Source organism: Escherichia sp. MOD1-EC6098 (assembly GCF_002965865.1).
Lineage (GTDB): Bacteria > Pseudomonadota > Gammaproteobacteria > Enterobacterales > Enterobacteriaceae > Escherichia > Escherichia marmotae.
This window is the reverse complement of record NZ_PTSN01000007.1, coordinates 1-204,513: the sequence shown is the minus strand read 5'-3', so window position 1 is coordinate 204,513 and position 204,513 is coordinate 1. Positions and strand designations below refer to the sequence as shown.

The 204,513-nt window shown below is 51.8% G+C and carries 176 protein-coding genes, 8 tRNA genes and 12 pseudogenes; 71 read left to right on the top strand and 125 right to left on the bottom strand.

The annotated features are described in order from the left end of the window. Positions 1 to 237: 237 nt before the first annotated feature. From C0K55_RS10530 to C0K55_RS10480, 13 genes and pseudogenes are all read right to left on the bottom strand, one after another. Complete coding sequence (locus C0K55_RS10530) at positions 238 to 3,060, bottom strand: replication endonuclease (RefSeq protein ID WP_123010043.1); 2,823 nt, start codon at positions 3,058 to 3,060, stop codon at positions 238 to 240. Between the two features lie 6 nt (positions 3,061 to 3,066). Then, entirely contained in the window at positions 3,067 to 3,432 is a 366-nt protein-coding gene (locus C0K55_RS10525) for a hypothetical protein (RefSeq protein WP_000599407.1), read from the bottom strand. A 72-nt stretch (positions 3,433 to 3,504) separates the two neighbouring features. Continuing rightward, positions 3,505 to 3,735 carry a hypothetical protein gene (locus tag C0K55_RS26570; RefSeq protein ID WP_000013445.1) on the bottom strand — a complete coding sequence of 77 codons (231 nt, stop codon included), beginning with the start codon at positions 3,733 to 3,735 and terminating at the stop codon, positions 3,505 to 3,507. Positions 3,736 to 3,785: 50 nt separating this feature from the next. After that, positions 3,786 to 4,046 (bottom strand): annotated as a pseudogene (locus C0K55_RS27135) (ash family protein); the annotation flags it as partial. A gap of 575 nt (positions 4,047 to 4,621) precedes the next feature. Further along, positions 4,622 to 4,741, bottom strand: a pseudogene (locus C0K55_RS27130) (hypothetical protein); the annotation flags it as partial. 115 nt (positions 4,742 to 4,856) lie between these two features. Further along, a pseudogene (locus tag C0K55_RS27125) lies at positions 4,857 to 4,941 on the bottom strand (hypothetical protein); the annotation flags it as partial. Then, positions 4,938 to 5,204 carry a MarR family transcriptional regulator gene (locus C0K55_RS10505; RefSeq protein WP_053272427.1) on the bottom strand — a complete coding sequence of 89 codons (267 nt, stop codon included), beginning with the start codon at positions 5,202 to 5,204 and terminating at the stop codon, positions 4,938 to 4,940. The pseudogene C0K55_RS27125 and the gene C0K55_RS10505, both read right to left, overlap by 4 nt. Next, the gene (locus tag C0K55_RS10500) at positions 5,201 to 5,404 is read right to left on the bottom strand and encodes a hypothetical protein (RefSeq protein ID WP_097728290.1); all 204 of its coding nucleotides are present in this window, start codon (positions 5,402 to 5,404) and stop codon (positions 5,201 to 5,203) included. Before C0K55_RS10500 ends, C0K55_RS10505 begins: the two co-directional genes overlap by 4 nt. Positions 5,405 to 5,427: 23 nt before the next feature. After that, positions 5,428 to 5,838, bottom strand: a complete 411-nt coding sequence (locus tag C0K55_RS10495; protein WP_097728291.1) for a hypothetical protein — start codon at positions 5,836 to 5,838, stop codon at positions 5,428 to 5,430. 93 nt (positions 5,839 to 5,931) lie between these two features. After that, the gene (locus tag C0K55_RS25915) at positions 5,932 to 6,045 is read right to left on the bottom strand and encodes a hypothetical protein (protein ID WP_000021656.1); all 114 of its coding nucleotides are present in this window, start codon (positions 6,043 to 6,045) and stop codon (positions 5,932 to 5,934) included. Next, positions 6,042 to 6,284, bottom strand: coding sequence for a DUF4754 family protein (locus tag C0K55_RS10490; RefSeq protein WP_000514277.1), 243 nt, complete (start codon positions 6,282 to 6,284; stop codon positions 6,042 to 6,044). Before C0K55_RS10490 ends, C0K55_RS25915 begins: the two co-directional genes overlap by 4 nt. An 11-nt stretch (positions 6,285 to 6,295) precedes the next feature. Beyond that, on the bottom strand, positions 6,296 to 6,574 hold the full coding sequence (locus C0K55_RS10485) for a hypothetical protein (protein ID WP_097494727.1): 279 nt from the start codon (positions 6,572 to 6,574) through the stop codon (positions 6,296 to 6,298). Between the two features lie 10 nt (positions 6,575 to 6,584). Then, positions 6,585 to 6,935, bottom strand: coding sequence for a DUF4761 family protein (locus C0K55_RS10480; RefSeq protein WP_097728292.1), 351 nt, complete (start codon positions 6,933 to 6,935; stop codon positions 6,585 to 6,587). 142 nt (positions 6,936 to 7,077) lie between these two features. Here C0K55_RS10480 and C0K55_RS10475 point away from each other — a divergent pair, with 142 nt between their 5' ends. Further along, a complete protein-coding gene (locus tag C0K55_RS10475; protein WP_063854673.1) occupies positions 7,078 to 7,260 on the top strand; it encodes a hypothetical protein in 183 nt (60 codons plus the stop codon). Here C0K55_RS10475 and C0K55_RS10470 read toward each other — a convergent pair whose 3' ends face one another. Both C0K55_RS10470 and C0K55_RS10465 read right to left on the bottom strand, forming a co-directional pair. Next, complete coding sequence (locus C0K55_RS10470) at positions 7,261 to 7,674, bottom strand: hypothetical protein (RefSeq protein WP_236942226.1); 414 nt, start codon at positions 7,672 to 7,674, stop codon at positions 7,261 to 7,263. A 2-nt stretch (positions 7,675 to 7,676) separates the two neighbouring features. Next, positions 7,677 to 8,138, bottom strand: coding sequence for a hypothetical protein (locus C0K55_RS10465; RefSeq protein WP_236942225.1), 462 nt, complete (start codon positions 8,136 to 8,138; stop codon positions 7,677 to 7,679). Between the two features lie 124 nt (positions 8,139 to 8,262). On the opposite strand from C0K55_RS10465, the gene C0K55_RS10460 reads away from it, so the two are divergent. The 9 genes and pseudogenes from C0K55_RS10460 (at position 8,263) to cueR (ending at position 31,343) form a co-directional block, all read left to right on the top strand. Then, positions 8,263 to 8,562, top strand: a complete 300-nt coding sequence (locus tag C0K55_RS10460) for a helix-turn-helix transcriptional regulator (RefSeq protein WP_000026913.1) — start codon at positions 8,263 to 8,265, stop codon at positions 8,560 to 8,562. Positions 8,563 to 8,631: 69 nt separating this feature from the next. After that, entirely contained in the window at positions 8,632 to 9,654 is a 1,023-nt protein-coding gene (locus tag C0K55_RS10455) for a phage integrase (RefSeq protein WP_053272434.1), read from the top strand. A gap of 268 nt (positions 9,655 to 9,922) precedes the next feature. After that, positions 9,923 to 10,855: a glutaminase A gene (gene glsA, locus C0K55_RS10450; protein ID WP_001278189.1), complete on the top strand. Its 933-nt coding sequence runs from the start codon at positions 9,923 to 9,925 to the stop codon at positions 10,853 to 10,855. A 2-nt stretch (positions 10,856 to 10,857) separates the two neighbouring features. Further along, positions 10,858 to 12,150 (top strand): APC family permease, encoded by a 1,293-nt coding sequence (locus C0K55_RS10445; RefSeq protein WP_000982141.1) that lies wholly within the window; start codon positions 10,858 to 10,860, stop codon positions 12,148 to 12,150. A gap of 342 nt (positions 12,151 to 12,492) precedes the next feature. Then, positions 12,493 to 13,848: a TolC family outer membrane protein gene (locus C0K55_RS10440; protein ID WP_016263006.1), complete on the top strand. Its 1,356-nt coding sequence runs from the start codon at positions 12,493 to 12,495 to the stop codon at positions 13,846 to 13,848. A 195-nt stretch (positions 13,849 to 14,043) separates the two neighbouring features. After that, a pseudogene (gene siiEA, locus C0K55_RS27020) lies at positions 14,044 to 27,601 on the top strand (BapA-related adhesin SiiEA). 3 nt (positions 27,602 to 27,604) lie between these two features. Next, a complete protein-coding gene (locus C0K55_RS10430) occupies positions 27,605 to 29,767 on the top strand; it encodes a type I secretion system permease/ATPase (RefSeq protein ID WP_105266636.1) in 2,163 nt (720 codons plus the stop codon). Continuing rightward, on the top strand, positions 29,764 to 30,939 hold the full coding sequence (locus tag C0K55_RS10425) for an HlyD family type I secretion periplasmic adaptor subunit (protein WP_105266635.1): 1,176 nt from the start codon (positions 29,764 to 29,766) through the stop codon (positions 30,937 to 30,939). The genes C0K55_RS10430 and C0K55_RS10425 overlap by 4 nt, the downstream gene beginning before the upstream one ends. Further along, positions 30,936 to 31,343: a Cu(I)-responsive transcriptional regulator gene (cueR, locus tag C0K55_RS10420; protein ID WP_001026744.1), complete on the top strand. Its 408-nt coding sequence runs from the start codon at positions 30,936 to 30,938 to the stop codon at positions 31,341 to 31,343. The genes C0K55_RS10425 and cueR overlap by 4 nt, the downstream gene beginning before the upstream one ends. A 4-nt stretch (positions 31,344 to 31,347) precedes the next feature. On the opposite strand, the gene C0K55_RS10415 is transcribed toward cueR, so the two are convergent. From C0K55_RS10415 to C0K55_RS27120, 3 genes and pseudogenes are all read right to left on the bottom strand, one after another. After that, complete coding sequence (locus C0K55_RS10415; RefSeq protein ID WP_000787079.1) at positions 31,348 to 31,551, bottom strand: hypothetical protein; 204 nt, start codon at positions 31,549 to 31,551, stop codon at positions 31,348 to 31,350. Further along, entirely contained in the window at positions 31,548 to 31,970 is a 423-nt protein-coding gene (locus C0K55_RS10410; RefSeq protein WP_001515911.1) for a hypothetical protein, read from the bottom strand. Before C0K55_RS10410 ends, C0K55_RS10415 begins: the two co-directional genes overlap by 4 nt. A 52-nt stretch (positions 31,971 to 32,022) precedes the next feature. Further along, positions 32,023 to 32,793: pseudogene (locus C0K55_RS27120) on the bottom strand (YadA-like family protein); the annotation flags it as partial. 1,088 nt (positions 32,794 to 33,881) lie between these two features. Here C0K55_RS27120 and C0K55_RS10400 point away from each other — a divergent pair. After that, complete coding sequence (locus tag C0K55_RS10400; protein WP_001001646.1) at positions 33,882 to 34,244, top strand: hypothetical protein; 363 nt, start codon at positions 33,882 to 33,884, stop codon at positions 34,242 to 34,244. Positions 34,245 to 34,765: 521 nt separating this feature from the next. Here the strand turns inward: C0K55_RS10400 and C0K55_RS10395 are convergent. Together C0K55_RS10395 and C0K55_RS10390 are read right to left on the bottom strand one after the other, a co-directional pair. After that, the gene (locus C0K55_RS10395; RefSeq protein ID WP_000561077.1) at positions 34,766 to 35,224 is read right to left on the bottom strand and encodes an NfeD family protein; all 459 of its coding nucleotides are present in this window, start codon (positions 35,222 to 35,224) and stop codon (positions 34,766 to 34,768) included. Further along, positions 35,221 to 36,138, bottom strand: a complete 918-nt coding sequence (locus tag C0K55_RS10390) for an SPFH domain-containing protein (RefSeq protein WP_000904499.1) — start codon at positions 36,136 to 36,138, stop codon at positions 35,221 to 35,223. Before C0K55_RS10390 ends, C0K55_RS10395 begins: the two co-directional genes overlap by 4 nt. Positions 36,139 to 36,283: 145 nt before the next feature. On the opposite strand from C0K55_RS10390, the gene fetA reads away from it, so the two are divergent. Continuing rightward, positions 36,284 to 36,961, top strand: coding sequence for an iron efflux ABC transporter ATP-binding subunit FetA (gene fetA, locus C0K55_RS10385; RefSeq protein WP_001114841.1), 678 nt, complete (start codon positions 36,284 to 36,286; stop codon positions 36,959 to 36,961). Beyond that, positions 36,948 to 37,727, top strand: coding sequence for an iron efflux ABC transporter permease subunit FetB (gene fetB / locus C0K55_RS10380; RefSeq protein WP_105266632.1), 780 nt, complete (start codon positions 36,948 to 36,950; stop codon positions 37,725 to 37,727). Before fetA ends, fetB begins: the two co-directional genes overlap by 14 nt. 194 nt (positions 37,728 to 37,921) lie before the next feature. Here fetB and cnoX read toward each other — a convergent pair whose 3' ends face one another. From cnoX to tesA, 3 genes are read right to left on the bottom strand one after another with little or no spacing between them, the layout of a single operon-like run. Beyond that, positions 37,922 to 38,776, bottom strand: a complete 855-nt coding sequence (gene cnoX, locus C0K55_RS10375) for a chaperedoxin (RefSeq protein WP_001515914.1) — start codon at positions 38,774 to 38,776, stop codon at positions 37,922 to 37,924. 60 nt (positions 38,777 to 38,836) lie between these two features. Further along, on the bottom strand, positions 38,837 to 39,646 hold the full coding sequence (gene ybbO, locus C0K55_RS10370; RefSeq protein WP_000148946.1) for an NADP(+)-dependent aldehyde reductase: 810 nt from the start codon (positions 39,644 to 39,646) through the stop codon (positions 38,837 to 38,839). Next, entirely contained in the window at positions 39,636 to 40,259 is a 624-nt protein-coding gene (gene tesA, locus C0K55_RS10365; protein ID WP_001295836.1) for a multifunctional acyl-CoA thioesterase I/protease I/lysophospholipase L1, read from the bottom strand. Before tesA ends, ybbO begins: the two co-directional genes overlap by 11 nt. Here tesA and ybbA point away from each other — a divergent pair. After that, positions 40,230 to 40,916, top strand: coding sequence for a putative ABC transporter ATP-binding protein YbbA (ybbA, locus tag C0K55_RS10360; protein WP_001110573.1), 687 nt, complete (start codon positions 40,230 to 40,232; stop codon positions 40,914 to 40,916). The two genes, tesA and ybbA, sit on opposite strands and share 30 nt — an antisense overlap. Then, positions 40,913 to 43,327, top strand: coding sequence for a putative ABC transporter permease subunit YbbP (gene ybbP, locus C0K55_RS10355; RefSeq protein ID WP_105266631.1), 2,415 nt, complete (start codon positions 40,913 to 40,915; stop codon positions 43,325 to 43,327). Before ybbA ends, ybbP begins: the two co-directional genes overlap by 4 nt. A gap of 535 nt (positions 43,328 to 43,862) precedes the next feature. On the opposite strand, the gene mnmH is transcribed toward ybbP, so the two are convergent. Together mnmH and allS are read right to left on the bottom strand one after the other, a co-directional pair. Then, complete coding sequence (mnmH, locus tag C0K55_RS10345) at positions 43,863 to 44,957, bottom strand: tRNA 2-selenouridine(34) synthase MnmH (RefSeq protein ID WP_105266036.1); 1,095 nt, start codon at positions 44,955 to 44,957, stop codon at positions 43,863 to 43,865. Positions 44,958 to 45,025: 68 nt separating this feature from the next. Next, positions 45,026 to 45,952, bottom strand: a complete 927-nt coding sequence (allS, locus tag C0K55_RS10340) for an HTH-type transcriptional activator AllS (RefSeq protein ID WP_000460115.1) — start codon at positions 45,950 to 45,952, stop codon at positions 45,026 to 45,028. A 229-nt stretch (positions 45,953 to 46,181) separates the two neighbouring features. Here allS and allA point away from each other — a divergent pair, with 229 nt between their 5' ends. The 9 genes from allA to glxK all read left to right on the top strand — a co-directional run bounded on the left by allA (position 46,182) and on the right by glxK (position 56,792). Next, positions 46,182 to 46,664 (top strand): ureidoglycolate lyase, encoded by a 483-nt coding sequence (gene allA / locus C0K55_RS10335; protein ID WP_000776381.1) that lies wholly within the window; start codon positions 46,182 to 46,184, stop codon positions 46,662 to 46,664. Between the two features lie 77 nt (positions 46,665 to 46,741). Further along, positions 46,742 to 47,557, top strand: coding sequence for an HTH-type transcriptional repressor AllR (gene allR, locus C0K55_RS10330; protein ID WP_000141275.1), 816 nt, complete (start codon positions 46,742 to 46,744; stop codon positions 47,555 to 47,557). A 90-nt stretch (positions 47,558 to 47,647) separates the two neighbouring features. Further along, positions 47,648 to 49,429 carry a glyoxylate carboligase gene (gcl, locus tag C0K55_RS10325; protein WP_001515920.1) on the top strand — a complete coding sequence of 594 codons (1,782 nt, stop codon included), beginning with the start codon at positions 47,648 to 47,650 and terminating at the stop codon, positions 49,427 to 49,429. Between the two features lie 12 nt (positions 49,430 to 49,441). Beyond that, the gene (hyi, locus tag C0K55_RS10320; protein WP_105266037.1) at positions 49,442 to 50,218 is read left to right on the top strand and encodes a hydroxypyruvate isomerase; all 777 of its coding nucleotides are present in this window, start codon (positions 49,442 to 49,444) and stop codon (positions 50,216 to 50,218) included. Positions 50,219 to 50,317: 99 nt separating this feature from the next. Further along, positions 50,318 to 51,196, top strand: coding sequence for a 2-hydroxy-3-oxopropionate reductase (glxR, locus tag C0K55_RS10315; RefSeq protein WP_105266038.1), 879 nt, complete (start codon positions 50,318 to 50,320; stop codon positions 51,194 to 51,196). Between the two features lie 196 nt (positions 51,197 to 51,392). After that, on the top strand, positions 51,393 to 52,847 hold the full coding sequence (locus C0K55_RS10310; RefSeq protein ID WP_105266039.1) for an allantoin transporter: 1,455 nt from the start codon (positions 51,393 to 51,395) through the stop codon (positions 52,845 to 52,847). A gap of 60 nt (positions 52,848 to 52,907) precedes the next feature. Then, a complete protein-coding gene (gene allB / locus C0K55_RS10305) occupies positions 52,908 to 54,269 on the top strand; it encodes an allantoinase AllB (protein WP_000006909.1) in 1,362 nt (453 codons plus the stop codon). 54 nt (positions 54,270 to 54,323) lie between these two features. After that, a complete protein-coding gene (locus tag C0K55_RS10300; protein WP_001515923.1) occupies positions 54,324 to 55,625 on the top strand; it encodes a uracil/xanthine transporter in 1,302 nt (433 codons plus the stop codon). A gap of 21 nt (positions 55,626 to 55,646) precedes the next feature. Continuing rightward, positions 55,647 to 56,792, top strand: coding sequence for a glycerate 3-kinase (gene glxK / locus C0K55_RS10295; RefSeq protein ID WP_001515924.1), 1,146 nt, complete (start codon positions 55,647 to 55,649; stop codon positions 56,790 to 56,792). Positions 56,793 to 57,013: 221 nt separating this feature from the next. Here the strand turns inward: glxK and allE are convergent, their stop codons facing one another. From allE to allD, 3 genes are read right to left on the bottom strand one after another with little or no spacing between them, the layout of a single operon-like run. Then, complete coding sequence (gene allE / locus C0K55_RS10290; RefSeq protein ID WP_000540973.1) at positions 57,014 to 57,799, bottom strand: (S)-ureidoglycine aminohydrolase; 786 nt, start codon at positions 57,797 to 57,799, stop codon at positions 57,014 to 57,016. Positions 57,800 to 57,809: 10 nt separating this feature from the next. Further along, complete coding sequence (gene allC / locus C0K55_RS10285; RefSeq protein ID WP_061090767.1) at positions 57,810 to 59,045, bottom strand: allantoate deiminase; 1,236 nt, start codon at positions 59,043 to 59,045, stop codon at positions 57,810 to 57,812. Positions 59,046 to 59,066: 21 nt separating this feature from the next. Continuing rightward, entirely contained in the window at positions 59,067 to 60,116 is a 1,050-nt protein-coding gene (allD, locus tag C0K55_RS10280) for an ureidoglycolate dehydrogenase (protein WP_001515927.1), read from the bottom strand. A 316-nt stretch (positions 60,117 to 60,432) separates the two neighbouring features. On the opposite strand from allD, the gene C0K55_RS10275 reads away from it, so the two are divergent. Genes C0K55_RS10275 through C0K55_RS10260 form a run of 4 tightly spaced genes read left to right on the top strand, consistent with a single transcriptional unit; the run spans position 60,433 to position 65,094 of the window. After that, positions 60,433 to 62,100: an acyl-CoA synthetase FdrA gene (locus C0K55_RS10275; RefSeq protein WP_105266040.1), complete on the top strand. Its 1,668-nt coding sequence runs from the start codon at positions 60,433 to 60,435 to the stop codon at positions 62,098 to 62,100. A gap of 12 nt (positions 62,101 to 62,112) precedes the next feature. Then, on the top strand, positions 62,113 to 63,372 hold the full coding sequence (locus C0K55_RS10270; protein ID WP_000495419.1) for a DUF1116 domain-containing protein: 1,260 nt from the start codon (positions 62,113 to 62,115) through the stop codon (positions 63,370 to 63,372). Between the two features lie 10 nt (positions 63,373 to 63,382). After that, a complete protein-coding gene (locus C0K55_RS10265) occupies positions 63,383 to 64,198 on the top strand; it encodes a DUF2877 domain-containing protein (protein ID WP_016263019.1) in 816 nt (271 codons plus the stop codon). Next, positions 64,195 to 65,094 carry a carbamate kinase gene (locus tag C0K55_RS10260; RefSeq protein ID WP_085448757.1) on the top strand — a complete coding sequence of 300 codons (900 nt, stop codon included), beginning with the start codon at positions 64,195 to 64,197 and terminating at the stop codon, positions 65,092 to 65,094. The genes C0K55_RS10265 and C0K55_RS10260 overlap by 4 nt, the downstream gene beginning before the upstream one ends. 213 nt (positions 65,095 to 65,307) lie before the next feature. Here the strand turns inward: C0K55_RS10260 and purK are convergent, their stop codons facing one another. The 5 genes from purK to ppiB form a co-directional block, all read right to left on the bottom strand. Next, on the bottom strand, positions 65,308 to 66,375 hold the full coding sequence (gene purK, locus C0K55_RS10250) for a 5-(carboxyamino)imidazole ribonucleotide synthase (protein WP_000815515.1): 1,068 nt from the start codon (positions 66,373 to 66,375) through the stop codon (positions 65,308 to 65,310). Then, positions 66,372 to 66,881 (bottom strand): 5-(carboxyamino)imidazole ribonucleotide mutase, encoded by a 510-nt coding sequence (gene purE / locus C0K55_RS10245; protein ID WP_105266042.1) that lies wholly within the window; start codon positions 66,879 to 66,881, stop codon positions 66,372 to 66,374. The genes purK and purE overlap by 4 nt, the downstream gene beginning before the upstream one ends. A gap of 95 nt (positions 66,882 to 66,976) precedes the next feature. Beyond that, positions 66,977 to 67,306, bottom strand: a complete 330-nt coding sequence (locus tag C0K55_RS10235) for a hypothetical protein (protein ID WP_001250482.1) — start codon at positions 67,304 to 67,306, stop codon at positions 66,977 to 66,979. Positions 67,307 to 67,417: 111 nt separating this feature from the next. Further along, positions 67,418 to 68,140: a UDP-2,3-diacylglucosamine diphosphatase gene (lpxH, locus tag C0K55_RS10230; RefSeq protein ID WP_000212261.1), complete on the bottom strand. Its 723-nt coding sequence runs from the start codon at positions 68,138 to 68,140 to the stop codon at positions 67,418 to 67,420. Between the two features lie 2 nt (positions 68,141 to 68,142). Continuing rightward, positions 68,143 to 68,637 (bottom strand): peptidylprolyl isomerase B, encoded by a 495-nt coding sequence (gene ppiB, locus C0K55_RS10225; RefSeq protein WP_000256002.1) that lies wholly within the window; start codon positions 68,635 to 68,637, stop codon positions 68,143 to 68,145. Positions 68,638 to 68,810: 173 nt separating this feature from the next. Here ppiB and cysS point away from each other — a divergent pair, with 173 nt between their 5' ends. Continuing rightward, complete coding sequence (cysS, locus tag C0K55_RS10220; protein ID WP_000912352.1) at positions 68,811 to 70,196, top strand: cysteine--tRNA ligase; 1,386 nt, start codon at positions 68,811 to 68,813, stop codon at positions 70,194 to 70,196. Positions 70,197 to 70,237: 41 nt separating this feature from the next. On the opposite strand, the gene C0K55_RS10215 is transcribed toward cysS, so the two are convergent. From C0K55_RS10215 to C0K55_RS26880, 4 genes are all read right to left on the bottom strand, one after another. Beyond that, positions 70,238 to 70,768, bottom strand: coding sequence for a metal-dependent hydrolase (locus C0K55_RS10215; RefSeq protein WP_061090771.1), 531 nt, complete (start codon positions 70,766 to 70,768; stop codon positions 70,238 to 70,240). Between the two features lie 108 nt (positions 70,769 to 70,876). Further along, on the bottom strand, positions 70,877 to 71,089 hold the full coding sequence (gene ybcJ / locus C0K55_RS10210) for a ribosome-associated protein YbcJ (RefSeq protein WP_000190288.1): 213 nt from the start codon (positions 71,087 to 71,089) through the stop codon (positions 70,877 to 70,879). A 1-nt stretch (position 71,090) separates the two neighbouring features. Next, positions 71,091 to 71,957 (bottom strand): bifunctional methylenetetrahydrofolate dehydrogenase/methenyltetrahydrofolate cyclohydrolase FolD, encoded by an 867-nt coding sequence (folD, locus tag C0K55_RS10205; protein ID WP_000729173.1) that lies wholly within the window; start codon positions 71,955 to 71,957, stop codon positions 71,091 to 71,093. 52 nt (positions 71,958 to 72,009) lie between these two features. Next, positions 72,010 to 72,132, bottom strand: coding sequence for a hypothetical protein (locus C0K55_RS26880; protein WP_256734171.1), 123 nt, complete (start codon positions 72,130 to 72,132; stop codon positions 72,010 to 72,012). A gap of 95 nt (positions 72,133 to 72,227) precedes the next feature. Between C0K55_RS26880 and C0K55_RS10195 the strand changes: the two genes are divergently transcribed. Then, positions 72,228 to 72,304: transfer RNA gene (locus tag C0K55_RS10195), tRNA-Arg, on the top strand. Positions 72,305 to 72,319: 15 nt separating this feature from the next. On the opposite strand, the pseudogene C0K55_RS10190 reads toward C0K55_RS10195, so the two are convergent. Further along, positions 72,320 to 72,489, bottom strand: a pseudogene (locus tag C0K55_RS10190) (integrase); the annotation flags it as partial. 93 nt (positions 72,490 to 72,582) lie between these two features. Here C0K55_RS10190 and emrE point away from each other — a divergent pair. Further along, a complete protein-coding gene (gene emrE, locus C0K55_RS10185; RefSeq protein WP_001070455.1) occupies positions 72,583 to 72,915 on the top strand; it encodes a multidrug efflux SMR transporter EmrE in 333 nt (110 codons plus the stop codon). Between the two features lie 353 nt (positions 72,916 to 73,268). On the opposite strand, the gene C0K55_RS10180 is transcribed toward emrE, so the two are convergent. From C0K55_RS10180 to cusR, 6 genes are all read right to left on the bottom strand, one after another. After that, positions 73,269 to 73,946, bottom strand: a complete 678-nt coding sequence (locus C0K55_RS10180) for a hypothetical protein (RefSeq protein WP_061090772.1) — start codon at positions 73,944 to 73,946, stop codon at positions 73,269 to 73,271. 658 nt (positions 73,947 to 74,604) lie between these two features. Then, positions 74,605 to 75,495 (bottom strand): DUF4434 family protein, encoded by an 891-nt coding sequence (locus tag C0K55_RS10175; RefSeq protein ID WP_001515933.1) that lies wholly within the window; start codon positions 75,493 to 75,495, stop codon positions 74,605 to 74,607. Further along, a complete protein-coding gene (nfrA, locus tag C0K55_RS10170) occupies positions 75,496 to 78,468 on the bottom strand; it encodes a bacteriophage adsorption protein NfrA (protein WP_105266043.1) in 2,973 nt (990 codons plus the stop codon). Further along, positions 78,455 to 80,692 carry a cyclic di-3',5'-guanylate-activated glycosyltransferase NfrB gene (nfrB, locus tag C0K55_RS10165; RefSeq protein ID WP_105266044.1) on the bottom strand — a complete coding sequence of 746 codons (2,238 nt, stop codon included), beginning with the start codon at positions 80,690 to 80,692 and terminating at the stop codon, positions 78,455 to 78,457. The genes nfrA and nfrB overlap by 14 nt, the downstream gene beginning before the upstream one ends. Before the next feature lie 149 nt (positions 80,693 to 80,841). Continuing rightward, the gene (gene cusS, locus C0K55_RS10160; RefSeq protein ID WP_105266045.1) at positions 80,842 to 82,284 is read right to left on the bottom strand and encodes a Cu(+)/Ag(+) sensor histidine kinase CusS; all 1,443 of its coding nucleotides are present in this window, start codon (positions 82,282 to 82,284) and stop codon (positions 80,842 to 80,844) included. After that, positions 82,274 to 82,957, bottom strand: coding sequence for a copper response regulator transcription factor CusR (cusR, locus tag C0K55_RS10155; protein ID WP_000770938.1), 684 nt, complete (start codon positions 82,955 to 82,957; stop codon positions 82,274 to 82,276). The genes cusS and cusR overlap by 11 nt, the downstream gene beginning before the upstream one ends. A 156-nt stretch (positions 82,958 to 83,113) precedes the next feature. On the opposite strand from cusR, the gene cusC reads away from it, so the two are divergent. From cusC to pheP, 5 genes are all read left to right on the top strand, one after another. Further along, a complete protein-coding gene (gene cusC, locus C0K55_RS10150) occupies positions 83,114 to 84,496 on the top strand; it encodes a Cu(+)/Ag(+) efflux RND transporter outer membrane channel CusC (RefSeq protein ID WP_105266046.1) in 1,383 nt (460 codons plus the stop codon). 24 nt (positions 84,497 to 84,520) lie between these two features. Beyond that, positions 84,521 to 84,853 (top strand): Cu(+)/Ag(+) efflux RND transporter periplasmic metallochaperone CusF, encoded by a 333-nt coding sequence (gene cusF, locus C0K55_RS10145; RefSeq protein ID WP_000753225.1) that lies wholly within the window; start codon positions 84,521 to 84,523, stop codon positions 84,851 to 84,853. 15 nt (positions 84,854 to 84,868) lie between these two features. After that, the gene (cusB, locus tag C0K55_RS10140; protein ID WP_016248445.1) at positions 84,869 to 86,092 is read left to right on the top strand and encodes a Cu(+)/Ag(+) efflux RND transporter periplasmic adaptor subunit CusB; all 1,224 of its coding nucleotides are present in this window, start codon (positions 84,869 to 84,871) and stop codon (positions 86,090 to 86,092) included. Positions 86,093 to 86,103: 11 nt separating this feature from the next. Continuing rightward, positions 86,104 to 89,241, top strand: coding sequence for a Cu(+)/Ag(+) efflux RND transporter permease subunit CusA (cusA, locus tag C0K55_RS10135; RefSeq protein ID WP_105266047.1), 3,138 nt, complete (start codon positions 86,104 to 86,106; stop codon positions 89,239 to 89,241). A 244-nt stretch (positions 89,242 to 89,485) separates the two neighbouring features. After that, positions 89,486 to 90,868, top strand: a complete 1,383-nt coding sequence (pheP, locus tag C0K55_RS10130; protein ID WP_000786335.1) for a phenylalanine transporter — start codon at positions 89,486 to 89,488, stop codon at positions 90,866 to 90,868. 96 nt (positions 90,869 to 90,964) lie between these two features. Here pheP and ybdG read toward each other — a convergent pair whose 3' ends face one another. The 6 genes and pseudogenes from ybdG to C0K55_RS27010 form a co-directional block, all read right to left on the bottom strand. After that, positions 90,965 to 92,212, bottom strand: coding sequence for a mechanosensitive ion channel YbdG (gene ybdG, locus C0K55_RS10125; RefSeq protein WP_001153127.1), 1,248 nt, complete (start codon positions 92,210 to 92,212; stop codon positions 90,965 to 90,967). 107 nt (positions 92,213 to 92,319) lie between these two features. Then, positions 92,320 to 92,973, bottom strand: a complete 654-nt coding sequence (gene nfsB, locus C0K55_RS10120) for an oxygen-insensitive NAD(P)H nitroreductase (protein ID WP_001515940.1) — start codon at positions 92,971 to 92,973, stop codon at positions 92,320 to 92,322. 92 nt (positions 92,974 to 93,065) lie between these two features. After that, entirely contained in the window at positions 93,066 to 93,434 is a 369-nt protein-coding gene (locus tag C0K55_RS10115) for an MmcQ/YjbR family DNA-binding protein (protein WP_000360970.1), read from the bottom strand. A gap of 64 nt (positions 93,435 to 93,498) precedes the next feature. Next, on the bottom strand, positions 93,499 to 93,747 hold the full coding sequence (locus C0K55_RS10110) for a DUF1158 domain-containing protein (protein ID WP_105266048.1): 249 nt from the start codon (positions 93,745 to 93,747) through the stop codon (positions 93,499 to 93,501). 65 nt (positions 93,748 to 93,812) lie between these two features. Next, positions 93,813 to 94,931 (bottom strand): YbdK family carboxylate-amine ligase, encoded by a 1,119-nt coding sequence (locus tag C0K55_RS10105; protein WP_105266049.1) that lies wholly within the window; start codon positions 94,929 to 94,931, stop codon positions 93,813 to 93,815. Positions 94,932 to 95,150: 219 nt separating this feature from the next. Then, a pseudogene (locus C0K55_RS27010) lies at positions 95,151 to 95,418 on the bottom strand (hypothetical protein). Here C0K55_RS27010 and C0K55_RS10095 point away from each other — a divergent pair. After that, positions 95,351 to 95,536 (top strand): annotated as a pseudogene (locus C0K55_RS10095) (Hok/Gef family protein); the annotation flags it as partial. The pseudogenes C0K55_RS27010 and C0K55_RS10095 sit on opposite strands and share 68 nt — an antisense overlap. Positions 95,537 to 95,661: 125 nt before the next feature. Here the strand turns inward: C0K55_RS10095 and entD are convergent. Together entD and fepA are read right to left on the bottom strand one after the other, a co-directional pair. Continuing rightward, positions 95,662 to 96,282: an enterobactin synthase subunit EntD gene (entD, locus tag C0K55_RS10090; RefSeq protein ID WP_077633338.1), complete on the bottom strand. Its 621-nt coding sequence runs from the start codon at positions 96,280 to 96,282 to the stop codon at positions 95,662 to 95,664. Positions 96,283 to 96,456: 174 nt separating this feature from the next. Further along, complete coding sequence (gene fepA, locus C0K55_RS10085; protein ID WP_001034945.1) at positions 96,457 to 98,697, bottom strand: siderophore enterobactin receptor FepA; 2,241 nt, start codon at positions 98,695 to 98,697, stop codon at positions 96,457 to 96,459. A gap of 243 nt (positions 98,698 to 98,940) precedes the next feature. Here fepA and fes point away from each other — a divergent pair, with 243 nt between their 5' ends. The 4 genes from fes (at position 98,941) to wzz(fepE) (ending at position 105,622) form a co-directional block, all read left to right on the top strand. Then, positions 98,941 to 100,143, top strand: coding sequence for an enterochelin esterase (fes, locus tag C0K55_RS10080; RefSeq protein ID WP_105266050.1), 1,203 nt, complete (start codon positions 98,941 to 98,943; stop codon positions 100,141 to 100,143). A gap of 2 nt (positions 100,144 to 100,145) precedes the next feature. Further along, on the top strand, positions 100,146 to 100,364 hold the full coding sequence (locus C0K55_RS10075; protein ID WP_105266051.1) for an MbtH family protein: 219 nt from the start codon (positions 100,146 to 100,148) through the stop codon (positions 100,362 to 100,364). Then, the gene (gene entF / locus C0K55_RS10070; protein ID WP_105266052.1) at positions 100,361 to 104,242 is read left to right on the top strand and encodes an enterobactin non-ribosomal peptide synthetase EntF; all 3,882 of its coding nucleotides are present in this window, start codon (positions 100,361 to 100,363) and stop codon (positions 104,240 to 104,242) included. The genes C0K55_RS10075 and entF overlap by 4 nt, the downstream gene beginning before the upstream one ends. 246 nt (positions 104,243 to 104,488) lie before the next feature. Next, positions 104,489 to 105,622: an LPS O-antigen length regulator Wzz(fepE) gene (gene wzz(fepE) / locus C0K55_RS10060; RefSeq protein ID WP_105266053.1), complete on the top strand. Its 1,134-nt coding sequence runs from the start codon at positions 104,489 to 104,491 to the stop codon at positions 105,620 to 105,622. Here the strand turns inward: wzz(fepE) and fepC are convergent. The 3 genes from fepC to fepD are packed head-to-tail and all read right to left on the bottom strand — an operon-like array spanning position 105,619 to position 108,424. Continuing rightward, positions 105,619 to 106,434: an iron-enterobactin ABC transporter ATP-binding protein gene (gene fepC, locus C0K55_RS10055; RefSeq protein ID WP_000140656.1), complete on the bottom strand. Its 816-nt coding sequence runs from the start codon at positions 106,432 to 106,434 to the stop codon at positions 105,619 to 105,621. The two genes, wzz(fepE) and fepC, sit on opposite strands and share 4 nt — an antisense overlap. Further along, the gene (gene fepG, locus C0K55_RS10050) at positions 106,431 to 107,423 is read right to left on the bottom strand and encodes an iron-enterobactin ABC transporter permease (protein ID WP_105266054.1); all 993 of its coding nucleotides are present in this window, start codon (positions 107,421 to 107,423) and stop codon (positions 106,431 to 106,433) included. Before fepG ends, fepC begins: the two co-directional genes overlap by 4 nt. Further along, on the bottom strand, positions 107,420 to 108,424 hold the full coding sequence (gene fepD, locus C0K55_RS10045; protein WP_016263035.1) for a Fe(3+)-siderophore ABC transporter permease: 1,005 nt from the start codon (positions 108,422 to 108,424) through the stop codon (positions 107,420 to 107,422). Before fepD ends, fepG begins: the two co-directional genes overlap by 4 nt. 110 nt (positions 108,425 to 108,534) lie before the next feature. Between fepD and entS the strand changes: the two genes are divergently transcribed. Beyond that, positions 108,535 to 109,785: an enterobactin transporter EntS gene (gene entS / locus C0K55_RS10040; protein ID WP_105266055.1), complete on the top strand. Its 1,251-nt coding sequence runs from the start codon at positions 108,535 to 108,537 to the stop codon at positions 109,783 to 109,785. A gap of 3 nt (positions 109,786 to 109,788) precedes the next feature. Here the strand turns inward: entS and fepB are convergent, their stop codons facing one another. Continuing rightward, positions 109,789 to 110,745 (bottom strand): Fe2+-enterobactin ABC transporter substrate-binding protein, encoded by a 957-nt coding sequence (gene fepB, locus C0K55_RS10035; protein ID WP_038355235.1) that lies wholly within the window; start codon positions 110,743 to 110,745, stop codon positions 109,789 to 109,791. 188 nt (positions 110,746 to 110,933) lie between these two features. Between fepB and entC the strand changes: the two genes are divergently transcribed. The 7 genes from entC (at position 110,934) to C0K55_RS10000 (ending at position 118,394) form a co-directional block, all read left to right on the top strand. Beyond that, entirely contained in the window at positions 110,934 to 112,109 is a 1,176-nt protein-coding gene (gene entC, locus C0K55_RS10030; protein WP_105266056.1) for an isochorismate synthase EntC, read from the top strand. A 9-nt stretch (positions 112,110 to 112,118) separates the two neighbouring features. Beyond that, a complete protein-coding gene (gene entE / locus C0K55_RS10025) occupies positions 112,119 to 113,729 on the top strand; it encodes a (2,3-dihydroxybenzoyl)adenylate synthase EntE (RefSeq protein WP_105266057.1) in 1,611 nt (536 codons plus the stop codon). Between the two features lie 13 nt (positions 113,730 to 113,742). Further along, the gene (gene entB / locus C0K55_RS10020; RefSeq protein WP_001007132.1) at positions 113,743 to 114,600 is read left to right on the top strand and encodes an enterobactin biosynthesis bifunctional isochorismatase/aryl carrier protein EntB; all 858 of its coding nucleotides are present in this window, start codon (positions 113,743 to 113,745) and stop codon (positions 114,598 to 114,600) included. Beyond that, entirely contained in the window at positions 114,600 to 115,346 is a 747-nt protein-coding gene (gene entA, locus C0K55_RS10015) for a 2,3-dihydro-2,3-dihydroxybenzoate dehydrogenase EntA (RefSeq protein WP_001011656.1), read from the top strand. The genes entB and entA overlap by 1 nt, the downstream gene beginning before the upstream one ends. A gap of 2 nt (positions 115,347 to 115,348) precedes the next feature. Next, positions 115,349 to 115,762, top strand: coding sequence for a proofreading thioesterase EntH (entH, locus tag C0K55_RS10010; protein ID WP_000637956.1), 414 nt, complete (start codon positions 115,349 to 115,351; stop codon positions 115,760 to 115,762). A gap of 180 nt (positions 115,763 to 115,942) precedes the next feature. Continuing rightward, entirely contained in the window at positions 115,943 to 118,048 is a 2,106-nt protein-coding gene (cstA, locus tag C0K55_RS10005; protein ID WP_001043117.1) for a pyruvate/proton symporter CstA, read from the top strand. 148 nt (positions 118,049 to 118,196) lie between these two features. Continuing rightward, positions 118,197 to 118,394 (top strand): YbdD/YjiX family protein, encoded by a 198-nt coding sequence (locus C0K55_RS10000; RefSeq protein ID WP_000460431.1) that lies wholly within the window; start codon positions 118,197 to 118,199, stop codon positions 118,392 to 118,394. Positions 118,395 to 118,403: 9 nt separating this feature from the next. Here C0K55_RS10000 and hcxA read toward each other — a convergent pair whose 3' ends face one another. After that, complete coding sequence (gene hcxA / locus C0K55_RS09995; RefSeq protein ID WP_001515956.1) at positions 118,404 to 119,492, bottom strand: hydroxycarboxylate dehydrogenase HcxA; 1,089 nt, start codon at positions 119,490 to 119,492, stop codon at positions 118,404 to 118,406. A 108-nt stretch (positions 119,493 to 119,600) separates the two neighbouring features. Between hcxA and ybdL the strand changes: the two genes are divergently transcribed. Then, positions 119,601 to 120,761 carry a methionine-oxo-acid transaminase gene (ybdL, locus tag C0K55_RS09990; RefSeq protein WP_105266058.1) on the top strand — a complete coding sequence of 387 codons (1,161 nt, stop codon included), beginning with the start codon at positions 119,601 to 119,603 and terminating at the stop codon, positions 120,759 to 120,761. Here ybdL and C0K55_RS09985 read toward each other — a convergent pair whose 3' ends face one another. The 4 genes from C0K55_RS09985 to dsbG form a co-directional block, all read right to left on the bottom strand. Then, the gene (locus tag C0K55_RS09985) at positions 120,762 to 121,391 is read right to left on the bottom strand and encodes an IbrB-like domain-containing protein (protein ID WP_000526876.1); all 630 of its coding nucleotides are present in this window, start codon (positions 121,389 to 121,391) and stop codon (positions 120,762 to 120,764) included. It lies immediately after the preceding gene. Next, positions 121,364 to 122,584 (bottom strand): phosphoadenosine phosphosulfate reductase, encoded by a 1,221-nt coding sequence (locus C0K55_RS09980; RefSeq protein ID WP_000029788.1) that lies wholly within the window; start codon positions 122,582 to 122,584, stop codon positions 121,364 to 121,366. Before C0K55_RS09980 ends, C0K55_RS09985 begins: the two co-directional genes overlap by 28 nt. 141 nt (positions 122,585 to 122,725) lie before the next feature. Next, a complete protein-coding gene (citR, locus tag C0K55_RS09975) occupies positions 122,726 to 123,631 on the bottom strand; it encodes a DNA-binding transcriptional repressor CitR (RefSeq protein ID WP_105266059.1) in 906 nt (301 codons plus the stop codon). Positions 123,632 to 123,838: 207 nt separating this feature from the next. Continuing rightward, positions 123,839 to 124,585: a thiol:disulfide interchange protein DsbG gene (dsbG, locus tag C0K55_RS09970; RefSeq protein ID WP_000913734.1), complete on the bottom strand. Its 747-nt coding sequence runs from the start codon at positions 124,583 to 124,585 to the stop codon at positions 123,839 to 123,841. Positions 124,586 to 124,958: 373 nt separating this feature from the next. On the opposite strand from dsbG, the gene ahpC reads away from it, so the two are divergent. Continuing rightward, the gene (gene ahpC / locus C0K55_RS09965) at positions 124,959 to 125,522 is read left to right on the top strand and encodes an alkyl hydroperoxide reductase subunit C (protein WP_000052796.1); all 564 of its coding nucleotides are present in this window, start codon (positions 124,959 to 124,961) and stop codon (positions 125,520 to 125,522) included. A gap of 243 nt (positions 125,523 to 125,765) precedes the next feature. Then, the gene (ahpF, locus tag C0K55_RS09960; RefSeq protein ID WP_010380701.1) at positions 125,766 to 127,331 is read left to right on the top strand and encodes an alkyl hydroperoxide reductase subunit F; all 1,566 of its coding nucleotides are present in this window, start codon (positions 125,766 to 125,768) and stop codon (positions 127,329 to 127,331) included. Positions 127,332 to 127,451: 120 nt separating this feature from the next. On the opposite strand, the gene uspG is transcribed toward ahpF, so the two are convergent. From uspG to citC, 11 genes are all read right to left on the bottom strand, one after another. Further along, a complete protein-coding gene (gene uspG / locus C0K55_RS09955; RefSeq protein WP_001515959.1) occupies positions 127,452 to 127,880 on the bottom strand; it encodes a universal stress protein UspG in 429 nt (142 codons plus the stop codon). Between the two features lie 123 nt (positions 127,881 to 128,003). Further along, on the bottom strand, positions 128,004 to 128,093 hold the full coding sequence (gene yldA, locus C0K55_RS27115; protein ID WP_353889723.1) for a small membrane protein YldA: 90 nt from the start codon (positions 128,091 to 128,093) through the stop codon (positions 128,004 to 128,006). A 142-nt stretch (positions 128,094 to 128,235) separates the two neighbouring features. Further along, complete coding sequence (gene rnk / locus C0K55_RS09950) at positions 128,236 to 128,646, bottom strand: nucleoside diphosphate kinase regulator (protein ID WP_000089740.1); 411 nt, start codon at positions 128,644 to 128,646, stop codon at positions 128,236 to 128,238. A 227-nt stretch (positions 128,647 to 128,873) separates the two neighbouring features. Beyond that, entirely contained in the window at positions 128,874 to 129,683 is an 810-nt protein-coding gene (gene rna / locus C0K55_RS09940; RefSeq protein ID WP_010380708.1) for a ribonuclease I, read from the bottom strand. 113 nt (positions 129,684 to 129,796) lie between these two features. Further along, positions 129,797 to 131,260, bottom strand: coding sequence for a citrate/succinate antiporter CitT (gene citT / locus C0K55_RS09935; RefSeq protein ID WP_000050312.1), 1,464 nt, complete (start codon positions 131,258 to 131,260; stop codon positions 129,797 to 129,799). Between the two features lie 50 nt (positions 131,261 to 131,310). After that, positions 131,311 to 132,189 carry a triphosphoribosyl-dephospho-CoA synthase CitG gene (gene citG / locus C0K55_RS09930; RefSeq protein WP_000062439.1) on the bottom strand — a complete coding sequence of 293 codons (879 nt, stop codon included), beginning with the start codon at positions 132,187 to 132,189 and terminating at the stop codon, positions 131,311 to 131,313. Beyond that, positions 132,164 to 132,715 (bottom strand): citrate lyase holo-[acyl-carrier protein] synthase, encoded by a 552-nt coding sequence (citX, locus tag C0K55_RS09925; protein ID WP_105266060.1) that lies wholly within the window; start codon positions 132,713 to 132,715, stop codon positions 132,164 to 132,166. Before citX ends, citG begins: the two co-directional genes overlap by 26 nt. Positions 132,716 to 132,718: 3 nt before the next feature. Beyond that, positions 132,719 to 134,251, bottom strand: coding sequence for a citrate lyase subunit alpha (gene citF / locus C0K55_RS09920; RefSeq protein ID WP_000149038.1), 1,533 nt, complete (start codon positions 134,249 to 134,251; stop codon positions 132,719 to 132,721). 10 nt (positions 134,252 to 134,261) lie between these two features. Beyond that, positions 134,262 to 135,170 carry a citrate (pro-3S)-lyase subunit beta gene (citE, locus tag C0K55_RS09915; RefSeq protein WP_000622357.1) on the bottom strand — a complete coding sequence of 303 codons (909 nt, stop codon included), beginning with the start codon at positions 135,168 to 135,170 and terminating at the stop codon, positions 134,262 to 134,264. Then, positions 135,167 to 135,463, bottom strand: a complete 297-nt coding sequence (citD, locus tag C0K55_RS09910) for a citrate lyase acyl carrier protein (protein ID WP_000700699.1) — start codon at positions 135,461 to 135,463, stop codon at positions 135,167 to 135,169. Before citD ends, citE begins: the two co-directional genes overlap by 4 nt. A gap of 14 nt (positions 135,464 to 135,477) precedes the next feature. After that, positions 135,478 to 136,536 (bottom strand): [citrate (pro-3S)-lyase] ligase, encoded by a 1,059-nt coding sequence (gene citC / locus C0K55_RS09905; protein WP_000467718.1) that lies wholly within the window; start codon positions 136,534 to 136,536, stop codon positions 135,478 to 135,480. Positions 136,537 to 136,903: 367 nt separating this feature from the next. On the opposite strand from citC, the gene dpiB reads away from it, so the two are divergent. After that, the gene (gene dpiB / locus C0K55_RS09895; protein ID WP_061090785.1) at positions 136,904 to 138,562 is read left to right on the top strand and encodes a sensor histidine kinase DpiB; all 1,659 of its coding nucleotides are present in this window, start codon (positions 136,904 to 136,906) and stop codon (positions 138,560 to 138,562) included. Next, the gene (dpiA, locus tag C0K55_RS09890) at positions 138,531 to 139,211 is read left to right on the top strand and encodes a two-component response regulator DpiA (protein WP_000126491.1); all 681 of its coding nucleotides are present in this window, start codon (positions 138,531 to 138,533) and stop codon (positions 139,209 to 139,211) included. The genes dpiB and dpiA overlap by 32 nt, the downstream gene beginning before the upstream one ends. Before the next feature lie 37 nt (positions 139,212 to 139,248). Here the strand turns inward: dpiA and dcuC are convergent, their stop codons facing one another. Further along, complete coding sequence (gene dcuC, locus C0K55_RS09885; protein WP_000958609.1) at positions 139,249 to 140,634, bottom strand: anaerobic C4-dicarboxylate transporter DcuC; 1,386 nt, start codon at positions 140,632 to 140,634, stop codon at positions 139,249 to 139,251. A 573-nt stretch (positions 140,635 to 141,207) separates the two neighbouring features. Here dcuC and pagP point away from each other — a divergent pair. Beyond that, positions 141,208 to 141,638 (top strand): annotated as a pseudogene (gene pagP, locus C0K55_RS09875) (lipid IV(A) palmitoyltransferase PagP). A gap of 174 nt (positions 141,639 to 141,812) precedes the next feature. Beyond that, positions 141,813 to 142,022 (top strand): transcription antiterminator/RNA stability regulator CspE, encoded by a 210-nt coding sequence (gene cspE / locus C0K55_RS09870; protein ID WP_000034825.1) that lies wholly within the window; start codon positions 141,813 to 141,815, stop codon positions 142,020 to 142,022. 52 nt (positions 142,023 to 142,074) lie between these two features. Here the strand turns inward: cspE and crcB are convergent, their stop codons facing one another. Further along, positions 142,075 to 142,458, bottom strand: coding sequence for a fluoride efflux transporter CrcB (gene crcB, locus C0K55_RS09865; protein WP_000939738.1), 384 nt, complete (start codon positions 142,456 to 142,458; stop codon positions 142,075 to 142,077). A gap of 92 nt (positions 142,459 to 142,550) precedes the next feature. Between crcB and C0K55_RS09860 the strand changes: the two genes are divergently transcribed. Together C0K55_RS09860 and tatE are read left to right on the top strand one after the other, a co-directional pair. Beyond that, entirely contained in the window at positions 142,551 to 143,339 is a 789-nt protein-coding gene (locus tag C0K55_RS09860) for a deaminated glutathione amidase (RefSeq protein ID WP_000959110.1), read from the top strand. A 128-nt stretch (positions 143,340 to 143,467) separates the two neighbouring features. Further along, on the top strand, positions 143,468 to 143,671 hold the full coding sequence (tatE, locus tag C0K55_RS09855; protein WP_000503933.1) for a twin-arginine translocase subunit TatE: 204 nt from the start codon (positions 143,468 to 143,470) through the stop codon (positions 143,669 to 143,671). A gap of 99 nt (positions 143,672 to 143,770) precedes the next feature. Here the strand turns inward: tatE and lipA are convergent, their stop codons facing one another. The 15 genes and pseudogenes from lipA to leuS form a co-directional block, all read right to left on the bottom strand. Beyond that, on the bottom strand, positions 143,771 to 144,736 hold the full coding sequence (gene lipA / locus C0K55_RS09850) for a lipoyl synthase (protein WP_000042625.1): 966 nt from the start codon (positions 144,734 to 144,736) through the stop codon (positions 143,771 to 143,773). A gap of 209 nt (positions 144,737 to 144,945) precedes the next feature. Continuing rightward, positions 144,946 to 145,109: pseudogene (locus tag C0K55_RS26555) on the bottom strand (YbeF family transcriptional regulator); the annotation flags it as partial. 42 nt (positions 145,110 to 145,151) lie between these two features. Further along, on the bottom strand, positions 145,152 to 145,793 hold the full coding sequence (lipB, locus tag C0K55_RS09840; protein WP_000284037.1) for a lipoyl(octanoyl) transferase LipB: 642 nt from the start codon (positions 145,791 to 145,793) through the stop codon (positions 145,152 to 145,154). A 99-nt stretch (positions 145,794 to 145,892) separates the two neighbouring features. Beyond that, positions 145,893 to 146,156 carry a DUF493 family protein YbeD gene (gene ybeD, locus C0K55_RS09835; RefSeq protein WP_000850550.1) on the bottom strand — a complete coding sequence of 88 codons (264 nt, stop codon included), beginning with the start codon at positions 146,154 to 146,156 and terminating at the stop codon, positions 145,893 to 145,895. A gap of 108 nt (positions 146,157 to 146,264) precedes the next feature. Further along, positions 146,265 to 147,476, bottom strand: a complete 1,212-nt coding sequence (gene dacA, locus C0K55_RS09830) for a D-alanyl-D-alanine carboxypeptidase DacA (protein ID WP_010380725.1) — start codon at positions 147,474 to 147,476, stop codon at positions 146,265 to 146,267. 138 nt (positions 147,477 to 147,614) lie between these two features. After that, positions 147,615 to 148,691, bottom strand: a complete 1,077-nt coding sequence (rlpA, locus tag C0K55_RS09825; RefSeq protein ID WP_001231396.1) for an endolytic peptidoglycan transglycosylase RlpA — start codon at positions 148,689 to 148,691, stop codon at positions 147,615 to 147,617. Positions 148,692 to 148,701: 10 nt separating this feature from the next. After that, positions 148,702 to 149,814 carry a peptidoglycan glycosyltransferase MrdB gene (mrdB, locus tag C0K55_RS09820; protein WP_000131717.1) on the bottom strand — a complete coding sequence of 371 codons (1,113 nt, stop codon included), beginning with the start codon at positions 149,812 to 149,814 and terminating at the stop codon, positions 148,702 to 148,704. A 2-nt stretch (positions 149,815 to 149,816) separates the two neighbouring features. Beyond that, positions 149,817 to 151,718 (bottom strand): peptidoglycan DD-transpeptidase MrdA, encoded by a 1,902-nt coding sequence (gene mrdA / locus C0K55_RS09815; RefSeq protein WP_000776176.1) that lies wholly within the window; start codon positions 151,716 to 151,718, stop codon positions 149,817 to 149,819. 30 nt (positions 151,719 to 151,748) lie between these two features. Then, a complete protein-coding gene (gene rlmH, locus C0K55_RS09810) occupies positions 151,749 to 152,216 on the bottom strand; it encodes a 23S rRNA (pseudouridine(1915)-N(3))-methyltransferase RlmH (RefSeq protein WP_000776104.1) in 468 nt (155 codons plus the stop codon). 3 nt (positions 152,217 to 152,219) lie between these two features. Continuing rightward, positions 152,220 to 152,537, bottom strand: a complete 318-nt coding sequence (gene rsfS / locus C0K55_RS09805; protein WP_001161664.1) for a ribosome silencing factor — start codon at positions 152,535 to 152,537, stop codon at positions 152,220 to 152,222. A 259-nt stretch (positions 152,538 to 152,796) separates the two neighbouring features. Beyond that, entirely contained in the window at positions 152,797 to 153,408 is a 612-nt protein-coding gene (locus C0K55_RS09800) for an adenosylcobalamin/alpha-ribazole phosphatase (RefSeq protein WP_016248457.1), read from the bottom strand. A 23-nt stretch (positions 153,409 to 153,431) separates the two neighbouring features. Beyond that, complete coding sequence (gene nadD, locus C0K55_RS09795; RefSeq protein ID WP_010380730.1) at positions 153,432 to 154,073, bottom strand: nicotinate-nucleotide adenylyltransferase; 642 nt, start codon at positions 154,071 to 154,073, stop codon at positions 153,432 to 153,434. Between the two features lies 1 nt (position 154,074). Continuing rightward, a complete protein-coding gene (holA, locus tag C0K55_RS09790; protein WP_105266061.1) occupies positions 154,075 to 155,106 on the bottom strand; it encodes a DNA polymerase III subunit delta in 1,032 nt (343 codons plus the stop codon). Continuing rightward, complete coding sequence (lptE, locus tag C0K55_RS09785; RefSeq protein WP_001269683.1) at positions 155,106 to 155,684, bottom strand: LPS assembly lipoprotein LptE; 579 nt, start codon at positions 155,682 to 155,684, stop codon at positions 155,106 to 155,108. The genes holA and lptE overlap by 1 nt, the downstream gene beginning before the upstream one ends. A gap of 14 nt (positions 155,685 to 155,698) precedes the next feature. Continuing rightward, positions 155,699 to 158,281 carry a leucine--tRNA ligase gene (gene leuS, locus C0K55_RS09780; RefSeq protein ID WP_001366479.1) on the bottom strand — a complete coding sequence of 861 codons (2,583 nt, stop codon included), beginning with the start codon at positions 158,279 to 158,281 and terminating at the stop codon, positions 155,699 to 155,701. A 234-nt stretch (positions 158,282 to 158,515) separates the two neighbouring features. Here leuS and C0K55_RS09775 point away from each other — a divergent pair, with 234 nt between their 5' ends. Next, entirely contained in the window at positions 158,516 to 158,998 is a 483-nt protein-coding gene (locus C0K55_RS09775) for a zinc ribbon-containing protein (RefSeq protein WP_001044880.1), read from the top strand. A 74-nt stretch (positions 158,999 to 159,072) separates the two neighbouring features. Here C0K55_RS09775 and C0K55_RS26550 read toward each other — a convergent pair. Then, a pseudogene (locus tag C0K55_RS26550) lies at positions 159,073 to 159,177 on the bottom strand (hypothetical protein); the annotation flags it as partial. Positions 159,178 to 159,268: 91 nt separating this feature from the next. Between C0K55_RS26550 and C0K55_RS26190 the strand changes: the two are divergent. Next, positions 159,269 to 159,601, top strand: a pseudogene (locus C0K55_RS26190) (J domain-containing protein); the annotation flags it as partial. Positions 159,602 to 159,629: 28 nt separating this feature from the next. On the opposite strand, the gene C0K55_RS09760 reads toward C0K55_RS26190, so the two are convergent. Continuing rightward, positions 159,630 to 160,184, bottom strand: a complete 555-nt coding sequence (locus C0K55_RS09760) for a tetratricopeptide repeat protein (RefSeq protein ID WP_016248462.1) — start codon at positions 160,182 to 160,184, stop codon at positions 159,630 to 159,632. Positions 160,185 to 160,285: 101 nt separating this feature from the next. Here C0K55_RS09760 and C0K55_RS09755 point away from each other — a divergent pair, with 101 nt between their 5' ends. Next, positions 160,286 to 160,993, top strand: coding sequence for a DUF1266 domain-containing protein (locus tag C0K55_RS09755; RefSeq protein ID WP_105266062.1), 708 nt, complete (start codon positions 160,286 to 160,288; stop codon positions 160,991 to 160,993). Continuing rightward, positions 160,990 to 162,441, top strand: coding sequence for a molecular chaperone DnaJ (locus tag C0K55_RS09750; protein WP_105266063.1), 1,452 nt, complete (start codon positions 160,990 to 160,992; stop codon positions 162,439 to 162,441). Before C0K55_RS09755 ends, C0K55_RS09750 begins: the two co-directional genes overlap by 4 nt. A 110-nt stretch (positions 162,442 to 162,551) precedes the next feature. Here C0K55_RS09750 and hscC read toward each other — a convergent pair whose 3' ends face one another. From hscC to miaB, 11 genes are all read right to left on the bottom strand, one after another. After that, complete coding sequence (gene hscC, locus C0K55_RS09745) at positions 162,552 to 164,222, bottom strand: molecular chaperone HscC (RefSeq protein ID WP_061090787.1); 1,671 nt, start codon at positions 164,220 to 164,222, stop codon at positions 162,552 to 162,554. Between the two features lie 83 nt (positions 164,223 to 164,305). Next, entirely contained in the window at positions 164,306 to 165,241 is a 936-nt protein-coding gene (gene rihA, locus C0K55_RS09740; RefSeq protein WP_001515969.1) for a pyrimidine-specific ribonucleoside hydrolase RihA, read from the bottom strand. Positions 165,242 to 165,358: 117 nt separating this feature from the next. Continuing rightward, positions 165,359 to 166,084, bottom strand: coding sequence for a glutamate/aspartate ABC transporter ATP-binding protein GltL (gene gltL, locus C0K55_RS09735; RefSeq protein WP_000631384.1), 726 nt, complete (start codon positions 166,082 to 166,084; stop codon positions 165,359 to 165,361). Then, positions 166,084 to 166,758 (bottom strand): glutamate/aspartate ABC transporter permease GltK, encoded by a 675-nt coding sequence (gene gltK / locus C0K55_RS09730; protein WP_000272808.1) that lies wholly within the window; start codon positions 166,756 to 166,758, stop codon positions 166,084 to 166,086. Before gltK ends, gltL begins: the two co-directional genes overlap by 1 nt. Then, positions 166,758 to 167,498: a glutamate/aspartate ABC transporter permease GltJ gene (gltJ, locus tag C0K55_RS09725; protein WP_000020950.1), complete on the bottom strand. Its 741-nt coding sequence runs from the start codon at positions 167,496 to 167,498 to the stop codon at positions 166,758 to 166,760. The genes gltK and gltJ overlap by 1 nt, the downstream gene beginning before the upstream one ends. A 169-nt stretch (positions 167,499 to 167,667) precedes the next feature. Beyond that, a complete protein-coding gene (gene gltI / locus C0K55_RS09720) occupies positions 167,668 to 168,576 on the bottom strand; it encodes a glutamate/aspartate ABC transporter substrate-binding protein GltI (protein ID WP_016248465.1) in 909 nt (302 codons plus the stop codon). Between the two features lie 396 nt (positions 168,577 to 168,972). Then, on the bottom strand, positions 168,973 to 170,511 hold the full coding sequence (gene lnt / locus C0K55_RS09715) for an apolipoprotein N-acyltransferase (protein WP_016263045.1): 1,539 nt from the start codon (positions 170,509 to 170,511) through the stop codon (positions 168,973 to 168,975). Positions 170,512 to 170,535: 24 nt separating this feature from the next. Then, positions 170,536 to 171,414 (bottom strand): CNNM family magnesium/cobalt transport protein CorC, encoded by an 879-nt coding sequence (gene corC / locus C0K55_RS09710; RefSeq protein WP_001278605.1) that lies wholly within the window; start codon positions 171,412 to 171,414, stop codon positions 170,536 to 170,538. Positions 171,415 to 171,503: 89 nt separating this feature from the next. Continuing rightward, positions 171,504 to 171,971: an rRNA maturation RNase YbeY gene (gene ybeY / locus C0K55_RS09705; protein ID WP_000084457.1), complete on the bottom strand. Its 468-nt coding sequence runs from the start codon at positions 171,969 to 171,971 to the stop codon at positions 171,504 to 171,506. Further along, the gene (locus tag C0K55_RS09700) at positions 171,968 to 173,008 is read right to left on the bottom strand and encodes a PhoH family protein (RefSeq protein ID WP_172955675.1); all 1,041 of its coding nucleotides are present in this window, start codon (positions 173,006 to 173,008) and stop codon (positions 171,968 to 171,970) included. Before C0K55_RS09700 ends, ybeY begins: the two co-directional genes overlap by 4 nt. Before the next feature lie 152 nt (positions 173,009 to 173,160). Next, positions 173,161 to 174,585, bottom strand: coding sequence for a tRNA (N6-isopentenyl adenosine(37)-C2)-methylthiotransferase MiaB (miaB, locus tag C0K55_RS09695; RefSeq protein WP_001515972.1), 1,425 nt, complete (start codon positions 174,583 to 174,585; stop codon positions 173,161 to 173,163). A 145-nt stretch (positions 174,586 to 174,730) separates the two neighbouring features. Here miaB and ubiF point away from each other — a divergent pair, with 145 nt between their 5' ends. Beyond that, the gene (ubiF, locus tag C0K55_RS09690; RefSeq protein ID WP_000184597.1) at positions 174,731 to 175,906 is read left to right on the top strand and encodes a 3-demethoxyubiquinol 3-hydroxylase; all 1,176 of its coding nucleotides are present in this window, start codon (positions 174,731 to 174,733) and stop codon (positions 175,904 to 175,906) included. A 153-nt stretch (positions 175,907 to 176,059) separates the two neighbouring features. Here ubiF and C0K55_RS09685 read toward each other — a convergent pair. From C0K55_RS09685 to C0K55_RS09655, 7 genes are all read right to left on the bottom strand, one after another. Then, positions 176,060 to 176,134 (bottom strand) — tRNA-Gln (locus C0K55_RS09685). Positions 176,135 to 176,171: 37 nt separating this feature from the next. Further along, positions 176,172 to 176,246: transfer RNA gene (locus C0K55_RS09680), tRNA-Gln, on the bottom strand. A 46-nt stretch (positions 176,247 to 176,292) separates the two neighbouring features. After that, positions 176,293 to 176,369, bottom strand: a tRNA-Met gene (locus C0K55_RS09675). A 15-nt stretch (positions 176,370 to 176,384) separates the two neighbouring features. Next, a tRNA-Gln gene (locus C0K55_RS09670) sits at positions 176,385 to 176,459 on the bottom strand. 34 nt (positions 176,460 to 176,493) lie between these two features. Further along, positions 176,494 to 176,568 (bottom strand) — tRNA-Gln (locus tag C0K55_RS09665). 23 nt (positions 176,569 to 176,591) lie between these two features. Next, a tRNA-Leu gene (locus C0K55_RS09660) sits at positions 176,592 to 176,676 on the bottom strand. A 10-nt stretch (positions 176,677 to 176,686) separates the two neighbouring features. Continuing rightward, positions 176,687 to 176,763 (bottom strand) — tRNA-Met (locus C0K55_RS09655). 332 nt (positions 176,764 to 177,095) lie between these two features. On the opposite strand from C0K55_RS09655, the gene C0K55_RS09645 reads away from it, so the two are divergent. Continuing rightward, a complete protein-coding gene (locus C0K55_RS09645; RefSeq protein ID WP_000943492.1) occupies positions 177,096 to 177,533 on the top strand; it encodes a hypothetical protein in 438 nt (145 codons plus the stop codon). 41 nt (positions 177,534 to 177,574) lie between these two features. On the opposite strand, the gene asnB is transcribed toward C0K55_RS09645, so the two are convergent. From asnB to nagB, 5 genes are all read right to left on the bottom strand, one after another. Continuing rightward, positions 177,575 to 179,239 carry an asparagine synthase B gene (gene asnB / locus C0K55_RS09640; RefSeq protein ID WP_000337102.1) on the bottom strand — a complete coding sequence of 555 codons (1,665 nt, stop codon included), beginning with the start codon at positions 179,237 to 179,239 and terminating at the stop codon, positions 177,575 to 177,577. Between the two features lie 405 nt (positions 179,240 to 179,644). Further along, positions 179,645 to 180,397: a ribonucleotide monophosphatase NagD gene (gene nagD, locus C0K55_RS09630; RefSeq protein ID WP_000153129.1), complete on the bottom strand. Its 753-nt coding sequence runs from the start codon at positions 180,395 to 180,397 to the stop codon at positions 179,645 to 179,647. Positions 180,398 to 180,444: 47 nt separating this feature from the next. Next, complete coding sequence (gene nagC, locus C0K55_RS09625; protein WP_000187581.1) at positions 180,445 to 181,665, bottom strand: DNA-binding transcriptional regulator NagC; 1,221 nt, start codon at positions 181,663 to 181,665, stop codon at positions 180,445 to 180,447. 8 nt (positions 181,666 to 181,673) lie between these two features. Continuing rightward, the gene (nagA, locus tag C0K55_RS09620) at positions 181,674 to 182,822 is read right to left on the bottom strand and encodes an N-acetylglucosamine-6-phosphate deacetylase (protein WP_001515973.1); all 1,149 of its coding nucleotides are present in this window, start codon (positions 182,820 to 182,822) and stop codon (positions 181,674 to 181,676) included. Positions 182,823 to 182,883: 61 nt separating this feature from the next. Continuing rightward, on the bottom strand, positions 182,884 to 183,684 hold the full coding sequence (gene nagB, locus C0K55_RS09615; protein WP_001237072.1) for a glucosamine-6-phosphate deaminase: 801 nt from the start codon (positions 183,682 to 183,684) through the stop codon (positions 182,884 to 182,886). A 331-nt stretch (positions 183,685 to 184,015) separates the two neighbouring features. Here nagB and nagE point away from each other — a divergent pair, with 331 nt between their 5' ends. From nagE to chiQ, 4 genes are all read left to right on the top strand, one after another. Beyond that, positions 184,016 to 185,962: a PTS N-acetyl glucosamine transporter subunit IIABC gene (gene nagE, locus C0K55_RS09610; RefSeq protein ID WP_001023084.1), complete on the top strand. Its 1,947-nt coding sequence runs from the start codon at positions 184,016 to 184,018 to the stop codon at positions 185,960 to 185,962. A 243-nt stretch (positions 185,963 to 186,205) separates the two neighbouring features. Next, positions 186,206 to 187,870, top strand: a complete 1,665-nt coding sequence (gene glnS / locus C0K55_RS09605; RefSeq protein ID WP_001287173.1) for a glutamine--tRNA ligase — start codon at positions 186,206 to 186,208, stop codon at positions 187,868 to 187,870. A gap of 455 nt (positions 187,871 to 188,325) precedes the next feature. Continuing rightward, positions 188,326 to 189,732 carry a chitoporin ChiP gene (chiP, locus tag C0K55_RS09600; RefSeq protein WP_105266065.1) on the top strand — a complete coding sequence of 469 codons (1,407 nt, stop codon included), beginning with the start codon at positions 188,326 to 188,328 and terminating at the stop codon, positions 189,730 to 189,732. A 49-nt stretch (positions 189,733 to 189,781) separates the two neighbouring features. Then, entirely contained in the window at positions 189,782 to 190,114 is a 333-nt protein-coding gene (chiQ, locus tag C0K55_RS09595) for a ChiQ/YbfN family lipoprotein (RefSeq protein WP_001515975.1), read from the top strand. Positions 190,115 to 190,207: 93 nt separating this feature from the next. On the opposite strand, the gene fur is transcribed toward chiQ, so the two are convergent. The 5 genes from fur to ybfF all read right to left on the bottom strand — a co-directional run bounded on the left by fur (position 190,208) and on the right by ybfF (position 192,862). Next, entirely contained in the window at positions 190,208 to 190,654 is a 447-nt protein-coding gene (fur, locus tag C0K55_RS09590) for a ferric iron uptake transcriptional regulator (RefSeq protein WP_000131707.1), read from the bottom strand. Continuing rightward, positions 190,647 to 190,733, bottom strand: a complete 87-nt coding sequence (gene uof / locus C0K55_RS09585; protein ID WP_010380762.1) for a fur leader peptide — start codon at positions 190,731 to 190,733, stop codon at positions 190,647 to 190,649. The genes fur and uof overlap by 8 nt, the downstream gene beginning before the upstream one ends. A 209-nt stretch (positions 190,734 to 190,942) precedes the next feature. Next, the gene (gene fldA / locus C0K55_RS09580) at positions 190,943 to 191,473 is read right to left on the bottom strand and encodes a flavodoxin FldA (RefSeq protein WP_001515976.1); all 531 of its coding nucleotides are present in this window, start codon (positions 191,471 to 191,473) and stop codon (positions 190,943 to 190,945) included. A gap of 191 nt (positions 191,474 to 191,664) precedes the next feature. After that, positions 191,665 to 191,958: a LexA regulated protein gene (gene ybfE / locus C0K55_RS09575; RefSeq protein ID WP_001300829.1), complete on the bottom strand. Its 294-nt coding sequence runs from the start codon at positions 191,956 to 191,958 to the stop codon at positions 191,665 to 191,667. A 139-nt stretch (positions 191,959 to 192,097) separates the two neighbouring features. Further along, positions 192,098 to 192,862 (bottom strand): esterase, encoded by a 765-nt coding sequence (gene ybfF, locus C0K55_RS09570; RefSeq protein ID WP_001515977.1) that lies wholly within the window; start codon positions 192,860 to 192,862, stop codon positions 192,098 to 192,100. Between the two features lie 184 nt (positions 192,863 to 193,046). Here ybfF and seqA point away from each other — a divergent pair, with 184 nt between their 5' ends. Together seqA and pgm are read left to right on the top strand one after the other, a co-directional pair. Further along, positions 193,047 to 193,592, top strand: a complete 546-nt coding sequence (gene seqA / locus C0K55_RS09565; RefSeq protein ID WP_105266066.1) for a replication initiation negative regulator SeqA — start codon at positions 193,047 to 193,049, stop codon at positions 193,590 to 193,592. A gap of 28 nt (positions 193,593 to 193,620) precedes the next feature. Further along, positions 193,621 to 195,261, top strand: coding sequence for a phosphoglucomutase (alpha-D-glucose-1,6-bisphosphate-dependent) (gene pgm, locus C0K55_RS09560; protein ID WP_010380767.1), 1,641 nt, complete (start codon positions 193,621 to 193,623; stop codon positions 195,259 to 195,261). A gap of 164 nt (positions 195,262 to 195,425) precedes the next feature. Here the strand turns inward: pgm and kdpE are convergent, their stop codons facing one another. Genes kdpE through kdpF form a run of 6 tightly spaced genes read right to left on the bottom strand, consistent with a single transcriptional unit; the run spans position 195,426 to position 203,191 of the window. Then, a complete protein-coding gene (gene kdpE, locus C0K55_RS09555) occupies positions 195,426 to 196,103 on the bottom strand; it encodes a two-component system response regulator KdpE (RefSeq protein WP_105266067.1) in 678 nt (225 codons plus the stop codon). Further along, entirely contained in the window at positions 196,100 to 198,784 is a 2,685-nt protein-coding gene (kdpD, locus tag C0K55_RS09550) for a two-component system sensor histidine kinase KdpD (protein ID WP_001515980.1), read from the bottom strand. The genes kdpE and kdpD overlap by 4 nt, the downstream gene beginning before the upstream one ends. Continuing rightward, the gene (gene kdpC, locus C0K55_RS09545) at positions 198,777 to 199,349 is read right to left on the bottom strand and encodes a K(+)-transporting ATPase subunit C (protein ID WP_001515981.1); all 573 of its coding nucleotides are present in this window, start codon (positions 199,347 to 199,349) and stop codon (positions 198,777 to 198,779) included. The genes kdpD and kdpC overlap by 8 nt, the downstream gene beginning before the upstream one ends. Before the next feature lie 8 nt (positions 199,350 to 199,357). After that, entirely contained in the window at positions 199,358 to 201,406 is a 2,049-nt protein-coding gene (gene kdpB / locus C0K55_RS09540; RefSeq protein ID WP_016248469.1) for a potassium-transporting ATPase subunit KdpB, read from the bottom strand. A gap of 22 nt (positions 201,407 to 201,428) precedes the next feature. Beyond that, a complete protein-coding gene (kdpA, locus tag C0K55_RS09535; RefSeq protein WP_000741116.1) occupies positions 201,429 to 203,102 on the bottom strand; it encodes a potassium-transporting ATPase subunit KdpA in 1,674 nt (557 codons plus the stop codon). Continuing rightward, on the bottom strand, positions 203,102 to 203,191 hold the full coding sequence (gene kdpF / locus C0K55_RS09530) for a K(+)-transporting ATPase subunit F (protein ID WP_001272653.1): 90 nt from the start codon (positions 203,189 to 203,191) through the stop codon (positions 203,102 to 203,104). The genes kdpA and kdpF overlap by 1 nt, the downstream gene beginning before the upstream one ends. 314 nt (positions 203,192 to 203,505) lie before the next feature. Here kdpF and C0K55_RS09525 point away from each other — a divergent pair, with 314 nt between their 5' ends. Beyond that, the gene (locus tag C0K55_RS09525; RefSeq protein ID WP_000424791.1) at positions 203,506 to 203,712 is read left to right on the top strand and encodes a YbfA family protein; all 207 of its coding nucleotides are present in this window, start codon (positions 203,506 to 203,508) and stop codon (positions 203,710 to 203,712) included. Positions 203,713 to 204,513 lie beyond the last annotated feature (801 nt).

The following is a 204,513-nucleotide window of genomic DNA, read 5'->3' as shown; positions in this document are numbered from 1 at the left end:
GCGGGTTTTCGTTTTCGGGGTTTAGCTGAACGGGCCATATAACCACCTGAAAGACAATGACATTGCTTGTTTTTATAACGGTAATCTCAGGCCATGACAAGCCGCAGCCGCCAGGCTGCCTACTCGATGTTGGTGGAGCCGTCGTCGATACAAATTTTCATGTCGCTTTTCCTTATGTTGATTAATTAATTGTTTACAGGATTTTTAAATCCCGCTTTTGCCTGTTTTGTGCGCGCTTCATATATCGCGGCACGTTTTTTGCTCATTTACGGGATTTGTGAATCCCGTTTCTGTCTGTTTTTTGTTTCCACTGGTCAGGCTACCCCGCAGCAGGTCTGCTTTGCGGTGGGCGCGTTCAGTGGTTTCACTGATTCTCTGTGCGTGCTCTGCGTCGCGGATGGCGCGCAGCATGTCAGAAAGCACGGTAACGGGGGTTTTCATGGTGTTCTGGTCTTGCTGAAGTGTGGATGCCAGGCGTGCGGCGGCTTCAGGGTCTGATGCCCCTAGTTGTTCCAGATAGCTGGCGACCGGGTTATGGCGGATCTCCGTGCTGCTTACGCCGTGGTTACGGCTCAGGCGTTGCCAGAGCTGCGTGATTCGGCTGTCCTGGCGGGTATCCGGTTTACGTACAATTTCATATCCCTGCGGTGCAATGATGCTGCCGTCAACGTACAGGCTGCCGCCCCGTAACAGGTGCTGCATCTGCTGTTCACCGATATGCAGGCCGAGAGATTCGGCAGATTCCCGCCATTCTTTAGCGAGTAACTCGTGGTTATCAGGCAAAGGCTGTGGCTGTTTGCGGCTCTGTGACCAGTTCTGCATTTCATCACTGCTGTTTTTTGCCTGTTTGTCACGCAGCGAACGCATCAGCGCCCGGCGTTTGTGCCGTTTCAGTGAGCGCATCCATTCATCCACATCAACGCCGTCAGGAAGCTGCGGCCACGGTGCTGGCCGTTCTTCCGGCTGTTCTGTCCCGTTGTTGTCCGTTTCCTGTACACGGGGACAGTTATTGCCACGAGTCCAAGGGGCGGCAGGGCCGCCCTGAAGGTCAAAACCATTTTCGCGGACGCTGTCTTCTGCTTCAGGTTTACGTCTTACCAGTTTCCAGTTATCCGGGTGCGTGCACACGCGGGAGGATTCCCCGATGAGCGGCGACCAGATCCCGTAAATCTGTACGCTCTGTTCGCCGTAATCGTTCAGCTCATCTGCGAGGTCGTAGGCGGTGCGAATCAGGTAGTCCTTGCGTGGAACAAGTACGCCGCCCTGTTTTTCAATGTAGGTGGCAAAACACCCGGCATCAGCGGCAGCGAGTACCGCATCCATTGCATCATCCTTCAGCCGTTGTGGGCCTTCCGGGTTGCGTGCCATCTGGCTGGCAAGGCGGCGCAGTTCACGCCACACCTGACGGGAGGGGATACCAAAGAACTGGAACTGGCGGACACGGTGAAGGCGCGCCCAGCCGATGGCGCGCTCCACGCTCTCGGTCATTGATTTTCCAGTTTCGTGGTCAACGCGTGGCTTGCCCGTTTTCGGGTCGATGCCATCCACGGCGCGGCTGTCCAGGTTCTTTCCGATGTAGGTGGCGATGTAGCTGGTTGGCGTGCCTTTTGAGCCGTCGACGTACTCCGCCTTAAAACGCGGAGTTATGTCATCACCCAGCTCGTGGCGGTCTTCCTGAATGGCAATATCGCGGGTGATGGCCACGATGCCGTCGATTTCTTCCGGATGAGCAAAGACCATCATATGCCAGTGCACGGTGCCGTCATGGTGAGGCTCCACCGTGCGGATGCCATACCAGCGCAGGCCGTCGCGGTTCAGTTTTTTGCGGACCGCCGCAAAAAACGTGTTAACCAGGTAATCGCTGGAGTCGCGCATGGTGGCCCCGTTCCATTTGGGATTCGGATGACCGTTCTCTGTTGTGGCGTGGTATTTTGACGGGCAGGTGACAGTCAGAAACACCGCTTTGTCGCCACGGGCTTCGGCCAGAAGTTCCAGCCCCTTCATGGTGGCCATCATTTCTGCCTTACGGTGAACCGGGTTACTTACTCCTGCGTAATACACTGTCTCGAGATCAATCGTGAACCCGTCTTCGTTTTCCAGCATGAAACTTTTCAGGAAATCGCGTGTTTTCTCGCGCTGTGCGCGAAACTCACTTAACGCGTCCTGGCTCAGATAAGGCGATGTTTTTCTGGAAACCAGACAGGCGGCGCGGAGTTGTTCTTCTCTCCACTCGCAACGTAACAGCCACAGTTTGCGTTTCCACCATTCCGCACAGGTCAGGCGAAGGATTGCACCCGGCAGCAGTTCTGTGTCCGGTTCGTTCCTCCGGTCTTTGTCTGTTGTCAGTGCGTCATAATGCGGAGGCATGGCGTGCAGGTGTAACGCCATGCGGGCCAGCATCTGATACGCCTTCAGCGTTACATCCATGGTCAGCTCGCCATCAGTCGCGCCAAAGCCATCGCAGAGTTTTTCGAAGGTGCTGCTGAACATCGCCGCCGTCATGGTGGCCAGCGTCTGTATCTGGTGTTTGTTGAGCTGCGGGAGGTAAAGCAAATCATCCAGGCGTTCGTGTCCGGCAAGGGAGCGATAACCCGGTGTCAGCCAGCGGTGGTCGGTGCGGTCCAGGCGTTCGAATATTTTGCGCAGGGTTCCGCGCGCGTAGCGTTCAGCCTGCCAGCTCTTTTTGCCTTTCCGGCGATCAGCTTCCTGTTTTTTGCGCAGGAAGGAGAGGTGGCGAATAAGCGGATCGCGCAGATAGGACGGCAGCAGGCGCAGCGAGGCCATGGCTTCATCCACCGCGCCGCGTGCCTGCTTTCTGGTGTCTCCTGCCAGTGTGATGGTTTTGTCCTGTTTTTCCTGTGCGTCCAGGCTTTTATTAATCAGGTTGCCCAGCGGTGTGGCGGAGAACGCCGCATCAGCCATTTCCTGGCGGCGTTCGTTCTCTGCCCGGTAGGCATCCAGCCAGGAGGAAAGTGCGGATTCAGGTGCGGGGATCTCCGTTCCTTCACGTCCTACTGCGTGGCGCGGTTGTTGCCAGTCCCTGATGTACTCTGTCGTCATACTGATTTACTTCGTCATTCCGTTCAGAGTGTCACGACAAACGGCAGCCAGCCGCTGAATCTCCAGCACAGTGTCTTCTGTGTCGGCATGGTGGTGTGTGATGCGGATGCTGTCGGCAATCACATCGACGATTGCAGAGGATGGGCGCTGGTAAATGCCAATAACGGACGGGGTGCCACCTTCAATGCGGTAAAGCCTGTAATTTCCCTCGTGGCTGTCAATCATGTAGCGACCATCAATAACAATCTTTCCGTCAGCGAGCTGCGGTACAGGCAGGGATTTCAGGTACATGTCATAACGTTCACGCACGCGAACGGCAAGATCACGCTCTGTGTTGAGCAGGTATTCAAGAAAGTCGTTGGCGAGAATCATTGCGGCAATCCTCTTGTTACAGATGTGCGAAGGCCTCCCGCCGCAAGGTGCAGGAAAGGCCCGGAACAGGAATTAATGGAGTTTGTTTTGCTGCTGGATGAGATCCTGAAGAGACAGGAGGTCTTCCGCCAGATAGCTGAATACAGCGGCGCAGTAGTCGGCTGAAATAGTGCTGTTGAGTCTGTGCAATGTGTTGGATTGCATGATAAAGGCGATGTGTGCAGCGCGGGTGAGTCTGCGGTCGATTTCAGTCTGGATGTGACGACGCTCCGCGATAGCGCGGTGCTGTTTGCGGTTTGCCATGATGTGGCCTCTCTGTTAGTCAGTTTTGAAAACTCACCATCCAGAGGTTCCAAGCTCGGGGTGGTGAGACGTACAGGGTTGGAACTACCGGCTAACAGAGGACCCGGCCCAGCTGATGCTGGCCCTGTACGCCCCACCATAATTCTGACGCGAAAAAGACGTGGCGATACGGCACGCACAAAAAAACCGCTGGCGCGGTTGTGCGCTCTGTTAGTCTGCGGGGTTCCAATCCCGGCACCCGTTTTATGAGGCGCAGCGGAAATGTAACCTGACTGATTGCGGCATGGCAAGCGGTTTTTTTGTGTGTGCATAGTGGTTACTCAGTCCGGTAGCAGTTCGCAAAGCACGGTGTCAGCGGCGGTATATCGTGCGTAAAGCCGGGCGGGAACCCATCTTTTAAGGGATATCCCGGCTGTGTCCCGGATGTGCTTCCTGATTTCGCTGAATGTCATCCCCTTCTCATCACGCAGTTCAGTTACCAACTCCACCAGGTGATCGCTGTATCTGGTTCTGTGGTGGAGTTCCCCGTATTTCCTGAACCGATACCCTCTTTTTCTCAGGTTCAGTTCCACCGTGGATGGCGAGCGCCCCAACTCATTCGCGAGTTCCCGGATAGTTTTTGTGTGGCGATTCCTGATGAGCATGCTAAGTTCTTTTGTGCTCAGGTGGGGGCGTTTGGCGTGAATAACCCCCTGAGAGAGCAAAAGACGAATGCGGCTTCGTATTGCTGACTCGGTTCTCTGAAGGTGCTTTGTCAGCTCCGGCGCTGTGTGGGAGTGGTATAACGTGGCTAAAAGTTCATCCTCCTGCTGTGTCCATGGCTTTACATGTGCCGGAGCCACACCAGGAGTACCCATTGGTTTGAGTTTCATTGTGATTTGCTCTCTTACTGGTTAAGGAAAAAATCGAAAACGTTGTCGATGCGCATCATGAGTTCGCGCTGCATCGCTTCTGGTGTTTCTGGTTCGCCAGGTGATCCAAACCCAGCGAAGAAATCACCGATCTCGCTTTGAATGAGTTCCTTTAGTGTTGGCGGGGAGCTCAGGCGCGTGCGGCGATGTCTGCGTGTAATTCTCCTTCTGTTCATCCGTGTGACTCCTGTACCCGTCGGACAGGGCTCACACGGAATGGCAGTGATTTTTGGGTAGACATTCTTTGTACGGCAGTCGCCAGTTCGCGTGGTTCCTGGTGGTTGATGGTGCTCATGCTCTGGCTTCCTTCAGTAGCTGGTTAAACATGTGGGTTAGTGGGTTGCCACACCCGAACGGCATCGGGTTTACGTGGTAAGAAGCCCGGCCTCCTGTTTTGCGAGCGTGACCACCTGTGCTGCGGTTTGTTCTGATGACTAAGCCGCTGCGCCAAAGTCGGCGTAACTCAGCATTAATGGCTGTGGTTGGAGTATTCAGTGCTGCGGCGATTTCTCCGCCGCTACAACCCGGATGAGTAGCGATATAGTCCAGAATGGTCATCTGCGTGACTCTTGTACCTGTCGGATAAGATTCACCTGCACCACGTTGGTGGCGCAGAAGTAAGTGTCGTCAGTGAGATAAATGTGATGCGCGTCAGGTTGCGAACGGTGACGGTCGATCGTTTTAATCAGCCGTTCGTCAACTTCGTATTCACGCCCTCTGGAGGTGAAACGAATGACGGAAAAACGCTTAATTGCCATTGCGCCCCCTTTGTCCAGTAACCCTATGCGTTAAATACGGTGTGTTGGGCGTCATCAATGAATGCAACTTGAGAGCGCTCTATCAGGCGGAGATTTGTCAGAATTTCTGACTCTCTTATGGGGTAAGGGGTAATCAGGTATTTGTCCTGCAATCCGGCGATAATGGTGTATTGCTGTGGCTCCGAGCCAATTGTGTAAATAAGGCGTCCGGTGTTAGACAAATCCAGTCCGGTGACTGGTTGTGTTCTGAGAACCGTTAGTTCAGCATCCTGTTTTGCGATAATTTTGGCTGCTTCTGCCGTGACTCTTGCGACTATCAGTGTGTGGGTTGCGACGTCCATATGTGCATTTGCCACGGCTTTTTTCGCTACTTCGTTTTCTGTCTTTGAAATTTCTTTCAGTGCTCTGATGATACCTTCTTCTTTTGCGTGCATTTTTGTATCTCCGTTATTTGCGTGTGCGAATACCTCCGTTAATACGGATGGTTTTCACGTTTTCTTATTTAATTTGATGTTTTATTTGTATCGTTATTCACCAGTGAAAAAGCGTTCAATCTTTTTTACTGAATGAATAATTCGCATAATCCCAATGGCGCAGGCCACCGAAATAATCAGAACAAGCCATGAGATAAATATACTCATGCAATATTCCCCAGCTTATACGGTTCAATATGTTCCCCGCATTCTGCGGCACAGATCAGCTCGGAAAGTTCGTTAAGTGCATCCAGATCATCAGCGTAAAAAGCCACGTCATACAGACTCCGGATTGCCCTGGTCAATGAGTCACGGGCTGCACGTTCAGCATGAGCGCCTGATGCGCTTAAGCGAAAATAAAAACGCTCAAGTGCTTTGTTAATGAGAGTTTTATATTCTTTGCCCATCACAACGCCCTTTAATCTGCTTTCTTAATTTCAGCTTCTGAATCCATACAAATAATTTCGATATAGGGTTCATCGCTATTAGCCTGACGCGCTTTTTCAGCTTCGTTAATGGCTTTGCGAACGGTCTGGTACGGAAGCTCCACGATCAGTTGCGCGTTGTTCGCATAAACGTGAGTAACTGCTTTTTTTTCTGCCTGGGCTACAGCATCAATAGCTGATGCACGTAATAACAGTTCACCGCGAAAATCAATAAAACGGATAAATACACCTTGTGCATACTCTTTGGTCATAAATCACCTGTTATAAATCAACCTGTTTAATAAAACTTTGTCCGCGAAGCAGACGATCAACCGTGCGAAGTGCTTCGTATAATGTGAAATCCTGCCCGAACTGATTGTCGCCGCTGCTCAGTGCAAAAATGCGGTTTCCAGTAAACGGATTGCGTGGGCATTTGTGGACCACGATTCCAGCTTTCTCAATCAACCAGGCGTGCTCGCCGATTTGTTTTACTGGGTAGCCATCCGGCGTTGCGTGTGTTTCGCTCAGGCTGTAGCGAGAGTTGCTACGTGATGCACTGGTAGCGAAACGGTTAGCATGGCGTTCCGCACCGTTGCGGAATCGCTGCCGTGAAGAATTACGTCGTTGCTTCATACAAAAAATATCCTGCTGCTGTTGCGAATTTGTGCCGGGTTTTAGCCATGCCCGGCGCATGGTTTTGTGGTATTTTTCCACCGCCCGCAGTCTTGAAGGGGCTGTAAAGGGCGCGTGTTCAACCAACCACAAAGGAATAAATATGTCCTATGATAAAAAGGTTATTGATGCGCTAAATGCGGCAATTTCTGTGTTAGGGGAAGCGCCGATCAATCCTCCGAATAAAGGGGAGCCATCAAAAACCATTCGTCAGCTCGCGAATGACTTGCGTACTCTTGCGTTAAGGAAATATCCTCAGGCAAGTACATGGATTCTTCCTGAGTGATTATTTAACTCCAGTGCCGGAGATTTTCTCTGGCACATTTCCGACCTCAATAACCATGTTGTCACTGCTTAAAATTTGTCGATAAAGCTCAAAGACTTCTTTGGCGGGAAAACGGAGCGCAACGCCGTATATTGGTTCTAAAATCATTCCAATCGTCTCTTTGACGTCATCTCGACAAAAATGACCGTATTCATCGTCGGGACGTAGGGTGACATCTTTCAAATCTTCGCCATTCTGAAGCTTTGATTTAAATGCCATCAGGTCAGCGAACGTTCTGTGTAATTCGTGGTAGTCAATGCTGACTTCAACCTGTGGTTTGCCCGGAAAAACCAGCAAAAGCTTCTGGTGTGGTTTTTCGTTTTTCAGGGTTTCCAGTCGTTCCAGTAGCTCTTTATCTGTGCTATCAGTATTCATGTTTATAGTCCTGCCTGCAGTGCACTGATGCTATTGCGTTTTAGAACCCGATGCTCTTTACCGGTTGTGCGGCGATAAGTCTTCTTGTCACGCATCAGACGATCAATGTAGTGTTTTTCTTCTGGAGTGATGAGAGCGCGGCAATGAGCAACAGCTTTCCAGTATTCTTGCAACATGATGAAGCGTTTAGGGCGCTTTGACCCGGGCATGCCTTCTCTATGAACTGGCACCTGCGCACGATCCATCAGGTTGCGCACCGATTTGAGGGTGCGACCAGTTAGATAAGCAAACTCTTCCGGAGTGGCGAAGATTTGTTTTTGTAGCTCTTCTAGGCTGATGTCTCTGATACGCGCAGCTTGTGTTTCTGTCATTTTGCAGGTACGCAGAGCTCGTCCGTTGTCTAGCGGGAACTGACGTAAAAAATGAGTTTCCATATTTAATTCGTTTTCTCGCATTTCTTTCATTTGATAAACTCCACTGCTTGAGGCTTGTTGAGGCATGTTTAGCTCAGCAAGCCCTTGGTGTTGTGAGCGGTCAACGCCGCTTGCGAGTGTCAATTGATGTATACAATGAGAGATCTGATATATTATGTCAATACCACAACATGAAAAACTACAGTTAATCCGAGATTCAGAACGCCTTAAATCTAAGCAAGTTGCTGATTTGATTGGTGTAAATTATGGTACGTACAACGGTTATGAGCTAGGCAAGGCGAAAATGTCATTGGAGGCTGCGATCAAACTCTTTGGTCATCCCCGTTTCCATAAGTATCAAGATTGGTTCATGTATGACCGTATAGACCCTAGCCGAGGTCAGATCGCCCCGGCTCTTGCACACACTGGGCCAGAGACAACACAATCTGGCCCCTCCGGGAAACAGATTGGTTAACGCTTTATAAACATTACATTTTCACCATTTGTTTTCAGGATGGCGAACTGACTGTTGGAGGGGCTTCTTGTGTCTGTTAAGAAGCTCGAAGATGGTCGCTATGAAGTGGATGTAAGGCCGCGCGGGCGCGACGGAAAGCGTATCCGGCGGAAGTTTGAGAGAAAAGCGGAGGCGCATGCTTTTGAACGAAGCATCATTGCAAAGTATCAGAACCATGACTACCTGAGTCGTCCTGCAGACAAGCGGCGACTGAGTGAGTTTATCGCTTTGTGGTGGCAGCTCATTGGACGTAATAAGAACTACGCTAATCGTAGGCTTAGTGCGTTAAGCTGTATTTGCCAGGATATGGGGGATCCCATGATTTACCAGATTGATGGTCGATGCCTTATCGAATACCGGGCATATAGATTGGGGCAAGGTATAAAGGCTTCAACGATTAACCATGATCTTTTTGCTCTGAGCGGTATGTTTAAGGCGATGGCTGAGATCGATGAGTTTCATGGGGATAATCCTGTAGAGGCAATATCTGCTTTAAAAGAGCCAAAAACTGAGATGTCTTACTTTACCGAGTCTGAGGTTAAGCGGTTATTATCCTTATGTACTGGTGATTATTTCCGGATTGCTGTTCTCTTGCTTGCAACTGGTGCGAGGTGGGGTGAGGCTTATCAGCTCAAAGCGGAAAATATTGTGGGTAATAGGGTGATATTTACGCTTACAAAAAATGGCGACCGACGAGTTGTTCCCATTTCAGAGGAGGTTGTAAATATTGTAAGGCATCGAGAATCTGGTCGACTTTTTCGTGTGAGTTACAAAACTTTTCGTTTAAAAATGAAAGAGGCAAAACCTAATTTACCTGATGGTCAGGCAGCTCATGCATTGCGTCATACGTTTGCTACTCATTTTATGATGAAGGGCGGGAATATAATTGCGTTACAAAGAATTCTTGGTCACGCAGATATTTCACAAACAATGACATATGCTCATTTTGCACCTGATTATTTATTGGATGCAGTGAATTATAATCCTCTTGTAGGAATGTCCACATTGTGTCCACACTTTGGAGGCAAAGTGGGGATTTTAGAGGGTAGTTAAGTCTGTAAAATGTTGAATTGGCGCAGTATGTTACGGTACTGCGCCTATTGAGATCCTCCCAGCAAGGGGAAGGTCAAGAAATTAATTAATCACCAGGATAAAAGTCAGTGAAGATTAAAAAATTGGCTCAATTTCCATCAGAATCAGACAATTATCTCTTTGTTTTCCTGTAGTTAATTTGCGGGTGCTAAGTTAAATCAGGATGCCTGAAAATTGGCATCGGGGTGAGGAATAACCTCCCGCATCTATAAAAAGGAGTTAACAAAAGATGTCAGATGCAAAAAATTTACAGCAGGCAGTGGACCAGGCATATACCCAATATCATTCACTGAGCGGCGGACAAAATGCCGATTACATTCCCTTTCTGGCGAATGTCCCCAGCCAACTGGCGGCAGTGGCTATTGTGACTTGCGATGGTAGCGTCTATCGCGCGGGTGACAGTGATTACCGCTTTGCGCTGGAATCCATCTCGAAAGTCTGTACGTTAGCCCTCGCGCTGGAAGATGTCGGCTCGCAGGCGGTTCAGGACAAAATTGGCGCTGACCCGACCGGATTGCCTTTTAATTCAGTCATCGCCTTAGAACTTCATGGCGGCAAACCGTTGTCGCCACTGGTGAATGCAGGTGCTATCGCCACTACCAGTCTGATCAAAGCCGACAATGCCGAGCAACGCTGGCAGCGGATTTTACACATCCAACAACAACTGGCTGGGGAGCAGGTGGCGCTCTCTGATGAAGTGAATCAGTCAGAGCAGACCACCAACTTCCACAATCGCGCAATTGCCTGGCTACTGTATTCCTCCGGATACCTCTATTGCGATGCGATGGAAGCCTGCGACGTGTACACCCGTCAGTGCTCCACGCTTATCAATACCGTTGAACTGGCGACGCTTGGCGCGACGCTGGCGGCGGGCGGTGTTAATCCGCTAAGCCAAAAACGTATTCTTCAGGCCGATAATGTACCGTACATCCTGGCCGAAATGATGATGGAAGGACTGTATGGTCGCTCCGGTGACTGGGCGTATCGCGTGGGGTTGCCCGGAAAAAGCGGCGTTGGCGGCGGTATTCTGGCGGTCGTACCTGGCGTGATGGGTATTGCCGCGTTCTCGCCACCGCTGGATGAAGAAGGCAACAGTGTTCGCGGACAAAAAATGGTGGCATCGGTCGCTAAACAACTCGGCTATAACGTGTTTAAGGGCTGATCATGATGAACACGGAAGGTGATAACGATAACAAACCCCTCGGGCTATGGAATGTCGTTTCCATCGGCATTGGGGCGATGGTGGGGGCGGGGATCTTTGCCCTGCTGGGGCAGGCCGCGTTGTTAATGGAAGCCTCGACCTGGGTCGCCTTTGCCTTTGGCGGTATTGTGGCGATGTTTTCCGGTTATGCCTACGCGCGGCTTGGGGCGAGTTACCCCAGTAACGGCGGGATTATTGACTTCTTTCGTCGGGGATTAGGTAATGGCGTCTTTTCGCTGGCTCTATCGTTACTGTACCTGATGACGCTGGCGGTGAGTATCGCGATGGTGGCTCGTGCCTTTGGCGCTTATGCCGTGCAGTTTTTGCATGAAGGCAGCCAGGATGAGCATCTTATTTTGCTGTACGCACTGGCGATCATTGCGCTGATGACACTATTTAACTCCTTAAGCAATCATGCGGTAGGGCGGCTGGAAGTGATCCTCGTCGGCATCAAAATGATGATCCTGTTGTTGTTGATCGTCGCAGGCGTCTGGTCGCTACAACCAGCGCACATTTCTGTCTCTGCACCACCCAGCTCCGGCGCGTTCTTCTCCTGTATTGGGATAACCTTCCTTGCTTATGCGGGCTTTGGCATGATGGCAAACGCAGCGGATAAAGTGAAAGATCCGGCGGTCATTATGCCACGGGCGTTTCTGGTGGCGATTGGCGTTACCACGCTACTCTACATTGCGCTGGCGCTAGTGCTACTTAGCGATGTTTCGGCATTAGAGTTAGAAAAATATGCCGATACCGCCGTAGCGCAAGCCGCTTCTCCGTTGCTCGGACATGTGGGTTATGTGATTGTGGTCATCGGCGCTTTACTGGCGACGGCCTCAGCCATCAACGCCAACCTGTTTGCCGTGTTTAACATCATGGACAATATGGGCAGCGAGCGCGAACTGCCGAAATTAATGAATAAATCCCTGTGGCGGCAGAGTACCTGGGGAAACATCATCGTAGTGGTGTTGATTATGCTGATGACGGCGGCGCTGAATTTAGGCTCGCTCGCCAGCGTCGCCAGTGCCACTTTTTTGATCTGCTACCTGGCGGTGTTTATGGTCGCTATCCGCCTGCGTCATGATATTCACGCCTCGTTACCGATCCTTGTTGTTGGCACGCTGGTTATGTTGTTGGTGATCATCGGGTTTATTTACAGTCTGTGGTCACAGGGCAGCAGTGCGCTGATGTGGATTATTGGCGCACTATTACTAAGCCTTATTGTGGCAATGGTAATGAAACGGAATAAAACGGTATAAACTTTTCTGTGCGCGGTGCTTTCTGTACTGCGCTTTTATTTTTATCCTTAAATTAATCTCCTTTCTTATGCCTTTAATAAATAATTCACAAAAAAAAGATATATAGACGATAAAACTGTGATTTCTATCACTTCCTGGTATGGATTATTCTTAACAAGGATGATGGTAATCTAAAAGTCGTAGTGTATTCTTAATAAATGACGTATAAGCTTTTCAACTGCATTTCTTTTAAAGGGGGAAGTGAAAACGAAAGAGATGCGCAAGTTATTACCCTTCTTAAATAAAATGATGCTGGTTATAAAGATCAGTTAAAATAATGACCTGGAAGGAAGTGACTTACCTATGGCGCGATTACAATTAAAAAACCGTAAAAATAAAGGTCTGATATTTTTAATAAGTTTTATTGTGATGGGAGGAGACGCGCTTGCTGCACCGTTACCACAATGGGCTAATGCCCCTGCGGTTACGCCGGTTGCCAGTTTATCCTTACAGGAAAGTATATTACGCGCATTTGCCCGCAATCCTGACGTCACCCAACAGGCGGCGCAGATAGGTATTGGCGAAGCGCAAATCGATGAAGCCAAAAGTGCCTGGTATCCGCACGTGGGTTTAACCGGCAACGCAGGCCCGTCGCGACAAACTGACTCCAGCGGCAGGCTGGATAACAACGTTTCTTATGGCATAACCCTGACGCAACTGGTGTATGACTTTGGTAAAACTAACAACAATATCAAACTGCAAACTGCCGCTCGTGATAGCTACCGCTTTAAATTAATGGCCACCCTGACAGATGTCGCAGAGAAAACGGCGACCGCCTATATGGAAGTTAGCCGTTATCAGGCTTTGTGTGACGCGGCGCAACGCAATATTCACTCGCTGGAAAATGTCTATAACATGGCGGCACTGCGCGCCAATGCCGGGCTGAACTCATCTTCTGATGAATTACAGGCCCAGACGCGTATTGCCGGAATGCGCTCGACGCTGGAGCAATATCAGGCACAGATGGCCAGCGCCAAAGCACAACTGGCGGTGCTGACCGGCGTACAGCCGGAGGCGATAGCCGCGCCGCCAGGCGAATTAGCCGAACAGCCAGTATCGCTAAAAAATATCGATTATCAGTCCATCCCACTGGTGCTGGCGGCAGAAAACTTACGCCAGTCGGCTCAGTACGGGGTAGAAAAAACCAAAGCGCAATACTGGCCCACGCTCAGTATTCAGGGGGGCAAAACGCGCTACCAGACCAGTGACCGTTCGTACTGGGACGACCAGTTACAGTTGAACGTCAATGCGCCGCTGTATCAGGGGGGCGCGGTTTCTGCTCAGGTGCAACAAGCCGAAGGGCAACAAAAAATCTCTGCCTCGCAGGTCGAACAGGCAAAACTGGATGTGCTGCAACGGGCGTCGGTGGCGTATGCCAACTGGACCGGTGCACGGGGTCGTGAAGAAGCAGGTTTAGCGCAATCCGAAAGCGCGCACAAAACGCGAGATGTGTACCAAAATGAATATAAATTAGGCAAACGCAGTCTGAATGATCTATTAACCGTCGAGCAAGATGTCTTTCAGGCGCAATCGGCTGAAATAAATGCCAATTATGATGGTTGGGTCGCAGCAGTTAATTATGCCGCTGCGGTTAATAACCTGATTCCATTAGCGGGAATTAAACAAGGCTTATACAACGACTTACCCGACTTGAAATAATCCTGCCATTATTAATAGTAGGGCTACATCGTTATTAAGTGATTTTACTCGTCATGCTTCAGGTTAGCATGAATTGCGGCTGCGTATCCTCTCGCTTGCCACCTTTCTGCAACTTGAATTATTTAGAGTAACCCTTTGTCTTATTAAGATAAATGGACTCGCTAAGGATGTGCGCCATTTATCAGGAATGCCATTATGAGCCTGATTATTGATGTTATTTCGCGTAAAACATCCGTCAAACAAACGCTGATTAATCCGGGCGACGTCACGGTTGTTATTTATGAGCCATCTGTGGTGCAGGTTCATGCTCAGGCATCTGCCGTCGCACGTTATGTTCGCGAAGGAAATGACCTGCTGATTTATATGCAGGATGGTACGGTTGTCCGTTGCAATGGCTATTTTTTGCAAGCGGCTAATTCAACTGAACAATCGGAGCTGGTCTTTGCCGATGGACAACAGCTTACACATGTCACTTTTGCTGATACTGCTGCGGGTGGTTTAGCCCCTGTGGAGCTGGTAGCCCATACTGCAGCCATTGAAAGTATTGCACCATTTCTTGATACCGTTGCTCAGACGAGCACCTTCCCGTGGGGATGGTTAGCGGGTGCAGCGGTAGGTGGCGGCGCGCTTGGCGCTTTGCTGGCAAGTGGTGGTGGTGATGATTCGAAAACTGAAGTGGTTAATAACCCACCGCCAGCCGAACCAGGCAATGCTACCCCGTCATTTTTAGTGACCGATAATCAGGGCGACCAGCGCGGCATTCTCGCTACCAATGACATCACCGATGACACCACGCCAACCTTTAGCGGCAGCGGACAGGCGGGGGCGACCATCCAGATCAAAGACAGCAACGGCAACACCATCGCCAGTACACAGGTAGACAGCAACGGGCACTGGAGCGTTTCTTTACCTACACAAAGTGCCGGTGAACATACCTGGTCAGTCGTGCAAATTGTCGGCAACACCATCACCGATGCCGGTTCGATAACGTTAACTATCGACAACAGTCAGGCCGCCGTACAGGTTGCCACCACCGCAGGCGATAACATTATTAACGCCAGCGAGCAGGCTGGCGGATTTACACTTTCTGGCAGCAGTAGCCATCTGGCACAGGGAACAGAACTCACCGTCACGCTTAACGGCAAAACTTACACGACTACCGTCGGGGCTAACGGCGCGTGGAGCGTGCAGGTGCCGACTGCCGATGCGCAGGCGTTAGCTGAAGGGAACCAGGCAGTACTGGTTAGTGGTAAAGATGCCACGGGCAATACGGTCACTGGTGCGCAACTATTAACAGTCGATACCCAGCCGCCGACGCTTGCCATCAATGCTATCGCTCAGGACAACATTGTCAGCGCCGCGGAACATAATGCCGCGCTGGTGTTAAGTGGTACATCGAATGCTGAAGCGGGACAAACCGTTACCCTGACAGTAAACGGTAAAAGCCATACAGCAATCGTCGGTAGCGACGGCACATGGCAGGTGACGCTGCCTGCCGCAGAAGTGCAGGCACTGACGGAGGGTAACTACGCCGTAAATGCCAGCGTCAGCGACCGGGCAGGAAACGCCACCAGCAACAGCGCAAATTTCACGGTAGACACCAGTGCGCCTGTGGTCAGCGTTAACACCGTTGCGGGTGACGATGTTCTTAACACCGCTGAACAGATTGTGGCACAGATTATTTCCGGGCGGGTCAGTGGGGCTTCACCTGGCGACACGGTCACCGTCAAATTAGGTGCCACGGTTCTGACCGGTGTGGTGCTGGCAGACGGCACCTGGAATGTCGCTCTGGATCCAGCGGTAACCCGCACGCTGGCGCGTGGGCCTAACGACCTTATTGTCACGGTTACCGATGCTGCCGGAAATACCGGTACAGCGACTCATAACATCATCCTGGCGGGCGTCGCGCCGCAGGTGGCGATAGATCCCATCAGCGGTGATAACGTACTGAATGCGCTGGAGTCTCAGCAGCCGCTAACGTTAAGCGGCACCAGCAATTTGCCCGATGGCGGCACGGTTAACGTGACGCTGAATAATGTCACTTATAGTGCGCAGGTTAACGGCGGCGTGTGGTCATTGAGCGTGCCAGTAAGCGATGTCCTGAACCTGGCAAACACCAACTATATTGTTACCGCCAGCGCCACGGATGTGACCGGCAATACGGGAACCGCGCAAAGCAACTTACTGGTCGATACGGTGCTGCCGCAGGTGATTATCAACACCTTTGCGGGCGACAACGTGGTGAACAATGCCGAAGCGGGCGGCAGATCAAACCCTGAGCGGGCGCGTAGTGGGCGCAGTGCAGGGCGATACTGTAACCATTGAGCTGGGTGGCAATACGTACACGGCGACGGTGGGGAGCAACCTCACCTGGAGTGTGAACGTTCCGGCGGCTGATTTACAGGCGCTGGGCGATGGCGCATTAACAATCAACGCCTCTGTGACGAACGGACACGGCAACACCGGTAATGGTGAACGTGATATCACCATCAGCGCCACGCTGCCGGGTCTGCGTATTAATACTATTTCCGGCGATGACGTTATTAACGCCCTCGAACAGCAACAAGATCTGGTTATTTCTGGTAGCAGTAGCCATCTTCCCGCGGGCACCACCGTGACGGTAACGCTCGGCAACGAAACGTATCAAGGCGTGACCGACAGCAACGGCAACTGGCAGGTGGGCGTTCCGGCTGCGGACTTGCAGGCGCTCAGTGCAGGCACGGTCGTCGTGACGGCCAGTGCAACAGACCCGGCAGGTAACCCGGTCTCTATCGACCACAACGTGCTTGTTGATGCGGGTGAAGTGGCGATCGCTATCAACATCGTTTCCGGCGATGACATTATCAACGCCGCAGAAAAAGGCTCGCCGCTGACGCTGACTGGCACCACCCAGGGCGTCGAGGCCGGGCAAACTGTGGTGGTGAAATTCGCCGGGCAAACCCTGACGACCACAGTACAGAACGACGGTTCCTGGAGCCTGACCGTACCCGCCAGTACAGTCAGTAGCCTGTCAGATGGCGCAACGGAAATCACCGCAACTGTCACTAATACCAGCGGTAACACCGGCGACACCTCCCGCACGATTACCGTCGATAGCCAGGCTCCGGCCTTAAGCATCGATTCGCTGACCGCCGATAACATCATTAATGCCACTGAAAGCGGACAAGATTTGTCTATCACCGGCACCACCGACGCCCAGCCAGGGCAGACGGTAACGGTCACGCTGAATGGGCAGACCTATCAGGGCACCGTGCAGTCAGACGGCACCTGGAGTGTGACCGTTCCCGCCGCCAACGTTGACGCGCTGGCTGACGGCAACGCCACGGTCACTGCCAGCGTGAACGATGTCGCCGGTAACCCGACCAGCGTTTCACGCGTGGCACTGGTGGATGCCACGCCGCCGGTGGTGACCATTAATCCGGTGGCGACCGATAACGTCATCAACACGCCGGAACATGCTCAGGCGCAAATCATCAGCGGCACGGTCACTGGCGCACAGGCGGGCGATATCGTCACCGTGACGCTGAATAATGAGAATTACACCACGGTGGTGGATGCTTCCGGCAACTGGAGTCTGGGCGTTCCGGCCTCGGTGGTCAGTGGGCTGGCGGACGGCAGTTATCCTGTCAGCGTCTCGGTAACCGACAAAGCCGGAAACACGGGCAGCCAGTCACTGACCGTCACGGTCGATACCGCCGCGCCGGTGATTGGTATTAACACCATTGCTGGCGACGATGTGATTAACGCCAGCGAAAAAGGAGCCGATGTTCAAATTACCGGCACCAGCGATCAGCCTGTTAATACCGCCATCACCGTGACATTGAACGGGCAAAATTATACGGCGACGACCGACGCCTCCGGCAACTGGAGCGTGACGGTTCCGGCATCGGCGGTAACCGCATTAGGCCAGGCCAACTATACGGTGACAGCAGCGGTGACCAGCGGTATCGGCAATAGCGCCACCGCCAGCCATAACCTCCTGGTCGACAGCGCGCTGCCCGGCGTGACCATTAATCCGGTAGCAACCGACGATATCATTAACGCCGCCGAAGCGGGCGTAGCGCAAACCATCAGCGGGCAGGTGACTGGAGCCGCCGTTGGCGACACGGTAACCGTTACGCTGGGTGGCAATACCTACACCACCACCGTACAGCCTGGATTAAGCTGGAGCGTGAGCGTTCCGGCGGCGGATATCCAGGCGCTGGGTAATGGTGATTTGACGGTGAGCGCCTCAGTCACCAATGAAAACGGCAACACCGGCAGCGGTACGCGGGATATCACCGTTGACGCCAATCTGCCTGGTTTACGGGTCGATACGGTGGCGGGTGATGATGTGGTCAATATCATCGAACACGGGCAGGCGCTGGTCATCACCGGCAGCAGCTCGGGGCTGGCAGAAGGCACGCCGCTTACCGTCACGATTAATAATGTGGAATACACCACTGCGGTGCAGGCCGATGGTAGCTGGAGCGTGGGCGTCACGGCGGCGCAGGTTAGCGCCTGGCCTGCGGGGACGGTGACGGTTGCCGTGTCCGGGGAAAGTAGTGCCGGAAATCCGGTGAGCATCACTCATCCAGTGACGGTCGATCTCACTCCGGCGGCTATTTCTATCAACACCATCGCCACGGACGACGTGATTAATGCCGCAGAAAAAGGCGCTGATTTAACCCTTTCCGGCACCACCACTAACGTAGAAGCCGGACAAACGGTCACCGTGACCTTTGGCGGGAAAAATTACACTGCCAGCGTGGCGAGCGATGGTAGCTGGACTGCCACCGTACCCGCCGCTGATTTAGCGTCATTAACTGATGGTGCCGCCACCGCGCAGGCCAGCGTCAGCAACGTCAACGGCAATAGCGCCTCGGCGGTGCATAACTACAGCGTCGACAGCAGTGCGCCAACCATCATTATTAATACCGTTGCCAGCGACAATATCGTCAATGGCAGCGAAGCCGATGCGGGCGTGACGGTGAGCGGTAGCACCACCGCCGAAGCGGGGCAGATTGTTACGGTAACGCTCAATAGCCCAACCGTGCAGACGTATCAGGCAACGGTACAGGCCGATGGCACCTGGAGCATCAATATTCCGGCGGCAGATCTCGCAGCGTTGACGGATGGCAGCCATACCCTGACGGCGACGGTCAATGACAAAGCGGGCAACCCGGCGAGCACCACGCATAATCTGGCGGTGGATCTCACCGTTCCGGTACTCACCATCAACACCATTGCCGGCGATGACATTATTAACGCCGCCGAACACGGGCAGGCGCTGGTGATTTCTGGTTCCAGCACCGGTGGAGAAGCGGGGGATGTCGTCACCGTTACGCTAAACAGTAAAACCTACACCACGACGCTTGATGCCTCCGGCAACTGGAGCGTCGGCGTTCCGGCGGCGGACGTCACCGCGCTTGGCAGTGGCCCGCAGACCGTAACGGCGAGCGTTACCGATGCGGCAGGCAACAGCGACAGCGAGACGCACACGGTTACCGTTAACCTTACCGCGCCGACTATTGGCATTAACACCATCGCCACCGATGACGTCATTAACGCCAGCGAAAAAGGCGCGGATCTGCAAATATCTGGCACCAGTAATCAGCCCGCAGGCACCACAATTACGCTGACGCTTAACGGGCAAAATTACACCGCGACGACAGACGCCGCAGGCAACTGGAGTACCACAGTGCCAGCCTCTGCTGTCGGCGCGCTGGGCGAAGCCAGCTACACGGTGACGGCGAACGTCACCGACAGCGCGGGTAACAGCAATTCCGCCAGTCATAATGTGCAGGTCAATACCGCGCTGCCTGGCGTCACCCTTAATCCGGTGGCGACCGACGATATTATTAACGCGACGGAATCGGGTTCCGCCCAGACTATCAGCGGCCAGGTGACGGGCGCAGCGGCGGGCGATACCGTCACCGTAACGCTTGGCGGGAAAACCTATACCGCCACCGTGCAGGGCAATTTAAGCTGGAGCGTGGACGTTCCGGCAGCGGATATTCAGGCCATCGGTAATGGCGACCTGACGGTTAACGCCTCGGTGACCAACAGCGTGGGCAATACCGGCAGCGGTTCGCGAGATATTACTATCGACGCCAATTTGCCTGGTCTGCGCGTCGATACCGTGGCGGGCGATGATGTGGTCAATAGCATCGAGCACACTCAGGCGCTGGTGATAACCGGTAGCAGCAGCGGGCTGGCTGCGGGCGCGGCGCTGACGGTGGTGATTAACACGGTCACTTACGCTGCGACAGTATTAGCCGATGGCACGTGGAGCGTCGGTGTTCCGGCGGCAGATGTGGGCAACTGGCCTGCGGGGACGGTGAATATTACGGTTTCAGGCGCCAGTAGTGCCGGAAACCCGGTCACCATCACCCATCCGGTCACCGTCGATCTGGCGGCGGTGGCGATTTCCATTAACACCGTTTCCGGCGACGATGTGATTAACGCTGCTGAAAAAGGGGCAGATTTAACCCTTTCTGGCAGCACCTCCGGCGTGGAAGCGGGGCAAACCGTCACCGTCACCTTTGGCGGCAAAACTTATACCGCCACTGTAGCGGGCGATGGTAGCTGGACAACCAGCGTACCCGCCGCCGATCTCAACGCGTTACGCGACGGTGACGCTACGGTGCAGGCCAGCGTCAGCAACGTTAACGGCAACACGGCTTCGGCAACCCACGCCTACAGCGTCGATGCCACGGCACCCACGCTTTCCATCAATACCATTGCCACCGACGATATTCTTAACGCAGCTGAGGCGGGCAATCCGTTAACCATCAACGGCACCAGTAGCGCCGAAGCGGGTCAGACGGTAACCGTCACGCTTAATGGCGTCAGCTATACCGGCACCGTTCAGGCGGACGGAAGCTGGAGCGTCAGCGTACCGACAACAGATCTCAGCAATCTGACCGCCAGCCCGTACACTGTCAGCGCCTCGGTAAACGACAAGGCGGGTAACCCGGCGACCGCAATTCACGGTCTGGCGGTGGATCTCACTGTTCCGGTATTAACGATCAACACCGTCTCCGGCGATGACATTATTAACGCCTCCGAACACGGACAGGCGCTGGTGATCTCCGGTTCCAGCACCGGCGGGGAAGCGGGCGATGTCATCACCGTCACGTTAAACAGTAAAACCTACACCACGACGCTGGACGCTTCCGGCAACTGGAGCGTCGGCGTTCCGGCGGCGGATGTCAGCAACTGGCCTGCGGGAGCGCTGAACATTAGCGTTAGCGGCGCGAACAGTGCCGGAACCCAGACCAGCATTACCCATCCGGTCACCGTTGATCTCACCGCCGTTGCCATCAGCATTAACGCCATCACCAGCGATGATGTGATTAACGCCGCCGAAAAAGGCGCGGCGTTAACGCTCTCCGGCAGCACCTCCGGCGTCGAAGCGGGGCAAATCGTTACCGTTACCTTTGGCGGCAAAACTTACAGCGCCACGGTGGCGGCAAACGGTAGCTGGAGCACCACCGTTCCGGCCGCGGATATGGCGGCTCTGCGTGATGGCGATGCCAGCGCCCTGGTGCGGGTGACTAACGTCAACGGCAACAGCGCCACGGCAACGCACGAATACAGCGTCGATAGCGCCGTGCCAATGGTGACCATCAACACCATTGCCAGCGATAACATCATCAATGCCAGCGAAGCGGCGGCGGGCGTAACGGTTTCCGGCACCAGTACGGCGGAAGCGGGGCAAACGTTGACCGTCACGCTTAACGGCACTACCTACCAGACCACGGTGCAGGCGGATGGTAGCTGGAGCTTAACGCTGCCTGCCAGCGCCTTAACCACGCTTGCTAATAATGGTTACACCCTGACTGCCACGGTCAGCGATCTGGCGGGTAATCCTGGCAGCGCCAGCAAAGGCGTAACCGTCGATACCACCGCGCCGGTGATTAGCTTTAATACCGTGGCGGGCGATGATGTGATTAACAACGTTGAACACACTCAGGCGCAGATTATCAGCGGCACCGCTACGGGCGCGGTAGCGGGCGACCGCCTGGTGGTGACCATCGCCGGGCAGCAGTATGTCACCAGCACCGATGCCAGTGGCAACTGGAGCGTCGGCGTGCCTGCCAGCGTGATTTCCGGCCTTGCGGACGGCACGGTAACCATCAGCGCCACCATCACCGACAGCGCAGGCAACAGCAGCACCCAGACGCACAACGTGCAGGTGAATACGGCGGCGGTGTCACTTTCGGTCAGTACCATCAGCGGCGATAACCTCATTAACGCCGCCGAAGCAGGCAGTGCGCTGACCCTGAGTGGCACCGGAACGAACTTTGCCACTGGCACCGTAGTCACCGTGTTGCTTAACGGCAAAGGTTATAGCGCCACCATTCAAAGCAACGGGAGCTGGAGCGTGAATGTGCCTGCGGCAGACGTCGCCGCACTAGCCGATGGCACCAGCTACACGGTCAGTGCCTCCGCCCAGGACAGCGCCGGAAACAGCGCTACGGCTTCGCGCAGCGTGGCGGTAGATCTCACCGCGCCGGTGATCAGCATTAATACCGTTTCGACGGACGACCGACTCAACGCCGCTGAACAGCAGCAGCCGTTAACCCTTAACGGCTCGACCAGCGCGGAAGTGGGACAGACGGTCACCGTGACCTTTGGCGGTAAAACCTACACCGCCACGGTTGCCGCCAATGGCACCTGGGCGCTGAACGTGCCAGCGGCAGATCTGGCAACACTTGGGCAGGGCGCACAGACCATTACCGCCAGCGTGAACGACCGCGCCGGTAACCCCGGACAGACCACGCACGCACTGACTGTCGACACCGTTGCGCCGACGATCACCATCGCCACGGTGGCGGGCGACGATATTATCAACAACGCCGAGCAGCTTGCAGGACAAACCATCAGCGGCACCACCACCGCCGAAGTCGGTCAGACGGTGACTGTCACTTTTAACGGGCAAACCTGGACCGCAACGGTTGGTAGCGGAGGAAGCTGGTCGGTATTTATTCCGGCTCAGCAGTTTGTCGGATTAAGCGACGGCAGCTACACCGTCAGCGCGACGGTCAGCGATCAGGCCGGAAACTCCGGCAGCGCCAGCCGTGGCGTCACGTTGAACGGCGACGTCCCCACGGTCACCATCAACACCTTCGCGGGTGATGATGTGGTGAATGCGGCGGAACACGGCTCATCGCTGGTGATCAGCGGCACCACCACCGCGCCGGTCGGTCAGACGCTGACCCTGACTTTAAACGGCAAAACCTACACCACCACGGTGCAGACCGGTGGTAGCTGGAGCTACACCCTCGGCAGCGCCGATGTCACCGCGCTGGCAGATGGCAACGCCTACGTGATTAACGCCTCGGTGAGCAACGCCATTGGCAACACTGGCAGCAACAATCACACCATTACCGTTGATCTCAGCGCTCCGGCGATGGCCATTAATATCGATTCCCTGCAAGCCGACACCGGCCTTAGCGCCAGCGACTTTATCACCAGCGTCAGCCCGGTGGTGGTCAACGGCTCGCTGACCGCTGCGCTTGCCAGTAACGAGACGGCGCAAATCAGTATCGACGGTGGGGTAACCTGGAGCACGCTCACTGTGACCGGCACGACCTGGCGCTACAACGACAGCCGCACGCTGACCGATGGTAACTATCTCTATCAGGTGCGGGTCATTGATGCGGCGGGCAATGTCGGCGCGACCGACAGCCAGAACGTGGTGATCGATACCATCGCCCCAGATCCAGCGGTGAAAACCATCGCCATTAGCGCGATCACCACCGATACCGGCTTGATCACTAACGATTTTGTCACCAGCGACACGACGCTTGCGGTGAGCGGCACGCTGGGGGCGACGCTTTCTGCCGGTGAGTTCGTACAAATCAGCATCGACGGCGGCACCACCTGGCAGAACCTGTCGGTAAGCGGTTTGACCTGGACGTACCTTGACGGGCGCACGCTGACCGACGGCAACTACAACTACCAGGTGCGGGTTATCGACACCGCCGGAAATATCGGTGCCACCGCCAGCCAGATAGTCACCGTGGACACCAGCGCGCCGCTGGCGAGCAAAACCATCACCATTGCGGGCATTAGCGATGACACCGGTTTAAGCAGCAGCGATTTTGTTACCCGCGACACCACACTGACCGTGCGCGGGACGCTCGGCGCAACGCTTGCCGCCGATGAACGGGCGCAAATCAGCCTCGACGGCGGCGTTACCTGGGCCACTTTAACCGTTATCGGCACCAACTGGAGCTATGCCGATGGTCGCACACTGACCGACGGCACCTGGAACTACACGGTGCGGGTGGTGGATCTGGCGGGAAACGTCGGGCAGACCGCGACGCAAAACGTGGTGGTTGACACCACCAGCCCGGAAGCGGCAAAAAGCATCACCATTACCGGCATCAGCGATGACACCGGAGCCAGCAGCAGCGATTTTATTACCAGCGACACCACGCTTACCGTGCGCGGCGTACTGGGCGCGGCGCTCGGTGCTAACGAGTTCGCGCAAATCAGCACCGACAACGGCGCAACCTGGGTGAACGTGATCGTTGCCGCAGACGGCCTTAACTGGAGTTACGTTGACGGGCGCACGCTGACCAACGGCACCACCACCTGGCAGGTGCGGGTGGTCGATCTGGCAGGCAACGTCGGCGCAACGGGCAGCCAGACGGCGCAGATTGATACCGTTAATCCGGCGCAGGTGTTGACCATCGCCAGCATCAGCACCGACACGGGGAGTTCGGCCACCGACTTTATCACCAGTGATACCACGCTCACGCTGACCGGTTCGCTGGGGGCGGGGCTTGCCAGCGGCGAAGTGGCGCAGATTAGCCTCGACGGCGGCGCGACCTGGACCACGCTCACCACCAACGGCACGCAGTGGATTTACACCGACAGCCGCACGCTGACCGATGGCAGCTACGTTTATCAGGTGCGGGTGCTGGATCTGGCGGGGAATACCGGCCCGGTGGTGTCGAAAACGGTGGTGGTCGATACGATTAACCCCACCGCCACGCCGACTATTGTGTCGTATACCGATGATGTCGGGCAGCGTCAGGGGACGTTAAGCAGTTCGCAGGCCACCGACGACACCACGCCGCTGCTGAACGGCGTGCTCTCCGGCCCGCTGGCCAGTGGCGAAGTGGTTTACCTCTACCGCAATGGCCTGCTGTTAGGCGCGGTGACGATGGTCGGCGCACTGAACTGGACTTACAGCGACAGCGGTCTGGTCAGTGGCGCGTACACCTACAGTGCGCGAGTGGTGGATCTGGCAGGGAATATCACCTCCTCCAGTGATTTTGTTCTGACGGTTGATACTTCTATTCCGACCACGCTGGCGCAAATCACCAACCAAACCACGCGTGACACCACGCCGATTATCAGCGGCGTAATCACCGCCGCGCTTGCAAGCGGGCAGTATGTCGAAGTGGTGATCAACGGCAAAACCTACACCTCGCAGCCGGGCGGCGCGGTGGTAGTCGACCCGGCACACAATACCTGGTATGTGCAACTGCCGGATACCGATGCACTGGCAGCGTCCGCAACCGCTTATAACGTCACCGCGCAGGTGAAAAGCTCGGCGGGCAACGGCAACACCGCTAACGTCAGCAACGGCACGGTGACGGTCAACGCGGCAATTGATTACACGCCAGCCTGGACGACCGCCAATAAAACGACCGCCTGGGGGCTGACCTACGGCCTCGACAACCACGGGATGTGGACGGTGCTGGCGAACCAGCAAATTATGCAATCAACCGATCCGCTCACCTGGTCGAAGACCGCACTGACGCTGGTGCAAAGCGGCAACAACTACGCCACCAGTTCCATTGCCGATTACGACCGCAACGGCACGGGCGATCTGTTTATTACCCGCGATGACTACGGTACGGGCTATATCAACGGCTTTACCAATAACGGCGACGGCACCTTTTCCAGCGCGATTCAGGTGAACGTTGGCACGCTGACGTGGTATGGCTCGATTGTGGCGTTTGATAAAGAGGGCGACGGCTATCTCGATTTCTGGATTGGCGACGCTGGCGGGCCGGACTCCAACACCTTCCTGTGGAATAACGCGGGCACCCTGGTAGGCAACTCCACCACCGCCAACAACGGCGGGAGCGCCACGGTCGGCGGGTTGGTAAACGGCTATCTTTCACTTAACGAAGGTTCCGGCGTCGATCTTAACAATGACGGCAGGGTAGATCTGGTTCAACACACCTTCAACCTGAATAACTTCTACACCCTTTCATCGCTCATCAGCCAGGGCAACGGCACGTTTGTCTGGGGGCAGAACACCATCAACACCTTCCTCAGCGTTGCAGGTAGCGGTGGTAACTCGACGTCTGTCTCCATGACCTGGGCAGATTTCGATGGTGACGGCGATATGGATCTCTTCCTGCCTGCCAGTCAGGGGAGGGCAAACTTCGGCTCGCTGTTATTCAACACCAACGGCGTACTGGGGAGTCCGGTTGCGGTGGGCGCAACGGGCACAACCTATGCCAGCCAGTTCAGCGTAGCGGTGGACTGGGATCATGACGGGTTAATGGATATCGCCCGTATTGCCCAGACCGGACAGTCGTATCTTTACACCAACGTTGGCGGTGCCAGCAACTGGACACAGTCGGTACTCGGCGGCAGCCAGAGTGGCACCACCAGCGGCGTGGCGGCAATGGACTACGACTGGGATGGCGCGGTGGATGTACTGGTGACCAAACAGTCGGGCAGCGTGTTCCTGATCCGTAACACTAACACGGTGAGCTACGGCACTTCGCTGCACCTGCGCATTACCGATCCCAACGGTATTAACGTCTATTACGGTAACACCGTGAAGCTGTACAACTCGGCGGGTGTGCTGGTCGCCACGCAAATCATCAACCCGCAGTCGGGGATGGGGGTTAACGACACCTCGGCGCTGGTCAATTTCTACGGGCTGAATGCCGGAGAAACCTACAACGCGGTGTTGATCAAATCCACCGGTGCCACCGCCAGCAATATCGACCAGACGGTAAACACCACCTGGGGCGGTTTACATGCCACTGATGCTACCCACGCTTACGATCTCAGCGCCGAAGCAGGCACCGCGAGCAACAACGGCAAATTTGTCGGCACCGGCTATAACGACACTTTCTTCGCCACCGCAGGCACCGACACTTACGACGGCTCCGGCGGCTGGGTGTACAGCTCCGGCACCGGAACCTGGCTGGCGAACGGCGGGATGGACGTGGTTGATTTCCGGCTTTCGACGGTGGGCATGACCGCTAACTTAAGCAGCACCGCCGCGCAGGCCACCGGTTTTAACACCTCGACATTTACCAATATTGAAGGTATTTCCGGATCGAATTTTAACGACACCCTGACCGGCAGCACAGGCGATAACCAACTGGAAGGGCGCGGCGGTCACGACACCTTGCTCTATAAACTGCTCAACGCCAGCGACGCCACCGGCGGCAACGGTTCGGACGTGGTGAATGGCTTTACGGTAGGGACATGGGAAGGCACCGCCGACACCGATCGCATTGATATTCGTGAACTGTTACAGGGTAGCGGCTACACCGGAAACGGCAAAGCCAGCTATGTCAACGGTGTGGCGACGCTGGATGCACAGGCCGGAAACATCGGTGATTTTGTCAAAGTTACCCAGAGCGGCAGCGACACCATCGTGCAGATCGACCGCGACGGCACGGGCGGCGGCTTTGCGACAGCTAACGTGGTCACGCTGACGGGCGTGCATACCGACCTTGCCACTTTGCTGGCGAATCATCAATTGATGGTGGTGTAGATAATGAAAAAAAATGCCCAGTCCGTGGAAGCCTGGCTGGAGGCGATGATCGCCGTGGCGCGCTATTATCGACTCGATTTTTCTCAGGAGAACGTGCGCGCGACCGTCAACTGGGAGCGCGACAGCAAACGGGAGGAGTTACTCACCGACATGGCGCGGCAGTTGGGGATGGGGCTGCGGCTGGTCGAGTTTTCCGCCGATTCGCTTAATCCCTGGCGGCTGCCGCTGATCGCGGTATTTGATAATCAGCAGATTGGCGTGATCACCCGGCGCGACAACCACGACAATATCAGCATTCAGTTCAGCGGTGACGAAGGGCTGGAAACCACGCTTAACGTCGCGGATGTTGAAGACAAAATCGTCGAACTGGCGCTGCTGCGCCCACTCAGCGCCATCCCCGATGCGCGGGTGGATGACTATATTCGCCCGTATCAGGCGAACTGGTTCTGGAATCTCTCGCTAAAAGACTGGCGGCGCTATGGCGACATTATGCTGGCGTCACTGGTGGCGAACGTGCTGGCGCTGGCGGCGATGATTTTCTCGATGCAGGTTTACGACCGCGTCGTTCCGGCGCAGTCCTACCCGACGCTGTGGGTGCTGTTCGCCGGGGTGATGATGGCGATCCTGTTTGAGTTTTGTATGCGTATGGTGCGCACGCACCTCTCGGATATGATTGGCAAACGGGCGGATCTGCGTATTTCGGATCGCGTTTTTGGCCACGCATTACGGCTGAAAAATAACGTGCGTTCGAAATCCACCGGATCGTTTATCTCGCAGATCCGTGAACTGGAATCGGTGCGGGAGCTTATTACTTCCACCACCATCGGCGCGGTGGCAGACCTGCCGTTCTTCCTGCTGTTTGTCTTTATTTTGTGGATGATTGGCGGCTGGCTGGTGCTGGTGGTTTTGTTGGCGCTGCCGTTGCTGGTGATCCCCGGCCTGCTGGTACAACGCCCGTTAGCGCGGCTGGCGAACGAAGGGATGCGCGAATCGGCGGTACGCAACGCGACGCTGGTGGAGGCCGTGCAGTCGATTGAAGACATTAAACTGTTGCGCGCCGAACAGCGTTTCCAGAATCAGTGGAACCACACCAACGACGTGGCCTCGTCCATCAGCATGAAGCAACGCTTTCTCACCGGGTTGCTGCTTACTTGGACTCAGGAAGTGCAGTCCATCGTTTACGTGGTGGTGCTGTTGGTGGGCTGCTTTATGGTGATGAACGGCGACATGACCACCGGCGCACTGGTCGGGACGACGATCCTGGCTTCGCGCACCATTGCGCCGCTGTCGCAGATTTCCGGCGTGCTGTCGCGCTGGCAGCAGGCGAAAGTGGCGCGTAATGGCCTCGATGAACTGATGAAGCGCCCGGTGGATCAGCCGGAACACGGCAAACTGGTGCATAAAGCGGTGCTGCACGGTAATTATCAGTTCAGCAACGCGGTGTTTTATTACGACGAAGAAGAGAAGATTGCCGATGTGGCAATCGGCAAACTCAACATTCAGGCCGGAGAGAAAATCGCCATTCTCGGGCGCAACGGCGCGGGTAAATCGACGCTGCTGCAAATGCTCGCCGGAATGCGTATCGCCCAGCAGGGGCAGGTGCTGCTGGATAACATCAGCATCGGGCAGCTTGATCCGGCGGATTTGCGTCGCGACATGGGGCTACTCAGCCAGACCGGGCGACTGTTCTTCGGCTCGCTGCGGGAAAACCTCACCATGGGGATGCCAGAGGCCAGCGATGAAGATATCGAACGCGCGTTAATCCTCAGCGGGGCGCTGCCTTTTGTGCAGAAGCAGAAAAACGGACTCAACTACATGATTCAGGAAGGGGGATTTGGCCTTTCTGGCGGTCAGCGGCAAACGCTGCTGCTGGCGCGGCTCCTCATCTCTCAACCCAATATTGTCCTGCTCGACGAACCCAGCGCCTCGCTGGATGAAATGGCGGAAGCGCACTTAATCGAACAACTGAAACAGTGGATTGGCCATCGCACGCTGGTCATCGCCACTCACCGCACGGCGATGCTGCAACTGGTGGACAGGATAATCGTGATGGATCAGGGGCGGATTGTCATGGACGGTGCGAAAGAGGCCATTTTGCGTGAGCAGGGCGAACCCACGGCGCGACGCGTGGTGTTACAGGAGAAGAATAAGGGGTCTGCCGCATGAACGGACAAATGCAATACAACCGTGGCCTTAATGAACCGCATCTGCCGCGATCGGCGCTGGCAGTTCGCGTTACCGCAGTGATGCTGCTCTGTTTTCTCGGCTGGGCGTGGTATTTCCAGCTTGATGAAGTGACTACCGGCAGCGGCACCGTAGAACCTTCCGGGCGCGAACAGGTGGTGCAGTCGCTGGAAGGCGGCATTTTGTATCATCTCGACGTGAAGGTGGGCGATATTGTCGAACAGGGTCAGCCACTGGCGCAGCTTAACCGCACCAAAACTGAATCCGACGTACAGGAAGCGATGTCGCGGCTGTACGCAGCGCTGGCAACCTCGGCGCGGTTGCGGGCGGAAGTCAGCAATAAACCGCTGGTGTTCCCTGACGAACTGAATAAATTTCCCGGACTTATCGAATCCGAAACGGCGTTATACAACACCCGCCGTGAAGGGTTAAGCAAAGCCACCACCGGACTGACGCAAGGGATTAGTCTGGTCAATCGTGAACTGGCAATGACCCAGCCGCTGGTGAAACAAGGGGCGGCGAGCAACGTGGAAGTGCTGCGTTTACAGCGCCAGGCTAATGAACTGGAAAACAAACTTAACGACGTGCGTACACAGTATTACGTTCAGGCGCGGGAAGAGTTAGCAAAAGCCAATGCGGAAGTGGAAACCCAGCGCTCGGTGATCCGTGGGCGGGAAGATTCTCTCACCAGGCTCAACTTTACCGCGCCGGTACGTGGCATTGTCCAGGACATTGACGTTACCACAGTTGGCGGCGTCATCGCCCCCGGTGGTAAACTGATGACTATCGTGCCGCTGGATGAGCAACTGCTGATTGAGGCAAAAATCTCCCCGCGCGATGTGGCATTTATCCATCCGGGGCAAAAATCGCTGGTGAAAATAACCGCTTACGATTACTCCATCTACGGCGGCTTGCCAGGAGAAGTGGCGGTGATCTCACCGGACACCATTCAGGATGAAGTGCGGCGCGATGTTTATTACTATCGGGTGTACATTCGCACCTTCAGCAACCATCTGGAAAATAAACATAAACAACAGTTTCCGATATTCCCAGGTATGGTCGCGACAGTAGATATCCGCACGGGCAAGAAGAGCGTGCTGGATTATCTGTTGAAACCCTTTAACAAAGCACAGGAGGCGTTGCGCGAACGATGAACATTAGCGATGTGGCAAAAATTACCGGCCTGACCAGCAAAGCCATCCGCTTCTATGAAGAGAAGGGATTGGTGACACCGCCAATGCGCAGCGAAAACGGCTATCGCACCTACACGCAGCAACATCTCAACGAACTGACGTTACTGCGCCAGGCGCGCCAGGTGGGCTTTAACCTGGAAGAGAGCGGAGAGCTGGTGAACCTGTTTAACGATCCGCAGCGACACAGCGCCGACGTAAAACGGCGCACGCTGGAGAAAGTGGCGGAGATCGAACGGCATATTGAGGAATTGCAAGCCATGCGCGACCAGTTGCTGGCGCTGGCAAACGCCTGCCCCGGCGATGACAGCGCCGATTGCCCGATTATCGAAAATCTCTCCGGCTGCTGCCATCATCGGGCGGGGTGAAAAATCAGTTAATCCCCGTTTGCACAGAAAGAATATGCTGCAAACTTTCTACCATAATGCGTCCCGACTGAAATAAACCTTCCTGGATTGCGTTGCTGGCATTAACAGCGTGAACCAGGGAGGCTAATAAAACAACTTGTAAGAACGCAAAGATAAATGCACCAATAATCATAATATGCATCAGAGTTGGTTTTTTTTCATTCTTCATTTTAAATAGCCCACAAACTGGCCTTCCTTCATTAATGCGACTTTCCCTGTATGGTGATAAACAATCACGTTATAAAGACCAGACTGGTATACGGTGGCATCTTTATTATCTTCATCAATCGCGCATAATGAATCATTGAGATAAGCAAAGTTTTTACTGCTCATTCTAAAGGTAAGACCAAAACCTTTATAAATGGATTTTTTAGCGGCCTGGGCGTGTTGTGCGGCTTCTGCGTTCTTATAAGCCTGCGCCTCGGATGCACTTAAAATAGCCGCCTGGCGCTGCTGTTCTGCAAGATAACAGGTGTCATGGCTGACGCCCTGCGCCTGGCAATCTGCGATACGGGAAGTGGGGGAGCTACAGCCAGCCAGTAAGATAATAGTCAGCAGGGAAAACGATTTAATGGTGCTATTCATCATTATTAACCTTAAAGAATTGAGAAATATTGCGAATAAGAAATCGCTATAAAATTTAGAAAGAATATCCCACGCCGACACCCGCGCCGAAATCAGATTGTGTGTCTGCAGAGACACCCGCTTTAATTACTGTATGAATTCCAGCGTTAAACGAAGCACCGACAGATACCGCAGATTCATTATTAAATGTACCCGCTCCGGCAGACACCATCATAAAATCACCTGTCTTAACCTGAGGCTGTGAAGCAATAGCGACGGCTGACGCGATACCTGCATTAGCTTCTTTACGGTTATCTTCCACCTCATGTTTCAACGAACTGAAATTGTTATTGAGTGAATTGATTTGTTGGCTGTTATCTGCGACACGTTTTTGGGTATTTGTTAACTGCTGATGCGTTTGGGTTACGTCTTGTGTCAGGCTGTCAATTTGTTCATGTGTTTGGGTTGAGTCTTGTGCCAGACGCTGAATTTGCTCCCCGTATTGCACGCTGTCGATATGCTGCTGCGTTGCCTGGTTGGTTGTGAGGGTATCTATTCTTTGTTTTTGTTCTGCTGTGGTACGTGTATTAGCGTCATTTTGTGCGGCCAGCCTGGCGTTAACCATCTCCTGATAATGTGCGCTGGTGCGGGCATCGCCAAGTGCGGAAACCGTTTTTTGTGTAGTGTCGAGTTGTTGCTGCTGTGCATCGGTAGCGGCTGTCTGTCTGGCGTCGATCATGCTCTGATAACGGGCGGTAGTCTGTACATCGCCAGTGGCGGCAACGGTTTTCTGGGTTTCGTTGAGTTGTTGCTGCTGGGTATTAGCAGTGGCTGTCTGTCTGGCGTCGATCATGCTCTGATAACGGGCGGCAGTCTGTACATCACCGGTGGCGGCAACGGTTTTCTGGGTTTCGTTGAGTTGTTGCTGCTGAACGGCAATATCGTTACGGTTCTGCTCGATATTGTTTTTGTTTTCAGTCACGGCACCAGAAAGTTTGACGCCGTTCATCAGTGCGGTGTTGGCGTTAATGTTGGCATGGTCAGCCGCTGACTGAGCATGTACGACATCGCCTTTCAAGGTGCTGACATCAGACTGCACGACCGAGACATCATTGCGGGTGTCGGCAATGGCGACTTTATTAGCATCAATATCCGTCTGCGCCACCATAATGGCATGATGCGCGTCATCGGCTTTCAGCGATGCCCAGTTGGCTGTGTGCTGCGCGTTCTGAATGGCGGTATCCTGCCCGTTGTCGCGGTCGAGCTGCGCTTGATTGGTTATCGGGTTCAGCGTACTGGTGGGCTGTACGGGAGAGGCGGCTGTATCATCGGCTTTCTGAGGCGTTGTAGTTTTGTAATTATGTGCAATTAGATAATTTTGTGTAGCAGCACTGTTCCCTGTCCTTTCTAAAAATCGACCAATTTTCTGATCAATTTCCATTTGCGACATTCCTGGCTGGATTGCCGCTAATTCTGTCGCTGCTGCCTCAACAGTATCACCCGCAAACGCAGATGGACTTACCGCGGTAGCAACAACAACAGCCAGTAAAGACAACTTTACAGATTTCATGCATTTTTTCTCGATCAAAGTAAGTCACGTTTATTGTTCTAAAGAAAACAAATATTGTTTCTATAAGAAATAATATGCGTTGCAATTTGAACGAAATCTACGCCGCCATTTGTGTGATGTAAAGCGCATTTTTATGCGATGTAAGCGTAAACACTAGCCAAAAGAAACATTGGTTGTTTCTTATATAAATAATTATGAAGTTCATTTCGTGCTATTTCCTTGTAAAAAAGAGTAACGACTTGTTTTTATAAGCGAAATAAATTCCGTTTCTGGGCTAAACGTGAAGAGGTTCCTGATGTGTGCTAGAATGCGTTTCTTTGATAAATCTCAATTTTTAAGAGGTTTACGCCAGGCAGGGAAATTAAATGAATGAATTTGAGAAGATTTTTAATGAAATGAATCTGGACAGGGCGCTACTCCCCATCCTTTTTCGTTCGAATCGTTCCACGGTGTGGAAGTATTTAAGCGGCGATAGTACGGCTCCTGCCTCTGCTATGTCGCTGATCATGCTGTTGCAGTTGATCCAGAAGAGAAACCCCGATCTGTTAGCCGAATGGTTAACGCTTTCTGATTTTACCATTCCGCCAGAAGTGTACCTGGACCAGCCTGATTACTGGAAAGGGTGGGTGTATACCCAACATAAGGTCAATAAAAACGTCCTGGAATATCTAAAAAAACACTATCCGGATGAAGACCAAAAAAGTATGAGTAAAGGCCGGGAAGAGTAATTTTGCCTCTACTCGGCTATATGCCGGATGCGGCGTAAACGCCTTATCCGGCCTACGATTTAGGCACAGATTTGTAGGCATATTTTTGTAGGCCTGATAAGTCGCGTCAGCGTCGCATCAAGCGTCGGTGCACGACTGCCGGATGCGGCGCAAGCGCCTTATCCGGCCTACGATTCGGGCATATTTTTGTAGGCCTGATAAGACGCGTCAGCGTCGCATCAGGCGTCGGTGCACGACTGCCGGATGCGGCGTAAACGCCTTATCCGGCCTACGATTTAGGCACAGATTTGTAGGCATGATAAGACGCGTCAGCGTCGCATCAGGCGTCGGTGCACGACTGCCGGATGCGGCGTAAACGCCTTATCCGGCCTACGATTCGGGCATATTTTTGTAGGCCTGATAAGACGCGTCAGCGTCGCATCAGGCGTCGGTGCACGACTGCCGGATGCGGCGCAAGCGCCTTATCCGGCCTACGATTCGGGCATATTTTTGTAGGCATGATAAGACGCGTCAGCGTCGCATCAGGCGATGACCGCACGGATGATCAATGTTATCCCTTCAATCGCAATCACCTCAACATGCGTGCCTGCACCTAAATCTTCGCTGGCGCTGACCGGCCATGAACTGTCGCCAACGCGCATATGGCCACGCCCGTTGACCAGCGGCGTTTCCAGCACAAAACGACGACCAATTAACTGTTGTCCGCGTTGGTTTAGATGACTATCGCTGTGCTTTTGTTCGCGTACCCGCCGCGACAGCCATTTCCACCACAGCCAGGCGGCGAGTAACGTCAGAACAGCAAACATCACCCCTTGCCATTCCCAACCCAGCGGCAGTAGCCAGACCACCAGACCAGTAATCACCGCCGCGACACCGCTCCACAGCAGATAACCATTGCCGCCCAGCATCTCGGCCGCCAGCAGCAAACCACCGAGACTCAGCCAGAAAATATGCGGGTGGACTACCAGCAACGCGATCATGATTTAGCCCGCTCGCTGGCGCTGTCTTTCACCAGTTCGGCAATCCCGGCAATCGACCCCATCAGACTACTGGCGTCTAATGGCATCATTACCACTTTGCTGTTACTGGACGACCCGATCTGCTGTAACGCTTCGGTGTATTTCTGCGCCACGAAGTAGTTCACCGCCTGAATATCGCCAGAGGCAATGGCTTCAGACACCATTTGGGTGGCGCGGGCTTCCGCTTCGGCGGAACGTTCACGCGCTTCGGCCTGTAAAAAAGCCGACTGACGTTCGCCTTCCGCTTTCAGGATTTGCGATTGTTTTTCACCTTCCGCTTTGAGAATTTCCGCCTGGCGTATCCCTTCCGCTTCAAGGATGTAAGCGCGTTTGGTACGTTCCGCTTTCATCTGCGCGTTCATCGAAGAGATCAGCTCTGCCGGTGGGCGTACATCACGAATTTCGATGCGGGTGACTTTTATCCCCCACGGGTTAGTGGCTTCATCGACAATATGCAGCAGGCGCGAGTTAATGCTATCGCGCTGGGAGAGCATTTCATCCAGTTCCATCGAACCCAGTACGGTACGGATGTTGGTCATGGTCAGGTTAATGATTGCCAGCTCCAGATTGCTGACCTCATAAGCTGCGCGTGGGGCATCAATCACCTGAATAAAACAGACTGCGTCGATAGTCACGTTGGCGTTATCTTTCGAGATAACTTCCTGGGAAGGAATATCGAGTACTTGTTCCATCATATTGATCTTGCGACCAATGCGATCCATAAACGGCACCACCAGGCTTAGCCCCGGTTGCAATGTTTTGGTATAGCGGCCAAAACGTTCCACCGTCCACTGATAGCCCTGCGGCACGATTTTGACGCCTGCGCCAACAATCACCAGCGCGACAAAAATAAGAATCGGGATAAAGATAAGCATCGGAAAAACCTCCTGTTGTACCGTCCATAATGAGCAAAGTTGCTGCTTGATTAAACAAATTATACCTGATTACTGAAAGGGAGTTCCCCCTTATTACTGTGGAGGATAAACTGTTTTTAGTAAAAATCAGAAAAAGGGATGGGTAATGCCGGAAAATAGTCTTTTGCTTCAGTTACACAACGTCGGATATCTGGCGGGTGATACGAAGATTCTTAATAACATTAATTTTTCGCTGCGAGCTGGCGAATTTAAGTTAATTACCGGCCCTTCCGGTTGCGGCAAAAGTACGCTGCTAAAAATAGTTGCTTCATTAATCAGTCCGACCAGCGGAACGTTACTGTTTGAAGGCGAGGATGTCAGCACACTAAAGCCGGAAATCTACCGCCAACAAGTTTCTTACTGTGCCCAGACGCCAACTCTGTTTGGCGACACAGTATACGATAACCTGATTTTTCCCTGGCAGATCCGTAACCAGCAGCCTGATCCGGCCATTTTTCTCGATTTTTTCGAACGCTTTGCTTTGCCGGATACCATCCTGACTAAAAATGTCTCCGAGCTTTCCGGTGGTGAAAAACAGCGCATCTCGTTGATTCGCAATCTGCAATTTATGCCGAAGGTATTATTACTCGACGAAATTACCAGCGCGCTGGACGAAAGCAACAAACGTAACGTCAATGAGATGATCCACCGTTATGTACGCGAGCAAAATATTGCTGTGCTGTGGGTGACACACGACAAAGATGAAATTAATCATGCGGATAAGGTAATTATGCTGCAACCGAATGCCGGAGAAATGCAGGAAGAACGCTATGAACACGCATAATATTACTAACGAGTCGTTGGCGCTGGCATTAATGCTGGTGGTGGTGGCAATCTTAATTAGCCATAAAGAAAAACTGGCGCTGGAGAAAGATATTCTCTGGAGCGTCGGGCGGGCGATAATCCAACTGTTCATCGTTGGCTATGTACTGAAATATATATTCAGTGTTGATGATGCCAGCCTGACATTATTGATGGTGTTATTTATCTGCTTTAATGCGGCGTGGAATGCGCAAAAACGGAGCAAATATATTACTAAAGCCTTTGTTTCGTCGTTTATTGCCATTACGGTGGGGGCGGGAATTACTCTGGCGGTGCTGATTTTATCGGGTTCGATTGAGTTTATCCCGATGCAGGTGATCCCTATCACCGGGATGATTGCTGGTAATGCGATGGTTGCTGTGGGGCTGTGTTATAACAATCTCGGGCAGCGGTTTATCAGCGAACAGCAGCAAATCCAGGAAAAATTGAGTCTTGGTGCGACGCCGAAGCAGGCGTCTGCAATATTAATACGCGACAGTATTCGCGCGGCTTTAATTCCGACGGTCGATTCAGCAAAAACGGTTGGCTTAGTGAGTTTGCCGGGAATGATGTCCGGGTTGATATTTGCCGGGATTGATCCGGTGAAGGCGATTAAATATCAGATTATGGTGACTTTTATGTTGCTCTCGACCGCCAGTCTGTCGACCATTATTGCCTGCTATTTAACTTATCGTAAGTTTTATAATTCGCGCCACCAGTTGGTGGTGGCGCAATTGAAGAATAAATAATGCGATGCCTGATGCGACGCTGGCGCGTCTTATCGTGCCTGCATGGCTCCTGCAATTTATTGAATTAGCACGATTTGGTAGGCCGGATAAGGCGTTTACGCCGCATCCGGCGGCTATGCGCGGATGGCTGATGCGACGCTGGCGCGTCTTATCATGCCTACAAATCCGGGCAAGCGTCGCATCTCAACGAAATATCAATACAACAACGCATACAACTGACGGCGATATTTCGACGCCAGCGCATCACCTGTACCCAGTGCGGCGAGGATCTCCTGGAACGTCTTACGTGTCTGACCGTCTGCGGCGGTTAAATCTTTACGCAGATGCCCAAACAGTAACTCCAGCGCCTCTTCATTGCGCCCAACCTGATGCAGTTGCAGCGCCAGTTGCGTCGCCAGTGCAGCATCTTCTGGATTCTCTGCCACCTGTTGTTGCAACTGTTGAATTTCCGGCGTATCAGCCGCCTGCTTCAGCAGTTCGATTTGCGCCACCAGCCCCTGGTAGCGGGTGTCCTGATCCTGCAACGGGATGGTTTTCAGCACCGCTTCTGCATCTTCTGAACGGTTCAGTGCAATCAGCGTTTCTGCCAGTAGCAGACCGATTTCCCCGTTCTGATTCGACAACTGCCAGGCGTCTTTCAGCAGCGGCAGTGCGTCGGTGTAATTTCCTTCCTGCATCAGTTGCATCGCCTGCTGCGCTTTCAGTTCTTCTTCGCGCGGCAGCACTTTATCCAGCAGGGCACGGATCGCTTCTTCCGGCTGCGGCCCCTGGAAGCCGTCTACCGGCTGACCGTTCTGGAACAGATACACGGTCGGAATAGCGCGCAGACCAAACTGGGAAGCAATCATCTGCTCCGCGTCACAATCCAGCTTCGCCAGAATAAATTGCCCGTTGTACTGCGCCGCGAGGCTTTCCAGAATCGGGGTTAACTGCAAACAGTGCTGGCTACGTTCAGACCAAAAATAGAACAGTACCGGCGTGGTCATCGACTGTTCAAGAACCTGTTGCAGGTTAGATTCGTTAATGTTGACAATATTTTGTACGGACATGGAGTCACTCTCTGTTGTCGATATTTTCTTTGACATGGGGGCTTAAGCGCGCGCTTCAACTCACCCCTGCAATATTTTGTCCATCACGCGCCCCGGCAGCAGGCGTTTAAGCACCATTACCGCCCAGGTAACCAGCGTCACCGGATAGCGCATTTTGGGCTTCTCGCTGATAAAAGCATGGCGCACTTTAGCCACAACTGCTTCCGGCCCCAATGTAAAACGGGCGGCAATGCCGGGGTTTTCGACCGGTTGATCGCTTTGCGTCTGGTTGACGTTGTCGGTGAAACGAGTACGAATAGGGCCTGGCTCAATCAAGCTGACCTTGATTCCGCTGTGGCGCAGTTCCATGCGCAGCGCGTCTGACCACGCCTCCAGCGCATATTTGCTGGCCGCATAAGCGCCGCGACCCGGCGTGGAGATTAATCCCATCACCGATGAGGTCATGACAATACGCCCTTCACCATGCGGCAACATGGCGGGTAACAGACGCATGGTGAGCTGATGTGCGCCGAAAAAGTTGGCGGAAAACTGCTGTTCCATCTGCGTGCGGCTGATGGTGGAAAGGGGGCCATACACGCCGAATCCGGCATTGTTAAAGATCCCATACAGACAATTATCGGTCAGGGCGATCACTTCGTCGGCTGCGCGATCAACACTTTCCGGTGAATCCAGATCGATCAACACGCCGGTTAATCCCATATTGTTCATGCGCTCAACATCATCCGGTTTCCGGCAACCTGCCAGTACATGAAAACCCTGGCGTTTTAATTCGAGCGCGCTTTCCAGGCCAATTCCACTGGAACATCCGGTAATTAAGACCGATTTTTGCATAACTTTACCTGTCAGGATCTCCGTTGCTTTATGAGTCATGATTTACTAAAGGCTGCAACTGCTTCGCCATCCAGTCGGCAATAAACGGCTGAGCGTCGCGGTTGGGATGAATACCGTCATCCTGCATCCATTGTGGCTTGAGGTAGACCTCTTCCATAAAAAAGGGCAGCAGCGGAACATCAAACTCTTTGGCGAGTTTGGGGTAAATGGCGCTAAAGGCTTCATTATAACGGCGACCATAGTTTGCAGGCAGACGTATTTGCATTAACAATGGTTCAGCGTTGGCGGCTTTGACATCCTGCAAAATCTGGCGCAGCGTTTGCTCGGTTTGTTGTGGCTGAAAACCACGCAAACCGTCATTGCCGCCCAGTTCAACCAGCACCCAGCGCGGCTGATGCTGTTTCAGCAGAGCCGGAAGGCGCGCCAGCCCTTGTTGCGAGGTGTCGCCGCTGATGCTGGCATTAACTACCGACGTTTTACTCTGCCACTTATCATTCAACAAGGCAGGCCAGGCCGCGCTGGCCGACATTCGATACCCGGCGCTCAGGCTATCACCCAGAATCAATAACGTGTCCGCTGCGGCGGCACGGAAGGTTAACAGGACCAGGAACAGGAAGGGCAAATGCCAGCGGAAAACATTGTTGAAGTTCATCATCTTAAGAAGTCCGTCGGTCAGGGGGAGCATGAACTCTCCATCCTCACCGGAGTTGAGCTGGTTGTCAAACGTGGCGAAACCATCGCCCTGGTGGGTGAGTCGGGATCGGGTAAGTCAACCTTGCTGGCGATCCTCGCCGGGCTGGATGACGGCAGCAGTGGCGAAGTGAGTCTGGTGGGACAACCACTACATAATATGGACGAAGAAGCGCGGGCAAAGTTGCGCGCGAAGCATGTAGGCTTTGTTTTTCAGTCATTTATGTTAATTCCTACTCTTAACGCGCTGGAAAACGTCGAGCTTCCGGCGCTGCTGCGCGGTGAGAGTAGCGCGGAAAGTCGTAATGGGGCGAAAGCGTTGCTCGAACAGTTAGGACTGGGCAAACGTCTTGATCATCTTCCGGCACAGCTTTCCGGTGGAGAACAGCAACGGGTGGCGCTGGCGCGAGCTTTTAACGGTCGGCCTGATGTGCTGTTTGCCGATGAACCCACCGGCAACCTTGACCGCCAGACGGGCGATAAAATTGCCGACCTGCTGTTTTCCCTCAACCGTGAGCATGGCACCACCCTGATTATGGTGACCCACGACCTGCAACTGGCGGCACGCTGCGACCGCTGCTTACGGCTGGTGAACGGACAGTTGCAGGAGGAAGCATGATTGCACGTTGGTTCTGGCGCGAATGGCGCTCGCCGTCGCTGTTGATTGTCTGGCTGGCATTAAGCCTGGCGGTGGCCTGCGTGCTGGCGTTGGGCAATATCAGCGATCGGATGGAGAAAGGTTTAAGCCAGCAAAGCCGTGAGTTTATGGCGGGCGATCGGGCGTTGCGCAGTTCGCGCGAAGTACCGCCAGCGTGGCTGGAAGAGGCGCAAAAGCGCGGCCTGAAAGTCGGCAAGCAGCTTACCTTTGCCACCATGACCTTTGCGGGCGACACGCCGCAACTGGCGAACGTCAAAGCGGTTGATGATATCTACCCGATGTATGGCGAGCTACAGACCAATCCTTCTGGACTAAAACCGCAACCGGGCAGCGTATTGCTGGCTCCACGGCTGATGGCGCTCCTGAATTTGAAAACGGGCGATACCATCGACGTGGGTGATGCCACGTTGCGCATTGCCGGAGAAGTGATTCAGGAGCCGGATTCCGGTTTTAATCCCTTCCAGATAGCCCCACGCCTGATGATGAATCTGGCAGATGTCGATAAAACAGGAGCCATACAGCCGGGAAGTCGGGTCACCTGGCGTTATAAATTCGGCGGCAACGAGAACCAGCTTGACGGCTATGAGAAATGGTTGTTACCACAGCTTAAACCCGAACAACGCTGGTACGGTCTGGAACAAGACGAAGGTGCGCTGGGGCGTTCGATGGAACGCTCGCAACAGTTCCTGCTGCTTTCGGCGTTGCTGACCTTGTTGCTGGCGGTGGCGGCGGTCGCGGTGGCGATGAATCATTATTGCCGCAGCCGCTACGATCTGGTGGCGATCCTCAAAACGCTGGGGGCTGGGCGGGCGCAACTGCGTAAGTTAATCGTCGGTCAGTGGCTGATGGTACTGATACTTTCAGCCGTTACCGGCGGAGCGATTGGCCTGTTGTTCGAAAGCGTGTTGATGGTTTTGCTCAAGCCTGTTCTGCCCGCCGCGCTGCCGCCTGCCAGCTTCTGGCCGTGGTTGTGGGCGCTCGGCACCATGACGGTTATCTCGTTGCTGGTGGGGCTGCGACCGTACCGACTGTTGCTGGCAACGCAGCCTTTACGCGTATTACGTAATGATGTGGTCGCCAACGTCTGGCCGCTGAAGTTTTATCTGCCGATTGTCAGTGTGGTGGTTGTGCTGCTGCTCGCCGGATTAATGGGTGGCAGTATGCTGCTGTGGGCGGTGCTGGCGGGCGCGATAGTGCTGGCTTTGCTGTGCGGTGTGCTGGGCTGGATGCTGCTCAATGTATTACGCAGTATGACGCTGAAATCGCTGCCTCTGCGCCTGGCGGTTAGCCGCCTGTTACGTCAGCCGTGGTCAACGTTAAGCCAGCTTTCGGCCTTTTCGCTCTCCTTTATGCTGCTGGCACTGCTGCTGGTGTTGCGTGGCGATCTGCTTGACCGCTGGCAGCAGCAGTTGCCGCCAGAAAGCCCGAACTACTTTTTAATCAACATCGCCACGGAACAGGTAACGCCGCTAAAAGCGTTCCTCGCGGAATATCAGATAGTCCCGGAATCGTTTTATCCGGTGGTGCGGGCGCGGCTGACGGCAATCAATGGCAAAGCGACAGAAGGCAATGAGGATGAAGCGCTTAATCGCGAGCTGAATCTCACCTGGCAAAATACGCGGCCGGATCATAACCCGATTGTCGCCGGTAGCTGGCCGCCAAAAGCCGATGAAGTGTCGATGGAAGAGGGGCTGGCAAAACGCCTGAACGTTGGTCTGGGCGATACCGTCACCTTTATGGGTGACACCCAGGAGTTTCGCGCCAAAGTCACCAGCCTGCGCAAAGTGGACTGGGAAAGTCTGCGTCCGAATTTCTATTTTATTTTCCCTGAAGGGGCACTGAACGGGCAACCGCAGAGCTGGCTCACCAGTTTCCGTTGGGAGAACGGCAACGGCATGTTGACGCAACTCAACCGCCAGTTCCCGACCATTAGCCTGTTGGACATTGGTGCGATCTTAAAACAGGTCGGCCAGGTGCTGGAGCAGGTAAGTCGGGCGCTGGAAGTGATGGTGGTGCTGGTCACTGCCTGCGGTATGTTGCTGTTGCTGGCACAGGTGCAGGTGGGAATGCGTCAGCGGCATCAGGAATTGGTGGTGTGGCGCACACTCGGCGCGGGCAAAAAGCTGCTGCGCACAACATTGTGGTGTGAGTTTGCCATGCTCGGGTTTGTTTCCGGCCTGGTAGCCGCAATCGGCGCGGAAACGGCGCTGGCGGTATTGCAGGCGAAAGTGTTTGATTTCCCGTGGGAGCCAGACTGGCGATTGTGGATTGTGCTGCCGTGCAGCGGTGCGTTGCTTCTTTCCCTATGCGGCGGCTGGCTGGGTGCGCGACTGGTTAAGGGGAAGGCACTGTTCAGGCAGTTTACGGGGTGATGAGAGGCGTTAGATTGCCTGATGCGACGCTTTGCGCGTCTTATCAGGCCTACGGTCTACGGGCGAAATGTAGGCCGGGTGAGGCACTTGTGCTGCATCCGGTAGCCGTGCACTGATGCCTGATGCAACACTTTGCGCGTCTTATCAGGCCTACGGTCTACGGGCGAAATGTAGGCCGGGTGAGGCACTTGTGCTGCATCCGGTAGCCGTGCACTGATGCCTGATGCGACGCTTTGCGCGTCTTATCAGGCCTACGGTCTACGGGCGAAATGTAGGCTGGGTGAGGCGCTTGTGCTGCATCCGGTAGCTGTGCACTGATGCCCGATGCGACGCTTTGCGCGTCTTATCAGGCCTACGGTCTACGGGCGAAATGTAGGCCGGGTGAGGCACTTGTGCTGCATCCGGTAGCTGTGCACTGATGCTCGATGCGACGCTTTGCGCGTCTTATCAGGCCTACGGTCTACGGGCAAAATGTAGGCCGGATAAGGCGTTTACGCCGCATCCGGCATGAACAACGCGCACAGAATGCCGCCCATCACTGCGCCTTCACCCACTCCATCACTTCCGCCCACTCACCGCGAAAGACAACTTTTTCCGCTTTTTTCTCAAGCTGATAGCGATACATCGGGTCGTAATACTCTTCAAGCAGCGGCACCAGCCAGGCCATATGACCGTCGGTGCTGCCGGTTGCGAGTTGCGTTGTCAGCGCCGCACCCAGCCGTGCCGCCAGTTCGTTATAGCGCTGTAATCCCAGCCGACGTTTAATTGCTGAAAGCCCATGATGCAGGTACTCGCAATACTCTTGCCAGCCCTGTTCTTCACCATATGCATGGGTAAAATCATGATGCATACGCAGGAAATACTCTTCGTTCAGGCGTTCAAGACGGATCTCAAACGGGTCTTCCACCACCGCAATCGCCGCCTGGGTCATTCGCTCGCGCAGACATTCCGGAAGGTGATTTGAACCAATCATCCGGCTTTCATCTTCCAGCACCCACAGGCGCAGCTCCTGACGGGCGTCGGTTTTTAGCATTTCGGCGGCCAGCAGGTTTTCAAAACTCGCCTGGCTAAGTTGTGGTTGTAACGTGCGACCAAAAGCAGAACCACGATGGCGCGCCAGCCCTTCCAGATCAACACCGTTCGGTTGCTGTTGCACTAACAGCGTTTTGCCGCTGCCGGTACAACCGCCAATCAGCACTATCGGTTTTTTTGACAGTTCAATGGTCGCCTGAATCGCGGTCTGGCGCAGTGCCTTATAACCGCCTTCCACCAGCGGATAATCAATCCCTGCGTCATGCAGCCAGCGTTGCACAATATGTGAACGTTGACCGCCGCGGGCGCAGCAGAGAATACCTTGTGGATTTTGCAGGCACGCTGCCCGCCAGGCGTCCATGCGATGCTGACGAATTTCACCCGCCACCAGTTTATGCCCCAACGCCAGCGCCGCCTCTGATCCTTGCTGTTTATAGCAGGTGCCAACGGCGGCGCGTTCATCGTTATTCATTAACGGCAGGTTGATAGCGGCGGGCATTGCGCCTTGCTCAAACTCGATGGGGGCACGAACATCAATAATGGGCGTATCAGCAATCAGCAGGGCACGATAGTCCTGTTCCGTGTATCTCTCTTGCATAGTAAAAAGTGAACCTCAAATCAGCTTGCGCGCTATTTTACGCGCCAACGCGCAAGGAAACTTGATTTTTAACTACGTGGGTTGCCGAAAATTTCTAAAAAACCGCTGATTTCCGGCCTGCGCTGGGTAAACAAGGTCACAATATCTTCCACCGCTTTGCCGCTGCCAAACTTGCGCCATGCCAGACTTAATGGCGAAGGAGGGCGCATCGTCGGGATGACCCGGCTGACCAGTTGTTGATTATCAATCATCGACTGGCAAAGTGATTTTGGCAAAAAACCAATGCCAACGCCCGCCAGATGGGCGGCGATTTTCGTTTCCATATCAGGAACAATAATTTCCTTTTGTCCCGGCAAACGCCAGGCGACGCGTTTGGTTAAGGTTCGGGCGCTGTCTTCAATATTGACCGCCGGAAAGCGCCGTAACTGCGCTTCTGTTAGCGGCTCTTCAACGTTCGCCAGCGGATGATCCGCCGCGATAACAAAGCGCCATTGCACCGAACCTAAAGGATCAAGGCTAAAAGTATTTGCCAGTGCTTCGGTCCCCGTGACGCCGATAGCCAGGGAAAAGCCTTCGTACAATAGCGAATCCCAGACACCCATATAGATTTGTCGGGAGATGTGAAACTGGGTAAAGGGATAACGTTCATTCAGCCACGCCAGCAGTTGGGCGACGGCCTGGGGATTGTAGAGCAGGTTGTTGATGACGATATTCACCTGGCGTTCCACGCCATCATTCACCTGTTGCAGCTCGCTGGGCATACTTTCCAGCCAGCTCAGCCAGTCTCTGGCCTGACAAAGCAGATGCTCGCCTGCCGCTGTCAACGTCACGCTGCGAGTCGTGCGGAAAAACAACGCCACCCCGGTATTCTCTTCCAGAAGTTTAATGCGATAACTGATAGTCGCCGTGGTTTTACATAATCGTTCAGCCGCTTTTGAAAAACTTCCTGTTTCAGCAACAGCAATAAAAGTTCGCAAGGTTTCTGGATCAAACATCTTCAGGTATCCCATTTTAAATCAGCAAGTTGCATGATTTTCTTGTCCTTTGATTTACCTGTATTTTTACATGATAACCCTGCGTGATTTGTGGACTAAATCTGGTTTTGGAAAAATATTCCAACTTTTGTATTGATGTTGTTCTCTTAAGGTTTTAGATTGCCTGTTATTGAAACCTGGCTGACCGGTCGGCGGTGGTTGAACGGAATTATGTTACAAGGACAAAAAGATGAAACTTCAGGTATTACCGTTAAGTCAGGAAGCCTTCAGTGCTTATGGCGACGTTATCGAAACGCAGCAACGGGATTTTTTCCATATAAACAATGGACTGGTGGAGCGTTATCACGATTTGGCGCTCGTTGAGATTCTTGAGCAAGACCGGACGCTTATCAGCATTAACCGCGCGCAACCGGCGAATCTGCCGCTGACCATCCACGAACTCGAACGCCATCCGTTGGGCACCCAGGCATTTATTCCGTTGAAAGGGGAAGCGTTTGTGGTGGTCGTGGCGTCAGGTGATGAAACCCCAGATCTGTCAACGCTGCGGGCGTTTATCACCAACGGTGAGCAGGGGGTGAATTACCATCGTAATGTCTGGCACCATCCGCTTTTCGCCTGGCAGCAGGTTACCGATTTTCTGACCATCGATCGCGGCGGCAGTGACAACTGTGATGTCGAAAGTATTCCTGAACAGGAACTCTGTTTTGCGTGACGCCTGGAACCGACTTGCATAAGATAAACTAATTGTTCATTGTTTATGCTCACTTGTAGGTCGGAGTTAACGTAGGTATGACGGAAGTTAGACGGCGCGGCAGGCCAGGACAGGCAGAGCCTGTGGCACAGAAGGGCGCACAGGCGTTAGAACGGGGAATTGCGATCCTGCAATATCTGGAAAAAAGTGGGGGAAGTTCATCGGTTAGCGATATTTCTCTCAATCTGGATTTGCCGCTCTCAACGACCTTTCGCTTGCTGAAGGTTTTACAGGCAGCGGATTTTGTCTATCAGGACAGTCAGTTAGGCTGGTGGCATATAGGATTAGGTGTCTTTAACGTCGGCGCGGCGTATATCCATAACCGCGATGTCCTCTCCGTTGCCGGGCCGTTTATGCGCCGCCTGATGTTGCTTTCCGGCGAGACGGTCAATGTCGCAATTCGTAACGGCAATGAAGCGGTTTTAATTGGTCAGTTAGAGTGTAAATCGATGGTCAGGATGTGCGCGCCGCTGGGCAGTCGTCTGCCGTTACATGCTTCCGGTGCAGGCAAGGCGCTGCTTTATCCGCTGGCGGAAGAGGAGCTGATGAGCATCATCCTGCAAACCGGTTTGCAGCAGTTTACGCCAACGACGCTTGTGGATATGCCCACCTTGCTGAAGGACCTGGAACAAGCGCGTGAACTGGGCTATACCGTAGATAAAGAAGAGCATGTTGTAGGCCTGAATTGCATAGCTTCAGCAATTTACGACGATGTAGGTAGTGTTGTTGCCGCTATCTCTATCTCCGGGCCTTCATCACGACTGACAGAAGATCGTTTTGTCAGCCAGGGTGAGCTGGTCAGAGACACCGCCCGCGATATTAGTACGGCGTTGGGACTGAAAGCACATCCATAGTGTCTGTCGCATCCCGCTCTGCGGAGCGGGTTTTTTTGACAAAAAAATGAAAGTTGGAAAATTTTTCCAATTAATAGAGGTAGGAATAAAATGGCAAAAATGAGAGCCGTTGACGCGGCAATGTATGTGCTGGAGAAAGAAGGTATCACCACCGCCTTCGGCGTTCCGGGAGCAGCAATCAACCCTTTCTATTCAGCGATGCGTAAGCACGGCGGTATTCGTCACATCCTGGCGCGTCACGTAGAAGGTGCGTCGCACATGGCGGAAGGCTATACCCGCGCAACGGCAGGGAATATCGGCGTTTGTTTGGGGACTTCCGGGCCTGCGGGCACGGACATGATCACCGCGCTCTATTCTGCTTCTGCTGATTCCATTCCTATTTTGTGTATTACCGGTCAGGCTCCGCGCGCTCGTCTGCATAAAGAAGATTTCCAGGCGGTGGATATCGAAGCTATCGCCAAACCGGTCAGTAAAATGGCGGTTACTGTACGTGAAGCGGCGCTGGTGCCTCGTGTGCTGCAACAGGCATTTCACCTGATGCGTTCTGGTCGTCCGGGGCCGGTACTGGTGGATTTACCGTTCGACGTTCAGGTTGCGGAAATCGAGTTTGATCCTGACATGTACGAACCGCTGCCGGCCTACAAACCTGCTGCCAGCCGTATGCAGATCGAAAAAGCGGTAGAAATGTTAATTCAGGCCGAACGTCCGGTGATTGTTGCCGGGGGCGGGGTAATCAACGCCGATGCCGCGGCGCTGTTACAACAGTTTGCTGAACTGACCAGTGTTCCGGTGATCCCAACGCTGATGGGCTGGGGCTGTATTCCGGACGATCACGAACTGATGGCCGGGATGGTGGGGCTGCAAACCGCGCATCGCTACGGTAACGCAACGTTGCTGGCGTCCGACATGGTGTTTGGTATTGGTAACCGTTTTGCCAACCGTCATACCGGTTCGGTAGAGAAATACACCGAAGGGCGCAAAATCGTCCACATCGATATTGAGCCGACACAAATTGGCCGCGTGCTGTGTCCGGATCTGGGTATTGTCTCTGACGCTAAAGCGGCGCTGATGCTGCTGGTTGAAGTGGCGCAGGAGATGCAAAAAGCCGGGCGTCTGCCTTGTCGTAAAGAGTGGGTTGCAGAGTGCCAGCAGCGCAAACGCACTCTGCTGCGCAAAACCCACTTCGACAACGTGCCGGTGAAACCGCAGCGCGTGTATGAAGAGATGAACAAAGCCTTTGGACGCGATGTTTGCTATGTCACCACTATTGGTCTGTCGCAAATTGCCGCTGCACAAATGCTGCATGTCTTTAAAGACCGTCACTGGATCAACTGTGGTCAGGCAGGCCCGCTGGGCTGGACCATTCCGGCGGCGCTGGGCGTGTGTGCGGCTGATCCAGAGCGTAATGTGGTGGCGATTTCCGGTGACTTCGACTTCCAGTTCCTGATTGAAGAGTTAGCCGTTGGCGCACAGTTCAACATTCCGTACATCCATGTGCTGGTCAATAACGCCTATCTCGGCCTGATTCGCCAGTCGCAGCGTGCATTTGATATGGATTACTGCGTACAACTCGCGTTCGAAAATATTAACTCCAGTGATGTGAACGGTTACGGCGTTGACCACGTAAAAGTGGCGGAAGGTTTGGGTTGTAAAGCCATTCGCGTCTTCAAACCGGAAGATATTGCTCCGGCCTTTGAACAGGCGAAAGCCTTAATGAATCAGTACCGTGTTCCGGTGGTAGTGGAAATTATGCTGGAGCGTGTGACTAATATTTCGATGGGCAGTGAACTGGATAACGTCATGGAATTTGAAGATATTGCGGATAACGCAGTGGACGCACCGACGGAAACCTGTTTCATGCACTATGAATAAGGGAGATAAATAATGTTACGTTTCTCTGCTAATTTATCGATGTTATTTGGCGAATATGATTTTCTCAGCCGTTTTGAGAAAGCCGCTCAGTGTGGTTTTCGCGGTGTTGAATTTATGTTTCCTTATGACTACGACATTGAAGAATTAAAACAGGTACTGGTGAGTAATAAACTTGAACATACGCTGCATAATTTACCGGCGGGTGACTGGGCGGCAGGCGAGCGGGGTATTGCCTGTATTCCAGGGCGTGAAGAAGAGTTTCGTGATGGCGTAGCAGCAGCGATTCGTTATGCCCGTGCGCTGGGTAATAAAAAAGTTAACTGTCTGGTCGGGAAAACACCAGCAGGCTTCAGCAGTGAACAGATTCACGCAACGCTTGTGGAAAATCTGCGTTATGCCGCGAATATGCTGATGAAAGAAGATATTTTATTATTGATTGAGCCAATCAACCATTTCGATATTCCTGGTTTTCATCTCACCGGAACTCAGCAGGCACTGAAACTGATTGAAGATGTTGGCTGCTGCAATGTAAAAATCCAGTATGACATTTATCATATGCAACGGATGGAAGGTGAATTAACCAATACCATAACCCAATGGGCCGATAAAATTGGTCATCTGCAAATCGCTGATAATCCACATCGCGGCGAACCAGGAACCGGAGAAATTAATTACGATTATCTCTTTACGGTAATTGAAAATTCTGACTACAACGGTTGGGTTGGGTGTGAATATAAACCCCAAACCACTACGGAAGCCGGTTTACGCTGGATGGAACCGTACCGTTAAAACGTAACGCTGTTCAGACAATGCTTTTTTAGGCCGCAACATCGGCAGGGGATCGTGTTGTCTGAATTCAGGAATGGCGACATTTAAAAGAGGTTAATTATGAAACTGGGATTTATTGGCTTAGGCATTATGGGCACCCCGATGGCCATTAATCTGGCGCGTGCCGGTCATCAATTACATGTCACAACCATTGGACCGGTTGCTGATGAATTACTGTCACTCGGTGCCGTTAATGTCGAAACCGCGCGCCAGGTAACGGACGCTGCCGACATCATTTTTATTATGGTGCCGGATACGCCGCACGTTGAAGAGGTTCTGTTTGGTGACAATGGCTGTACTAAAGCTGCGCTGAAGGGCAAAACCATTGTTGATATGAGTTCTATTTCACCGATTGAAACTAAACGTTTTGCTCGTCAGGTAAATGAACTGGGTGGTAATTATCTCGATGCGCCCGTTTCCGGCGGAGAAATTGGCGCGCGTGAAGGGACGTTGTCAATTATGGTTGGCGGTGACGAAGCGGTATTTGAACGCGTGAAACCGCTGTTTGAACTGCTCGGTAAAAATATCACCCTCGTGGGCGGTAACGGCGACGGTCAAACCTGCAAAGTGGCGAACCAGATTATCGTGGCGCTCAATATTGAAGCGGTTTCTGAAGCCCTGTTGTTTGCTTCGAAAGCCGGTGCTGATCCTGTGCGTGTGCGTCAGGCGTTGATGGGTGGCTTTGCCTCCTCGCGCATTCTGGAAGTTCACGGAGAGCGTATGATTAAACGCACCTTTAATCCGGGCTTCAAAATCGCTCTGCACCAGAAAGATCTCAACCTGGCGCTACAAAGTGCGAAAGCGCTGGCGCTGAATCTGCCAAACACCGCGACCTGCCAGGAATTATTTAATACCTGTGCAGCAAACGGCGGCAGCCAGTTGGATCACTCTGCGTTAGTGCAGGCGCTGGAATTAATGGCGAATCATAAACTGGCCTGATAAATGAGCATCATGGCTGATGAAGCTACGATGCCCGCAATAAATAATGGCCGATATCAAATAATTGATTCGGCCTGCAGTAAAAAAGAAAGCAGCCAACGATGTTGCTTCAGTATTAAATCTATTTTTTATTTTATTAGTTCCTCATAGCTAGATTAAAACAGCGTTATTCAATACGTGAAATTAAGAGGGATTTATGGAACATCAGAGAAAACTATTCCAGCAACGTGGCTATAGCGAAGATCTATTACCGAAAACGCAAAACCAGCGGACCTGGAAAACATTTAACTATTTTACCTTATGGATGGGGTCGGTACATAACGTTCCCAACTACGTAATGGTAGGTGGCTTTTTTATTCTCGGCTTGTCTACCTTTAGTATTATGCTGGCAATTATCCTTAGTGCCTTTTTTATTGCAGCGGTAATGGTATTAAACGGTGCGGCGGGCAGTAAATACGGCGTACCATTTGCCATGATCCTGCGTGCTTCTTACGGTGTACGTGGCGCACTGTTTCCCGGATTATTAAGAGGTGGTATTGCCGCTATCATGTGGTTTGGCCTGCAATGCTACGCGGGGTCACTGGCCTGCTTGATCCTGATTGGCAAAATCTGGCCGGGGTTTTTAACTCTCGGTGGTGATTTCACTCTGTTAGGACTTTCTCTACCCGGCCTGATTACCTTCTTGTTTTTTTGGCTGGTTAACGTTGGAATTGGCTTCGGTGGCGGCAAAGTTTTAAATAAATTCACCGCCATTCTTAACCCGTGCATCTATATCGTTTTCGGTGGCATGGCGATTTGGGCGATTTCGTTGGTTGGGATCGGTCCAATCCTCGACTACATCCCCAGTGGTGTACAGAAAGCAGAAAACAGTGGTTTCCTGTTCCTGGTGGTGATAAACGCGGTGGTTGCGGTCTGGGCAGCACCGGCGGTAAGCGCATCCGACTTTACGCAAAACGCCCACTCGTTTCGTGAGCAGGCGCTGGGGCAAACGCTGGGTCTGGTCGTGGCCTATATTCTGTTTGCGGTTGCTGGGGTAAGTATTATTGCCGGAGCCAGTATTCATTACGGCGCTGATACCTGGAACGTGCTGGATATTGTTCAACGTTGGGACAGCCTGTTCGCCTCATTCTTTGCGGTACTGGTTATTCTGATGACGACCATTTCGACTAACGCCACCGGTAATATTATTCCGGCCGGTTATCAGATTGCTGCTATTGCACCGACGAAACTGACCTATAAAAACGGCGTACTGATTGCCAGTATTATCAGCCTGCTGATCTGCCCGTGGAAATTAATGGAAAATCAGGACAGTATTTATCTGTTCCTCGATATTATCGGCGGAATGCTGGGGTCGGTAATTGGTGTGATGATGGCTCACTATTTCGTGGTCATGCGTGGGCAAATTAATCTTGATGAATTATATACCGCATCCGGTGATTTTAAATACTACGATAACGGCTTTAACCTTACCGCGTTCTCAGTAACTTTGGTGGCGGTTATTTTATCTCTCGGCGGTAAATTTATTCCGGTCATGGAACCATTATCTCGAATTTCATGGTTTGTCGGCGTTATCGTCGCCTTTGCGGCTTACGCTTTATTAAAAAAACGCACAGCAATAGAAAAAACAGGAGAACAAAAAGTCACAGGTTAATTAATCCCGATATTGAACATTGAGTTAAAAAACCAATCTGTATTTTACAAGGAGTTTGTTATGTCTTTTGATTTAATTATTAAAAACGGCACTGTCATTTTAGAAAATGAAGCTCGCGTTGTAGATATCGCCGTTAAAGGCGGAAAAATTGCCGCTATCGGTCAGGAGCTGGGCGATGCAAAAGAAATTATGGATGCGTCTGGTCTGGTGGTCTCTCCGGGCATGGTTGATGCGCACACCCATATTTCTGAGCCAGGTCGCAGCCACTGGGAAGGTTATGAAACCGGCACTCGCGCAGCGGCAAAAGGCGGTATTACCACCATGATCGAAATGCCGCTCAACCAGTTGCCAGCTACCGTTGACCGCGCTTCTATTGAACTGAAGTTTGATGCCGCTAAAGGCAAGCTGACTATCGATGCGGCACAACTCGGTGGCCTGGTGTCTTACAATATCGACCGTCTGCATGAGCTGGATGAAGTGGGCGTTGTCGGCTTCAAATGCTTCGTCGCAACCTGTGGCGATCGCGGTATCGACAATGACTTCCGTGACGTCAATGACTGGCAGTTCTTCAAAGGCGCGCAGAAGCTGGGCGAGCTGGGTCAGCCGGTGCTGGTGCACTGCGAAAACGCGCTGATCTGTGACGAACTGGGCGAAGAAGCGAAGCGTGAAGGCCGCGTAACCGCGCATGACTATGTCGCTTCGCGCCCGGTATTTACGGAAGTGGAAGCGATTCGCCGCGTACTGTATCTGGCAAAAGTTGCCGGTTGCCGTCTGCACGTTTGCCACATCAGCAGCCCGGAAGGTGTTGAAGAAGTGACTCGTGCGCGTCAGGAAGGTCAGGACGTTACCTGTGAATCCTGCCCGCATTACTTTGTGCTGGATACCGATCAGTTTGAAGAAATAGGCACTCTGGCGAAGTGTTCACCGCCGATCCGCGATTTGGAAAACCAGAACGGCATGTGGGAAAAACTGTTCAACGGTGAAATCGACTGCCTGGTTTCTGACCACTCTCCATGCCCTCCTGAAATGAAAGCCGGTAACATCATGAAAGCATGGGGCGGTATCGCTGGTCTGCAAAGCTGCATGGACGTGATGTTCGATGAAGCGGTACAGAAACGTGGTATGTCTCTGGCCATGTTCGGCAAATTAATGGCCACCAATGCGGCGGATATTTTCGGTTTGCAGCAAAAAGGTCGTATCGCCCCAGGAAAAGATGCCGACTTCGTCTTCATTCAGCCGAATAGCAGCTATGTTCTTACCAATGACGATTTGGAATATCGCCACAAAGTCAGCCCGTATGTTGGCCGTACCATTGGCGCGCGTATCACGAAAACCATCTTACGTGGTGATGTGATTTACGACATCGAACAGGGCTTCCCTGTTGCGCCTAAAGGTCAATTTATCCTTAAACATCAGCAGTAATCTGGCCCCTGCAATGCCCGCCGCGTGCGGGCATTCTCCGGTTAAGGTGTGTTTATGTTCAATTTTGTAGTCAGCCGCGAAAGCCTGTTATCAGGGTTTCAGTGGTTTTTCTTTATTTTTTGCAACACCGTTGTGGTTCCTCCTACGTTGCTTTCGGCTTTTCAGTTGCCGCAAAGTAGCCTGCTTACGCTCACCCAATATGCTTTTCTCTCTACCGCGCTGGCCTGCTTTGCTCAGGCATTCTGCGGTCATCGTCGCGCAATTATGGAAGGGCCGGGGGGCCTGTGGTGGGGAACCATCCTCACCATCACCCTCGGAGAAGCGTCGCGCGGTACACCGATCAACGATATCGCCACCAGTCTGGCGGTGGGAATTGCGCTCTCCGGCGTACTGACAATAATGATTGGTGTTAGTGGCTTAGGTCATCGCCTGGCGCGGTTATTTACCCCGACGGTGATGGTGCTGTTTATGCTGATGCTTGGCGCACAACTGACCAGCATCTTTTTTAAAGGTATGCTCGGGCTGCCGTTTGGCATAGCCGATCCTGATTTTAAAATTCAGTTACCGCCGTTCGCGCTCTCGGTGGCGGTAATGTGTCTGGTGCTGGCGATGATTATCTTTCTGCCGCAACGTTTTGCCCGTTACGGCTTGCTGGTCGGCACGATAACCGGGTGGTTGTTATGGCATTTTTGCTTTTCGTCCTCGCATTCGCTTTCCGGTGAGTTGCACTGGCAGTGGTTCCCGCTCGGTAGTGGTGGCACGTTGTCACCGGGAATTATTCTGACGGCGGTGATTACCGGTCTGGTTAATATCAGTAATACCTACGGTGCGATTCGCGGTACAGATGTTTTTTATCCGCAACAGGGCGCGGGGAATGCGCGTTATCGTCGCAGCTTTGTGGTGACCGGATTTATGACCCTGATAACCGTACCGTTGTCGGTAATTCCATTCTCGCCGTTTGTTTCATCAATTGGTTTATTAACCCAGACCGGCGATTACTCGCGACGCTCGTTTATTTATGGCAGCGTTATTTGTCTGCTGGTGGCGCTGATTCCTGCACTTACACGACTGTTCTGTAGTATTCCATTACCGGTGAGTAGCGCGGTTATGCTGGTTTCTTATCTACCGCTGCTCTTTTCTGCTCTGGTATTTAGCCAGCAAATAACTTTTACCGCTCGCAATATTTATCGCCTCGCATTGCCGTTATTTGTCGGCATATTTTTAATGGCATTACCGCCTGTGTATCTGCAAGATCTTCCATTAACGCTTCGTCCTCTACTCAGTAACGGCCTACTGGTCGGAATTTTACTGGCTGTTCTTATGGATAATCTAATTCCGTGGGAACGCATCGAATAATTTGTTGAAAAAGGATTAATAATGAAAATTGTCATTGCGCCAGACTCTTTTAAAGAGAGCTTAAGTGCAGAAAAATGTTGTCAGGCAATTAAAGCTGGATTTTCGACCCTCTTTCCCGATGCGCACTATATCTGTTTGCCGATAGCGGATGGTGGAGAGGGGACGGTTGATGCGATGGTTGCTGCGACGGGCGGCAAAATCGTGACGCATGAAGTCTGTGGACCGATGGGCGAAAAAGTGAATGCTTTTTATGGCATTACTGGGGATGGGAAAACGGCGGTGATCGAGATGGCGGCGGCAAGTGGCCTGATGCTGGTCGCACCTGAAAAGCGTAATCCGCTACTGGCGTCAAGTTATGGCACCGGTGAGTTAATTCGCCATGCGCTTGATAACAGCATTCGTCATATTATTCTCGGCATTGGCGGCAGCGCGACGGTAGACGGCGGCATGGGCATGGCGCAGGCACTCGGTGTGCGTTTTCTCGATGCTGATGGTCTGGTGCTGGCGGCAAATGGCGGTAATTTAGCCCGTGTGGCAAGCATTGAGATAGAGGAGCGCGATCCGCGTCTGGTGAGCTGCCATATCGAAGTCGCGTGCGATGTCGATAACCCGCTGGTAGGGGCACGCGGTGCGGCTACGGTGTTTGGCCCACAAAAGGGGGCAACGCCGGAAATGGTCGAAGAGCTGGAACAGGGGCTGCAAAATTACGCCCGTGTTTTACAACAGCAAACTGAAATTAACGTCTGCCAGATGGCAGGTGGCGGCGCAGCGGGCGGAATGGGCATTGCGGCGGCAGTGTTTCTCAATGCGGATATCAAACCGGGTATTGATATTGTGTTAAATGCGGTCAATCTTGCGCAGGCGGTGCAAGGTGCGGCGCTGGTGATCACCGGTGAGGGGCGCATTGACTCACAAACGGCAGGCGGTAAAGCGCCGCTGGGTGTGGCGTCAGTGGCGAAGAAATTAAATGTCCCGGTGATTGGGATTGCTGGCGTATTGGGTGATGGCGTGGAAGTGGTGCATCAATATGGTATCGACGCTGTTTTCAGTATACTGCCGCGGCTGGCACCTTTAGCCGAAGTGCTTGCCAGTGGTGAAACCAATCTCTTTAACAGCGCGCGGAATATTGCCTGTGCCATTAAAATAGGTCAGGGAATTAAACTCTGATTCTTACCTTAATAAAGTGGATGCGGTTCATATCGCATCCGTTCAGATTACTGACAACGTGCGTGTTGTGTATGCCGGTTCCGTCCTGGAAATCGCGAAAATTATCATGTAGGCCTGATAAGTGAAGCGCATCAGGTAATGTTGCGAAAAAAAAGCCACGGTATAAACCGTGGCGAAATCCAACATAGCTAAAATAAAAATCTCAGCGAGAGTGGTATTAATTAAATCTCAACGTCGCGGTTGCAATCTTTCGAATAAATATAACTAAACGCTTCACCGCGCCCTACGCCATAACCGGCTTGCAAGGAATATGCGCCCATAAAGATGTAATCGCCTTTTTTTACTGGGATCCAGTTATTGTCGAGGTTATAAACCCCCTGACCGGAAAGAATATAGGCACCGTGTTCCTGAACGTGGGTTTCGATATAACCGTGGCTGGCACCTGGCGCAAAAGAGAGGATATGCATGTTCATATCAAAGCCTAACTCTTTTGGCAGGAAGTCCAGCAGGATCACATCGTCCATACCTTCATAGTGAATACGTTCCAGTTCATTTGCATTGCCAGAAACCAGCCACGGCGCATGGCCTTCTACCGGAATATAACGGCGCTTATATAAGAAGATTTGGCTGTCTTCGGTCTGGGAATTAACAAACGTCATTAAGGAACCTGGCGGGCAATACAGATACCCACCTTCGCTTAAGTCAAATTTTTTCCCTTCAGCTTCGGCAGTGATATTTCCAGAAATCACATACAGGAAAGTTTCTATCCCATCGCCGCCGAAACCCTGCTGATTACCGCCGTTTTGATGCAGCGTGACCAGATAATCGACAAACGTAGCGCCCAGCTTTGGTGTAGACAGGATCGTCGAGTCACAATTTTCAAAGCCCGGAATAATATTTTTCACCAGGCCGTCTGGGGTTAACAGTGCGAAATTACCGTGTTTCACAATCGCGCGGTTAGCCAGTAAATCATCGCGGTAACCCGTGACGTTATTTAAATATCCCATTTATGACTCCTTATTTCTGCCAGGCAAGTTGATAAAGCATGAGTGCCAACGTTTTGACCCCTTCGGCAAGGTCGTTAATATTGGTGCGTTCCGCCGGGTTATGGCTGATCCCGTTAATGCTGGGAATGAAAATCATGCAGGTCGGCACGCGAGGCGCGAAAATTTGCGCGTCGTGTCCGGCACCGCTGTGCATTACCCGATAGTTCAGGGCTTCCTTCTTGCACAGCTCCGTCAGGGTGGCGACCAGTTCTTTGTTCATTGGCACGGGTTCTTCATCCATCCATAAATCGATATCAATACCGATATCCATTTCATCGCAAATCGCCCGCATGTCGTTTTCTAACCGTTGGGTGAAATCACGCAACACGGCGGCGTCAGTATGGCGACAATCAATAGTGAAAGTGGTTTTCCCCGGCACCACATTCACCGTATTCGGGCGCGGCTCCACCTTGCCAAAGGTGAGCACCAGCGGATCGCCCATCTTTTTCGCTTTTTCAACCGCTTGATTGCAAATGCGACTGAACGCGTAGACCGTATCACGACGATAGCCCATCGGCGTGGTGCCTGCATGGTTTGATTCGCCGTTCAGCGTCACCGTGTAGCGACGTTGCCCGACAATTGCATTCACGATGCCAATTGATTGACCATTACTTTCCAGCACACAGCCTTGTTCAATATGCAGTTCGACAAAGGCTTTGATGTCCTCGCGTGGTGGTAGCGGCGTGTTCGGCAGGGCAAATCCGCAGGCGAGCATCGCATCAAGGAAGCTGTTGCCTTTGGCATCACAGATATTCCGCACATCGTCAGGATTCGCCAGACCGAAAATGTTTTTACTGCCCCAGAAGACATATGGGAAGCGGCTGCCTTCTTCTTCTGCCATCGCCACCACTTCGACTGTACGCAGCGGCGCGCCGTATTGCGTTTTCAGCCAGTCAATTGCCAGCCACGCCGCCAGTGCGCCGAATTGCCCGTCAAGGTTACCGCCGTTAACAACGGTATCGATATGCGAACCGCTCAGAACCACTTCCTGTGGGTATTCGGTGCCGCTCAGGCGGCCGTATAAATTCCCCACTTTGTCAAAATGTGTTTCCAGCCCGCTGACGGCCATTCTTTTTTTGAATTGTTGCTGGGTTTCCAGCCATTCCGGCGAATAAAGTAAACGGGTCATTCCACCCGTTGGGTCTGCGCCAAAAGAGGAAAGCCAGGGCAGCGTTTCTTCTATGGCCTGGCGAAAATGTGTGATCATAGGAAAGTCCTGTCTCAATTATTATTGTGCAAAGGGATTTTTCGTTTCATATGACGTGTTATAAAGCGCGTCGGAAATTAAATACTGGTAAATATCATCAACAATCTCGATACCTTCGACGGCGGCTTTGCGTTGTTTAATATCTTGATCCTGTCCGGGATAATAAACCTGGCTAAAACCGGGCGCGGGGGTAATGGCATTTAATTCGCACATGGTCTGGCTAAGATGTTGTCGGAATAATTCGCTGGAGGAGAAAAAGTCAGGATTAATTACCAGATGTAATTGCCCCAAATTACGTCCGGCGTGTAAATCGTCATACATTGAACTGACCTGACGCCCGAACGGTAAACCGAGTAACACGCCTGAAAGCAGATCAATCATCATCATCAGGCCATAACCTTTCGGTCCGGCAGCGGGCAGCAGGGCGTTAACCGAGAATGGATCGGCTGTTGGTGCTCCGTTTTTATCGACCGCCCAGGTCTCCGGAATAGACATATTGCGCGAGCGCGCGTCGAGTACTTTCCCCCATGCCTGTACGGTAGTCGCCATATCAAAGGTAAGGATCTCGTCACTTTCTCCCGGCGCGGCAAAGGCCAGCGGGTTAGTACCGTAGTAAATTTCCGCCCCACCAAATGGCACCACCATGGGATCGGACTGACACATCGAAATGCCAATTAATCCGGCGTGAGCTGCCTGCTGCACAAAATAAGAGATTGCACCGCTGTGCCCCATCCGACTAATGCCGACCACGGCAACGCCATTTTGTTGGGCGGTTTTGATGGCATGTTCCATAGCCATTTTTGCGGCAACCTGCCCGGCGGCGTTGTCGGCATGTAAAATTGCCGAGCACGGCCCTGTCTCCTCAAGACGGAATGCCGGTTCGCGGTTAGTGCCGCCTTTTGAAATGCGTTCTGCGTAGTATTCCACGCGTACCGCGCCATGAGAGTGGATCCCTCTGGCATCGGCGTAAACCAATACTTCAGCAACGGTTGCAGCGTGCTCACGTTTTAACCCAGCCAGGCAGAGTTTATTCTCAATTAGCTGGTGGAGTGTTTCCCGACTGATTTTCATCTGTCTTCCTTTTTAACGACGGTGTGAAGCATGACTGCAATTAACATACAGGGAAAATATCTGGATTATGTGATCCAGACAGGCAAAAAAATATAGTTAGAATTTATTTGATAATCCGCCTGTTTTTAATCTGATTTTTAAAATTACGTCGCTTGTTAAAAAATAACACGTAATGCTCTGGCGGTTATTTGATTTACTTTACTAATAATCTCTGTGTGATGTTTATCACCTTATTTACCATCGACCGACGATACCGTAATTGACACATTAATACTGCTCGTGCAATTGCCATGGGTGCAATTTTTAAGGAGTTGTTATGATCCACGCCTTTATTAAAAAAGGGTGTTTTCAGGATTCGGTCAGTTTAATGATTATTTCACGAAAACTCAGCGAATCAGAAAATGTTGATGATGTTTCCGTAATGATGGGTACGCCCGCTAATAAAGCGTTATTAGAGACTACAGGTTTCTGGCATGACGATTTTAATAACGCCACGCCGAACGATATTTGCGTGGCAATTCGTAGCGAAGCGGCGGATGCGGGGATCGCGCAGGCGATTATGCAGCAGCTTGAAGAGGCGTTAAAGCAACTGGCGCAGGGGACGGTCAGCAGCCAGGCGTTAACGCAGGTGCGCCGCTGGGATAGCGCCTGTCAGAAATTACCCGACGCTAATCTGGCGCTGATTTCAGTGGCGGGTGAGTACGCGGCGGAACTGGCTAATCAGGCGCTGGATCGCAACCTCAACGTGATGATGTTCTCCGATAACGTCACGCTGGAAGACGAAATCCAACTCAAAACTCATGCGCGGGAAAAAGGCTTGCTGGTGATGGGGCCGGATTGCGGTACGTCGATGATTGCCTCTACGCCGCTGGCTTTCGCTAATGTGATGCCGGAAGGCAATATTGGTGTCATTGGCGCTTCTGGTACAGAGATCCAGGAATTGTGCTCGCAGATTGCGCTGGCAGGGGAGGGGATCTCCCACGCAATTGGTCTGGGCGGGCGCGATCTCAGCCGTGAAGTGGGCGGCATCAGTGCGCTGACGGCGCTGGAAATGCTCAGTGCAGACGAGAAAAGCGAAGTGCTGGCGTTTGTCTCAAAACCGCCAGCCGAAGCCGTGCGCCTGAAAATTGTTAATGCCATGAAAGTAACCGGCAAACCGACGGTGGCGCTGTTTTTAGGTTATACCCCGACGGCGACTCGTGACGAGAATGTGTGGTTTGCCTCCTCGCTGGATGATGCCGCGCGTCTGGCTTGCCTGCTTTCACGCGTTACAGCGCGACGTAATGCGATAGCTCCGGCCAGCAGTGGATTTATTTGCGGCTTGTATACCGGCGGTACGCTGGCAGCCGAAGCGGCGGGATTACTCGCCGGACATCTGGGCGTGCCAGCCGACGATGCCCATCATCACGGCATGATGCTGGACGCTGATGGTCACCAGATCCTCGATCTGGGCGATGATTTCTACACCGTCGGGCGTCCCCATCCGATGATCGACCCGACGTTACGTAATCTGTTGATTGCCGATCTCGGTGCTAAACCACAAGTGCGTGTATTGCTACTCGATGTGGTGATTGGTTTTGGTGCGACTGCCGATCCTGCCGCATCGCTGGTAAGCGCATGGCAACAAGCCTGTGACGCCCGTCCAGATAGTCAACCTCTGTATGCCATTGCCACGGTGACGGGTACTGAACGTGACCCGCAATGCCGTTCGCAACAAATTGCCACACTGGAAGATGCGGGGATCGCGGTGGTCAGTTCACTGCCTGAAGCCACGTTGCTGGCGGCGGCGCTGATTCATCCGCTTTCGCCAGCCACGCATAAATACACTCCATCATTACTGAAAAACGTCGCTGTGATTAACGCCGGGTTACGCAGTTTTGCGCTGGATCTTCAAAGTGCCAGCAAACCGGTAGTGCATTACCAATGGGTGCCAGTCGCTGGCGGCAATAAAAAACTGGCTCGTTTATTAGAACGTTTGCAATAAGGGGGGGTTCCCATGTTTACATCAGTGGCGCAAGCCAATACTGCGGTTATCGAACAAATTCGTCGCGCTCGTCCACACTGGCTGGATGTGCAACCGGCTTCTTCACTCATTAGCGCGTTAAATCAGGGTAAAACACTGCTTCACGCCGGGCCACCGATGCGCTGGCAGGAGATGACCGGGCCAATGAAAGGAGCGTGCGTGGGCGCATGTCTGTTTGAAGGCTGGGCAAAAGATGAAGCGCAGGCTTTGGCGATGCTGGAGCAGGGGGAAGTGAACTTCATTCCTTGCCACCATGTGAATGCTGTCGGGCCAATGGGCGGTATTACCTCTGCCAGTATGCCGATGCTGGTGGTTGAGAATGTGACCGACGGTAACCGGGCGTATTGCAACCTCAACGAAGGTATCGGCAAAGTGATGCGTTTCGGTGCCTATGGCGAAGATGTTCTGACTCGCCATCGCTGGATGCGCGATGTGTTGATGCCAGTATTAAGCGCCGCGCTGGGGCGCATGGAGCATGGTATCGATCTCACCGCGATGATGGCGCAGGGCATTACGATGGGCGATGAGTTCCATCAACGCAACATTGCTTCCTCAGCACTGTTGATGCGTGCGCTGGCACCGCAAATCGCCCGTCTCGATCACGATAAACAGCAAATCGCGGAGGTGATGGACTTCCTTAGCGTGACCGATCAGTTCTTCCTCAATCTCGCGATGGCCTATTGCAAGGCGGCGATGGATGCAGGCGCGATGATCCGCGCGGGCAGCATCGTTACGGCAATGACCCGCAACGGCAATATGTTTGGGATTCGGGTAAGCGGTCTGGGCGATCGCTGGTTTACTGCGCCAGTTAACACTCCACAAGGTCTGTTTTTCTCCGGCTTCTCGCAGGAGCAGGCGAATCCGGATATGGGCGATAGCGCGATTACCGAAACCTTTGGTATCGGTGGAGCGGCAATGATCGCCGCCCCAGGCGTAACGCGTTTTGTCGGTGCGGGTGGCGTGGAGGCTGCAAGAACGGTATCTGAAGAGATGGCGGAAATCTTCCTTGAACGCAATATGCAGTTGCCGATCCCCGGCTGGGATTTCCAGGGCGCATGTCTGGGGCTGGATATTCGTCGCGTTGTGGAAACCGGCATTACGCCGCTCATCAATACTGGTATCGCCCATAAAGAAGCGGGGATCGGGCAGATAGGGGCAGGCACTGTACGGGCACCGCTGGCCTGCTTTGAACAGGCGCTGGAAGCCCTGGCTGAAAGTATGGGTATTGGTTGAGGAACGCGCGATGACGATCATCCATCCTCTGCTTGCCAGTCGTAGCGCACCAGACTATCGCCAGTCCTGGCGGTTAGCGGGCGTCTGGCGGCGGGCGATTAATCTGCTGACGGAAAGCGGCGAACTGTTAACGCTGCATCGTCAGGGAAGTGGTTTCGGCCCCGGAGGATGGGTGCTTCGCCGCGCGCAATTCGATGCGTTATGCGGTGGATTACGTGGCAATGAACGACCGCAAGTTGTGGCTCAAGGGATTTGCCTCGGGCGTTTTACGGTTAAACAGCCACAGCGTTATTGTTTGCTACGTATTACGCCGCCTGCGCATCCTCAACCGCTTGCCGCTGCATGGATGCAACGCGCGGAGGAAACCGGGCTTTTTGGGCCACTGGTGTTGGCGCTAAGCGATCCGCTACCCGCTGAATTGCGCCAGTTTCGTCACTGTTTTCAGACCGCACTCAATGGCGTTAAGACCGACTGGCGGCACTGGCTGGGCAAAGGTCCGGGATTAACGCCAAGTCATGATGACACGCTGAGCGGAATGCTGCTGGCGGCCTGGTATTATGGCGCTTTAGATGCGCGCTCCGGTCGCCCGTTTTTTGCCTGTTCCGACAATCTTCAACACGTTACCACGGCGGTGAGCGTTAGTTATTTGCGTTACGCCGCCCAAGGCTATTTCGCCTCGCCACTCCTGCACTTTGTTCATGCTCTGAGTTGCCCGAAACGTATCGAAGCAGCGATTGATTCGCTGTTGGCGCTGGGGCATACGTCAGGGGCAGATACGCTGCTGGGGTTCTGGCTTGGTCAACAATTATTACAAGGAACACCATGAAAACACTGGTTGTAGCTCTTGGGGGCAACGCCTTACTCCAGCGCGGTGAGGCGCTGACGGCAGAAAATCAATATCGCAATATTGCCAGTGCTGTACCCGCGCTGGCACATCTGGCGCGTTCTTATCGGCTGGCGATTGTTCACGGCAACGGGCCGCAGGTGGGGCTGCTGGCGTTACAGAATCTGGCGTGGAAAGAGGTGGAACCGTATCCGCTGGATGTGCTGGTGGCGGAAAGCCAGGGGATGATTGGCTATATGCTGGCGCAGAGTTTGAGCGCACAGCCGCAGATGCCACCGGTGACGACGGTGCTGACGCGCATTGAAGTTTCACCTGATGATCCGGCATTTTCGCAGCCAGAGAAGTTTATCGGTCCGGTTTATCAGCCGGAAGAGCAAGAGTCGCTGGAAACGGCATACGGCTGGCAGATGAAACGCGACGGTAAATACTTGCGCCGGGTGGTGGCATCTCCACAACCGCGTAAAATTCTCGACAGCGAAGCCATTGAGTTGTTGCTCAAAGAGGGGCATGTGGTGATTTGTAGTGGCGGCGGCGGTGTTCCGGTGACGGATGACGGAGCTGGGAGTGAAGCGGTGATTGATAAAGATCTCGCCGCTGCGTTGCTCGCCAGGCAGATTAATGCCGATGGGCTGGTGATCCTCACCGATGCTGATGCGGTATATGAAAACTGGGGAACGCCACAGCAACGCGCCATTCGCCATGCCACACCGGATGAGTTAGCGCCATTTGCCAAAGCCGATGGTTCGATGGGGCCGAAGGTGACGGCGGTGAGTGGTTATGTCAGAAGCCGTGGTAAACCCGCGTGGATTGGTGCGTTATCGCGAATTGAAGAGACGCTGGCGGGCGAGGCGGGAACCTGTATTTCGTTGTCGTCGTAGGCATTTGTGCCTGATGCGATGCTTGACGCATCTTATCAGGCCTACAATTGGTGCCGGATCGGTAGGCCGGATAAGGCGTTCCCGCCGCATCCGGCAATTGGCGCACGATGCCTGATGCGATGCTGGCGCATCTTATCAGGCCTACAATTGGTGCCGGATCGGTAGGCCGGATAAGGCGTTCCCGCCGCATCCGGCAAGAATATGAGCACCAGGTTAACTGAACTTACTCTGCGCCCAAATCACGCCGCTGGCATACTCCGGCGGCAGCAGTGGGATTAATGCTTCCAGCGTCGCGGTCAGACGCGATGTGTCGCTGTCGGTCAAATTCAGATGCCCCACTTTACGACCTGGGCGTACTTCTTTGTCGTACCAGTGCAGATGCACCAGCGGCAGTTTCAGCCAGTCATAGTTCACATCGCTACCAATCAGGTTGATCATCACCGACGGGCTATTAACCACCGGTTGCGGTAACGGCAGATCGGTAATCGCCCGCAGGTGCAGCTCAAACTGGCTGATGCTGGCACCGTTTTGCGTCCAGTGACCGCTGTTATGCACACGCGGAGCCAGTTCGTTGATCAACAGACCTTGCGGGGTGACAAAACACTCCATCGCCATCACACCGACATAACCCAGTTCCTGCATAATCGCTGACAGCATTTCTTCGGCCTGCGCCTGCTGCGGTGCATTGGCCTGCGGGAAAGCCACGCTGGTGCGTAAAATACCGTCCTGATGCAGGTTGTGCGTCAGCGGATAAAACACTGTGCTGCCATCAAAGCCGCGCGCGCCAACCAGTGACACTTCGCCAGAGAAGTTAATGCCCTGCTCGACAATACATTCGCCGTAGCATTCAGCCGGTAACTGTTCGGTTTCATCGGCGCGTAAACGCCATTGACCGCGACCGTCATAGCCACCAATACGACGCTTAACAATCGCCAGCTCACCTAAACGATCAAACACCGCAGGCCACTCGCTGCGATCGGCAAGTAACTGCCACGGCGCGGTCGGTAGGTGAAGTTTGTCGAAAAGCTGCTTCTGAGTCAGGCGATCGGCAATAATCGGGAATACATCGCGGTTCACAAAGGCCGGATGGCGCGCCAGCTCGCGAGTTAATGCGGTTTCTGGCCAGCGTTCGATCTCAGCGGTAATCACGCTTTGTTGAAAAGGCACCGCCGCCGGTTCAGCGTCCAGCCCGACCGGCCAGACAGCAATGCCTAACGGTTCGCCTGCCTGGCGCAACATACGGCCTAACTGCCCGTTACCGAGGACGCAAACCTGTTTCATGCCGCACCTCGCGGGTCCGGGTTTTCCAGTACTTCGTCGGTCTGGGCTTTGCGCCAGTCATTCAGACGCTGGTGCAGTTCTTTATCATGAGTAGCAAGAATTTGTGCTGCCAGTAACGCCGCGTTTGCCGCGCCCGCTTTACCAATCGCCAGCGTACCCACCGGAATGCCGCGCGGCATTTGCACGATGGAGTAGAGGCTATCGACACCGCTCAGTGCGGCGCTCTGTACTGGTACGCCCAGCACCGGCACCAGCGTTTTTGCGGCAATCATGCCTGGCAGGTGCGCTGCGCCGCCAGCGCCCGCAATAATCACCTGATAACCGTTCTCTTCGGCGCTTTTAGCGAAGCTGAACAGTTTATCAGGGGTGCGGTGAGCAGATACCACTTCTACGTGGTGCGGGACATTCAGGATTTCGAAGATTTCGGCGGCGAACTGCATGGTAGCCCAGTCGCTTTTGGACCCCATCACGATGGCGACACGCGCCGGATTATTGCGGGAAGACATGCGTCTTAAAACTCCTGTGGTGCACAACTCTCGGCTTTAGAGGGCACAGAGAATAGCACGGAAAGAGAGCAAGGAAAACGGTTGCGTAGGCGGGATTAACCGTCATTTGTTGAGTTTTTAATCTGATCTGCGTGTTGATTATGCGCTCTGGATGAACTGGCAAAGAATGCCCATATCAGCACAATGCTCCACGGAAAAAAGCAAATACCGACAATCAATACAAATCTTTCGACAAAACGTTGGTTATGGGGGCGGGTGAGTACTAAGTAAATGAGCCAGAAATAGACTATCCACGAAATGACCGCTGCAACTACCAGTGACAATACGCCAAAATAGAAGCCGACAAGGCCAAACCAGCTAATACACAGAGGCGCTCCTGCCGTAAGGGCGATGCCAGAAATCAAAAATCCGTTGCAGCGTCGCATAATAATATTCCCTGTTGTTATTTCACTCAGGGACTTATTACCTTGCTGACTCAGAAAAAGATATACAGGTTGCGGTAGTCTGGCGCTTTTTCAGAATCTGTTCATTCGCGGTCAGAAAGGAAAATGGATTAGCTCAACGTCATCTGCCGTGACTTTCACCATCGAACCTTCGGTATGCCAGGCTCCCAGCACGACGCGGAAAGCAGGTTGCGCATTGGCGATGAGTTCATGCACCGCCGGGCGATGCGTATGCCCGTGGATCAGCCATTGCACCTGATGCTTTTCCATCGCACTGACCACCGCGTTTTGGTTAACGTCCATGATCGCCAGCGATTTACTGCTGTTGGCTTCTTTACTGTTTGCGCGCATTCGCGCAGCAATACGTTTACGTAAAAACAGCGGCAGGGCGAGGAATAGCGTTTGCAACCAGGGCTTGTGGACTTTGGCGCGAAAAGCCTGATAACCGACGTCATCGGTGCACAGCGTGTCGCCATGCATAATCAGCACCCGACGACCATAAAGTTCGAGCACTTTTTCTTCTGGCAATAACGTCATACCGCTTTCACGGGCAAAGCGTTTGCCGAGCAGAAAATCACGGTTGCCATGAATGAAATAACAGGGAACGCCGGAGTCGGATACCGCTTTGATCGCCGCCGCCATCTGGCGATGAAACGGGCTGGGATCATCGTCGCCAATCCATGCTTCAAACAGATCGCCAAGAATATACAGCGCGTCGGCCTTGCGGGCTTCTCCCGCTAAAAAACGCAGAAAACCGGCGGTGATCGCCGGTTCTTCCACGCAGAGATGAAGATCTGCAATAAAGAGTGTCGCCACGATTACTCGCTAACGGTCACGCTTTCAATGATAACGTCTTCTTTTGGCACGTCCTGGTGCATACCGCTACGACCGGTTGCGACACCTTTAATTTTGTCGACTACGTCCATGCCTTCAACCACTTCGGCAAATACGCAGTAACCCCAACCTTGCAGGCTCTCGCCGGAGAAGTTCAGGAAGTCGTTATCAACCACGTTGATGAAGAACTGGGCAGTTGCAGAGTGCGGAGCCTGAGTACGAGCCATTGCCAGCGTACCACGGGTGTTTTTCAGACCGTTGTTGGCTTCGTTTTTGATTGGCTCTTTGGTGGCTTTTTGCTTCATGCCCGGTTCAAAACCGCCGCCCTGAATCATAAAGCCGTTGATAACACGGTGGAAAATGGTGTTGTTGTAAAAACCTTCGCGGCAGTAGTCCAGGAAGTTTTTAACTGTTTCAGGTGCTTTATCGTCAAAAGTTTTGATGACAATATCGCCGTGATTGGTGTGGAAAGTAACCATTTTTGCATCCTGTTCCGTTTGATTGGTGCTTCAACCCGGTTCGGGTCATATATAGGGTGGTGTTATAGCATAACCGCACGATCGGATCATCTCGCAATGTATGCTGATTCGCGCGGGAAATATGGGTATTATACGCAACTCAATTACCCACACATGTCTAAACGGAATCTTCGATGCTAAAAATCTTCAATACTCTGACACGCCAAAAAGAGGAATTTAAGCCTATTCACGCCGGGGAAGTCGGCATGTACGTGTGTGGAATCACCGTTTACGATCTCTGTCATATTGGTCATGGGCGTACTTTTGTCGCCTTTGACGTAGTTGCGCGTTACCTGCGTTTCCTCGGTTATAAGCTGAAGTATGTGCGCAACATTACCGATATCGACGACAAAATCATCAAACGCGCCAATGAAAACGGCGAAAGCTTTGTGGCACTGGTGGATCGCATGATCGCTGAAATGCACAAAGATTTCGATGCTTTGAATATCCTGCGCCCGGACATGGAGCCGCGTGCAACGCACCATATCGCAGAAATTATTGAACTCACTGAACAACTGATTGCTAAAGGTCACGCCTATGTGGCGGACAACGGCGACGTGATGTTCGACGTACCGACCGATCCAACTTACGGCGTGCTCTCGCGTCAGGATCTCGACCAGTTGCAGGCAGGCGCGCGCGTTGACGTGGTCGATGACAAACGCAACCCGATGGACTTCGTGCTGTGGAAGATGTCGAAAGAGGGCGAACCGAGCTGGCCTTCTCCGTGGGGCGCGGGTCGTCCTGGCTGGCACATTGAATGTTCGGCAATGAACTGCAAACAGTTGGGTAATCACTTTGATATCCACGGCGGCGGTTCTGACCTGATGTTCCCGCACCACGAGAACGAAATTGCCCAGTCCACCTGTGCGCACGATGGTCAATACGTCAACTACTGGATGCACTCCGGCATGGTGATGGTTGACCGCGAGAAGATGTCCAAATCGCTGGGTAACTTCTTCACCGTGCGCGATGTGCTGAAATACTACGACGCCGAAACCGTGCGTTACTTCCTGATGTCGGGTCACTATCGCAGCCAGTTGAACTACAGTGAAGAGAACCTGAAACAGGCGCGTGCGGCTCTGGAACGTCTCTACACTGCGCTGCGTGGCACAGACAAAACCGTTGCTCCTGCGGGTGGCGAAGCGTTTGAAGCGCGCTTTATCGAGGCGATGAATGACGACTTCAACACGCCGGAAGCCTATTCCGTGTTGTTTGATATGGCGCGTGAAGTGAACCGTCTGAAAGCAGAAGATATGGCAGCGGCGAACGCAATGGCGTCTCACCTGCGTAAACTCTCTGCCGTGCTGGGTCTGCTGGAGCAAGAACCGGAAGCGTTCCTGCAAAGCGGCGCACAGGCAGACGACAGCGAAGTGGCTGAGATTGAAGCGTTAATTCAACAGCGTCTGGATGCTCGTAAAGCCAAAGACTGGGCGGCAGCGGATGCGGCGCGTGATCGTCTTAACGAGATGGGGATCGTGCTGGAAGATGGTCCGCAAGGAACCACCTGGCGTCGTAAGTAACACCCTCACTCTTATCCTCTCCCGCAAGGGAGAGGATACGCTCAGCGCAATTTACGCCTGCTCCACCACAATATTCCCATCACTATTATTCCTGGTAGCCATACCCACATTAGCTCTGAAATAATCACCTGATGCCCATATGGCGTGGTGTAACGTGATAACGCAAACGGCGCGACTTTAATCACCTGCCAGGAGGCGAAAAATCGTTCCTCTGACCACGGCCACAACCAGCCAACACCTTTGCCGCCAGTGGTTACCGAATCCAGCAAGCTGTGTGATAGCAGCGATACGGTTAAAAATAGCCAGCAGCGAATCAGCCCCGTCCTGAACCATCGATGCCCAATAAGCACGCATAACAGCGGGACAACAAACGCAAATACCAGCGAATGAGTAAAACCGCGATGGCCAAAAACATTGCCGTAGGCAACGCCAAATTTAAACGACAATACGTCGGCGTCTGGCAGCATCGCCAGGACGATTCCGGCAAATAACAGACGCGGCGGGATGATTTTCGACCCCAACCCTAAACCAATACAAAGGGGGACGGCGGCGTGGGTAATAACGGTTGGCATGATGATTGCTTCGGCAAAATGTTGATGCTAACAGCATGAATGAAAGCAACGAAGAGGGCAAAGGTCTGAAAAGAGAATCGGCCTGCATACAGGCAGGCCGGAATGGGGTCAGGCAACAACCTGTACGCTGTGACCTGCAAAACTCACTGTCTGACCGGCGACGATTTTGCAACGTTTGCGCGTTTCAACTGCGCCGTCGACTTTCACCTGGCCTTCAGCAATCGCGATTTTCGCCTGCGCGCCGCTTTCGCTCCAGCCTTCCAGTTTCAGCAAGTCGCACAGCTCAACGTGCGGATGTTTACCTAAAGAAAATGTCGCCATGTTACTCACCCTGTGGATCATGATATTCAACGCACGCCTGTAGCGTGTTTTCAATCAGCGTGGCAACCGTCATTGGGCCAACGCCGCCAGGAACAGGCGTAATGTATGAGGCGCGCTTAGCCGCTTCTTCAAACACGACGTCGCCCACAACTTTGCCATTTTCCAGACGGTTGATACCGACATCAATCACAATTGCGCCTTCTTTGATCCAGTCACCGGGAATAAAGCCTGGCTTGCCGACGGCGACGATCAACAAATCGGCGTTTTCCACATGATGACGCAGATTTTTGGTGAAGCGGTGAGTCACGGTGGTGGTGCAACCTGCCAGTAGCAGTTCCATGCTCATCGGGCGACCGACGATATTCGATGCACCAATCACCACAGCATTAAGGCCAAAGGTATCAATGTTGTAACGCTCAAGCAGCGTGACGATACCGCGCGGGGTGCAAGGACGCAGGCGCGGCGCACGCTGGCACAGACGACCAACGTTATAAGGATGGAAACCGTCTACGTCTTTGTCCGGGTGAATACGTTCCAGTACTTTGACGTAGTCAATTCCCGCCGGAAGCGGCAACTGCACCAGAATACCATCGATGGTATTGTCGGCATTCAGCGCATCGATAAGCTCAAGCAGTTCTGCTTCGCTGGTGGTTTCAGGAAGGTCATAGGAGCGGGAGACGAACCCGACTTCTTCGCAAGCTTTGCGTTTGCTTGCGACATAAATTTGCGATGCAGGGTTGCTGCCGACCAGCACAACGGCCAGTCCTGGCGCCCGCAGTCCGGCCGCAACGCGTGCCTGAACTTTTTGAGCAACTTCAGAGCGCACCTGCTGCGCAATCGTTTTACCGTCAATAATCTTTGCTGCCATCAGAGAGAGGATTCCATCTGTTACGTAGGTCGAAGGGGATGCGTCTATTTTGTCAGAAGCGTAGCGCGCTGTCAGTTTTCGTTTTCTGAAAAGTAAAACCTTCTGTACCAGGCAGATTAACGCCGATAATGATAACCGCCGTTGGTTTGCCGTCGTAGTGAGATAAATCAGACACGACCGTACACTTGTTCAGCAACCAGTTCAAAAGCCATTGACTCAGCAAGGGTTGACCGTATAATTCACGCGATTACAGCACATCGTGGTATCAATGCGCCCTTAGCTCAGTTGGATAGAGCAACGACCTTCTAAGTCGTGGGCCGCAGGTTCGAATCCTGCAGGGCGCGCCATTACAATTCAACCAGTTACACCTTCTTTACCACCTTCATAATTTCAGAGTGGACGTATTTGGGGCATCATTACCAAAAATATCGTCTATTTTCCTCGCGTGCTCTGTCAAATGATTAGACGTAAGGTGAGCATATCTATGCACCATTTCTATGGATCCCCATCCGCCCATTCCCTGAAGCACTGATGAAGAGCATCAATGAATGCACCAGGGGGAACCAGTGAGTTAAGTTCGAACTGTAGTACAATTCTCTCCGGTATTAACAGGAATGAATATGCTATGAACCCTTATATTTATCTTGGTGGTGCAATACTTGCAGAGGTTATTGGTACAACTTTAATGAAGTTTTCAGAGGGTTTTACACGGTTATGGCCCTCTGTTGGTACAATTATTTGTTACTGTACATCATTCTGGTTATTAGCTCAGACGCTGGCTTATATTCCTACAGGGATTGCTTATGCTATCTGGTCAGGCGTCGGTATCGTCCTGATTAGCTTACTTTCCTGGGGATTTTTCGGCCAACGGCTGGATCTTCCAGCCATTATAGGCATGATGTTGATTTGTGCCGGAGTGTTGGTAATTAACTTATTGTCACGAAGCGCACCACATTAAAAAGAGTTTCGTTCGAGTTTAATGAAATACGTCAGCCCGTATGTTTATACGGGCTGCTTTTTTATACTGCGGGTAAATGTTTTTTGGCAAGTGGAGCAGGGGATTACCATATTTGTGTTTTGAATAGCAATAACAAAGTTGTAGGCAAGAAATACTGTCGGCATTTTGTGATTAAATGGTTTATAGCAATATAACAAGAAACTCTTAAGTCTGTTTGTTTTTTAAACTTCATCCACATCGTGGATAAATATGAGAGCCACCCGCTGAACGGGTGGTTTTACGTAAGTTAAATTTTATAATTTCAGTGAATGTTTACGCTACAATAATACAAATGATAGTGGACAAAAACACAATCAGGCGATGGATTCACCGTAGGATGCAACTGCCTGAGCGGTGAAACCCACGCTCAATTCCTGTCTGACCCCATCATTTTTAAGCCAATAATAAATATTATCTTCTTTATTAAAAGCGTAAATTCTACAAATGCCCGCACATTCACTATTTGTGTTCCATCCACTATTAGCTACATCGCCCCATTCCTGGTAAAGTCCTGCGTTAACTTCTCGCTTAATAATATGCCCTGAATCATGATCATTATAATCGTAACTATCGATATCCTGCGCTTCGGGAAATTCTCCGTTCATTTTTTTAACCCACGGTAAAATATCTTTAACTGAATTATAAGTTTCAATGCTGTATTTGAAAAAACGCTTCACGGTAAACATATAAATACCGGCAGATTTGTTCGTTGATTTATCAGTAGCGAAAATGGCAAAAATATTCCCGATGCACTTTTCGTCAACGTCAGGAAAAGTTACTGTGCCATCCTGACTGATCGCCAGAACATTATTGTCTGCATCAGTGCTACAGCTCCATTTTACCTTGTCATTATTAACCGGGTCATTATCAATGACCATCTTAAAGGTGGCACCTGGAAACAAGCAGTTAGGGAAATGGTAACCATTCGTCATATCATTTTTAATATCATAGATATGGTTGTCAACTAAAACGCCTGTAATTTTACTCATCATTGACTCTCTTTGTTTATTAAATAAAAGGTTTTATTCCTGTGTAAAGGAATATGCTGATATTAATGCGCTTGATGAATAATTGTTCTTATTTAAAAGTTATATAGTGGTATAAATATGATTATATAATCCCTCTGAGTAGTGGTTACGCCGCTTATTTGTGTTATGTACGGGAATATCTGGAAAGTGCCAAATCGTCGCAAGCGTAATCCTGAGCCGAAGCATTGCAAGATCTGATGGCAACTATCATGTGGTGACAAATGGTAAAGCGGGTAATGATGTTTATTGTGAATATAATGGTGTAACCGCTGATAAGAATATTTGACTGGAGGGCAGATAATTAAAAGATAACGTATGAAAGAATGAGCTTTGAAGTTTCATGACAAACAGCAGTTTAAAACCTTCCGGTTATCTATTGACCGGTAGGAGAATGAAGACCTCCAGAACAAACAGTTAGTCGATGAAATTAGTTTCACCTATATTCTTCCTTTAACGCCTCCTCTTTCGCAAATTACACTATCACTTTTTGATCGCGGTTTGGTTAAATAATTGAAAAACGTCAGACGCATAAAATGCGTTGAAAACTGAGAATTAATACAGACAGGATTCTGATCAGGCAAGTGAAAAGGAAGGGAGCAAGCAAAGTTGCTCCCTTAAACAATTAATACTCGAGGATGCCACGCGCGACGGGCAAATAGCGCAGAGAGAAATAGAGTGCGTCTTTGCCACAGGCGGAACGTTTTGCTAGTAGCGAGGCGATCTCCGCATTCGGTTTTGGTTTAGCTGCAAACGTTTTACCTTTGCCCGCGACAAACAACTCATAAACAATGCCGCTGGCGGGTGAGGCAGTTTGGCAATCTGCGCTGGCTTGCAGATAACGGTCACGCTGTTCGGCGGTGAGTTTATCAACGCCGCCGCCATCCTGTACCCAGACATTAACGCCTGTCGCTCTAACTTGTTCCAGCAGTTGCCGATAGCCATCGGGCGACATATTGCCAGCGAAAAAGCTACTGATATAAACCGGTTTTGCTGAAACATCGCTAATCAGTCGCTGCGTATTGTTTAACCATTTTAGTAAAGGTTGTCGGGCGGCTTCACTGCGCCAGTTCAGATCGTCAATTTCCGCACTGATGTACCAGCCATCCGGCGTTACGCCAGGCGCGGCACGCCATAATCTGGCTTGCTGGAGATCGGCGGCCAGCAGGCGATTAAGGTAGCTTTCCAGCGCTGCAGATGACTGCTTCTGATGCAGAAAAAATTCCGGATCGGCGTTCAGACCAACAATCAGCTTCAGACCAGCCTGTTGCGCTGCTGCGGCACGCTTAAACAATAACGCGCGCTGTTCTGGCTGGGTGAATGCATCGCCATAACGAGTCCATTGCAGAATCAGGGTGTCGAAGCCCTGGAGACGCAACTGACTCATCAGTCCCTGCCACTGGGCGTCGGTGACCTGACTGTCACGGTTTTGCGGTTGCCAGATAATACCTTTCATTGCAAAGGAAAAAGGGCTGACCAGGAGCAGTGTCAGCAATACGAAAATGAACTTACGCATTTACCAGTGCACTCCAATGGTGAGAAACGCGTTGTTGCGCTCCCCGCTACGTTGATTAATCACCTTAAAGGTATGCTGATATTCGACGCCGAGACTGACTTTGTGCGGCCAGGCATCGTAATGCGTCTCGCCGGTCCAGATATTCCAGCGCACGCCGACGCCACCAAGCTGTGCGCCCTGAGTGCCTTTATCACGATAGCCGTTATCCTGTATGTGAGCGTAAGGTTCGATTGTCTGCCCGTTCGCGACTTTCTGATGCCAGCTCACACGGTAATCAGCCGTCCACGCCTGAATATCCTGGCGGACATATTGCGCCGCATCGAGATACAGATTTTGGGCAAACCAGCCTGAACCGTTCGGGTGCCACTCATCGCTGTATTTGCCGCCGTTAAAGAACGAGGCGCTGGCACGCAGCATGGTGTCGGAGGTGCCATTTTGCCCATTCAGCGGGAACTGCTGTTCAACGGCAAGGAAAAAGATCTGATCGCGCAGCGGCTTCCAGCGCAGGCCGGTGCCGGACATCGGATTTTTCACCGGCATCACCACACCGTTTTCTCCGGTATCGGCAAACACACGGCTGTAAACCGAAAGCAGGTCGCCTTCCAGCAGTATATTGCGCCCGATGCGGTATTCGGCTTCCAGTTGTCCGTAGCTACGATAGCTTTTACCTGGCGCAGCGCCACCGACGTTATTGCTAGCTGAACTCATCGCGCCGGAACGCAAGCCGATGGAGGAATCGAAACTGAACGTCCAGCGGCGACCAACGTCCTCATGCAGACGACGGAAATTGAAGCGTTGCTGATTTTGTTCCGGTGTCAGCGGTGTAATCAGCGCCTGGTTATCAATGTCATCAATCACCAGCCGGGCGTAGTGTTGCGTCGCAGGCATATCATCCAGACGCTGATTCACGTAAGCCAGTTGTCTGATGAGTGCCGGATCGTCCGGTAGCCCTTTATGCGCCTGTTCCAGCATCTCCCGCGACTGCGCGATATCGCCGCTATCCCACAAGGCGTAACCGAGCGCCGCCTGGGTATTGCTGTTATTCGGTTCCAGTTCCAGAGCGGCGCGCAAATCGCTCACTGCCGCTGAGACATTATGACGTTGCCGATAAATCGTCGCCCGCGCAACGTAAGCGTTAGCTGAAGGCGCAATGTTAATTGATCGAGTGAGATCGTTCAGTGCAAGTTCTGGCTGAGTAGGAATATAACGTTGTGCATGTAGCCACCAATACTGAGCATTGTTGCCCAGCCCGCGTTGTTCTGCCTGCTGAAGCCAGCGATCGCGAGCCGTGCCATTTCCAGCCGCCTGGGCGGTATTGGCGGCAGCGAGCAGATCTTCATTGCTCATGTCGTGAAGACTGATTTTCTGCCAGGCCGCCAGTGCGGTGGCGTAGTCTTCAACCTGATACGCCTGATAGGCCACCGCGCGATGTTGCCACGCGTTCGGTTGCCGTTTTTCTGCCTGAAGCCATGCATACAACGCCACACCAGGTAGCGTCTCCCGATAACACTTCGCCAGACGGTTCCAGGCGGCTGCATCGTAAGTCGGTGACATATCGCCCAGTAAACGGACGATTGCCGGGCAATTGTCAGCAATACCCGGCAACTGGCTTTGCCACTGGCGTTGCGCCGCCAGCGGCAACGGTTTCGATAAAATCGCCACTTTCGCTGGCGTTGCCAGGTAAGGATGACTTTCCAACAGAGACGCCAGCCGCGTCATTAACGTATGGCTGGCGCTTGCATCGCCCTGGAAAGGGTAGCGTTGCAGTAACAAATCGGCAGCTTCACGTGACTGTCCGTTCTGCATCAGTTGCCAGGTCAGTTGATCCAGGCGCGTAAGATTTGCTGGTTCTCGCTGATACAGCAACCGCGCCAGACGTAGTGCTTCAACTCTGTTGTGGGTTGCCACACTGACGGCATAACGCTCTTCAAGCATTTCATTGGCGGGGAGGGTGGCGAGCAGTTTTTGCGCCGCGTCGTACTGACCCTCTTTTAACAGCTCCGGAAGCGTTGCGCCAATAACGTACTGGCGGTTATCGGCAAACTGTACCGTGTAATTCGCCAACGCTTGCACCGGAGTGTCACTGTATTTTGATAACAGATAGAGCCAGCTTTTCTCTTGTAAGTCAGTAGTGAACAGAGGTTTGTTTTCAGCGAGATAACGCTGGAGGCGTGCTTTTTCGCCACGATAAGCCAGTGCGGTCGCGTAAGTAATATACGACTGTGGATCGGTGAAGATCCCCACTGATTGCAGCGCCAGGATCCGATCATCCAGATGCCCGGCAAGAAGCACGTCAAACCACTGACGGCGCTCTGCTGCGCTTAATGTATTCTGCTGGCGTGCTTCATTGTATAGCGTATCCGCCTGGGACCATTGTTTCAGGTAGATTGCGCGTTGCAGCAGATCGGTTCGTAACGTTTTTCCTTCCGGCGATGCGGCAAACGTCGCATCGTTCAGTTGCGCTTTGGCAACAGATAACTGTGCCAGCCGCAGCGCATTCTGCCCAACCTCACTACGGCAACGCAGAGTCGGCGCAGCATCGCACGCTTTTTGCTGGGCCAGCAGTTCCTCGACGGTATTCACTGTTTTGACTTCCACAGGAATTGCCGCAAGGCTACGTTGAAGCCGGGCATCGCCGGGAGTTCGTTTAAGCTGATCCTCAAGCAACAGCCGCGCGCGGTCATCATGACCAAAATGGCGATAGGCTTCTGCCAGATATAAAGTCAGCGGAATATTATCCGGCACCTGCTGATGAATATATTCAAATTCACGGATGGCGGTTGCTTCGTCGTTATTTTTCTGTGCTTTCAGCGCCTTATCGAGGCGGGGATAAATAACAAAATGGCGATAGTCGCTAAGCCCCAGCTCTTTGGCGCTGGTGCCAATATTGTCTGCGAGTGCGCCAGTACTCAATAAAGACGTCAGCAGTAAACCAGACCATCCGATGATGCGATTAAGGTTATTTTCCTTCATTTTCGGACTCCAGTTGCGCAACCTGTTCTGTGGTTAAACCTGCTTTGAGTAATAGAGATTGCATCGAAACTTGTAATTCGCGTTGAATTGTCAGTACGCGATCCAGCGTTTCCTGGCTGATGACACCTTCAGTAACCAAAAATTTGCCGAGCGGCAGAGAGCTGCGTTCATGACGCAGTAGCAGCACATTAATCGCTGAACGATTAATATGGCCGAGTGTGGTCAGTATTTCGGCAAACAGGAACTGATGCGGCACATATTGCTGCCAAATATCGCTGGCCTGTTGTCCCGTGAGCCACTGATGCTGAACCGCATTGTACAACATTGCCCGCGGATCGTGACCGCGGCGGCGTGCATACCAGTGGCGTAATCCGGTGACAATTTGCCCGCGCAGAACAATGACGTAGCGCACTTTACGTCCAACCTTGCGCGTCAGTGCCGCCAGTGACACCGGATCAATGCCGTCTTCACTACCGACAATTAACTCATCATTTTCCAGACGCAGCGGCAGCACCGCATAATGCAGTGCTACGGAAGCCGGCATTTCGGCAATCAGCGAGGAAGGGATCTGCCAGGCATCGATCGATTCCCACGCCACACCGTTTTGCTCCGCCAGTGCCTGCGCCAGTTGCTCTGCGCTGATCAACCCTTGCATCAGCATCGAACCGCCGAGACGCAGACCTTCGACGCGATTACGCAGTGCTGTATCGAGTTGTTCTTCGGTGATGACCTGATTTTCCAACAAAATTTGACCTAACGGGCGCAACGAACGGGTATCGCCAGTCACGCTGGGGAAATCGTGCGTCGTTTTATCCCACGCTACGCGACGCGGATCGCCATGTTGAAGCACCTGTTTCAACGCGCGCCAGTTAGCCATAAAGTTAATCAGGTTGCCCCAGAATAGCCGCAGGACGGATAGCAGGCCCTGCGTCAGGCCGTAGTAACCGGTGACAAAAATCACCCGCTGCACAATACGGTTAACCATCAAGCCAAAGTTTAGCCATAGCAGGGTCATTAACCATGCGCTGCCGCTGAAAATAGAAAGAAAATGCCAGGCATCAGGCCATAAACTTTCATACGCCAGTAACAGCAAAAGCTGGATCATCACTAGCATCGCGAGGAAACTAACAAAGTTGCTGATTGCCCCTTTGCGGTCACGCCAGAGAAAGTAGTTGAGTGTCAGGCTGGAAGTCCATTTATGGGTTTTAAATCCCTGGAAAACAATGCCGATGATCCAGCGAGACTTTTGCCGTACTGCGGTGGAAAAGGTATCGGGGAAATATTCGCGCACGCAGATCATGTTTGACGTCCGCGCGTGCTGTAAAAATTTACGCTGCTCGCGTTCTTTAGCTTCGTCCACCACCGGAAAACGGACAAAAATCTCCGTCATTCCTTTCTCTTTCAGGCGGAAACCAATGTCGTAATCTTCGGTGAGACTTTGCACGTCAAAAGCAATGCCGTCACCGTCAGCCAACAGCGCGGTCACGGCGCGGCGGCTGAAACAGGTGCCAACACCTGCGCTGGGCACCTGTCCGGCGAGGGCTTCACGCACCGGAACATCTTTGCCATGCAGTTCGGAAAACTCATCGATATAGGTCATGCTGGTGAAGTGCGTCCATTCGCGTTCGAACGGATACACCGGGATCTGAATCAGATCCTTACGCTCGACAAGGTAGTTGAACAGACGCAGTTCCATTGGCGAAATCACATCTTCGGCGTCATGCAGAATAAAACCCGCAAAGGCGAAATTGGCGCTTCGCTCAAACTGGGTGATGGCGTCCAGCACATTGTTCAGACAATCTGCTTTGCTGGTGGGGCCAGGACGTGCGCAGACCACCTTATGCACGTTCGGGAAGCGAGCACACACTTCGTCAACATCACGCTGAGTATCGGGGTCGTTCGGGTAAGTGCCGACAAAGATATGATAGTTTTCATAGTCGAGCGTGGTTGCCGCCAGCTCGGCCATATTGCCGATGACGCCAGTTTCATTCCACGCCGGAACCATAATCGCTAACGGTTTTTCATCTGGTTTGTACAGTTCGCGGTAACTCATTCGTGGGTAGCGCCGATAAACACTCAACTTGCGCTTAATGCGACGAACCCAGTAGACGACATCAATGAAAAAATCGTCCAGTCCGCTGATGAACATTATGACCGCTAACGTTATCGCGATTACTTTTAAGCCATAAAGCCAGGTAGCAAAAACATCAAGAAGCCAGTCCACGCCAAAACCTTACATTAACGCTGCTTATGTTTAGGGTGGCGTATATTAAGGTTTTTTATGAATTGTGACAGCTTTTTACCATTAATAGGTATGACTATTGCGGCACGTTATTTTTACACTGGTGATAAAAGTTGCTGTTTGCTGAATGATTAAGCGGGTAATGAGATCACAAACCTTGTCCCACGCGCATCTGACGTTACCGCAACCGTGCCTTTATGCGCGACAACAATCGATTTCACAATCGCCAGGCCAATGCCGCTACCTTCACCTTTTCGTTGGCGGGAGGGGTCAACGCGGTAGAAGCGGTCGAACAATCGCGGTAAGTGTTCGGGCGGAATGGGCGTACCGGGGTTTTCGACGGTAACCTGTACCTGGCGATCGGTAGTCTGGCAACGCACTACAATTGCCTCTCCGGGCGGCGTATAACGCAGGGCGTTAGAAAGCAGGTTGCTTAACGCCCGACGCAACATCAGCGGATCGCCCGCGACCTGACACTTGTCGCCAACAAATCGCAGTTCCACGCCGCGATCTTCCGCTAACGCCTCGAAAAAATCGAAAACTTTGCTGACTTCATCTGCCAGGTTGAGCATTTTCTTTTCCGGGATTAGCTGGTTGTTATCGGCCTGGGCGAGAAACAGCATATCGCTGACCATTTTCGCCATTCGCGTCAACTCTTCCAGATTAGAGTAGAGCACATCTTCCAGTTCCTTCTGGTTGCGCGACTGACTCAGGGCAATTTCCGTTTGCGTCACCAGATTCGTAATTGGCGTGCGAATTTCGTGGGCGATATCTGCCGAGAAGTTGGACTGGCGGGTAAAGACATCTTCAATACGTTCAATCATATGATTAAACGACAGCACCAGTTGCTCCAGCTCAATCGGCACGGTCTGCGGGTCCAGGCGAACGTCGAGATCTTTCGAAGTGATATTCTGGATCTGGCGGCTGACGCTGCGGATCGGCGCGTGACCTTTATGTACCGCCAGCAGCACGATAAAGACGATCAGGATGCTGATGATCGATGCAGTCATTACAAGTTTATTCATCAAATCATTTATGTAATGAAGATGAAAATCGATCGACAGCGCAATGTAGAGCGTATAAGCCGGTTTGCCGTCCACCAGCGGGCCAACCGACAAGTTAATCATCCGCCAGTTGCTGTGTTCCCTATGCCCGTGACCGTGGCCCGGCATCATAATCGTCGGGCCGGAGAGGAGATACACCTCACCACCACGTGCGTCTTTATCGGGTATGGCATCGCGTGCAAACTCGCGGATATCCGGCGCGCCTGGGGAGTGATATACCGTTTTACCGTGGCTATCTGCCAGGGAAATCAAGACGTTGGAATAACCACTGACGATATCTTCCAGCGTCATTAAGCGTCGGGCTTGTGTCTCGTCAGGGTGATTAAGTACCCGTTCAAGGGTGGTGCTAATCTCTTTTAAATCATTAATATCCTGCTCAGCAAAATGGACTTTTACCGAGTGGATCATGATCCATGCAAAGGCGAAAAATGCCGCGATGGTGGCAAGGCTGATAAAAAAGGTCAGGCGGGTTGCCAGCGAAAACGGGCGCTGAAATGGCTTATTGGCCATCCGGCACCTCAAGCATGTAACCCACGCCACGCACGGTTTGAATCAGCTTTGGCTCAAAATCATTGTCGATTTTGCCGCGCAGTCGCTTCACCGCCACATCAATGGCGTTGGTGTCGCTGTCAAAATTCATGTCCCATACCTGTGAAGCGATAAGCGAGCGGGGCAGTACTTCGCCCTGATGACGGAGGAAAAACTCCAGCAGGGTAAATTCTTTACTGGTCAAAGTGATACGCGTGCCGCTACGGGTGACTTTGCGGCTGACAAGATCGACCATCAGGTCGGCAACCTGAAACTGGCTTTCGATAATCACCGCCGCTCCGCGCCGCAGTAAGGTGCGCACCCGCGCCAGTAGTTCAGCAAAAGCGAATGGCTTCACCAGATAATCATCCGCTCCCAGCTCCAGCCCCTTGACGCGATGTTCAATCGTACCCAGCGCGCTGAGCAGCAGAATCGGCATCCCTTTGTTGGCAGAACGCAACATGCGCACGATATCCCAGCCGTTCACGTCTGGCAGCATAATATCGAGGATTATCAGGTCGTAATCTCCAGTCATCGCCAGATGGTAGCCGTTAAGTCCGTTATCGGCCAAATCGACCACAAAACCGGCTTCGGTTAACCCTTTGGTCAGATATTCGCCGGTTTTCTTTTCATCTTCGACAATCAACAGTTTCATGTTTCCTCCGCATACTGCCCGGCCAATTCTAGAGGAGCGCGATCAGATGGCAATCGCTTATTGGCAAAATGACAATTTTGTCATTTTCCTGTCACCGGAAAATCAGAGCCTGGCGGGTAAAGTTGGCGGCATAAAATCACCAGAAATTATGTGCCTATGTCTCATTGTAAACTCCTGACACTTTGTGTGGCCCTCGCGCTAAGTGGTTGCTCACTGGCACCGGATTATCAGCGCCCGGCAATGCCCGTGCCGCAGCAGTTTTCGTTAAGTCAGAACAGCCTGATCAACCCGGTCGATAATTACCAGAGTGCGGGCTGGTGCACCTTTTTTGTTGATAATCAGGTGAAGACGCTGATTAGCGAGGCGCTGGCGAATAACCGGGATTTGCGTATGGCGGCGCTAAAAGTGCAGGAGGCGCGGGCGCAATATCGACTGACCGATGCCGATCGCTACCCGCAACTCAACGGCGAGGGTAGCGGCAACTGGAGCGGTAATCTTAAAGGCAATACCGCCACGACACGGGAGTTCTCGACTGGCCTTAACGCCAGTTTTGACCTCGATTTTTTCGGTCGCTTAAAGAACATGAGCGAAGCCGAGCGACAAAATTATTTAGCTACTGAGGAAGCCCGGCGCGCGGTGCATATTCTGCTGGTTTCGAATGTCGCGCAAAGCTATTACAACCAGCAACTGGCTTATGCGCAATTGCAAATAGCCGAAGAAACGCTGCGTAATTATCAACAGTCATATGCGTTTGTCGAAAAACAACTGTTAACCGGTAGCAGCAATGTTCTGGCGCTGGAACAGGCTCGCGGGGTGATTGAAAGTACCCGTAGCGATATTGCTAAACGTCAGGGGGAACTGGCGCAGGCGAATAATGCGTTGCAACTGTTATTGGGACGCTACGGCAAGCTGCCGCAAGCGCAGGCAGCAAACAGCGACAGCTTGCAAAGCGTTAAATTACCGGGGGGTTTGTCATCGCAAATCTTATTGCAACGCCCGGATATTATGGAAGCCGAACATGCATTAATGGCGGCCAATGCCAATATTGGCGCTGCACGCGCGGCATTTTTTCCGTCTATAAGCCTGACCAGCGGAATATCAACCGCCAGCAGCGATCTGTCGTCATTATTTAACGCCAGCAGCGGGATGTGGAATTTTATCCCCAAAATTGAGATCCCCATTTTTAATGCCGGACGTAACCAGGCCAATCTGGATATCGCTGAAATTCGCCAGCAGCAGTCGGTGGTGAATTATGAACAGAAAATCCAGAACGCCTTTAAAGAAGTGGCCGATGCGCTGGCGTTACGCCAAAGCCTGAATGATCAAATCAGCGCTCAGCAGCGTTATCTGGCGTCGTTGCAAATTACCCTGCAACGGGCGCGGACGTTATATCAGCACGGCGCGGTAAGTTATCTGGAAGTGCTGGATGCCGAACGTTCTTTATTTGCTACCCGACAAACCTTACTCGACCTGAATTATGCCCGTCAGGTTAACGAAGTTTCCTTATATACCGCTCTGGGTGGCGGTTGGCAGCAATAATTTTTTAACTCCAGGAGATATAAAATGAAAAAGACACTGCAAGTCGCAATGTTCAGTCTGTTTACCGTTATTGGCTTTAATGCGCAGGCTAACGAGCATCATCATGAAACGATGAGCGAAGCACAACCGCAGGTAATTAGCGCCACCGGTGTGGTAAAAGGTGTTGATCTGGAAAGCAAAAAAATCACTATCCATCACGATCCGATTGCTGCCGTGAACTGGCCGGAGATGACCATGCGTTTTACCATCACCCCGCAGACGAAAATGAGCGAAATTAAAACCGGTGACAAAGTGGCGTTTAATTTTGTCCAGCAGGGCAACCTTTCTTTATTACAGGATATTAAAATCAGCCAGTAACCCAGGTTTAATGAAATGAAAAAAATCGCGCTTATTATCGGCAGCATGATCGCGGGCGGTATTATTTCCGCGGCAGGTTTTACCTGGTTTTCCCAGGCGGAACAGCCAGCAGAAAAAACACCAACCGCAGAACGTAAAATTTTATTCTGGTATGACCCGATGTATCCCAATACGCGGTTCGATAAACCGGGTAAATCACCGTTTATGGATATGGATCTGGTGCCGAAATATGCCGATGAAGAGAATTCTGCGTCTGGTGTGCGTATTGACCCGACCCAGACGCAGAATCTGGGGGTGAAAACGGCCACCGTCACGCGCGGGTCGTTGACGTTTGCCCAGAGTTTCCCGGCAAACGTCAGTTACAACGAGTATCAGTTTGCTATTGTGCAGGCCCGCGCCGCCGGGTTTATCGACAAGGTTTATCCGCTTACCGTGGGCGATAAAGTGAAAAAGGGCGCGCCGCTTCTCGAGCTGACTATTCCCGACTGGGTGGAAGCGCAGAGTGAGTATTTACTGCTACGTGAAACCGGCGGTACGGCGACCCAGATCGAAGGCATTCTTGAGCGGCTGCGACTGGCGGGAATGCCGGAGGCCGATATTCGTCGCTTGATCGCCACGCAAAAAATCCAGACTCGCTTTACGCTCAAAGCGCCCATTGATGGCGTGATCACCGCGTTTGATCTGCGCGCGGGAATGAATATCGCCAAAGATAACGTGGTAGCGAAAATTCAGGGTATGAACCCGGTGTGGGTCACTGCCGCGATCCCGGAGTCCATCGCCTGGCTGGTGAAAGATGCCTCGCAGTTTACGCTCACCGTTCCGGCGCGACCCGATAAAACGCTCACCATTCGCAAATGGACGCTGCTACCCGGCGTGGATGCCGCGACCCGCACGCTGCAACTGCGTCTGGAAGTCGACAACGCCGAAGAGGCGCTAAAACCGGGAATGAACGCCTGGTTGCAACTCAATACCGCCAGCGAACCGATGCTGCTGATTCCTTCACAGGCGCTGATCGACACCGGCAGCGAACAGCGGGTGATTACCGTTGATGCCGACGGGCGTTTTGTTCCGAAACGCGTTTCCGTTTTCCAGGCATCACAAGGTATCACCGCGCTACGCTCTGGTCTGGCGGAAGGTGAAAAGGTGGTTTCCAGCGGGCTGTTTCTGATTGATTCCGAAGCCAATATTTCTGGTGCGCTGGAGCGGATGCGCTCTGAAAGCGCTACCCATGCGCATTGAGGGAATAACCAATGATTGAATGGATTATTCGTCGCTCGGTGGCGAACCGTTTTCTGGTGCTGATGGGCGCATTGTTTCTGAGTATCTGGGGCACCTGGACCATTATTAACACGCCAGTGGATGCACTGCCGGATCTCTCCGATGTGCAGGTGATTATTAAAACCAGTTACCCCGGTCAGGCACCACAAATCGTTGAAAATCAGGTCACTTATCCGCTAACCACTACCATGCTGTCGGTGCCGGGCGCGAAGACAGTGCGCGGTTTCTCGCAGTTTGGCGACTCTTATGTGTATGTCATTTTCGAAGATGGCACCGATCCGTACTGGGCGCGCTCGCGGGTGCTGGAGTACCTCAACCAGGTGCAGGGTAAGCTGCCTGCGGGTGTCAGTGCCGAGTTGGGGCCAGATGCCACGGGCGTTGGCTGGATTTATGAATACGCGCTGGTGGATCGCAGCGGGAAGCACGATCTGGCTGATTTACGCTCATTGCAGGACTGGTTTCTTAAATATGAGCTAAAAACCATCCCCAATGTTGCGGAAGTGGCATCGGTGGGCGGTGTGGTAAAAGAGTATCAGGTAGTTATCGATCCTCAGCGCCTGGCGCAATATGGCATCAGTCTCGCAGAAGTGAAAAGTGCGCTGGATGCCTCAAACCAGGAAGCAGGAGGTTCGTCGATTGAACTGGCGGAAGCAGAGTATATGGTACGTGCCAGTGGCTATCTGCAAACGCTCGACGACTTTAATCACATCGTTTTAAAAGCCAGTGAAAATGGTGTTCCCGTTTATCTGCGTGATGTAGCGAAGGTTCAGGTTGGGCCGGAAATGCGCCGGGGTATTGCGGAGCTGAACGGCGAAGGCGAAGTGGCGGGTGGGGTCGTTATCCTGCGCTCCGGCAAAAACGCCCGTGAAGTTATTGCCGCCGTGAAGGACAAACTGGAAGCGCTGAAAAGCAGCCTGCCGGAAGGCGTGGAGATAGTTACAACATACGATCGCAGCCAGCTTATTGACCGCGCTATAGACAATCTCAGCGGCAAGCTGCTGGAAGAGTTTATTGTGGTGGCGGTAGTCTGTGCGCTGTTCCTCTGGCATGTGCGCTCGGCGCTGGTGGCGATTATTTCGTTGCCGCTGGGGTTGTGTATTGCTTTTATTGTCATGCACTTTCAGGGGCTGAACGCCAATATTATGTCGCTGGGCGGTATTGCGATTGCCGTCGGGGCGATGGTCGATGCCGCTATCGTCATGATCGAGAATGCCCATAAACGGCTGGAAGAGTGGCAGCATCAGCATCCTGACGCCCCGCTGGATAATAAAACACGCTGGCAGGTGATCACCGATGCTTCTGTTGAAGTAGGGCCAGCGCTGTTTATCAGTTTGCTGATTATTACGTTGTCGTTTATCCCGATCTTCACCCTTGAAGGACAGGAAGGGCGTTTGTTTGGTCCACTGGCGTTCACTAAAACCTATGCGATGGCGGGGGCTGCGCTGCTGGCGATCGTGGTGATCCCGATCCTGATGGGTTACTGGATCCGTGGCAAAATTCCGCCAGAAAGTAGTAATCCGCTCAACCGCTTTTTGATTCGGATTTACCATCCGCTGTTGCTGAAAGTATTGCACTGGCCAAAAACCACGCTGCTGGTGGCGGCGCTTTCGGTGCTGACGGTAATCTGGCCGCTCAATAAAGTTGGCGGCGAATTTTTACCGCAGATCAATGAAGGGGACTTGCTGTATATGCCTTCGACGCTACCGGGGATTTCCGCGGCGGAAGCGGCGAGTATGCTGCAAAAAACTGACAAGCTGATCATGAGCGTGCCGGAAGTGGCGCGGGTATTTGGCAAGACCGGGAAAGCGGAAACGGCAACTGATTCTGCTCCGCTGGAGATGGTAGAAACGACCATTCAACTTAAGCCGCAGGATCAGTGGCGGCCAGGTATGACGATGGACAAAATCATCGAAGAGCTGGATAACACAGTGCGGCTGCCGGGGCTGGCAAATCTGTGGGTGCCGCCAATCCGTAACCGTATCGATATGCTCTCGACCGGTATTAAAAGTCCCATCGGGATTAAGGTTTCCGGCAACGTGCTGGCGGATATCGACGCGATGGCGGAACAAATCGAAGAAGTGGCGCGAACGGTGCCAGGCGTGGCTTCTGCGCTTGCCGAACGCCTGGAAGGTGGGCGCTATATCAACGTTGAGATTAACCGCGAAAAAGCCGCGCGTTACGGTATGACGGTGGCGGATGTGCAGTTGTTTGTGACATCCGCAGTGGGCGGAGCGATGGTTGGCGAAACGGTGGAAGGGATTGCTCGTTACCCGATTAATCTGCGTTATCCACAAAGCTGGCGCGACAGCCCGCAGGCGCTGCGACAGCTACCGATTCTGACGCCGATGAAACAGCAAATCACCCTTGCTGACGTTGCTGACGTCAAAGTCTCTGGCGGACCGTCAATGCTGAAAACCGAGAATGCGCGACCGACGAGCTGGATTTATATCGACGCTCGCGACCGTGACATGGTGTCGGTGGTTCACGATCTGCAAAAAGCGATTGCCGAGAAAGTGCAGTTGAAACCGGGCACTAGTGTGGCGTTCTCCGGGCAGTTCGAGTTACTGGAGCGCGCGAACCATAAGCTGAAACTCATGGGGCCGATGACGTTGATGATCATTTTCGTGCTGTTATATCTGGCGTTCCGTCGCGTAGGCGAAGCGTTGTTGATTATCAGCAGTGTACCGTTTGCGCTGGTGGGCGGTATCTGGTTCCTGTGGTGGATGGGCTTTCATCTTTCCGTGGCAACGGGCACCGGTTTTATCGCTCTCGCCGGAGTCGCTGCCGAGTTTGGTGTGGTGATGTTGATGTATTTACGTCACGCCATAGAGGCAGAGCCGTCGCTGGATAATCCGCAAACCTTTAGTGAACAGAAGCTGGATGAGGCGTTGTATCACGGCGCGGTACTGCGCGTGCGCCCGAAAGCGATGACGGTGGCGGTGATTATCGCTGGTCTGCTGCCGATTCTGTGGGGAACAGGGGCGGGTTCCGAAGTGATGAGTCGCATCGCTGCGCCGATGATTGGCGGTATGATCACCGCACCGTTGCTGTCGCTGTTTATTATCCCGGCGGCGTATAAGTTGATGTGGCTGCACCGTCATCGGGTTTAGGCAAAATTGCCTGATGCGCTATGCCTTATCAGGCCTACAGCGTGAATTATAATTTATTGAATTTGCACGTTTCTGTAGGCCAAATAAGGCGTTAACACCTTATTTGGCAATAACAGAGTACTTTTTGTCGGCAATTTGCATAAGAAAAGGATACCCGGTTTAACTGTGTGGATTGTGTCTTGCGACGACCAGCACTAAATGTTAAAAGATGCCCCTCATTAAAAAAGACACACAGGGGAAAGGCGTGAAAAACGCGTCAACCGTATCGGAAGATACCGCGTCGAATCAAGAGCCGACGCTTCATCGGGGATTACATAACCGTCATATTCAACTGATTGCGCTGGGCGGTGCAATTGGTACTGGTCTGTTTCTTGGCATTGGCCCGGCGATTCAGATGGCGGGGCCGGCCGTGTTGCTGGGCTACGGCGTCGCCGGGATCATCGCTTTCCTGATTATGCGCCAGCTTGGCGAGATGGTGGTTGAGGAGCCGGTTTCCGGTTCGTTTGCCCACTTTGCTTATAAATACTGGGGACCGTTTGCAGGCTTCCTTTCCGGCTGGAACTATTGGGTAATGTTCGTGCTGGTGGGAATGGCAGAGCTGACCGCTGCGGGCATCTATATGCAGTACTGGTTCCCGGATGTTCCTACGTGGGTCTGGGCCGCCGCCTTCTTTATTATCATCAACGCCGTTAACCTGGTGAACGTGCGCTTGTATGGCGAAACCGAGTTCTGGTTTGCGCTGATTAAAGTGCTGGCGATTATCGGCATGATCGGTTTTGGTCTGTGGCTGCTGTTTTCTGGTCACGGCGGCGAGAAAGCCAGTATCGATAACCTCTGGCGCTTTGGTGGTTTCTTTGCCACTGGCTGGAACGGGCTGATTTTGTCGCTGGCGGTGATCATGTTCTCCTTCGGCGGCCTGGAGCTGATTGGGATCACAGCCGCTGAAGCGCGCGATCCGGAAAAAAGCATCCCGAAGGCGGTAAATCAGGTGGTTTATCGTATCTTGCTGTTTTATATCGGTTCGCTGGTGGTATTACTGGCGCTCTACCCGTGGGTGGAAGTGAAATCTAACAGTAGCCCGTTTGTGATGATTTTCCATAACCTCGACAGCAACGTGGTGGCTTCTGCGCTGAACTTCGTCATTCTGGTGGCATCGCTGTCAGTGTATAACAGCGGGGTTTACTCTAACAGCCGGATGCTGTTTGGCCTTTCCGTCCAGGGTAACGCACCGAAGTTCCTTACCCGTGTTAGCCGTCGCGGCGTGCCGATCAACTCGCTGATGCTTTCCGGGGCGATCACCTCACTGGTGGTGTTGATCAACTATCTGTTGCCGCAAAAAGCGTTTGGTTTGCTGATGGCACTGGTGGTGGCAACCTTGCTGTTGAACTGGATTATGATCTGCCTGGCGCATCTGCGTTTTCGTGCAGCGATGCGACGTCAGGGACGTGAAACACAGTTTAAGGCGCTGCTCTATCCGTTTGGCAACTATCTTTGCATTGCCTTCCTCGGCATGATTTTGCTGTTGATGTGCACGATGGATGATATGCGCTTGTCGGCAATTTTGCTGCCGGTGTGGATTGTGTTCCTGTTTGTGGCGTTTAAAACACTGCGCCGGAAAGCGAAATAATAGTGTAGGTCGGATAAGGCGTTCACGCCGCATCCGACAAAATGATGTCAACAATTTGAAGCCGCTCTCATCCATTCGATGAGAGCGGTTTTTTAATTACTGCTTAAATGCTTCTGCCAGGGAGCGAATATCATTGCTGGTTGGTGACTGATGAAGTCGCAGACCAAACTCTTCGACGATGGCAAATATGTGGTCGAATATATCAGCCTGAATGCTTTCATATTCCAGCCACACCACAGTATTAGTAAACGCATAGATCTCAAGCGGTAAACCATTATCGCCGGGAGCTAACTGGCGCACCATTAAGGTCATATCTTTACGAATCCGCGGGTGATTGCGTAGATATTCGTTCAGATAGGCGCGAAACGTTCCAATATTGGTCATTCGGCGCAGGTTTAATACTGACTCCGTAGAACCTTGCTGGCGATTCCACTCGTTAATTTCCTGATGGCGGCTGGTTAAATAGGGTTTCAACAAATGCGCTTTATTCAGCCGCTGCATTTCGGTTTCATCAAGAAAACGAATACTGGTGACATCAATGCTGATACTGCGTTTAATACGTCGACCGCCAGAGGCTGACATCCCGCTCCAGTTTTTAAAGGAGTCGGATACTAACGACCAGGTGGGAATAGTGGTAATGGTATTATCCCAGTTACGCACTTTGACGGTAGTTAAGCCGATATCGATCACTGAGCCATCCGCGCCGTATTTTGGCATCTCCAGCCAGTCGCCCAGTTTCAACATATCGTTCGCGGAAAGCTGAATCCCTGCAACCAGACCAAGAATCGGATCTTTAAACACCAACATCAGTACGGCAGCCATCGCGCCAAGACCACTGATCAGAATTGCCGGTGACTGACCAATCAGCAGTGAGATCATTAATATGCCGACCAGAATCGCGCCGATCAGTTTGATCCCCTGAAATATCCCTTTTAACGGCAACTGTTTTGCCGCCGGGAATTTCTGAGCCAGATTTAAAATAACATCCAGCAGGGAGAAGACTGAAAGCAGCGCATACATCATGATCCACAACTGCGCACAGGTGGTCAGGATATCAGCCGCTTCGGTGCCTTTTTGCAGCCAGAATACCGCCTGAATATTGACGATAATCCCCTGCAGGGTAAAAGCTAAACGGTGGAAGAGTTTATTCTGGGTAATGATTTGCAACCACAGCCGTGAGCTGGCGATGGCGCGTTTTTCGAAGGTACGCAGTACCACCCAGTGCAAAATAATATGCACTATTACGGCGGTCAGAAAAATAATACCGAAAATCATCACCATTGAGGTGGTGTGATCGATCTCAATACCCGCTAAATCTTCAACCTGGGATATTAAATCCTGCATAACGTCTCCTTTATACAACAGCGGCCTATGATGACGGGTGAAAGGGGGTTATGCAAATAAGTAAAATCTGAGGATAAATAGCCGGGCGGATGCCCGGCAAGGGAGAATTACACTTCGGTTAAAGTGATACTTTGTGGCAGACGAGATTTCGGCAGGGTAGCGTTAAAATCTTCGACGCTATGATGACCCACCGGAACGATCACCAGACTGGTGTAGCCTTTCTCTTTCAGACCAAATTCTTCATCGAGGATCGCGGCGTCAAAACCTTCGATTGGCACCGCGTCCAGACCCAGTGCCGCAACGCCCAGCAGGAAATTACCGACGTTGAGATATACCTGTTTTGCCATCCACTCTGCATCATCTTGCAGATCTTTACGGTGCATATCCGCGAAGAATTTGCGGCCTTTATCGTTCGCGGCTTTCGCTTCCGGCGTGGCAAAGCGGCCATCAGCATCTTCCTGGTCAACAACCAGCTTCAGCCAGGCATCGTCCATTGCGGTTTTCGCGCAGAACACCACGACGTGCGAGGCATCAAGTATTTTACGTTCGTTGAACACGTAATTATCGGCAGCGGATTTGGCGACACGCGCTTTGCCTTCTTCAGTGCTGGCAACGATAAAATGCCACGGCTGGGAGTTGGTGCTGGAAGGGCTGTATTGCAGCAGGGTTTTGATCTGCTCCGCCTGTTCTGGGGTAAGTTTTTTGTTGGCATCGAATGCCTTAGTGGAATGACGCTTTAAGGCGACAGAAATAATATCCATAAAGACTCCTTGTGAAAGACATTTGTGTGCCAGCAGATTACAAGGATCGAAGTAAAATGGTAAGCGAGAAAAATGCTCTATAGATTTACGTTTTAGCCTGGCCGCAGTCTTTTTTGATCGCGTTTGGCTAAGCCATCAACCACTAAATTCCATGAATCGTTGATCAGATCGCGAAGTAACGCTTCGGAGATTTCCTTGCCGGGATACACCGAAATCCAGTGCTTTTTATTCATGTGATATCCAGGCTTAATGTTCGGATATATCTGCTGATTTAACAGGGATTTTTGTGGATCGGACTTCAGATTTATGAAGGGGACGCCGCGCAGTTCTGACGACAGCATAAAAATCTTGCCGCCAATTTTAAAAACATCAAACTCCGGGCCAAACGGCCAGCAAAGCTCGACGAAAGGCAGCTCAAGCGCCAGGCGTTTCGCCGTTTCAAGCAGTGATTGCTTATCCATAAACTTTCCTTAAGGCGAAGGAGAATAAGCAAAGTATGCCGCGAACCGCGGCGATAATCGATGTTTAATCCGCCTGCGAGAACCAGCGTCGCCAGATAAATCTAAGAATAAAATATTCAATAGCGCCCAGCACTAAAAACCACAGACAAAATAACAAAGTGTAAAGCTGACTCAGATCCATCAGATGGAACGTGGCCATCAGTTTCTGTGCCAGCGTCAGCCCCAGCGCGGGGGCGGGCAGCAGCAGGCAAGAGAGGAAAGCCATCAACAAAATGCCTGCTGCGGCGGTCAAGGTTTCTAAAGGATGTTTCATAACATTGTTAAATGTAAGTTAAAACACCATTGTCAGGGATATTCTTCTGTAAGGCAATTCCCGACTTAGTCTCCGGCCCAAATCTCACAATGCTTTTTCACCAGCCCAATCAGCGAGCCGCCATCGGCAACGAAATCACGCATCAACTGTGCTTCATTCAGACCGCTGGCGACCTGGCGATGTAGGGCCTCAACCGCACTCGACGCACCAATTTTATGCGCAGAAGGGGCGATTTTTTCCAGCAATCGTAAGGTGTCTTCTGTTAGTGGCCGACGATCGCCGGTGTGTGGATCGGTAACAACGCCTTCCAGACCATAGCGGCAGGCCTGGAAACGGTTGAACTTATACAGCAGATAATCCTTTTCCTGATGCTTAAAAGGGCGTTCCGTCAGCAGCCAGTGAGCGGTGGACTGAATCAATCCCGCCATATTTATCGCATGGCTAAGGGTTAACGGAGTATCCATCACCCGAACTTCTACTGTGCCAAAATGAGGGCTGGGGCGAATATCCCAGTGCAAATCTTTAATGCTGTCGATCATCGTGGTGTAACTCAGGCAGCGAAACAGGGCTTCGAATTGCTGCCAGTTACTGACCCACGGTATCGGGCCATTATCGGGAAAGGCGGAAAAGATATTTGGCCGTGAGGAGACAAAATGGGTATCTGTTCCCTGCATATACGGCGACGCGGCAGAAAGGGCGATAAAGTGCGGCACAAAGCGCGATAAGCCGTGTAGCAAATAAATGGCGTCATCGCCACTGGCGCAGCCAACGTGAACATGCTGACCAAAAACAGTCGCCTGCTGAATGAGATAACCAAAGTGTTCCAGCGTCCGCTGATAGCGTGCGTTATCGCACACCTCCTGACGCTGCCATTTCTGAAATGGGTGCGTACCGCCACCGCAAATTTCCAGATGATTCTCCGCCGCAGCTTGCAGAACGACTTTCTGCATCGCTGAAAATTGCCCGGCAGCCTGGTTGATATCACGGCAAACACCAGTTGCCAGTTCCAGCATACTTTCGGTGATATCGTGCTTCACTTCCCCGGCGCTAATCTCACTTTTTACCGCATCAATTAGCGTTGAAGAGTCCTGACTAAGATCATAGCCCGGCGGATTAACCACCTGCATTTCCAGCTCAATACCGAGGGTAAAAGGTTCAGAAATATGAAAATCGGGTAATGACATAGGTTTCTCTTATGTGGGCGTTTTCGTTTCAGTATAGAAGTGGGCGCGGCTGGGCGAGATGCGGAAGTTCTGGAATGTTTCTTTTTTTGGTGATGATGAACTGATTGCTACTTACTACTGAAGCAATTTGGCTACTTTTGCAATGTGACAAGTTATGGCTGAGCTGGCTGGTGGCGAAGAATTTTGACGATTGGGGCGTATAGAAAAACTGGCTCAGCTTCAGTTGATCTGATGAATTGTGGAAAGCCCGAAACAGGATTTGCTGTATAAAAAAACAGTTATTTTACTAAGGAAGGGTAAGATAACCGCGGGTGCCTGAAGCTTTCCGGTTTCAGGTTTACTCTGAGGTCTGGAAAGATGAAGCCCAGGAGATATTTCTATCAACCCTGGGGCTACCTACCCAAACCTGAACAATTTGGATGCTAGTCCCTTCTTCGCATGGAGGCAATATAAACACGCTGACGAAATATGCCCTTGTGGCAGTCATAGTACTGTGTTTGACGGTACTGGGATTTACGCTTCTGGTCGGAGACTCGCTGTGTGAGTTCACCGTAAAGGAACGTAATATTGAGTTTAAGGCTGTTCTCGCTTACGAACCGAAGAAATCGCCGCTGTGCGGGGAGAAATCCCTGCATATCCGGTTGTCAGGTCAGGAATGGTAGGGCACCTGCTTTACACTTTCGCCCGCGCTCAGTGATGGCTGCGGGCGAGCCACAGCAAGAGTTATCCATTAATCGTGTTGGCACAGCGTTATGATGTGTTTTCCTCTTATCTGCCAGTGCACAGCAAACATCTCGTCCTCCCAACGAATAATGATTCGCTGTTTATTCCAGTTAACCACCTGATAATTTAGAAATCCTGCGTCGGTCTGTATCTTGCTTGCCTTAAATGCACTCTCTTTTGCTGAAAATGCCAGTGTAAGTGCCACAGGGAAAGGTAAATTGCAGCCTGTAATAAACTCGCGTTCAGTGGGGGTAATGATGTTATCTGTCAATTCTCTGGCTGTGTGTGCAGAAAAAATTTCTTCGATATCCACACCAATCGGTTGGTGAGAGACGATTGCTATAGCCGTATCCCCGCAGTGACTAATACTGCCGTATAAGCCCGTAGGCCAAAGTGGTTGGCGATGTTCACCGATTGCGGGCACACATTTATAGCCATATCCCCGCAACGCATGAACAGCAGCAATCCGTCCGGCTAAATGTTCGGCTTTGCGTTTACGTCCGGCATGTTGCAGTTGTGCGTAATGCGGCAGCCAGAACAAATCCTGCTCGTGAAAACTTGCAGGATCGAACTCAACAATGTGCAGCGTATGTCCGGCAAAGGGAAGGGAGGTATGCGTGGTTTTCATTTCGCCCATATTAGAGACTGATGACAAACGCAAAACTGCTTGATGCGCTACGCTTATCAGGCCTACATGGTTCTGCAATATATTTGAATTGGCAAGATTTTGTAGGCCGGATAAGTCGTTCACGCCGCATCCGGCATGAACGACACGCCCTTTGTCAACAATCTGACGTTAGTATCAGAAGTGAGTATTAATGCTCATATACCATGTCCGTCCTGGTTCGTTATAGGTATACGCGCCAGCACCTGCGATATAGTTCGCACCGGCAAGATCACCCGTGGTCTGGGCATTCCCTTCACGCCACAAACGCTTGTCGAACAGGTTATCCACGCCGCCAGTCAGACTGACGTTCTTCGTCACGTCCCAGGTCGCACTCAGGCCAACAATACTGTACGGGCTAATCTCTTTGGTTTCCGGGCCAACCGCTGGCTGGCCTTTGTAGTTATATTTCTTCGGCTGCTGTTTGCCATACCAGGTGAAGGTGGTTTGCATCGACAAATCTTCCCGCGCCTGCCAGCTCAGCGTTGAGTTCAACGTATATTCCGGGATGATCGACAAACGGTCTCCCGTGGTTTTGTTTTCACTCTTCAGCATATAAGTGATGTTGTTGGTCCACATCACCGTCTCGCTAACCGGCACGTTTAACGATCCTTCCAGACCTTCAACCACCGCTTTCGGCACGTTATCCCACTGATAGAGATCGGTGCCTGCCGCATTTTTCCCTACAGCCACATAGCCCGCTTCAATCTTGTTGCGATAGTCGTTACGGAACCAGGTCACGCCCGCCAGCCAGCCGTCGCGTTTGAATTCCAGACCAATCTCTTTGTTGATGCTGGTTTCTGCTTTCAGGTCATCGTTACCTTGTAGATAGCAGCCGCCTGCGCTGGCATAGCAGCCCTGACCTTTACTGTAGAGAATGTAGTTCGGGTTAGTCTGATATAGGCTCGGCGCTTTATAGGCGCGTGCGATACCCATTTTCAGCGTGAAGTCATCGCCTAAGCCTTGCGATACGTTTAACGCCGGGCTCCAGTTATTACCGACAATGCTGTGATGATCGAAACGCAGCCCCGGCGTTACGATGGTGCTGTCGGTCAGTTCTATATTGTCTTCTGCAAACAGCGAGAAAATTTCTGCTTTTGAATATGGGCTACGGTCGGTGGCACTCACACCATCAATAGCACCGCCGGTATTCGTTCCGGTCAGCGCCTGGGTGTTGGAACTCAAGTCCTTCATCCGCTGCTGATTCCACTCCGTACCCAGCGTCAGCGTCTGGTTAACGAAGAAATCAATCGGCAGGTTAACTTCGCTATGCAGCATCACGTCATCGAGATCGATATCGACGAAATCCTGCGTCGCTTTTTCGTTAAATTTTCCTTCGGTGCCGCCCGCCAGACCTTCCGGGATACGCGAGTTACGGGTGTGTTCATACTGCACCCAGTTGCTGGTGGTCACGCCGTTATCCCAGCCGCCGTTCCAGGTCAGTGAGTAGTTCTGGCGATAGAGACGGTTGGTTTCATCGCCGTATTTAGAGCGAGTGTAAGCGTCAGAGTTGGTGTTCTGGGTATCGCCCGCATACAGGTTGCCCTGGCGGCTGTAACCTGCTTCCAGTTCCAGCGATTGCAGCGGTGCGAAGTCCCAGCGAACTACGCCGTTAATGTCTTTGTTGATCACCCCTTCGCGCCCGGCTGGTAGGGTAGTTGCATAGGTTCCTGCACGTGCGGACTGATGACCTTTGTTAATATCCCACGCGTCGGCCTGCGTTTTGTCGAGGTTGCCGTACAAACGGAAGCTGAACTCGTCGCCCAGTGGACCGGTGAGGCTGAAGTTGGTGCGTTTGGTGGCACCTTCCTCTTTATGTTCAGGGGCATTGAAATAAGCATCCCAGGAACCGTGCCACTCGCCACTGCCTTTTTTGGTGATGATGTTAACCACGCCACCTGCCGCACCGTTACCGTAACGGGCCGCCGCCGGACCACGCAAAACTTCAATACGTTCGATCATCTCAGGTGGCACCCAGGAGGTATCGCCACGGGTATCACGCTCACCGCGCCAGCCCTGACGCACCGAGTTGCGGCTGCTGACCGGTTTACCGTCAATCAAAATCAGGGTGTTTTCCGGACCCATGCCGCGAATATCAATCTGGCGGTTATTACCGCGCTGACCGCTGGTGGAGTTACCCGTCAGGTTTACGCCTGGCATGGTACGGATGATTTCCGATACATCGCGGGCCACCGGGTTTTTGCGGATTTCATCTGCGGTGATGGTCGAAACGCCGGGAGCCTGCAAGTTCTGCTCGGCGGCGGTCACGACAATGGTATCGTCCTGTGAAACAGGGGTATCGGTTGGCTCTTGTGCCTGCGCTACTCCATAAATCCCCAGATTGACCAACAAGGCCAGGGAATGAATCTTCTTGTTCATTGTTTTTTTCCTGCATTTTTGCCACGAATTCCAACGGTCTAAAGAGACGTAAGCTGGATTGATGTCGCCCGTCACTGCGAAAACCTTTGATTCCTGAAAGACACGCAGTGCAGTTGGTTAATTAATGCCCGCGCTTGACATAGCGCGCCAATACGCTATTGCAAATGCAAATAGTTATCAATAATATTATCAATATATTTCTGTAATCAATGAAAAAATTCACAATAAACATAAGGTTATGATGTGACGGCGTTAAAGGTGGGAAGTGATAGCTGGTGGCAGTCGAAACATGGCCCGCAATGGCAGCGTCTTAATGACGAAATGTATCAGGTCACTTTCTGGTGGCGTGACCCACAAGGTTCTGAAGAACGCTCAGCGATAAAGCGCGTATGGGTCTATATCACTGGTGTTACCGATCATCATCAGAACAGCCAGCCCCAGTCGATGCAACGCATAGCAGGCACCGATGTCTGGCAGTGGACGACACAACTTAATGCCAACTGGCGCGGCAGCTACTGTTTTATTCCCACTGAACGTGCTGACATTTTTTCTACACCATCACCAGATCGCCTCGAATTACGCGAGGGATGGCAAAAATTACTCCCTCAGGCGATAGCCGATCCGCTGAATCCGCAAAGCTGGAAAGGAGGGCGAGGGCACGCTGTTTCCGCACTCGAAATGCCGCAAGCGCCCCTGCAACCTGGTTGGGATTGCCGGCAAACGCCAGAAAATTCAGCCAGGGAAATTACCTGGAGAAGTGAACGGCTGGGAAATTCACGCCGTGTATGGATTTTTACCACCGGCGATGTACCAGCCGAAGAGCGTCCGTTAGCCATTCTGCTCGATGGTGAATTTTGGGCGCAAAGCATGCCCGTCTGGTCGCCGCTGACTTCGTTGACCCGCCGTCAGCAACTTCCACCTGCTGTGTATGTGTTGATCGATGCCATCGACACCGCGCATCGTGCACGCGAACTTCCGTGTAATGCTGATTTCTGGCTGGCAGTACAGCAAGAGTTATTTCCCCTGGTGAAAGCCATTACCCCTTTCAGCGATCGTGCTGATCGTACCGTGGTCGCCGGGCAAAGTTTTGGCGGCCTTTCAGCACTGTATGCCGGACTGCACTGGCCTGAACGTTTTGGCTGTGTATTAAGCCAGTCGGGATCGTACTGGTGGCCGCATCGGAGTGGGCAGCCGGAGGGGCAACTGATCGAACAGCTTAAATCAGGCGATGTTAGTGCTGAAGGCTTGCGCATAGTGCTGGAGGCCGGGATTCGCGAACCGGTGATTATGCGAGCTAACCAGGCGCTGTATGCACAATTACAGACCACACAACAATCCATTTTCTGGCGTCAGGTTGACGGCGGACATGATGCGCTTTGTTGGCGCGGCGGTTTGATGCAGGGGCTAATCGACCTCTGGCAACCGCTTTTCCATGACAGGAGTTGAATATGGCATTCAGTAATCCCTTCGATGATCCACAGGGAGCGTTTTACGTTTTGCGCAATGCGCAGGGGCAATTCAGTCTGTGGCCGCAACCGTGCGCGTTACCGGCGGGTTGGGACGTTGTTTGTGAACCGCAGTCGCAGCAAACTTGCCAGCAGTGGCTGGAAGCTAACTGGCATACTCTGACACCCGCGAATTTCACCCAGCCGCAGGAGGCGCAATGAGTCAGCATTTACCTTTGGTTGCAGCGCAATCTGGCATCTGGATGGCAGAAAAACTGTCTGATTTACCTTCCGCCTGGAGCGTGGCGCATTACGTTGAATTAACCGGAGATATTGATGCGCCATTACTGGCCCGCGCGGTGGTTGCCGGGGTAGCACAGGCTGATACGCTGCGGATGCGTTTTACGGAAGATAACGGCGAAGTCTGGCAATGGGTCGATGACGCGATGACGTTCGAACAACCAGAAATTATCGACCTGCGTACCAACATTGATCCTCACGGCACTGCGCTGGCATTGATGCAGGCTGATTTACACCAAAACCTGCGCGTCGATAGCGGTAAACCGCTGGTGTTTCATCAGCTCATTCAGATTGCGGATAACCGCTGGTACTGGTATCAACGTTATCACCATTTGCTGGTTGATGGCTTCAGTTTCCCGGCGATTACCCGCCAAATTGCCAACATTTACTGCACATGGCTGCGGGGCGAACCAACGCCTGTTTCGCCGTTTACTCCTTTTGCTGAAGTGGTGGAGGAGTACCAGCAGTACCGCGAAAGCGACGCCTGGCAGCGTGATGCAGCATTCTGGGCAGAACAGCGCTGTCAGTTGCCGCCGCCAGCTTCACTCTCTTCCGCACCTTTGCCTGGGCGTAACGCTTCGGCGGATATTCTGCGCCTGAAACTGGAATTTACTGACGGTGAATTCCGCCAACTGGCTACGCAATTACCAGATGTACAACGTACCGATCTGGCTCTTGCACTGGCAGCCTTGTGGCTGGGGCGATTATGCAACCGCATGGACTATGCCGCCGGATTTATTTTTATGCGTCGCCTGGGATCGGCGGCGTTGACGGCAACCGGACCTGTGCTCAACGTTTTGCCATTGGGTATTCACATTGCAGCGCAAGAAACGCTGCCGCAACTGGCAATCCGGCTGGCAGGGCAGTTGAAAAAGATGCGCCGCCATCAACGTTATGATGCGGAACAAATTGTGCGTGACAGCGGACGTGCGGCGGGAGAGGAACCGCTTTTCGGCCCGGTACTCAATATCAAGGTATTTGATTATCAACTGGATATTCCTGGCGTGCAGTCGCAAACTCACACCCTGGCAACCGGTCCGGTTAATGACCTTGAACTGGCGCTGTTCCCGGATGAACACGGTGATTTGAGTATTGAAATCCTCGCCAATAAACAACGTTACGATGAGTCAACGTTAATCCAGCACGCTGAACGCCTGAAAATGCTGATTGCGCAATTTGCCGCGGATCCGACGCTGTTGTGTGGCGATGTCGATATTATGCTGCCAGACGAATATGCTCAGTTGGCGCAGATCAACGCCACCCAGGTCGATATTCCTGAAACCACACTGAGCGCGCTGGTGGCAGAACAGGCAGCGAAAACGCCGGATGCTCCGGCTCTGGCAGATGCACATTACCAGTTCAGCTATCGGGAAATGCGCGAGCAGGTGGTAGCGCTGGCTAATCTGCTGCGTGAGCGCGGCGTTAAACCCGGCGACAGCGTTGCGGTGGCATTGCCGCGCTCGGTCTTTTTGACCCTGGCATTACATGCGATTGTTGAAGCAGGCGCGGCCTGGTTACCTCTGGATACGGGCTATCCGGACGATCGTCTGAAGATGATGCTGGAAGATGCACGCCCGTCGTTGTTAATCACCAGCGACGATCAACTGCCGCGCTTTAGCGATGTAGCAAATTTAACCCGCCTTTGCTATAACGCCCCACTTACCCCTCACGACAGTGCGCCACTGCAACTTTCGCAGCCGCACCACACCGCTTATATCATCTTTACTTCCGGTTCTACCGGCAGGCCGAAAGGGGTGATGGTCGGGCAGAAGGCTATCGTTAATCGCCTGTTATGGATGCAAAACCATTACCCACTGACAGGTGAAGATGTCGTTGCTCAAAAAACGCCGTGCAGTTTTGATGTCTCAGTATGGGAATTTTTCTGGCCGTTTATCGCTGGGGCAAAACTGGTAATGGCAGAGCCGGAAGCGCACCGCGATCCGCTCGCTATGCAACGGTTTTTTGCCGAATACGGCGTGACGACCACACACTTTGTACCGTCGATGCTGGCGGCGTTTGTTGCTTCGCTGACAGCGGAAACCGCTCGCCAAAGTTGCGCGACGTTGAAACAGGTGTTCTGTAGTGGCGAAGCATTACCGACCGATTTATGCCGTGAGTGGCAGCAATTAACCGGCACGCCGTTACATAATCTCTACGGCCCTACAGAAGCGGCGGTGGATGTGAGCTGGTATCCGGCCTTTGGCGATGAACTGGCGGCGGTGAGTGGTAGCAGCGTACCGATTGGCTATCCGGTCTGGAACACGGGGCTGCGCATTCTTGATGCGATGATGCATCCAGTACCGCCGGGTGTTGCGGGAGATCTCTATCTCACCGGCATCCAACTGGCGCAGGGTTATCTTGGACGACCCGATCTCACAGCCAGCCGTTTTATTGCCGATCCGTTCGCTCCTGGTGAACGCATGTATCGTACTGGCGATGTGGCTCGCTGGCTGGAAAATGGCGCGGTGGAGTATCTCGGGCGCAGTGATGATCAGCTAAAAATCCGTGGTCAGCGTATTGAACTGGGTGAAATCGATCGCGTGATGCAGGCGCTGCCAGATGTCGAGCAGGCCGTTACCCACGCTTGTGTCATTAACCAGGCGGCAGCAACCGGCGGTGATGCGCGTCAGTTGGTGGGGTATCTGGTGTCGCAATCAGGTTTGCCGCTGGATACCACTGCACTGCAGGCGCAATTGCGCGAAACATTGCCGCCGCATATGGTGCCTGTAGTTCTGCTGCAACTTGCGCAGTTGCCGCTCAGCGCCAATGGCAAGCTGGATCGCAAAGCTCTGCCGTTGCCGGAACTAAAAGCCCATACGTCGGGATGTGCGCTGAAAACGGGCAGTGAATCGATTATTGCTGAAGCGTTTTCGTCATTACTGGGTTGTGACGTGCAGGATGCCGACGCTGATTTCTTCGCTCTTGGCGGCCATTCGCTACTGGCGATGAAACTGGCAGCGCAGTTAAGTCGACAGTTTGCTCGCCAGGTCACACCGGGGCAGGTGATGGTGGCATCAACCGTCGCTAAACTGGCAATGATTATTGATGGCGGAGCAGAAAACGCCCAGCGTCTGGGATTTGAAACCGTTCTTCCACTGCGTGAAAGCAATGGCCCGACGCTGTTCTGTTTCCATCCGGCGTCCGGTTTTGCCTGGCAGTTTAGCGTGCTCTCGCGTTATCTCGACCCACAATGGTCGATTATCGGTATTCAGTCACCGCGCCCCAATGGCCCCATGCAGACGGCGACAAACCTGGATGAAGTATGCGAAGCGCATCTGGCAACATTACTGGCACAACAACCTCGTGGCCCTTATTACTTGCTGGGTTATTCGCTGGGCGGTACGCTGGCGCAGGGTATCGCGGCGCGACTGCGTGCTCGTGGCGAACAGGTAGCATTTCTTGGTTTGCTGGATACCTGGCCACCAGAAACGCAAAACTGGCAGGAAAAAGAAGCCAACGGTCTGGATCCGGAAGTGCTGGCGGAGATTAACCGCGAGCGCGAGGCGTTCCTGGCGGCACAGCAGGGAAGTACTTCAACGGAGCTGTTTACCTCCATTGAAGGTAACTATGCTGATGCGGTGCGATTGTTGACCACTGCTCATAGTGTGCCATTTGATGGTAAAGCCACGCTGTTTGTTGCTGAGCGTACATTACCGGAAGGTGTCAGCCCGGAGCGTGCCTGGTCACCGTGGATTGCAGATCTGGATATTTATCGCCATGATTGCGCGCACGTGGATATTATTTCTCCGGAGTATTTTAAAGAAATAGGGCCATTAATAAATACACTAATTAATAACTAACCGTACGTTATTAACGAATCTGCCATAACCTCATGCAAAACCATAATCCGACTAAATGATTATGGTTTTTTTATTCTTAAAAATTATTTATTTCTCTGAGAACGGCATCATTGCTGGGATTGCTGAGTTTGCTATTCACTTTTGGATAATAATAGTGAAAGAGTTCTTTCGGATAATTCTCAGATCCTGTTAGAATGTTATAAACATTGTTGTGCTTTTATGGACTAAAATCTCAGGTTCAACCACATGTCATCACTGAATATTAAGCAGGGAAGCGACTCTCATTTTCCCGATTATCACCTGGCGTCGCCCAGTAATAATGAAATTGATTTACTTAATCTAATCGACGTTTTATGGCGGGCAAAAAAAACGATCATGGCAGTCGTTTTTGCGTTTGCCTGCGCAGGTTTACTTATCTCTTTCATCCTGCCGCAAAAATGGACCAGTTCGGCTGTCATCACCCCCGCAGAGGCTGTTCAGTGGCAAGACCTGGAGAAAACTTTCACTAAACTCCACGTGCTGGATCTCGATGTCAATATCGACCGCGGTAGTGTTTTTAATCTTTTTATCAAAAAGTTTCAGTCGGTTAGCTTGCTGGAAGAGTATCTGCGTTCATCACCTTATGTTATGGACCAACTAAAAGAGGCGAAAATCGACGAACTGGATTTGCATCGCGCTATTGTCGCATTGAGCGAAAAAATGAAAGCGATTGATGACAATGCCAGTAAGAAAAAAGATGAGCCGACACTTTATACTTCCTGGACGCTAAGTTTTACCGCGCCCACCAGTGAAGAAGCCCAGACCGTTCTGGCAGGGTATATCGATTATATCTCTACGTTGGTGGTGAAAGAGTCGCTAGAAAATGTGCGTAATAAACTGGAAATTAAAACCCAGTTCGAAAAAGAAAAACTGGCCCAGGATCGGATTAAAACCAGAAACTATCTTGATGCAAATATTCAGCGCCTCAATTATTCACTCGATATTGCTAATGCGGCAGGAATTAAAAAACCCGTTTACAGTAATGGTCAGGCAGTAAAAGACGACCCTGAGTTCTCTATTTCTCTCGGCGCAGACGGTATTGAGCGTAAACTGGAAATTGAAAAAGCAGTCACTGATGTTGCCGAACTGAACGGTGATTTACGTAATCGCCAGTATCTTGTTGAGCAATTAACAAAAGCAAATGTCAGCGATGTCAATTTTACGCCGTTTAAATATCAGTTGCGTCCGAGTTTGCCGGTGAAAAAAGACGGTCCTGGCAAAGCGATTATTGTGATCCTTGCCGCGTTGGTCGGCGGTATGGTTGCGTGTGGCAGCGTGCTTTTGCGCTATGCAATGGCATCCAGAAAACAGGATGCCATGATGGAAGGCCACTTAGTTTAAATCTTCGCGGTTGAAGGTGCCGTTCGTCCGAGCGGCACCACCAATGGTGTTCCTGCCACGGGATCATCAATAATCATGCAGCGCAAACCATAGATACGCTCAATTAATTCGGCAGTGACAATCTCCTTAGGTGCACCCTGGGCGATAATTTTTCCTTCTCGCAGCGCAATCAAATGGCTGGCGTAACGACAGGCCTGGTTGAGATCGTGCAGCACCGCAGCCAGCGTATAGCCTTTCTCGCGGTTTAGTTCACTGAGCAACTCCAGCAAATCAATCTGATGACTGATATCCAGCCAGGTCGTTGGCTCATCGAGCAACATAATCGCCGTTTCCTGGGCCAGCACCATCGCGATCCACGCTCGCTGTCGTTGCCCGCCGGAGAGGGTATCCACGCTTTGATTCGCCAGATGAGTAATTCCCGTGGCCTGCATCGCTTTTGTAACCGCCTCTTCATCTTCTTTCCGCCAGCGGGTAAACAACGGCTGATGCGGATAGCGCCCACGCGCTACCAGCTCCTGAACGGTGATGTCGCCCGGCGTGGTAGCGTTTTGCGCCAGCAGACCAATCCGGCGTGCGACCTCTTTACTGGCGAAACGCTGAATCTGTTCGCCATCCAGCCAGACATGCCCGTGAGCGGGTGTCATCAGACGGCTTAACGTGCGCAGCAAAGTGGATTTACCGCAGCCGTTTGGCCCGATAATCGCCGTGAAATGACCGTCAGGGATCTCTACGGTCAGATTTTCCGCAACGGTATATTTGCCATATCCCAGGGTTAACTGCTCGCCGCGCAAACGGGCTACTGATTCGGTCATTTTTTGCGAGACTCCTGAATTAACAAGACGATAAGGTAAATACCGCCGAGGCTGACGGTGACGACGCCAACCGGAAGTTGATACGGCATAAACAGTTGCTGAGCGCAGAGGTCTGCTGCCAGCAGTAACAGCGCGCCACATAGTGCCGCCTGGGTCAGCCCCCAGCGAGCGGTGCCGCTAATGCGTCGGGCAATATGCGGCGCGACCAGCGCAATAAAGGAGATCGGCCCCGCCAGTGCAGTTGCAGCAGCGGTAAGCACCACCGCCACCAGCATCATTAACAGACGCGAGCGTTCGACGCTGACGCCCAGCGCGCAGGCGGTATCATCGCCCATCTCCAGCAAGTGCATCCGCCTTACCAGCAAGGCTGCGGCAATTAACATCAAAATAATGATTGGCGCGGAAGGCCAGGTTTTCGCCCATGTCAGGCCGTTGAGCGAGCCGGCATTCCACAAACCCGCCGTTAGCGCCGTCTCTAATGAGGCTTTAAGCAATAGCCAGGTATTAAAGGCCACCAGCATGGCGCGAACGCCGATACCGATAATAATCAGGCGAAAGGTGTCGATACCGTTACGCCAGGCGAGCAGCCAGACCAGTAGTGAAGTGACAATGCCACCCGCCATTGCTGCCAGGGCGATAGCCGTCAGGTCCTGACCAAACAGTACCATCGCCACCAGCACGCCGCTCCACGCCCCGGTGTTAAAGCCCATCACGTCAGGGCTGCCGAGTGGGTTACGCATCAGCGACTGAAAAATAGCGCCGCTGACGCCCAGCGCCGCGCCAATTAACAGCGCCATCAGCACGCGCGGTAAGCGCCATTCGGTGACGACCATTGTCATACTGCGGGGAGCATCATCCATCAGCGCGGCGAATACCTGCGATGTTTCCAGTGTCACAGCACCACTGCGTAATCCCCAGATGCCCGCCACGATACAGGCGGTAATCAGCAACAAACAGGTTATGAGTAATCTGCGAGAGACGTAAATCATGCGCCACCTCGCGTTTTACGTCGGACGAGGAAGATTAATACCGGTGCGCCAATAAAGGCGCTGACCACGGAAACGCGCAGCTCGCCGGGCACAATCACACGCCCGATGATATCGGCAAACAGCAGCAGGACAGGCGTGGCGAGTAGTGTAACGGGGAGTGACCAGCGATGATCTGCTCCTACCAACCAGCGTGCCATATGCGGCATCATCAGGCCAATAAAGGCAATCGGACCCACCACTGCCGTCGCACTACCGCAAAGCACAGTAATCGCCAGCAGACCAATCAACTGTGTGCGCGCTACGCGGCTACCCAGCGCCGTCGCGGTGTCGTTTCCCAGACTTAAACTATTCAACGCACGACTCAGTAAGAGTGCGGTTGCTCCGGCGATCAGCACCGGGATCAGCACCACTTTTAAGGTATGGAGGTTGCGAATATCCAGTGAACCGGCTTGCCAGAAACGCAACTGATCGTAGACGTCAGGATTAAGCAGGGCGATGCCGCTGGTCAGCCCTTCCAGTACCGCCGCCAGCGCCACGCCCGCCAGGGTTAAACGCACCGGACTTAACTGCCCGCCGCCCTGGCTGCCGGTAAAGGCAACAATCAACGAGGCCACCAGCGCGCCAGCGAAAGCCATCGCCAGTTGTTCCTGGGCGGAAGAGTAACCAAACAGCGCTGCGCCGAGCACAATGGCAAAGCTGGCTCCGGCGTTCACGCCAAGCAAACCGGGATCGGCAAGCGGGTTTCGGGTGAGGGTTTGCATTAACGCCCCGGCAAGGCCAAGCGCTCCGCCCGCCAGCAATCCGGCAAGGGTGCGCGGCAGTCGGGCGTCGAGCACGATGGTGCAGTCGGCGCTCTGGCAGGTGCCGGAGAGTGCCTCCAGTACCACGGAGGCGGGGAGTGATTTTGCCCCAATGAGCAGGCTTAATGCCGTCGCGATAATCAGTAATAACAGCAATCCGGGCACGGCAATGGCGCGTGTCACGGCAACAGAACCAGACATACGAACTTCCATGATAATGAAATTAATTATCGTTATCGATCTTATTTGGATATGTTAGCATGTGCAGCCTAAGAATAGGTATTTAAAATATTTGATGGCAAGGCATTGTAATGAATAAACAATCCTGGCTGCTTAACCTCAGCCTGTTGAAAACGCACCCGGCGTTTCGCGCAGTATTCCTCGCTCGTTTTATCTCAATTGTTTCTCTGGGGTTGCTCGGCGTCGCGGTGCCGGTGCAGATCCAGATGATGACGAATTCCACCTGGCAGGTTGGGCTTTCAGTGACGCTGACCGGCGGCGCGATGTTTGTCGGTCTGATGGTCGGTGGTGTGCTGGCGGATCGTTATGAGCGCAAAAAAGTGATTTTGCTGGCGCGCGGCACCTGTGGCATTGGCTTTATTGGTCTGTGTCTGAACGCGCTGTTGCCGGAGTCATCACTATTGGCAATCTATTTACTCGGTTTATGGGATGGTTTTTTTGCCTCGCTGGGCGTTACGGCGCTGCTGGCGGCAACGCCTGCGCTAGTTGGGCGGGAAAACTTAATGCAGGCCGGGGCGATTACCATGTTGACCGTGCGCCTGGGATCGGTAATTTCGCCCATGATGGGTGGCTTACTGCTGGCGACTGGCGGCGTCGCCTGGAACTACGGGCTGGCGGCGGCAGGAACGTTCATCACTTTACTGCCTCTGTTAAGCCTTCCGGCACTGCCGCCGCCACCGCAGCCGCGTGAGCATCCGCTGAAATCGCTTCTGGCAGCCTTTCGTTTTCTGCTCGCCAGCCCGCTGGTGGGCGGCATTGCGCTGTTGGGTGGGTTGTTGACGATGGCGAGTGCGGTGCGGGTACTGTATCCGGCGCTGGCAATCAACTGGCAGATGTCGGCGGCGCAGATTGGCTTTCTCTATGCGGCAATTCCGCTCGGTGCGGCAATCGGGGCGTTGACTAGCGGGAAACTGGCGCATAGCGTGCGGCCAGGATTGTTAATGCTGCTTTCCACATTAGGTTCATTTCTCGCCATTGGTTTGTTTGGCCTGATGCCAATGTGGATTCCGGGCGCGGTTTGTCTGGCGCTGTTCGGCTGGCTGAGCGCGGTCAGTTCGTTGCTGCAATATACAATGCTGCAAACGCAAACTCCGGAAGCGATGTTAGGGCGGATTAACGGTTTGTGGACGGCGCAGAACGTGACGGGCGATGCGATTGGTGCGGCGTTGCTGGGCGGTCTGGGGGCGATGATGACACCGGTTACATCCGCCAGTGTCAGTGGCTTTGGCTTGTTGATTATCGGTGTATTGTTGTTGCTGGTGCTGGTGGAGTTGCGCCGTTTTCGCCAGACGCCACCACAAGCGGCAGCGTCCGACAGTTAATGCTTAGAACAGCGCCTTAAGTCGTTCCAGCACTTGCATGGCGCTGTAGTAATCCAGACGGAACGTCTCGGTTCCCAGTGCATAAACCTGCTTGTTCTGTACTGCAGGCAGGTGCGCGAGCAGCGGATTAGCATAAATTGCATCGGCATCTTTCTGATCGCCGGCGAACAGGAACAGCGACTCACCGTTTAACCCGGCAGCCAGATTTTCTCCACCAAGCTGAATGATGTCATGGCGTTTGCCCTGACTTTGACTGGCGTTTAAGCCCGCTGGCAGTTTCGCCAGCGTAAAGCCGAGTTGTTCCAGCATCTGCCCTTGTGCTGATTCCGGCGTCCAGAGATTGGCACTGTGTGCAGCGGCGGTATAGACAATGGCAGTGACCGGCTGCGGCGGTAATTTGATTTGCTCTTTCGCTGCCGCCAGTTGCTTATCAAACTGCGCAATCCGCTCTGCCGCTTGTTTCTCATGCCCGGTAATTTCGCCAAGTTGCGTTAACAGCGACTGCCAGCTTTTGTCGTCGTAATTGATAATTAACGTCGGCGCGATGGTGGAAAGCTGATCGTACAGTGGCATTGCAGAATCGCCGCCGGTTGCGCTAATCAAAATCAGATCCGGCATTTGTGCGGCTACCGCTTCGGCGTTCGGTTCTCCGATATAGAGGCGCTGCAGTTTGCGTTCCTTCGCAACATCGCTCCACTGGCGCAAGAATCCCTGGTCGTCCGCGACGCGGTTATTCGGCGTAGTTGCACCACTGGCAATCACCGGAGCGTCTATCGCCAGCAGCGACCCCGTCAGCGTGACGCTGGTTGAGACGATGCGCTGTGGCTGGCTTTCCAGCGTATGGCTGCCGCGGCTGTCAGTCACCTGACGTGGCCAGTCGGCGGCCTGTACTGTGGATATTCCAGAAAGCAAAAGTCCTGCTAAGAAAAGGGTCTTACGGTAGAGCGGGGCGAGTCTCACGAATCAGCGTCCTGTTATTAGTGAAGTTAATGCTTCTCATTTTCATTGTAACGACAAGCAGATGCAAGCCCGAGTCGTAGATTGTGTTGCGGCAAGAGTTGACATAGTGGCTGTTTGCTTTTAGGTTAGCGACCGAAAATATAAATGATAATCATTATTAAAGCCTTTATCATTTTGTGGAGGATGATATGGATACGTCACTGGCTGAGGAAGTACAGCAGACCATGGCAACACTTGCGCCCAATCGCTTTTTCTTTATGTCGCCGTACCGCAGTTTTACGACGTCAGGATGTTTCGCCCGCTTTGATGAACCGGCTGTGAACGGGGATTCGCCAGACAGTCCCTTCCAGCAAAGACTCACCGCCCTGTTTGCTAATGCCAAATCGCAGGGCATTAAAAATCCAGTGATGGTTGGGGCAATCCCCTTCGATCCACGTCAACCTTCATCGCTGTATATTCCCGAATCCTGGCAGCCATTCTCCCGCCAGGAAAAACAAGCTTCTGCGCGCCGTTTTACCCGCAGCCAGTCGCTGAATGTGGTTGAACGGCAGGCAATTCCGGAACAAGCCACGTTTGAACAGATGGTTGCCCGCGCCGCCGTACTTACTGCCACACCGCAAGTCGACAAAGTGGTGTTGTCACGGTTGATTGATATCACCACCGATGCCGCCATCGACAGCGGCGTACTGCTGGAACGGTTGATCGCGCAAAACCCGGTTAGTTACAACTTCCATGTGCCGCTGGCCGATGGTGGCGTCCTGCTCGGAGCCAGCCCGGAACTGCTGTTGCGTAAAGATGGCGAGCGTTTTAGCTCGATTCCGTTAGCCGGTTCCGCGCGTCGTCAGCCGGATGAAGTGCTCGATCGCGAAGCGGGTAATCGTCTGCTGGCGTCGGAAAAAGATCGCCATGAACATGAACTGGTGACCCAGGCGATGAAAGAGGTACTGCGCGAGCGCAGCAGTGAGTTACACGTTCCCTCCTCTCCACAATTGATCACCACGCCGACGCTGTGGCATCTCGCAACGCCCTTTGAAGGTAAAGCGAATTCGCAAGAAAACGCACTGACGCTGGCCTGTCTGCTGCATCCGACCCCCGCGCTGAGCGGTTTCCCGCATCAGGCCGCGACCCAGGTTATTGCTGAACTGGAGCCGTTCGACCGCGAACTGTTTGGCGGCATTGTTGGCTGGTGCGACAGCGAAGGTAACGGCGAGTGGGTGGTGACCATCCGCTGCGCGAAGCTGCGGGAAAATCAGGTGCGTCTGTTTGCCGGTGCGGGGATTGTGCCTGCGTCGTCACCGCTGGGGGAGTGGCGCGAAACGGGCGTCAAACTTTCTACCATGTTGAATGTTTTTGGATTGCATTAAGGAGTGAGGATGAGCATTCCATTCACCCGCTGGCCGGAAGAATTTGCCCGTCGCTATCGGGAAAAAGGCTACTGGCAGGATTTGCCACTAACTGACATTCTGACGCGACATGCTGAGAGTGACAGCGTCGCGGTTATCGACGGCGAGCGGCAGTTGAGTTATCGCCAGTTGAATCAAGCGGCTGATAACCTCGCGTGTAGTTTGCGCCGTCAGGGCATTAAACCTGGTGAAACCGCGCTGGTACACTTAGGTAACGTCGCTGAACTTTACATTACCTTTTTCGCGTTGCTGAAACTGGGCGTTGCGCCGGTGCTGGCGCTGTTCAGCCATCAGCGTAGCGAACTGAACGCCTATGCCAGCCAGATTGAACCGGCATTACTGATTGCCGATCGCCAACATGCGCTGTTTAGCGGGGATGATTTCCTCAATACATTTGTTGCAGAGCATTCCTCCATTCGCGTGGTGCAACTGCTGAACGACAGCGGCGAGCACAATTTGCAGGATGCGATTAACCACCCGGCAGACGGTTTTACTGCCACGCCGTCGCCTGCCGATGAAGTGGCGTATTTCCAGCTTTCCGGCGGCACGACCGGCACGCCGAAGTTGATCCCGCGTACCCATAATGACTATTACTACAGTGTGCGCCGTAGCGTCGAGATTTGTCAGTTTACGCAACAGACACGCTACCTGTGCGCGATTCCGGCGGCTCACAATTACGCCATGAGTTCGCCTGGAGCGCTGGGGGTTTTTCTCGCAGGCGGCACTGTGGTTCTGGCGGACGATCCCAGCGCCACGCTCTGTTTCCCATTGATTGCCAAACATCAGGTTAACGTTACCGCACTGGTGCCACCGGCAGTCAGCCTGTGGTTACAGGCATTGAGCGAGGGCGAAAGCCGGGCGCAACTCGCCTCGTTAAAACTGTTACAGGTCGGCGGCGCGCGTCTTTCTGCCACGTTGGCGGCGCGTATTCCCGCAGAGATTGGCTGCCAGTTGCAGCAGGTGTTTGGCATGGCGGAAGGGCTGGTGAACTACACCCGTCTTGATGATAGCGCGGAGAAAATTATCCATACCCAGGGCTACCCAATGTGTCCGGACGATGAAGTGTGGGTTGCCGATGCCGACGGAAATCCATTGCCACAAGGGGAAGTCGGGCGTCTGATGACGCGTGGGCCGTACACCTTCCGCGGTTATTACAAAAGCCCGCAGCACAATGCCAGTGCCTTTGACGCCAACGGTTTTTACTGTTCCGGTGATCTGATCTCCATAGATCCAGACGGTTACATCACTGTGCAGGGGCGCGAGAAAGATCAGATCAACCGTGGCGGTGAGAAGATCGCTGCCGAAGAGATCGAAAACCTGTTACTGCGCCATCCGGTGGTGATCTATGCCGCGCTGGTGAGCATGGAAGATGAGCTGATGGGCGAAAAAAGCTGCGCTTATCTGGTGGTAAAAGAGCCGCTGCGTGCGGTGCAGGTGCGTCGTTTCCTGCGTGAACAGGGGATTGCCGAATTTAAATTACCGGATCGCGTGGAGTGTGTGGATTCACTTCCGCTGACGGCGGTCGGGAAAGTCGATAAAAAACAATTACGTCAGTGGCTGGCGTCACGCGCATTAGCCTGAAGGAGAGAACACGATGGCTATTCCAAAATTACAGGCTTACGCACTGCCGGAGTCTCACGATATTCCGCAAAATAAAGTCGACTGGGCCTTTGAACCGCAACGTGCTGCGCTATTAATCCATGATATGCAAGACTATTTTGTCAGCTTCTGGGGCGATAACTGCCCGATGATGGAGCAGGTGATCGCTAATATTGCCGCCCTGCGTGACTACTGTAAGCAACACAATATTCCGGTTTATTACACTGCCCAGCCAAAAGAGCAGAGCGATGAAGATCGGGCGCTGCTGAATGATATGTGGGGGCCGGGCCTGACGCGTTCGCCGGAACAACAAAAGGTGGTGGATCGCCTGACGCCAGATGCTGACGATACAGTGCTGGTGAAGTGGCGCTACAGCGCGTTTCATCGTTCCCCGCTGGAGCAAATGCTTAAAGAGAGCGGACGTAACCAACTGATTATTACCGGAGTGTATGCGCACATCGGTTGTATGACCACTGCGACCGACGCGTTTATGCGCGATATTAAACCGTTTATGGTGGCTGATGCGTTGGCCGATTTCAGCCGTGACGAGCATTTGATGTCGCTGAAATATGTTGCCGGGCGTTCCGGTCGGGTGGTGATGACTGAAGAGTTACTGCCAGCACCGATCCCTGCCAGTAAAGCGGAGCTGCGCGAGGTGATTCTGCCGTTGCTGGATGAATCCGATGAACCGTTTGATGACGACAACCTGATCGACTACGGTCTGGATTCGGTGCGCATGATGGCGCTGGCGGCGCGCTGGCGCAAAGTGCATGGCGATATCGATTTTGTCATGCTGGCGAAAAATCCGACCATCGACGCCTGGTGGAAGCTACTCTCTCGCGAGGTGAAATAATGAATTTCAGCGGCAAAAATGTCTGGGTAACCGGCGCGGGGAAAGGCATCGGCTATGCCACGGCGCTGGCGTTTGTTGAAGCGGGAGCAAAAGTCACAGGCTTTGATCGGGCATTCACGCTGGAGCATTATCCCTTTGCGACTGAAGTGCTGGATGTTGCTGATGCCGGGCAGGTGGCGCAAGTCTGCCAGCGGCTGTTAGGCGAAACGCAGCGCCTGGACGTGCTGGTCAATGCGGCAGGAATTTTGCGCATGGGCGCGACAGACCAACTGAGTAAAGAGGACTGGCAGCAGACTTTTGCGGTCAACGTCGGCGGTGCGTTTAACCTGTTTCAACAGACCATGAATCAGTTTCGCCGTCAGCGGGGTGGAGCGATTGTTACGGTAGCGTCCGATGCCGCACACACGCCGCGTATTGGTATGAGTGCTTATGGCGCGTCGAAAGCGGCGCTGAAAAGTCTGGCGTTGAGCGTCGGGCTGGAACTGGCAGGTAGTGGAGTACGTTGCAACGTGGTTTCGCCGGGTTCCACCGACACCGACATGCAACGCACGCTGTGGGTGAGCGATGACGCGGAAGAGCAGCGTATTCGCGGCTTTGGTGAGCAGTTTAAGCTTGGCATTCCACTGGGGAAAATCGCCCGTCCGCAGGAGATCGCCAACACGATTTTGTTCCTCGCCTCCGATCTCGCCAGCCATATCACGCTACAGGATATCGTGGTGGATGGCGGCTCAACGCTGGGAGCATAACTGTGATCTGGAAACGTCATTTGACCCTGGATGAACTGAACGCTACCAGCGATAACACGATGGTGGCGCATCTGGGAATTGTTTACACCCGTCTGGGGGATGATGTGCTGGAAGCCGAAATGCCGGTCGATACCCGTACTCATCAGCCGTTTGGTCTGCTGCACGGCGGCGCGTCGGCGGCGCTGGCAGAAACGTTGGGATCGATGGCTGGATTTATGATGACTCGCGACGGGCAGTGCGTGGTGGGGACGGAACTTAATGCCACCCATCATCGCCCTGTCTCGCAGGGAAAGGTGCGTGGCGTCTGTCAGCCGCTGTATCTTGGGCGACAAAATCAGAGCTGGGAGATTGTCGTTTTCGATGAACAGGGACGGCGTTGCTGCACCTGTCGGCTGGGTACGGCGGTTTTGGGATGAACCCGACAGAATAAAATGAGATTGCAGGAAAACTCGGTTAATGGAGTGATCGAGTTAACATTGTGAAGTTAATTATTGGTTTTAACTCTTATTTGTTTGGTTATCGCGTTGTTAAATTTTGCAAAGATGTTATAGAAACAAAATGTAACATCTCTATGGATACGTACACGGATAACAATTATGAACAAGTCAGGGAAATACCTCGTCTGGACAGTGCTCTCTGTGATGGGAGCATTCGCTCTGGGATACATTGCTTTAAATCGTGGGGAACAGATTAACGCGCTGTGGATTGTGGTGGCGTCGGTCTGTATCTATCTCATCGCTTATCGTTTTTACGGTCTGTTTATCGCCAAAAAAGTGCTGGCGGTTGACCCGACTCGTATGACGCCAGCCGTGCGCCATAACGACGGTCTGGACTATGTGCCGACGGACAAAAAAGTGCTGTTCGGTCACCATTTTGCGGCCATTGCCGGCGCAGGCCCACTGGTCGGGCCGGTGCTGGCGGCGCAGATGGGCTACCTGCCGGGGATGATCTGGCTGCTTGCCGGGGTGGTTCTCGCCGGTGCGGTGCAGGACTTCATGGTGCTGTTTGTTTCCACGCGCCGCGATGGTCGCTCGTTGGGTGAACTGGTCAAAGAAGAAATGGGACCAACCGCCGGGGTGATTGCGCTGGTGGCCTGCTTTATGATCATGGTGATCATTCTGGCGGTGCTGGCGATGATCGTGGTGAAAGCCCTGACCCATAGTCCGTGGGGAACGTACACCGTTGCGTTCACTATTCCGCTGGCGCTTTTTATGGGGATCTACCTGCGCTACCTGCGTCCAGGTCGCATTGGTGAAGTGTCGATCATCGGTCTGGTGTTCCTGATTTTCGCCATCATTTCTGGCGGCTGGGTGGCAGAAAGTCCGACCTGGGCACCGTACTTTGACTTTACGGGCGTGCAGTTGACCTGGATGCTGGTGGGCTACGGTTTTGTGGCGGCAGTGCTGCCGGTATGGCTGCTGTTGGCTCCGCGTGACTACCTCTCTACCTTCCTGAAAATCGGGACTATCGTTGGTCTGGCGGTGGGAATTCTAATTATGCGCCCCACGCTGACCATGCCGGCGCTGACCAAATTTATCGATGGTACTGGCCCGGTATGGACCGGTAACCTGTTCCCGTTCCTGTTTATCACCATCGCCTGTGGTGCAGTGTCTGGCTTCCATGCGCTGATCTCTTCCGGCACCACGCCAAAGATGCTGGCGAACGAAGGTCAGGCGTGCTTTATCGGTTACGGCGGGATGTTGATGGAATCCTTCGTGGCGATTATGGCGCTGGTTTCCGCCTGTATCATCGATCCGGGCGTGTACTTCGCCATGAACAGCCCGATGGCGGTGCTGGCTCCGGCAGGTACGGCAGATGTGGTGGCTTCTGCAGCGCAAGTGGTGAGTAGCTGGGGCTTTGCAATTACCCCGGATACGTTAAACCAGATTGCCAGTGAAGTCGGTGAACAGTCGATCATTTCTCGTGCGGGCGGTGCGCCAACGCTGGCGGTAGGGATGGCCTACATCCTGCACGGCGCGCTGGGCGGCATGATGGATGTGGCGTTCTGGTATCATTTTGCCATTCTGTTTGAAGCGCTGTTTATTCTGACGGCGGTAGATGCGGGTACGCGTGCTGCGCGCTTTATGTTGCAGGATCTGCTGGGCGTGGTTTCTCCTGGTCTGAAACGGACGGATTCACTGCCTGCTAACCTGCTGGCGACGGCGCTGTGCGTACTGGCCTGGGGTTACTTCCTGCATCAGGGCGTGGTCGATCCGCTGGGCGGCATTAATACCCTGTGGCCGCTGTTTGGTATTGCTAACCAGATGCTGGCGGGGATGGCGCTGATGCTTTGTGCCGTGGTGCTGTTCAAGATGAAACGTCAACGTTATGCCTGGGTGGCACTGGTGCCAACGGCCTGGTTGCTGATTTGTACCCTGACCGCAGGCTGGCAGAAAGCGTTTAGCCCGGATGCGAAGGTCGGCTTCCTGGCAATTGCGAACAAGTTCCAGGCAATGATCGACAGCGGTAATATTCCGTCGCAGTATACCGAGTCACAACTGGCGCAACTGGTGTTCAACAACCGTCTGGATGCCGGACTGACCATCTTCTTTATGGTGGTTGTGGTGGTTCTGGCGCTGTTCTCGATTAAGACGGCACTGGCGGCATTGAAAGAGTCGAAGCCGACGGCGAAAGAAACGCCGTATGAGCCGATGCCGGAAAATGTTGAGGAGATCGTGGCGCAGGCGAAAGGCGCGCACTAAATTATCACTATTACGCTCTCTCTTTTGGGAGAGCGTAAGGCTGATGACAAACGCAAAATTGCCTGATGCGCTGCAACATTTGTAGACAGGATAAGGTGTTCACGCCGCATCCGGCAATATCTCAGCAATCTGATTACCGGAGGTATTGATGTTTGATTCACTGGCAAAAGCCGGAAAATATTTAGGTCAGGCGGCGAAGCTGATGATTGGCATGCCCGATTACGATAACTATGTCGAACATATGCGGGTCAATCATCCTGATCAGACGCCGATGACTTATGAAGAGTTTTTCCGCGAGCGGCAGGACGCGCGCTATGGTGGCAAAGGCGGCGCGCGCTGTTGCTAAATCTGCATGTCAGACGGTAAATGATTCCACTTTTTCGAACGCTGCACGCAACGTATCAGGTGTCAGCGTGACCGGCAGATAATGAATGGACTCCACCGGACGCAAAGTATGGGCAATCACTTTGTCGATTTCCGCCTGATTATTGATATCCACTTCCAGTTCCGCCAGCGTGGTCGGTAGATGAAAACGCTTATATGCCCCGGTTAATTGCGCCAGCACGTCATCCTGTCCCAGCAAGGCGCTTTGTACCAGAATGCCGTAAGCAACTTTGGTGCCGTGGAGAAATTTCTCGGTTTGCGGCAGCACGGTCAGACCGTTATGCACGGCATGAGCTGCCGCCACACGCGTAAAACGATCGCCCAGACCTCCTACCATACCTCCACCGGCGATAATCGCATCCACCACATCGCAAAATGACTGCGTTAACTGCTTGTTTTGCTGATCGGCAAGAGCCTGTTCGCTACTGCTTAACAATACGTCGCGGATGGCCTGTGCGCTATTGAGCCCCAGACGCACAGTCAGCGGCAATGTTTCCGGTTGCGGTGCCAGCACCACCGCTTCATACCATTTCGCCAGCGTGTCACCGATACCCGCCAGCAGATATTCTTGCGGTGCATTGAGGATAATCTCTGGTTCCACCAGCACCATAAAATTGGTGTCGTCGAAAATCTCATAATGTAGCGCCTGTCCGGCGTCGTTATACCAGACGGAGAGCGGTGTCCAGGCAGCGCAGGTAGCGGCGATCGTCGGAACGGCAACAAACGGCAGACCCAGACGGCGGGCGAGGGCTTTCGCGGTGTCGAGCAGTGCGCCGCCGCCGACGCCAATCACGACGCTGCGATTGTCACCAGACTCAGCCGCCAGTTGTTGCACATCGTTTTCGCTGCAATGACCACGAAACAAAATATGTTTTGCGCCGGGCAGCTCAAACGCTGGTGGAAGTTTTGTTTCTGCCGCAGCAATGGCACGTTCGCCATAAATCCACACGGCACGAGCAAGCTGTTCGTTGGTGAAAAAATCATGCAGGTGATTCAGGCTTCCGGGATGAGAAAAGTAGTTAGCAGGGCCGACGACGACGCGGATAGGATTGTGAGGCATGTTGTGTTGTCCTTATTGTTTTATTTAGACATCTAAACGTCTTGATTGCCAAATACTAACATCGTGTTATAGTGCCTTCAACACGCAACTTCGTCAGGCATGATAAAAATGACAAATAACCCTCTGATTCCACAAAGCAAACTTCCACAACTAGGCACGACTATTTTTACCCGGATGAGCGCGTTGGCGCAGCAGCACCAGGCGATTAATCTGTCGCAAGGTTTTCCTGATTTTGATGGCCCGCGCTATTTGCAGGAGCGGCTGGCGTATCACGTTGCTCAGGGCGCAAATCAATACGCGCCAATGACCGGCGTGCAGGCATTGCGCGAGGCGATTGCTGAGAAAACCGCACGGCTGTATGGCTATCAACCGGATGCTGAACATGACATCACCGTAACAGCAGGAGCGACGGAGGCGTTATATGCGGCGATTACCGCGTTGGTACGTAGTGGCGATGAGGTTATCTGTTTTGATCCCAGCTATGACAGTTACGCACCCGCCATCGCGCTAGCGGGTGGGGTAGTGAAACGCATCGCGCTGCAACCGCCGTATTTTCGCGTTGACTGGCAAGAGTTTGCTACGTTACTGAGCGAGCGTACCCGGTTGGTGATCCTCAATACGCCGCATAATCCCAGCGCCACTGTCTGGCAGCAGGCTGATTTTGCAGCCTTGTGGCAGGCGATTGCCGAGCGCGAGATTTTTGTCATTAGCGATGAGGTCTACGAGCACATCAATTTTTCACAGCAGGGCCATGCCAGTGTACTGGCGCATCCGCAACTGCGTGAGCGGGCGGTGGCGGTGTCATCGTTTGGCAAGACCTATCATATGACTGGCTGGAAAGTGGGGTATTGCGTTGCGCCAGCGCCCATCAGCGCCGAGATCCGCAAGGTGCATCAGTATTTGACTTTTTCGGTCAATACTCCCACACAACTGGCGCTTGCCGATATGCTGCGGGAGGAACCTGAACATTATCTTGCGTTACCGGACTTTTATCGCCAGAAGCGCGATATTCTTGTGAATGCATTACGAGAGAGCAGACTGGAGATCTTACCCTGTGAAGGCACTTACTTTTTGCTGGTGGATTACAGCGCCGTTTCTACGTTGAATGATGTCGAGTTCTGTCAGTGGTTAACACAGGAGCATGGTGTAGCGGCGATCCCTCTGTCGGTGTTTTGTGCCGATCCCTTCCCGCATAAACTGATTCGTCTCTGTTTTGCCAAGAAGGAATCGACGCTGCTGGCGGCGGCTGAACGCCTGCGCCAGTTGTAATTATTTCACCGTCCAGGCACGGGAATATCTACGGTCGGCAAACAACTCTTGCAGGCCGTTTATTTGCTTGAGGCGTAGCACTTCGTCGCTGTCCATACCCAGTTCTATACTGATTTTATTATCGTCCCATCCCAACTGGCTGAGTTCACGAACGATTTCTGACATTGCTGTGATTTGGTGGCGGCCACGCGCGCGGTTGTGGCGAATCGTTGCAGCGATGCGTTCGTTACGATCCCTTTCCAGACAGGTAACCGGTAAATACCCTTTTAAGCGCGTTTTTAACGTGTTAGAGCCTTTACCAATTTCATGGCGGTGGAAACCATCAACAATTTCAAGCGTATTAGCTCTGGTGTTGGTTACTACAATCGGTTGGGTAAAACCATCAATTTCAATGGATTTTTTTAATAGCTTCTTCTCTGGCGGTGCCACATTATTGGGATTGTAATCGTTTGGCACGAGTTGGCTATTTTTAACCCATAACACACAATCCACCGGCTCGTCGCGAAATGGACTCACTTGATGTATCGCCATCCGGATCTCATTGATCGCCTTAATGCGATCTTCTTCCGCTAAACTGGCGAGAAATTGCGTTAAATCCTGAGTTAATCGCTGTTGCATAATATTCCCCACTCCTGACGTTTTTCTTTCATCCGTTCGTTATAACGTTGATAATTTTTAGCTTTTGTAGGGCTGAATGATAACGCCCGGCACCAATAATCATTGTTGAGTAATACCTTGCAGATACGTCGCCAGGAGGGGACGTCTTTTGAGCCAATATCTCCTTGTTGAGTCTGAGGAATTTCGATTCCTTTTTTTTGATACCAGTGCAAATAAACAGCAATTTTATTGCGATAATGATCAGCCGTTTTTTCTGGCATGCTGTTAAGCAGTAATAAGGCATATTCCTGCCAGTCTAAATGGTCAGGTTTTAGGATCTTCCTGTGGCCATAGAATTGATTATTGTGACCAGCGTAAATTCCACCGCTTTTTACGCCACTGACCCGGGCGCACATTGCGGCCCATCGATCAGGTTCAAGAACATGATATAGCCACAAACCTTGCCGTTGCTCTGGACCAAAAGGTTCGCAAATTCGCATTTGACGCAGAGGGACGCCAGCCTGGTACATCAGGTTATACAGCGGATTACAGAGGTTTTGGCCTTTAGCGTACCAGGTCCAGATATCAGCGACTTTCCAGTCGTAAATGGGGTAAATGTACCAACAATGACCGCCTGGCGCGGCGGTGGTCCACGGCTTATCGTCAGCAAAACGTTGTTTATTTAAACTGGCAATGGCGACGAAACGATTATAAGACTCGTCGGCACGGATCCCGACCATCATTGCGGCTGGTCGTTGTTGTGAAAACCATTCGGCAAATTCACGCACGAAATGTTCAAACGTCATACCCGATTGATAAAACGAGAAAAATGCCGGGTCGGTTATCGCATCTTCTGGTGGCTGTCGAACCCATTCAGTATCAGGTTGCCAGCACTGCCATTCAGGTTGATATTGGGATAATGAATTTTGTGTTGTTAACGGTAGAGCCACCCAATAAAACGTTTCGATGACATCCGCATATTGTTCCCGTAGCGATTGAACATAGTCAATAGTACAAGAAAACTGTGCTTCCCAGTCGATAAACAGGACGTGTATTTTTTTTCCTATTTTCCTGGCCAGACCGGCGGTCAAATGAAGCATTAAGCCAGAATCTTTACCACCAGAAAAAGAGACGCATACGCGGGGCAGTGTATTAAGTGTCCAGGTGATACGGTCTTGTGCTGCTTCCAGAATATTGAGAGGAAGCGGAATTTTATAAATGGACATCTGTAAACGCTCTCTTAACATGACCGGGAGAAAGTGCAATAGTTTGCTGATTATAATATTAATAAACTTAAATGAAATATCTTATTTTATATTCACTAGGTGAATTTTTTTATGATGAATATTGTTCTTATTGATAGGTTTTCAGGATAAGCTGTCATTTAAGCGATCAATAAATCGAGAGAACGCCAGATTGTTTAATGATGATTTATTATAGGAAATATAAAGTGTATTAGAGGGGAGGTTATGTTTTAGTTTTATTTGTTTTAATTGCAGGTTTTTCTGATGACAACGATATAGTTCAAAGGAAACAATACCCAGTAAATCGGTTACCGCAATAGTATTGATAATAGTAAACAGAGAAGAACTACGGAATGCTATTTTTCGGTTTGCCAGAATCGCTTCTATTTCCATCTGAAAATCTTCAAGGCCAGATGCTTTTGATGTCAGAAAAGTAAACTCTTCATCAAGAATGTCTTCGCGGCTACTGTATTCCGTTATTCTCGGATGAGATGCACTACAGATAAGCGTGTTGCGTATCGATTGAAAAGGTACACAGCTCACCGAGCGACTGATGACTGGTATTAATGTAATAACCAGATCTGCTTTGCGATAAGCCAATAAATTTTCGGCGCTTTCTGCTGACATCATAATGTCATGATGTTCAATTTCTACCGATGTGTCTTGTCGTAGGCATCCGATCAAAAGACTACTGTTGGTTGACGAGATAAGTTGCGGACCATAAATAATAAATTTTTTCTTCAGCTCGGATTTATTGACAATGTTGATGGTTTGCTCAAGGTTTTTGAGATTTTTCTCAAGATGATGATGCAGATTTAATCCTGTCGTTGTTGGTGCAATTCCTTTACCGGAGCGAATAAATAAGGGGTCATTAAATTGCGCCCGTAGACGTTGTAAAGACTGGCTTACCGCAGAAGGCGTTATATATAATGATTCTGCGGCCTTGCTAATACTAAGATGTTGGTAGATGCACTCAAAAATGACAAGCAAGTTTAAATCAAATTTTTTTAAGTCGTAAAGATTAGCCATGATGCACTCCATTCATATGCTTGTTCTCATAATATTCATCAAGTCAATGATATGGCTTTATGTATTTTTATATATTATGTTATTTTACTTAATTCACGATTAAGTTTTTCTAAAATAGCATAGCTGATATGAGAGGGGTGAACAATACTTGCGATTTTTTGGATAACTGAAAAGAGATAAATATTCCAGTTATCCATAGAATGAAGGTTATTTATTTCCCATAATGATATTAAATGTTTTTTGATCTGGTAATCCGACAGCCTGCTGTAATGTGTTTTCTGGGCTCATGTAATAAATAGCAGGGGTAACATTTGCGCCCAGTTCGTCCATCAACGTCTCGTTGGCACTGAGAATCTTCATCTGTTCAGGTGTGATGCTCCCTGAGAGGTTCAGCTTTAACTTGCCGCCAGATGCCTCATACTCTTGCCACGTTTTTGCCGGATCTTTAGACGCGAGGATTGCCGCCGCGGTGGCCGGGCTTTCTGGTTTTATCACGCCAACCAGCAGAGTACGAATCTGAACTTTACCGGCATCAACCCATGGGCGTGCTTGTTGCCAGAATTGTTTGCAATACGGGCAGAAAGGATCGGCAAAAACATAAACCACGACCGGCGCGTCTTTTTTACCGTCAAGTAACCAGTTTGATTGTTCCATACGCTGCCACATTTCGCGTCCGGCAGGTGCGTAAATCTCTTTTTCAATAAGAGCGTTACTGAGGTTTTCTCCCTTTTCGTTGTACATATAGCCAGAGATGGCATGCTTACCGTCTGGCGTAAGGTAGATAGTGACCCCCATATCCTGATATTTCCCCAGATAACCTTTCATACCGCCTGGCGCATCGAACGATTTAATAATCGTAATTCCCTGTTTTTCAATCGCTTTAACGGGCGCAGGAAGCTCTTCGGCGTAAGCAATTCCTGGGAGCAGGGTAAAAAAAATTATCTTTTTTAACATTGTCTTGTCCTTTTCGTTCAGTGCAAATACACAATAAAAGGCTTAACCTATCACTGTCATAGTTAAGACCTTATCTCAGGTGATTGCCCTTTGTTTATGAGGGTGTTGTAATCCCTCTCGTCGTTGCGATTATCATCGCAACACCGTAGCCTGTTGAACAGGCGCTGAAGATACCAAAGGGTAGTTCAGGTTATGCGGTCACCTGGAAAGGGGACCCATTTTACTTTTTATCGCCACTGGCGATGCAAAGTTCACAAAGTTGTCTTACGAAGGTTGTAAGGTAAAACTTATCGATTTGATAATGGAAACGCATTAGCCGAATCGGCAAAAATTGGTTACCTTACATCTCATCGAAAACACGGAGGAAGTATAGATGTCCTTGATTAACACCAAAATTAAACCTTTTAAAAACCAGGCATTCAAAAACGGCGAATTCATCGAAATCACCGAGAAAGACACCGAAGGCCGCTGGAGCGTCTTCTTCTTCTACCCGGCTGACTTTACTTTCGTATGCCCGACCGAACTGGGCGACGTTGCTGACCACTACGAAGAACTGCAGAAACTGGGTGTAGATGTATACGCAGTATCTACCGATACTCACTTCACCCACAAAGCATGGCACAGCAGCTCTGAAACCATCGCTAAAATTAAATATGCAATGATCGGTGACCCGACTGGCGCCCTGACCCGTAACTTCGACAACATGCGTGAAGATGAAGGTCTGGCTGACCGTGCTACCTTCGTTGTTGACCCGCAGGGTATCATCCAGGCTATCGAAGTTACCGCTGAAGGCATTGGCCGTGACGCATCTGACCTGCTGCGTAAAATCAAAGCAGCACAGTACGTGGCTTCTCACCCAGGTGAAGTTTGCCCGGCTAAATGGAAAGAAGGTGAAGCAACTCTGGCTCCATCCCTGGACCTGGTTGGTAAAATCTAAATTTTCTTCGTCTTTCACGCCATAGCAGTGTTGGCGTCGCCCGCTCACCCCGGTCACTTACTTGTGTAAGCTCCGGGGGTTCACAGGCTAGCCGCCTTGCTCTGACGCGAAATACTTCGGAAATTCACCTAATTAATCGGGTGCTGCGGCACCCGATTTTCTTCCCCGCACCATGATGCAAGCTGCATCCAGGTAGCCGCAGAGGCCGCTTGCATGATGATGTTTAAAGCCCAGGAGATAAACATGCTCGACACAAATATGAAAACTCAACTCAAGGCTTACCTTGAGAAATTGACCAAGCCTGTTGAGTTAATTGCCACGCTGGATGACAGCGCTAAATCGGCAGAAATCAAGGAACTGTTGGCTGAGATCGCAGAACTGTCAGACAAAGTCACCTTTAAAGAAGATAACAGCTTGCCGGTGCGTAAGCCGTCTTTCCTGATCACCAACCCAGGTTCTAACCAGGGGCCGCGTTTTGCAGGCTCTCCGCTGGGCCATGAATTTACCTCGCTGGTACTGGCTCTGCTGTGGACCGGTGGTCATCCGTCGAAAGAAGCGCAGTCTCTGCTGGAGCAGATCCGCGACATTGACGGTGATTTTGAATTTGAAACTTATTATTCGCTTTCCTGCCATAACTGTCCGGACGTGGTGCAGGCGCTGAACCTGATGAGCGTACTGAACCCGCGCATTAAACACACGGCGATTGACGGTGGTACGTTCCAGAACGAAATCACCGATCGTAACGTGATGGGCGTTCCGGCCGTATTCGTGAATGGTAAAGAGTTTGGTCAGGGGCGTATGACGCTGACTGAAATCGTTGCGAAGATTGATACTGGCGCTGAAAAACGTGCGGCAGAAGAGCTGAACAAGCGTGACGCTTATGATGTGCTGATCGTTGGTTCTGGCCCGGCGGGTGCTGCGGCGGCAATTTACTCCGCACGTAAGGGTATCCGTACTGGTCTGATGGGCGAACGTTTCGGTGGTCAGATCCTCGATACCGTTGACATTGAAAACTACATCTCCGTGCCGAAAACCGAAGGCCAGAAACTGGCTGGTGCGCTGAAAGTTCACGTTGATGAATACGATGTTGATGTGATCGACAGCCAGAGCGCGAGCAAGCTGATCCCGGCCGCGGTTGAAGGCGGTCTGCATCAGATTGAAACAGCTTCCGGCGCGGTACTGAAAGCCCGCAGCATTATCGTGGCGACCGGCGCAAAATGGCGCAACATGAACGTTCCGGGTGAAGATCAGTATCGCACCAAAGGCGTAACCTACTGCCCGCACTGCGACGGCCCGCTGTTTAAAGGCAAACGTGTAGCGGTGATTGGCGGCGGCAACTCCGGCGTGGAAGCCGCGATTGATCTGGCGGGTATTGTTGAACACGTTACCCTGCTTGAGTTTGCGCCAGAAATGAAAGCCGACCAGGTTCTGCAGGACAAACTGCGCAGTCTGAAAAACGTCGACATCATTCTGAATGCGCAAACCACTGAAGTAAAAGGCGACGGTAGCAAAGTTGTTGGTCTGGAATACCGTGATCGCGTGAGCGGCGATATTCACAATATCGAACTGGCCGGTATTTTCGTTCAGATTGGTCTGCTGCCGAACACCAACTGGCTGGAAGGCGCAGTAGAACGTAACCGCATGGGTGAAATCATCATCGATGCGAAATGCGAAACCAACGTCAAAGGCGTGTTTGCAGCCGGTGACTGTACAACGGTTCCGTACAAACAGATCATCATCGCCACTGGCGAAGGTGCCAAAGCCTCTCTGAGTGCCTTTGACTACCTGATTCGCACCAAAACTGCATAAGAAGAAGTAAGATTCACCTGCAATTGTTTAGCCGCCGGGGTCAAACCTGGCGGCTTTTTTTCGTTATAGAAAACCCTGCCGGGATGGCTCCGGGCAGGGCACCGTAAATACGTTAATTTGTTAACGAACGACTAATACAGGCAGATGGGCGTGGCGGATCACGCTGGAAGCGTTAGAACCTAACAGATGGGTTGAGATTGATGGATTACGCGAACCGATAACCACAACATCCGCATTCAGTTCTTTGGCTAATTCATTCACCTCATCTCTCACGCTACCAAAACGGACATGTGGTTTGATACGGGAGGGATCAATAGTGAAATGACCCACCATTGTCTGCAGGCGCTCTTCCGCCTCATGTTGCAAATGCTCTTCGAAACGACGCACATCGGCAGCAAAACGGTGCAGACTAAGGCTTGCAGCGCCTGGTAATACATGGAGTAAATGAATTACACCATCATCCTGGGCGAGAAATTCAGCGTGACGAACGGCTTTGTCGCTTAATTCCATTTCAAATACGTCTACTGGCATAATGATTGTTTTGTACATAAGCATTCTCTCCTTGCTGTTGCATGCATACATAACATCATATTATTGATTTTAGATCTGTGATTTGCGACGTTGATTTTATATCTATTAAATATTGATGCTTAAAATGTATTCGTGTTGGCACTACCAGTGTTGCTCAAGGTATAGCACCGCTACAACAATTATTGCTGCGATGAAAATATAAAACGCTGTAATACCAAGAGCTTCACTCATAATGGAGTCCGCAGGTTGATAACCTGTTCAGATTAGAACGTAGCGGGGAAGAGCAAAATGATAAATCTGGTTGATATTTGAGCGGAAAGAGGATGCGGACGCATCCTCTGAGCAAAGCGATTTAACGCTTGTGCAGATGGGATTAAAGCAGGTATTCGCCAGCGGCTTCTGGCTGGTATTCGAGTTCCAGTACTTCAAGGTGGGTGGTAACGCCGCCCGGAAGTTCCCAGTGAATGGTGTCGCCAACGCGCAGCCCCAGCAGTGCGGCTCCAACCGGAGCCATAACGGAAAGCTGAGTATTGCTGTCGGTCATTTTGGCCGGATACACCAGCGTGCGCACACGCACTTCGCCATCGCTAAGATTGCGGAATTTAACCCGGCTGTTCATCGTCACCACATCGTGTGGCATATCTTCTGGCGAACACATTTGGGCGCGATCCAACTCTGCGTTTAACGCGTCAGCGACTGGCAAACCGGCGTAGGCGGGTTGCTCCAGCAGAATATCGATGCGTTCGGCATCCAGGTCGTTAATGATGATAGTTGGTCTGGACATTTTTACTCCATGTCGTCGGTACTGCGAGTGTCGCAGATAAACATACCCAAAAGAAAACCCTCACCGTCAGGCGGCGAGGGTTTAACTCATATGATGATACTGGCTGTTGCTCACACTTTGAAGTGATTTACGTCACATTCAGGGAATTCCTCAATGCAGCGCATTATTGTAGAAATCTTAATCGCCATGTTTCATGAAAAACGCACCACAGCGTTTTGCCTGTCAGATTATTGATAGCCCGCTTTATCAATCACAAAGGCTTTGCCACAGTTACCGGGATGTGGTTGTGGCAAGAATGAGTTTGCAGAAAGCGGTGCGTTGATGGCGTCAGCTTTGAGTGAAATCTGGATTTCAGTCAAATATGCCGGATTACCCTGACACGTTAACTTGACCGCTTTGACGTTCTCTTTCCCCCAGCTTTTGGCGAAGGCGGCGTCAAAGTCATTTCGACTCACGGTTTTACCATAGTTTTCAGCGAGAAATTTTCCAGCGTCGCTTTCTTTGATTTCTTGATTCAGACGCACCATCGTGCCGAAGTAAGCGTCCGGATCAAAACCAAAACAGGCGCCGTGTTTCGCATATTCGTAACGTTCCAGGCAGGAACGTCCACCCGCGCCGGGCATCACTTCACTTAGTTTAGCTGCCGTTTCCAGCGACAACCCTGTTTCCGGTGACGAACACATTCGGCTGGCGCGTGCCTCTGGCAAGTTTGGGATTGGGCGGGTGGCGCAGCCAAAGCGCATCCAGCGGCGTTCATCAACACCGCGTGCCGCAACCGACTTTGGCAACCCAGGCCACAGGCCGTGTACGGTCAAGAAATCAGCTTTGTTGGTCGTTTCGGTTTGCAGACGACATTCATCGCGTTCGTTACGATTGCGATCGTGCTGGCTTTGGCAAAATCCGGTTTGCCAGGAAAGAGCCAGCACATAGCGATCAAAATCGCCGTACTGTTTTGCCTGTAACGCCACGGCGTTAGCTGAAGAGAAGGGGAGCAGAGAAGCCGTCAGTAAAGCGGCGTTACGCCAGAATGCTTTCATAATGGGTGTGGGACTCATACATACACTGAATACTATCTATTAAATCATAAAAAAGCCCGCCGGGTGGGCTTACCTGGCGGGCGTGATGATTTATTCAGCGTTTGGCGAACGTATTAGTTCCACATTGCCAGAATTGGCCAGCCAACCAACAGCAACATGGCGATGTAAATGACCCCGAAGATGGCACCCAGACGCCAGTAATCTTTCGATTTCACATAGCCGCAGCCGTAAATAATAACTCCTGGGCCAGTTGCATATGGAGTCAGGCAGCCCATGATACCGATAGACAGAACCAGCAGGATACACAGTTGTTCCATCGGTACGCCCGGAATACCTTTACCGACGGCCAGAATCACCGGCAGCATGGTTGCGGTATGCGCAGACAGGCTGGCAAACAGGTAGTGCGCAAAGTAGAACACCAGAACCAGTACAATCACTGTCGCGTTTGGTGAGAAACCTTCCAGGTGCGTACTCATGGTGTTGGCAAACCAGTCGATAAAGCCAGAACGGGTCAGGCCATTAGCCATGACAACCAGTGTTGCCAGGTTAACCAGCGTGTTCCATGCGCTGTTATAGCGGGTAATGTCTTTCCACGGCACAACGTGCAGCGCCAGCATCAGCGAAACCGCCAGCAGGCCAACAGCAGTGGCGTTAATGACTTCACTACCAAATACCCATAAACCCAAACTAAGCAGAACAAGACCAATCAGCGTCCACTCTCTGCGAGTCAGGCGACCCATTGTTTTCAGTTCGTCACCCGCCCAGGTTGCCACTTCTTCACTATGAGTGACTTCCGGTTTGTACAGTACATAGGAAAGCCACGGCGCAATGATAAGTAAGATAACGCCAACTGGCAGGAAGCAGAGGAACCACTGCAACCAGCTAATCTGGATACCGGCAATTTTGCTGACAAACTCCAGACCCAGCACGTTCGGTGCAGCACCGGTGACAAACATGGAGGAACTCAGACTGGTACTGATGACCATCATCCACATTAAATAACCGCCAATACGACGTGCAGACGGATCGTTCGGGAATGATTTAAACAGTGGCGGCAGGTTTTTAATGACCGGGAAAACGGTCCCACCTGTACGTGCGGTGTTAGACGGTGTAAATGGTGCCAGCAGAATATCGATGATGACAATCGCATAACCCAACGTCAGCGTGCGTTTCCCCATGAATTTCACCAGGAAAAGGGCGATACGACGACCTAATCCGGAAACTTCATACCCTAATGCAAAGATAAATGCGCCAAATACCAACCAGACAGTGGTACTGGAAAAACCAGCCAGTCCCCATTTCAGCGCCTGTTTTTGGGCATTAAAAGCGGGGTTAGCTAATTCTTTGGCGTCAAAGAGCAGATAATTACTGCCAATAACGCAAATAGTTACTGCAATAAAACTGATTGCTGTTGCCGGAATTGGCTCGAGGATCATACCGACAATCATTGCCACAAACACGGCGAAGTAATGCCATGCCTGCGGCGGCATACCGTCGGGTACAGGGATAAGAAACATGACGCCCATCACCACCAGTGGGGCCAATAATTTCCATATCTTATCTTTTGCTAAAGACATACGGGTTCTCCGAAAATTAATATTTCCAAATTTATCAAGTGTTTAAATTTTTAAATCTGTGCTAAAAACCAGGTAAGAATCAGCAGGTCGGCGCTGCCGCCTGGGCTGAGATTTCGTTCGATACACTCCCTGTCGAACTGCCGGAGATAATCGAGATCGGCGGGGGTTCGGATGCCCCCTTTTTGCAATAGTGTTTGCGCCTGGCGTTGTAGCCAGCGCAGCCCCCCTTCGCCACCGCGTGATGCAACGTTGGTATCGCCGTTCATCGCCATCAGCAGCAGTAAGGTATCGAGCAATGCCAGTTCAGGATCTAACCCCTGATCCAGCAGAGTGAGGTAGTGCGGCAGGGCGTGGTTGATCACCAGCGGATAACCCGCTTCGGCTTCGCCGCGCGCGCCGGTTAGGCCAAGTTGTTGATACAACCGTTGACCTGCCGTCAGTTGTTGATTATTGGTACGTAGTTCGCGATCGGTCAGACCGCGGCAGAAACTTGCCGCCGTCGCACAAACGGTTTTGGGCGTTACCGGCTGGTTGAGCTGATGCAAACGACCAATCGCCGCACACAGTAGCCCTAAAGAAAAAATGCTGCCTTTATGGGTGTTTACGCCCGCAGTGGCGCGGAACATATCGCCTTCGCAGGCCATACCAATTGGGCGTAATCCGTTGAGTACCGCTTCCGGTGCCATTTCTGCGCTACAGGCACCAAATTCAATGAAACGCGGTAACCAGCCCTGAATTGCCAGTGCGCTACGGTGGAAATCTTCCAGCGCCATATCTTTGTGCGCACCGCAGTTAATGCGATCCACCAGGCCAGGTTTTGGTGACAGATTGACTTCAGTCAGCATGGCGCGCCAGCCCAGCAGGGCGTAGTCATCGATTAATGACGCAGCAAGCTTTGTGGTTTTAGTTGACGTTGCAGGCATCGACATCGTTCAGCAGCGCCTCCATGCGGTTGAGTAAATCGGTCAGTTGATGGGTTTTCCCACACGCGCAAACAGCCGCGCTTTGTTCGCACAACAGGCAGCGGCGAGGCGGTAGTGAATAATTGCGGCGGGAGAGAATTTCGCCTTCGGGCGTCAGCACATCGATATCCCACAAACGCCCGAGAGGATGACTATGCTCAAGCTCAATGGTCGCGAGCTTGAGGTCGCGAGCCGGGGCGGCAATGCTCAACATGCCCTCCGGCCCGCTGGCAGAAACCAGTGCAGCCTGCTCCTGAATTTGCCAGCCCTGTTTTGCGGCTAAGGCATGCAGGGCAGTTACGCCATGATTAAAAATACGGCGTGTGACCTCGCTGTCTTTAATCGGCCCAGGCGCAACCACGGTAAAGGAGACCAGTGGAACAGGATGGCGCTTGAGCCAGGCGTGTTGCCGTGCTTGCCTTTCATCCCGGCTGACGAGCAACTCGGGAATCGAAACCGCATGGTGGCTGGCGAGTTCAGGGAGCAGGTGCATGGCTTATTCCTTCACCTGATGTACAACATCAATCACCGAGCCATCGCGGTAACGCACGACGGCAACGACGCGGTCGGTGAATTCAATCGGCTGTGGTTCACCGGTCAGCAGACGCGCACGTTCACGCAGCCACTCAATGGAAACCACTTTAATTCCCGCTTCCTGCAGACGTTCTGCCAGTTCCGGACGTGCCGGGTTAACAGCGATACCGTGGTCGGTGACCAGAATATCGACGCTGGAGCCAGGGGTAATGCAGGTCAGCACGTTATCCACCAGAGTTGGAATACGACCGCGAACCAGTGGCGCGACGATGATGGAAAGCGCAGAGGCAATTGCGGTATCGCAGTGACCGCCGGAAGCACCGCGCAGTACGCCGTCAGAACCAGTCAGCACGTTAACGTTGAACTGGGTGTCAATTTCCAGCGCGCTCAGTACCACTACATCGAGACGATCAACTGATGCACCTTTAGAACCCCAGTTGGCATACTGGTTGGCGCTGATTTCGATGTGATTCGGGTTACGGGCCAGGGATTGTGCGGCGTGGCTGTCAAAGCTCTGTACGTCCAACAGTTTGCGGATCAGACCTTTTTCATGCAGATCAACCATCGTGGCGGTGATGCCGCCGAGGGCGAAATCGGCGCGAATGTCACGGCTACGCATTTTGTCTTCCAGGAAACGCGTTACCGCCAGTGATGCGCCGCCGGTGCCGGTTTGCATGGAGAAACCTTCTTTGAAGTAGCCGGAGTTGACAATCACGTCCGCGGCGCTGCGGGCAATCAGCAGTTCGCGCGGGTTCGTGGTCATACGGGTCGCGCCAGCGCCGATTTTCGCGGCATCACCAACACGATCAACTTTGACGATCAGATCAACCTGATCCTGTTCAATGCTTGCCGGGTTATGCGGATAAGGCAGCAGCTCTTCGGTGAGCATCACGACCTGTTTTGCATTGTCGGCATCGACCATCGCATAGCCGAGGGAGCCGCAGCAGGCTTTGCCAGTGTAGCCGTTGGCATTACCGAACTCATCACAGGATGGGACGCCGAGGAAGGCCACATCGATGTTCAGTTCACCGCTCTGCACCAAATGCACACGACCGCCGTGGGAGTGGATTTGCACTGGTTCAGCCAGCAGACCACGGGAGATTTCTTCTGCCAGTGGGCCGCGCAGACCGGAAGTATAAATACGGGTTACCACGCCCTGACGAATATGTTCTACCAGTGGCGCGTGGCAATCACTCAGGGAACTGGATGCCAGGGTCAGGTTTTTAAAGCCCATTTTCGCGATGACGTCCATCACCATGTTGACGGTCAGGTCACCACCGCGGAAAGCGTGGTGGAAAGAGACGGTCATGCCATCTTGCAAACCAGAACGACGAATCGCTTCTTCCAGGTTGGCGCACAGTTTGCGATCGCGCGCTTTTTCTGCCTGATAAGTTTGTTTCGGTGAGTTCTGGAAAGCGGCAAGATCGCATTCAGCGTGACGATTCCAGGCCGCTACCCGTTCTTGTCGTTGAGATTGTTCAATTTTATGCGTCATTTTGATTGCCTTATTCTTCGCGGATGCCGGAAAGTTCTGCGCGGGAGAGCACCAGACGGGCGCGATCGATAACCGGACCGTCAACCATCTTGCCGTTCAGAGAAACCACACCGAGGCCTTCGCGAGCAGCGGCTTCAGCGGCTTCTACGACGCGGCGTGCGTGATCCACTTCTTTCTGGGTTGGTGCGTAGAGGTTGTGCAGCAGATCAATCTGACGCGGGTTGATCAGCGATTTGCCATCAAAGCCCAGTTGCTTGATGTGGGCAGCTTCTTGCAGGAATCCGGCTTCGTTGTTGGCGTCGGAATAGACGGTGTCAAACGCCTGAATACCGGCAGAGCGCGCGGCCTGCAAAATGGAGCAGCGAGCAAACAACAGCTCAGTTCCTTCCGGGGAGCGTTCTGTACGCAGGTTGCGCACATAGTCCTCTGCGCCCAGCGCGATACCGATTAAGCGCTCGGAAGCGTGAGCGATTTCTACCGCGCGGGTAATGCCCAGCGGAGATTCAATCGCTGCCAGCAGACCGGTACTACCCGGTTCACGACCGCAGGCTTTTTCAATGCGCAGGATTTCTTTCTCGATATCCAGAACGTCCTGAGCGGTATCGGTTTTCGGCAGACGTACAACGTCTGCGCCGCCGCGAACGACAGCTTCCAGGTCGTTAACGCCCCATTCAGAATCCAGCGCGTTAACACGCACGATGGTTTCGATATCGCGATACAGTGGGTGTTGCAGCGCGTGGTAGACCATGCGGCGAGCGGTGTCTTTTTCGCGCAGTGCCACGGAGTCTTCGAGATCGAACATCAGGGCATCAGCCGGGTAGATGAAAGAGTTGCTGACCATCGCGGCATTAGCGCCGGGTACGAACAACATGCTGCGGCGGGTGCGGGTTTTACGTTGTTGCAACGAAGCGGAAATCATTGGCAATCCTCCCATGGCAGAGCCGGGATACCGCTGGCGCGCGCCAGCAGAGCTTCCAGTCGTGCACGTAAAATGCAGTCCAGTGCGCCTTTGTCATCGACATTTAGCTGTACGCCGCGCACGTTATAGCGGGCAAGAACGTCCAGAATGGTGCTACGAATTGCATCGCCAAACTGTTTCTCAACGCTGCTGTTGATTTGCAGGTCGATATCCTGCGTATCGAGTGGGGCGATGCGTATCATCACATCCCCAGACTCTAGGGTGCCTGCAACGGCGGGCTGGTTTATTTTCATTTTTCACCTGTTTTTTATGCGGGGGTCTTTTGACGAACTGCCGCGTCGTGGCGGGAGTGTTCAAGCAGATTCTGCAAGTAATGCAGCGTGGCTGCCGGGACCAGCGGCGCGATAGCCGTGAGATCGTTTTTCACCAGTAGTTGGCGCACCCGTGAAGCGGATATCGGCATCTCCTGGTAACGCAGTCGCTCAATTTCAACCAGTTCGATGGGCGGTGCTGAGATAGTCGGTGTTTCCAGCCAGTAGCGCATATCCTGGTTGTACTGGGCGGTCACGCGACAATACGGTTCAGTACCGACAAAGCGGTGGGTTACGCCAAGCGCAGGAGCGAGGTACTGACGGAAAATCTTCAGATCAATTTCGGTGTAACAATGGTTAATGACGCTCTGTTCTTTAATGAAGTAGCAAGGGAACGTGGCGCGGGAAATGATGTACTCGGAACCGCGATGCACTGTCAGGCGCGGAATATCAGCGGTGCCTTTCAACACCAAATCCAGCCGGTCTTCATAGGGAAAGCGCGAAGAATCTTCTTTGACTAAAAATAGATGCAGCCAGTCGCACTGTGCTGCGGCTTGTTGAATCAGATAACGGTGGCCGTTAGTAAAGGGATTGGCGTTCATCACTATGCAGCCAATCTTCTTCCCTTCATGACGAAATTTTTTCAGCGATTCAGCATAGCGTTTCAGCCGCGTGGCACTGTTTTCCATCAGTACCATCACGCCTGGTACGCTGGTCAGCGTGGAGAAACCGCACTGGCGGAACAGCGCTTCGTATTCGGTTTTGGTATAAATAAACAGATGTGTGCAGTGCCGTTCATAGGCGAGGTTTATTAGTTCGGTGGCTAATGTCAGCGCCAGTCCTTCACCGCGAACAGATTCACTGATAGCCACGCACTTAATAATATTTCCGGCAATTCCACCGCAAGCGATAAGTTTTTCATTGCGGGTTACGGTAATAAATACTTCGACTGTTGTGTCAACGCTCAAATCATTTTCATGTAGAAATTGCGCGATTTCCGCCATTTTTTTATTTTCTGAACGTTTTACCCGGGTGAAAATATCATTGCCGAACATAATAAGTCGTATCCTGAAGGTATGTGTTGTTATCAATTTGCAATGAATGTTGCAAGTTGGTAATCATTTATTTTCAGTTGGGAGAAAGGGCTGCGAGTGAGGTATATCTGTTTCTCCTTTTGCTATACATCCTAAGGAGTATTGCAGTGAGAAATTTTGATTTATTTCACATAGAGTTAGTGGTTTTTTATTTATTTAATGGTTTTAAGTTTTTTAATTAATGTAATTGCGAATTGGCGCGTGGTTTTAAGTTGTTTAATTGATTTAATGAATGAATTTTGCCACGATTATATTTTATTTTTATCTGTCAAGATTCAACATTTTAATTACATTCACCAAAAACAGGGTTTACCCCGCAAGGAAAACAATGTTGCAGTTTAATGAGAATAAACAGTTTGCTTTTTTCCAACGACTGGCATTTCCGCTGCGTATCTTCCTGCTGATTCTGGTGTTCTCAATATTTGTCATCGCAGCACTGGCGCAATATTTTACGGCCAGTTTCGAGGACTATTTAACGCTCCATGTGCGTGACATGGCAATGAATCAGGCAAAAATTATTGCCTCCAATGACAGCATCATCACGGCGGTTAAAACGCGTGACTACAAACGACTGGCGACCATTGCCAACAAATTACAAAGAGATACTGATTTCGATTATGTGGTGATTGGCGACCGCGACTCGATCCGCCTTTACCATCCTAATCCGGAGAAAATTGGTCATCCTATGCAATTCACCAAACCCGGCGCACTGGAGAAAGGAGAGAGTTACTTCATTACGGGTAAAGGGTCGATAGGTATGGCGATGCGCGCCAAAACACCGATCTTTGATGATGATGACAACGTCATCGGCGTGGTGTCGGTGGGTTATCTGGTCAGTAAAATCGATAGCTGGCGCGCCGAATTTTTATTACCGATGGCAGGCGTGTTTGTCGTGCTGTTGGGCATTCTGATGCTGTTGTCGTGGTTCTTAGCCGCGCATATTCGCCGCCAGATGATGGGGATGGAACCGAAGCAAATTGCGCGCGTGGTTCGTCAGCAAGAGGCGCTATTTAGTTCTGTTTATGAAGGACTGATTGCGGTGGATCCACACGGTTACATTACCGCCATCAACCGTAACGCAAGAAAGATGCTGGGGCTGAGTTCTCCCGGACGGCAGTGGCTGGGCAGACCCATTGCTGAAGTGGTCAGGCCCGCAGATTTCTTCATCGAGCAGATTGATGAAAAACGCCAGGATGTGGTGACAAATTTTAACGGCCTGAGCGTCATTGCTAATCGGGAAGCTATTCGTTCTGGTGATGATTTGCTGGGGGCAATAATCAGCTTTCGTAGTAAAGACGAAATTTCCACCCTTAATGCGCAACTGACGCAAATTAAACAATACGTCGAAAGCCTGCGCACATTGCGTCATGAACATCTCAATTGGATGTCTACGCTCAATGGTCTGTTGCAAATGAAAGAGTATGATCGCGTGCTGGCGATGGTTCAGGGAGAGTCTCAGGCCCAGCAACAGCTTATTGACAGCCTGCGCGAGGCATTTGTCGATCGCCAGGTGGCGGGGTTGCTGTTTGGTAAAGTGCAGCGCGCTCGTGAACTGGGGCTAAAAATGACAATCGTCCCCGGCAGCCAGCTTTCCCAACTGCCGCCAGGGCTGGACAGCACTGAGTTTGCGGCGATTGTGGGCAACTTACTCGACAATGCCTTCGAAGCCAGTCTGCGCAACGATAAAGGGAATAAGATCGTCGAATTATATCTGAGCGACGAAGGCGATGATGTGGTGATTGAAGTGGCCGATCAGGGTTGCGGCGTCCCAGAGTCTCTGCGCGACAAAATATTTGAGCAGGGCGTCAGTACGCGTGCTGATGAACCCGGTGAGCATGGCATTGGGTTGTATCTTATTGCCAGCTATGTAACGCGCTGCGGGGGAGTTATCACTCTCGAAGATAATGCTCCCTGCGGTACTTTATTTTCAATCTATATTCCGAAAGTGAAACCTAATGACAGCTCCATTAACTCTATTGATCGTTGAGGACGAGACGCCGCTGGCAGAGATGCATGCGGAATATATTCGTCACATCCCTGGATTCAGTCAGATATTGCTGGCGGGAAACCTGGCGCAGGCCCGAATGATGATCGAGCGTTTTAAGCCGGGGCTTATCTTGCTGGATAACTATCTCCCTGACGGTAGAGGTATTAATTTGCTGCATGAGCTGGTGCAGGCGCATTATCCCGGCGATGTGGTGTTTACTACTGCTGCCAGCGATATGGAAACGGTGTCTGAAGCAGTACGCTGCGGTGTGTTTGATTATCTGATCAAGCCAATTGCTTATGAGCGTCTGGGGCAGACATTGACCCGCTTTCGCCAGCGTAAACATATGCTGGAAAGTATTGATAGTGCCAGTCAAAAGCAAATTGATGAGATGTTTAATGCTTATGCTCGCGGGGAACCGAAGGACGATCTTCCGACCGGTATTGATGCGTTGACACTGAATGCAGTGCGGAAACTTTTCAAAGAGCCGGATGTGCAACATACGGCGGAGACGGTAGCACAGGCATTGACCATCAGCCGCACTACCGCCAGACGTTATCTCGAATATTGTGCCAGCCGCCATCTGGTTATTGCCGAGATTGTTCACGGCAAAGTCGGCAGACCGCAGCGTATTTACCACAGTGGGTGAAGAGAGTGCCGGAGGAAGCACGCCTCCGGCCAGAGAATTACTTACCAGTAACGGCGGCGGTTGTACCGGGGACCATCAACTCCGTGGCCACGATGACAATTACCAGCCCAACAAGCACCGGCACCGAGGTGCGTTTTACCACTTCAAAAGGTGAAATTTTCGCCATTCCGGCAACCGCAACCACCACGCCAGAGACTGGCGAAAGTGTACGACCCAGGTTTGATGCTTGTAGCATCGGAATTGTAAGGTATGCCGGGTTAATTCCGGAAGAGTGCGCCAGTTTCGGGATCATCTCAACGAATGCATAGAACGGCGCATTGCCGGAACCAGTAGTCACCGCCGCCAGCATCGTCAGGATAACCAGCACCAGCATGAGGATAATGCTCGCTGAACCGAATGAGGTAGCGATTGAGATCAGGCTCTGGATAAAGCCAATGGTGCTAAGGCCCTGGGCAAAAACACCGGCGGCAACTAATAGCATTACCACGTTAGCGAAGGCATCAGCCATGCCACGATAAGCCACTTCCAGGCCAGAAAAGACTTTTTGCGTATTAAAGCTGCGAATAAATTCCAGAATGGAGGCAATTAGCATACATATCACCAGAATGGTGATGATGTGCAATTGCGGCCCCCATTTGCCGTCAAAAAACAGCACGCCAATGATTGGGGTGAACGGCAGAATGGCGTAAAACGCAGGAGCGGTGGTCGTGATTTCGCTGACATCTAACATTTCATGGGAAATATGCTCTTTGTTGTCCAGATAGCGCTGCCAGAAAAAGTGGGCAATCGCCATGCCGATAATTGCAGCAATTGAGATTGGCAGTGTCGTTTTGAAGGCGAAGTCAATTAACGGCATTTCGGAAGCCTGCGCCGCCAGTACCACATCACCTGAAGTCGGCGCGAGAATAATCGCCGCAGGTGAGGCACAAATGGCAGCCGCCGCGCCGCGACTGATACCAACGTTCACCATGACCGGGAACAGCGTTGCCATCAGTAAAACGCCCAGGCCGGTTGCGGAGGAAACTGCCAGTGACATCAGACAGGCAACAAAATAGGCGGCAATCATCAGCAGGTAAGGGGAGTTAATGTACTGCAATGGTTTTGACGCCAGTTTGACGACCATATCGTTTGCGCCGATATGGGTCATGTAAGCGGCAAAGCCACACAGCATCATGATCATCATGCCGAGGTCGCCACCGCGACTCATCAGTAATATTTTAATGTATTCAACGATATCCGTGGCGCTGTAGCCCGTTGAAGTCTGGCTGGATGGTAAAACTTTGTGCCCCATAATGGCACTGATTATCAGTAATAACAGACCGCCTGCAAATAACACCCCGGTGGCGGAATACCCTTTAATGATGTAGCGAGCTACACCCACAATAACTACAACTCCAATAAGGAGCTCAATAACTGTCAGCATAATTTTTCCTGTTTCCAGACTCCAAGATAAATAATAACAAATTCCTAAAACTAGTGAAAAATATGCCGAACAAATGGGTGGTGAATGCTGATTAAAATCAAGAAAAGCGACCATTAATACATTGATGTTGTTGTTTTTTATACATGAATAACAAAATGAATTTTTATAGTTGGTAATTACCAGTGTGATAATGTGTATTAATTGATAAGTTAATGATGTGATTTTGTTAAATTGCGCGATAGTGGTTTCTTTACTTGTTTAAAAAATATGCGCTCATGTGTGCGCGCTGGTAGTGTTAGTGATATTTATTTGTTAGCTTGTCATTGCATCTGATTAAAAAGCAAGAGATTTTTTCTTTTGTTTATTGCTGTCTATGTCGGGGGAGATTTTTTTTGCTTAAGTTGTCATTTGGAAGGAAATATTGCTTAAGTCTCCAGAATAATTTGGCGATATTTATTTGTGTAAGCCTATAAAATATTAATAGTATTCTTTATGTAGGTGTTAATACGGTTATGTTCATTTTAGTCCAGCTATGCTGGAAGTGAATTTTTGATAAATATTTTATAGTCACTAATGGATATAAGTGAATGTATTACCGTAATTCCCTTTGTTTTTATTAAGTTAATCAGCGTGATGAAATTTCTGTCTGTACAGAACAATGGATTACGGCATTTAGAGAGAATGTCGCAGCAACCTGACGGCAGCCAGAACATATGATTTGTATATTCCTGCCATCACCAGGCATGCACGTTTCGCTTACGATAAAGAAAAAGCTGATCGCTATAACTAAAAACGTGGGGCGGCGGTTTCGGTTAGTCGCGTTGGGATGAGAAAGGCAACTGGCACGGTTTGTACGTGATGACATTTGAGGATTCGTGGAATAAATGGGAGCCTGTTGCTGGATAGGGCCGTGAAAGCCGCTGGCTATCTTTCAGATGACTTACATCCCTGGTATCTACAACAATGGCAATGTTTACTTTGCCTGGATGCGGTTTCAGTTTTAGACAAGTTGCGGTTTTATAAAAGCCTTAAAAAACATAATGTAAGGCAAGGAGCATCAAAAATAACGCGACTTTTATCACTTTTTAGCAAAGTTGCACTGGACAAAGCGTACCACAATTGGTGTACTGGTAACCGACACAGCATTTGTGTCTATTTTTCATGTAAAGGTAATTTTGATGTCTAAGATTAAAGGTAACGTTAAGTGGTTTAATGAGTCCAAAGGATTCGGTTTCATTACTCCGGAAGACGGCAGCAAAGACGTGTTTGTACACTTCTCTGCAATCCAGACTAATGGTTTTAAAACTCTTGCTGAAGGTCAGCGCGTAGAGTTCGAAATCACTAACGGTGCCAAAGGCCCTTCTGCTGCAAACGTAATCGCTCTGTAAGATACGTCAGCAAGAATTCAAAACCCGCTTAATCAGCGGGTTTTTTTTGCCTTTAATGTGCTGTTGACGCCGAAAAAAGCCAGAAAGCCAGCGCGGTCATGGCAAATGAACCTAACAGGTTAACGAAGACGTTCAGTAACGCCCAGCCAAAGCGTCCTTCTTGCAACAAAAACACCACTTCTGCTGAAAATGTAGAGAAAGTCGTCAGCCCGCCACAAAACCCGGTAGTGATTAGCACTTTCCACACGGGATCAATGTTCGTCATCCGGCTAAACCAGGCAAATCCCATTCCAATGATGAATGCCCCAATCAGGTTTGCTGCCAGCGTCCCCAACGGAATAGCCTGATGCAGCGGGTTAAACCGCATACTTAACAGCCATCTCGCCACGCTTCCCGTACCACCGCCAATAAAAACTGCTAAAAGGAGTTGTAACACTGCAAAATCCTGCTATTTGATTTGTATGAGTGATAAGTGTAACGCCGAATAATCGTCGTTGGCGAATTTTACGACTCTGACAGGAGGTAGTAATGCTGGTTGCCGCAGGACAGTTTGCTGTTACATCTGTATGGGAAAAGAACGCTGAAATTTGCGCCTCGTTGATGGCGCAGGCGGCGGAAAGCGATGTCTCTTTGTTTGTCCTGCCGGAAGCCCTGCTGGCACGAGACGATCATGATCCCGATCTGTCTGTTAAATCAGCACAGTTGCTGGAAGGTGAATTTCTCGGACGTTTACTGCGAGAAAGTAAACGTAACATGATGACGACGATTCTGACGATTCATGTTCCTTCAACGCCGGGGCGCGCGTGGAATATGCTGGTGGCCCTCCAGGCGGGAAAAATCATCGCACGTTATGCCAAACTGCATCTTTATGATGCGTTCTCCATTCAGGAATCGCGTCACGTGGATGCCGGGGATATGGTTGCTCCACTGCTGGACGTGGAGGGGATGAAAGTCGGTCTGATGACTTGCTATGATTTGCGTTTCCCGGAGCTGGCGTTGGCACAGGCTTTACAGGGAGCAGAAATCCTTGTACTTCCCGCTGCCTGGGTTCGCGGACCGCTGAAAGAGCATCACTGGTCAACCTTACTCACCGCTCGTGCTCTGGATACCACCTGTTATATGGTGGCGGCGGGGGAGTGTGGTAACAAAAACATCGGGCAAAGCCGTATCATTGATCCTTTTGGTGTCACTATTGCCGCAGCGGCTGAAATGCCTGCACTCATTATGGCGGAAGTGACGCCCGAACGTGTGCGTCAGGTGCGCGCGCAACTCCCCGTCTTAAACAACCGACGGTTTGCGCCGCCGCAATTATTATGATGTTTTTTTACTCGGTGCTTGATTCACCTTGTTACAGATTGCTATTGTGTGCGCGCGTCGAATGACCGTTAATATTCTCTGGTTTTTAAGGCGCGTTCTGCTGCCTGTTTTATGTCAAGAAGGTATCTATGGGTGAGATTAGTATTACCAAACTGCTGGTAGTTGCGGCACTGGTCGTTCTGCTGTTTGGGACTAAGAAGTTACGTACGCTGGGCGGAGACCTTGGAGCGGCCATTAAGGGATTCAAGAAAGCGATGAATGACGACGATGCTGCGGCGAAGAAAAGCGCAGATGTTGATCTTCAGGCTGAAAAGCTCTCTCATAAAGAGTGACGTGGCGAGCAGGACGCTCCCTCAATATCTTGTTCGATAAAAAAACCCGCTTCAGATAGCGGGTTTTTTATCAGACAGATGTAAGTAATTATTACAGAATTACTTAACTTCCATCCCTTTCGCCTGCAAGTCGGCGTGGTAAGAAGAGCGGACAAACGGACCGCATGCAGCATGGGTAAAGCCCATCGCCAGCGCTTCGGCTTTCATTTCGTCGAACTCATCCGGGCTAACGTAACGTTGAACCGGCAGGTGATGGCGGCTTGGCTGCAAATATTGCCCCAGCGTTAACATGGTCACGCCATGACGACGCAGATCGCGCATTACTTCAATAATTTCTTCATTGGTTTCACCCAGACCTACCATCAGACCAGATTTGGTCGGGATTTCCGGATGCGCTTCTTTAAAGCGTTCCAGCAGTTTCAGCGACCAGTTGTAATCTGCACCCGGGCGTACCTGACGGTAAATACGTGGTACGTTTTCCAGGTTATGGTTGAACACGTCTGGCGGTGTGGCGGTCAGAATATCCAGCGCGCGATCCATACGACCACGGAAATCCGGCACCAGAGTTTCAATTTTGATTTCCGGGCTTTTTTCCCGGATGGCAGTAATGCAATCTGCAAAATGCTGAGCACCGCCATCGCGCAGGTCATCGCGGTCAACGGAAGTGATAACCACATAGCGCAGTGCCATATCGGCAATGGTCTGCGCCAGTTTCACCGGCTCATTGGCATCCGGAGCTACCGGGCGACCGTGGGCAACGTCACAGAAAGGGCAACGGCGGGTACAAATAGCGCCGAGGATCATAAACGTTGCTGTACCGTGGTTGAAGCATTCCGCCAGGTTAGGGCAGGAGGCTTCCTCGCAGACAGAATGCAGGCCATTTTTGCGCATTGCGGCTTTGATGCCCTGGATACGTGTAGAGTCCGCTGGAAGCTTGATTTTCATCCATTCCGGCTTGCGCAGCAGGGCTTCGCGCTCTGTTGCCACGTTTTTAACCGGGATAAGGGCCATCTTATCGGCATCGCGGTATTTAACACCGCGTTCCATCACAATGGGTTTACTCATAGCGTGCGTGTTCCAGTTGCGAATTACGAAGGAAAGCGTTTCAATTCAATAGATTGTTGTAATTATCAACTATTTTTGAATTAACGACTGGCAGTATATCATTGAAACGAGCCTGAAAGCAGCCAAAGCGGTCGCGAAAATGTAAAATTGTTGTTGGATTGTGCCATTTTATCGTTCTACGCTGTGAACTGGCTGTAACAATACTTTTTTCAAAATGCGTTATCGGTAACATCAATCATTCACCGTGAAGTAGGGGGGGGCGGATGAATCGTTTGTAATGAACAGTAAAATCAATTTGCTCTTCATTTAATGTTGGAAAGGGCTATCTCTCCAGAGGCCAGCAACGGCTAAAGAGGACATAAACGTGGGCGGGAAAGCAATGACCCAGTGTAAGTTGGGCCATTTATGAGAGCCATTAAACAGGGATGTATTCTACGACAGGGTTGTTTAGCAGCATTAAAATATTTGCCAGCAAACGCGGTGCTACATTATCGGTTGTCGCATCAGGTTTCCATTGCGATATTTTAGCCATTTCCATTCCCGCATAGCCACAAGGGTTAATGCGTAAAAATGGAGAAAGATCCATATTGACGTTTAATGCCAGACCGTGAAATGAACAACCGCGACGAATACGTAAGCCGAGTGAGCAAATTTTCTTTTCCCCGACATAGACCCCAGGGGCATCAGCACGAGGATGCGCTTCAATATCCAGTTCAGCCAGGGTATTAACGACCGTTTGTTCGAGTAAGGTCACCAGCTCACGCACGCCCAGTTTGCGGCGTTTAAGATTGAACAGAACGTACATCACCTGCTGACCTGGGCCGTGATAAGTCACCTGACCGCCACGGTCGCTTTGGATCACCGGAATATCGCCCGGCATTAAGATATGTTCTGCTTTCCCCGCCTGCCCCTGAGTAAATACAGGGGGATGTTCTACCAACCAGATCTCATCCAGGGTGTTTTCATCGCGGGTATCGGTGAATTCATGCATAGCCTGTGAAATAGGCTCATAGGGCTGAAGGCCGAGCTGGCGGACAAGAATTTTATCCTGATACAAAACGGCATCTCCGTGGAGAATGAGTAAAAGAGGAGAAAAAGTATATCACAGCGGGGGGAGGGGAGTTACCCGACCAGGGCCGGGTAACGGAGAAACGAATTACAGTACCATGCGGACAATATCGATTTTGCCCAGCTCTTCATACAGAGTTTCAACCTGCTCGATATGAGTGGCGTTGATAGTGATAGATACCGAGTGGTAGTTGCCTTTGCTGCTTGGTTTTACCGTTGGGGTGTAGTCACCTGGCGCATGGCGCTGTACCACTTCAACCACCTGATCAACCAGCTCAGGTAACGCCTGCCCCATTACTTTGTAGGTAAACGGAGTAGGGAATTCAAGCAGTTCGTTAAGTTTGGTTTTCATGTCAGCTCCGGCGTAACGTAATTAAATAGCAACTCCCGCCAGAAGGCGGGAGTTTTTACTGATGTTTAGTATATGGGGGCGGAAATTACACTTTCAAGTGTTCAATTTTTAGCCAAACCAGTGATGGAACATTAATTTAATGTAATCAATGATTTTACCGAAGAAGTTACCTTCCGGAATTTCCTGTAACACTACCAGCGGACGCTGTTCAATGGTTTTGCCGTCAAGCTGGAAGTTAATTGTGCCGACCACCTGATTCTTCTGCAGCGGCGCATGCAGTTCGCTGTTGTTCAGCACGTAACTGGCTTTCAGATCTTTCATGCGGCCACGCGGAATAGTCAGGTAAACATCTTTATCGACACCTAACGAAGCGCGGTCAGTATTACCAAACCATACCGGTTCAGAGGCAAATTCTTTGCCGACTTTCAGCGGGTTAACGGTTTCGAAGAAACGGAATCCCCAGGTCAGCAGTTTTTTACTTTCGGCTTCACGGCCTTTGAAGGTGCGCCCGCCCATGACTGCGGAGATCAGACGCATCTGACCTTCTGTCGCGGAAGCGACAAGATTGTAACCTGCTTTGTCAGTGTGACCGGTTTTGATACCGTCAACATTCAGGCTGTTATCCCACAGCAGGCCGTTACGGTTGAGCTGACGAATACCGTTAAAGGTGAACTCTTTCTCTTTATAGATAGAGTATTCATTTGGCACATCACGAATCAACGCCTGTCCGATCAGCGCCATATCACGTGCGGAGCTGTACTGACCGTCAGCGTCCAGACCATGTACAGTCTGGAAGTGGGTATTTTTCAGACCCAGCGCGTTAACGTAGCTGTTCATCAGGCCAACAAAAGCATCCTGACTACCGGCGGCAAAGTCTGCCATCGCCACACAAGCATCGTTACCGGATTGCAGGTTGATACCGCGGATCAGCTGTGAAACCGGCACCTGCATACCAGGTTTGAGGAACATCAGTGAAGAACCTTTGAACACCGGGTTACCGGTAGCCCAGGCGTCGTTACCGATGGTCACTAAATCCGTTTCTTTAAATTTACCTGCTTTCATCGCCTGACCGATAACGTAGCTGGTCATCATTTTTGTCAGGCTGGCAGGGTCGCGGCGGACATCTGCATTTTGCTCAGCGAGCACTTTGCCAGAGTTATAGTCGATCAGGATGTAGGACTCCGCGTCGATCTGCGGTACACCCGGGATCATAGTTTTGATATTCAGGTCATCGGCATGTGCAGCAGAGATAAAGGCTGTGCAAAGAGCCGTGGTGAGCGCCAGGCGCTGCATGAAACGAGCGGAAAAAATGGTATTCATGGTCTGAACTACGACATCCGTGATGGAATTAAAAAAGTGCCCTACTATAGCAAATGCACTACCGCCAGGCATCTGACTTTCCGCGTGACTTTGTTAATGTCATTTACAGAAATTGACATTTCAGATGCCTGCTTTACGCTACTGCGCGGTGGTAATAAATGACTGTAATTGGGCTTCGGTTTGTAAACGTTGCTGCAAAGCACTGGCTTCGGCTTTGCTGGCAAATGGGCCAAGTTGAATACGCCAGACTGCGCCGTTTTGCGTCACACGCCCGGGTACTCCGAACTTCTGTCCTAACTGCTGCTGATACTGTTGCGCGCGCGCCTGATCGCTAACGGCGCCAACTTGCACCATAAAGTTACCGCTGGAGGCTGGCGACGCGGCTTGTGGTGTCACCATTGCTGACGTTGTAGCCGGTGCTGTGACCACGGGCTGTGGTGCAGGCGTCGGTTCACTGCCTTCCAGCACGCCAGGTGCCAGGGTGGTTGGCGCGCCGAGGAAGCCGCTGCTGGTTACCGGGGCTCCGGTTGGATCTTCGCTTTTCAGCGTCGAATTGCTGACGGGAAGAATATCGCCCTGCGGGCCAGATACTGAACTTGTTCCCGCTCCGCCGCTTAAATCAGGTGGTGCGGGCAGGGCGTAAGTTTGCTTGGCGACGGTGGTGCAGGCCATACCGGGACCAGACAGCGAACCATCTTGCGCCACAATAATGGGATCGATGCGAACTTTGGTGTTGTTCGACGTGTTAAGACGGTCGGCTGCTGCGCGAGAAAGCGAAATTACGCGATCATTGCCATAAGGACCACGATCGTTAATGCGCACCACAATCATCCGACCGTTAGCCAGGTTAGTGATTCGCGCATAGCTGGGGATCGGCAACGTCGGGTGCGCCGCTGTTAGCTGCATCGGATCGAATGCTTCACCTGAGGCCGTCAGATTACTGCCAGGTTCGGCATCATAAATAGCAGCCAGGCCCGCCTGACTAAAGCGAGAAGGATCCTGCACGATTTTGTAGCTTTTGCCATCGCGCTGGTAATCCTGATTCGCCGTCGCGTTCAGTGGTTCGAAACGCGGTTCTGCCCCGCCAATCTCAACTATTGGGCCGTTACATACCGCAGGCTGCGGCACACTTACCGTCTGTTGCTGACCATCATCGCTTGTACATGCCGCGAGCATTCCTGCCGCGATGCAGATCCCGAGCCACTGCTTACGCATTGCACACCTCTTACACGCTTTTCGACAACATTTTCCTGTGGGTGTGGATTGACATAACAATCCCAAACCCAGCCATCAGCACTATGAGCGCCGATCCTCCATAACTGACCAGTGGGAGCGGAACCCCTACAACCGGCAGAATACCGCTTACCATACCAATATTTACGAAGACATAAACGAATAATATCAGCATTAAACCGCCAGCCATGACGCGACCAAAGGTGGTTTGCGCTCTGGCGGCTATCCACAGTCCGCGCATGATCAACAGAATGTAGAGGGCGAGCAGAATCAAAATGCCTACTAACCCCAGTTCTTCCGCCAGTACCGCGAAGATAAAGTCGGTATGGCGTTCGGGCAGAAATTCAAGCTGTGACTGAGTGCCGTGCAGCCAGCCTTTGCCGCGTAATCCACCAGAGCCAATAGCAATTTTAGACTGAATAATGTGATAGCCCGCGCCGAGTGGGTCTGATTCCGGGTCAAGGAGCATCATTACGCGCTGGCGCTGGTAATCATGCATCAGGAAGAACCACAGAATTGGAATGAATGCTGCTACCAGCACCACCGCAACGCCAATCAAGCGCCAGCTAAGGCCAGAGAGGAAAAGCACAAACAACCCGGAAAGCGCAACGAGGATTGATGTCCCCAGGTCTGGCTGCGCTGCCACCAGCAGTGTTGGCATAAAAATCAGCACCAGCGCGATGGCGGTATTTTTTAACGATGGCGGACAAACGTCACGGTTGATAAAACGAGCTACCATCAACGGTACGGCTATTTTGGCGATTTCCGATGGCTGGAAACGGACGATACCGAGATCCAGCCAGCGTTGAGCGCCTTTGGATATGGCACCAAAGGCATCTACTGCCACCAGTAAAATAATACAGATGATATAGAGATAGGGTGCCCAGCCTTCATAGACGCGCGGAGGGATTTGCGCCATGACCACCATAATGACCAGACCCATTGCGATTTGGCCAATTTTACGCTCCATCATGCCGATATCCTGGCCGCTGGCGCTCCAGATTACCAGAGCACTGTAGACCAGCAATGCCAGTAAGATCAGCAGCATTGTGGGATCAAGATGGACTTTATCCCAGAATGTTTTTTTATTCGGATTATCCGTCATGATTAATGGTCCTCCGCTGCGGTAACCGCTGGATTTTCCGCAGGCAGATCGGTGTTGTTATCGCCAAGCATAATGTGGTCGAGGATCTGGCGCATTAGCGTACCGACCGCCGGGCCCGCGCCGCCGTTTTCCAGAATCATAGCGACAGCCACTTGCGGATTGTTATACGGTGCAAATGCGGTCATCAGTTTGTGGTCACGCAGACGTTCGGCAATTTTGTGCGCATTATAAGTTTCGTTCGCTTTCAGACCGAAGACCTGCGCCGTACCAGATTTCGCCGCAATTTTGTACGGTGCGCTGGCAAAGTATTTATGCGCCGTGCCATTAGGGCGGTTGGCAACCCCGAACATGCCATCTTTTGCCAGCTCCCAGTAACCTGAATGAATATCGCCAACTGGCGGTTCATGTGGCGGCACCCACGGCACTTGTTTGCCATCTTCGGCGGTGCTCATCAGCAAATGTGGAACCTTCACGATACCGTCGTTAATCAGGATCATCAGTGCTTTACTCATCTGGATAGGGGTTGCAGTCCAATAACCCTGACCGATACCGACCGGAATGGTGTCACCCTGATACCACGGTTTTTTAAAGCGTTTCTGTTTCCATTCGCGGGTAGGCATGTTACCGGAACGTTCTTCAGCAAGATCGATACCGGTGTAATGACCGTAACCGAATTTACCCATCCATTCGGAAAGGCGATCGATCCCCATATCGTAGGCAACCTGATAGAAGAAGGTATCCGCAGATTCTTCCAGCGATCTCGTGACATTCAGGCGGCCATGCCCCCATTTTTTCCAGTCACGGTAACGTTTTTCCGAACCCGGTAGTTGCCACCAGCCGGGGTCGAACAAGCTGGTATTGCGGGTAATGACGCCCGCGCTAAGCGCAGAAACAGCTACATACGGCTTAACAGTCGAGGCTGGCGGATAAACCCCCTGCGTGGCGCGGTTCACCAGCGGTGTGTTCGGGTCGTTCAGCAACGCGGAATAATCTTTGCTGGAGATGCCGTCAACAAACAGGTTCGGGTCATAGCTTGGCGTGGAAACCAGCGCCAGAACGCCACCTGTACGCGGATCGGTGACCACGACAGCCGCACGACTGCCTGCCAGCAGTGTCTCAATATACTGCTGGAGTTTGAGGTCAATCGTCAGGTAAATATCGTGCCCGGCTTGCGGTGGGACTTCTTTTAACTGGCGGATAACGCGACCACGGTTGTTAACTTCAACTTCTTCATAACCCGTCTGACCGTGCAGCACGTCTTCGTAATAACGCTCAATTCCCAACTTACCAATGTCATGCGTCGCGGCATAGTTGGCCAGTTTGCCGTCATTATTCAGGCGTTCGACATCTTTATCGTTGATTTTCGAGACGTAACCGATGACATGCGTCAGTGCTGAGCCGTAGGGATAGTAACGGCGTTTATAGCCTTTCACTTCCACCCCCGGAAAACGGTACTGATTGACGGCAAAGCGTGCAACTTGTACTTCGGTCAGATTAGTTTTCACCGGAATGGAGGTAAAACGGTGTGAACGTGCGCGCTCTTTTCTGAAGGCTGCAATATCGTCATCGGTCAGATCGACCACGTTGCGCAGGGCATCCAGCGTTTGCTGCACGTTATCGACTTTCTCTGGCATCATCTCTATCTGATAGATAGTGCGATTGAGTGCCAGAGGGATGCCGTTACGGTCGTATATAATGCCGCGGCTGGGGGCGATAGGCACCAGCTTGATGCGGTTTTCATTAGAACGGGTCTGATAATCGGTAAAACGAACAATTTGCAGATTATACAGGTTGGCGATAAGCACGCCGGTCAGCAGCAAAATCCCCAAAAAGGCGACCAGCGCCCGGCGCACAAACAGCGCGGACTCTGCCGTATAGTCGCGAAAAGAGTTCTGTAGTTTCATCCGCTGCGTTTTCTACTCAAAGCTTTCTTATCACTCACGATGATAAGGATGGTTGGTGGTGATGCTCCACGCCCGGTACAGACTTTCTGCGACCAGTACGCGAACCAGCGGATGGGGGAGTGTCAGCGCGGAAAGCGACCAGCTTTGTTCTGCTGCTGCTTTACAGGCAGGCGATAACCCTTCCGGCCCGCCAATAAGCAGGCTGACGTCGCGGCCATCGAGTTTCCAGCGTTCCAGTTCAGCGGCTAACTGCGGCGTGTCCCAGGGCTTGCCTGGAATATCGAGGGTGACAATGCGGTTTTTACCTGCGGCTGCCAGCATTTGCTCACCCTCTTTGTCGAGTATGCGCTTGATGTCCGCGTTCTTGCCGCGTTTTCCGGCCGGTATTTCAATCAGCTCAAAAGGCATATCTTTTGGAAAACGACGCAGGTACTCGGTAAAACCGGTTTGTACCCAGTCCGGCATTTTCGTTCCTACGGCGACAAGTTGCAGCTTCACACATTAACTCCAGAGTTTTTCCAGCTCATACAGGCGACGGCTCTCTTCCTGCATAACATGGACAATCACATCGCCCAGATCGACGACGATCCAGTCAGCGCTGTTTTCACCTTCAACGCCGAGCGGCAACAGACCCGCTGCACGGGACTCCTGCACCACATGGTCGGCAATAGACATGACATGACGGCTGGATGTACCCGTACAGATGATCATGCAGTCGGTGATGCTGGATTTGCCCTGAACGTCTAAGGCGATGATGTCCTGACCTTTGAGGTCATCAATTTTGTCGATAACAAAATCCTGGAGTGCTTTACCCTGCAAGTTTTCCCCCTGGGTGAATCAAAAAAGATAAAAATGGTCTGTCAGTATACCTGAACCAGAGGCGATTTCGGGACAATTGTCTCCGAATCGGCTTCGAAAGTGGGCTATCATCCCACCCCGCGCCGTAGATTGCATCGCCATTTTTGTAAAACAATTTCTACAAAGTCGTGTTTAGCGGAAAAAGTCTGGCTGCGGAGAATATCAGCCTGCCCGGGGCTGTCAATGGTCGTTGCGGCTTACCCGTAAAAAAACAGAAAAGTCATGCGCTCTCGAACCCGATGGCACGGCTATTGAGGACACGCAAGGTTACAAATGTTTCGTTGATATCAATGGCGCTCCAGCATCCCTGGTCGATGCGAAAATGCCACATTGCCCCGGCGGGCATGCCAATTAAACGGGCAATTAACAGGCTCAACACGCCCTGATGGCTGACGACTAATATATTTTTATATTGCTGATATTCCTTAAGCCCGGCGATAAAGCGCTCTACGCGTTGCGAAAACGCCTGAAACCCTTCACCGTTAGTCGGGATGGTATGCTGCCAGTCATCGCACCACGCGCTGTAATTTTCAGCATCTTCTTGCATCAAATCGCGATGGTGCCGCATCTCCCAGTCACCAAAAAACATTTCGTTGAGTTCAGGGACGGTGTGTAGGGAGAGCTGACGATCGCTGAGAACCAGCCGCGCGGTATGCTGCGCACGTTCCAGTTCACTGCATAAAACTATATCGAAGGGAACATCACGCAGCAGGGTATGCAGGCTTTGCGCTTGCTCGACACCGCGCGCGGTCAGTGGCGTTGGCGCATGACCACTATATAAACCATCGACATTCGCTTGCGTTTCTCCATGACGAATTAACCATAGTCGCATCATTCCCTCCGTGATGACAGGTATCAGCGATACAAGCCTTGTTGGTTAATGTAGGTCAATACTGATTCCGGCAACAAATCCTCACACGATTCACCGTTTTGCAAACGTTCGCGGATAATGGTCGCAGAAATGTTAAACCACGGCGTTTCAGCAAGATAAATTTTACCGGCAGACTGAAGATGCAGATCTTCCGGGTTATGCGTCAAATGATCTTCCAACCACTGTTGATACTGTGGTTGCGCCATTTCAAGCGGATAACCGGGACGCCGACAGACAATCAAGTGTGCATTGTCGAGAATAGTTTCGTATTCGTACCAGGTCGGAAAGGTCAGCAATGAATCCTGACCGATAATAAACGCCAGCGGCACATCTGGTCCTTGCTCTTGCCGCCACTCTTTTAGTGTTTGTGCAGTGTAAGAGGGGGCATTGCGCTTTAACTCGCGTTCATCCAGGGTAAACAGAGGCTTGTCGGCAATCGCCAGTTCAAGCATGTGTTTTCGCTGTGCGCTGTTCGCTTCCGGCTGCGGACGATGCGGAGGAACATTGTTAGGGATGATAGTAACCCGCGTCAGACCAATCAAATTCGCCAGTGTTTCCACGGGTTTAAGATGACCATAGTGCACCGGATCAAAGGTGCCGCCAAACAGAGCCTGTAAAGATTTCATATCAACCATCGATAAATACGTCCGCCAGTGGTTTATGGCTTAACAGAAGAGATAACCCCTCCAGCTCTGCCCACACCGACTGACCGTAATCTTGTTTGAGGGTGAGTTCCGTTCGTGCCAGAAGTTGCACGGCCTGACGTAACTGCGGCTGGCTTAGGCGATTTAACGCCTCACCCATCATGCCCCGGCGGTTCTGCCAAACGCGATGCTTATCAAACAACACGCGTAATGGCGTATGGGCAGACTGGCGTTTCAGGTTAACCAGTAACAACAGTTCACGTTGTAACGTGCGCAACAAAATAACCGGCTCGCTGCCTTCCAGACGCAGTTGCTGAAGAATATGCAACGCGCGCTTGCTTTTGCCCATTAACAAAGCATCAACCCAATGAAAAGGGGTGAAATGCGCGGCATCATTCACCGCTTGCTCAACGCGTGGCAGCGTCAGTTTGCCGTCAGGCCAGAGTAACGACAATCGCTCCAGTGCCTGTGCCAGCGCCAACAGGTTACCTTCATAACAATAGCAGAGTACCTGATTTGCGGCGTCATCCAGTTCCAGGTTGAGCTGTTTGGCTCGCGTGGCAACCCAGCGAGGGAGCTGAGCCTGTTCCGGCGTCTGACAGGTTACCTGCACACATCGATTGGCAAGTGCGGTAAACCAGGCGGCATTTTCCTGCGCTTTACTTAACTTATTGCCGCGTATGATCAACAGCAGATCGTCATGCAGAAGTCCGGTGAGCGTGAATAGTTGTTCATTGATCGCTGCATTTGGCCCATTTTCTGGTAATAACAGCAACAGCGTTTGTCGACTGGCGAACAGGCTCATGGCCTGGCATAACGAAAAAATCGCATTCCAGTCCGTGTTGGGATCAATGGAGAAAGTGTGGTGTTCTTCGAATCCTTGTGCTGCGGCCACCTGACGAACAGCGTCCTGGCTTTCCTGCAACAACAGGGGATCGTTACCAAGTAAAAGATACGCCGCGCGCAGCCCTTCATTGAGCTGCGCGCGGAGTTGTTCTGGGTACAACCGAATCATCAGTTACCCAGTGTGGTGGAGACGCGTGCAGGCGTTGCTGTAGTATCCGTTGTTGTCGACGTATCTTCGTCGGAACGGATATCCGCAGCGCGAATGCTTGGCAGCTTACGAATAAGCTGTTCGGCGGCACGGTCGTACATCTCTTGAATGATCATGCTCTGCTCATTATCTTTCGCTAACGCCATTTGCGGGTTATCGAAGAACGAACGGAAGACTTTGGCGCTAATCGGGTAGATGTCACGGCCAGGGATCAATACGGTCGCATTCACCGTCATGATCATCTGATACTCTGCTGTTTGACCGTTACGGAATACAGAGGCGGTATCTTTCGCGATGCTCACTTTGCCCAGACGCAGAGATGGGACATCCTTGCGTGTAGTTTCTTTATCAAGTAGCTCAACACCGTTCAGACGCAACTGATTACGCACCGCACGGCTTAACGGCCCGTTCGGGTCGCCAGAGTCCAGGATCATGACTTTCATGGTGGAAGGAATCTGCGTGGTGTTACGCAGATGCCAGCCACACCCGGCGGTGATTAACACCGCCAGAGATAACAACAATGTTGCCAGATATCGCACGCTTCCTCCCGCGCTTAGCCAACGACCAGATTGAGGAGTTTACCCGGTACGTAAATCACTTTACGTACGGTAACGCCATCAAGATATTTTGCCACCAGATGTTCCTGGCCAGCACGTTCGCGAACCTGCTCTTCCGTTGCATCCACCGGAACGGTGATTTTGGCACGGACTTTACCGTTAACCTGCACAACCACCAGCGTGGAATCTTCCACCATCGCTTTTTCGTCAGCAACCGGCCACGGCGCGTTGTCGATATCGCCTTCGCCTTTCAGCTCCTGCCACAAGGTGAAGCAGATGTGCGGCGTGAACGGGTTAAGCATACGCACAACGGCCAGCAGAGCTTCCTGCATCAGCGCGCGATCCTGCTCGCTATCGGTCGGCGCTTTCGCCAGCTTGTTCATCAGCTCCATAATCGCCGCAATTGCGGTGTTGAAGGTCTGACGACGGCCGATATCATCGGTTACTTTAGCGATAGTTTTATGAACATCGCGACGCAGAGCTTTCTGATCTTCAGTCAGTGCATCGACGTTCAGTGCCGCAACATCACCTTTTGCAGTGTGCTCGTAAACCAGTTTCCAGACACGTTTCAGGAAGCGGTTAGCCCCTTCAACGCCGGACTCCTGCCATTCGAGCGTCATATCTGCCGGAGATGCGAACATCATAAACAGACGAACGGTGTCCGCACCATAACGTTCAACCATTACCTGCGGGTCGATACCGTTATTCTTCGATTTGGACATTTTGCTCATGCCGGTATACACCAGCTCATGACCTGCCGCGTCTTTCGCTTTCACGATACGGCCTTTCTCGTCACGCTCAACGATGGCATCAACCGGAGAAACCCAGTTACGCTCGCCGTTTTCGCCAACGTAGTAGAAAGCATCTGCCAGCACCATGCCCTGACACAACAACTGTTTCGCTGGTTCGTCAGAGTTCACCATACCTGCATCACGCATCAGTTTATGGAAGAAGCGGAAGTAGAGCAGGTGCATGATGGCGTGTTCGATACCACCAATGTAGATATCTACCGGCAGCCAGTAGTTAGCTGCTTTGGAATCCAGCATACCTTCTTTGTACTCCGGGCAAGTGTAGCGCGCATAGTACCAGGAGGACTCCATAAAGGTGTCGAAGGTGTCGGTTTCACGCAGTGCTGGCATACCGTTAACAGTGGTTTTTGCCCACTCAGGATCTGCTTTGATTGGGCTGGTAATGCCGTCCATTACCACATCTTCCGGTAGGATCACCGGCAGTTGGTCATCCGGAGTTGGCATTACAGTACCGTCTTCCAGCGTAACCATTGGGATTGGCGCACCCCAGTAACGTTGACGGGAAACACCCCAGTCACGCAGGCGATAGTTAACTTTACGCTCGCCAACGCCCATTGCCGTCAGTTTGTCGGCAATGGCGTTAAAGGCCGCTTCATGGTCAAGACCGTTGAACTCGCCAGAGTTGAACAGCACGCCTTTTTCCGTCAGCGCCTGCTGGGAGAGATCCGGTTCAGAACCGTCAGCCGCCAGGATAACCGGCTTGATGTTCAGACCATATTTAGAGGCAAATTCGTAATCGCGCTGGTCGTGACCCGGAACGGCCATGACTGCGCCAGTGCCGTACTCCATCAATACGAAGTTTGCCGCCCAAACCGGAATTTCTTCGCCAGTTAATGGATGAACAGCTTTAAAGCCGGTATCGACGCCTTTTTTCTCCATCGTCGCCATTTCAGCTTCGGCAACTTTGGTGTTACGGCATTCATCAATAAAGGCCGCCAGTTCAGGATTATTTTCCGCTGCCTTCTGTGCCAGCGGGTGACCTGCCGCTACCGCCAGGTAGGTACAACCCATAAAGGTGTCAGGGCGGGTAGTGTAAACGGTCAGTGTGTTGTCATAGTCGTTAACGTTGAAGGTGATTTCCACGCCTTCGGAACGACCGATCCAGTTACGCTGCATGGTTTTAACAGTGTCTGGCCAGTGATCCAGTTTATCCAGATCGTTAAGCAGCTCGTCAGCGTAAGCGGTGATTTTGATAAACCACTGCGGGATCTCTTTACGTTCAACTTTGGTATCACAACGCCAGCAGCAGCCGTCGATAACCTGCTCGTTCGCCAGTACGGTCTGGTCGTTCGGGCACCAGTTGACCGCAGAAGTCTTCTTATATACCAGGCCTTTTTTATACAGCTCGGTGAAGAATTTCTGTTCCCAACGGTAGTATTCTGGCGTACAGGTCGCCAGCTCGCGGCTCCAGTCATAACCAAAGCCCAGCATTTTGAGCTGGTTTTTCATGTACGCGATGTTGTCATACGTCCACGGTGCTGGCGCGGTGTTGTTTTTCACCGCTGCGCCTTCCGCAGGCAGACCAAACGCATCCCAGCCGATCGGCTGAAGAACGTTTTTGCCCAGCATACGCTGGTAGCGGGCGATCACGTCACCAATGGTGTAGTTACGAACGTGGCCCATGTGTAGTCGACCAGAAGGATAGGGAAGCATAGACAGGCAGTAATACTTCTCTTTGCTCTCGTCTTCGGTTACTTCAAATGTGCGCTTCTCATCCCAGTGAAGCTGTACTTTGGATTCTATCTCTTCCGGGCGGTATTGCTCTTGCATGGCAGCCAGTGGTCCTGTTTTCAATACGGCTACAAATGTAGCGTTGAGGTGGTTTTTCAGATCCGCATAGCATAGCCCAAACGTCCGCGTCAAAACAGCCTTTCGCGCACTCGACGTTGAAATGATGCCCGGATTATTCATACATTAATTTACAGAGTTTGTGGGCGTATTAGCAAAGTAAGGAACAAAGAACGTCTATTATTATAGTCAGTTAACGACCCGGGAGATGAAACGATGAACAAGGTTGCTCAATATTACCGTGAACTGGTCGCGTCACTGAGCGAACGCCTGCGCAATGGCGAGCGTGATATCGACGCGCTGGTAGAACAGGCGCGCGAGCGCGTAATAAAAACAGGGGAGTTAACGCGAACCGAGGTCGATGAACTGACACGCGCCGTCAGACGTGACCTGGAAGAGTTCGCTATGAGCTATGAAGAGAGTCTGAAAGAAGAATCTGACAGTGTTTTTATGCGGGTGATTAAAGAAAGCTTGTGGCAGGAGCTGGCGGATATCACCGATAAAACGCAGCTTGAGTGGCGCGAAGTTTTCCAGGATCTCAACCATCACGGGGTTTACCACAGCGGAGAAGTGGTAGGGCTGGGGAATCTGGTCTGCGAGAAATGTCATTTTCATCTCCCAATCTACACGCCGGAAGTGCTGACGCTATGCCCGAAATGCGGTCACGACCAGTTCCAGAGACGCCCGTTCGAGCCGTAATAGTCTGATTTCGCACAGTAATAAAGATAATTTGGGTCGAATGAAAATCGTCCGACCCTTATCTGTTTTTATCTCTACAGTAAATTTTCAATCTCACGGATTTCTTTACTGACATCTCTTGTAGCGGATGACTGAACTTTACGGTACAAGTTGAGAGCCTGTCGGAGATCGACAGCCTTTACCAGTCAACCGCTTCTTCATATTTAGGGGGCTGTATCGTCGAGAATGCGCCCCGGCAAATTGGCTGCTAATGCATGTTCTTAATACACTGAAATTGCAGAACATGAAATTTTGCTGGCATTTCGCGCATTATTATCCTCGGATGAGGAACGATTTAAGCAGTCCACCTGGCAGCGATTCATTCATCAATTAAATCATTGCTCAATGGAATAGATTGATAAGTTACGCTGGTTGCTGTGCAGGATAACCATGAATGCTGCCTATTTATCTTTTGAGTATGTCGTGTTATTAGCAGAAAGAGTGCGGTGGTTGCAGGAGGAAAATGCCGGGATAATAGACGAAAAAGAACTGGAATCCTTTTTATATGCCATTGCCAGGGGGAATGTTTTTAACTTCCAGACCATCCTGTATTTACCCGTTGCATTCTCCATTTAGTTGGCTGATAAAAATCTTAATGTGCGGGAAGCTCTGCAAGTAATTCTTCCGCATTTTTATAATGTTGTTCCGCTGCCAGTTTCAACCATTTGCGGGCTTCATAATTATTGACGTTTATGCCTGTGCCGTTTCTGTAGATCAAACCCAATGTGTATTGTGCATGAACATACCCTTGTTTAGCGGCTTCTTTATACCAGAGAATTGCTTTACGGGTATCGGGTTTGACTCCCAGCCCTTTCAGGTAGATCCACCCTAGTTTGCTCTGCGCGCGCGGATTTTCCTGTTCCGCCGATTGCTCATACCAGTACCTCGCCATTGCATAATCCAGCGGTTTACCATTACTACCATGAAGATAAAATTCGCCAAGGCGATATTGCGATGTTGAGTGACCATGAATGGCGGAAAGTTCCGTTGCTGCCGTGGTAAACGGAAGGCTGCCCGGTGCGCTTAAATAATCAAAGACATAATTCGCCATAGCTTTATCGCGCAAGGTCGTTTTCTTAGGTTGGCTAATACAAGTGATTGCCGCAACTATAAATATTGTGAATATAAAATATATTTTTTTGTTCATTTATCAATGCTTCGATTTTCTTTTTATTTTGAAAGCGTCAAGTTTATACTCATCATTAATAAAAAAGTAGTCAGTTAATGTACTTAAAGGATTGTTAATAAATGGATAAGGATGAACAACACCTTCTATTTGCGCTTTCTACGCCAATTGAAATTCTTAATCAGGGATGCAAGCCTGCACACGACTCGCCAAAAATGTATACCGGAATAAAAGAATTTGATCTCTCATCATCCTGGGGAATAAATAATCGTGATGATTTAATTCAGACTATTTACCAAATGACTGATGATGGCCACGCGAATAATTTAGCTGATTTATATCTGGCATGGCATCGCTCTTCCCCTGATGAGTGGAAAGCATTAATTGCTGGTGGCTCCGAACGCGGGTTGATTTATACCCAATTCGTTGCCCAAACCGCTATGTGCTGTGGGGAAGGGGGAATCAAAGCCTGGGATTATGTTCGGATGGGGTTTTTGTCGCGCGTCGGTGTACTCAATAATTGGCTGACAGAAGACGAAAGTTTATGGCTGCAATCGCGCGTTTATGTTCGGGCACACTATTACTATCACAGTTGGATGCACTATTTTTCCGCCTATTCGTTAGGGCGTCTCTACTGGCAATCCTCCCAGTGTGAAGACAACGCTTCGCTACACGAGGCGCTAACCCTGTACAAATACGATAGTGCCGGAAGCCGAATGTTTGAAGAATTGGTGGCAGGAAGCGATCGTTTCTATGCCACGCTTCCCTGGCGGCCATTAACTGTTCAGCCTGAATGCCCGGCAACGCTTAAGGATGTGAGCGACCTATGAAAACATGTTGGCAAATTCTCGAAATCGAAAGCACAACGCAAATTGATATTATCCGTCAGGCTTATCTTGCTCGCTTACCGTTGTGTCATCCCGAAACCGATCCGCAAGGGTTTAAAGCATTACGTCAGGCCTATGAAGAGGCGCTGCGACTGGCGGTAAATCCTGTAGAAGAATCAGTTGATGAAAAGAGCAACACCGCAGTTGAACATGAAGCACTGAGCGCATTCAGGGCATTACTGAATTCAGAAAGTGAACGTTTTCAGCCCTCCGCCTGGCAGAAATTTATTCAACAATTAAATAACTACAATATGGAAGAGGTGGATCAATTACGCTGGTCGCTGTGCGCAATCGCCATAGAAGCGCGATACCTTTCATTAAATTGCGCTTCTTTGCTGGCCGGGCGTTTGAACTGGCATTCATTTAGTGACAGCGAAGGAATGGATGAAGAAGAGCGGGAGGCTTTTCTTGAGGCTATTCAGGCTGGGGATTGTTTCGATTTTCTTAGCCTTCTGGAATACCCCGTCGCGTTACAAAACCAGACTATTGAGTATTACTTCGCGCTGGAACGCTGCTGTCGTTACCATCCTGACTATGTTACTGCGTTTTTAGCGATGGAAGGTCCGTGGTTCATTCCTGATGATGCGAAGTTACATCGCAAACTGTTGCGCTGGTACAGCTCGGTGCAAACAGGTATGGCGGAACTCATTCCTGTAGCCCAACAGTGGCAAGCGGAAGAACCAGAAAGCGAAGATGCCCGTTATTACCAGTGTGCACAACGGTTGTACTGCGGCGAGGGGGAAAGCCTGCTTGCCGATCTCTGTGCATACTGGGAGAGTCATTCATCGACGCAAGCGGATAATTTGTTGTTGCAGTGGAGTGCGCAACATTGCCCGGATTATTTCGCGCTGTTAGTGATGGTTATCGAAGCGCAGAGCATGGTTGATGCACAAGGTAAGCCGCTGAAATATGTTCCAGGCGAGAGCGCCCGAACACGGCTTTTGTGGGCGCAAATATTACATAGCGGTAAATTATCGTCTTTAGGGCAATCATTTATTGAATCGCTGTTTTATAAGCGCAAAGCATGGGCGTGGTGGAAATCAAAAGTCGGTAGCGAGACAGAGCAAGATTCACCGTTACTGAATCTGTATCAGGTAGCGGAACAGGTTGTGCTGGAAGCGTTTCCGAAACAAGAGAAGCTGGCCCGCCTGAAGGCGCGGCTGGAATGCGGAGAAGCGCATCCGTTAGAAGCGATTATCACTCGTATGCTGTTGACGAAAGTGAAGCTGGAGCCGGTGGATGAAGATGTCGATGAGCCAATACCTGAAAAACATGAAGAGAAGAATGATGAGATTGAAAAACCACAGAGTATTATCAGCATTATCAAAATCAGCTTAATGGTGCTGGTGATAGGTTATGCACTCGGCAAAATTGCGATGTTGTTCAGTTAGATGTGAGGCTAACGCATCCTATCCTTCAATGTCGGATGCGATGCTAACGCATCTTATTCGACCTACGGGTAGGCCGGATAAGGCGTTTACGCCGCATCCGGCAGCCGTGCTTAAGGGATCTCAATGGCCAGATAATCGCTCGCCCGCCGACGAACTTCATCGACGCGCGCTATGTCGTTTGACTGCAATGCCGCATCAAAATCGGCAATCACCCGGCCAATCTCTTCTCTTTCATCGCCCAGCGCTCGTGCCCATAACTCTTCCAGTTTGGCTTTAAAAGTTCGGTTAATAAGCATATCGCGCGGATAAATTTTTAATGCCGATAACCGCGCCCGACTCTCTTCTATTTGCTGCGCATTTAACGTCACCGGGCTGTGATTAATCACTCTGGACTTAACGTTACCATCTTCCAGAAGCACGTCAACTTCAAGCAATCCGTTGATATCATAGCTAAAACGAATATCGATAGACTGGTAAGCGCCGGTTTTTTTCAGCGGCACATCGAAGGACTCCACCAGAATATTGTTCTTAACTTTGTGGTTTTCCCCCTGGTAGACATTAACCGTAATTGAATCCTGCTCCGGGTGCATGGTCGAGTAAGTTTCTACACGCGATACAGGTACAGTCGTGTTTCGTTCAATAATCGGTGAGAAAATGCCGGAAACCCCCTGACGGTTTACTTCTACGCCCAAAGAGTAAGGGCAGATATCGGTGAGGATCACTTCTTCAATATCTTCACTGCGTAAGCGGCAGGCGGCCTGGATTGCTGCGCCCAATGCGACAATGGTGCTCGGATCGTAGCTTTGATACGGCAACTTGCCAAACAGACGTACCGCAATTCGCTGTACTAATGGCATTTGCGAAGCGCCACCAACCAGCACCAGACTGTCGATTTGACTCGGTTTCAAACGTGCATCGCGCAATGCCTGTTCGATAGGCACACGCAAGCGGTTGAGTAGCGGTAACCACAAATTTTCCAGTTCGTTCTCGTAAAATTCGCATTCCCGCGTTTCTTCCTGGTACTGCCAGTGAATGTGCAGCGGTAATTGATTGCCACATTTTGCCGCTTCTACACAGACATACAGCGCCGCCAGTTCACTTTCGTTGAGCGTGTTTTTAGCCACTGCGGCGCGTTTTAACACTTCATCCACCAGCATATGAGTAAAATCTTCGCCACCAAGGAAGTTGTCGCCAGCGGAGGCGTGAACTTCAATCACCGGCGTGGCGTATTCGAGCACCGTGACGTCAAACGTGCCGCCTCCGAGATCAAAAACCAGCGAGCGGGTGTTTTGTTGCGTATGCAGGCCATACGCCATCGCGGCTGCTGTGGGTTCATTAATTAAGCGTACTGCATTTAACCCGGCTAACTCCGCTGCTAAACGGGTATGCTTGCGTTGTTCATCGCTGAAATAAGCCGGAACGGAGATCACCACATCTTTAATCGGACGTTGCAGAAATTCTTCGGCATCTTCTTTTAATGAGCGTAATACCAAAGAGGATAGTTCTGGCGCGTTAAATGTGTCGCTGCCTAACCGCCAGTTGGTATTACTGCCCATTGCGCGTTTAAATAACGCTGCGGTTTTATCCGGATGCGAAGTGCGCCGTGATACAGCCGGTTTTCCGACCAGAATATGATTATTTTCATCCATGCTAATTATGGATGGTGTTAAATATTCACCGAATTTATTTGGAATTAATTGTGCGGCACCGCCTTTCCAGACGGCAATTAAACTATTGGTAGTACCGAGATCGATACCAATGGCGAGTTCTGCATTATCCATTGCATTTATATCTTGAAGGAAAAAGAGAGAGTCAGAGTAAGATCACCCCATTTTCACGTGGTGATCTTAATCAATGACGTGTATTAAGCGTAAAATTTCAGACGATCGGCCAGTAAATCAACAAAGCCCTGACGATCCACATCGACCATTATGGTGGTATTTGGTTTATTACCAGTGAGATAGTAATAATCAACAACCGTCATACCCTGAGTATATTTCCCTTGTGTTTCGACACCAACCCAGCGTTCAACGGTGGTAAACAGTTCAGGTTTTAGCAGCCAGGCGATGGTGCATGGATCATGCAACGGTGCGCCGACAAAGCCCCATTTTTCGTCTTTGTGATATTCGAGGAAGAAATCCAGCAGTTCGGCAACGATGGTTGAAACAGGGTTACCAATAGCGCGGAAACGCTCGGTATCCTCAACGTGAATTTGCGCTTTGTGGGTGACATCCAGACCAGCCATCACCACCGGAATCCCTGACTGGAAGACAATTTCCGCCGCTTCCGGGTCAACGTAAATATTAAATTCTGCCGCTGGCGTCCAGTTACCGAGTCCCATCGCGCCGCCCATAATCACAATTTGAGCGATTTTGTTATGCAGCTCCGGGTGGCTGTTGAGCAACAACGCAACGTTAGTTTGTGGTCCGGTGGAAACTATCGTGACGGGTTCAGCACTTTCGCGCAGCGTTTTCGCCATCAGCTCCACCGCCGTGCAATTTTGCGGCGCAAACGCCGGTTCCGGCAATGCCGGGCCGTCCAGGCCGCTTTCGCCGTGCACATTGTCCGCGATAATCAAGTCACGCATTAACGGTTTTACTGCGCCACCAGCCACCGGAATATCGGTGCGATTAAGTAGGGTCAGCATACGCAGAACATTACGTAATGTTTTATCGGGCGTCTGGTTTCCGGCGGAGGATGTGATGGCTTTGACATCAAGCTCTGGTGAGGCGAGGGCGAGAACTATTGCGATAGCGTCATCATGACCTGGGTCGCAATCTAACAGAATTGGCAGTGCCATTGTTGCTCCTTGTTGTGTGCTTCTTTGCGACAAGGGTAACGCCGGGATGTAACAGATACGAGAGGCGAAACGATAAAGCGTGAGATGGCGCGCACTTGAGTATGCGCGCCTGACTTATTAGTGCAGTATTTTCGCGAGGAAGTCTTTTGCGCGGTCTGATTTCGGATCATCAAAGAACGCGTCTTTTGGCGAGTCTTCGACAATTTTACCTTCATCCATAAAGATCACCCGATTTGCTACTTTACGGGCAAAGCCCATTTCGTGGGTGACCACCATCATAGTCATTCCTTCATTCGCCAGCTCCACCATCACATCCAGCACTTCGTTGATCATCTCCGGATCCAGTGCCGATGTCGGTTCGTCGAACAGCATCGCAATAGGATCCATACATAATGCGCGGGCAATCGCTACACGCTGCTGCTGACCACCGGAAAGCTGCGCCGGAAACTTATTGGCATGCGCAGAAAGTCCCACGCGTTCCAGCAGTTTCAGGGCCTTTTCGCGGGCGGGCGCTTTATCGCGTTTAAGCACTTTTACCTGCGCCAGGGTCAGGTTTTCGATAATCGACAGATGGGGAAACAACTCAAAATGCTGGAACACCATTCCGACGCGGGAACGCAGCTTTGCCAGATCGGTTTTCTTATCGTTAACCACGATGCCATCAACGGTGATTTCACCTTGCTGCACCGGTTCGAGGCCGTTGACGGTTTTAATCAGTGTCGATTTACCGGAGCCGGACGGGCCGCAAACCACCACCACTTCGCCTTTTTTTACTTCGGTTGAGCAGTCGGTCAGCACCTGAAAGTGACCATACCATTTTGAAACATTTTTCAGGGTAATCATTATGCTGTCCTTCTTTTCAAGTAGCTGACCAACAACGATGCGCTAAGGCTAATGATGAAATAAACAAATCCGGCAAACAGGATCATCTCCACCTGCGTACCATCACGTTCACCAATGGTTGAGGCGGTACGGAAGAAATCGGCCAGAGATAACACATACACCAGCGAGGTATCCTGAAACAGGACGATGCCCTGAGTGAGCAGCAGCGGCACCATCGCACGGAACGCCTGCGGCAGAATAATCAGTTTCATCGACTGCCAGTGGGTCATTCCTAACGCCAGCGCAGCGCTCGACTGACCACGAGAAATACTTTGAATACCGGCGCGGATAATCTCGGAATAGTAGGCCGCTTCAAACATCGAAAATGCCACCATTGCAGAAATTAAGCGGATATCGGTTTTGGGTGATAATCCCAGCACGTTTTGCAGAAAACCCGGCACGATCAGGTAAAACCACAACAGAACCATCACTAACGGTATTGAACGGAACACGTTGACGTAGGCTTTGGCAAACCACGCCACGGGTGCAAAGCTGGACAGGCGCATTACCGCCAGCATCGTGCCCCACAAAATACCAATCACGACTGCCGTGATGGTGATTTTCAGGGTGATCACCAGCCCATCCAGCAGATACGGCAGGGAAGGAACGATTGAACTCCAGTCAAACTCGTACATTATTTGCCTCCCATGTTGCCGGGCAGGCGAACTTTACGTTCGACCAGCGTCATCACCAGCATAATAACGGCGTTAATCAGCACATACGCCAGCGTGATGGCGGTAAACGATTCCCAGGCGTGGGCGGAGTAATCGAGCAATTTTCCGGCCTGTGCTGCCATATCTACCAGACCAATGGTTGAGGCGATGGCGGAGTTTTTCACCAGGTTCATCATCTCAGAGGTCATCGGTGGGACGATAACACGATAGGCGTTAGGTAACAGAACATAGCGGTAGGCTTGCGGCAGCGTCAGCCCCATCGCCAGTGCGGCATTCTTCTGCCCTCGTGGCAGCGACTGGATCGCGGCGCGTACCTGTTCGCAAACACGAGCGGCAGTAAACAGCCCCAGGCAGAGCATGGAAGAAAGGAAAAACTGAATATTGGGATCCAGCTCCGCCTTAAACCACATGCCGATTTTTTCCGGCAGTAGTTCTGGGATCACCAGATACCAGGTAAAGAATTGCACAATCAGTGGCACGTTGCGGAACAGTTCGACATACAACGTGCCCAGACCGGAGAGAAAACGGTTTGGAACGGTACGTAAAATGCCGAATAACGAGCCGACGAGGAAAGCGATAATCCAGGCGCAGATCGACAGAGCGATAGTGACCTGAAAGCCGCTCCAGATCCAGCCGAGATAGGTGGTGTTGCCGAACGGGGCTTGTTGTAAAAAAATACCCCAGTTCCAGTCTATAGACATAAATCTACTCCAGAAAAAAAAGGGTAGCAGCGTTAACTGCTACCCTCGAAGATTGTTACCCAGCGTATTGCGGTTTTCAGGCCCGATGGGGAACGACCATCAGGCGTATAGTCTGTCCGTGCTACGTAACAATCGAGAGGGCTGAACTTTCCGCCCCTGGTTCTTGTAATTAGTTCAGTGCTTTGTCATTAGGTTCTTTGAACAGTGCTTTCATTTCGTCCGACAACTCGAAATTCATGTTCAGGTTTTTCGGTGGAATGGGGTTTTTGAACCACTTATCAAACCATTTTTCCGCTTCACCGGAGGTCTGCACCTGGGCGATGGTGTCATCCATCAGCTTTTTGAATTGCGGATCATCTTTGCGCAGCATGCAGCCGTAAGCTTCCTGAGACTGCGGTTTGCCGACGATTTCCCAGTTATCAGGCTTCTTCGCTTTCGCACGTTCACCGGCCAGCAGGGCGTCATCCATCATAAAGGCAACGGCACGACCGCTTTCCAGCGTGCGGAAAGAGTCACCATGGTCTTTGGCGCTGATGATGCGCATATTCATCTTCTGATCTTCATTCAGTTTGTTGAGCAGAACTTCAGAAGTGGTGCCGGAAGTAACTACTACGGCTTTGTCTTTCAGATCAGCAAAATCTTTAACATCGCCGCCTTTTTTGGTCAGCAGGCGCGTACCGACCACGAAAATGGTGTCAGAGAAAGCCGCTTGTTTCTGGCGTTCGAGGTTGTTGGTGGTAGAACCACATTCAAAATCGAAAGTGCCGTTTTGCAGCAGCGGAATACGGTTTTGTGAGGTGATCGGGATCAGTTTCACCTGCAGATCCGGTTTGTTGAGTTTCTTTTTCACTGCCTCGACAATGGCGTTGGAATAATCCTGAGAGTAACCCACCACTTTTTGCTGGTTGTCGTAATAAGAGAAAGGCACCGAAGATTCGCGGTGACCGACGACAATCACGCCGTTTTTGGCGATTTTGTCCAGCGTACTGCCTGCAGTCGGGGCAGTGTCTTCTGCCTGTGCCAGACCTGCGGAAAGCGCCAGGGCCAGGATTGCTGTGGCAGATTTACGTAATTGCATATCCAACTCCTTTATCTTCTGCGTTAAGAACGCATGGATACCCGTTGTGAGTGTTTGTGTTGTTATCATCTGCAACTTTATTGTGCAGTGTTGTGCTTGTTAGGTAACATTTAGTTTGTATAAATGTAAAGATATTGATGTTTTATTGTTTGTTTTTGCGAGATGCACCGCACCATTCCGAAGCAAAATTCTCAAAATGCACTCTTTTGGTGCTATCGGTGGATTGCTATGGTGCAACCTGGTTGTACCGACACCGGTTCAAGGTTTGCCTTGTATAACAAAGCAATAGATGTGCCAAAGTTGGATAGGGGAATTTTGTCATCCGGATAACGCATTGACGCCGCATCCGGTGAGCGTGCCGAAATACGTAATGTATTCCGGCACAATTAGAAGGGATTATTTACGTCGCTGACGGAGACTCATCAACACAGAGGCAAAACCAAACAGTGCCGTCAGCACCCACAGCGGCCAGTTGCCGGTACGTGCGTACGGTGTGAGTCCGGTAGTCGGCGTCACGTTAGTGGTTAATACTTCGCGGGTGAATTGCGGGATCATCGCCTGAACCTCACCCTGTGGGCCAATCACCGCCGTAATGCCGTTGTTGGTGCTACGCAGCAGCGGGCGCGCCAGTTCCAGCGCACGCATTCGCGCCATCTGGAAGTGCTGCCACGGGCCAATAGACTTACCAAACCATGCATCGTTGGAGATAGTCAGCAGATAGTCGGTATCCGGACGGAAGTTATCGCGCACCTGCTCGCCAAGAATGATCTCGTAGCAAATGGCTGCGGTAAGCTGAATACCATTCACGGACAGCGGCGGCTGGATATAAGGCCCGCGGCTGAATGACGACATCGGCAGATCAAAGAACGGCGCTAACGGACGCAGAATCGACTCCAGCGGGACAAACTCGCCAAACGGCACCAGATGGTTTTTGTTATAGCGATTGGTCGATTCATAGCTGTAAGGTGCACCTTTACCCAGCGTGATGATGGTGTTGTAGGTATCGTAGCGGTTCTGCTTATTGAGGCGCGCGTCGACAATCCCGGTGATCAGCGAGCTACCTTTTTCACGCAGCACGCCATCCAGCTCTTTGAGGAATGGTTGCTGATTCATTTCCAGATCGGTAATTGCTGACTCTGGCCAGATAATCAACGACGATTTACCCATCAGCGGTGCTGTCGCGTTGTAGTAAATCTTCAGCGTATTAAGAAGCTGGCTTTCATCCCACTTCAGTGATTGTGGAATATCACCCTGAACCATTGAAACCTGAATGGTTTTCTCCGGTTGCGGGGTAAACCACTGGATGTAACGCAGAGGGAAGGGGAGTGCAAACAGCACAACGGCCACCACCAGCGGACGCCAGTTGCGTTTGACCAGCGCCAGCGCCAGCAGGCCACTAACCATCATCAGCAGGAAGTTAATGGCTTCCACGCCCATTATCGGTGCCAGCCCTTTTAACGGCCCGTCAATCTGGCTATAGCCGAACTGCAACCACGGAAAGCCAGTTAGCACCCAACCGCGCAGAAACTCGGTGACTTGCCAGAGGGCAGGGGCGGCAATCGTCACGCGCAGCCAGGTGGTTTTCGGCCACAGCCGCGCCAGAACACCAGCAAACAGCCCGGTATACAGCGAAAGATACGCCGCCAGCAGCACCACCAGGAAGATGTTTACCGGGCCTGGCATCCCGCCAAAGGTCGCGATGCTGACATATACCCAGTTAATACCGGTGCCAAACAGGCCAAATCCCCAGCAGAAGCCGATAGCGGCAGACTGAAGTGGGCGGCGGTTAAAGGTCAGAGCCTGAAGCCCCATCAGCGAAACAATCGCCGCAGGCCAGACGTCATAAGGGGAGAAGGCCAGCGTTCCGCAGGCACCGAATAATAACGCCAGCAGCAGGCGAATGCGCTGGCGTTCAAGTAATGAGGCAAAAGCCATGTAGTTATCTATCCAGTTTCGGTTTTATTCATCCAGCTTCGGCTGGGGTGAGTCATCCGGGATTTTGACATGAACCTGAATAATACGCCGACTGTCGGCCATCGCCACTTTGAACTGGTAACCGTCGATGTCGATGGTTTCGCCACGCGCCGGAAGATGCCCAAACGCCTGCATCACCAGACCACCGATGGTATCGACCTCTTCATCGCTAAAGTGGGTGCCGAACGCTTCGTTGAAATCTTCGATGGAAGCCAGCGCACGCACGGTCCAGGTGTGACGGCTAAGTTGACGGAAGTCGATATCATCTTCTTCGTCATACTCGTCTTCAATCTCACCAACAATCAGTTCCAGGATGTCTTCAATGGTCACCAGACCGGAAACACCGCCGAATTCGTCAATGACGATCGCCATGTGGTATCGCTGAGAGCGAAACTCTTTCAGCATCCGGTCTACGCGCTTACTTTCAGGAACGACAACCGCCTGACGTAACACTTTGTCCATGCTGAAGGCTTCAGCATCGCTGCGCATAAACGGCAGCAAGTCTTTCGCCATCAGAATCCCTTCAATGTGATCTTTATCCTCGCTGATCACCGGGAAACGCGAGTGGGCAGACTCGATGATGACATCAAGGCATTCATCCAGCGTCTGGTTGCGTTTCAGAGTAATCATCTGGGAGCGCGGGATCATGATGTCGCGAACGCGTTGGTCTGCGATGTCCATTACCCCTTCGAGCATATCGCGCGTATCTTCGTCGATAAGGTCGTTCTGCCCGGAATCACGGATCAGCGCCAGCAGTTCGTCACGGTTTTTCGGTTCACCGTGGAAAAGTTGGCTGAGTAACAGGGAGAAAAATCCCTTCTTGTTGCTTATCGTGTCACTACTGTGTGAATTGTCGTCGCTCATGGCGTCGTATGGGTTCTCATGTTAGTTAATCAAAACACCGTCGTTACTTACCAACGGCGGGGACGTCTGCCAGTCAAATGCCCGGCAAATTATTCTTTCTCGGCAATGTACGGATCCTCATAGCCCAGAGCAAGCATAATCTCTGTTTCGAGGGCTTCCATCTCTTCTGCTTCGTCATCTTCGATGTGATCGTAACCTAACAAATGCAGACTGCCGTGCACCACCATATGCGCCCAGTGCGCCTCCAGTGGTTTACCTTGTTCCTGCGCTTCTTTCTCAACCACCTGACGGCAGATAACCAGATCGCCCAGCAGCGACATCTCCATGCCAGGCGGCACTTCAAATGGGAAGGAAAGCACGTTGGTCGGCTTATCTTTACCGCGATAGGTCAGATTCAGACTGTGGCTTTCGGCGGTATCGACCAGGCGAATAGTCACTTCTGATTCTTCCTGAAACTGCGGGATCACCGCATTCAGCCATGTCTGAAACTGGCTCTCTTCCGGTAGCCCGGAATTATCTTCACAGGCCAGTTGTAAATCGAGGATCACCTGACTCATTTTTGTTCCTGTTCTTCACGCTTGCGCTCTGCCGCCAGCGCCGCTTTACGTTTTTGTTCGGCTTCTTCCCAGGCTTCATAGGCGTTAACGATACGCGCCACTACCGGGTGACGAACAACGTCTTCGCTGTGGAAGAAGTTAAAGCTGATCTCTTCGACATCGGCCAGCACTTCGATGGCGTGGCGCAGACCCGATTTGGTATTACGCGGCAGGTCGATCTGCGTGACGTCGCCGGTGATAACCGCTTTTGAGTTAAAACCGATACGGGTCAGGAACATCTTCATCTGTTCGATGGTGGTGTTCTGGCTCTCATCAAGAATGATAAATGCGTCGTTCAGTGTTCGACCACGCATATAGGCCAGCGGCGCGACTTCAATAACGTTGCGCTCAATCAGTTTCTCGACTTTTTCAAAGCCAAGCATTTCGAACAGCGCGTCGTATAGCGGGCGCAGATACGGGTCTACTTTCTGGCTTAAATCGCCGGGCAGAAAACCTAATTTTTCACCAGCTTCTACTGCCGGACGGGTCAGCAGAATACGACGGATTTCCTGACGTTCCAGCGCATCAACCGCCGCAGCCACAGCCAGGTAGGTTTTACCCGTACCCGCCGGACCCACGCCGAAGGTGATGTCATGGTCAAGAATATGGGCGATGTACTGCGCCTGGTTCGGTGTGCGTGGTTTAATGACCCCGCGTTTGGTCTTGATATTGACCGCTTTGCCGTACTCCGGCACGCTCTCCGCACTTTGTTCCAGCACTCGCGCTTCTTTAATCGCAAGGTGGATCTGCTCCGGTTCGATATCCTGGATCTGACCGCGCATTGGGGCAGTATCGACATACAGGCTGCGCAGAATGTCTGCCGCGGCAGTGACGCAAATCGGACGACCGGTCAGTTTAAAGTGGTTATCGCGGCGATTGATTTCGATGCCGAGACGGCGTTCGAGTTGCTTGATGTTGTCATCAAACGGGCCGCACAGGCTCAACAGACGCGTGTTGTCTGCTGGCTCCAGGGTGATTTCGCGAGTGTCTATGTTCAAACCGTTCCTCTTATTTGTATGCCGCCGGAAGCTGAACATTCACCGGCCTATAAGGAAATTATTCACGCCACAGGAAAAAGGCGCAAGCATTGCGATAAAAATGGGGATAAAGAGAGAAAAAACAAGGCCCACCGGAACGGCGGGCCTGAGAATTACGGCTGATAATAACCCACGCCAAGGTCGTTTTCTTTGCGGGTACGGGCAATCACTGATTCCGGAGCCTCTGCCACGCGCAGACCCATTTCCTCTTCGGTACGTACCACTTTACCGCGCAGGGAGTTCGGGTAAACGTCGGTAATTTCCACATCGACGAATTTACCGATCATATCCGGCGTGCCTTCGAAATTGACCACGCGGTTATTTTCGGTACGCCCGGAAAGTTCCATGATGTTCTTACGCGAAGTACCTTCCACCAGAATACGCTGGGTGGTGCCGAGCATCCGGCGGCTCCATGCCATCGCTTGCTGATTGATACGTTCTTGCAGAATATACAGACGCTGCTTCTTCTCTTCTTCCGGAACATCATCAACCATATCGGCGGCTGGCGTACCCGGACGTGCGGAGAAGATGAAGCTATAGCTCATGTCGAAATTGACGTCGGCAATCAGCTTCATGGTTTTCTCAAAGTCTTCGGTGGTTTCGCCAGGGAAGCCAACGATGAAGTCAGAACTGATCTGAATATCCGGACGCGCCGCACGCAATTTACGGATGATCGCCTTGTATTCCAGCGCCGTGTGGGTACGGCCCATCAGGTTGAGGATGCGATCGGAACCGCTCTGTACCGGCAGGTGCAGGAAACTCACCAGTTCTGGCGTATCGCGATAAACCTCGATGATATCGTCGGTAAATTCGATCGGATGGCTGGTGGTAAAGCGAATACGATCGATCCCGTCGATAGCGGCAACCAGACGCAGCAGATCGGCAAACGAGCCGGTGGTGCCGTCGTAGTTCTCACCGCGCCAGGCGTTCACGTTCTGACCGAGCAGATTGACTTCACGCACGCCCTGAGCGGCAAGCTGGGCAATCTCAAACAGAATATCGTCGGATGGACGGCTTACCTCTTCACCACGGGTGTAAGGCACCACGCAGTAGGTGCAATATTTATTGCAACCTTCCATGATGGAGACAAACGCGGTTGGTCCTTCGGCGCGCGGTTCTGGCAGACGGTCAAACTTCTCGATTTCCGGGAAGCTGATATCTACGACCGGGCTGCGGTTTCCGCGCACGGAGTTGATCATCTCCGGCAGACGGTGCAGCGTTTGCGGCCCAAAAATAATATCGACGTAGTGGGCGCGTTGACGAATGTGGTCGCCTTCCTGCGAAGCCACGCAGCCGCCAACACCGATAATCAGGTCCGGATTCTTCTCTTTTAACAGTTTCCAGCGACCCAACTGATGGAAGACTTTTTCCTGAGCCTTCTCGCGGATTGAGCAGGTGTTCAGCAGCAGCACATCCGCTTCTTCCGCCACGTCGGTCAGTTGATAGCCGTGGGTGGCATCCAGCAGATCGGCCATCTTCGATGAATCGTACTCGTTCATCTGACAGCCCCAGGTTTTAATATGGAGTTTTTTGGTCATCGACTTGCTCTTGCGAAATAGTAGCCAGGAATGCAGGGCGCATAGTGTAATGCTTTGCTGCCGTTGTGACCAGTATGAGCGTTATCAGCCCTTGGGGGTAAAAATCCTGTAAACTTAAAGCATATTGCTAACAGGATGATTGACCATGACAAATCAACCAACGGAAATTGCCATTGTCGGCGGAGGAATGGTCGGCGGCGCACTGGCGCTGGGACTGGCGCAGCACGGATTTTCGGTAACGGTTATTGAACACGCTGAACCTGCGCCGTTTGTAGAGGACAGCCAGCCTGACGTGCGTATTTCAGCGATTAGCGCTGCGTCGGTATCATTGCTTAAAGGTTCAGGTGTCTGGGATGCGGTACAGGCTATGCGTTGCCATCCTTATCGCAGACTGGAAACGTGGGAGTGGGAAACGGCGCATGTGGTGTTTGACGCCGCTGAACTTAAGCTACCGTTGCTTGGCTATATGGTGGAAAACACCGTTCTGCAACAGGCGTTGTGGCAGGCACTGGAGACGCATCCGAACGTGACGCTACGTGTACCGGCCTCGCTGATTGCGTTGCATCGCGATAATGATCTTCAGGAGCTGGAGCTGAAGGGCGGAGAAGTGATCCGCGCGAAGCTGGTGATTGGTGCCGATGGGGCAAATTCACAGGTGCGGCAGATGGCGGGAATTGGCGTTCATGCCTGGCAGTATGCGCAGTCGTGTATGTTGATTAGCGTGCGGTGCGAGAATGATCCTGGCGACAGCACCTGGCAGCAGTTTACACCTGACGGGCCGCGTGCTTTCCTGCCGTTGTTTGATCACTGGGCGTCGCTGGTGTGGTATGACTCTCCGGCGCGCATTCGCCAGTTACAGAATATGAATATGGCGCAGTTACAGGCGGAAATCGCGAAACATTTCCCGTCGCGTCTCGGTTATGTGACGCCGCTTGCTGCGGGGGCGTTTCCACTGACGCGTCGTCATGCATTGCAATATGTTCAGCCAGGTCTGGCACTGGTGGGCGATGCGGCGCACACCATTCATCCGCTGGCGGGGCAGGGCGTGAATCTTGGTTATCGCGATGTTGATGCTCTGATTGACGTTCTGGTGAGCGCGCGCAGTCATGGCGAAGCGTGGGCCAGTTATCCAATCCTCAAGCGTTACCAGATGCGTCGCATGGCGGATAACTTCATTATGCAAAGCGGTATGGATCTGTTTTATGCCGGATTCAGCAATAATCTGCCGCCACTGCGTTTTGTACGTAATCTTGGTTTGATGGCGGCGGAACGTGCTGGCGTCTTGAAACGTCAGGCGCTGAAATATGCGTTAGGGTTGTAGCCTCACAACATTGCCGGATGCATGCTAACCGTAGGTCGGATAAGACGCGGCAGCGTCGCATCCGACTTCGTAGGGTAAGGCGTGCCAACATCGCATTCGATATTGAATAAACGCAGAAAAGCAAAAAGCCCGCCGAAGCGAGCTTTTTTAATGTGGCTGGGGTACGAGGATTCGAACCTCGGAATGCCGGAATCAGAATCCGGTGCCTTACCGCTTGGCGATACCCCAACAGGGTGCACTTACGATGTAAGCGTCTTGAATAAATTGGCTGGGGTACGAGGATTCGAACCTCGGAATGCCGGAATCAGAATCCGGTGCCTTACCGCTTGGCGATACCCCAACAAATTTTTTTGAACTTGCCGAACCTGTTCGACACATTCAGAATTTGGTGGCTACGACGGGATTCGAACCTGTGACCCCATCATTATGAGTGATGTGCTCTAACCAACTGAGCTACGTAGCCAGATTATTTCTTCGATGGCTGGGGTACCTGGATTCGAACCAGGGAATGCCGGTATCAAAAACCGGTGCCTTACCGCTTGGCGATACCCCAATAACCGGGCGGTGAACCGCTTACTCGAAGAAGATGGCTGGGGTACCTGGATTCGAACCAGGGAATGCCGGTATCAAAAACCGGTGCCTTACCGCTTGGCGATACCCCATCCGTACAACGCTTTCTGGTGAATGGTGCGGGAGGCGAGACTTGAACTCGCACACCTTGCGGCGCCAGAACCTAAATCTGGTGCGTCTACCAATTTCGCCACTCCCGCAAAAAAAAGATGGTGGCTACGACGGGATTCGAACCTGTGACCCCATCATTATGAGTGATGTGCTCTAACCAACTGAGCTACGTAGCCATCTTTTTTTTCGCGATACCTTATCGGCGTTGCGGGGCGCATTATGCGTATAGAGCCATGCAGCGTCAACCTCTTTTTCAAGGAAAATTGCTTGAAATTGACTGTTTGGTTAGGTTGCGAACAGCGTGGCGCTATATTCGTCAATTATTGTTTACTTTGTGTTTTTTCTACAGCCTGCAGCCATTCTTTTGTCATACGGGGTGAAACTCAGAATTCAACAATAGCGGCGGGAAATTAATCTATGAAATACTGACTCGTTGCAACAGGACAGAACAGGGATCGCTACGCCTGCATCTCTGCTACCACTTCAGGCGATTTATTGAGGGAATAATATGTTGCGTTTTATGACGGTGCTGGTCAGTGCTTTATTACTTATGCAATCGGCGTTTGCCGATACAGCCCGACCGGAAATTGGTAAGTATGTCTTTGGTTATCGTGGTCAGGAAGGAGCAGTGGTCTGGATGATGCGAATTGGGCCGAAAGCGGAAAATGAAGCCCTTGTTCAGGTATCTCATGTTGATAATGACATCGATGGTCAGATTTTTCGCTGCAAAGTAAAAGCATTACAGGAAGGTGAGAAATCGTATACCGCTGTAATCAAGGGCGAATCTTTTGAGTTATTACGCCTGAAAGAGGGAAATGGAAGCCTGCATATCCCGGATGAATCGGCAGCCTGGTCAGTCGCCTACAGTAATGAGTTATCTGACAGCGATGTAGCAAATCCGGAACATTTCCTCACAGCCTATCAGAATCAACAAGTTCCCCAGTAACTGAAATTGCCCCGGATTTCTCCGGGGCATTATTACACGTCTTATTTATACGCCGACTGGTGAACACCGACTGCACGACCCGATGGATCGTCCATTTTCTTGAACGCTTCATCCCACTCAATCGCTTTGGCAGAAGAACAGGCAACGGACGGCCCCCCTGGTACGCACTCTGCGGCACTTGGGAGCGGGAACAGTTCTTCAAAGATTTCGCGATACAGATACGCTTCTTTTGAGGTCGGCGTATTGTATGGGAAGCGGAAGCGGGCCGTTTCCAACTGTTGATCAGAAACCTGCTGCGCCGCCACTTCTTTCAGAGTGTCGATCCAGCTATAACCGACGCCATCTGAGAACTGCTCTTTCTGCCGCCAGGCCACACTTGCGGGCAGATACGCTTCAAAACATTCACGCAGGATGTGTTTTTCCATCTTGCCGTTGCCGCACATTTTGTCCTGCGGATTAATGCGCATCGCTACATCAAGGAATTTCTTGTCAAGGAACGGCACGCGTGCTTCCACGCCCCAGGCCGACATCGCTTTGTTGGCGCGTGCGCAGTCATACATATGCAGGGCCAGCAGCTTACGCACCGTCTCTTCATGCAACTCTTTGGCGTTCGGCGCTTTGTGGAAATAGAGATAACCGCCAAACACTTCGTCAGAACCTTCACCGGACAGTACCATCTTAATGCCCATCGCCTTGATCTTACGCGACATTAAATACATCGGCGTTGAAGCGCGAATCGTGGTCACATCATACGTTTCAATGTGATAAATCACGTCGCGGATGGCATCGAGACCTTCCTGTACGGTGAAGTGAATTTCGTGATGCACAGTGCCCAGATGATTTGCCACTTCCTGGGCCGCTTTCAGATCCGGTGAACCAGGCAGACCCACGGCAAAAGAGTGCAATTGCGGCCACCAGGCTTCTGAACGTTCCTGATCTTCCACGCGGCGGGCGGCGTATTTTTTGGTGATAGCCGAAATAATTGAGGAATCCAGACCACCGGAGAGCAGCACTCCGTAAGGCACGTCAGACATCAGGTGGCTTTTAACGGAATCTTCCAGTGCCTGACGCAGCTCGTTTTTGTCGGTCACGTTATCTTTCACCGCATCGTAGTCGAACCAGTCGCGGTGATAATAAGAACGGATTTCGCCGTCCTGACTCCACAGATAGCTCCCTGCCGGGAACTCTTTAATGGTGCGGCAAACCGGCACCAGGGCTTTCATTTCTGAGGCCACATATAGCTGGCCGTGTTCGTCATAACCCATATACAGAGGGATGATCCCCAGATGGTCGCGACCAATCAGATATGCATCTTTTTCGCTGTCGTACAGGGCAAAGGCAAACATGCCCTGCAAATCGTCGAGAAATTCCGCCCCTTTTTCCTGATACAACGCGAGGATCACTTCGCAGTCAGATCCAGTCTGGAACTGGTAACGATCGCCATACTCAGCACGCAGCGCCTGGTGGTTGTAGATTTCCCCGTTCACTGCCAGTACGTGGGTTTTTGATTGATTGTAGAGAGGCTGCGCACCCGCGTTAACATCAACAATTGACAGACGTTCGTGGGCGAGAATTGCATTATCGCTGGCATAAATACCGGACCAGTCCGGGCCACGATGACGCATCAGGCGTGACAGCTCGAGTGCTTTCTTCCGCAGCTCAACTGCGTCTGTTTTGATATCGAATACGCCAAAAATTGAACACATAACCTTCTCCGTTAACCTGGTGTTTGCTGCTTGTTGTGTTTGCTTGTTTAAAAAAATGCCGCAAAGCAGCAATGTGCGCAAGAGATTTGGCGGTGAAAAAATAAAAAACGTAATGGTGATTGATGAATGGTGAAAAAGAGTGGGGTGTGGTGACCTGTTTATTGATGAATCGATAATTTTTAGCGGGTTTTATTGAATGGATATATTTTGCGGGGGGATCAGAAACCAAATCGCTTACAAAGTGAGATTTGTTCATGCCGGATGTGGCGTAAACGCCTTGTTTGGCCTACAAAATCATGAAAATTCAATATATTGCAGGAGCTGCGTAGGCCTGATAAGCGTAGCGCCTCAGGCAGTTTGGCGTTTGTCATCAAAATCAACCACGTCCTGAGACGTGGTTGATTTTCAGATAACGTCGATTTCAGCGACTGATGGGTAAATCCAGCTAGGGCGGAACGGCATACTGTCGATATCGTCGAGCGACGAAACACCAGAGAGCACCAGAATCGTCTCCAGACCCGCCTGGAAGCCAGCCAGAATGTCGGTACGCAGGTTATCGCCAACAATCACCGTTTCTTCCGAGTGCGCCTGCATTTTGTTTAATGCTGCACGGATGATCCACGGGCTGGGTTTACCAACATAGAACGGCTTACGTCCGGAGATTTTCTCGATCCCCGCGCACAATGCGCCACAGGCCGGATAGAAACCACGTCCGTGAGTATCCGGGTTGGTGGCGATAAAACGTGCGCCGTTGGCGACGAAATACGCCGCTTTATGCATCATGTCCCAGTTGTATGAGCGCGTTTCGCCAACAATCACAAAGTCAGGATTAACATCGGTAATGGTAAAACCGGCTTTGTACAGTTCATGGATCAGCGCGCCTTCGCCCACTACATACGCTTTTTTGCCTTCCTGTCGACGCAGGAAATCGGCAGTTGCCATCGCGGAGGTATAAAACACACTGTCTGGCACATCGACACCCGCAGTGGCAAAGCGGTTTGCCAGGTCTTGCCCGGTCTGCGAAGGATAGTTGGTCAGCAACACCAGCGGCAGGCCTTTATCCATAATCCCGTGCAAAAACTCCGCTGCACCCGGTACGGCGACGTTATCGTGCATCAGCACGCCGTCGATATCGCAAATTACATTTTTAATGGTCATGGACTACCCAGAATATTGACAACAATAAACGCCACTATAAAAGCACATTAATTTTCCAGCAAATGCTGGAGCAAAATACCGTTGAGCATGGCGCGTTTTACCAGTGCAAAAGCACCGATTGCTGAGCGGTGATCCAGTTCGGAACGCACTACCGGCAGATTAGTGCGAAACGCCTTCAACGCCTGGGTATTAATGCAGCTTTCAATGGCGGGCAGCAGCACTTTATCGGCTTCGGTGATCTCACCGGCAATAACAATTTTTTGCGGGTTAAATAAGTTGATGGCAATGGCGATGGTTTTACCCAGATGGCGACCGACATACTCAATCACTTCCGACGCCAGACTGTCGCCTTTGTTTGCGGCTTTACAGATAGTTTTGATGGTGCAGTCATCCAGCGGCACGCGGCTCTGATAGCCCTGCTTTAACAGATTCAACACTCGTTGTTCAATGGCGGCGTTGGCAGCGATAGTTTCCAGACAACCGAAATTTCCGCAGTGGCAGCGTTCACCCAGCGGTTCAACCTGAATATGGCCAATTTCACCAACGTTGCCGTTGCGGCCGATAAAAATGCGCCCGTTAGAGATGATTCCGGCACCCGTTCCGCGGTGCACGCGCACCAGAATGGAGTCTTCGCAATCCTGACTTGCACCGAAGTAGTGCTCTGCCAGCGCCAGACTGCGGATATCGTGACCGACAAAACAGGTCACTTTAAAACGTTCTTCCAGAGCCTCTACCAGCCCCCAGTTTTCCACCTGGATATGCGGCATGTAATGAATTTTGCCGCTGTCCGGGTCGACAAGCCCTGGCAGAATAACCGAAATGGCGATTAACTCTCGCAGTTTGCGCTGGTAGCCATCAATAAACTGGGCGATGGCGTTTAAGAGCGCATGTTCCAGCGTTTGCTGGGTACGCTCTGGCAGCGGGTAATGTTCTTCTGCCAGCACTTTGCTGCTGAGATCAAACAGGGTGATGGTAGCGTCGTGACGACCAAGTCGTACGCCGATAGCCTGGAAATTGCGGGTTTCGGTGACAATAGAGATTGCGCGGCGGCCTCCGGTGGAGGCCTGCTGATCAACTTCTTTGATCAACCCGCGTTCGATAAGCTGACGCGTAATTTTAGTTACGCTGGCGGGGGCAAGCTGGCTTTGTTCGGCAATCTGAATTCGCGAGATTGGCCCATGTTGGTCAATCAGGCGATAAACCGCCGCGCTGTTAAGCTGTTTTACGAGATCAACATTACCTATCTGAGCTTGTCCGCCTGGTGTCATACTTTCTCTTATTGAGTTACGACCTCGTTACCGTTAACGATGGTCCTGGTGATTTTAAAATCAGGTGTGAATGCGGTCAGGTTGGCCACTTTACCTGCGGCGAGAGTGCCGAGACGTTTCTCAACGCCAATTGCACGCGCCGGATAGAGCGACGCCATACGCAGCACTTCATCCAGTGCGATACCACAATGTTCGACCAGATTACGCACGCCTTCAATCATGGTTAAGGATGAACCACTTAACGTACCGTTCTCATCCACACAAAGTCCGTTGCGGTAGTATATTGTTTTACCCGCAAAAATGAACTGTTCAATATTGGCACCTGCTGGCGCAGTCGCATCGGTAACCAGACACAGTTTGTCGCCTTTCAGACGTTTGGCGTTGCGAATGTTAGCGTAATCAACGTGCAGGCCATCGGCAATAATACCGCAATAAATGTCAGCTTCGTCGAGGATCGCGCCCGCCAGACCCGGCTCACGCCCCGTAATATACGGCATCGCATTGTACAGATGGGTGGCAAAGGTAATCCCCGCGCGGAAACCGGCTTTCGCTTCTTTCAATGTGGCGTTGGAGTGACCGGCTGAAACCACAATACCAGCATTTGCCAGTTTACTGATCACTTCCGTTGGCACCATTTCCGGCGCTAGTGTGACTTTGGTAATAACATCGGCATTTTCACAAAGGAAATCGACCAGCGCGGCATCGGGCTTACGCACGAAATTCGGATTATGAGTGCCTTTTTTTACCAGATTCAGCCACGGACCTTCCAGATGCAGACCTAATGCCTGATTCGGATGTTTTGCCAGGTATTCGCGCATTACGCGCACACCCTGTTTCATCAGCTCATCGCTGGTGGTGATAAGCGTCGGCAGGTAGTTAGTACAGCCTGATTTCTCATTGGCTTTCTGCATGATTTCCAGCGTTTCCACGCTGACCGCTTCAGCAGTATCGTTGAACTGTACGCCACCGCAGCCGTTTAACTGCACATCGATAAAACCGGGGGAGAGAATGGCCCCGTTCAGTGAACGTTGTTCAATCTCTGGCGGCAGTTCCGCTACTGGACAGACGCTTTTAATCAGGCCATCAGCGATAACAACCGCATGGTCATCAAGAAATTCGTGGCCGGTAAAGATCCGGCCCTGGGTTAATGCATACATTCCGACCCCCGATATCAAAAATAATACAGCCCTGAACGAAACGTCAGGGCAGGGATAACAATTACAGACCTTTGATGTTTTCTGCTTCTAATTCATTGAAATATCTTAAAGTCTTAACTTTCAGCTCCATGGTCGAAGGTTCATCACACACCATGATCGCTTTCGGATGCAGTTGCAGACAGCTAATAGTCCACATGTGGTTAACGCAACCTTCAACGGCCGCCTGCAGTGCCAGTGCTTTCTGGCTACCCAGCACCAGAATCATCACTTCTTCGGCATCCAGCAGTGTACCCACACCGACGGTCAGCGCATATTTTGGCACCTGATTAACATCATTATCAAAGAAACGAGAGTTTGCGACGCGAGTGTCATGTGTCAGGGTTTTGATACGGGTGCGAGAGGCGAGAGAAGAGGCTGGTTCGTTAAATGCAATATGACCGTCGTTACCTACACCGCCCATAAACAGATGAATTTTACCGTAAGAGCGGATTTTTTCTTCATACTGGCGGCATTCGGCGTCGATATCCGGGGCGTTGCCATTGAGAAGGTTGATATTTTCTGCTGGAATATCAACGTGATCGAAGAAATTACGGTGCATAAAGCTGTAGTAGCTTTCCGGATGCTCTTTCGGCAGACCGACATACTCGTCCATGTTGAAGGTGACAACGTGCTTAAAGCTGACCTGGCCTGCTTTATGCATTTCGACTAACGCTTTATAGGTGGTCATCGGTGTGCCACCGGTCGGCAAGCCAAGCACGAACGGGCGATCGGCAGTCGGTTTGAACGCATTGATGCGATTGACGATATGGCGCGCAGCCCATTTGCCGACCTGTTCAGCAGTAGTCAGGGGGATCAGTCTCATTATTCACCTCGATAAGAAAAATTAAGCCGTTGGCGGATTTGGCATCTTTAAGCGTAACCTGGATTTGCGCAGACAGGCGTCAATCCGACCTGATTTTTTGAATGATAAAATAAGTTTTCTGGTTTAGCCAGTAAAAGGGAGTGATGATAACGATATTTGGTGACAAAACTCACAAAAGACACGCGTTTAATTTGCGGTACGAATTAATTTTTTACACACTCTGTAGCAGATGATCTAACAACCTGATTACAGAACATCGGCAGTACAGTTTGCAGCAAAATAAAAATACGGCTTTAAACAAGCCAAATAGGGTTCTCGTAGGGGGAATAAGATGAATATTTTAGGGTTTTTCCAGCGACTCGGTAGGGCGTTACAGCTCCCTATCGCGGTGCTGCCGGTGGCGGCACTGTTGCTGCGATTCGGCCAGCCAGATTTACTTAACGTTGCGTTTATTGCCCAGGCGGGCGGTGCGATTTTTGACAACCTTGCGCTTATCTTCGCGATCGGTGTGGCATCCAGTTGGTCAAAAGACAGCGCGGGCGCGGCGGCGCTGGCGGGGGCAGTCGGGTATTTTGTACTGACCAAAGCGATGGTAACCATCAACCCGGAAATTAACATGGGTGTTCTGGCGGGTATCATTACCGGTCTGGTCGGTGGTGCAGCCTATAACCGTTGGTCCGCGATTAAACTGCCTGACTTCCTGAGCTTCTTCGGCGGTAAACGCTTTGTGCCGATTGCCACTGGCTTCTTCTGTCTGGTGCTGGCAGCCATTTTTGGTTATGTCTGGCCGCCGGTGCAGCACGCTATTCATGCAGGTGGCGAATGGATCGTTTCTGCAGGCGCGCTGGGTTCCGGTATCTTTGGTTTCATCAACCGTCTGCTGATCCCAACGGGTCTGCATCAGGTGCTGAACACTATCGCCTGGTTCCAGATTGGTGAATTCACCAACGCGGCGGGTGCTGTATTCCACGGCGATATCAACCGCTTCTATGCGGGTGACGGCACGGCGGGGATGTTCATGTCCGGCTTCTTCCCGATCATGATGTTCGGTTTGCCGGGTGCAGCGCTGGCGATGTATTTTGCCGCGCCGAAAGAGCGTCGTCCGATGGTGGGTGGGATGCTGCTTTCCGTGGCTATCACCGCGTTCCTGACCGGTGTGACTGAGCCGCTGGAATTCCTGTTCATGTTCCTCGCTCCGCTGCTGTACCTCCTGCACGCACTGCTGACCGGCATCAGCCTGTTTGTCGCAACGTTGCTGGGTATCCACGCGGGCTTCTCCTTCTCTGCGGGTGCCATCGACTATGCGTTGATGTATAACCTGCCGGCCGCCAGCCAGAACGTCTGGATGCTGTTGGTGATGGGCGTTGTTTTCTTCGCTATCTACTTCGTGGTGTTCAGTGTGGTTATCCGCCTGTTCAACCTGAAAACGCCAGGTCGTGAAGATAAAGAAGACGAAATTGTTACTGAAGAAGCCAACAGCAACACTGAAGAAGGTCTGACTCAACTGGCGACCAACTATATTGCTGCGGTTGGCGGTAGTGACAACCTGAAAGCGATTGACGCCTGTATTACCCGTCTGCGCCTGACGGTGGCTGACTCAGCTCTCGTCAACGATGCGATGTGTAAACGTCTGGGTGCTTCTGGTGTGGTGAAACTGAACAAGCAGACTATTCAGGTGATTGTCGGTGCGAAAGCCGAATCTATCGGTGATGCAATGAAGAAAGTCGTTGCCCGTGGGCCGGTAGCAGCAGCGTCTGCTGAAGCCGCTCCGGCAACCGCTGCTCCGGCAGCAAAACCACAGGCTGTACCAAACGCAGTGTCTATCGTTGAACTGGTATCACCGATTACTGGTGATGTTGTGGCGCTGGATCAGGTGCCAGACGAAGCATTCGCCAGCAAAGCGGTGGGTGACGGTGTGGCGGTGAAACCGACGGATAAAATCGTTGTATCACCAGCCGCAGGGACTATCGTGAAAATCTTCAACACCAACCACGCGTTCTGCCTGGAAACCGAAAAAGGCGCGGAAATCGTAGTCCATATGGGTATCGATACTGTGGCGCTGGAAGGTAAAGGTTTTAAACGTCTGGTGGAAGAGGGCGCGCAGGTAAGCGCAGGGCAACCGATTCTGGAAATGGATCTGGATTACCTGAACGCTAACGCTCGCTCGATGATCAGTCCGGTTGTTTGCAGCAATATCGACGATTTCAGCGGCCTGGTTATTAAAGCCCAGGGGCACGTCGTAGCGGGTCAAACACCGCTGTTTGAAATCAAAAAGTAATCGGCTTTATGCCTGATGCGACGCTTGACGCGTCTTATCAGGCCCGTAGGTTGGATAAGACGCGTCAAGCGTCGCATCCAACAATGACAAGCGGTGGGGATCTTCTCTACCGCTTTTTTTTTCATCAATCATCCCCATAATCTTTGTTAGATTTTTCGATTTTCTCTAACTAACAGTTGTCAGCCTGTCTCGCTTATAAGAACATACGCCGTTATACGTTGTTTACGCTTTGAGGAATCCACGATGAGTGAGGCTGAAGCCCGCCCGACTAACTTTATTCGTCAGATCATCGATGAAGATCTGGCCAGTGGTAAGCACACCACAGTACACACCCGTTTCCCGCCGGAGCCGAATGGCTATCTGCATATTGGCCATGCGAAATCTATCTGCCTGAACTTCGGGATCGCCCAGGACTATAAAGGCCAGTGCAACCTGCGTTTCGACGACACCAACCCGGTAAAAGAAGATATCGAGTACGTCGAGTCGATCAAAAACGACGTTGAGTGGTTAGGTTTTCACTGGTCAGGTAACGTCCGTTACTCCTCCGATTATTTTGATCAACTCCACGCCTATGCTGTTGAACTGATCAATAAAGGCCTGGCATATGTTGATGAACTGACGCCAGAGCAAATCCGCGAATATCGTGGCACTCTGACGCAGCCGGGTAAAAACAGCCCATACCGCGACCGCAGCGTTGAAGAGAACCTGGCGCTGTTCGAGAAGATGCGTACCGGCGGTTTTGAAGAAGGTAAAGCCTGCCTGCGTGCGAAAATCGACATGGCATCGCCGTTTATCGTGATGCGCGATCCGGTGCTGTATCGCATTAAGTTTGCTGAACATCATCAGACCGGCAACAAGTGGTGCATCTACCCGATGTACGACTTCACCCACTGCATCAGCGATGCCTTGGAAGGTATTACCCACTCTCTGTGTACGCTGGAGTTCCAGGACAACCGTCGTCTGTACGACTGGGTTCTGGACAACATCACTATTCCTGTTCATCCGCGCCAGTACGAATTCTCGCGTCTGAATCTGGAATACACCGTGATGTCCAAGCGTAAACTGAACCAGTTGGTGACCGACAAGCACGTAGAAGGCTGGGACGATCCGCGTATGCCGACCATTTCCGGTCTGCGTCGTCGTGGTTATACCGCGGCTTCTATTCGTGAGTTCTGCAAACGCATTGGCGTGACCAAGCAGGACAACACTATTGAGATGGCGTCGCTGGAATCCTGCATCCGTGAAGATCTTAACGAAAACGCCCCTCGCGCAATGGCAGTTATCGATCCAGTAAAACTGGTTATCGAAAACTATCAGGGCGAAGGCGAAATGGTTACCATGCCGAACCATCCGAACAAACCGGAAATGGGTAGCCGCCAGGTGCCGTTTAGTGCTGAGATTTGGATCGATCGTGCCGATTTCCGCGAAGAAGCCAACAAACAGTACAAACGTCTGGTGCTGGGTAAAGAAGTGCGTCTGCGTAATGCTTACGTGATTAAAGCGGAACGCGTGGAGAAAGATGCTGAAGGCAATATCACCACTATCTTCTGTACTTACGATGCTGACACCCTGAGCAAAGATCCGGCTGATGGTCGTAAGGTCAAAGGCGTTATCCACTGGGTAAGTGCGGCACATGCGCTACCGGTTGAAATCCGTCTGTATGACCGTCTGTTCAGCGTGCCGAATCCAGGCGCTGCGGATGATTTCCTGTCGGTGATTAACCCGGAATCGCTGGTGATCAAACAGGGCTTTGCTGAACCGTCGCTGAAAGATGCGGTAGCAGGTAAAGCGTTCCAGTTTGAGCGTGAAGGCTATTTCTGTCTCGACAGTCGCCATTCCACTGCGGAAAAACCAGTATTTAACCGCACCGTTGGGCTGCGTGATACCTGGGCGAAGGTTGGCGAGTAACGTTAAGTTCCACTTTGCCGGATAAGGCGTCCACGCCGCATCCGGCATGAACAAAGTGCACTTCGTCAACAATCCCAAACGCCGCACTCTGCGGCGTTTTTTCTGCTTTTCTTCGCGAATTAATTCCGCTTTGTAATTTATCCATAAAACAAATTTAAAATCACCAGCCATAATTTAATAGAATGCGACTGCCTTCATCCCACTGGAAAGCCGCATATTTTTCTTCTACGCGCTCTCCTGGTACAAATTTAAACCTTGTAACAAAAATCATCAAAATATGTGCGGTTGCTCATGTTCTTACATTCTCGTTACAGAAAGAGATTGATAATTCGCGGCGCGAAAAATAGTCTGTTCCTGTAGTCAGCGAGACTTTTCTCAACGCTACTTTTTTAATTTTTTATTTTTTCGCTGTTCACCCTTGGTGCAGCAATTTATACGTCAAAGAGGATTAACCCATGCGTACGTTTAGTGGTAAACGTAGTACGCTGGCGCTGGCTATCGCCGGTGTTACAGCAATGTCGGGCTTTATGACAATGCCGGAGGCTCACGCCGAAGGATTTATCGACGATTCAACCTTAACCGGCGGTATCTATTACTGGCAGCGTGAACGTGACCGTAAAGATGTTACCGACGGCGACAAATACAAAACCAACCTTTCTCACTCCACCTGGAACGCCAACCTCGATTTTCAGTCTGGTTATGCCGCGGATATGTTCGGCCTTGATATTGCTGCGTTTACGGCGATTGAAATGGCGGAAAATGGCGACAGTTCACACCCGAACGAAATCGCTTTTTCGAAAAGTAATAAAGCCTATGACGAAGACTGGTCAGGCGATAAAAGCGGTATAAGCCTGTATAAAGCAGCGGCCAAATTTAAATACGGTCCGGCGTGGGCGAGAGCAGGTTATATTCAGCCAACCGGTCAGACGCTGTTAGCGCCGCACTGGAGCTTTATGCCGGGTACTTATCAGGGCGCGGAAGCCGGGGCTAATTTTGATTACGGTGATGCTGGTGCGTTGAGCTTCTCCTACATGTGGACCAACGAATATAAAGCGCCGTGGCATCTGGAAATGGATGAGTTTTATCAGAACGATAAAACCACCAAAGTTGATTACCTGCACTCCCTCGGGGCGAAGTACGATTTCAAAAATAACCTCGTGCTGGAAGCGGCATTTGGTCAGGCTGAAGGGTATATCGATCAGTATTTTGCTAAAGCCAGCTACAAATTTGATATCGCCGGTAGCCCGCTAACTACCAGCTACCAGTTCTACGGTACACGCGATAAAGTTGACGATCGCAGCGTCAACGATCTTTACGACGGCACCGCCTGGCTACAGGCGTTGACCTTTGGCTACCGGGCGGCTGACGTAGTGGATTTGCGCCTGGAAGGCACCTGGGTGAAAGCTGACGGTCAGCAGGGGTACTTCTTACAGCGTATGACCCCAACCTACGCTTCCTCTAACGGCCGCCTGGATATCTGGTGGGATAACCGTTCTGATTTTAACGCCAACGGCGAAAAAGCGGTCTTCTTCGGCGCGATGTATGATCTGAAAAACTGGAATCTTCCAGGTTTCGCCATCGGCGCTTCTTACGTTTACGCCTGGGATGCCAAACCCGCTACCTGGCAGAGCAACCCGGATGCGTACTACGACAAGAACCGGACTATTGAAGAGTCTGCATACAGCCTGGATGCGGTCTACACCCTTCAGGATGGTCGAGCCAAAGGTACGATGTTCAAGCTGCACTTCACCGAATACGATAACCACTCCGATATCCCGAGCTGGGGCGGCGGTTACGGCAACATCTTCCAGGATGAGCGTGACGTGAAGTTTATGGTTATCGCGCCATTCACTATCTTCTGATGTCCGACGCGGCAGGTTTTTCGCCTGCCGCACGTTTGAGGAATTTGCTATGAAGAAACTGATTCTCATCGCCATGATGGCATCGGGGTTGGTGGCCTGTGCGCAATCAACCGCGCCACAGGAAGATAGTCGTCTGAAAGAGGCGTACAGCGCCTGTATTAATACCGCACAAGGCTCGCCGGAAAAAATTGAAGCCTGCCAGAGCGTGTTAAACGTGCTGAAGAAAGAGAAACAACATCAGCAGTTTGCCGAGCAGGAAAGTGTGCGCGTGCTGGATTATCAGCAGTGTATTCAGGCAACGCAAACCGGTAATGATCAGGCGGTGAAAGCCGATTGTGATAAGGTCTGGCAGGAAATTCGCAGTAATAACGCTACGCAGTAAAAAACAAAAAGCGAGAGCTGTAACTCTCGCTTTTCTTATTTCTCTTTATAAAAAAGCCAACCCGCAGGTTGGCTTTTTCTCGTTCAGGCTGACTTAATTGCCTTCGTGCGCGTGCTCATCTTCGCGGCAATCGCCTTCGGCGCAGTGACCGTAAAGATAGAGACTATGGTTAGTCAGGCGAATGCCGTGTTTTGCGGCAATTTCACGCTGACGTGCTTCGATAGATTCATCACTAAATTCGATAACCTTGCCGCAATCGAGGCAGATCAGGTGATCGTGGTGATGTTGCTGGGTCAGTTCAAATACGGATTTACCGCCTTCAAAATTGTGGCGGGTGACGATACCGGCGTCGTCAAACTGGTTCAGTACGCGATATACGGTAGCCAGACCAATTTCTTCACCCATATCGATCAGACGTTTGTACAAATCTTCCGCACTGACGTGATGGTTGTCCGGCTCCTGAAGAACTTCCAGGATTTTTAAGCGTGGAAGCGTTACTTTCAGGCCAGCTTTCTTTAGGGCGGTATTGTTATCAGTCATGCGGAATCTGTCCTGTTACTAAGCGATTCACTTCATTAAAAGAAGTGACAGAATTTGCTCTTGAGATAATGCGTATCATTATAGAATTGCCATGCCTAAATGAAAACTACAAGTCCCTGGCAAATATTGTTAATAAAAACGTGGCTTAGCTTACATTTACATCGGTAAGGCCACTTCAACACTGGAACATTGTACAGGTACAACGGCAAAAGTTACAAATTTGTAGCAATTATTTTGATTGGCATTATCTATTAATACGGCGTAGACATGAGTCTACGCCGCATCACATCAGGCGTTGATAATTTCGTCGAGATGCAGCTCTTCAGAAATTTGTTTCACCCATTTTTCCACGCGTTCGGCGGTCAGTTCCGGCTGACGGTCTTCGTCGATAGCCAGACCGACAAAGTGGTTGTCATCCGCCAGACCTTTTGAGGCTTCGAAATGGTAGCCCGCAGTTGGCCAGTGACCAACGATGGTAGCACCACGTGGTTCGATGATGTCACGGATAGTGCCTAACGCGTCGCAGAAATATTCTGCGTAATCTTCCTGGTCGCCACAGCCAAACAGTGCAACCAGTTTACCATTGAAATCAATCTCTTCGAGAGTCGGGAAGAAGTCGTCCCAGTCACACTGCGCTTCGCCGTAGTACCAGGTTGGGATGCCCAGCAGCAGAATGTCATAAGCTTCCAGATCTTCTTTGCTGCTTTTTGCAATGTCATGGACATCGGCAACGTCTTTACCAAGCTGTTTTTGAATCATTTTTGCGATATTTTCGGTATTACCGGTGTCGCTGCCGAAAAAGATGCCAGTGATAGCCATGAGTGAAATAACCTCTTGAAACTTATTGAAATGGGGGTGGCAAATTGCCCACGGATAAAGGCAATCATAGCAGAACAGGCAGTCTTGCGGAATCAGCAAACTCGCAGGACTGCACACTGTGCTACACGATTTTTTTGTCCAACTTCAAGTTACATGGGCTGTAACCCGAATTATTTGAGTAAAGGATGGGATCAGACGATGCCCTGACTACGCAGCGCCGCGAGTTGTTGCATCAACATCTCTTCGATCAGTTCGCTACGGCTCATATTACGCGACTCTGCCAGCTCGTTCAGCGCCTCGACAGCTTCTGCATTCAGCTTCAGTTCGACACGCTTAAGACCACGTACTTTGTCGCGTTTTAGCTGGTTGCGTTTATTAATACGCAGCTGTTCATCGCGCGAAAGCGGATTGGTTTTCGGTCGTCCCGGTCGACGCTCGTGCGCGAACAGATCTAATGTCGTACGGTCCGTTTGTTCTTTGGCCATGATCTTGGTGACTTCGGGGGAAACAATCAGCCAGGCGTCTGCCCGGATGGATAGCGCGCCATAATACATCAGCGCGATGAGTCACGCCAACGCCCACGCGCGGAAAGCGACGCAGACGCTGGGTTTTTAATCAGTTGCATTAATCATTGAGATAGCGGCGGATGGCGCGCAGCACTGCATCAGGTTTTTCTGCGTGTACCCAGTGACCCGCACCTGCAATCACATGCGCCCGTGCCTGCGGAAATTGCGCCAGTAAATCATCACGATATTGTTCAGTAACATACGGCGAATTACCACCGGGGATAAATAGGGCGGGGTGATCCCACGCCGGGATTTTCTCCCAACCCACAATATGCGGATACTGATCCCACAACACCGGCACGTTAAAACGCCATTCGCCGTCAACGTAGGATTTCAACAGAAACTGAATCACCCCTTCTTCATTCAGATGCTGACGCATCACCGTCGCCGCCTGTTGACGTGTTTGTGCGTCAGATTCGCTGACCGCGTTGATGGCCGCGAAAATCTCATCATGACGGCGCACGTGATAATCGACGGGCGCAATATCGATTGCCACCAGTTTATCGATGCGATCGGGGGCCAGCGCGGTGAGCGCCATTACTGCTTTGCCGCCCATTGAGTGGCCAATAAATGTCGCCTTATCGATCTGCTGAGCATCCAGCGTATCCAGCAGATCCTGCGCCATCGCCGGATAATTCATCACAGGATCGCGCGGTGAAAGTCCGTGGTTACGCATATCCACCTGGATGATATCGTGGTCGCTCACTAGGTCACGTGCCAGCACGCCGAGGTTGTCGAGACTACCAAACAGACCATGAACAAGGACGATGGGAGAATTATTGTGCTGATTTTGTGTAGATTGCGCGCGGATATTCAATTTCATGGCAAAGTTCTTTTTTTCGCGAAGTCGGGTTAGGGTATTATGTTGACCATTGTGCCACAGGGCTGCAACAAATAAGGTTTAATCCGAGTTTTTCTGCAAGCCAGGCTTGACGCTATCCGCTGCCGGGATTTATTCATATACTCCTGGCGACTTGTATTCAGCTAAGACACCGCACTGGATTAAGATGAAAACGATTGAAGTTGATGATGAACTCTACAGCTATATTGCCAGCCACACTAAGCATATCGGCGAGAGCGCATCCGACATTTTACGGCGTATGTTGAAGTTTTCCGCCGCATCACAGCCTGCTGCTCCGGTGACGAAAGAGGTTCGCATTGCGTCGCCTGCTATCGTCGAAGCGAAGCCGATCAAAACGATTAAAGACAAAGTACGCGCAATGCGTGAACTTCTGATTTCCGATGAATACGCAGAGCAGAAGCGTGCGGTCAACCGCTTTATGCTGCTGTTGTCTACACTATATTCTCTTGACGCCCAGGCGTTTGCCGAAGCAACGGAATCGTTGCACGGTCGCACGCGCGTTTACTTTGCGGCAGATGAACAGACGCTGCTGAAAAATGGTAATCAGACCAAGCCGAAACACGTGCCAGGCACGCCGTATTGGGTGATCACCAACACTAACACTGGCCGTAAATGCAGCATGATTGAACACATCATGCAGTCGATGCAATTCCCGGCGGAATTGATTGAGAAGGTTTGCGGGACAATTTAAAACAACGTTGCAGATAAAGGACAAAGCAATGGCAATCCACAATCGTGCAGGGCAGCCTGCACAACAGAGTGATTTGATTAATGTCGCCCAACTGACGGCGCAATATTATGTACTGAAACCAGAAGCAGGGAATGCGGAGCACGCGGTGAAATTCGGTACTTCCGGTCACCGTGGCAGTGCAGCGCGCCACAGCTTTAACGAGCCGCACATTCTGGCGATCGCTCAAGCGATTGCCGAAGAACGTGCGAAAAACGGCATCACTGGCCCTTGCTATGTGGGTAAAGATACTCACGCCTTGTCCGAACCTGCATTCATTTCCGTGCTGGAAGTGCTGGCAGCAAACGGGGTTGATGTCATTGTGCAGGAAAATAATGGCTTCACTCCGACACCTGCCGTTTCCAATGCCATTCTGGTTCACAACAAAAAAGGTGGCCCGCTGGCAGATGGTATCGTGATTACGCCGTCCCATAACCCGCCGGAAGATGGTGGTATCAAATACAATCCGCCAAATGGTGGCCCGGCTGATACCAACGTCACCAAAGTGGTGGAAGACAGGGCCAACGCACTGCTGGCCGATGGCCTGAAAGATGTGAAGCGTATCTCCCTTGACGAAGCGATGGCATCCGGTCATGTGAAAGAACAAGATCTGGTGCAACCGTTCGTGGAAGGCCTGGCCGATATCGTCGATATGGCGGCGATTCAGAAGGCTGGCCTGACGCTGGGTGTCGATCCGTTGGGTGGTTCCGGTATCGAATACTGGAAGCGCATTGGCGAGTATTACAATCTCAACCTGACCATCGTTAACGATCAGGTCGATCAGACTTTCCGCTTTATGCACCTCGACAAAGACGGCGCGATCCGTATGGACTGCTCCTCTGAGTGTGCGATGGCGGGTCTGCTGGCACTGCGTGATAAGTTCGATCTGGCGTTTGCTAACGATCCGGATTATGACCGTCACGGCATCGTTACTCCGGCAGGTTTGATGAATCCGAACCACTACTTGGCAGTAGCGATCAATTACTTGTTCCAGCATCGTCCGCAGTGGGGCAAAGATGTTGCCGTCGGTAAAACGCTGGTTTCTTCTGCGATGATCGACCGTGTGGTCAATGACCTGGGTCGCAAGCTGGTAGAAGTACCGGTAGGTTTCAAATGGTTTGTGGATGGTCTGTTTGACGGCAGCTTCGGCTTTGGCGGCGAAGAGAGCGCGGGCGCTTCGTTCCTGCGTTTCGACGGTACGCCGTGGTCAACTGATAAAGACGGCATCATTATGTGTCTGCTGGCGGCGGAAATTACTGCCGTCACCGGCAAAAACCCGCAGGAACACTACAACGAGCTGGCAAAACGCTTTGGTGCGCCGAGCTACAACCGTTTGCAGGCAGCAGCAACCTCCGCACAGAAAGCGGCGCTGTCTAAGCTGTCTCCGGAAATGGTGAGCGCCAGCACTCTGGCAGGCGACCCAATCACCGCGCGTCTGACCGCTGCGCCGGGCAACGGTGCTTCTATCGGTGGTTTGAAAGTGATGACCGACAACGGCTGGTTCGCCGCGCGTCCGTCAGGCACGGAAGACGCATACAAGATCTACTGCGAAAGCTTCCTTGGCGAAGCACATCGTAAGCAGATCGAGAAAGAGGCGGTTGAGATTGTTAGCGAAGTTCTGAAAAACGCGTAATCATATAAAGTAAGAAAAAAGGGCGGTCGGAAGATCGCCCTTTTTTACTTATGACCGCCTGATGCGCTACGCTTATCAGGCCTACGAGAATGGTGCAATATATTGAATTTTCACTATTTTGTAGGCCGGATAAGGCGTTTTCGCCGCATCAGACAAATAACACCCTAAAGCATAAACCGATACCCAATACCGGTTTCAGTAATAAAATGGCGAGGTCGGGCCGGGTCTTGCTCTAGTTTTTGTCGCAGATGCCCCATATAAATACGCAAATAGTGACTGTGTTCGACCGCATTTGGCCCCCATACCTGGTTGAGTAACTGGCGCTGGGTAAGCACTTTCCCGGAGTTGTTGAGCAACACAGCCAGCAGGCGGAACTCTATCGGCGTCAAATGCACTTCTTCCTCGCCGCGATGGATCACGCGGGCGGCCAAATCAACGGTCACATCGGAAAATGTCACCACCGGATCGGGCGCGGCGGTGGCGGAGTGGCGGCGTAACGCGACGCGTAGACGAGCCTGCAATTCACCAATGCCAAACGGTTTACTCAGGTAATCATCAGCTCCGGCATCCAGCGCGGCGATTTTGTCGCTCTCTTCGCTACGTGCGGAAAGCACAATTACCGGCACCGCGCTCCACTGGCGCAGGTCGCGGATAAACTCAATTCCATCGCCATCGGGCAGGCCGAGATCGAGAATAATCAAATCCGGCTTACGGGTTGCCGCCTCCAGCAGCCCACGTTGCAGTGTTTCGGCCTCAAAGACGCGCATACCGTCGCCCTCCAGCGCTGTGCGCAGAAAGCGACGAATAGCCTGTTCATCTTCAACAATCAGAACGTTTGTCACATATCCTCATGAAATTCTTCAAGTTCAGGAGCGGTTTGCTGAGGAAGTGTAACACGAAAACAAGCGCCACCTTCCGGTCGGTTGAATGCGATGATCGTACCACCGTGTATTTCTACAATCGCCCGACAAATTGCCAACCCAAGCCCGACGCCCGGCACTGCTGACTCTTTATTCCCGCGGGCAAATTTATCAAAAATCGTCCGTTCCTGACCTTGTGGAATACCGGAGCCGTTATCCCAGACATCCAGTTGTAGTTGCTCTCCCTCGACATGGGCATCAATACCAATTTCAGCCTGCGTTCCCGCGTACTTCACCGCATTCTCCAGCAGATTAATCAGCACCCGCTCAAACAGTGGCCCGTCGACGTGGATCAAGGTCAGCGGTTCAGGCAGAGAGAGGTTGATGGGTGACGATAAACCTGGCTCCAGCATTTGCAGCGCACTGCCGACGACTTCTTCCAGCGTTAACCACTCTTTCTTCAAATTAAAGCCGCCGGACTGAATTCGCGCCATATCCAGCAAGTTATTTACCAGTCGGGTCGTGTTCAGCACATGCTGGCGAATTTCGCTGGCCTGGCGAGCGTGCGGAGAACCTTCGCTTGCCAGATCAAGCGTTAAGATTTCTGCCTGACCAAACAGCACCGTAAGCGGGGTGCGTAAATCGTGAGACAGCGCCGCCAGCAGCGCGTTGCGGATCTGTTCACGCTCGCTGGCCATCCGCGCCTGTTCTTCGCTGGCGGTCAGCATCAGGCGCTCAAGAGCATTGGCCACTAACAGCGTAAACGTTTCCAGCAGGCGCTGTTGTTCCGGGATCATCAACTGGCGCAAATTTCCCGGTTCCACCACCACCAGTCCGTAGGTTTTCTCGCCGCTTTTTAACGGCAAAATCTGGTACGGCACGCCGGGTAAAGTGTCGGTGCCCGCACCCGCAGGCAGACCTTTATCAAAGCTCCAGCGGGCGATAGCATCGTCCCACGGCGTCATCCCCTGCGGATGTGTTAGCGGCAGTAATATACCGTTGTCATCAGGTAACAACACCTGACTGCGGGCATGAAAAGTAGAAGCAATAAACTGCTCGCTGGTGGCGGCGATGTCCTGGGGACTGCGGCCTACCGCCAGCGTTTTTGACATTTCATATAAGTGTCGCGTGCGTTGCTCGCGGTAACGGGCTACCCGCGCCTGGTAACGCACGCCAGCGGTAAGATTCCCGATCACCAGCCCGACGGTTAACATCACCGTGAAGGTCAGCAGATACTGCACATCAGAGACGGCGAGCGTGCCGCGTGGGGCGATAAAAAAGAGATCGAAACTCACCACGTTAATGACGGTGGCAACCACCGAAGGCCAGCGACCATAAAAAAGTGCCACCACCACCACGCCCAACAGATACAGCATCACCAGGTTAGCGGCATCGAAGGCCATCAGCCACTGCATGGCAATTAAAGTGATAACGGCGCATAACGCGGCGGCAACCACGCAGCCCTGAATTTGCACCCGCCATTTGTCTTTAAAAGAGCGGCTATCCGGCGCGTTATTAATTGTGCGCGCAGGTGGTTCATCAAGCGCGACCAGTACCTGATCGAGGTCGGGGGCGATGCGCGCCAGTCGGTCGGCAAAGGTTTCCCGACGCCACCAGCGGCGCGAGGCCGGGCGACCGAGAATTATCTTGCCGAGATTATGCTCCCGGGCATAACGCACTACGGCTTTTTCTTCTGCCGGATCAGAAAGTGTTGCTGTCTCTGCGCCTAACTCCTGCGCCAGACGCAAGGCGCTGAGAATGGCTCGACGTTTTTTCTCCGGTAAGCGGTGCAGGGCAGGGGTTTCAACATATACAGCGTGCCAGACGCTCCCCAGCCTTGACGCCAGCCGCGCCGCCGCCCGAACCAGTTTTTCGCTGCCCGTATTATGCCCAATACATAAAAGGATCGCGTCGCGCGTGTGCCAGACTTTCTCTTCGCCAGGACTCCCCCGCCAGGCGCGCATTTGCTCATCTACGCGATCGGCAGTACGGCGCAGCGCCAGTTCGCGCAGGGCAATCAAATTGCCTTTGCGGAAAAAATGTTCAATGGCGCGCTCAGCCTGCCCGGCAATATAGACTTTGCCTTCTTTCAGGCGCTGGCGCAGATCGTCCGGAGGCAGGTCCACCAGCACCACGTCGTCGGCGGCATCGAAAAAAGGATCGGGCACGGTTTCCCGTACCTGAATTCCGGTGACGCCACTGACCACATCGTTCAGACTTTCCAGATGCTGAACGTTGACGGTAGTGAAAACATCAATGCCTGCTTCCAGTAGCTCTTCGATATCCTGCCAGCGTTTAGGATGACGGGAACCTGGCGCATTACTGTGCGCCAGTTCATCCATTAATATCAGCGCCGGACGGCGGGCGAGGGCGGCATCGAGATCAAACTCGCTGATATGCCGCCCACGGTACGCCTGGCGTTTCAGTGGCAGAACAGCCAGACCTTCCAGCATTGCGGCGGTATCTTTCCGCCCGTGGGTTTCTACCACGCCAACCACAATATCCAGCCCTTGCGCCCGCAGTCGCTGGGCTTCCGCCAGCATCGCCCAGGTTTTCCCGACGCCCGCACAGGCACCGAAGAAAACTTTTAGCTTTCCGCGATGCGGCGCGGCAGTTTGTTCCAGCAGACGGTCGGGGTCGGGACGTAAGGGTTCGTTATTCATCAAGCTTATCCAGCGCCAGATTGAGTTCGACAATGTTGACGACCGGCTGGCCGATATATTTCACCAGCGGTTGTTGGCTGTATTTTGCGACCAGTTGTGTGAGCTGTTCAACGCTGAGATTACGCGCTTTCGCCACCCGTGGGATCTGCCAGGTCGCCGCTTGCGGGGTAATGTTATTGTCCAGCCCGCTTGCCGAAGCCGTGACCAGTTCAACCGGAACGCTCGCGCTGGCATCCGGGTTAGCGGCTCGTAAAGCAGCAACGCGTGCAGCTATTTGTTTATTCAGCGCCGGATTACTGACCGCCAGATTGCTCCCGCCAGAAGCCTGTGGATTATAGGGCATTTCTGCCGTTGCCGACGGGCGGCCATGAAAATAGCCGTTATCGGTAAAATTCTGCCCGATTAATGCCGAACCGCGCACTGTATCACCTTCACGGATCAACGAACCGTTGGCCTGCCAGGGAAACCACCATTGCCCAAGCAGGGTGGTTAGCAGCGGGTAAACGCCGCCAGTAATCAATAACAGAAAGAGAAAAGTCGAGAATGCCGGACGTAATCCACGCATGGTAAACCTCACACCAGACCGCAAACGGTCAGAAGTAAATCAATGACTTTGATACCGATAAACGGCACCAGCAGCCCACCCATACCGTAAATCCATAAGTTACGGCGCAACATGGCAGAAGCGGTAAGCGGTTTATAACTCACGCCTTTTAATGCCAGGGGAATCAAAAAGACGATAATCAAGGCATTGAAAATAACTGCACTGAGAATGGCGGAGTCGGGCGAATGCAGGCGCATGATGTTCAGCGCATTCAACTGCGGATACGTTGCCGCGAACGCCGCCGGAATAATGGCGAAGTATTTCGCCACATCGTTGGCAATGCTGAAGGTCGTAAGCGAACCACGGGTCATCAGCATCTGTTTGCCAATATGCACCACCTCGATCAACTTGGTCGGATTGGAGTCGAGATCCACCATATTGCCCGCTTCTTTCGCCGCCTGAGTGCCGGAGTTCATCGCCACCGCGACGTCGGCTTGCGCCAGCGCTGGGGCATCGTTGGTACCGTCGCCAGTCATTGCCACCAAACGGCCTTCCGCCTGGTACTGACGAATCAACGCCAGCTTGGCCTCTGGTGTCGCTTCGGCAAGGAAATCGTCGACGCCCGCTTCCGCTGCAATGGCGGCGGCGGTCAGACGGTTATCGCCGGTAATCATCACCGTTTTAATGCCCATTTGGCGCAGTTGGGCGAAACGCTCTTTAATGCCACCTTTGATGATATCTTTCAGCGCAATAACGCCCAGCACGCGAGAACCTTCCACCACTACCAGCGGCGTGGCACCCTGACGCGCAACCTGATCGACTTTTTGGTCGACATCGGCAGGGAAGTGGCTACCGTTAGCCTCGACATGACGGCGAATGGCATCGACAGAACCTTTACGGATCATGCGGTTATCAATGTTGATCCCACTCATCCGGCTTTGCGCAGTAAAGGGTACAAAGGTGGCATGGAGCGACTGCACATCGCGCTCGCGCAGGTTAAAACGCTGCTTGGCGAGGATCACAATACTGCGGCCTTCCGGCGTTTCATCGGCCAGCGAAGCCAGTTGTGCGGCGTCGGCCAGCGTTTTTTCCTCCACGCCCTGCGCGGGGATAAACTCTGATGCCTGGCGGTTACCGAGGGTGATGGTGCCGGTTTTATCCAGCAGCAGGACGTCCACGTCGCCCGCAGCTTCAACTGCACGTCCGCTGGTGGCGATCACATTCGCGCCCAGCATCCGGCTCATCCCGGCGACGCCGATAGCTGACAGCAAGCCGCCGATAGTCGTTGGGATCAGACAGACCAGCAGCGCTACCAGTACCGTCACGCTGACTGCGTTACCGCCCCAGGCGGTAAATGGCCATAGCGTTGCGGTTGCCAGTAAAAAGACGATGGTCAGGGCAATCAGGAGAATGGTCAGGGCAATCTCGTTCGGCGTTTTGCGTCGTTGTGCGCCTTCCACCATCGCGATCATCCGATCCAGAAACGTCTCGCCGGGGTTAACGCTGCACTCAATTACCAGCCAGTCAGAAAGAATACGCGTGCCGCCAGTGACGGAGGCAAAATCGCCGCCGGACTCACGGATCACCGGTGCTGATTCCCCGGTGATGGCGCTCTCATCGACCGATGCGCCACCTTCAATAACTTCACCATCGCAAGGGATAATATCGCCCGCTTCTACCAGCACGATGTCGCCTTTACGCAGTTGATCGGCCGGAACTTTGTCTACCACAGCACCATATTTCGGCTCGCGCAGCTTGCGAGCAAAGGCGGTTTTTTTCACCCCTTTCAGACTGTTGGCCTGCGCTTTACTGCGGCCTTCCGCCAGCGCCTCTGCGAAATTGGCGAACAGCACGGTGACCCAAAGCCAGCCACTAATTGCCGCGCTAAATAGCGCATTGCCGGGCATCGCACCGCTCACCATCGCGATACTAATAAAGGTGGTCAGCAGACTGCCGATCCAGACGATAAACATCACCGGATTGCGCCATTGCGCCTGCGGACTTAATTTTTTCACCGCTTCTTTCAGCGCCTGGGCGACAAGTGTTGGTTCGAATAGCGCCAGTTGTTTACGACTCATATTCAGTGCTCACTCAATATCATCAGGAGAGATATTCCGCCACCGGACCAAGCGCCAGGGCAGGGATAAAGGTCAGTGCGCCAACCAGCAACACGGTGCCGATTAACAGGCCAATAAACAGCGGGCCGTGCGTTGGCAGTGTACCGGAGCTGGCGGGTTGGCTCTTTTTACTCACCAGCGAACCGGCAATCGCCATCACCGGGATAATCACCCCGAAGCGCCCGACAAACATGCAGAACGCCAGTAAGCAGTTCCAGAACGGTGAGTTGGCGCTTAATCCGGCAAAGGCACTGCCGTTGTTGTTGGCGGCGGACGACACGGCGTACAGCACTTCGCTAAAACCATGCGGGCCAGGGTTGAGCATGGCGCTACGTCCGGCATCGGTCATCATCGCCAGCGCCGCGCCCATCAGCACCAGCGTTGGGGTAACCAGAATCGCCAGCGCGGTCAGTTTCATCTCGCGCACGTCGATTTTTTTACCCAGATATTCCGGCGTGCGACCAATCATCAGCCCGGCAATAAACACCGCCAGCAGGACGAACAGCATCATGCCGTAAAGGCCAGAACCCACGCCGCCGAATACCACTTCACCAATTTGCATCAACCACATCGGCACCATGCCGCCGAGAGCGGTAAACGAATCATGCATCGCAATCACTGCGCCGCAGGAAGCCGCCGTAGTCACGACCGCAAACAGGCTACTGACCAGTACGCCAAAACGGCTCTCTTTACCTTCCATATTGATGCTGCTGTCTGCGCCCAGCGCCAACAGATGAGGATTACCCTGAATTTCTGCCCACATCACCACGGCCACGCAGATGACAAAAATCACCGACATTGCCCACAGCAACATGCGCCCCTGACGACGATCGCCCGCCACTTCGCCAAAGGCAAAGCAAAGCGCCGTTGGGATCAAGAAGATCGCCAGCATTTGCACGAAGTTGGTCAGTGCGGTCGGGTTTTCAAACGGATGCGACGAGTTGGCATTAAAGAAACCACCACCATTAGTACCGAGCATCTTGATCGCTTCCTGAGAAGCCACCGGCCCCATCGGTAACAATTGCTGTGCCCCTTCAACGGTTGTCACAGCCTGATAAGGCAGAAAGTTTTGCAGCGCACCTTGTTGAATAAAAAACAGGGCGATCAACAACGCCACTGGGGCTAACACCCATAACGTGATGCGTAACAGATCGACCCAGGCATTGCCCAGTGTGCTCATGCTCTGGCGGGTAAACGCGCGGATGAGGGCGAAAATCACCGTAATCCCGCTGGCGGCAGAAAGAAAGTTTTGTACCGTTAAGCCCGTCATCTGACTGAAATAGCTCAACGTTGTTTCGCCGCTGTAAGACTGCCAGTTGGTGTTGGTGACAAAGCTGACAGCAGTATTCAGCGCCAGATCCCACGACAAACCCGGCAGTTGCTGCGGATTAAGCGGCAGATAGTGCTGACCGACCAGCATGAAAAACAGCACCGCCAGTCCCAGCAGGTTCAGGCAGAGAATGGCAGACAGATACTGCTTCCAGTTCATCTCACGGTCAGAGACGCCAAGTGCGCGAAAGAGTACGCGTTCAACGCCTGCCGTACCGGGAAGAGGAATATCATTAATCAGCCGTGCCAGCCCGCTGCCTAAAGGGCGCGCCAGCACCATCAGCACCAGTAAAAACGTGGCGATCAGTAAGAACCCTTGCGCAGCCATCAGAACGCCTCCGCATTGATCAGGGCATAAACCAGATAACCCAGTAATAAAAACACCAGCAACACGCCGGTTATCACGCCTGCACTCACAGTGCACCTCCAGTGGCCTAAAAGTGATACCGGAAGAGTAGAATTGTGGCTGCAAAGATTTCGCAAAAATCTGCGGGCGGGGTGTAAAAAAAGTATAAAAATGGCAAAAGCCATGATTTAACTAATGGTTAGTATCATTTTAACTTTTATGTAACTTAATTGCACGGTGAATGTAAATAAACCATCAATAAGCAAAAATAAGTGGTCGGATGAGTAGTAAAATTACACAAAAGGCGGTACTATTTTCATCAGATAAACGAATTCATTTTTCCGGTGTCATTCACCGGGTAGATACAAAAAAGGGGGAGAAAAGTATGGAACTCTATAAAGAATATCCTGCATGGCTTATCTTTTTACGCCGTACTTATGCGGTTGCAGCGGGCGTTCTGGCGCTGCCTTTCATGCTTTTCTGGAAAGACCGCGCCCGCTTTTACAGCTACCTGCACCGCGTCTGGTCGAAAACCAGCGATAAACCGGTGTGGATGGATCAAGCCGAAAAGGCAACCGGTGATTTTTACTGATTGCTAGCACATTTAAGCCAGCCTTGTATACGGGGCTGGCTTAGGCGTTCTGTATCAACGGATCTCATGACGCCTTCATTTCATCACTGTTTTATCTTCAAGTTTCGCTAGTACCCTTTTAAAAGGGTAACTCAGAATGCGGTTATCCTCATTGTCTCTCTAAGCGGCTCTATCGTCAGAAATCTCTGGTTAGGTTGGATACCCCATTACACACTTTCCTGTAACTTCAGTGTAAAGTGAGAAAGTCGCTATCACTTTTGCTCACTCCAGCATCTAAATAAATTCCGAATTTTGCTATTAATATCGCTACTTCAATAAAAGTAGATAGTAAAGAGAGTAATATATACTTTATTGATATATTAAGAATAATTCATTGTTAATGAATCTAATGCGATAAGGTGTATTGGTGTTAATAAAAAGATATTGTATTTTTAGTTGATAATTAAAAACACACAATATTTCAGCCTTTTCTATGTAAGAACTCAATTTTATAAGGTATCCATTTTTATATGGAGGCGGTAGCGTGTCTGTTGTTGGTGGTTTTATTTACACGCTGAATATAATTGAATTATCGAATATATAACTACGTATCCGTTCCAGTCGTCATAACTATTGATAATTATTTGATATTATTATTGATTATTGCTGGAAAGATAAAAGTGAGCGACAAAGCAGCAATAGACGTCACCTTCATGACTAAAAAATAAATAAAAACCCATCAAAAAATAATTCGTTTATTAAAAAGGACTCATGCCATTATGACGGAATATTACCTCAATGAGACAGTTATAACTTTCACCG

What these genes read in the sequence shown, in the direction of transcription:
- mrdA (WP_000776176.1), bottom strand. Translation starts at nt 151,718, where the DNA reads ATGAAACTACAGAACTCTTTTCGCGACTATACGGCAGAGTCCGCGCTG.
- C0K55_RS10530 (WP_123010043.1), bottom strand. Translation starts at nt 3,060, where the DNA reads ATGACGACAGAGTACATCAGGGACTGGCAACAACCGCGCCACGCAGTA.
- nagE (WP_001023084.1), top strand. Translation starts at nt 184,016, where the DNA reads ATGAATATTTTAGGGTTTTTCCAGCGACTCGGTAGGGCGTTACAGCTC.
- allA (WP_000776381.1), top strand. Translation starts at nt 46,182, where the DNA reads ATGAAACTTCAGGTATTACCGTTAAGTCAGGAAGCCTTCAGTGCTTAT.
- entS (WP_105266055.1), top strand. Translation starts at nt 108,535, where the DNA reads ATGAATAAACAATCCTGGCTGCTTAACCTCAGCCTGTTGAAAACGCAC.
- fetA (WP_001114841.1), top strand. Translation starts at nt 36,284, where the DNA reads ATGCCGGAAAATAGTCTTTTGCTTCAGTTACACAACGTCGGATATCTG.
- tatE (WP_000503933.1), top strand. Translation starts at nt 143,468, where the DNA reads ATGGGTGAGATTAGTATTACCAAACTGCTGGTAGTTGCGGCACTGGTC.
- purK (WP_000815515.1), bottom strand. Translation starts at nt 66,375, where the DNA reads ATGAAACAGGTTTGCGTCCTCGGTAACGGGCAGTTAGGCCGTATGTTG.
- rihA (WP_001515969.1), bottom strand. Translation starts at nt 165,241, where the DNA reads ATGGCACTGCCAATTCTGTTAGATTGCGACCCAGGTCATGATGACGCT.
- citC (WP_000467718.1), bottom strand. Translation starts at nt 136,536, where the DNA reads ATGTTCGGCAATGATATTTTCACCCGGGTAAAACGTTCAGAAAATAAA.
- hscC (WP_061090787.1), bottom strand. Translation starts at nt 164,222, where the DNA reads ATGGATAATGCAGAACTCGCCATTGGTATCGATCTCGGTACTACCAAT.
- C0K55_RS10485 (WP_097494727.1), bottom strand. Translation starts at nt 6,574, where the DNA reads ATGACCAAAGAGTATGCACAAGGTGTATTTATCCGTTTTATTGATTTT.
- C0K55_RS10115 (WP_000360970.1), bottom strand. Translation starts at nt 93,434, where the DNA reads ATGGATAAGCAATCACTGCTTGAAACGGCGAAACGCCTGGCGCTTGAG.
- C0K55_RS10425 (WP_105266635.1), top strand. Translation starts at nt 29,764, where the DNA reads ATGAACGGACAAATGCAATACAACCGTGGCCTTAATGAACCGCATCTG.
- ybbP (WP_105266631.1), top strand. Translation starts at nt 40,913, where the DNA reads ATGATTGCACGTTGGTTCTGGCGCGAATGGCGCTCGCCGTCGCTGTTG.
- nagB (WP_001237072.1), bottom strand. Translation starts at nt 183,684, where the DNA reads ATGAGACTGATCCCCCTGACTACTGCTGAACAGGTCGGCAAATGGGCT.
- ybdL (WP_105266058.1), top strand. Translation starts at nt 119,601, where the DNA reads ATGACAAATAACCCTCTGATTCCACAAAGCAAACTTCCACAACTAGGC.
- C0K55_RS10475 (WP_063854673.1), top strand. Translation starts at nt 7,078, where the DNA reads ATGTCCTATGATAAAAAGGTTATTGATGCGCTAAATGCGGCAATTTCT.
- C0K55_RS10505 (WP_053272427.1), bottom strand. Translation starts at nt 5,204, where the DNA reads ATGACCATTCTGGACTATATCGCTACTCATCCGGGTTGTAGCGGCGGA.
- cusC (WP_105266046.1), top strand. Translation starts at nt 83,114, where the DNA reads ATGTCTCATTGTAAACTCCTGACACTTTGTGTGGCCCTCGCGCTAAGT.
- nagD (WP_000153129.1), bottom strand. Translation starts at nt 180,397, where the DNA reads ATGACCATTAAAAATGTAATTTGCGATATCGACGGCGTGCTGATGCAC.
- ppiB (WP_000256002.1), bottom strand. Translation starts at nt 68,637, where the DNA reads ATGGTTACTTTCCACACCAATCACGGCGATATTGTCATCAAAACTTTT.
- hcxA (WP_001515956.1), bottom strand. Translation starts at nt 119,492, where the DNA reads ATGCCTCACAATCCTATCCGCGTCGTCGTCGGCCCTGCTAACTACTTT.
- entB (WP_001007132.1), top strand. Translation starts at nt 113,743, where the DNA reads ATGGCTATTCCAAAATTACAGGCTTACGCACTGCCGGAGTCTCACGAT.
- ybfE (WP_001300829.1), bottom strand. Translation starts at nt 191,958, where the DNA reads ATGGCCAAAGAACAAACGGACCGTACGACATTAGATCTGTTCGCGCAC.
- entD (WP_077633338.1), bottom strand. Translation starts at nt 96,282, where the DNA reads ATGAAAACCACGCATACCTCCCTTCCCTTTGCCGGACATACGCTGCAC.
- dpiA (WP_000126491.1), top strand. Translation starts at nt 138,531, where the DNA reads ATGACAGCTCCATTAACTCTATTGATCGTTGAGGACGAGACGCCGCTG.
- C0K55_RS09525 (WP_000424791.1), top strand. Translation starts at nt 203,506, where the DNA reads ATGGAACTCTATAAAGAATATCCTGCATGGCTTATCTTTTTACGCCGT.
- dpiB (WP_061090785.1), top strand. Translation starts at nt 136,904, where the DNA reads ATGTTGCAGTTTAATGAGAATAAACAGTTTGCTTTTTTCCAACGACTG.
- C0K55_RS10215 (WP_061090771.1), bottom strand. Translation starts at nt 70,768, where the DNA reads ATGCCAACCGTTATTACCCACGCCGCCGTCCCCCTTTGTATTGGTTTA.
- ybdG (WP_001153127.1), bottom strand. Translation starts at nt 92,212, where the DNA reads ATGCAGGATTTAATATCCCAGGTTGAAGATTTAGCGGGTATTGAGATC.
- mrdB (WP_000131717.1), bottom strand. Translation starts at nt 149,814, where the DNA reads ATGACGGATAATCCGAATAAAAAAACATTCTGGGATAAAGTCCATCTT.
- fepA (WP_001034945.1), bottom strand. Translation starts at nt 98,697, where the DNA reads ATGAACAAGAAGATTCATTCCCTGGCCTTGTTGGTCAATCTGGGGATT.
- cueR (WP_001026744.1), top strand. Translation starts at nt 30,936, where the DNA reads ATGAACATTAGCGATGTGGCAAAAATTACCGGCCTGACCAGCAAAGCC.
- citT (WP_000050312.1), bottom strand. Translation starts at nt 131,260, where the DNA reads ATGTCTTTAGCAAAAGATAAGATATGGAAATTATTGGCCCCACTGGTG.
- citF (WP_000149038.1), bottom strand. Translation starts at nt 134,251, where the DNA reads ATGACGCATAAAATTGAACAATCTCAACGACAAGAACGGGTAGCGGCC.
- nfrA (WP_105266043.1), bottom strand. Translation starts at nt 78,468, where the DNA reads ATGAAGGAAAATAACCTTAATCGCATCATCGGATGGTCTGGTTTACTG.
- C0K55_RS10270 (WP_000495419.1), top strand. Translation starts at nt 62,113, where the DNA reads ATGTTTACATCAGTGGCGCAAGCCAATACTGCGGTTATCGAACAAATT.
- fur (WP_000131707.1), bottom strand. Translation starts at nt 190,654, where the DNA reads ATGACTGATAACAATACCGCCCTAAAGAAAGCTGGCCTGAAAGTAACG.
- pgm (WP_010380767.1), top strand. Translation starts at nt 193,621, where the DNA reads ATGGCAATCCACAATCGTGCAGGGCAGCCTGCACAACAGAGTGATTTG.
- cusR (WP_000770938.1), bottom strand. Translation starts at nt 82,957, where the DNA reads ATGAAACTGTTGATTGTCGAAGATGAAAAGAAAACCGGCGAATATCTG.
- fepC (WP_000140656.1), bottom strand. Translation starts at nt 106,434, where the DNA reads ATGACCGAATCAGTAGCCCGTTTGCGCGGCGAGCAGTTAACCCTGGGA.
- allR (WP_000141275.1), top strand. Translation starts at nt 46,742, where the DNA reads ATGACGGAAGTTAGACGGCGCGGCAGGCCAGGACAGGCAGAGCCTGTG.
- C0K55_RS10300 (WP_001515923.1), top strand. Translation starts at nt 54,324, where the DNA reads ATGTTCAATTTTGTAGTCAGCCGCGAAAGCCTGTTATCAGGGTTTCAG.
- emrE (WP_001070455.1), top strand. Translation starts at nt 72,583, where the DNA reads ATGAACCCTTATATTTATCTTGGTGGTGCAATACTTGCAGAGGTTATT.
- glxK (WP_001515924.1), top strand. Translation starts at nt 55,647, where the DNA reads ATGAAAATTGTCATTGCGCCAGACTCTTTTAAAGAGAGCTTAAGTGCA.
- C0K55_RS10395 (WP_000561077.1), bottom strand. Translation starts at nt 35,224, where the DNA reads ATGATCGCGTTGCTGGTAGTCCACCCGCATATTTTCTGGCTGAGTCTC.
- allE (WP_000540973.1), bottom strand. Translation starts at nt 57,799, where the DNA reads ATGGGATATTTAAATAACGTCACGGGTTACCGCGATGATTTACTGGCT.
- leuS (WP_001366479.1), bottom strand. Translation starts at nt 158,281, where the DNA reads ATGCAAGAGCAATACCGCCCGGAAGAGATAGAATCCAAAGTACAGCTT.
- ybfF (WP_001515977.1), bottom strand. Translation starts at nt 192,862, where the DNA reads ATGAAATTGAATATCCGCGCGCAATCTACACAAAATCAGCACAATAAT.
- citX (WP_105266060.1), bottom strand. Translation starts at nt 132,715, where the DNA reads ATGCACCTGCTCCCTGAACTCGCCAGCCACCATGCGGTTTCGATTCCC.
- lnt (WP_016263045.1), bottom strand. Translation starts at nt 170,511, where the DNA reads ATGGCTTTTGCCTCATTACTTGAACGCCAGCGCATTCGCCTGCTGCTG.
- allB (WP_000006909.1), top strand. Translation starts at nt 52,908, where the DNA reads ATGTCTTTTGATTTAATTATTAAAAACGGCACTGTCATTTTAGAAAAT.
- citR (WP_105266059.1), bottom strand. Translation starts at nt 123,631, where the DNA reads ATGGCTAATCTTTACGACTTAAAAAAATTTGATTTAAACTTGCTTGTC.
- C0K55_RS09750 (WP_105266063.1), top strand. Translation starts at nt 160,990, where the DNA reads ATGAAAACATGTTGGCAAATTCTCGAAATCGAAAGCACAACGCAAATT.
- C0K55_RS10235 (WP_001250482.1), bottom strand. Translation starts at nt 67,306, where the DNA reads ATGCGACGCTGCAACGGATTTTTGATTTCTGGCATCGCCCTTACGGCA.
- corC (WP_001278605.1), bottom strand. Translation starts at nt 171,414, where the DNA reads ATGAGCGACGACAATTCACACAGTAGTGACACGATAAGCAACAAGAAG.
- nagA (WP_001515973.1), bottom strand. Translation starts at nt 182,822, where the DNA reads ATGTATGCATTAACCCAGGGCCGGATCTTTACCGGCCACGAATTTCTT.
- C0K55_RS25915 (WP_000021656.1), bottom strand. Translation starts at nt 6,045, where the DNA reads ATGAGTATATTTATCTCATGGCTTGTTCTGATTATTTCGGTGGCCTGC.
- seqA (WP_105266066.1), top strand. Translation starts at nt 193,047, where the DNA reads ATGAAAACGATTGAAGTTGATGATGAACTCTACAGCTATATTGCCAGC.
- C0K55_RS10495 (WP_097728291.1), bottom strand. Translation starts at nt 5,838, where the DNA reads ATGCACGCAAAAGAAGAAGGTATCATCAGAGCACTGAAAGAAATTTCA.
- C0K55_RS10410 (WP_001515911.1), bottom strand. Translation starts at nt 31,970, where the DNA reads ATGATGAATAGCACCATTAAATCGTTTTCCCTGCTGACTATTATCTTA.
- C0K55_RS10480 (WP_097728292.1), bottom strand. Translation starts at nt 6,935, where the DNA reads ATGAAGCAACGACGTAATTCTTCACGGCAGCGATTCCGCAACGGTGCG.
- C0K55_RS10430 (WP_105266636.1), top strand. Translation starts at nt 27,605, where the DNA reads ATGAAAAAAAATGCCCAGTCCGTGGAAGCCTGGCTGGAGGCGATGATC.
- gltJ (WP_000020950.1), bottom strand. Translation starts at nt 167,498, where the DNA reads ATGTCTATAGACTGGAACTGGGGTATTTTTTTACAACAAGCCCCGTTC.
- citE (WP_000622357.1), bottom strand. Translation starts at nt 135,170, where the DNA reads ATGATTTCCGCTTCGTTGCAACAACGTAAAACCCGCACCCGCCGCAGC.
- entE (WP_105266057.1), top strand. Translation starts at nt 112,119, where the DNA reads ATGAGCATTCCATTCACCCGCTGGCCGGAAGAATTTGCCCGTCGCTAT.
- cnoX (WP_001515914.1), bottom strand. Translation starts at nt 38,776, where the DNA reads ATGTCCGTACAAAATATTGTCAACATTAACGAATCTAACCTGCAACAG.
- mnmH (WP_105266036.1), bottom strand. Translation starts at nt 44,957, where the DNA reads ATGCAAGAGAGATACACGGAACAGGACTATCGTGCCCTGCTGATTGCT.
- fepD (WP_016263035.1), bottom strand. Translation starts at nt 108,424, where the DNA reads ATGTCTGGTTCTGTTGCCGTGACACGCGCCATTGCCGTGCCCGGATTG.
- yldA (WP_353889723.1), bottom strand. Translation starts at nt 128,093, where the DNA reads ATGAGTGAAGCTCTTGGTATTACAGCGTTTTATATTTTCATCGCAGCA.
- cusF (WP_000753225.1), top strand. Translation starts at nt 84,521, where the DNA reads ATGAAAAAGACACTGCAAGTCGCAATGTTCAGTCTGTTTACCGTTATT.
- C0K55_RS10310 (WP_105266039.1), top strand. Translation starts at nt 51,393, where the DNA reads ATGGAACATCAGAGAAAACTATTCCAGCAACGTGGCTATAGCGAAGAT.
- allC (WP_061090767.1), bottom strand. Translation starts at nt 59,045, where the DNA reads ATGATCACACATTTTCGCCAGGCCATAGAAGAAACGCTGCCCTGGCTT.
- C0K55_RS09645 (WP_000943492.1), top strand. Translation starts at nt 177,096, where the DNA reads ATGTTGCGTTTTATGACGGTGCTGGTCAGTGCTTTATTACTTATGCAA.
- C0K55_RS09775 (WP_001044880.1), top strand. Translation starts at nt 158,516, where the DNA reads ATGAACAAGGTTGCTCAATATTACCGTGAACTGGTCGCGTCACTGAGC.
- fldA (WP_001515976.1), bottom strand. Translation starts at nt 191,473, where the DNA reads ATGGCTATCACTGGCATCTTTTTCGGCAGCGACACCGGTAATACCGAA.
- C0K55_RS10500 (WP_097728290.1), bottom strand. Translation starts at nt 5,404, where the DNA reads ATGGCAATTAAGCGTTTTTCCGTCATTCGTTTCACCTCCAGAGGGCGT.
- cusS (WP_105266045.1), bottom strand. Translation starts at nt 82,284, where the DNA reads ATGGCCAATAAGCCATTTCAGCGCCCGTTTTCGCTGGCAACCCGCCTG.
- glsA (WP_001278189.1), top strand. Translation starts at nt 9,923, where the DNA reads ATGTCAGATGCAAAAAATTTACAGCAGGCAGTGGACCAGGCATATACC.
- C0K55_RS09755 (WP_105266062.1), top strand. Translation starts at nt 160,286, where the DNA reads ATGGATAAGGATGAACAACACCTTCTATTTGCGCTTTCTACGCCAATT.
- uof (WP_010380762.1), bottom strand. Translation starts at nt 190,733, where the DNA reads ATGATACGCATTATCTCAAGAGCAAATTCTGTCACTTCTTTTAATGAA.
- nfsB (WP_001515940.1), bottom strand. Translation starts at nt 92,973, where the DNA reads ATGGATATTATTTCTGTCGCCTTAAAGCGTCATTCCACTAAGGCATTC.
- cusA (WP_105266047.1), top strand. Translation starts at nt 86,104, where the DNA reads ATGATTGAATGGATTATTCGTCGCTCGGTGGCGAACCGTTTTCTGGTG.
- cspE (WP_000034825.1), top strand. Translation starts at nt 141,813, where the DNA reads ATGTCTAAGATTAAAGGTAACGTTAAGTGGTTTAATGAGTCCAAAGGA.
- C0K55_RS10000 (WP_000460431.1), top strand. Translation starts at nt 118,197, where the DNA reads ATGTTTGATTCACTGGCAAAAGCCGGAAAATATTTAGGTCAGGCGGCG.
- asnB (WP_000337102.1), bottom strand. Translation starts at nt 179,239, where the DNA reads ATGTGTTCAATTTTTGGCGTATTCGATATCAAAACAGACGCAGTTGAG.
- C0K55_RS09980 (WP_000029788.1), bottom strand. Translation starts at nt 122,584, where the DNA reads ATGTCCATTTATAAAATTCCGCTTCCTCTCAATATTCTGGAAGCAGCA.
- C0K55_RS10390 (WP_000904499.1), bottom strand. Translation starts at nt 36,138, where the DNA reads ATGCTTATCTTTATCCCGATTCTTATTTTTGTCGCGCTGGTGATTGTT.
- entF (WP_105266052.1), top strand. Translation starts at nt 100,361, where the DNA reads ATGAGTCAGCATTTACCTTTGGTTGCAGCGCAATCTGGCATCTGGATG.
- gcl (WP_001515920.1), top strand. Translation starts at nt 47,648, where the DNA reads ATGGCAAAAATGAGAGCCGTTGACGCGGCAATGTATGTGCTGGAGAAA.
- nagC (WP_000187581.1), bottom strand. Translation starts at nt 181,665, where the DNA reads ATGACACCAGGCGGACAAGCTCAGATAGGTAATGTTGATCTCGTAAAA.
- folD (WP_000729173.1), bottom strand. Translation starts at nt 71,957, where the DNA reads ATGGCAGCAAAGATTATTGACGGTAAAACGATTGCGCAGCAGGTGCGC.
- kdpB (WP_016248469.1), bottom strand. Translation starts at nt 201,406, where the DNA reads ATGAGTCGTAAACAACTGGCGCTATTCGAACCAACACTTGTCGCCCAG.
- cstA (WP_001043117.1), top strand. Translation starts at nt 115,943, where the DNA reads ATGAACAAGTCAGGGAAATACCTCGTCTGGACAGTGCTCTCTGTGATG.
- entC (WP_105266056.1), top strand. Translation starts at nt 110,934, where the DNA reads ATGGATACGTCACTGGCTGAGGAAGTACAGCAGACCATGGCAACACTT.
- C0K55_RS10110 (WP_105266048.1), bottom strand. Translation starts at nt 93,747, where the DNA reads ATGAAACATCCTTTAGAAACCTTGACCGCCGCAGCAGGCATTTTGTTG.
- dacA (WP_010380725.1), bottom strand. Translation starts at nt 147,476, where the DNA reads ATGAATACCATTTTTTCCGCTCGTTTCATGCAGCGCCTGGCGCTCACC.
- uspG (WP_001515959.1), bottom strand. Translation starts at nt 127,880, where the DNA reads ATGTACAAAACAATCATTATGCCAGTAGACGTATTTGAAATGGAATTA.
- miaB (WP_001515972.1), bottom strand. Translation starts at nt 174,585, where the DNA reads ATGACCAAAAAACTCCATATTAAAACCTGGGGCTGTCAGATGAACGAG.
- holA (WP_105266061.1), bottom strand. Translation starts at nt 155,106, where the DNA reads ATGATTCGGTTGTACCCAGAACAACTCCGCGCGCAGCTCAATGAAGGG.
- gltL (WP_000631384.1), bottom strand. Translation starts at nt 166,084, where the DNA reads ATGATTACCCTGAAAAATGTTTCAAAATGGTATGGTCACTTTCAGGTG.
- C0K55_RS10400 (WP_001001646.1), top strand. Translation starts at nt 33,882, where the DNA reads ATGAATGAATTTGAGAAGATTTTTAATGAAATGAATCTGGACAGGGCG.
- cysS (WP_000912352.1), top strand. Translation starts at nt 68,811, where the DNA reads ATGCTAAAAATCTTCAATACTCTGACACGCCAAAAAGAGGAATTTAAG.
- C0K55_RS10445 (WP_000982141.1), top strand. Translation starts at nt 10,858, where the DNA reads ATGATGAACACGGAAGGTGATAACGATAACAAACCCCTCGGGCTATGG.
- C0K55_RS10260 (WP_085448757.1), top strand. Translation starts at nt 64,195, where the DNA reads ATGAAAACACTGGTTGTAGCTCTTGGGGGCAACGCCTTACTCCAGCGC.
- hyi (WP_105266037.1), top strand. Translation starts at nt 49,442, where the DNA reads ATGTTACGTTTCTCTGCTAATTTATCGATGTTATTTGGCGAATATGAT.
- C0K55_RS10525 (WP_000599407.1), bottom strand. Translation starts at nt 3,432, where the DNA reads ATGATTCTCGCCAACGACTTTCTTGAATACCTGCTCAACACAGAGCGT.
- rna (WP_010380708.1), bottom strand. Translation starts at nt 129,683, where the DNA reads ATGAAAGCATTCTGGCGTAACGCCGCTTTACTGACGGCTTCTCTGCTC.
- fepG (WP_105266054.1), bottom strand. Translation starts at nt 107,423, where the DNA reads ATGATTTACGTCTCTCGCAGATTACTCATAACCTGTTTGTTGCTGATT.
- ubiF (WP_000184597.1), top strand. Translation starts at nt 174,731, where the DNA reads ATGACAAATCAACCAACGGAAATTGCCATTGTCGGCGGAGGAATGGTC.
- purE (WP_105266042.1), bottom strand. Translation starts at nt 66,881, where the DNA reads ATGTCTTCCCGCAATAATCCGGCGCGTGTCGCCATCGTGATGGGGTCC.
- entA (WP_001011656.1), top strand. Translation starts at nt 114,600, where the DNA reads ATGAATTTCAGCGGCAAAAATGTCTGGGTAACCGGCGCGGGGAAAGGC.
- glnS (WP_001287173.1), top strand. Translation starts at nt 186,206, where the DNA reads ATGAGTGAGGCTGAAGCCCGCCCGACTAACTTTATTCGTCAGATCATC.
- tesA (WP_001295836.1), bottom strand. Translation starts at nt 40,259, where the DNA reads ATGAACTTCAACAATGTTTTCCGCTGGCATTTGCCCTTCCTGTTCCTG.
- allS (WP_000460115.1), bottom strand. Translation starts at nt 45,952, where the DNA reads ATGTTTGATCCAGAAACCTTGCGAACTTTTATTGCTGTTGCTGAAACA.
- C0K55_RS09760 (WP_016248462.1), bottom strand. Translation starts at nt 160,184, where the DNA reads ATGAACAAAAAAATATATTTTATATTCACAATATTTATAGTTGCGGCA.
- ybeD (WP_000850550.1), bottom strand. Translation starts at nt 146,156, where the DNA reads ATGAAAACCAAACTTAACGAACTGCTTGAATTCCCTACTCCGTTTACC.
- glxR (WP_105266038.1), top strand. Translation starts at nt 50,318, where the DNA reads ATGAAACTGGGATTTATTGGCTTAGGCATTATGGGCACCCCGATGGCC.
- C0K55_RS10275 (WP_105266040.1), top strand. Translation starts at nt 60,433, where the DNA reads ATGATCCACGCCTTTATTAAAAAAGGGTGTTTTCAGGATTCGGTCAGT.
- allD (WP_001515927.1), bottom strand. Translation starts at nt 60,116, where the DNA reads ATGAAAATCAGTCGGGAAACACTCCACCAGCTAATTGAGAATAAACTC.
- gltI (WP_016248465.1), bottom strand. Translation starts at nt 168,576, where the DNA reads ATGCAATTACGTAAATCTGCCACAGCAATCCTGGCCCTGGCGCTTTCC.
- C0K55_RS26570 (WP_000013445.1), bottom strand. Translation starts at nt 3,735, where the DNA reads ATGGCAAACCGCAAACAGCACCGCGCTATCGCGGAGCGTCGTCACATC.
- ahpF (WP_010380701.1), top strand. Translation starts at nt 125,766, where the DNA reads ATGCTCGACACAAATATGAAAACTCAACTCAAGGCTTACCTTGAGAAA.
- C0K55_RS10465 (WP_236942225.1), bottom strand. Translation starts at nt 8,138, where the DNA reads ATGAAAGAAATGCGAGAAAACGAATTAAATATGGAAACTCATTTTTTA.
- chiQ (WP_001515975.1), top strand. Translation starts at nt 189,782, where the DNA reads ATGAAGAAACTGATTCTCATCGCCATGATGGCATCGGGGTTGGTGGCC.
- citG (WP_000062439.1), bottom strand. Translation starts at nt 132,189, where the DNA reads ATGTCGATGCCTGCAACGTCAACTAAAACCACAAAGCTTGCTGCGTCA.
- C0K55_RS10460 (WP_000026913.1), top strand. Translation starts at nt 8,263, where the DNA reads ATGTCAATACCACAACATGAAAAACTACAGTTAATCCGAGATTCAGAA.
- C0K55_RS10175 (WP_001515933.1), bottom strand. Translation starts at nt 75,495, where the DNA reads ATGCGTAAGTTCATTTTCGTATTGCTGACACTGCTCCTGGTCAGCCCT.
- gltK (WP_000272808.1), bottom strand. Translation starts at nt 166,758, where the DNA reads ATGTACGAGTTTGACTGGAGTTCAATCGTTCCTTCCCTGCCGTATCTG.
- kdpA (WP_000741116.1), bottom strand. Translation starts at nt 203,102, where the DNA reads ATGGCTGCGCAAGGGTTCTTACTGATCGCCACGTTTTTACTGGTGCTG.
- rlpA (WP_001231396.1), bottom strand. Translation starts at nt 148,691, where the DNA reads ATGCGTAAGCAGTGGCTCGGGATCTGCATCGCGGCAGGAATGCTCGCG.
- C0K55_RS10075 (WP_105266051.1), top strand. Translation starts at nt 100,146, where the DNA reads ATGGCATTCAGTAATCCCTTCGATGATCCACAGGGAGCGTTTTACGTT.
- dsbG (WP_000913734.1), bottom strand. Translation starts at nt 124,585, where the DNA reads ATGTTAAAAAAGATAATTTTTTTTACCCTGCTCCCAGGAATTGCTTAC.
- C0K55_RS10440 (WP_016263006.1), top strand. Translation starts at nt 12,493, where the DNA reads ATGGCGCGATTACAATTAAAAAACCGTAAAAATAAAGGTCTGATATTT.
- ybbA (WP_001110573.1), top strand. Translation starts at nt 40,230, where the DNA reads ATGCCAGCGGAAAACATTGTTGAAGTTCATCATCTTAAGAAGTCCGTC.
- C0K55_RS09800 (WP_016248457.1), bottom strand. Translation starts at nt 153,408, where the DNA reads ATGCGACTATGGTTAATTCGTCATGGAGAAACGCAAGCGAATGTCGAT.
- chiP (WP_105266065.1), top strand. Translation starts at nt 188,326, where the DNA reads ATGCGTACGTTTAGTGGTAAACGTAGTACGCTGGCGCTGGCTATCGCC.
- C0K55_RS10490 (WP_000514277.1), bottom strand. Translation starts at nt 6,284, where the DNA reads ATGGGCAAAGAATATAAAACTCTCATTAACAAAGCACTTGAGCGTTTT.
- rnk (WP_000089740.1), bottom strand. Translation starts at nt 128,646, where the DNA reads ATGTCCAGACCAACTATCATCATTAACGACCTGGATGCCGAACGCATC.
- ybbO (WP_000148946.1), bottom strand. Translation starts at nt 39,646, where the DNA reads ATGACTCATAAAGCAACGGAGATCCTGACAGGTAAAGTTATGCAAAAA.
- ybcJ (WP_000190288.1), bottom strand. Translation starts at nt 71,089, where the DNA reads ATGGCGACATTTTCTTTAGGTAAACATCCGCACGTTGAGCTGTGCGAC.
- fetB (WP_105266632.1), top strand. Translation starts at nt 36,948, where the DNA reads ATGAACACGCATAATATTACTAACGAGTCGTTGGCGCTGGCATTAATG.
- C0K55_RS10180 (WP_061090772.1), bottom strand. Translation starts at nt 73,946, where the DNA reads ATGATGAGTAAAATTACAGGCGTTTTAGTTGACAACCATATCTATGAT.
- C0K55_RS10415 (WP_000787079.1), bottom strand. Translation starts at nt 31,551, where the DNA reads ATGAAGAATGAAAAAAAACCAACTCTGATGCATATTATGATTATTGGT.
- kdpC (WP_001515981.1), bottom strand. Translation starts at nt 199,349, where the DNA reads ATGCGTGGATTACGTCCGGCATTCTCGACTTTTCTCTTTCTGTTATTG.
- citD (WP_000700699.1), bottom strand. Translation starts at nt 135,463, where the DNA reads ATGAAAATAAACCAGCCCGCCGTTGCAGGCACCCTAGAGTCTGGGGAT.
- dcuC (WP_000958609.1), bottom strand. Translation starts at nt 140,634, where the DNA reads ATGCTGACAGTTATTGAGCTCCTTATTGGAGTTGTAGTTATTGTGGGT.
- C0K55_RS10265 (WP_016263019.1), top strand. Translation starts at nt 63,383, where the DNA reads ATGACGATCATCCATCCTCTGCTTGCCAGTCGTAGCGCACCAGACTAT.
- ahpC (WP_000052796.1), top strand. Translation starts at nt 124,959, where the DNA reads ATGTCCTTGATTAACACCAAAATTAAACCTTTTAAAAACCAGGCATTC.
- lipA (WP_000042625.1), bottom strand. Translation starts at nt 144,736, where the DNA reads ATGAGTAAACCCATTGTGATGGAACGCGGTGTTAAATACCGCGATGCC.
- kdpD (WP_001515980.1), bottom strand. Translation starts at nt 198,784, where the DNA reads ATGAATAACGAACCCTTACGTCCCGACCCCGACCGTCTGCTGGAACAA.
- nadD (WP_010380730.1), bottom strand. Translation starts at nt 154,073, where the DNA reads ATGAAATCTTTACAGGCTCTGTTTGGCGGCACCTTTGATCCGGTGCAC.
- ybeY (WP_000084457.1), bottom strand. Translation starts at nt 171,971, where the DNA reads ATGAGTCAGGTGATCCTCGATTTACAACTGGCCTGTGAAGATAATTCC.
- C0K55_RS10105 (WP_105266049.1), bottom strand. Translation starts at nt 94,931, where the DNA reads ATGTCATTACCCGATTTTCATATTTCTGAACCTTTTACCCTCGGTATT.
- C0K55_RS10470 (WP_236942226.1), bottom strand. Translation starts at nt 7,674, where the DNA reads ATGAATACTGATAGCACAGATAAAGAGCTACTGGAACGACTGGAAACC.
- cusB (WP_016248445.1), top strand. Translation starts at nt 84,869, where the DNA reads ATGAAAAAAATCGCGCTTATTATCGGCAGCATGATCGCGGGCGGTATT.
- C0K55_RS09860 (WP_000959110.1), top strand. Translation starts at nt 142,551, where the DNA reads ATGCTGGTTGCCGCAGGACAGTTTGCTGTTACATCTGTATGGGAAAAG.